Origin of the sequence: Anabaena sp. FACHB-83, from assembly GCF_014697485.1 — a bacterium.
Lineage (GTDB): Bacteria > Cyanobacteriota > Cyanobacteriia > Cyanobacteriales > Nostocaceae > Nostoc_B.
In genome coordinates, this window is sequence record NZ_JACJRY010000016.1 from 1 (window position 1) to 169060 (window position 169060).

131 protein-coding genes, 1 other RNA gene and 1 pseudogene are annotated in these 169060 nt (G+C 41.2%); 77 read left to right on the top strand and 56 right to left on the bottom strand.

The window, feature by feature from the left end:
* Positions 1–143 precede the first annotated feature (143 nt).
* Together H6G79_RS19110 and glyA are read right to left on the bottom strand one after the other, a co-directional pair.
* Complete coding sequence (locus H6G79_RS19110) at positions 144–1190, bottom strand: glycosyltransferase family 4 protein (protein ID WP_190591463.1); 1047 nt, start codon at positions 1188–1190, stop codon at positions 144–146.
* A 169-nt stretch (positions 1191–1359) separates the two neighbouring features.
* Positions 1360–2643 carry a serine hydroxymethyltransferase gene (gene glyA, locus H6G79_RS19115; RefSeq protein ID WP_190591464.1) on the bottom strand — a complete coding sequence of 428 codons (1284 nt, stop codon included), beginning with the start codon at positions 2641–2643 and terminating at the stop codon, positions 1360–1362.
* A 665-nt stretch (positions 2644–3308) separates the two neighbouring features.
* Here glyA and H6G79_RS19120 point away from each other — a divergent pair.
* Both H6G79_RS19120 and H6G79_RS19125 read left to right on the top strand, forming a co-directional pair.
* Complete coding sequence (locus H6G79_RS19120) at positions 3309–3506, top strand: hypothetical protein (RefSeq protein WP_190591465.1); 198 nt, start codon at positions 3309–3311, stop codon at positions 3504–3506.
* 80 nt (positions 3507–3586) lie between these two features.
* Positions 3587–4063: a Tic20 family protein gene (locus H6G79_RS19125; RefSeq protein ID WP_190591466.1), complete on the top strand. Its 477-nt coding sequence runs from the start codon at positions 3587–3589 to the stop codon at positions 4061–4063.
* A 57-nt stretch (positions 4064–4120) separates the two neighbouring features.
* Here the strand turns inward: H6G79_RS19125 and H6G79_RS19130 are convergent, their stop codons facing one another.
* A complete protein-coding gene (locus H6G79_RS19130) occupies positions 4121–4894 on the bottom strand; it encodes a fumarylacetoacetate hydrolase family protein (RefSeq protein WP_190591467.1) in 774 nt (257 codons plus the stop codon).
* A 75-nt stretch (positions 4895–4969) separates the two neighbouring features.
* A complete protein-coding gene (locus H6G79_RS19135; RefSeq protein ID WP_190591468.1) occupies positions 4970–5377 on the bottom strand; it encodes a hypothetical protein in 408 nt (135 codons plus the stop codon).
* Between the two features lie 3 nt (positions 5378–5380).
* Here H6G79_RS19135 and rpsF point away from each other — a divergent pair, with 3 nt between their 5' ends.
* Positions 5381–5707 (top strand): 30S ribosomal protein S6, encoded by a 327-nt coding sequence (gene rpsF / locus H6G79_RS19140; protein ID WP_190591469.1) that lies wholly within the window; start codon positions 5381–5383, stop codon positions 5705–5707.
* A 365-nt stretch (positions 5708–6072) separates the two neighbouring features.
* Positions 6073–6633, top strand: coding sequence for an Npun_F5560 family protein (locus tag H6G79_RS19145; RefSeq protein ID WP_190591470.1), 561 nt, complete (start codon positions 6073–6075; stop codon positions 6631–6633).
* Positions 6634–6899: 266 nt separating this feature from the next.
* On the opposite strand, the gene H6G79_RS19150 is transcribed toward H6G79_RS19145, so the two are convergent.
* Entirely contained in the window at positions 6900–7253 is a 354-nt protein-coding gene (locus tag H6G79_RS19150; RefSeq protein ID WP_190591471.1) for an STAS domain-containing protein, read from the bottom strand.
* Positions 7254–7792: 539 nt separating this feature from the next.
* On the opposite strand from H6G79_RS19150, the gene H6G79_RS19155 reads away from it, so the two are divergent.
* The gene (locus tag H6G79_RS19155; RefSeq protein WP_190591472.1) at positions 7793–8422 is read left to right on the top strand and encodes a DedA family protein; all 630 of its coding nucleotides are present in this window, start codon (positions 7793–7795) and stop codon (positions 8420–8422) included.
* Between the two features lie 191 nt (positions 8423–8613).
* Complete coding sequence (locus tag H6G79_RS19160; RefSeq protein ID WP_190591473.1) at positions 8614–10467, top strand: aspartate kinase; 1854 nt, start codon at positions 8614–8616, stop codon at positions 10465–10467.
* Positions 10468–10512: 45 nt separating this feature from the next.
* On the opposite strand, the gene H6G79_RS19165 is transcribed toward H6G79_RS19160, so the two are convergent.
* On the bottom strand, positions 10513–11373 hold the full coding sequence (locus tag H6G79_RS19165) for a hypothetical protein (protein WP_190591474.1): 861 nt from the start codon (positions 11371–11373) through the stop codon (positions 10513–10515).
* Positions 11374–11698: 325 nt separating this feature from the next.
* On the opposite strand from H6G79_RS19165, the gene H6G79_RS19170 reads away from it, so the two are divergent.
* From H6G79_RS19170 to H6G79_RS19190, 5 genes are all read left to right on the top strand, one after another.
* Entirely contained in the window at positions 11699–13192 is a 1494-nt protein-coding gene (locus tag H6G79_RS19170) for a tetratricopeptide repeat protein (RefSeq protein WP_190591475.1), read from the top strand.
* 33 nt (positions 13193–13225) lie between these two features.
* The gene (locus H6G79_RS19175; RefSeq protein ID WP_190591476.1) at positions 13226–14053 is read left to right on the top strand and encodes a HEAT repeat domain-containing protein; all 828 of its coding nucleotides are present in this window, start codon (positions 13226–13228) and stop codon (positions 14051–14053) included.
* Positions 14054–14646: 593 nt separating this feature from the next.
* Entirely contained in the window at positions 14647–15657 is a 1011-nt protein-coding gene (locus H6G79_RS19180) for a saccharopine dehydrogenase-like oxidoreductase (RefSeq protein WP_190591477.1), read from the top strand.
* A 249-nt stretch (positions 15658–15906) separates the two neighbouring features.
* The gene (locus H6G79_RS19185; RefSeq protein ID WP_199334003.1) at positions 15907–16515 is read left to right on the top strand and encodes a CHAT domain-containing protein; all 609 of its coding nucleotides are present in this window, start codon (positions 15907–15909) and stop codon (positions 16513–16515) included.
* A 35-nt stretch (positions 16516–16550) separates the two neighbouring features.
* Positions 16551–18830 carry an NACHT domain-containing NTPase gene (locus H6G79_RS19190; RefSeq protein ID WP_190591478.1) on the top strand — a complete coding sequence of 760 codons (2280 nt, stop codon included), beginning with the start codon at positions 16551–16553 and terminating at the stop codon, positions 18828–18830.
* Between the two features lie 251 nt (positions 18831–19081).
* On the opposite strand, the gene H6G79_RS19195 is transcribed toward H6G79_RS19190, so the two are convergent.
* From H6G79_RS19195 to H6G79_RS19210, 4 genes are all read right to left on the bottom strand, one after another.
* Positions 19082–19639 (bottom strand): hypothetical protein, encoded by a 558-nt coding sequence (locus tag H6G79_RS19195; protein WP_190591479.1) that lies wholly within the window; start codon positions 19637–19639, stop codon positions 19082–19084.
* Between the two features lie 64 nt (positions 19640–19703).
* A complete protein-coding gene (locus H6G79_RS19200) occupies positions 19704–20927 on the bottom strand; it encodes a type II secretion system F family protein (protein WP_190591480.1) in 1224 nt (407 codons plus the stop codon).
* 109 nt (positions 20928–21036) lie between these two features.
* Positions 21037–22155 carry a type IV pilus twitching motility protein PilT gene (locus H6G79_RS19205; protein WP_190591481.1) on the bottom strand — a complete coding sequence of 373 codons (1119 nt, stop codon included), beginning with the start codon at positions 22153–22155 and terminating at the stop codon, positions 21037–21039.
* Between the two features lie 94 nt (positions 22156–22249).
* Positions 22250–24262, bottom strand: coding sequence for a GspE/PulE family protein (locus H6G79_RS19210; RefSeq protein ID WP_190591482.1), 2013 nt, complete (start codon positions 24260–24262; stop codon positions 22250–22252).
* A gap of 275 nt (positions 24263–24537) precedes the next feature.
* On the opposite strand from H6G79_RS19210, the gene grpE reads away from it, so the two are divergent.
* From grpE to rsgA, 5 genes are all read left to right on the top strand, one after another.
* Positions 24538–25287, top strand: coding sequence for a nucleotide exchange factor GrpE (gene grpE, locus H6G79_RS19215; RefSeq protein ID WP_190591483.1), 750 nt, complete (start codon positions 24538–24540; stop codon positions 25285–25287).
* 177 nt (positions 25288–25464) lie between these two features.
* Entirely contained in the window at positions 25465–27426 is a 1962-nt protein-coding gene (dnaK, locus tag H6G79_RS19220) for a molecular chaperone DnaK (RefSeq protein ID WP_190591484.1), read from the top strand.
* Positions 27427–27904: 478 nt separating this feature from the next.
* Positions 27905–29035, top strand: a complete 1131-nt coding sequence (gene dnaJ / locus H6G79_RS19225; protein WP_190591485.1) for a molecular chaperone DnaJ — start codon at positions 27905–27907, stop codon at positions 29033–29035.
* Positions 29035–29292 (top strand): sulfurtransferase TusA family protein, encoded by a 258-nt coding sequence (locus H6G79_RS19230; protein ID WP_190591486.1) that lies wholly within the window; start codon positions 29035–29037, stop codon positions 29290–29292. The genes dnaJ and H6G79_RS19230 overlap by 1 nt, the downstream gene beginning before the upstream one ends.
* Positions 29292–30362, top strand: coding sequence for a small ribosomal subunit biogenesis GTPase RsgA (rsgA, locus tag H6G79_RS19235; RefSeq protein ID WP_190591559.1), 1071 nt, complete (start codon positions 29292–29294; stop codon positions 30360–30362). The genes H6G79_RS19230 and rsgA overlap by 1 nt, the downstream gene beginning before the upstream one ends.
* A 17-nt stretch (positions 30363–30379) precedes the next feature.
* Here rsgA and H6G79_RS19240 read toward each other — a convergent pair whose 3' ends face one another.
* The 3 genes from H6G79_RS19240 to H6G79_RS19250 form a co-directional block, all read right to left on the bottom strand.
* Positions 30380–31168: an ABC-2 family transporter protein gene (locus H6G79_RS19240; RefSeq protein ID WP_190591487.1), complete on the bottom strand. Its 789-nt coding sequence runs from the start codon at positions 31166–31168 to the stop codon at positions 30380–30382.
* Positions 31169–31379: 211 nt separating this feature from the next.
* The gene (locus tag H6G79_RS19245; RefSeq protein ID WP_190591488.1) at positions 31380–32174 is read right to left on the bottom strand and encodes a Uma2 family endonuclease; all 795 of its coding nucleotides are present in this window, start codon (positions 32172–32174) and stop codon (positions 31380–31382) included.
* Between the two features lie 39 nt (positions 32175–32213).
* On the bottom strand, positions 32214–32627 hold the full coding sequence (locus H6G79_RS19250; RefSeq protein WP_190591489.1) for a thiol-disulfide oxidoreductase DCC family protein: 414 nt from the start codon (positions 32625–32627) through the stop codon (positions 32214–32216).
* A 74-nt stretch (positions 32628–32701) separates the two neighbouring features.
* Between H6G79_RS19250 and H6G79_RS19255 the strand changes: the two genes are divergently transcribed.
* A complete protein-coding gene (locus tag H6G79_RS19255) occupies positions 32702–33616 on the top strand; it encodes a helix-turn-helix domain-containing protein (RefSeq protein ID WP_396019810.1) in 915 nt (304 codons plus the stop codon).
* A gap of 178 nt (positions 33617–33794) precedes the next feature.
* Here the strand turns inward: H6G79_RS19255 and pgeF are convergent, their stop codons facing one another.
* Positions 33795–34586, bottom strand: coding sequence for a peptidoglycan editing factor PgeF (pgeF, locus tag H6G79_RS19260; RefSeq protein WP_190591490.1), 792 nt, complete (start codon positions 34584–34586; stop codon positions 33795–33797).
* 286 nt (positions 34587–34872) lie between these two features.
* Between pgeF and H6G79_RS19265 the strand changes: the two genes are divergently transcribed.
* Entirely contained in the window at positions 34873–35697 is an 825-nt protein-coding gene (locus tag H6G79_RS19265; protein WP_190591491.1) for a biotin--[acetyl-CoA-carboxylase] ligase, read from the top strand.
* Between the two features lie 83 nt (positions 35698–35780).
* Positions 35781–37388 carry a M23 family metallopeptidase gene (locus H6G79_RS19270; RefSeq protein WP_190591492.1) on the top strand — a complete coding sequence of 536 codons (1608 nt, stop codon included), beginning with the start codon at positions 35781–35783 and terminating at the stop codon, positions 37386–37388.
* 69 nt (positions 37389–37457) lie between these two features.
* Here H6G79_RS19270 and H6G79_RS19275 read toward each other — a convergent pair whose 3' ends face one another.
* Positions 37458–38138 (bottom strand): riboflavin synthase, encoded by a 681-nt coding sequence (locus H6G79_RS19275; RefSeq protein WP_190591493.1) that lies wholly within the window; start codon positions 38136–38138, stop codon positions 37458–37460.
* 337 nt (positions 38139–38475) lie between these two features.
* Here H6G79_RS19275 and H6G79_RS19280 point away from each other — a divergent pair, with 337 nt between their 5' ends.
* From H6G79_RS19280 to H6G79_RS19320, 10 genes are all read left to right on the top strand, one after another.
* Complete coding sequence (locus tag H6G79_RS19280) at positions 38476–38973, top strand: bifunctional nuclease family protein (RefSeq protein ID WP_062294732.1); 498 nt, start codon at positions 38476–38478, stop codon at positions 38971–38973.
* A gap of 202 nt (positions 38974–39175) precedes the next feature.
* On the top strand, positions 39176–40306 hold the full coding sequence (locus H6G79_RS19285; protein WP_190591494.1) for an aldo/keto reductase: 1131 nt from the start codon (positions 39176–39178) through the stop codon (positions 40304–40306).
* Between the two features lie 134 nt (positions 40307–40440).
* Positions 40441–40828: a transfer-messenger RNA gene (ssrA, locus tag H6G79_RS19290) on the top strand.
* Positions 40829–41303: 475 nt separating this feature from the next.
* Positions 41304–42341 (top strand): low specificity L-threonine aldolase, encoded by a 1038-nt coding sequence (locus H6G79_RS19295; protein ID WP_190591495.1) that lies wholly within the window; start codon positions 41304–41306, stop codon positions 42339–42341.
* A gap of 54 nt (positions 42342–42395) precedes the next feature.
* A complete protein-coding gene (locus H6G79_RS37380; RefSeq protein WP_277877277.1) occupies positions 42396–42518 on the top strand; it encodes a hypothetical protein in 123 nt (40 codons plus the stop codon).
* 3 nt (positions 42519–42521) lie between these two features.
* Positions 42522–43115, top strand: coding sequence for a DUF2996 domain-containing protein (locus H6G79_RS19300; protein WP_190591496.1), 594 nt, complete (start codon positions 42522–42524; stop codon positions 43113–43115).
* Positions 43116–43510: 395 nt separating this feature from the next.
* The gene (locus tag H6G79_RS19305) at positions 43511–43996 is read left to right on the top strand and encodes a hypothetical protein (protein ID WP_190591497.1); all 486 of its coding nucleotides are present in this window, start codon (positions 43511–43513) and stop codon (positions 43994–43996) included.
* A gap of 558 nt (positions 43997–44554) precedes the next feature.
* Positions 44555–47419, top strand: a complete 2865-nt coding sequence (locus tag H6G79_RS19310; RefSeq protein WP_190591498.1) for a filamentous hemagglutinin N-terminal domain-containing protein — start codon at positions 44555–44557, stop codon at positions 47417–47419.
* 81 nt (positions 47420–47500) lie between these two features.
* On the top strand, positions 47501–48796 hold the full coding sequence (purB, locus tag H6G79_RS19315) for an adenylosuccinate lyase (RefSeq protein WP_190591499.1): 1296 nt from the start codon (positions 47501–47503) through the stop codon (positions 48794–48796).
* A 327-nt stretch (positions 48797–49123) separates the two neighbouring features.
* Entirely contained in the window at positions 49124–49672 is a 549-nt protein-coding gene (locus H6G79_RS19320) for a DUF4126 domain-containing protein (protein ID WP_190591500.1), read from the top strand.
* 176 nt (positions 49673–49848) lie between these two features.
* Here H6G79_RS19320 and H6G79_RS19325 read toward each other — a convergent pair whose 3' ends face one another.
* On the bottom strand, positions 49849–50526 hold the full coding sequence (locus tag H6G79_RS19325) for a M23 family metallopeptidase (protein ID WP_190591501.1): 678 nt from the start codon (positions 50524–50526) through the stop codon (positions 49849–49851).
* A gap of 572 nt (positions 50527–51098) precedes the next feature.
* Here H6G79_RS19325 and H6G79_RS19330 point away from each other — a divergent pair.
* Both H6G79_RS19330 and H6G79_RS19335 read left to right on the top strand, forming a co-directional pair.
* Complete coding sequence (locus tag H6G79_RS19330) at positions 51099–51482, top strand: hypothetical protein (protein WP_190591502.1); 384 nt, start codon at positions 51099–51101, stop codon at positions 51480–51482.
* Between the two features lie 262 nt (positions 51483–51744).
* On the top strand, positions 51745–52707 hold the full coding sequence (locus H6G79_RS19335; protein ID WP_190591503.1) for a class I SAM-dependent methyltransferase: 963 nt from the start codon (positions 51745–51747) through the stop codon (positions 52705–52707).
* 165 nt (positions 52708–52872) lie between these two features.
* Here H6G79_RS19335 and H6G79_RS19340 read toward each other — a convergent pair whose 3' ends face one another.
* From H6G79_RS19340 to H6G79_RS19355, 4 genes are all read right to left on the bottom strand, one after another.
* Positions 52873–54135 carry a lipid-A-disaccharide synthase gene (locus H6G79_RS19340; protein WP_190591504.1) on the bottom strand — a complete coding sequence of 421 codons (1263 nt, stop codon included), beginning with the start codon at positions 54133–54135 and terminating at the stop codon, positions 52873–52875.
* A gap of 73 nt (positions 54136–54208) precedes the next feature.
* A complete protein-coding gene (gene gntT / locus H6G79_RS19345) occupies positions 54209–55567 on the bottom strand; it encodes a guanitoxin biosynthesis MATE family efflux transporter GntT (RefSeq protein WP_190591505.1) in 1359 nt (452 codons plus the stop codon).
* 513 nt (positions 55568–56080) lie between these two features.
* Complete coding sequence (locus tag H6G79_RS19350; RefSeq protein WP_190591506.1) at positions 56081–58999, bottom strand: zinc-dependent metalloprotease; 2919 nt, start codon at positions 58997–58999, stop codon at positions 56081–56083.
* A 647-nt stretch (positions 59000–59646) separates the two neighbouring features.
* Complete coding sequence (locus H6G79_RS19355; RefSeq protein WP_242048454.1) at positions 59647–61548, bottom strand: cytochrome-c peroxidase; 1902 nt, start codon at positions 61546–61548, stop codon at positions 59647–59649.
* Between the two features lie 370 nt (positions 61549–61918).
* On the opposite strand from H6G79_RS19355, the gene H6G79_RS19360 reads away from it, so the two are divergent.
* Positions 61919–62845 (top strand): DMT family transporter, encoded by a 927-nt coding sequence (locus H6G79_RS19360; RefSeq protein WP_190591508.1) that lies wholly within the window; start codon positions 61919–61921, stop codon positions 62843–62845.
* A 125-nt stretch (positions 62846–62970) separates the two neighbouring features.
* On the opposite strand, the gene H6G79_RS19365 is transcribed toward H6G79_RS19360, so the two are convergent.
* Entirely contained in the window at positions 62971–63333 is a 363-nt protein-coding gene (locus tag H6G79_RS19365; protein ID WP_190591509.1) for a VOC family protein, read from the bottom strand.
* 481 nt (positions 63334–63814) lie between these two features.
* Here H6G79_RS19365 and H6G79_RS19370 point away from each other — a divergent pair, with 481 nt between their 5' ends.
* The 3 genes from H6G79_RS19370 (at position 63815) to H6G79_RS19380 (ending at position 67578) form a co-directional block, all read left to right on the top strand.
* The gene (locus H6G79_RS19370) at positions 63815–64561 is read left to right on the top strand and encodes an FkbM family methyltransferase (protein WP_190591510.1); all 747 of its coding nucleotides are present in this window, start codon (positions 63815–63817) and stop codon (positions 64559–64561) included.
* A 168-nt stretch (positions 64562–64729) separates the two neighbouring features.
* Positions 64730–66250, top strand: coding sequence for a bifunctional phosphoribosylaminoimidazolecarboxamide formyltransferase/IMP cyclohydrolase (purH, locus tag H6G79_RS19375; RefSeq protein ID WP_190591511.1), 1521 nt, complete (start codon positions 64730–64732; stop codon positions 66248–66250).
* Positions 66251–66582: 332 nt separating this feature from the next.
* Complete coding sequence (locus tag H6G79_RS19380) at positions 66583–67578, top strand: DUF3445 domain-containing protein (RefSeq protein WP_190591512.1); 996 nt, start codon at positions 66583–66585, stop codon at positions 67576–67578.
* A 497-nt stretch (positions 67579–68075) separates the two neighbouring features.
* Here H6G79_RS19380 and H6G79_RS19385 read toward each other — a convergent pair whose 3' ends face one another.
* Positions 68076–69338 (bottom strand): hypothetical protein, encoded by a 1263-nt coding sequence (locus H6G79_RS19385; RefSeq protein WP_190592202.1) that lies wholly within the window; start codon positions 69336–69338, stop codon positions 68076–68078.
* A gap of 377 nt (positions 69339–69715) precedes the next feature.
* On the opposite strand from H6G79_RS19385, the gene H6G79_RS19390 reads away from it, so the two are divergent.
* Together H6G79_RS19390 and H6G79_RS19395 are read left to right on the top strand one after the other, a co-directional pair.
* Positions 69716–71023, top strand: coding sequence for an acetyl ornithine aminotransferase family protein (locus tag H6G79_RS19390; RefSeq protein WP_190592203.1), 1308 nt, complete (start codon positions 69716–69718; stop codon positions 71021–71023).
* Positions 71024–71165: 142 nt separating this feature from the next.
* Positions 71166–72068 carry a DUF1338 domain-containing protein gene (locus H6G79_RS19395; protein ID WP_190592204.1) on the top strand — a complete coding sequence of 301 codons (903 nt, stop codon included), beginning with the start codon at positions 71166–71168 and terminating at the stop codon, positions 72066–72068.
* 41 nt (positions 72069–72109) lie between these two features.
* On the opposite strand, the gene cobT is transcribed toward H6G79_RS19395, so the two are convergent.
* From cobT to H6G79_RS19410, 3 genes are all read right to left on the bottom strand, one after another.
* Positions 72110–73216 carry a nicotinate mononucleotide-dependent phosphoribosyltransferase CobT gene (gene cobT / locus H6G79_RS19400; protein ID WP_190592205.1) on the bottom strand — a complete coding sequence of 369 codons (1107 nt, stop codon included), beginning with the start codon at positions 73214–73216 and terminating at the stop codon, positions 72110–72112.
* A gap of 253 nt (positions 73217–73469) precedes the next feature.
* On the bottom strand, positions 73470–74210 hold the full coding sequence (locus H6G79_RS19405; RefSeq protein WP_190592206.1) for a DUF2232 domain-containing protein: 741 nt from the start codon (positions 74208–74210) through the stop codon (positions 73470–73472).
* Between the two features lie 12 nt (positions 74211–74222).
* Entirely contained in the window at positions 74223–74924 is a 702-nt protein-coding gene (locus H6G79_RS19410; protein WP_190592207.1) for a Crp/Fnr family transcriptional regulator, read from the bottom strand.
* Between the two features lie 975 nt (positions 74925–75899).
* On the opposite strand from H6G79_RS19410, the gene H6G79_RS19415 reads away from it, so the two are divergent.
* Positions 75900–80033: a hypothetical protein gene (locus H6G79_RS19415; RefSeq protein ID WP_190592208.1), complete on the top strand. Its 4134-nt coding sequence runs from the start codon at positions 75900–75902 to the stop codon at positions 80031–80033.
* A gap of 89 nt (positions 80034–80122) precedes the next feature.
* Here the strand turns inward: H6G79_RS19415 and H6G79_RS19420 are convergent, their stop codons facing one another.
* Positions 80123–82780 carry an MASE1 domain-containing protein gene (locus H6G79_RS19420; protein WP_242048456.1) on the bottom strand — a complete coding sequence of 886 codons (2658 nt, stop codon included), beginning with the start codon at positions 82778–82780 and terminating at the stop codon, positions 80123–80125.
* A gap of 332 nt (positions 82781–83112) precedes the next feature.
* On the opposite strand from H6G79_RS19420, the gene H6G79_RS19430 reads away from it, so the two are divergent.
* A complete protein-coding gene (locus H6G79_RS19430) occupies positions 83113–83262 on the top strand; it encodes a hypothetical protein (RefSeq protein ID WP_190592209.1) in 150 nt (49 codons plus the stop codon).
* Positions 83263–83459: 197 nt separating this feature from the next.
* Here the strand turns inward: H6G79_RS19430 and H6G79_RS19435 are convergent, their stop codons facing one another.
* Both H6G79_RS19435 and H6G79_RS19440 read right to left on the bottom strand, forming a co-directional pair.
* On the bottom strand, positions 83460–84956 hold the full coding sequence (locus tag H6G79_RS19435) for an alkaline phosphatase PhoX (RefSeq protein ID WP_190592210.1): 1497 nt from the start codon (positions 84954–84956) through the stop codon (positions 83460–83462).
* Positions 84957–85108: 152 nt separating this feature from the next.
* Entirely contained in the window at positions 85109–86170 is a 1062-nt protein-coding gene (locus H6G79_RS19440; protein ID WP_190592211.1) for a YheT family hydrolase, read from the bottom strand.
* Between the two features lie 154 nt (positions 86171–86324).
* On the opposite strand from H6G79_RS19440, the gene H6G79_RS19445 reads away from it, so the two are divergent.
* Positions 86325–87056, top strand: coding sequence for a response regulator transcription factor (locus H6G79_RS19445; protein ID WP_190592212.1), 732 nt, complete (start codon positions 86325–86327; stop codon positions 87054–87056).
* Positions 87057–87739: 683 nt separating this feature from the next.
* Here H6G79_RS19445 and chlP read toward each other — a convergent pair.
* On the bottom strand, positions 87740–88960 hold the full coding sequence (gene chlP / locus H6G79_RS19450) for a geranylgeranyl reductase (protein WP_396019811.1): 1221 nt from the start codon (positions 88958–88960) through the stop codon (positions 87740–87742).
* Positions 88961–89301: 341 nt separating this feature from the next.
* Here chlP and yidD point away from each other — a divergent pair, with 341 nt between their 5' ends.
* Positions 89302–89808, top strand: a complete 507-nt coding sequence (yidD, locus tag H6G79_RS19455) for a membrane protein insertion efficiency factor YidD (protein WP_190592214.1) — start codon at positions 89302–89304, stop codon at positions 89806–89808.
* A 36-nt stretch (positions 89809–89844) separates the two neighbouring features.
* On the opposite strand, the gene H6G79_RS19460 is transcribed toward yidD, so the two are convergent.
* Positions 89845–90111, bottom strand: coding sequence for a type I-MYXAN CRISPR-associated protein Cas6/Cmx6 (locus H6G79_RS19460; RefSeq protein ID WP_242048458.1), 267 nt, complete (start codon positions 90109–90111; stop codon positions 89845–89847).
* Positions 90112–90391: 280 nt separating this feature from the next.
* Between H6G79_RS19460 and mutS the strand changes: the two genes are divergently transcribed.
* The gene (gene mutS, locus H6G79_RS19465) at positions 90392–93001 is read left to right on the top strand and encodes a DNA mismatch repair protein MutS (RefSeq protein ID WP_190592215.1); all 2610 of its coding nucleotides are present in this window, start codon (positions 90392–90394) and stop codon (positions 92999–93001) included.
* Between the two features lie 345 nt (positions 93002–93346).
* Here the strand turns inward: mutS and H6G79_RS19470 are convergent, their stop codons facing one another.
* Positions 93347–95272 carry an ATP-binding protein gene (locus tag H6G79_RS19470; protein WP_190592216.1) on the bottom strand — a complete coding sequence of 642 codons (1926 nt, stop codon included), beginning with the start codon at positions 95270–95272 and terminating at the stop codon, positions 93347–93349.
* 88 nt (positions 95273–95360) lie between these two features.
* Positions 95361–97136 carry an SWIM zinc finger domain-containing protein gene (locus tag H6G79_RS19475; RefSeq protein WP_190592217.1) on the bottom strand — a complete coding sequence of 592 codons (1776 nt, stop codon included), beginning with the start codon at positions 97134–97136 and terminating at the stop codon, positions 95361–95363.
* 509 nt (positions 97137–97645) lie between these two features.
* On the opposite strand from H6G79_RS19475, the gene lpdA reads away from it, so the two are divergent.
* From lpdA to nifV, 5 genes are all read left to right on the top strand, one after another.
* Entirely contained in the window at positions 97646–99073 is a 1428-nt protein-coding gene (gene lpdA / locus H6G79_RS19480) for a dihydrolipoyl dehydrogenase (protein WP_190592218.1), read from the top strand.
* Between the two features lie 160 nt (positions 99074–99233).
* Positions 99234–100121 carry an indole-3-glycerol phosphate synthase TrpC gene (gene trpC / locus H6G79_RS19485; RefSeq protein WP_190592219.1) on the top strand — a complete coding sequence of 296 codons (888 nt, stop codon included), beginning with the start codon at positions 99234–99236 and terminating at the stop codon, positions 100119–100121.
* Between the two features lie 213 nt (positions 100122–100334).
* Positions 100335–100586, top strand: coding sequence for a DUF5340 domain-containing protein (locus H6G79_RS19490; protein WP_190592220.1), 252 nt, complete (start codon positions 100335–100337; stop codon positions 100584–100586).
* Between the two features lie 437 nt (positions 100587–101023).
* The gene (locus H6G79_RS19495) at positions 101024–101530 is read left to right on the top strand and encodes a phosphate-starvation-inducible PsiE family protein (RefSeq protein WP_190592221.1); all 507 of its coding nucleotides are present in this window, start codon (positions 101024–101026) and stop codon (positions 101528–101530) included.
* 489 nt (positions 101531–102019) lie between these two features.
* Complete coding sequence (gene nifV, locus H6G79_RS19500) at positions 102020–103135, top strand: homocitrate synthase (protein WP_190592222.1); 1116 nt, start codon at positions 102020–102022, stop codon at positions 103133–103135.
* Positions 103136–103183: 48 nt separating this feature from the next.
* On the opposite strand, the gene H6G79_RS19505 is transcribed toward nifV, so the two are convergent.
* The 3 genes from H6G79_RS19505 to H6G79_RS19515 form a co-directional block, all read right to left on the bottom strand.
* Positions 103184–103360 (bottom strand): hypothetical protein, encoded by a 177-nt coding sequence (locus H6G79_RS19505; RefSeq protein ID WP_190592223.1) that lies wholly within the window; start codon positions 103358–103360, stop codon positions 103184–103186.
* A 522-nt stretch (positions 103361–103882) separates the two neighbouring features.
* Positions 103883–104422 carry a hypothetical protein gene (locus tag H6G79_RS19510; RefSeq protein ID WP_190592224.1) on the bottom strand — a complete coding sequence of 180 codons (540 nt, stop codon included), beginning with the start codon at positions 104420–104422 and terminating at the stop codon, positions 103883–103885.
* A gap of 221 nt (positions 104423–104643) precedes the next feature.
* Positions 104644–105999, bottom strand: a complete 1356-nt coding sequence (locus H6G79_RS19515; RefSeq protein ID WP_190592225.1) for an OB-fold nucleic acid binding domain-containing protein — start codon at positions 105997–105999, stop codon at positions 104644–104646.
* A 269-nt stretch (positions 106000–106268) separates the two neighbouring features.
* Between H6G79_RS19515 and gatA the strand changes: the two genes are divergently transcribed.
* Positions 106269–107726: an Asp-tRNA(Asn)/Glu-tRNA(Gln) amidotransferase subunit GatA gene (gene gatA, locus H6G79_RS19520; RefSeq protein ID WP_190592226.1), complete on the top strand. Its 1458-nt coding sequence runs from the start codon at positions 106269–106271 to the stop codon at positions 107724–107726.
* Positions 107727–108036: 310 nt separating this feature from the next.
* Here gatA and H6G79_RS19525 read toward each other — a convergent pair whose 3' ends face one another.
* Positions 108037–108885 carry a helix-turn-helix domain-containing protein gene (locus tag H6G79_RS19525; protein WP_190592227.1) on the bottom strand — a complete coding sequence of 283 codons (849 nt, stop codon included), beginning with the start codon at positions 108883–108885 and terminating at the stop codon, positions 108037–108039.
* A gap of 181 nt (positions 108886–109066) precedes the next feature.
* Here H6G79_RS19525 and H6G79_RS19530 point away from each other — a divergent pair, with 181 nt between their 5' ends.
* The 4 genes from H6G79_RS19530 (at position 109067) to H6G79_RS19545 (ending at position 118489) form a co-directional block, all read left to right on the top strand.
* On the top strand, positions 109067–109951 hold the full coding sequence (locus H6G79_RS19530; protein WP_190592228.1) for an alpha/beta hydrolase: 885 nt from the start codon (positions 109067–109069) through the stop codon (positions 109949–109951).
* Positions 109952–110251: 300 nt separating this feature from the next.
* A complete protein-coding gene (locus H6G79_RS19535) occupies positions 110252–111307 on the top strand; it encodes a RodZ family helix-turn-helix domain-containing protein (RefSeq protein ID WP_190592229.1) in 1056 nt (351 codons plus the stop codon).
* A gap of 385 nt (positions 111308–111692) precedes the next feature.
* The gene (gene bioF, locus H6G79_RS19540; RefSeq protein ID WP_190592230.1) at positions 111693–112865 is read left to right on the top strand and encodes an 8-amino-7-oxononanoate synthase; all 1173 of its coding nucleotides are present in this window, start codon (positions 111693–111695) and stop codon (positions 112863–112865) included.
* A gap of 578 nt (positions 112866–113443) precedes the next feature.
* Complete coding sequence (locus tag H6G79_RS19545) at positions 113444–118489, top strand: PAS domain S-box protein (protein WP_190592231.1); 5046 nt, start codon at positions 113444–113446, stop codon at positions 118487–118489.
* 237 nt (positions 118490–118726) lie between these two features.
* Here the strand turns inward: H6G79_RS19545 and H6G79_RS19550 are convergent, their stop codons facing one another.
* From H6G79_RS19550 to H6G79_RS19560, 3 genes are all read right to left on the bottom strand, one after another.
* Positions 118727–119944, bottom strand: a complete 1218-nt coding sequence (locus tag H6G79_RS19550; protein ID WP_190592232.1) for an ABC transporter permease — start codon at positions 119942–119944, stop codon at positions 118727–118729.
* 141 nt (positions 119945–120085) lie between these two features.
* On the bottom strand, positions 120086–121552 hold the full coding sequence (locus tag H6G79_RS19555) for an efflux RND transporter periplasmic adaptor subunit (RefSeq protein WP_190592233.1): 1467 nt from the start codon (positions 121550–121552) through the stop codon (positions 120086–120088).
* 288 nt (positions 121553–121840) lie between these two features.
* The gene (locus H6G79_RS19560; protein WP_190592234.1) at positions 121841–122470 is read right to left on the bottom strand and encodes a PEP-CTERM sorting domain-containing protein; all 630 of its coding nucleotides are present in this window, start codon (positions 122468–122470) and stop codon (positions 121841–121843) included.
* 680 nt (positions 122471–123150) lie between these two features.
* Here H6G79_RS19560 and H6G79_RS19565 point away from each other — a divergent pair.
* The 3 genes from H6G79_RS19565 (at position 123151) to bioB (ending at position 126188) form a co-directional block, all read left to right on the top strand.
* The gene (locus H6G79_RS19565; protein WP_190592235.1) at positions 123151–123894 is read left to right on the top strand and encodes a tetratricopeptide repeat protein; all 744 of its coding nucleotides are present in this window, start codon (positions 123151–123153) and stop codon (positions 123892–123894) included.
* A gap of 123 nt (positions 123895–124017) precedes the next feature.
* Positions 124018–124902: an NAD(P)-dependent oxidoreductase gene (locus H6G79_RS19570; protein WP_190592236.1), complete on the top strand. Its 885-nt coding sequence runs from the start codon at positions 124018–124020 to the stop codon at positions 124900–124902.
* Between the two features lie 290 nt (positions 124903–125192).
* Positions 125193–126188 carry a biotin synthase BioB gene (gene bioB / locus H6G79_RS19575; protein WP_190592237.1) on the top strand — a complete coding sequence of 332 codons (996 nt, stop codon included), beginning with the start codon at positions 125193–125195 and terminating at the stop codon, positions 126186–126188.
* Positions 126189–126289: 101 nt separating this feature from the next.
* Here bioB and petL read toward each other — a convergent pair whose 3' ends face one another.
* Positions 126290–126385: a cytochrome b6-f complex subunit PetL gene (petL, locus tag H6G79_RS19580; protein ID WP_190592238.1), complete on the bottom strand. Its 96-nt coding sequence runs from the start codon at positions 126383–126385 to the stop codon at positions 126290–126292.
* A gap of 169 nt (positions 126386–126554) precedes the next feature.
* Here petL and aroB point away from each other — a divergent pair, with 169 nt between their 5' ends.
* The gene (aroB, locus tag H6G79_RS19585; protein ID WP_190592239.1) at positions 126555–127649 is read left to right on the top strand and encodes a 3-dehydroquinate synthase; all 1095 of its coding nucleotides are present in this window, start codon (positions 126555–126557) and stop codon (positions 127647–127649) included.
* Between the two features lie 447 nt (positions 127650–128096).
* Here aroB and H6G79_RS19590 read toward each other — a convergent pair whose 3' ends face one another.
* The gene (locus H6G79_RS19590) at positions 128097–128504 is read right to left on the bottom strand and encodes a HetP family heterocyst commitment protein (RefSeq protein ID WP_190592240.1); all 408 of its coding nucleotides are present in this window, start codon (positions 128502–128504) and stop codon (positions 128097–128099) included.
* Between the two features lie 503 nt (positions 128505–129007).
* Here H6G79_RS19590 and H6G79_RS19595 point away from each other — a divergent pair.
* From H6G79_RS19595 to H6G79_RS19605, 3 genes are all read left to right on the top strand, one after another.
* Positions 129008–131425: a sucrose synthase gene (locus tag H6G79_RS19595; protein ID WP_190592241.1), complete on the top strand. Its 2418-nt coding sequence runs from the start codon at positions 129008–129010 to the stop codon at positions 131423–131425.
* 92 nt (positions 131426–131517) lie between these two features.
* Positions 131518–134388, top strand: coding sequence for a beta-phosphoglucomutase (gene pgmB, locus H6G79_RS19600; RefSeq protein ID WP_190592242.1), 2871 nt, complete (start codon positions 131518–131520; stop codon positions 134386–134388).
* 687 nt (positions 134389–135075) lie between these two features.
* Positions 135076–135339, top strand: a complete 264-nt coding sequence (locus H6G79_RS19605) for a DUF3146 family protein (RefSeq protein ID WP_190592243.1) — start codon at positions 135076–135078, stop codon at positions 135337–135339.
* A gap of 27 nt (positions 135340–135366) precedes the next feature.
* On the opposite strand, the gene H6G79_RS19610 is transcribed toward H6G79_RS19605, so the two are convergent.
* From H6G79_RS19610 to gloB, 3 genes are all read right to left on the bottom strand, one after another.
* The gene (locus H6G79_RS19610; RefSeq protein WP_190592244.1) at positions 135367–135819 is read right to left on the bottom strand and encodes a pre-16S rRNA-processing nuclease YqgF; all 453 of its coding nucleotides are present in this window, start codon (positions 135817–135819) and stop codon (positions 135367–135369) included.
* A gap of 261 nt (positions 135820–136080) precedes the next feature.
* Positions 136081–137178: a DUF2817 domain-containing protein gene (locus H6G79_RS19615; protein WP_190592245.1), complete on the bottom strand. Its 1098-nt coding sequence runs from the start codon at positions 137176–137178 to the stop codon at positions 136081–136083.
* A 199-nt stretch (positions 137179–137377) separates the two neighbouring features.
* Positions 137378–138151, bottom strand: coding sequence for a hydroxyacylglutathione hydrolase (gene gloB / locus H6G79_RS19620; protein ID WP_190592246.1), 774 nt, complete (start codon positions 138149–138151; stop codon positions 137378–137380).
* A 368-nt stretch (positions 138152–138519) separates the two neighbouring features.
* Here gloB and H6G79_RS19625 point away from each other — a divergent pair, with 368 nt between their 5' ends.
* From H6G79_RS19625 to rplI, 10 genes are all read left to right on the top strand, one after another.
* Positions 138520–138747: a hypothetical protein gene (locus tag H6G79_RS19625; RefSeq protein ID WP_190592247.1), complete on the top strand. Its 228-nt coding sequence runs from the start codon at positions 138520–138522 to the stop codon at positions 138745–138747.
* 66 nt (positions 138748–138813) lie between these two features.
* A complete protein-coding gene (locus H6G79_RS19630) occupies positions 138814–140019 on the top strand; it encodes a glycosyltransferase family 4 protein (protein ID WP_190592248.1) in 1206 nt (401 codons plus the stop codon).
* Between the two features lie 61 nt (positions 140020–140080).
* The gene (locus H6G79_RS19635) at positions 140081–142300 is read left to right on the top strand and encodes an ABC transporter ATP-binding protein/permease (RefSeq protein WP_190592249.1); all 2220 of its coding nucleotides are present in this window, start codon (positions 140081–140083) and stop codon (positions 142298–142300) included.
* 74 nt (positions 142301–142374) lie between these two features.
* On the top strand, positions 142375–143508 hold the full coding sequence (locus tag H6G79_RS19640) for a glycosyltransferase (protein ID WP_190592250.1): 1134 nt from the start codon (positions 142375–142377) through the stop codon (positions 143506–143508).
* Between the two features lie 32 nt (positions 143509–143540).
* Positions 143541–143912, top strand: a complete 372-nt coding sequence (locus H6G79_RS19645; RefSeq protein ID WP_190592251.1) for a hypothetical protein — start codon at positions 143541–143543, stop codon at positions 143910–143912.
* 155 nt (positions 143913–144067) lie between these two features.
* Positions 144068–145276: a glycosyltransferase family 4 protein gene (locus H6G79_RS19650; protein WP_190592252.1), complete on the top strand. Its 1209-nt coding sequence runs from the start codon at positions 144068–144070 to the stop codon at positions 145274–145276.
* A 36-nt stretch (positions 145277–145312) separates the two neighbouring features.
* Positions 145313–146317 carry an Npun_R2821/Npun_R2822 family protein gene (locus tag H6G79_RS19655; RefSeq protein WP_190592253.1) on the top strand — a complete coding sequence of 335 codons (1005 nt, stop codon included), beginning with the start codon at positions 145313–145315 and terminating at the stop codon, positions 146315–146317.
* A 4-nt stretch (positions 146318–146321) separates the two neighbouring features.
* On the top strand, positions 146322–147281 hold the full coding sequence (locus H6G79_RS19660) for a glycosyltransferase family 10 domain-containing protein (RefSeq protein WP_190592254.1): 960 nt from the start codon (positions 146322–146324) through the stop codon (positions 147279–147281).
* A 14-nt stretch (positions 147282–147295) separates the two neighbouring features.
* A complete protein-coding gene (locus H6G79_RS19665) occupies positions 147296–148222 on the top strand; it encodes an Npun_R2821/Npun_R2822 family protein (RefSeq protein WP_190592255.1) in 927 nt (308 codons plus the stop codon).
* A 187-nt stretch (positions 148223–148409) separates the two neighbouring features.
* The gene (gene rplI, locus H6G79_RS19670) at positions 148410–148868 is read left to right on the top strand and encodes a 50S ribosomal protein L9 (protein WP_190592256.1); all 459 of its coding nucleotides are present in this window, start codon (positions 148410–148412) and stop codon (positions 148866–148868) included.
* 228 nt (positions 148869–149096) lie between these two features.
* Here the strand turns inward: rplI and H6G79_RS19675 are convergent, their stop codons facing one another.
* Positions 149097–150401: a dicarboxylate/amino acid:cation symporter gene (locus H6G79_RS19675; RefSeq protein ID WP_190592257.1), complete on the bottom strand. Its 1305-nt coding sequence runs from the start codon at positions 150399–150401 to the stop codon at positions 149097–149099.
* Positions 150402–150599: 198 nt separating this feature from the next.
* Between H6G79_RS19675 and H6G79_RS19680 the strand changes: the two genes are divergently transcribed.
* A complete protein-coding gene (locus H6G79_RS19680; RefSeq protein WP_190592258.1) occupies positions 150600–153230 on the top strand; it encodes a DNA polymerase III subunit alpha in 2631 nt (876 codons plus the stop codon).
* A gap of 97 nt (positions 153231–153327) precedes the next feature.
* On the opposite strand, the gene rpsU (H6G79_RS19685) is transcribed toward H6G79_RS19680, so the two are convergent.
* From rpsU (H6G79_RS19685) to H6G79_RS19700, 4 genes are all read right to left on the bottom strand, one after another.
* Positions 153328–153525, bottom strand: a complete 198-nt coding sequence (rpsU, locus tag H6G79_RS19685) for a 30S ribosomal protein S21 (RefSeq protein WP_062292816.1) — start codon at positions 153523–153525, stop codon at positions 153328–153330.
* A 122-nt stretch (positions 153526–153647) separates the two neighbouring features.
* Complete coding sequence (locus H6G79_RS19690) at positions 153648–153980, bottom strand: RNA-binding protein (RefSeq protein ID WP_190592259.1); 333 nt, start codon at positions 153978–153980, stop codon at positions 153648–153650.
* Between the two features lie 311 nt (positions 153981–154291).
* A complete protein-coding gene (locus H6G79_RS19695) occupies positions 154292–155155 on the bottom strand; it encodes a 3'(2'),5'-bisphosphate nucleotidase CysQ (protein ID WP_190592260.1) in 864 nt (287 codons plus the stop codon).
* Positions 155152–156051 (bottom strand): sugar kinase, encoded by a 900-nt coding sequence (locus H6G79_RS19700; protein ID WP_190592261.1) that lies wholly within the window; start codon positions 156049–156051, stop codon positions 155152–155154. Before H6G79_RS19700 ends, H6G79_RS19695 begins: the two co-directional genes overlap by 4 nt.
* Positions 156052–156199: 148 nt before the next feature.
* Between H6G79_RS19700 and rsmI the strand changes: the two genes are divergently transcribed.
* From rsmI to rpsU (H6G79_RS19715), 3 genes are all read left to right on the top strand, one after another.
* A complete protein-coding gene (gene rsmI / locus H6G79_RS19705; protein WP_190592262.1) occupies positions 156200–157060 on the top strand; it encodes a 16S rRNA (cytidine(1402)-2'-O)-methyltransferase in 861 nt (286 codons plus the stop codon).
* 256 nt (positions 157061–157316) lie between these two features.
* The gene (locus H6G79_RS19710) at positions 157317–157661 is read left to right on the top strand and encodes a hypothetical protein (RefSeq protein WP_190592263.1); all 345 of its coding nucleotides are present in this window, start codon (positions 157317–157319) and stop codon (positions 157659–157661) included.
* A 228-nt stretch (positions 157662–157889) separates the two neighbouring features.
* Positions 157890–158069 (top strand): 30S ribosomal protein S21, encoded by a 180-nt coding sequence (gene rpsU, locus H6G79_RS19715; RefSeq protein ID WP_008226419.1) that lies wholly within the window; start codon positions 157890–157892, stop codon positions 158067–158069.
* Between the two features lie 214 nt (positions 158070–158283).
* Here rpsU (H6G79_RS19715) and pth read toward each other — a convergent pair whose 3' ends face one another.
* The 3 genes from pth to psbH form a co-directional block, all read right to left on the bottom strand.
* Entirely contained in the window at positions 158284–158922 is a 639-nt protein-coding gene (gene pth / locus H6G79_RS19720) for an aminoacyl-tRNA hydrolase (protein ID WP_190592264.1), read from the bottom strand.
* Between the two features lie 187 nt (positions 158923–159109).
* On the bottom strand, positions 159110–159367 hold the full coding sequence (locus H6G79_RS19725; protein WP_190592265.1) for a TatA/E family twin arginine-targeting protein translocase: 258 nt from the start codon (positions 159365–159367) through the stop codon (positions 159110–159112).
* A 190-nt stretch (positions 159368–159557) separates the two neighbouring features.
* Complete coding sequence (psbH, locus tag H6G79_RS19730; RefSeq protein ID WP_190592266.1) at positions 159558–159761, bottom strand: photosystem II reaction center phosphoprotein PsbH; 204 nt, start codon at positions 159759–159761, stop codon at positions 159558–159560.
* Between the two features lie 85 nt (positions 159762–159846).
* On the opposite strand from psbH, the gene psbN reads away from it, so the two are divergent.
* A complete protein-coding gene (psbN, locus tag H6G79_RS19735) occupies positions 159847–159978 on the top strand; it encodes a photosystem II reaction center protein PsbN (protein ID WP_083468730.1) in 132 nt (43 codons plus the stop codon).
* Positions 159979–160091: 113 nt separating this feature from the next.
* Here psbN and H6G79_RS19740 read toward each other — a convergent pair whose 3' ends face one another.
* The gene (locus H6G79_RS19740; protein ID WP_190592267.1) at positions 160092–163355 is read right to left on the bottom strand and encodes an alpha-mannosidase; all 3264 of its coding nucleotides are present in this window, start codon (positions 163353–163355) and stop codon (positions 160092–160094) included.
* A 106-nt stretch (positions 163356–163461) separates the two neighbouring features.
* On the opposite strand from H6G79_RS19740, the gene H6G79_RS19745 reads away from it, so the two are divergent.
* A complete protein-coding gene (locus tag H6G79_RS19745) occupies positions 163462–164964 on the top strand; it encodes a hypothetical protein (protein ID WP_190592268.1) in 1503 nt (500 codons plus the stop codon).
* Between the two features lie 46 nt (positions 164965–165010).
* Positions 165011–165307: a hypothetical protein gene (locus tag H6G79_RS19750; RefSeq protein ID WP_190592269.1), complete on the top strand. Its 297-nt coding sequence runs from the start codon at positions 165011–165013 to the stop codon at positions 165305–165307.
* Between the two features lie 289 nt (positions 165308–165596).
* Here the strand turns inward: H6G79_RS19750 and H6G79_RS19755 are convergent, their stop codons facing one another.
* The 3 genes from H6G79_RS19755 to H6G79_RS19765 all read right to left on the bottom strand — a co-directional run bounded on the left by H6G79_RS19755 (position 165597) and on the right by H6G79_RS19765 (position 168143).
* The gene (locus tag H6G79_RS19755) at positions 165597–166532 is read right to left on the bottom strand and encodes a 1-acyl-sn-glycerol-3-phosphate acyltransferase (RefSeq protein WP_190592270.1); all 936 of its coding nucleotides are present in this window, start codon (positions 166530–166532) and stop codon (positions 165597–165599) included.
* Positions 166533–166671: 139 nt separating this feature from the next.
* Entirely contained in the window at positions 166672–167229 is a 558-nt protein-coding gene (locus H6G79_RS19760) for a hypothetical protein (RefSeq protein ID WP_190592271.1), read from the bottom strand.
* A gap of 275 nt (positions 167230–167504) precedes the next feature.
* Positions 167505–168143: a Uma2 family endonuclease gene (locus H6G79_RS19765; RefSeq protein ID WP_190592272.1), complete on the bottom strand. Its 639-nt coding sequence runs from the start codon at positions 168141–168143 to the stop codon at positions 167505–167507.
* Positions 168144–168533: 390 nt separating this feature from the next.
* Between H6G79_RS19765 and H6G79_RS19770 the strand changes: the two are divergent.
* Positions 168534–169060 (top strand): annotated as a pseudogene (locus H6G79_RS19770) (photosystem II q(b) protein); the annotation flags it as partial.

Below are 169060 nucleotides of genomic sequence, written 5' to 3' on the forward strand. Positions count from 1 at the left end.
AAGACTGCGGGAAGCATGAAGAACCTGGGTCAAATGAAGCGTCAAAAATCTCAGGCTACGCTAGGGGATGTAGAAACCCCTGGCTCAAACGAAGTTAGCCAGGGGTAGTTCATAATACTGTATTTCTTTTACCTTGCTAGTTTTTACTTTTGCTGAGAGCGTTTCCAAACTCGCCAACTTGTGTAAGTTAGCAATGAAGTAGCACCAAAAGCATAAGCAATACCACTAGGGATACCAGCTACGGCTAAGGCTAAACTGCCAACCCAGAGCGTGAGTGTATAAATAAATAACACAGTCCAGCGATGAGATAAACCAGCTTGTAGTAATCGGTGGTGTAAGTGACATCTATCTGCTACCCAAGGCAATTGACCACGGCGAAGGCGTGTCAAAATCACTGCTGACATATCTAAAATTGGTACTGCCAAAATTAAATAAGGCAAAATTACGGCGGTAAAAGCTGGAACTTTCACCAAACCAATTACGCCTACAGCCGCTAAGGTGAATCCCATAAAATAAGACCCGCCATCTCCCATAAAGATTTGGGCCGGGTTGAAATTATAGCGAAGAAAACCTAATGCTGCGCCAGCTAAAGCAGCTGCAATTAAGGCTGCGGCTGGTTGGTGCATAAATAAAGACACCAAAAGCATAACTATGGCTGCAATTCCCGACACACCAGCCGCTAAACCATCTAAACCGTCAATCCAGTTGATAGCGTTCACCATCCCCACCAGCCAAATTACAGTGATTGGTAAACTTAGCCAGTTTAGGTCAACTATGCCGATAGTGGGGACTGTGATAAAGTCTATACTTACACCTGCTTTCCACGCGCCAGCAGCAACGATTACTTGTAAAATCAATCTTCCCAAGGGAGATAGATTGAGTAAATCGTCTGCTAAACCAATGAGAAAAAAGCCCAAACCCCCCAAGGTAACACCCCAAATTTGCCATTCTTTGTCAGGCGGTAAATTGGCAAATCCACCTAGCCACCAAACAATGAGTAGAGAAATGAGAGTACCTGCGAAGATAGAAACTCCACCCAGACGTACCATCGGGCGTTCATGAACTTTTCGACCACCGGGTTTATCTACAGTTCCACTTTTTATACCAATGTTTTTTATATCAGGCGTAGTCCAGAGAACGACTACGGCTGCGACCAGGAAGGCAATCAGATGATAAATCTGAGCAGGCATCTGTATTTTAAATTAAGTAGTGGTTAAGACAAAACTCTACCGAGGGAGGGTTCTACTTAATATCTACTACATTTTCGGTTTTTATCAGCAGAAGATTTTTTAGTCAAAAGCTAAAAGGCAAAAGGAAAAACCAATGATTCTTTTGCCTTTTGACTTTTGACTTTTGACTTTATGCTAGTGCGGGTACGGGAATTTGCAGGTGGGGATATAGGGGGAAGCGATCGCACAATGCCCCTACTCGACGTTTACAATCAGCTGCGACTGCTTCTGATTCGGGGTTGAGCAGGCGATCGGCAATAATATCACCAATTTCGGTAAACTCTGCTACACCCAATCCTCTGGTAGTCATGGCGGGAGAACCTAGTCTCAAACCACTGGTAACAAATGGTGATTGGGGATCAAAGGGTACGGTATTTTTATTTGCAGTAATATTTACACCGCTTACCAGTTGATCGGCTTGTTTACCTGTCAAACCAATGGAGCGTAAATCTACAAGCATCAAATGGTTATCTGTACCATCAGATACCAACTTTAAACCACGGTTTTGCAGTTGTGTGGCTAAAGCTCGTGCATTTTCAATTACCTGTGCAGAATAGGTTTTAAACTCTGGCTTTAAAACTTCACCAAAAGCCACTGCTTTACCTGCAATGACGTGTTCTAAAGGCCCGCCTTGGGTTCCAGGAAAAACTGATTTATCCAGCTTTTTACCCAATTCGGCATCTTTAGTTAAGATTAATCCGCCTCTGGGGCCGCGCAAGGTTTTGTGAGTAGTCGTTGTGACCACATCACAGTAAGGAATGGGATCGGGATGTAAGCCAGAAGCCACTAAACCAGCGATGTGAGCAATATCAGCTAGTAGATAAGCACCAACTTCATCAGCAATACTACGGAATTTTTCAAAGTCAATAATCCGAGGATAAGCCGAATAACCACAAATCAACAGCTTTGGACGCTCCCTTAACGCCAGCTCTCGAATTTGGTCGTAGTCGAGTTGTTCTGTTTCTTTACTAACACCGTAGTGACTGACTTGGAACCACTTACCCGAAACGTTAACAGGCGAACCGTGAGTCAGGTGTCCACCATGAGACAAATCCATCCCCATGATTTTGTCGCCTGGTTCGAGTAAAGTCAGGAAAACTGCAAAGTTGGCTTGTGCGCCGGAATGGGGTTGGACGTTAGCATGAGCCGCACCAAACATTTGTTTAGCTCGGTCAATGGCAATTTGTTCGACTTTATCAACAAATTCACAGCCGCCATAATAACGTTTACCGGGCAGTCCTTCAGCATATTTATTAGTTAAGACTGAACCTTGAGCCGCCAGTACAGCCGCAGAGGTGAAGTTTTCACTCGCAATCAACTCTAAGTGGTCGCGTTGACGCTGGAGTTCTTCATTGATTAATCCGGCGATCGCGGGGTCAGAAGATGCAAGAAAATCTGAATTAGTCCTAGTCACTTTAACTATCCTTAGTGGAAATTTGGACAATGGTATTTTTTGGAACTGAGTTTCAAAGTAATAACTCGCAGTCAAAGGTTTACATTGCCAGATTTATTGACTGCCGACTATTCACTATTGGTAGTAACTAAAATTGATTACTTAGCTCCCAGCCCGATTAAGTCCCATTGATGTGTTAATTATTATAAAGCTCTTTCTGGAACATGAACTTAACAGTTATCTAGAGAATACAACAAACATTACTTAACATTGGGTTGAAAATTTATGTATTGAGTTATGACTTCATAACTCAATCTCCGAAAAACTCAACATAAAATAAAGTTAAGGTTCACTGAGGAATCTTTGGCGATTAACCTCATTTTTCTCAAAAACAACTTTAGAGGAGCAGCACAGCCCAACTAAGCAGCTAAACCAAAGCGTCAGAATTCAGGAGCTATAAGGGTTAAAGAATCAGGAACAATATTTGATAAATTTATTTCCTGACTTACTACTGGACTTTATTATTCTGACTTCTGACTCCTGAGTGCTGAATTTTTACACCAAAGCAATTTGGCTTTGATGTAGAACTTGGGTAAATTCTGTCACCAGCAGTTTTTGAGCTACCAACAAAAATTTTTTTAGCTGAACCAAGATCAATAATTTGGAAATTTACAGGAGGTTGTTGGATGTTAGTCATTTTAATGGATGATCAAATCCTTGCTCCTGAGCAGGTGTGTCAGTCTTGTGTACTGGCGAATAGGAGTGGTCAACCCCGGTGGAATGGTGGACAACTGCATTGTGGTCAAGCTATTCGCAAACTCACCGAACAACAACCAGAGCAGTATGAGTGTATCATGGGCTTTCGGATTGCCGAGATTCGCTGATTCTCGCTTCTGGGAGACTAGACAACTGCGTTATCCTAGGCTCAAGTAACTCTGAAAATTCTGCCACAGGAGAACGCAAAATGGCCTGGCGTGGTTCGACAAACGTTTCTGATCGCATTTTTGCTTGTTTACCTTATTTGCTACCTCTAGTTGAGGTTTTTGTATTTAGTAGTGTCTTATTAACACAGTTTCCTATTTTAGGACTGGTATTCCTACCATTGATGCCGTTAATAAGTCTTTATTACAGCGTTAGTTTTGCCGGAATCATAATTTTCTTTGCTTTATGGTTGTTAGTCGTGAGAAACGAAAATATTTCTCATTTCATTCGCTTCAACACCATGCAAGCGATTCTTCTAGACATTATTATCTTTTTGTGTCGGATTCTGACTAACATTGTGGCGCAGATTCCTGGTAGTGGCTTTGCCATTCAAACGTTATATAGCACTATTTTCTTAGGCATCGTAGCAGCAGTAGGATATTCAGTCATCCAGTCGCTTTTGGGACGTTACGCAGAAATTCCCGCAATTTCCGATGCTGTTTATATGCAGGTACGGTAACTGGATGTATGAATTAGAGGCTAGAGGCTAGGGGCTAGTTTTGTGACTCAGCACTGCTTAACGGGCTACGATGGTGTTTTCTAGACGACCAATGCCTTCGATTTCTACTCGGATGCGATCGCCTATGTGCAAAGGGCCAATACCCAATGGTGTACCCGTTAGTACCACATCCCCTGGTATCAGGGTCATCACTTTACTGATGTAAGATACCAAAACATCAGGAGGAAAAACCATCTGATCAATCCCCGCAGATTGTACGGGATTTGGTTCATCGTTGATGAAAGTCTGCAATCTTGCACCTGGATTTAATTCTCGGACAATCCAAGGGCCTAGGGGACAAAAGGTATCAAACCCCTTGGCTCTCGTCCATTGACCATCTTTTTGTTGTAAATCTCGCGCTGTCACATCATTAGCGATTGTATAACCCCAAATTTTGGTTTGAGCTTCTTCTGGGGTGCAGTCACAAGCGCGATCGCCAATTATCAAGGCTAATTCACCTTCATAATCAACTCTGTGAGACTGAAGGGGATATTTGATATTGGCTTCAGTCGCAATAATCGATGTTGGCGGTTTGAGAAAAATCAATGGCTCACTCGGTACAGATGTTCCCATCTCTGCTGCGTGGTCTGCATAATTTTTACCAACCGCTATAATTTTTGAGGGAGCGCAAGGAGACAGAATTTGGTAACTATCGGGTGCTAACACTAAATCTGTTGGTTGTCCCTGTAACCAAGGCGGCGCATCCAACACCTGTACATTCAGAGATAGTTGGAGCAAACCATAGTAAATTTTGCCTTCTGGATTTTGAACTCGCACATAACGCTGTGCCATAACCTTGATAATATCCTTATTGTCTGCAATTAAGAGTTTTAAGCACAAAGAATCTTCAGCAATGAAAGTCAGGAGTTAATAGCCCCCTTTGGGAAGCATACCTGTTGGTTCAGCCAATAGATCAATTAATTTGCGGTTGTTTACCGGAAGAGGCGGGGCAAAAAGAGCCGGGAGCAGGGGGGAGCAAGATTCGGTGATGGGGAGCAGAAGAGAGAATTTTACCCAGTTCCCCTGCGTAGAGCAGGCAAATAGGCACAACATCCCGTCCCCCTCTACCCCCTTTCTTCTCATTGACTCCTTCTCATCCATAAAATAACTTTTGGCTAAAGTACGAATTTCGGCAGATTTTGCTGATGATTCATATAAAAAACTGGTAAAATTATAGTTCCTTGTTGCTTCAGATGTTGAAGTGTACGAATATTCTCTAGGAATATTTGTATCATTTAACGCAAGCAGCCAACTTGTCCAAAAGGGGATTTTCAACTCATGTCCACAGTTTACGAAACAATGTATATCCTGCGTCCTGATCTCAATGACGAACAGGTAGATCAAGCGATCGCTAAATACCAAACCTTGATTCAAGAGCAAGGTGCCGAAAATATTGAAATTCAAAATCGGGGTAAGCGTCGTCTGGCTTACGAAATCAAAAAGCAACGGGATGGAATCTACATCCAACTAAACTACACCGGGCCAGGAACCATTGTTGCTCCTTTAGAACGTGCTATGCGTTTGAGTGAAGAAGTAATTCGCTACTTGACCATTAAGCAAGAAGTTGCAGCACCAGCAGCAGAAAAAGTTGCCGTAACTGCATAGTACAAAATAGTACAAAAAGGCAAACGTAAAAAGCGCAAAGTAGGCGGTGTCGGTTTCCGTCCCGCCTAACTTTGTAAGAAGGCAAACGTAAAAAGAAAGAGTGTTTTTCTTCTCAGTTTTGCACTTGTTTCAATTGCTTGCTTGATTTACGCCATACTGTACTAAGGACATAATTAAGTACCCAGTACTGAGTTTTTATACTACAAAACTCAGTACTGGATACAGTAAAACAAAAATTTTTTTTACCTTTGACTTTTTTGTGCTTCGGTTGGGAATGCTAAATTAACAAGTACTTGCCAAAGGCAGTACGATCGCCGTTATACCTAAGATGATCCAAGATTCGTCAACGGGAGCTGTAAGCCACTGTGAGCCAAACTGACATACCCAACATCCAAGCTCTCTCTCAAGAAGTCTCGCAATTGCGCCAAGAGCTGCAACTGCGAGACCAATTAGTGCAGCAGTTATCTCAAGAACTCTTTCGGCTGGTGAAGGGCAATGCTAATTTCATGCCCCAACGTTCTGAATCAGAGCGCGATTTAAGTCAGTTGCAAGCGTTACGAGAACAATTACAAGCTGTTGAGCAGCAGGTAACTTTTTATCAAGAGCAAATCGCCACTCGTGATGGCGAAATTTATCAACTGCGCCAGTCTGTCCAAGAGTTAACAGACCGCAGCCGGATGTTGGAGCAGGTAGTACAAGAATTACCTCAAATTTATCGTCGGAAGTTTGAGGAACGAATGACTCCCATCAGAGAAAAAGTTGCCGTTCTGCAAAGAGAAAACCGCAAGCTGCAAGCAGAACTGCAAAGTGTCAGCTATCGTTTGGCGCTAAAAACTCGTAACTCCAGCCACAGTGGTATTGACTTACCGAACTTTCCTCGCCCTGCTACAGGACAAGGAAATGTTTCGGCGGTACAAAATGCTTAAAAAAATAAAGCCTGCAATCACAGGCTCTCAAAGTCTTCACTGTTCGTAAGTTGAGACTTTTATTTTATTGACTTTGTGCGGGTGCAAAATTTTAGCCCTACAGCAATCTAGCGATCGCTATCAACATTACAGCATTTTTCATTCCAATGAGGTACGTCAATCCAGCCTCTAGCCTCTATCCCCGATCAACTTGTACTGCACTCAATCGAAAAACGCTGTAATTGTTCTTGTTAGACACTAAGCATTTTTATTGCTAAAATAATAAGTTAACTTGCTAGTGGCAAAGTCTGTTGATTAATCACATTGGTGATGTCTTCGTAAGTGTTAAAAATTTCAAAAACCGAATCCAACTGGGTCAGTTCTAAAATTAACCTTACAGGCGCTTTGGCATTACAAATCACTAATCGACAACCGCATTGTCGGGCTGTTGTCAGTGCTTTAACTAACGGCACTAAACCAGAACTATCCATGAAATCTACTTCTGCGAGGTCAATGACCCAAAGTTGATCAGGCTGGGGTATTACTTCTGCCATACTTTGGCTAAGAGCCATACCACCCTGCAAGTCTATGCTCCCTTGGGGTTTAAATAAAACCACTTGCAATTCTTGTGCGATAGTCATGTATTTATCTGGGTAGTTGAACTACTGGACAAAATGAAAATTGACATCAATACTGCACGGTTCCAAGAATGAAAAACTGCTAACTCGCAAGTGCTGTGAACTTGATTGAATTAGCTTACGTATTCATGCCGTAATAATTTGTACTAACTCTTCTAAATATAGGCACAAACGCCTAGTAAATTCAGTATCAATAATAGCTTTTACAAAATTTTCATAATTTAGCGAGATTTTTGTAAATTTTTCATAAAAAATTTATTGATTTGTTAGAGATACTATGCAACTGTGCTAGTAACGCTTAAAAGCATAATAGTCAATACCAAATAAGTTATAATTATCATCAAGCCTAAGCTATCAGTAAGGCAATATACTGCGGTTTCTATGCCAGTGAAGTAAATTTATCTAACCTCTAACCTCCAGCCTCTAACCTCTGCTCCCTTAAAACTAATAAGAGTTGTTAAAACAGTACGTTGATTGACACTCCAGCCACAAACACGCCAAGATAGAGTAAAGGTAAAAAATTGTAAAGGCGGCGGTGCGGGATGTCTCTTGAATTTATTTCACTAGAAAACATCCAGGAATTTGCTCACCAGTATGGTTACTGGGCAATTTTTTTGGGAATTTTACTAGAAAACTTGGGCATTCCTCTTCCTGGTGAAACCGTCACCCTTGTCGGTGGGTTTCTAGCTGGTAGTGATGAACTAAGTTACTGGTTAGTTGTGGGTGATGCTGTTGCAGGTGCTATGATTGGCGGTGCTTGCGGCTATTGGATTGGTAGACTGGGAGGCTGGCCTTTCCTGTTGCAAATCGGGAAAATATTTAGAATTTCTGAAGAAAAATTACTCAATATTAAAGAGCAATTTAGTCAAAATGCTATTAAAGCTGTATTTTTTGGTAGGTTTTTCGCTTTGTTGCGAATTTTTGCGGCTCCTTTAGCTGGAATTGCAGAAATACCGTTCCCAAAATTCTTCTTATATAACCTAGCAGGCGCAACCACTTGGGCGGCTGTGATGGTGACATTAGCTTTTTTTGCAGGCAGAGTAATTTCTTTAGAACAATTAGTTGCTTGGGTAAGCCAATTTGCGATCGCAGCCTTACTGATTTTAGTTGCTGTGATTGTCATTCCCTTGTGGTTGGAATCCCGACAAGTTAAGCGTGCAGCAGGCGAATAAATATAAGTAAACAGTAAAAAGGCAAAAGTCAAAAGAAAATTTCTTTGGCTTTTGCCTTTTTTTATTTTTATGAAAATTTCAAACTACCCAATATTTTCTGTAAACTAAATAACTACTGCTAATGCCTTCAAAGCTTCCTAACCCGGTAGGAGCCTTGATGAAAGTAGGCAAACTTCATTTAAGACAAAGATATGGCGCTTATAGTTCAGAAATTCGGTGGTACATCTGTCGGTTCAGTCGAACGCATCCAAGCTGTTGCACAGCGTGTCTCTAAAACAGTTAAAGCCGGAAACTCTTTGGTTGTCGTAGTTTCCGCAATGGGGAAAACTACAGATGGACTTGTCAAACTAGCCAACGAAATTTCTCAAAATCCTAATCGCCGGGAAATGGATATGTTGCTATCTACTGGGGAACAGGTGACGATTGCTTTACTCAGTATGGCATTGCAAGAAATTGGACAACCAGCAATTTCCATGACTGGCGCACAAGTAGGAATTGTAACAGAAGCTGAACACACCCGCGCCCGAATTTTACGCATCGAAACAGACCGCCTGTTGCGGCATATTAGAGAAGGTAAAGTAGTTGTGGTAGCTGGCTTTCAAGGCATATCCAGCACTGGAGAGTTAGAAATTACTACCTTGGGACGTGGTGGTTCGGATACTTCAGCCGTGGCATTAGCAGCAGCAATCCAAGCAGATTTTTGTGAAATTTATACAGACGTACCAGGGATTTTAACTACAGACCCCCGCTTAGTTCCCGAAGCCCAGTTGATGGATGCGATTACCTGTAATGAAATGCTCGAACTGGCAAGCTTGGGGGCAAAAGTCTTACATCCGCGCTCAGTGGAAATTGCCAGGAACTATGGTGTACCTTTGGTAGTGCGGTCTAGTTGGACAGATGACCCCGGTACTTGGGTAACATCTTCCAAACCCCAAGAGCGATCGCTAATCAATCTGGAAATTGCCCGTCCTGTGGATGCGGTAGAATTTGATACCAATCAAGCCAGGGTGGCTTTGTTACGAGTCCCCGATAAGCCAGGGGTAGCAGCCAAGTTATTTGGAGAAATTGCTCGGCAAAACGTCGATGTAGACTTAATTATTCAATCAATCCATGAAGGTAATAGTAACGATATTGCCTTTACAGTCACTACACCAATATTAAAACGGGCAGAAGCAGTAGCAGCAGCGATCGCACCCGCCCTGAGAAATCCATCCAACCCCAAATCAGACGAAGCGGAAGTGATGGTAGAACAAGACATTGCTAAAGTCAGTATTGCAGGTGCAGGGATGATTGGCCGTCCTGGGGTGGCGGCGAAAATGTTCGCTACCCTTGCTGAAGCCGGGGTGAACATTCAAATGATTTCTACCAGTGAAGTCAAAGTTAGCTGTGTAGTTGATGCCGTAGACTGCGATCGCGCCGTGGCTGCACTCAGTAACGCCTTTGAAATTGTAGCTAAGGGAGAGACAGAGGAAACAACAATTAGGGAACAAGAAGTATTTCCTTGCCCTCCACTCCCTGCGCCCTGCCCCGTTTCTTCTTCCCCTGTGCGCGGTGTTGCCTTAGACTTGAACCAAGCACGTCTGGCGATTCGCCAAGTTCCTGATAAAGCAGGAATGGCAGCGAAATTGTTTGGCATATTGGCACAGCACAATATCAGCGTGGATATGATTATTCAATCGCAACGCTGTCGCATCATTGATGGTGTTCCCAAACGGGATATTGCTTTTACAGTTCCACGGATGGACGGGGAAACTGCCCAAAAACTGCTAACTCAAGTTGCAGCAGAATTAGGTTGGGGTGAAGTTGTATTAGATAGTGCGATCGCTAAAGTTAGCATTGTCGGCGCAGGGATGGTAGCACAGCCAGGTGTAGCAGCCAAAATGTTTGAAGCGTTGGCGCAACACCAAATCAATATTCAAATGATTGCTACCTCAGAAATTAAAATTAGTTGTGTTGTCGCCCAAGAACAAGGCGTGAAAGCTTTACAAGCGATTCATGCAGCCTTTGGGCTTGCTGGTAGCGAGAAATTCGTAGTGCCAGTATAAACTCAGCCAAACTCAAGGTTTGACGTAATTTTATCTGGGGATTTATTATTCCCTAGATAACTCTTCCAAGCTGGCGACGATTTCGGCAAGGCGATATTCACCACACCAAACTCTATCGAGTTTTTTGAGTTGTTCTAAGCTATTAACGTTTTCGGTTTCGCTGGTTTCCGGTTCTGTCATTGCGGCTAATAAATCTTGGAAGATAATTACTTCATCAAACTGTGGATCGGTTTCGGGATCGTTTAATATAGCTGTGGCTCGCTGCTGTGGTAAGCTTTGCAGAGTATTCAAAATAAACTTTGTGGGAAAGTCAACATCTTGCAGGGCTGGATGGCGCTTGACTAAACCAGCCAGTAAGACCCCTAAATAAGCAGCAGCTTGCTTGTTATTTAGTTGCTTGACTTTATCCGCCGCAATTTTAGTTAAATTTTGATAAAAAGGACAGCCCAATTGCTTTTCAATTGCCACAATCGGATCTGCCACTGCCGAGACTTGCAATTGTGCCGCAAACAGTTTTCGCTGTTCGTGCGGGAGGTGATCGAGTAAGATTTGCTTGGCGCGATCGCTCACAATCATCTCACCATCTAACCCAAAACTAAAGTCCTTTCCCGGTTCTAAACCTGCGGTAACAAGTATATGAAAGACATTATTTTGAGCAGCTTGCTGCATCTGTTGATATCTAAATTGCCCTAGAAAATTAGTAAAAAACCAACTATGGCTGTCAGCATCACACTCACGCAATACTTCATCGACGATCTGGGTTAATTTTTCTTCGCCGATTATATTTTGCGATCGCATTGTTAAGCCTTGGATAGCCGCAGGATCACGCCGACGTAGCGCCTTCAGAAACTGACGCTTGGTCGCAGTTACTTGATTTTGGTTACGTTTGAATAAGTTGATGTTCAAGCTATTTGGCGTTTATAGCAATTCGATTACAACTCTTTTACCGTACTGAGCAATAGCCTGTCATGAGTGATCCCACGGCAATCTTCACATTTTGGAATTATTGAGTAGTTACTCAGTAATCCTCAGATTGACAATTAAAGCTATTGAGAATGGTGGAATATCAAAGTTTTAGCTATACTGCTTTATGCCAGTTCTGAAAATTAATGAGATGAATTAAGAGTATTCTGCATCTTTGTAGATTTTTTGTAACTATTTGATCCCCATAAAAATTATACTGGTAATAATATCAGTATATAATTACTTAAATTCGTATAAAAGCTTATATATGGATGAGCAAATTCTGGGTACACGTTACCGTATCCTGCAATTATTGTACATAGAGGAGTCGGTAAATATCTATCTAGTTGAAGATATTCAAATTCCTAATCAGTTATTTATTCTTCAGCAACTACGCCCAGAAACTCATCATCTGCAAAATTTAGCTTGGTTGCGAAAGTCTTTTTTCCAGGAAGCTAAGATATTAAAACAACTAGCCCAGGAAAATGACAGAATCCAGAAAATCATTGATTATTTTGAATCCAATGAAGAATTTTATCTAGTTCAAGAATTAATTGATGGACATCAATTAGCTGAAGAAATCTTAGTAGGGTTTCCTCTGAGAGAAGACCAAGTTATTAACTTGTTATTAGAAATATTAGACATTTTACTGTTTATACATCGTCATAGTATCATTCACCAAGATATTCAGCCAGAAAATATTATTCGCCGACACTCAGATAATAAATTAGTTTTAGTTGATTTTGGCTCTCTCAAGGAAATGGTGACGACTACAGTTAGTAATTTAGAATATATACCTTTAGAGCAGTTACAAGGACAACCACACTATAACAGTGATATTTACGCTTTGGGCATGATTGCGATCGCAGCAATTATGGGCTTATCTTACGAAGAAGTATCAAGATTACAAAGTCAAAAAAACTTACTAACAGGTGAAATTATCTGGCGTGATCGAACAATAAAAGTTAGCCGAGAATTTACACGCATTATTAATCAAATGGTCAGGTTTGACTACCAGAAACGTTACCAGTCTGTAACCGATGTGATCAATGACCTACAAGAATTAAAAAATCAACAATATCAACCACAAACATTACAGATTCAAAAGTTTAAATTTGTTATTTTCGGAATTGCTAGTTTGTTGGCTGCTATGTTTATCGGCTGGTTTAGCCACTGGTTAACACCAGTTAATAGTGAACAGTTGCTTTATCAAGAAGGTGTCAGTGAATATGAGCAAGGGAACTATCAAGAGTCTGTAGATAATTTAACTCAAACCCTGGAAATCAATCCCCAGAATTCTTTGGCTTATAACCATCGGGGTGATGCGTTTTCTCGCTTAGGAGATTATGAAAAAGCCCAAGCAGATTCGAGTCAAGCAATCGCCCTGAATCCTCAAGATGCTAATGCTTATTATGACCGAGGATTTGCTTTATTCGGGTTGGGTAAATATAAAGACGCGATCGCAGACTACACAAAAGCGATTAAACTTAACTCTCAAAACTCCTACGCTTACTATGGACGGGGTTTAGCGCGGGTGAAAGTGAAAGAATATCAAAGCGCAATACTGGATTTTAATAGAGCGATCGCACTTAATTCTAACGATGGTTTAGCCTATTATCATCGGGGTTTAATCAACGTCCAATTAGGTAAGAAAAAAGCAGCACTGAGAGATTTTGAAAAAGCTGAAAAATTATTTCAAGAACAAGGCGACCAATCAGGTTATAACAGGATAGTCCAAGAAATCAAAGCATTGCAGAAGTAGTTATTTTTGCTTGACAGAATATTTTCATTAAAAATGCTAGAGACTAAAATTATTAACTATCTCTCCCATTTAGGAGACTCAGACTATATGGCTGAGGTTGCGACATCTCCTGATGCAATTGAGACTTTAATTAAAATGCTGCAAAATCATGACCCAGATGTTGTTGGTTATGCTGGGCTATTTATTACAGATTTTGTCTTGAGTTGTTCTCGTAATGAGACTTGCAAAATATCTTGGGAAACACAATTAGAACCTGTAATTATTCCTGAGTTAGAACGTCTTGTATTTGTAGAAAATCACTTTATTCGTAGACAAGTAATTTATACCCTAGGAAAGATATGTAGTTATGAGAGTGTCCCTGTTTTACTGCAAGCATTTTATGAATATAGGGAAAGTGATCCGATTTTATTACCACGACTCCTAGGTGAATTATTCTGGCTTGGTGTAGAAAATCGTTCGGATATACTTGCAAGTATGGTGAACAGCCAATATTACACAACACGCTGGGCTGTTATAAATTTACTAGGAGAATTTATGTACAATTCAGCAAGTGAACAGGATGCAACTTTTTCTATGAAATACAATTTTTCTGATAAATTGCGGAATGACTCACATCCACTTGTACAAGCAGAGGCTGAATATGAATATCAATTATTAGTATTACAAAATCGGAAAATGCAAGAAAATATGTCTAAATCAGATTATAAAAAACAGAGAAAAGATTTGAAAAAGTTAGAACCATATTTTTGCTTTTCTGATGTTGTTAATTTATTCTCTTATTATATGTCTACTAACAATCTTTTCACGTATACTATGCAAGAGTTAGAAACATTTATCGATAACAAAATTCAACAATTATAACTTAGACAATAATACTATTTTCCCTAAAGTTCGTTAAAATTACCTTAAATCGTCTAGAACATTAAGTAGGTGGACACAATTATTTAGAAGACGCATTTCGACTTCTCCCCAAGGGAGACGCTACGCGAACGCTCAATGCTCGATCCTTGAGAAGACGAGGGTTGAGCGCAGTCGAAACCCGGCAACTTCAAGTTAGGTTTAATTTAGTCCTTCTACTTATCCAGAAAATGTATATTTAAAGAAAAATAGTCAATATCTTCACATTGAAGATGATGATTCAGTTTATAAAAATTTCACGGTCGATGGGTTGTGTTTGCTCTGAAATTGCGATCGCAGCATCAATATTTTCCCTGAATATCCTCTACCTATTCAGCTTTAACACGATCATCCTCTTTCTCTCGCTTTTTCAGGTGATCTGCGTGAAAATTTGCCCAAACCCAAATTACCAAGCAAGAATTTCTGGTAAAAAAACTGATCTGGTTGGGGAAGAAACCAGGATAATAAAGCATAATTAACCTTTATAGCTGAGAGCAACCACCATCAGCCAAGATGGTTCAGACTCCAAGCTTTTGATTCAACTTCAGAAATTCACTATGAGTACAGAAAATCTCAATCTTGCGCCAGCGTTACGTGTGGGAGTACTGGGTTTTGGTGGACTCGGACAAGCAGCCGCCAAAGTACTTGCTGGTAAACGAGAAATGACTTTAGTAGCAGTGGCAGATCAAAAAGGCTATGCTTACGCTGCGGAAGGGTTAAATTTTAAAGATTGCATTGCCATTTATCAATCTCAAGGTTCTGTAGGTTATTTAGAACCAGTCGGGACATTAACAAACAACAGTATTCAAGATTTAATTGATACAAATCAACCTGTAGATGGGTACTTTTTGGCATTACCCAACCTACCCAATGATTTTATTCCTTCCGTAGCGCGGCAGTTTATTCAATCTGGTTGGCGCGGTGTGTTAGTGGATGCAATTAAGCGTACCAGTGCGGTAGAACAGCTAATTGCGATGAAAGACGAACTACAAGCCGCAGGTATTACCTACATGACAGGATGTGGTGCAACACCAGGACTGTTAACTGCTGCTGCTGCTTTAGCCGCCCAAAGCTACGCCGAAATTCACAAAGTCGAGATTACCTTTGGTGTCGGTATTGCTAACTGGGAAGCTTACCGCGCCACCGTGCGAGAAGATATCGGTCATATACCCGGTTATACCGTAGAAACTGCACGGGCAATGACTGACGCAGAGGTAGAAGCATTACTGGATAAAACCAATGGCGTGTTGACCTTAGAAAACATGGAACACGCCGATGATGTGATGTTAGAGTTAGCTGGAATAGTATCACGCGATCGCGTTACTGTTGGCGGTGTAGTGGATACCCGCAATCCCAAAAAGCCCCTCAGCACCAATGTTAAAGTTACAGGGCGCACCTTTGAAGGAAAGATTTCTACTCATACCTTTACATTAGGTGATGAAACCAGTATGGCAGCAAACGTCTGCGGCCCAGCTTTCGGTTATCTCAAAGCGGGAATGCAACTACATCAACGCGGTATTTACGGCATATTCACCGCAGCTGAAATCATGCCTCAGTTTGTGAAATAAGCTGCTGGAGGTATTCCTGTCAAGGTACATAAAAATTCTCGAAAACTTTACTTATCGTCTCTTTCCTTTGTGTCTTTCTTGGTTAAACAAATAGCTGATAGAGAAACAATAAATTTTTCGAGCTACCTTGACAGGGCTAATACTAAGGACTTGATGCAGAAGCAATTTGGCAAGTTGCTCGTGTTATAATCCGAATCTATAACGCCGCAGATATCTGGTAAGTTGTGCGCCGCAAAGGAGATTCATAACTTGGCTCAACTAGAAGAAAATCCTCAAAGTAGTTCACACAAAACCATTTTAGTGTTAGCATCCAGCCCAACAAATGGAGCTAGATTACGCCTAGATCAAGAAGTCCGGGAAATTGACGAGGGTTTGCGAAGATCGCAGCACAGAGACAAGTTTAATTTGCAGGCAAAATGGGCTGTTACTCCTGATTCTTTGCGTCGTGCTTTGTTGGAATTTAATCCAGAGATTGTTCACTTTTGCGGACATGGTTCGGGTGAAGATGGACTAGTTTTGGAAGACGATACAGGTAAAGGTCAACTTGTCCCCATCCCAGCTTTAGCAAACTTATTTAAACGATTTGCTCCACGAGGGTTAGAGTGTGTTGTTCTCAACGCTTGTTATTCTGAGATTCAAGCAGATGCGATCGCTGAATACATTGATTATGTGATCGGGATGAATGACAAAATTGGAGACAAGGCAGCAATTAAGTTTGCAGTTGGTTTTTATGATGAGTTAGGTGCTGGTTGGTCGTATGAAGATGCTTATTATGGTGGTTGTGATGCGATCTCATTGCAAGGAATCCCGGAGGAACATACCCCAGTCTTCAAAAATGTAAAAAAAAATCCCAATTAAAGGCACAAAATCCGATTGATGACTTAGTACAACAAGTGCGTCATCGTCTCCACGATGATATTCAAAGTTCGCATGGTGTAATGCCTTTATGGGGAATAGACCGTTTGGTTTCTTTGGGCGATTTATTTGTAGATGTAAATATCCTGGAGTCACTCAGCAGCAACCACAGGTCGGAACTAGATGATTTATGGCAGGATTTTACAAAGGGTAATTTTAGCGATCGCAGTTTAGAACGAATTGGTTTAGGTAGACAACAGCAACGCATATCAGGGTTAGCTGCGCTGGAACGGAATACAAATTTGATGGTAGTGGGTAAACCTGGTTCGGGGAAAACGACGTATTTGCAAAGAATCGTCACCGAATGTAATGATGGCAAATTAAAAACACAGCGAATTCCCGTATTGATTAAACTGCGGTATTTTGTGGAGGATGGAAGTCAGTATGGATATAACTTAGAGCCGTTTTTAGCGCACCTTTGGCGATTGAGTCATGTAGACGTTGAATTAATCCTCAGTCAAGGACGAGCCTTGGTATTGCTGGATGGCTTGGATGAAGTGACAGGGGAAGCAGCAAAGCAAATCGCCAAAGAAATTAAGCGTTTCGCCCGTGTTTATCCGCAAGTACAGGTAGTGGTGACTTGTCGGACGCAAACTCTACCAGACTTATTGGATTGGAAATCACAACACTTCACCTGTGTAGAAGTAGCTGATTTTAATGAGGAGCAGGTGAGAGCATTTGCAGCGCATTGGTTTAGTACGGTGTATGCAGATGCGGAAGAGGGTAATAAACAAGCGCGAGAATTTTTAGAACAGTTGTTTCTAGAGGAAAATAAGACAATTCGAGAACTTGCGATTACGCCAATTTTGCTAAGTTTGACTTGTGCAGTCTTCCAGCAAACAAGGAAATTTTACTCCAAGCGTTCCAAGTTATATGAAGAAGGATTGGAATTACTCTTGGAAAAGTGGGATCAATCGCGCTCAATTGAGAGGGATGAGATTTATCGAGATTTATCTGTGGAACGTAAGTTGGAGCTTTTAAGCTTTTTAGCAGTGAAGAAGTTTGTGCAGCAACAGTATGTACTGTTTGAGCAGGAGGAGTTAGAAGGGTATATCGGAGAGTTTTTGGGAATTGAACAAAGGGAAAGTCGAGGGGTTTTAAAAGCAATTGAGTCTCAGCATGGCTTGTTGATTGAACGAGCGCAGAAGGTGTGGTCGTTTTCACATTTGACTTTTCAAGAATATCTTGTTTCAGAAGTGTTGACTCGGAACTATGAACCTGTCAATTTAACTACTCAAAAAACATCAGCTAACATCTCACAGTATATAACTGAAAAGCATTGGAGAGAAGTTTGCTTGATGACAGCAGAGAAGTTAGAAGATCCATTCAACTTTCTCATAGATATACAAAGCAAGACAAATGAATTTATTAAATCAGATGAAGATATACAAAGTTATATGCAATGGGTTTATGACAAATCTAATTCTATCGGAATGCCTGATATATTGGTAGCTTTAAGGGCATTTTATTTTGCCTTTTCAAAAACATATCGCTGTCCTTTTATAAGAGATTATGATGATGATTATGAAATAATTTATGACGGATTACCCCACCACCAATTTTATCACCCGAAGGCTTCAAAATCTAAATCTTTTCCTATGGAATCGTCTATCTCTTTTGGGCTTTCACTATATCTTGGTTTGAATCTGGGTGTTGGGGGTGGTGGTGCTTATAAATCTTCAATAGGTACAATATCATATTTAATAAAATACGAAAACAAAAATGATTTACCAAAAAAATTTAAGATTGATTTTTGTGTGAAAGTTGTTATGGATATAGTTGAATATTTATCTCAAGGCGTTTATGTTAGCGAATCTGACACAAAACAGGAACTAGATGTTTGTCATTCTGAAGTAAAGTCTATAATTCAAAATATATGTGAGCTTGATTTTGCTTCACAAACAGCCGAATTGATAAAAATTAATGAGCAAATTCCAGAAAAAATATCATATAGTGTGTGGTGCAAAACAGAAAAAAAAGAAAAACTAGAATTATTAAGAAAATTTTGGCTAGAAAATGGCAAGAGTGTGCTTAAAAATCTAAGAGAAATATTTATTAATAGTCATCAAATTAGACATGATTGGCAATTTAGTGATATGCAAAAAGAAAAACTTGAACAATACTATTCCTTAAATAAACTTCTTTTAGATTGCTTGAGTCAAAGCGATATTGACTTAGATCAGAAAAAGACAATTGAGGCAGGGCTTTTACTCCCAAACACTGAAATTGAAAAACGCAAACGTGAAACAGCCGAGTAAAACATTTTATGGCAATCGACTCAAGCTGACTGATGCTCCTCTAAAGAGGCTTCATAAGCAGCGATTTCTGCATCTAATTCCTGTCGATATGAAGCCATATTTTCGACAAAATCATCAAAAAGCGGATCATCTTGGAAAACACCTGCAAACTTTACTAAGTCTAATATCTCCTAGAAGAAACAACTTCACAGCAATACTATAATTTTAATTGATTATCAGCCTCGGCTGTCATACCTTGTACTGTTAAAACTCTATTCCCTAGCCTCTAGCCCCTCTTCCTCTCTTCGTTCTTCTTCCAATAGCAAATATGATGTTTGCATCACAAATGGCAACTCTGCACCGATAAGACCTCGTTGAATGCGTTCTGATGTTTCACTAAACACTACAAACAACGGATATATAGTATTTGCTCCTTCACTTAATATGTGACTATGGCGAGGTGGCATTAACCATTCATAGTCTTGATCTAAGAAAATTTGGGTTTGTCGCCAACGTCCCAACAAATCAGAAAAGTCTTCATGGGGGCGGTGAATAAAGATTAAGATTTCGGCTCCTGTTTTAATTTTCCATTCTGGATCGCACATTAAAATTGCCACATCACAGGGTAGACAAATTGCCTGGGGAACCTCGGAAACAGTTTTACGCAGACGAACAATAGGTAAAGGAATAGTAATTAAGCTTTCATCTGGGCGACGCAAACTAGGAATCATTTCTAGGTATGGTCGATGTTGTTTGAGGAGAGCGATCGCCGCTTGATGATTGCTATACTCTGCCAAGCTGGCTTCATAGTGAGATTTCTGTACAGGCATAATTTTATAAAGTATGAAGTATAAAGTGTGAAGGATGAAGTATGAAACTTCATCCTTTCGCTTTTTATCCCAGCTTTTCAAACACCTTGAATAACGGCAAATACATCGACATCAAAATAGTACCAACCATACTTCCCAAAACCAAAATCATGATTGGTTCAAGAACACTAGTGAGAGCTTTTACCGCTTGCTCAACTTCATCTTCATAGAAGTCAGCAACTTTCATTAACATCCCATCTAATTCTCCCGTTTCTTCCCCAATACTAATCATTTGGATTGCCATTGCCGGAAAGACATTTGCCTTTTGGAGAGCAAGACTAATCATCCCGCCTTGTTGAACTTCTAAACGAGCGCCATCTATCGCATTCGCAATAACTTGATTTCCTGATGTATCTCGGACAATTTCTAGGGAAGTCAAAATCGGCACGCCTGAACGAGTCAAAGAACCAAAAGTCCGGCTAAATCTAGCTACGGAAGATTTTTGAATCAAATCACCAAATAAAGGCATTTTTAGAGATAAACGATCAATAGTTTCTCTGCCAACACGAGTTTTATAGTACTGACGATAGGCAAATTTTGCTCCAACAAAAGCACCAATAATAATGAAAACTCTCCAACTTCTTAAAATTTCACTACATGTCATCAAAAATTGTGTTAAAGGAGGTAATTCTGTACCTATTTCCGTGAATATTTTTGCAAAAATAGGTAAGAGAAAAACTGTCATCCCAACAAAGATACTAACAGCAATAAAACCTACCACCGTTGGATAAGCTAGTGCGGATTTAATCTGGTTTTGTAGTCTCGCTACATCTTCTAGTAACTTCGCTAAACGATTGAGTACTTCATCTAAAACACCCCCAACTTCGCCAGCTTGAATCATACTGACATACAAACCATCAAAACAGTCAGGATGCTTCCGCATAGAATCGGAAAGATTGACACCACTCTGCACATCATTACTAATATCAATGAGTGCTTGTTTCATCTTTGGATTGGTACACTGCTCTGCCAGTACCCCCAAACCTCTCACAATGGCAACACCCGCATTGACTAAGGTCGCAAGTTGTCGAGAAAAAACCGCTTTTTCTTTAATTGGAACCTTAACAAATGAATTCTTAATTTTTTGGAAATCAAAACTGAGTGGCAAGCCTTGAGATTGTTTGAGTTCTTGAACTAAAAAACCTTTATCTCTAAGATTAGTCCGGGCTTCGGCTAGAGATTCAGCAACGATTTTTTCAGTTCGAGATTTTCCTTGAGGATCTCGAATTTTGGCGATGAAGGTTGGCATAGATAGATGAATTCAAAATTCAAAATTTTAAATTTGGTCAATCAGCAATAATTAATAGCCAACTAATAATTGACTATTAATTATTACTTGTCTGATTCAACATGAAATTTTAGTGAGCTTTAGCAGCACCAGGTTTTGCTCCGGCTGGGGGTGTTGATGCCCCAATCAAACGTTGAATTTCATCGGGCTTGGAAGTCTTAGACATTGCTGCTTCAAAAGAAATTGTTCCGGCTTTGTAGTAATCAGCTAAAACTTTCTCCAGAGTTTGCATTCCTAACTTACCGCCTGTCTGAATTGCTGAGTAAATCTGTGAAGTTTTACCTTCTCGAATCAAGTTAGAAATAGCTGGAGTCACAATCAAAATTTCTTGAGCCATGACTCGACCGTACTCCCCTGGTTTGGGGTTTTTCTTCGGTACTAAAGTTTGGCTAAATACGGCGACGAGGGAGTTAGATAACTGTACCCGTACTTGGGTTTGTCTTTCATGAGGGAAAACGTCGATAATCCGGTCAACTGTTTGGGCGGCGGAACTAGTGTGTAGTGTGCCGAATACCAAGTGACCTGTTTCTGCGGCGGAGATTGCCAAAGAAATTGTTTCTAAATCCCGCATTTCCCCCACCAGCATAATGTCTGGATCTTCCCGGAGGGCAGCTTTTAAGGCGTTAGCAAAGCTCTTTGTATCTTCGCCCAACTGCCGTTGGTGAACTAAGCTTTTAATTGGTTCGTAGACAAATTCAATTGGGTCTTCTACCGTCAAAATATGTTCGGCTTTAGTACGATTAATCAAGTCAATGATGGCGGCGAGAGTTGTTGTTTTGCCAGAACCTGTAGGGCCTGTCACCAAAATTAAGCCTCTGGGCTTATCTGCCATTTCTCGGACAACATCTGGTAAACCTAGTTTTTCAAAGTTAGGAATTTTGGAACTTAAGGCTCGTAAACAAGCTGCATAAGAGCCTCGTTCTTTGTAAACATTCACCCGAAAACGTGCCAAACCCTTTACGCCATAAGAACAATCTAATTCCCAGGTTTGTTCTAGAGTTTTACGCTGGGTATTATTGAGCATACTAAAGATTAATCTTTGGCATTGATCATTAGTCAAGACTTGATCGCCAATGGGTGTGAGTTTACCACTAATGCGGAAGTAGGGAGGCAAGCCAGCAGATAAGTGCATATCCGAACCACCCATTTCAATCATTTGTTCCATCAAGTCTTCAATCATCATTTCCATAGTTCTGCTTCCTTTGTGTTAGTTGTCCTTCGTCAGTTGTCAGTTGTCATTTGTCATTGGTGTTTACTAATGACTATTGGCAATTGACCAATCATTAATCTTGAAATCTGGGTGTCATACAGTAGGGACAATCCAGCCATTCGGGTTTGAGTTCAGCACTACAAGTTCGACAGGTCAGGCCTGTCTTACGTTTGGCTTTGAGTTCTGCTTCTAAGCCTGTATCGGTAAACGTCACCCGATCAACTTCTTCTAAGGTGGTGGCTCCTTGACGTACTAAATCTAAGCTGTAGGCCAATAGGGTTTTCATTCCTTCTTCTACAGCCACTTCTTTGATGCGTTCTGTAGGTGCTTCTTGGTTAATCAAGGTTTGGAGGTTTTCTGAGACACGCATCACTTCATACACACCACAGCGTCCTTTGTAACCAACACCATTACAGCTTGGACAAACATGATTTGTGGCTTTGGCATCGGCTAAGGCTTCTGCTGTCAAAGTATTCGCTTTATAGAAAGTAAGTTCCACATCTTGGGAAGCAGATAGACCATAGCGAGCTAGTTCTTCTGTTGTGGGAGTGTAGGGAATGCGACAGTCAGAACAGACTCGCCGCACCAAGCGTTGTGCTAACACACCAATTAAGGAACTAGAAACCATGAATGGTTCAATGCCCATTTCACCTAAACGAGCGATCGCACCTGGAGCATCGTTAGTGTGTAGAGTAGTTAATACTAAGTGACCTGTTAACGCCGCCTCAATCGCTGTTTTGGCAGTTTCTTTATCCCGCGTTTCCCCCACCAGCAACACATCCGGGTCTTGGCGCAAAAAAGCCCGCAGTGCTGTGGCAAAATCCAATCCTTTTTCTCGAATTACCTGTACTTGAGTAATCCCTGGCAAACTATACTCAATCGGGTCTTCAACTGTACTGATATTAATTCCCGGTGAGTTCTTTTCTGCCAATGCTGAGTACAAGGAAGTTGTTTTCCCAGAACCCGTTGGCCCAGTTACCAAAATCAGACCAAAGGGACGACTCACCATTTCCTGAACAATACTCAAGGTTTCAGGATCAGTAATTAACTTATTCAATCCCAATTGAGTAGAAGAGTTATCCAAAATCCGCAGTACAACCTTTTCCCCATAGCGACTGGGCAAGGTATTCACCCGGAAGTCTACCTTTCTCCCTTCAAACATCCGCCGGATGCGTCCGTCTTGAGGGACACGTCGTTCAGCAATGTCTAAGCTGGCAATGATTTTAAATCTGGCTGTGACTGCTGGAATAATTTTTTTCGGCAAGGGATCGAAGGCTTCACGCAATACACCATCTTTGCGAAACCGAACCCGGAGGTTTTCTTCTTGCGGCTCGACGTGAATATCCGAAACCTTCTCGTGCAGTGCTTTAGCTAGAATCCGGTTCACCAAGTTGATGACAGGAGCATCTTCCGCACCCTTCATTGCTGATCCCAAATCAGCTTCCATCTCGTCGGGAGCGTCATCTAAGCCTAAATTGCCGAGATTTTCTAAATCTTGATTGATATCTGTAAACTTTTCTTGTTCCAGATGTTTTTGCTTCACCGCTAAATCATCCAAATATTGGTTGATTAGCTGCTGATAATCTTCTTGAGTAATCACCATGCGCTGCAATGCCAAACCTTGGGGGCGCAAAATGCGATTCAGATCATCGGAAGCTTCTAAGTTATCTGGATCGACCATTGCCACTAAAACGCTTGGTGGGTTTTGGTCTTCGTTTTTTGATAGGGGTACTAAACGATGGCGACGGCAAACATCCACTGGGATCAGAGTTTCAATCAAGCTCCCGACATTGGTATTGCCAATTGTATTGATTTCCGGATCAAGGGAATCAACGCCGTATAGTATTTTAAGTTCAAATAGCTGTTGTTTTTTATACTGTCTAAGAAATTCCGGCGATAGTTGTCGCCCAGTGATCGACTCCAGCACTTCCGTCAGGGGTCTGCCAGATTTGCGGCTTTCAATCAGTGCCTGTCTCATCTGTTCGCTATTAACATAGCCAGATTGCACTAGCTTACTGCCGAATGGCGAAAACTCTGTTCGGGTCGTGAGAGCGGTACTGCGCCGTTGTGGTGACGATTGAGTCATAGGTGAGCAATTAGTAGGGGAAAACCTCTGCTTAGAGTATTCCCAAGCTACGGCTCAGAATTTTCATTTAAACTTAATAAAATTTCTAGGAAGTCTAAAATTTATACTTCATACTTTATCCTTGGTCGTTCGGCTTCCCGTCCTGAGAGAGTATGCGCTAATATATTCACCATTTGTCACAATAGGATGACGGTGATATCACTTCCAGAACTATGTTGACAATCAAATCTCCTTCCACAGTGATTTATTGTCCACAAGAGGATCTGGAATAGACCATGATGGACGAAAATAAACAGGTAAACAATACAAGCCAGCAATTGGGTGAACCAACAGAGGTAAAGCAAGACATGATGAGCGACTCCCCAGCCCAAATCAACTCCAACGAATCTGGCAGCGAAGTTACTGAGCAAGTGGCAGCCACAAGCAATGTATCAGGAGATACGGCTGCGCTCAATCAAGAAGATGGCTTCGCTGCTACTGAGAAAACACCAGCAGACACGGCAGCTTTGACAGAATTGACTCAACAAATAGAGTCTCTCAAGGCGCAGGTAGAAGAACGTAGTGGTCAGTACATGAGGATTGCGGCAGATTTTGAAAATTACCGCAAACGTACTAGCAAAGAAAAAGAAGACCTAGACGTACAAGCGAAGCGGAATACAATTTTAGAATTACTGCCAGTGGTCGATAATTTTGAACGGGCGCGAGCGCACCTCAAGCCACAAACTGACGGTGAGATGACAATTCACAAAAGTTATCAAGGAGTTTATAAACAATTAGTGGATTGTCTGAAACGGTTGGGAGTATCACCGATGCGTCCAGAAGGTGAACAGTTTGATCCTAACCTCCATGAAGCAGTAATGCGCGAACCTACGGATGAACATCCAGATGGAACAGTGTTAGAAGAGTTAGTACGCGGATATTATATAGGCGATCGCGTGCTACGTCATGCAATGGTCAAGGTGGCTGCTCCGAAGGAGGATACACCATCTGCACCAGAGGATCAGTCGAGTCCAGCCAACAGTTAAAATTAAAAGTTAAAAGTTAAAAGTCAAAACAAATCATACTATTAACTTTTGATTTTAATTTTCTAGAAGGAAGGATGTAAGGGTGTCCAAGTTTTCACCTACACCCTTACGCTTGATTTCTTGCCCGTAGATATCCCGTACACCACGGCAAAAGCATTCAGTACAAATACTGTAAGTATGGGAAAAGTTATAGGGATCGACTTAGGCACGACTAACAGTTGCGTCGCAGTTTTAGAAGGTGGTCAGCCGATTGTAATTGCCAATTCGGAAGGCGGACGAACTACTCCTAGTATTGTGGGATTTGGCAAGGGTGGCGATCGCTTGGTCGGTCAGCTGGCAAAACGCCAAGCCGTAACTAATGCCGAAAATACAGTCTACAGTATCAAACGATTCATCGGTCGTCGTTGGGAAGATACGGAACATGAACGCGATCGCGTTCCTTACAATTGTGTTAAAGGCCGAGATGAAACTGTTGATGTTCAAATTCGTGGCAAAAATTACACCCCTCAAGAAATTTCCGCGATGATTCTGCAAAAATTGAAGCAGGACGCGGAAAATTTTTTAGGAGAATCTGTCACCCAAGCCGTAATTACCGTACCAGCATATTTTACCGATGCCCAAAGACAAGCAACTAAAGATGCTGGGACAATCGCTGGTTTAGAAGTATTACGCATTATCAATGAACCAACGGCGGCGGCTTTAGCTTTTGGCTTGGATAAGCAAGACCAAGAGCAACTAATTCTCGTGTTTGACTTGGGCGGTGGTACGTTCGACGTATCGATTTTGCAACTGGGAGATGGAGTTTTTGAAGTTAAAGCCACTAGCGGTAATAATCAACTAGGTGGTGATGACTTCGATAACTGTATTGTGCGCTGGATGATTGAACGCTTCCAGGAACAAGAAAAAATCAACCTAGCCCAAGACAAAATGGCTTTGCAGCGTCTACGGGAAGCCGCAGAAAAAGCCAAAATTGAACTCTCTAGTATGGGTAATACTTCGATTAACTTGCCATTTATTACCGCCGACGCATCTGGGCCAAAGCATCTAGAGACGGAACTCAGCCGTTCTAAATTTGAAGAACTCGCAGCGCATTTGATTGAGGCGACGATTGAACCCATGATTCAATCCCTCAAAGATGCTGACCTCAAACCCCAAGACATCGACAAAATTATTTTAGTTGGTGGTTCAACTAGGATTCCGGCTGTTCAAAATGCTTTAATTAAATTTTTTAACGGCAAAACGCCCGATCGCTCGATTAACCCAGATGAAGCTGTCGCATTGGGAGCCGCCATTCAAGCGGGTGTTCTCGGTGGTGAAGTTGATAATCTTTTATTATTGGATGTCACTCCCCTGTCTTTGGGGATTGAAACCCTGGGCGAAGTCTTCACCAAAATTATCGAACGTAACACCACAATTCCCACCAGCAAATCTCAAGTTTTTTCCACAGCAATTGATGGTCAAACTTCCGTAGAAATTCACGTTCTCCAAGGGGAACGGGCAATGGCACGGGATAATAAAAGTTTAGGTAAGTTTTTGTTGGCGGGGATTCCTCCGGCTCCCCGTGGTGTCCCGCAAATTGAAGTATCTTTTGAAATTGATGTTAATGGTATCCTAAAAGTTGCGGCTCAAGATAAAGGAACCGGTCGAGAGCAAAGTATTCGGATTACTAACACTGGTGGTTTGAGTGCTAACGAAGTCGAACGGATGCGCCAAGAAGCAGAAGTATTTGCTGAGGAAGACAAAAAACGCAAGGAATTTGTCGAACTGAAAAACCAAGCGGACAATTTGTTAATCAGTTACGAATCTACCTTGAAGGATAATGGCAACTTGATTGGCGAGCAGATGAAAACTTTAGCCCATGAAAAGTTTGTCCAACTGCAAGCTGTGATGAGTAATCCCAGTATTTCTGTGCAAGAATTTCAAAATTGTTTAGATGACTTCCAGCAAACTCTATTTGCGATCGGTGCTGATGTTTATAACCGCGCGAACAATCCCAATACAGAAGAAGGTGAAGCAGGTTCCGAGCCATTATTAGCATCTGGACTAGAAAATTCTGCCAGTGGAACTGTCATCCCTCAATTTAATTTCGATTTTGATGAGGAAATGACTGCACAAGCTGATTATGAGGCGATAGACTAAAGGATAAAGTTTAAAGTATGAAGTATGAAGTTTAAACCTTACATACTTTGTTCTTTAATCTGGAAATTCTGTCTTACTACAGATGCAATGTACTACAAATGGGGGGTTTTCCACACCTAATGGTGCGGTTAGCCCCTCTAGTTCATCAGCAGGGTTTTTTCCTGTCACGTAGCACAATTGTAAAAGAGACAGCCAAAGCTTCTAGCATCTGCTAACTTTGCTGTTAACTTTCGTTAGTCCTTGTCGTCTCCCACGTAACAGTAAATTTGACTCAACATTTGCTGGTGATTTTTATAAAAGGTAAAAGGTACAATCAATTATTAATAAAAGTTAATCTATGCCTTCTGCCTTACAAAAGTGCTGAGTATTGAGTGCTGAGTAAAAAAGTCTAGTCCCTAGCCTCTAATCCCTAGCCTCTAGCCTCTAGCCCCTAATCCCTAGCCTCTAGTCCCTACCTTCTATCTTTTACCTTTGCTATATGTCCCGCGACTATTACGAAATTCTGGGTGTCTCTCGTGACGCCGACAAAGAAGAAATCAAACAAGCTTACCGCCGTTTAGCCCGTAAGTATCACCCAGATGTGAACAAAGAACCGGGCGCAGAGGATCGGTTTAAAGAAATCAACCGCGCTTATGAGGTACTCTCAGAACCAGAAACCAGGGCGCGTTATGATCGCTTTGGCCCAGAAGGTGTTTCCGGTGCTGGTGTGGGCTTTCAAGACATGGGTGATATGGGTGGTTTTGCCGATATCTTTGAAAGCATTTTCAGTGGCTTTGCTGGCGGCGGTATGGGTGGACAGACAGCGCAAAGACGGCGCAGTGGCCCAGTACGGGGTGATGATTTACGACTAGACCTCAAGTTGGATTTCCGCGAAGCAGTATTTGGTGGCGAAAAGGAAATTCGCATTTCTCACCTCGAAACTTGTGAAGCTTGTAATGGTTCAGGCGCAAAACCAGGAACCCGCCCCCGTACTTGTTCCACTTGTAGCGGTTCTGGTCAAGTACGCCGTGTTACTAGAACTCCTTTTGGTAGTTTCACACAAGTTTCCACTTGTCCGACTTGTAATGGTACTGGTTCGGTAATTGAAGATAAGTGTGATGCTTGTGACGGTCGAGGTACAAATCAAGTTACCAAAAAACTCAAAATTACAATTCCGGCTGGGGTAGATAACGGTACACGTTTACGCATAGGACAAGAAGGTGATGCAGGTCAACGTGGTGGCCCTCCCGGAGATTTATACGTTTACCTGTTTGTTAACGAAGATGAAGAATTTCAACGCGATGGCATTAATGTGCTTTCGGAAATTAAGGTGAGCTATTTACAAGCCATTTTAGGCTGTCGTTTGGAAGTGAATACAGTTGACGGGCCAGTGGAATTAATCATTCCCCCAGGAACGCAGCCAAATACAGTGATGAAGCTGGAAAATCGTGGCGTACCTCGTTTGGGTAATCCGGTGAGTCGGGGCGATCATCTCCTAACAGTGTTAATTGATATCCCCACCAAAATCATCCCAGAGGAGAGAGAATTGCTAGAAAAGCTGGCTAAAATTAAAGGCGATCGCACTGGTAAAGGTGGTTTAGAAGGATTCTTGGGGAATTTGTTTAAATAATGAGTCTATCTTCTGTGTCTACTCCCGATGCTCAACTGGATTTGCGCGGTACTCCTTGTCCGATTAATTTTGTGCGGACAAAACTCCGCCTGGAAAAAATGTCGCCAGGAGATTTGCTAGAAGTATGGCTCGACCCCGGAGAACCAATCGAGCAAGTTCCTGATAGCTTAACAATGGCTGGCTATGAGGTAGAGCAAATTACAAACTGTAGCGAGTATTTTTCTTTGTTAGTCCGTCGTCCGGCCGCTAATCAATGATGGCTGTTGCTACTGATGGACAGTTAATCGGTACAGTTTTGGCTGTACAAGCCAATTTTTACAAGGTACAGCTAGATCAAGACGATAGGGAGATAGATCCTGGACATCTCCCTATACTTTTGTGTACCCGTAGAACTAGGTTAAAAAAAATTGGACAGCAGGTGATGGTAGGCGATCGCGTGGTGGTGGAAGAACCAGATTGGGCTGGTGAACGTGGTGCGATCGCAGAAGTTTTACCCCGCACTGGACAATTAGACCGACCTGCGATCGCCAATGTCAACCAAATTATGTTGGTCTTTGCTGTTGCTGATCCGCCTTTAGAAGCTTATCAATTAAGTCGATTTTTAGTCAAAGCTGAGTTCACTGGTTGGGATGTGGTTTTGTGTTTGAATAAAAGCGATTTAATCTCAGCCCAGGAACAGCAAGAAATTAGCGATCGCCTTTTGGCTTGGGGTTATCAACCATTATTTATCAGTGTGCAGAAGAGTATCAATATTGACCAAATATTAACTTATCTTAGTCATAAAACTACTGTAATTGCTGGCCCTTCTGGTGTGGGGAAATCCAGCTTAATTAATGCCTTAATTCCTGATATTAACCTGCGAGTCGGGGAAGTTTCTGGTAAACTTGCCCGTGGTCGCCATACAACGCGCCATGTAGAATTATTTGAATTACCTGATGGTGGTTTGTTAGCTGATACTCCTGGCTTTAATCAACCAGATTTAGATGCTCAACCAGAAGAATTAGTTTACTATTTTCCCGAAGTCAGAAAGCTATTAGAAGCGAATCACTGTCGATTTGGAGATTGTTTGCATCGAGACGAACCTGATTGCGCCGTGCGGGGAAATTGGGAACGCTATGAACATTATCTAGAGTTTTTAGAGGAAGCGATCGCCAGACAAACTCAATTAAACCAACAAGCCGATCCTGAATCTACCTTGAAGTTAAAAACCAAAGGTAAAGGACAGAGTAAATACGAACCCAAACTAGAAAGTAAGAAATATCGTCGAGTTTCCCGCAAAACTCAACTGCAAGCATTACAAGACTTATATCAAGATAGCGAAGAGTGAAATAAACATATATTAGCTCACGCACCCATACCTGAATATCGTTTCAAGCCCGCCCGCCACAACAAACGGTTTGCGCCCAAAAATATCATTGTCCAACCAATCATACATAAAAAACCCCGCCCTATATCTACAGGTAATCCCACCAAAATACTTGCAGGGAAATCAATTAAATAGGGAAAAGGTGTAAATAACACAATATTCCGCACAAATTCAGGAAACACATTTAAAGGTGCAACCATCCCCGATAAAAATAAAAAAAATAAGAACCAGAAATTTTCTAAAGCACTAGCACGTTCTGTCCAAAAAGCTAACACAGCAAAGGTGTACTGAATAACAAACCGCAAGATAAATGCTAACACCACTGCTAACGTAAATAGAAACACTTGCCCAAAACTGGGCAACCAAAAGGACTGGGGATACAGTGCAAAAAATAAAATTATTAGCACTATGGTAAATGGTATCCGCGTTACTCTTTCAGCCAGATGGGAGGCGACATGATGCCATACTGGATCTAGTGGTTGTAATAATCTAGGTGAAAGTTTACCTTCTACCACTTCCTTTTCAAATTCCCAAATTACCCAAGCAACGGTAATTTGTCTAACTACAAAAACTGTGAGAAAATAACGAGAAAAATCTATAGAAGACAGACCAAATTTGCCTCCTTGTGCTGCTTGCATCCAAACACCCATCAGGATTATAGGTAAAGACCCAGACAACACCCATAAAATTAGTTCTGCACGAAACTCCAACATGTAGGTGTTGTATACAGCTAAAAAAGTTAAAGCTTTTCTAATAAATTTTCTCATTTGTTATTTGTTATACAAATTTGAAAGAAGAATGCGACAGATAGAAATCAGGAAAGTTTTATTGGAGCTAGATTTCTTAATTGTGAATTGGTTAGGACTTACGCAAAAAAACTCTCAAACTCTCATTTCTCTGTGACATCTGTGCCTCTGCGGTTCGATTTTCAGTGTCTAGTGCTTAAGTCCTATTAGTAAACTATTAACCCGCAGATCCTTAAGCATCAGGGTCTTCGCCCAATTCTCGTAAACGGGCGGCTAAACGTTCAGCGCGGGCTTGAGCGGCTTGGGCTTGAGCCTGTGCCGTTTCGGCTTGAGCCTGTGCAGCCTCAGCTTGAGCTTGGGCGGCTTCTTCTGGTAAAGGGACAAGATTACCATCAGTATCATAAAACCGCAGCCAAATAGCTGTTTCTCTGTCTACTGTGCCTTCCCATGTTCCCAGCCATAAGCCTAAACGCTGACACCATAGCCAGCCGCCTTCATTTGCTGTTAGGGGCTGATAATTTTGGTTGCCATCTAAATGCCAGCCTTGTAAAGAATTTGGGTCAAAGGGGTCATAGACAAAGTAATCTGGGGTGCGGAAGGTTTGTTGATAAATTTCTTTTTTGGTCACTTTATCAACCCGCGCCGTAGATGGTGACATTAATTCAACAATGACATCTGGGTAACGGCCGTTTTCTTCCCAAACGACCCAACCTTGTCTGGGGATAGTACCATCAACATTGAGGACAGCAAAAAAATCTGGGCCGCGAAAATCATTGTTACGTGCTTGGGTACTGCTGTAGTAGATGAACATATTACCACCTGTGTAAAAGTCGTTTCGGTCAGCCCAAGCTTGCTGTAATGACCGAATTAAGACATTCATGGCAATACGGTGACGATTTGACTCCAAAGGTTCTCCATCATCAAATATTAAATCTGTGGGTGGCATGGGGGGTTGCCAGTCCGCAATATCATCTACGATATCAGTCGTTTGGGATGTGATTTCTAAATCTGGCTTACTTATTGTCATACCAACCCCTAAAGTAGACTGTCAAAACTTGTGCATACACTAATCATTACCAATTTTGCAGCCACCATCCACACAGTATGTTGACTGATAGGTAGTATCACGTTTGCCAAACAGAGTATAACGATTGTCACGGATTTGTTCGTAAAAGCGATTGCCTGCCCATTTCATCCCCGGTATAGTGCGGTAAGCATCCACAAACAAACTGCCCAGTGGTAATAACTTGCCAATTTCTTCGGCTGCATCACTACCTTGCCAACGTCGTTCAGGGGCATTAGCATCAATTAATATCATTCCTTGTTGACAATCTTGGGATGTAATGCCCCATTGTGTAAGTGTTTGTTCGTCTTGCATCGCAGCATAAAGAAACAGTTTACCTTGGTCTAAAGTTTCTAAAAATTGGACTAAGGTAACGCAGAGATTGCAATTTCCGTCATATATTACGTAATAATTCATTTAAATAGCATTTTTATTTCGGATTACGGTTTAAGTATAGCGTTACACATATATTTATTATCTCTGCGGTGAGGATGATGCTGGAAGAGACAATCCTAAAAGTTGATTTTACTCAAGAAGATGCTTGTGCAGAAGTTCTGCCGCGATCGCATATAAGTTCTAGTTACAATGCCAAATGGGATGGTATTCGTCTAGATATTCATCACCAGCCTGCCCATGAAACCCCCGAACATTCAACCCAACAACATATCATCTCGATCAACTTAGACTATCATCTTCTCCAAGCAGAAAGAGTTTTAGACGGACGCTTTCAGCAAGAACATATTCTTAATGGTGATGTCGCCATTATTCCCGCCAATACCCCTCACGTCTGTCGTTGGACATCGGAAACTGATTTTCTACTCCTGAGTTTAGACCCTACTTTTTTCAATCAAATTATCTTAGAGTCGGTTGATTTACAAGGTGTGGAGTTAACACCCTACTTTGCTGCACCGGAACCGTTAATTCAGCAAATAGCTTTAGCCCTGAAGTCAGAATTAGAATCAGGTGGTGTCGGTAGCCAACTGTATATTGAGTCTCTCAAAACTACACTCTGTGTTCACCTGCTAAAACACCACTCAGTCACCAGTAATAAAGTTTCGCAGTTGTTGAATCATAAAGGTCTTTCGCCAAGAAAGTTACGTCAAGCTGTTTCATACATCCATGACAACCTCGAACGAGATTTGACATTAACAGAAATTGCGGCAGTTGTGGGAATGAGTATGTATCATTTTTCTCGCTTATTTAAACAATCTACAGGTCTGGCACCGCATCAGTATGTGATTAATTGCCGAATTGCTAAAGCAAAAAAACTTTTAACTGGAACTGAAAAAACAATCGAACAAATATCAGAACAAGTTGGTTTTCAAAGTCAAAGTCATTTTACCAATGTCTTTCGCAAGCTCATGGGGATAACACCAAAAGCATACAGAGAGCATGTAAAAATTTGATTATTTAATCAACAGAATACGGAAGTGCTGAGTTATGAGTTATGAGTAAAAAGTAAAATGAATTGCACGTCAGCTCATAGAGTCTAAAGTTAACCCAGGGTGCTTCGAGCCGGGAACCATACGCTAGTCATGGGGGTTCACTCAGCACTCAGCACTTTCAACTCAGCACTCCTAAAAGTTATGTTTTCCCGCTCACAATTCCTGACCACTGGACTTTTTTCTGTTGTTCACGACGGTAGGAAAAGAAATGTTCAGGAGTTTGGTATGTACAATAAGGGGCGATCGCAATTTGTTCGGCACTAATGCCCAAATTTTCTAACTGCAAAGTATTTACCCGTCGTACATCAACTCTCACTTTTCCTGGTTCTGGATCAGCTAATAAGGGAGGATTGGGTAATTCATGTAACGCCTGAACAATTTTTTGGGTGTCATTATGTGATATAATACTGGCTCCAATTTCCGCAGCTACCTCAACTGAGACTTGATAAACTTCCCCAGCGATCGCCGGGCCGAGAGCAACTCTTAAGTCCTGTACTTGACTTCCTTGGGCTTGTAATCGCGCGATCGCCTGGGGGACAATCTTCGCCGCCGTCCCTCGCCAACCAGCGTGTAATGCAGCTACCTGTCCAGTTCGCACATCCCCAATTAATACAGGTGTACAGTCTGCACTGGCTACCCAAACTGCTTGTAAAGGTTGTTCGGTAATTAAACCATCCGCCAAGGCAAAAGCAGATTCCTCATCGCCTGTAATTTCCTTAACTTGGGAATCAACTTCTTGGGGCGTGAGAACAGTATTGCCATGTACCTGTTTTAAGCGATACGCCGATGCTTCTGGGTGCAGAACGGGAGTTAAATCTTGGGGCGATCGCGGCCAGAACTGGTGAGTAAAAAAGCCGTGTTGCCAGTTTGCTAAAAGACTACAGGTAAGGTACGGCAGTCCTTCCCAATTGCGCCAGTGCCAAGTGTGCATCTTGAACCTAACCAAAAATAGAGGGTATTGAATATGAGGTTTTGGTATGCAGGATGAAAAATTACAGGATTTACACAGTGAGACGAAAAATCAATGGTTTGGTAAGGGTGAAAGGGTATAGGGATGTATGTATTCAAAACCCTTACACTCCTACCCTTTCACCCCTTCACCCAATCTCCACAGATAAACTGCGTGCGTAAGTCCTGATGTTTTCCTTCCTACTCCCTATTCCCTTTTATCAAAATCAGCCAATTAATGTTAACTTGAACAACGGTATTTGCGGTTCATGTCTGTGGAATTTGATCGACAAAAGTTAGAATTAGCATTGCAATCAGGAAGAAACGGGGAAAATTCATTATTTTCGCTACATATTTTTGATCATCTTGCTTCCACTAATCAAACATTGTGGAATTTATTAGCCCAGGGTGCAGAATCTTGGTCTGTGGTGATTGCCCAACAACAAACTGCGGGTAGAGGACAATGGGGAAGACAATGGATTTCTCACCCTGGTGGGCTATACCTTTCTGTTGCGATCGCCCCTAAACTAGAAGCTAGTGCCAGTTATCAACTAACTTTAGCTAGTGCTTGGGGTATAGCTAACCAACTGCGCTGTTATGGCGTGGATGTGGGAATTAAATGGCCTAATGATCTAGTTTTAAATGGTCGTAAATTAGGTGGCATTTTAACAGAAACCAAAATCAATCATGGCTATATTCATCAAGCAGTAATTGGAGTTGGGATTAACTGGACAAACCCAGTACCCGAAACGGGAATTAACCTCGAAATGTGGCAAGCCTGCTACGCTACCAAACCGATTTCTTGTCTGGAAACTCTCACTTCCGTCGTTTTACGGGGAATAGAGTCCGGTATGGAATGCCTTGTTAAAGAAGGAATAAATATACTCTTGTCTCGCTATTTGGAATTACTCACCAATGTGGGTGACAAAGTGTACATTCATGATTTGGCAGGCACTGTAGTCGGCGTTACTTCTCAGGGTGAATTACGTGTTTCTGTGGAAACGTATGATACAACAGACATAAAAACAACAGAACTTTATATTGAACCCGGTACAATTACGCTAGGGTACCGTAAATCTTCTGTACCATTGTAGGTTTGTTATAAATTTAGCTCTTTGGGCAAGACAAACCACTGGCATCATCTCTTGAGGCAAATTTAAAATAACTGAGAGAACTAATGACGCAGCGCAATACATCTGCCCATAATCACTCCCAAGGCTCGAACCAGCAAGGTATGACCAAAAAACGTTTTGTATCTACCCTGCCAGCCCAGAGTCTCTGTTTACTAAGTAGCTTTAGCCTGCTTAGTGGTGGCTTCGTTTTTGCCCAAACAGAAACATCCATCGATAACATTGTTCCTGTAGAAAATTCCCAACCAACAGCTAAAACAAATTTCATCAAAAAAGATATTGTTATCCCAGCAGCCCCCAAGGCGCAGGCGGAATTTTCTCAAAGACGAGCTAACCTCAACCAAAGACTCCGCAAACCAGAGGTTGCACAATCCAAAGAGCCTGTTAGACAGTCGAAACCGCAAGCTGAAGCAGCCGTTGAGCCAGTTTTTACAACTCGGCAGGAACGCACCCCAACACCAACTGCACAGCCGAAACCATCCAGCGTCCGCACCGCTAAACCCAAGCTGGAAGTCACTCAACCAAGTGCCAGTGCTAGAGAAGAGGTAGTTAAACCAGTAGCGCCGCGCACCATACCAGAAACACTTCCAAAAGTCGCTCAACCGGTGAATAACTCTAACAGCACAGTTGAAGCCACGACTGGAAAAGTTAAAGATTCTAACAACGCCTACATTGACTCCAACAATTACGGCACTGAGGCGACAAATACTTATCAAGCCCCCAATTCTGTAATCATCACAGAACGTTCTAGTGGTTGTCGCACAATTTTGCCATCAGGACAAGCTATATCCCTCGGTTTTTGTAACCAAGCTCAACCTGCTGGTAATCAGCGTGTCGCTTCTGAGAGTAAACCCGCCCCCAATTGGCTGAAAAAAAGCCAAAATGCTCAGTTAGCTACTGCGCCCTTAGCGCGGCCTATCAATAGTACGGGTAACACCCCTACAACCCGTGTTGCTTATGGTGGGGAAGTTAAGACAGCCTTTAGTCCTAATCGGTTTATTCCTAATCCCAACGATTTTGGTGCAACCAAAGTCAGCGCCACACCCGTTGCACCCAGCGCCGGTGCTTTAGCCCCACCAACAATTGAAGGGAACTTAGCACCCCGTGTTAGTACTGTGGCTTACGATATTCCTTTAGCCTCAGTTCTGCCCCAAATTCCCTTTACAAATACCATTGCCTATCGTGGTGGTACAGGTATTAGCTATCCCCTGTCTATTCCAGCCACAATTACATCGTTGTTTGGCTGGCGAATTCACCCCATTACGGGCAATCGCCGTTTCCATGCGGGTACAGATTTAGGTGCACCGATGGGTACACCAATTCTCGCCGCCGCTAAAGGTCAGGTAGAGACAGCTGGTTGGGTTGGTGGTTATGGCTTGACAGTGATTTTGAATCATAATTCCGCCCAGCAAACCCTTTACGGTCACATGTCCGAAATCTTTGTCCAACCTGGACAAGTTGTGGAATCAGGAATGGTAATTGGCAGAGTTGGTAGTACAGGCAACTCTACAGGGCCACACCTACACTTTGAAGCGCGTCAATTGACCCAGGATGGATGGGTGGCTGTTGATCCCAATGGACAATTACAAGCAGGTCTGAGTCAGTTGTTAAACTCCATTCGCACAGCCCAAGTAGGTGGCGATTCAGGAAGTTAATAAGTATGAAGGCTGAAGTATGAAGTCTGAAAAATCAATTTCATACTTCACACTTCATACTTCAGACTTTTACAAATATCCGTGTTCTGCTAAGAATGTTGGGGTAATTTCATTAAATCCAGTCTCATCGGATGATGTTGACTGTTTTTTGCCAGGGTAAAGAAATTTTTCCACGTACTTGCCGAGAATATCTCCTTCTAAATTTACCCAACTGCCAGAGACAAGATAGCGGAGATTGGTGTCAGCGTAGGTGAGGGGAATAACAGCTACAGTAAATTGCGACAGTTCTGGTTCGTAGGCAGCTACTGTGAGACTGATGCCATTGACCGCAATGCTACCTTTAGGGACAATATACCGCGCGATCGCTTCAGGTGCAGTAAATGTCATTTCCCAAGAAGTCACCGTCTGTTGGGCTGTAAGTAATCGACCTACACCGTCTACATGACCCATGACAAAATGACCGCCGACTTTACTACCCACCCGCAGCGAAGCTTCTAAATTCACATAACTCTGTTTTGTTTCTTCTAGACCTAGTGTAGTGCGACGCAGCGTTTCTGGAGAAGCTGTGGCTATAAACCCATCTTTTAAAATTTCTTCAACAGTTAAGCAAACCCCATCTACAGCCACGCTGTCACCGTAAGCTAAATCCTGCATAATTACATTAGATGACTGACTCACACAAGTAATTTGCCAAGAATCGCCCCCTAGGGGTTTGATTGTTCCTAAACTTTGGACTAATCCTGTAAACACGGCTGTTCTGTGAAACTAACTCTATTTATTGCCTAATTTTGCCGAAAATCAACTGGTATTTCTTACAAGAATGCAAGACATTTTAAGTATAATTTCTGACTGTTTTTATTATAAGGTTGATAACACATTCACCTCTTTCTCAAGGCATACTTGGTTAAGAAGGTGATTGTCTAGGTAGACTCCTTTAACTTACTCTGGTGTTCACACCAAGTTAGGAGTTTAATAGAAGCAATTATAGAAAACCTGCCTATGTTTATTTCTTCTCTTTACACACCCAGAAAAGGTATAAAATGTTACCAATATTTCAAGCTCTCCCAGAATTGTAGAGGCTTCGCCAATGATTGAAATGAAAGTCGCTGGCATAGCATTAGATGCCATAACTCGTAGCCCGATTGTACTGTTAAAAGATGCGTCAGATCGGCGTGCTTTACCAATTTATATTGGTCAAGAACAGGCTAGGGCAATTATGGGGGCGCTGGAGAATCAAAAGCCGCCCAGACCGTTAACTCATGACTTAATGGTAAATATTCTAGAGACGTGGAATATGACTCTAGAAAAGGTGATTATTCATTCCTTGCAGAAGGACACATTTTATGCAGCTTTGATTGTGCAGCAAGGCGAAGTCAAAAAAGAAATTGATGCACGTCCCAGTGATGCGATCGCCATAGCCCTCCGTACAAATACGCCAATTTGGGTTATGGAAGAAGTAGTTGCTGATGCCTCAATTCCCGTAGATCGTGATGCTGATGAAGCAGAGCAAGAAGCGTTTCGTGAATTTATCTCCAATCTCCGTCCTGAAGATTTGATTAAGCGTTTCGGTAATGGCGATAGCTAAAGAAAGTGCTAATTAATGAGTGCGGAGTGCTGGAAAAGAAAGAGTTCCAGAATTAAAGAAGAATCCAGAAAGTTTGATTCTGACTCCTGAATTTTATTCTGATAATTTTCCTGCTTTCTTTTTCACACTTCATTCTCAGTGTAACTGCTCTTAATTGTATTTATACTCAGAATTTAGCACTCAAATTTGGTTACTGGAACTCATGCAATACCGACGCTTTGGCAAAACAAATCTCTACCTCTCGGTTTTTTCTTTAGGGACAATGCGCTATTTGGCTGATGCTGAAAATGCTCAGAAAACCATCGCTCAAGCCTTAGCTCTAGGAATTAATCATATAGAAACAGCCAGAGGTTATGGCAAAAGTGAGGAGTATCTTGGCCAAGCGATTCAAAATGGGTTGTCTTTACCGCGTTCCCAACTGTACATCACCACAAAAATTCCCCCAACAGCCGACGCTGATAGTATGCGGCGGTACATTGATGAATCTTTAGCGCGATTACATCTAGATTATGTAGATTGTTTAGGAATCCACGGTTTAAATACTTGGGAGCATTTACAGTGGGTGCAAGCCAAAAGTGGTTGTATGCAAGCTGTCCAAGAAGCAATTGCAGATGGTCGAGTGCGACACGTTGGCTTTTCCACCCACGCAGCTTTAGAGCTAATTCAAGCAGCAATAAGTACAGATTTATTTGAATTTGTCAACCTGCATTATTACTATTTTTTTCAACGTCACGCCCCAGCAATTGAGTTAGCTGTCAAAAAAGATATGGGCGTATTTATTATTTCCCCGGCTGACAAAGGCGGAAAACTCTACACGCCACCCCAAACCCTCAAAGATTTATGTCAGCCCTATTCGCCCTTAGAATTAAATTATCGATTTTTGCTGAGTGATAGCCGGATTACAACTTTGAGTGTCGGCGCAGCCAAGCCAGAAGAATTAATCGCACCTTTACAAGTTGCTGATAGAAATAATGAATTAACATCAGCAGAAACTTCTATTTTTCAACGCTTAGAAAATCATCAAAATAATATTTTAGGGACTGATAAATGTAGTCAATGCTATGCTTGTTTACCTTGTCCAGAAAATATCAATATTCCAGAAGTATTGCGGTTACGTAATTTAGCCGTGGCATACAATATGACAGATTATGGGCAGTATCGTTACGGAATGTTTGAAAATGCAGGTCATTGGTTCCCCGGTATAAAAGCTAATCGGTGTACAGAATGTGGTGATTGTTTACCGAGATGTCCTGAAAACTTAGATATTCCAGCTTTATTAAATGATGCTCATGAAAAATTACAAGGTAAAACAGGTAGAAGATTATGGGGATGAACAAGAATTCAGAAGTCAGAATTATGTAGTCTGGCTCATGACAGTTAAAGATACAGAATGAGAGTTTAATATTTCTTTGTCATCTTGTAACACATTTTCCCCACCGCGAATTATAATAAGGATATAAAGCAGATGGGTCCGTAACGGTTTCGACAGGTTGGCGAACGCTACTCTGTGACTCAGGTCGAGAGTGAGTCTTCTCTCGCAAATATCAGGCTCAAAAAAAAGTAAATGCGAATAACATCGTAAAATTTGCTCGTAAGGATGCTCTAGTAGCTGCCTAATAGCCTCTTATAGGTTCGAGCGTCTTTAGTCCGACTCCGTTAAGGGCTAGAGACCAACCCCAACGGATGCTCCAGCAGGTGTTCTCTGGTTGGCTTGCTGGCTAAGACTTAATCAGAGCATCCTACGTTCGGGATAATGAACGATTCCCGCCTTGAGGGTCAGAAAGGCTAAACCTGTGAATGAGCGGGGGGTCAATACCCAATTTGGACAGCAGTTCGACTCTGCTCGGATCCACTTAAAGTAACCAACAAATCCACCAAACAATTGTTTAGGTGGATTTTGTTTTGCGACTATGGAATATGACTAGGAGTTATAGCGTTTCTGATTCTAGTGAAGTACAAGCAAGAATAATTAACCGCAGATGGACACAGATGGACGCTGATAAATTTGTACCTCAGTAGACTAAGAAAGGCTATATACCAATTCGCAATTCGCAATTAAGAAATCTAGCTCCAGTAAGACTTTCCTGATTTCTATCTGTCGCATTCTTTTCTTAAATTGGTATTACGTACAAAGATTGGGTGTCAGGGTATGAGGGTGTGAGGGTGTAAGATTGCTATAGTTAAAGCTAAAAATTACAGCAAATTTCAAGTGAGTGAAGTACACAATTGAGTTTTCAAAACTAGTTAGAGAGCCTATTCTCATTTTGAATTCTTACTTCTGACTCCTGAATTCTGCTGTAGATATTGAAGTAATTTTTTATTGAAAAAATATGAGTAATAACGCCGAACAGTTTGCTAGTGATAATTACTCTGGTATTTGTCCAGAAGCACTAGAGTATATGCTTCAAGCTAATATTGGTAGTGCGCCTGCTTATGGGAACGATGAATGGACTCAAAAAGCGGCTGACTATTTTCGGGAATTATTTGAAATTGATTGTGAGATATTTTTTACCTTTAATGGCACATCTGCAAATTCTTTATCTTTAGCCGCATTATGTCAGTCATATCATAGTGTGATTTGTCATGAAACAGCCCATATAGAAACAGATGAATGTGGTGCGCCGGAATTTGCTTCTAACGGTTCTAAACTGCTTCTAGCTCCAGGGGAAAATGGTAAATTAACCGCACAAAGTATCGAAGCGATTGTCACCAAGCGTACAGATATTCATTTCCCTAAACCCAAAGTCATTAGTATTACACAATCAACAGAATTAGGCACAGTTTATACTATTGATGAACTTTGGCAAATTAAAGAAGTTGCTCAGAAATATCAATTAAAAGTTCACATGGATGGCGCTCGCTTTGCCAATGCTGTTGCGGCGATGAATAAAAGCCCCGCAGAAATGACTTGGAAAAGTGGTGTAGATGTGTTATGTTTTTGCGGGACAAAAAATGGTATGGCTTTGGGCGAAGCAATTATTTTCTTTAATCGAGCCTTAGCAGAAGATTTTGATTATCGTTGTAAACAAGCAGGACAATTAGCTTCTAAAATGCGGTTTATTTCTGCGCCGTGGTTGGGCTTACTCGAAACAGGTGCGTGGCTCAAAAATGCACGACACGCCAACCAATGTGCAGAATATTTAGAAAATCAACTATTACAAATAGAGGGTGTGGAAATTATGTTACCGAGGGAAGCTAATGCTGTATTTGTCAAATTACCACAGCCAGTTATTCAAAAGTTAAAAGAGAGAAATTGGCAATTTTATACATTTATTGGTGTAGGTGGCGTGCGTTTGATGTGTTCTTGGAATACAACTCAAACCAGAATGGATGAATTGATCAGGGATATTCGGGAAGCGATCGCCTAAACTACTAAAAGCACACTTGCTCCCTAGAAATATAGAAAGTTTAACTAGCATCCATTGACTTTTGACTATGGACTATTAACTCTTGATTATCAACTAGCTCTGATATGTCAAAATCAAGATAAATTAGTACACAAAGGTGAGCGATCGCTTTCAAAGCTAGATAAAGGATTGACCTGAGCAATGGCAGACGAAACCAATCACAATCAAGCGGGAGAGGTAGCTCCCAGCACTGTTGACAAACAAGTACCCAGCATCAGTGAACCAGTAGCCACAAATATACCTACTGCCAACGCACCAGACCCCAAAGCAGCTAACCCAAAAGTTAACCCTAATGCTGCTCAAGCCGCCGATGGTGCAGAAAAACCAGCCGCCGCTAAAGCCGCCAAAAAAGAGAAAGCCCCAGCCGTTGAAGATAAGCCGTTTGCAGAGTTTATCCAGCAAGAATACATACCAGCTTTGCAAAAGGCGATCGCGGATGAAGGCGTACAAGATTTACAATTAGCTTTTGCTAAACAAAAACTCCCCATCGCTGGCTTACCTTCCGATGAAGAATACTGGCAAGTTATCGGCAGTTGGCAAAATGGTCAACGTCAATTTAACGTGTATTTTCCCGACGAAGATATTCAAGGGAAAAAAGGTTTTTCCTGCAACGAAGGCAAAAAGACCAGTACCCTTGAATCATTCTTAATTGACGAACGCAAAACTACACTTGATTTGTTGGTATTTGGTTTAGTGCGGCGTTTGAACAGTCAAAAATGGCTCGGCAGAAACTAGATATTGTACAAATATCCACTAAGTAAACTATTGTTAAGAACCAATACTTTGCTTTGATAAAAGAATAATAGCTCAGGCAGTAAGAGGAATAGATTGTGTTTAGCTTTCCTTCTACTTCCTGAGCTTTTTTAATTAATTTTATGCCATCGAAAATTTACTATAGTTCATTTGTTTTAAATTATTTTTATGTAGATAAAATACAAAATTTAACCAGCAAATATCCTGTTTTGGCCGTAGGATAAATTCCAGCCTCAGTTCTATATAAAACCAGTTATACAGAATAACGTGAAATAAGCTAAATATCGTGGATAGTATAGCTGTCAAAATATAGAAGAATTAAATTATTTCGTAACTGATAGGCAAAATTCATTGCGGTTACTCAGGAGTTAGTTGATATGTTGCAAGTTTGGTTAAATCGGCTATGGAAATTATTTTTCATCGTCATTCTATCTATAACCATACTAGTTCCCGGAAATTCTGCATTAGCAGCTAATTTGAACGAAGTGATTCTAGGAAAAATGGTAATTGGAAATAGCATTAGTATGCCGACCCCCATTATCATGGTAGTAGGTACTCTAAGTCAAATACGAGTAACATCCATAAAAAATACAAGTAATCAGCCAGGTGAAGTAACTATTATAGTCCAAGGTGCTAGTGTCCAACAATCCAAGGTTATGTCAATGAAGCCAGGAGATGTGTTACCTCTTAATCTTGATACCTGTTTCGGCAGTACAACAACCGTAAAATTTGATGACGCAGTTACAGATACTCAAACTCAAAAAACACTTTTCTCTGCGAGTTTTGCAAAGCTCACTTCACAGTCAATGAATCTTAGAGGTTACACTATTGATTACCAAATTTCACCCCAAACTTGCCCATAAATTAGACTTTTAAACAAATTCTAATTTATTACTTGGTTTGCCAATGAAAGTCGCAACTACACAAGTAAAATCCAACTGTATGGGTTGAAAGATTTTGATTTTTATTAGTCAGCGTAGGCGGTGAGACAATTGTTGCGTGAGAGATGACCTTCGCAGAGAAATTGTGCTAGAGACTTTGTTTATATAGTGGCAACTTATAGGAGTCATATTTTGATTTAAAAAAATCAGTATACCTACTAACTATATTTTTGCCGTTTTCTGTTACGAGTTCCCTATTCTCTGCTTACACAACTTAAGCTCAGTAATCACATCAGGCTCATAATACTTGCAAAATATTTTTCAGAGCTGATTCGTAAAGAAAATATTAAGGAGACTCAAATCATTACTAGGTCTAAGTTTCAGCGAATAAGTGCTGTATTAACTCAAATTCCTAAAACCCTTACAAGGTAAGTATTTTACTTTAGTTTACAAATTAGCTCTCAAACATCCTCTGAAATACATTAATAATTATCTCAGGCACACAGAAATATGAAAGGCTTCAGATTAAAATCTTGTTTTGTGAGTGGAATAATCTGGTGTTGTCTGACTCCAATAAATGTTACGCAGGCTCAAATTGTTCCTGATACGACACTACCTAAAAATTCTGTTGTTACACCCAATAATATGATATGGGAAATTACGGCAGGTACTGTAGCAGGTAATAACCTTTTTCATAGTTTTAAGCAATTTAATATTCCTGAAATGCACACGGCAGATTTTATAAATCCTAGTGCAAATATTCAGAATATTTTAGTACGGGTAACAGGTGGAAGTCGTTCTGATATTTTCGGAAAAATCAAAACTTCTGTAGTTGGTAGTCCAAACTTATTTTTGCTGAATCCTCATGGAATCTTATTTGGCCCTAATGCTAGTTTAGATGTTGGTGGTTCATTTGTTGCTACTACAGCAAATGCGATCGCATTTGGTAATCAAGGTTTATTCAGTGCTTCTGTCCCCAATAATCCAGCATTACTCACAGTCAATCCTTCAGCTTTTCTATTTAATCAAATTTATAATTCTTCTATTACTAACCAACATACAAATCTATCAGTTAATCCTGGTCAAAGCTTATTATTATTAGGTGGTAATGTCTCTATAGATGGCGGAAATTTGTCTGCTCCAGGTGGGCGAATTGAGTTAGGAGCGGTAGCGGGAGAAGGAACTATAGAATTGAATACTAATAATCAAAATCTATATTTAAGTTATGCTGATAATTTAATAAGAGGCGATATTTCGATTCTTAATGGATCTGCAAATGTGAGGTCTAATGGCAACGGTAATTTGAGCATAAATGCCCATGACTTAAGCATTGTTAAAAGTCAACTAACAGGTGGTCTGATCGGAAATTTCAATCAGGCTGGAGATATTATTATTCAAGCAACAGGAAAAATAAATATTACACAGAGTACGATCACAAATAATCTTGGCACCAGGCGTGATTCCGCAACAGGCAATACTGGCCGTATTTATATTCAAGCTGGATCAGTGTTCTTGAATGATAGTTTCATTAGAAGTGATGTGGGCAGTTTTTCCTCTTCAGCTACAGGCAATACCGAGGGTATTTATATCAAAGCTGGGTCAGCATTCTTAGATAATACCGCATTGAGTGCTAGTAACTTTGGTAGAGGAAGTACTGGTGGAATATTTATAGAGGCAAAAGAATCTGTTTCTATCAGTAATAATAGTTTTATCAATAGTGATATTAATAGTGGTGGTTTTGGCAACACAAGGGGTATTAAGATAATATCTGGTTCTGTTTTCTTAAATGACACTACATTGAATGCCATTAATTCAGGAGAAGGTAATACAAATGGAGTGTCTATAACAGCTAATAATTCTGTTTTGTTAACCAACACTGCCATAAGTACTATTGCTACTCAGGAGAGTATTGGCAATGCTAGTAACCTGAATATCCAAGCTAGAGACATTTTTTCAGATTTCTCCTCTTTAGACTCATCTGCATTCAATGCTGGAGTTTCTGGCAACATAATAATTAATGCTCAAAATATATTCTTGAATAACAGGAGTTTTATTGGAACTCCTGTAGATAGTATGGCTAGTCCTGGACTAATTGATATTAATACTAGAAACCTAACTTTAACGAATGGTGCCGCAATTTCATCTATAACCACCGGCTCACGCAATGGCGGAAACATTCAAATTAATGCAACAGAATCAGTTAAGCTAATCGCATTTTCTCCAGACCCAGACTTCAGATTTTTCTCTTCAGGATTATTTACTGACACGGTAGGTAATGCAATTGGGAAAGCAGGGAATATTGATATTAAAACTCGTAGTTTACAGATAACAGATGGAGCATTAGTAAGTGCTAGTAGTTCTAGCGGGGGTAGGGGGGGTAACATTAATATTATTGCCGATACCGTTGATTTAGTTAGTGGTGGTCAAATTTTAACCAGTGCATCCAATATTGGGAATGCAGGGAACATTACTCTAGAAGCCAAAAATAGGGTGAGTATTAGTGGTAGTGACCCGACTTTTGCAGCACGCGTAGCAGAACTTGGTACTGGCTCAATTGGTAATGACGGTGCTAACAGTGGTTTGTTTGCGCGTGTGCGCGGGACAGAACGCGCCAATGCTGGCGACATCACAGTTAATACTCGTTTTTTAAGGTTAAATAATCGAGGAACAATTACAACGGGGACAAATGCTGGTGAAGGGGGAAATATTAATCTCAATGTGAGAGATGTTGTATTGCTGCGAAATAATAGTAGTATTTCTGCCAATGCTGGTGTTGCGAATGCAGGGGGTAATGGTGGAAACATCAATATCAACACCCAATTTTTAATTGCTATTCCTGGTGAAAATAGCGATATTAGCGCCAATGCTTTTAATGGTAGGGGCGGGAGAGTAGATATTACCGCACAAAGCATTTTCGGGATTACGTCACGCTTCCGAGATACGCAATTTAGCGATATTACTGCTAGTTCTCAACTGGGGATTAATGGAGATGTGACTATTAATACAGTACAAGTTGATCCGATTCAGGGGTTAAGTGAATTATCTACTAGTGTTGTTGATAGTTCAACGTTACTCGCTGCTGATTGTTCACAAGAAAACGAAAATAACAATAGTCAATTTGTGGTAACGGGACGTGGTGGTTTACCTGCTAACCCCTATGAACTTTTGGGTGGTGATGTTTTGTGGTCAGATACTCGGACACGAGAAATGACAGCTAGGCGAAATTTACCCATAAATATTAAATCACCTGCTATGGAAAAAACCGTGGCGATCGCACCTGCTAATGGTTGGCGTTTCAATGGCGCGGGTGAAGTCACCCTGATTTCTCAAGTATCTGGGGCTGAGGAAAATCTTTTAAAGTCCAATCCTTATGCTTGTCCGAAACCAACAACAATGAAGAATTGAGTCGTGTCACCTATCATCTTCTGATTATCTATCGATGCTGATTAGCATGTAGAATATGACAGTTGTATTCTGCCGCGAACGTTGATTGAGCGTTATACCTTGCCCGAAATGGGCAACCTGTGGACTGAATTTTATAAGTTCAAAACCTGGCTTCAGGTAGAGATTGCAGCTTGCGAAGCCCAAGCTGAATTAGGTTATATTCCCTCTGGTGCAGTTGAGGAAATCAAAGCCAAGGCTAATTTTGAGCCGAAACGGATTCTAGAAATTGAAGCAGAAGTCCGTCATGATGTCATCGCTTTCTTGACGAATGTCAACGAATATGTAGGTGAGGCTGGACGTTATATTCACTTAGGTCTAACTAGTTCTGATGTACTAGATACGGCTTTAGCATTGCAACTAGTCGCCAGCTTGGATGTGATATCCCAAAGACTGGCAGATTTGATTGAGGTAATTCGCCAAAAGGCGCGGGAACACAAAAATACCGTGATGATTGGCCGATCGCATGGTATCCACGCCGAACCGATTACCTTTGGTTTTAAGTTAGCTGGCTGGTTAGCAGAAGTATTGCGCCATCAAGAACGTCTCAAAATTCTGCGGGAAACTATTGCAGTGGGTAAGATTTCCGGTGCGGTGGGAACTTACGCCAACATTGAACCCCGTGTAGAAGCGATCGCCTGTGAAAAACTGGGACTCAAACCAGACACAGCTTCCACCCAAGTAATTTCCCGCGATCGCCACGCCGACTATGTACAGCAATTGGCATTACTCGCCGCATCCATTGAACGTTTTGCCGTCGAAATTCGCAACCTGCAAAAAACAGATGTTCTGGAAGTCGAAGAATTTTTCGCCAAAGGGCAGAAAGGTTCCAGTGCGATGCCCCACAAACGCAATCCTATCCGTTCCGAACGATTAACCGGGATGGCGCGTTTAGTCAGAAGTCATGCGGGTGCAACTTTAGAAAACGTCGCTTTGTGGCATGAACGGGATATTTCCCACAGTTCTGTAGAACGGGTAGTGTTACCAGATGCGTGTATTTTAACGCACTTCATGTTGATAGAAATCACTGACTTAGTAAAAAATCTGCTGGTGTATCCAGAGAACATGGCGCGAAATCTTAACTGTTATGGCGGTGTAGTCTTCAGTCAAAGAGTACTACTCACCTTAGTAGACAAAGGTTTAAACCGCGAAGAAGCTTATGCGATCGTGCAGCAAAGCGCCCATACTGCTTGGAATAAGCCAGACGGTAATTTTCACGATTTGATTAGCCAAGATCCACGAGTCACAGCAAAACTCTCCCCCGCAGAAATTGAAAAGTGTTTTGATCCTCAACACCATCTCCAACATTTAGAAGAAATTTACCAGCGTTTGGATATTTAGTTTCTGGCAACAAATACAGGGATTTAGGGTTGTGAATTGGTGTTAGTCCGCCCAGGCGGACTTTGTTTTTATCATTCTCAGTACTGAGTGCTGAGTAAGAAGAAAGAGGAAGGAAGTACTTCTGCACTATAGTAAAAGCCCCGCCCCTTGCGATGCACTGAGCTTGTCGAAGTGTGGGCAGTCTTTTAACTCAGCACTCAGCACTTTTAACTCAGCACTCTTCATTTTTGCCTTGTTTTACTAGTACTAAATTATTTCTCTATGTGCTGTAATTTTGATCAACACTGGGTAGTATAAATAACAAATACTTATTTAGCAATTGCCCTCATGGTTGAAATACTTGCCATGCTTTCTGCTTCTGCGGCAGCAGGATTAAGAATAGGCATACCTCTATTAATTATCGGACTGTTGCAGGGCAGCAACTTGTGGTCGCAGACACCGATTTTATCTCACATTTCCCCCAAGATTTTGTTGTGCTTAATTACCAGTTGGTCATTACTGGAATTTTTTGGCAGCAAAAAATTGCTGGGACAAAGAGTAATACAGGTAGTTGAACTATTGTTATCTCCAATAGTGGGGGCAATTATGGGTTTAGCCGTTGCTTCGGCTACAGATACACCCGACTGGTTGATTGCTTTAACGGGTGGATTATTAGCTTTAGTATTACAACTGGTGCAGATTGGTTGGTTTTATCGCCTACGTGGCTTACCTTTGTGGGCGGCTTTTCTGCAAGATACTCTCTGCATTGCCTTAGTTTTGTTTGCCTTTGATGCACCGTGGCAAGGGGGAATAATTGCTTTAGTACTGTTGTGGTTTGCGGTGCGTAGTGCTAAACAATGGTACGACTGGCGTTATCAAAAGAACGATATTTATTAATGACGTAGACTTTCAATGTCATAATCCCCAATAATATGAGTGCTATACCAAACTTCAGATACCCGACATCTTTTAAGATGTCGCTTTGATTTTTCCACTCTTCAGATGTACGGAGCCACTTTTTACCTTACACTGATACAGCCAGAGCGATCGCATCACCAATTCTCAAAAGTCTTTTAATAACCAGAGTCGCGCTGATTTTTGGACTCTTGAATGACAATTCTTGATTCTCTGCTGGCAATTTGTTGCTGAGTAAACATTTCTCTTAGCACCAATGCAGGGTCTACATAGTTATTGGCATATTTCAAGCCCCAGTGGAGGTGCGGCCCCGTAGTGCGTCCTGTCATCCCTACACGACCAATTCTGACTCCGGTGGGAATGACTTGACCTTCCCAAATTAAAATTCCGCCAGCCCTATCTATTAAATAGCGACGACCATCAGCAGTTTCGACATGGCCTTCTAGATGACAGTAGGTATGTTCCCACTCACCAGATTTTATAACGATGTGAGTCCCACAAGCGGTGCGATCGCCTACTTTAACTACTTTACCTACCCACCAATTCCGAATATAACTACCCTGTGGCGCGGCTATATCTAAGCCTCCGTGAAATTCCCAATTCGCCCCACCAGTCGCAGAACGGCGATAACCAAAGGGTGATGTGTATGCTTGAAAGTTTTCTACAGGGAAAGAAGCAGCTAACCAACCATTGTTTCTGGCGGCTGTTCTTGGTTGCACTTCTCTGGCTGTAACTGTTTCGACATTTGAGCCTAAAGTGCTAACACCAACAACGCTCAAACCCAATACTAATAATGTTGCTCCAGAAAGCAATAATTGATTTGGTCTTTGACCCATTATTTGATTCCTTATTATCACAGTATTATCTATATTTTTTTGAAAGTTTAGCTATTTCCAGCCTTTAGTTATTACAAGGAAATTCAATTTTTAAATTGGATTTTTTTATACTATCTATTCATGCGATAACATAATTTTGTATAATTATTTTTCTAACATTGCTGGGATATTCAAGATGTTAGCTCTTGAATTGCACTGTTTATGTTATCAGAGTTTGCGATTAAAAAAATAGTTGGAATTTATCATTTTGCAGATTTTTTAATTGATAAATATAATTTTTACAATATGCGCTTAGTTGCAGTATCATCAAAAATGGCAGTTTAGATTTATGGCAAATCTAGCCATACTTATGTATATACTTAAGTAATGCCCAAGAATCAGGAATTTTAGAGAGACACGGGAGACACGGGAGACAAGGTAGATAGAGGCTGAGTGTTTCCCCTGTGTTGTGAACGGGGACTTTCTGCCCTAGATAGTTGAAATAGTGCAAGCATTTATGCTTAAAATTGCTGAATAGGTCGATGGAGCTTGAAAAAAGGCCAAGATGACCATTCGCAGGACGCACCCAAGCCATGTTGACTGATATATTGCCTTTCTCGTTTGAAATTGATACCGTTGCGATCGCTGGCGCTAGTCTGTGGTCTTTAGCATTGTACTTAGGTTTTTTCCCCTGTAGTGAATGGGTAATTGAGCAGTTGAACCGTTGGTTTAATTTTGCCGAGCGATCGCTATACACTAGCCAGACAGAATTTGAAAAGACTCGTAAAGCCAGAGAATCCCAAAACGCTTTTTACGCCTCATTATTTAGCATTGTGCCGTTTTTGGGGATAGGTGCTTTATTTAACTGGGGTGTAGAACTCAGCTTAGGTCGCAGTTGGGCAATTAGTATGGGGATACTGGCTTGTATTGGTTCTGGGATTTATGAACTAGGGCGACGGGATGGCCAGTCAGATTAATTTTTAGCTCATTTCTTTAGTCAAGCTTAAAAATCGAACCGTTAATTTGGGAAATTTGGTATTTTCAATTGGTGCTTGAGAATTCTGACTTTGATGGGAATCTCAGGAAGTTTATCTATGTCACTTATCCGGCTTGAAGACAGAATTGGCAATTGTGCGATCGCAGCCTAATTTTGTCTCTTAACTATGCTTGTTGAGAAAATTATTCTCGACTAAAAGCAGTAAAAGCTGGATAAATTCAAATATGAGATGAGAATACTAAATGAACAAAATAACGGTCAACGATATGAAATCTATTTCATTTCCCCAGGGAGATTATGTATCACCAGGGCTGGAGACTGTTCAGCCAGATTTATGTTTCCCTAACATGGTTTTAGGAAATAAATATGATTCTTCCTGGCTATATTTACGACGAGATATTCCTCATAACTGGTATGTTGATCAGCGTCGGTCTGATGTGGGATTTGTCAGCCGCGATGAAGCGCATATTCTCTACAACACCGCTTTAAAATTTCAAGGTAAAAAGGCTTTAGAAATAGGCTGTTGGATGGGTTGGTCAGCTTGTCATTTAGCTTTAGGTGGAGTAGAACTAGATGTCATTGATCCGATGTTATCTGAACAATTATTTTATGAAAGTGTGACAGATTCACTCAAGCAAGCAGGTGTGAAAGAATCTGTGAATCTCATCCCCGGATATAGCCCGCAAACAGTAGCAGAAACAGCTAATAAATTACAACGAAAATGGTCATTAATATTTATTGATGGTCATCACGAAGCGCCAGCACCACTTGATGATGCAATCATTTGTGAACAATTTGCTGAAGCAGATGCTCTCATTTTATTTCATGATTTGACTGCTCCTGATGTCGGCAAAGGATTAGACTATTTAAAAGCTAAAGGTTGGCAGACAATGGTTTATCAAACTATGCAAATTATGGGAGTTGCATGGCGGGGAAATGTTGAGCCTGTAATGCACCAGCCAGATAATACAATTAATTGGCGCTTACCACCACATTTGCAATCTTATAATGTTAGTGGTGTAGCTCAAACTAAAACAACAGATAAATTTTCAATTTTGTTACAAATAATTCAACCATATACTTTATTGAGTGAAACAAAATTATTTTCTTTGTACAGTCAAGCTCAACAAATATATGATTATCTTTTCTGGCTACCAAAAATATTGAAACAAACACTTTCTCGAAGAAAAATTTTTCCTAGTTAAATCATAAGAGTGCATCTAATTTCAGCACATAGCCCTCAGACTGAATTCTGGGGCTATACAAACTCAACCCGCACTTCGACAAGCTCAGTGACCTCCTGCGCGGGTTCTAATAACATCTCTAAAATCCAAAATTGTGTGACTCCTGAATTCTGGCTTTTGAATTCTTCATTCAATTTCCTCACAGACAATTTGAGCGATTTTTTCGGCTGCGCCACTTTCGCCGCGAACTTGTCTTAGTTTGTTACGCATCTCCTGTAACTTGTCGGGATGAGTTAACAATTCTAAGACCATTTCGCCAACTTCTTGTGCTTGGAGTTTCCCTACTAATTCTGGAACTATTTCTGACTGCGCCCAGATATTTGGCCAGGCTAATAAACCCTTGCGTCTTAAAAATAGCCAGTTAATTAATTTGGCAAATGTTGTCCCTACTCCTGGCAAATTTGCTAATAAACCTGGTAAACCATCCCAAGAACGCATAGCATCAAGCTGTTGAGTCGGCAATAAAACAATCATTGGTACACCTAAAGAACCAAGTTCGGCTGTGTTTGCGCCGACTGTAGTTAAGCAGATACTACATTGGGACAAGATGCTGTATGCGGGATTTTCTTGGTGTAATTCAACGTTTAATCCTTGGTTGGTTTTTAGTAGTGGATACTCATAATTTTGTTCTGGAATTATTAAAGAACCGCCAGAAAATTTAAAAGTTTCCACAAAAGAATTTTTTTGAGGATCGGCAAAGCTGGCTAAGGTTTGTAAATCTAAAGTTGGTGCAACCGGAAGAATAAACTTGGTCTGGGGCTGTTTGGTGTGGATGTATTCAGCAATAGCTAACATCAAGGGGACTCCTTGGGTGAGTTTTGCAGCTTTTGAACCGGGGAGAATACCGATAATGAGGGAGTGGGGAGTGGAGAGTGGAGAGTGGGGAGTGGGAATTAGGGAGTTTTGGGCTTCTAGCATTAAGTCGCCGACGACTGTGAATTTATGGGCGTATTTGGGGGAGACTTTTTGGGCGACTTGTGATTTCATTACACCGAAGCGGTCGATTAAATTATGCCAACGGGCTTCCCATTCGGCGTAGACTACGGTGCGATATTTGAGTTTTTTGCCAATGATTACCGGGAAAATTTGATCCCCACCGAGGAAAACGACAACGCCGCGAGTTCTCCATTCCCAATTGTCAGAGGTTTTTCCCCAGAGTAAAAATTGCCAAAAATGTTCTACTCCCTGAACTCGATCAACTTCTGGGTAGGATAGTGCGATCGCTGCTTCTTTACCACTAGCATTAGGACAAGGTGATAAGACTACAGAAATTCTGACTAAAGAACGGTCATCTCCTAGTTGTTGGCGTAATGCTTTGACAACTGGACGCACCCAGGTTGTGACTTCTCCAGGGCCATTAGAAAGAATGAGAATATCTACTGGAGTCATGATTTATGGCAAAAGTCCAAAGGCAAAAGGAAAAAATATTAGTGGTATGTGTGAGTGCAATTCTCTACTTCAACTAACTAGATGGTAGGGGTTGTTGATTTTCGAGTGTTGGGCTACCAAGTGTCCGGGGTATTTGGACTGCTAAGACTGTGAGATTAATTGCCATATAAGCTACCAGCGACATCCACAGTAAGGAGTTATTGTGAATATACCAAGCTGCGATCGCTACAGGCACAAAGCCACAGCTAAAAGCAATTAAAACTGCATTACGTAAGGTTGCACCTTCTTTTAAACCAATGAAATAACCTTCTAACATAAAGGCAATGGCGGTCAATCCCAACAATGGCAGTAACCAAATTGTATAAGTACTGATATGTTTGTTGACTTCGGCGTGATTAGTTAATAGCCCAAATACTGTATCGGGAAACAGCACTGAAACAACAGCAAAACCCAAAGCAATCACTAAACTGGTCAATACAGAAACAGTCAGTAATGCTGTCATTTGTTCTTTGGCACCTTTGCTATAAAAGTTACCAGTCAGGGTTTGAGTTGTCATTCCCACACCTTGGACTGTGAACTGACTTAATAAAGCAATTTGTAATAGCAAACCGTTCTCGGCTAAGATTTCCGTTCCCATTGCTGCACTCAAGTTGGTGAAGATGGCATAAGTGGAAATCAGCACGACAAAGCGGATGAGAATATTACTTTTCAGCGCCACCGTATCTTTGAGAGCCACCCAATCAAATACTTCTTGGAAAGCGGCGGGTAATGTTTGCCAGGGAATAGTAAAGCAGGCATAGATAATGCCAGTTAATAATGCTAGATATTGACTAATGGCTGTGGCTAGTCCAGCCCCCATACTTTCCCAACCCCAAAGCGAAATCATCAAATAGTCCAACACCACATTCGAGCCATTACCAATTATCGACATGGCGAGGACAACGCTGTTCTTTTCTTGTCCCATAAACCAGCCAATAAAGACAAAATTCAGCAAGACGGCTGGCGCTCCCCAAATTCTGGCTTGGAAATAATCAGCCCCAGCAATTTCAATTTCTGGGGAACCGCTCAGAATCGTAAAGCCAATTTTTTGTAAGGGGTATTGTAACAACAGAATTAATAAGCCAATTCCCAAGGCTATCAAGCCACTGCGTATCCCTGCCAAGAGTACGGCTTTGTGGTCATCGAGTCCAACAGCTTGTGCAGTCAGCGCATTGACACTAGAACGTAGAAATTTCAACACCCGGTAAAGGTAGTCAAAAATAATTGTGGCTAAAATAACTCCCGCCAAGTGACGGATATCTGCCAAGTGTCCCAAAAAGGCAATATCCACCAAACCAGCTAAGGGAACCATCATGTTAGATAGCATACTAATGCTGGCCAGTTTGTAAAAGCGAGGCAGGAAGTTGTACTTAGTTGAGACCGCAATTGTCATAGATTGTTGTCTGTACTGGAATTTATCTTCCAGTCTGTACTATTTCATGGAGAAATGACATATCATATCGTTTCTGGTGAAAAAATGAGCATTTATAAAGGGTGCAAGGGTATGGGGGTGTAAGGGTTTTGCTTACTTACCTGGATTTCTCACAAGAGAGAAATCCAGGGGTGTGGGAGGTGTGGGAGGTGTGGGAGGATGGTGAAGAATCTTTCCCCCCACACTTCCCTCTCCCCCCTCTCTCCCCACACTCCCCACACCCCCTACCCATACGTGAGAAATTCGGGACTTACACCCTACACCCTTATCCTCACAAGTGTAGGTTTTTAACAGAGTGATGAGTAGCGACTCTAAAAATCACGATTTAATCAGAGTTCCACCCCCCTCACACCCTTACACCCCTACACCCTAAATCAAGGTTTTTGGGGCATAACGTAAAAAACCTACACCTGTCAGACACCCTTATCCCCTTACACCCATCTGAACAACTAACCTTTTTACACAAGCCTTTGTTTAATTTCCTTGCAGTGGTGCATTCAAGGCTTTGGTAATGCGATCGCGTGTTTCAAGAATATGAGCTTTGCTATATTCATCTTGGGAACTTACTTGAGCGAGTTTTTCATCTAATTGCTTGAGTTTGTACCAAGCTAAAGTCCGCGCATCTTCGGGGACATTATCTTTCCGCAACACCATACTAATTAAAATATCCAAGTATTCTCTCTGCAAACCTCGTCGCATACTGGAGATTTGCAAAGCTGGTTTTTTCGGTGTGATGACTTCTGTCCAAATTCCTGACTGGAGTGTGTCAAATAACTCAGGCAATGTCAGTGCTTGCCCTGATTGGGCTTTGAGTTCCAAATCCTTGAGACGGTAGAGGCGATCGCTTGAAAGTAAATCGCGCAAAACTGCACTCTGCAAGAATAAAACCAACTCATGAATTGGATAATCTAACCGTCCGATGCGGGGATAACTGCCCCAGTGCCGCCACCGAGAAGGTGCTAATTTATTCAATAAATCTGGGGAAAATTTTAAGGCATCTTCGGCAAACACATACTTTTGCAGTGTTTTTAAAGCTTGCCGTTGTTCTTCTACGGGGACTGGTTGAAATGGTAAACGATTTTGTCCACTCAGTTTACTAGAGTCTACATCAGCACCTTTGATGCGGTAAAAAGATTGTCCGCCAATATATTTACTCACATAATAAATTTGTTGAAAATAATTGCCCAACACTGTACTAAAGCGTTCGCTGACATCGCTGTAGCTTTCCCCAGCCGTCGGATAACCCCGGTTGAGACGTTCCCACATCACCCGCGAATTGTCTAACTGCCATTGGGCATAAACCATCACATTGTTACTATTGTCCCAAGCATCGGCTGTGGGGTCGAGGTCATAAACATCTTCGTCTGTGGAATAACTCAACTCTGGTTGAGAGGATTGGTTGGCAATTTCCTGCAACAATGGTTTTTCGGCAATGGGATTACTCGCCCTAGTGGAGATATAACCATATTTAATTGCCCATTCATCATAAACCCCCACCGCACTGGGAAAATAATCGCCCTGCTTTGTGCCTTGGGGTGCAATATTCGGGGGAATGTAATCCATTACCGAAGATGTTAAACCTTTACGGTGGGTGACATCTTTATTGTTCATCTCCTGGGGTGGTAGCAGGGTACTACCGCGAAAGTTATGGCGCAAACCCAGTGTATGACCAACTTCGTGGGCAATAATTAACCGTAAATATTGATTGATATATTCTTTTTGTTGCTCTTGGCTGGGTGTACCATCTTTTAACAGTGTCATTGCCAAAGAACCAAAGGCAAATTGATTCGCAGCTTCCATGCCATAACACAAATCATATTCCCCAGCGAGTTTTGATAAATTGCGAAGTAAGCCATTTCCTGTGGGCTGGGAATTGTCGCCACCGCAAAGAAAGCGATTTTGCATCCAAGCTGATAAAGATGTGCGATTTTGATTTTGGTTCGGTTGGACAATTTTGCGATATTCACTTTTTAATGCCCGCACAAAACTCGCATCAACTAAAATATCTGCATCTAAAATTTCTCCGGTGAGGGGGTTAACGCGGGATGGCCCCATTGCAAAATAACCATCGACGGTGTTTATCCAGCGAATAGTGTTGTAGCGAATATCTGCCGGGTCCCAATTGGCGTTATCTGGCATTTGTTTGGCTTCAATGGCATCTTTAAATCCGGCTTTGAGGAAGGCTTTATTCCACATTAAGATGCCTTCTTTAATGGCCTCACGGTATTCTAAAGGAACTGCATTATCAATCCAGAAAACAATCGGTTTTTTGGGACGGGAAATCGCGGCTGTGGGGTCGGCTTTTTCTAAATTCCAGCGATTAATATAACGTACAAAGGGATCGCCACTATCTTTAGTTAAATCTTGGTAAGCGGTGATGAAATAACCAACTCGTTCATCTGCTAAACGGGGGCGGTAATTATTATTAGGTAATTGTGAGAGGCTGTAGTGGACACGCAAGGTAAAGCCACGGTCATCAGCCAGGGAAGCGAAATTCAGCTTTTGATTATCTCGACTGCTAGTCGCACCACTAGAAAAATTTAATACCGACTCAATTTCGATGTTGCTGGGAAAGGCTTTGGCATTACCGAAGTAAGATTGGTCTGTGGTGACGGTTATACCCAAACTGGCAGATAATCCCGCTAAGTCGGAAAGTAGCAAATCACTGAGGTCAACAAGGATAGTTTTGCGTTGGGGATGAATGCTTTTGATGGGTAGCATGTAAAGAGTCGAATCGCTAAACGAACGGGCAAGCGATCGCGCTTGGGGATCTCCTTCCCGCGTGCGAAAATTAACATTACGCACCACAAAGTGTAATTTTTCATCCACCCTCTGCCAATAAAACAAAAAATCTTGCAAAGGTATACCACTGTAAATACCACGTTCCCCAATTCCCGACTCAAGTGTGGCTGTGGCTAAGAAATTATTATTTAACTGTTCTGGTTTAATTTCCAGATAAATTTTATTCTTTTTGGCACTGCGATAGATGGTGAAAAGTCCCTCTTTTTTTTCTGCATCTTTAACTACTTCGTCAAAGGCTTCTAAATCATCCTTTGTTGCTGGTTTTGCTGGAGAAGTCGGCTTTTTTTCTGGCTGAATGCTGGGTTTCCCAACTTCTAAAAATGGCTGTTTGTCTGCTTGTTTAAGATTGTTAACTACCCAAGTAAATGGCTGACTTTCGACTTTTTTATCTTGATTAATCACCCAAACTTGTGGTGACGGTAGTTTTTTCCAGGTAGGATTTGTACTATTTTTGGTAGGCGTAACTTCTGCAATCTGGTTAACAGGTACGGCTTTTGTGTCTTTGTGACTACGGGTCGATTCGGCATTAGCAGTTGCTATCCCGAACAAGAATCCGTGCAGCAAAATTACATAAAAAGTTACTTTATTCATTTAGCTCCGCCCTGATAAGATTTACGAGTTAATTTTTAATTTTTACAAATGAAATTTTTGGCTGCCATCAGTAAAAGCAACCTAAAAAGACATACAGTTGTCTGAAATTTACAAACAGACTTTTGGCTTCAGTTTTTTTGGGATTATTATCTAGTTGTAGAGTATTGTTCCTAACAATTCCTTAGCAAATCGATAGTAAGTATGATTGTGTCATCAGCAAATTCAAGATACTGGTAGAAATTACACAATTTTGGCGAATAATTTTCAAAAATATAATTTTCCTGATAAATAATAATTTTTAAACCTAAAAATAAATTCTTACTGCCTGAAATTTAGCTTTAACTCAGTACTTTCGTCAATAAGCTATACATACTACTTTATACTTCTATCTTGGGACTCTGGAAATTAAACTCAATAATCAAAAATTAATCAATTTTTAAGATGTAGGTTGGTAAATATAGCAGGGGACAGGTGATGGGTGACAGGTGACAGGGTTAAAGGCTTTAGTTTGATTATTTATCCATGTCCTAACCAACTTGGCTACTGCTATATTAAAAACGAATGAAAATTGTTGTGCTTTATCAAAAAAACCCCTGTAAAAAAACAGGGGTAACAGAAAGATAAACTGTTAACGTTACTTAGCTAATCTACTGATTTGCTAAGAAGTTAGGTGTACCATTGCCACCAAATTTACCAACAGCCGGAATTTCTAGGAAGCTATCTGTAGCTTTACCTGTACCATCGTTGGTGACAGCGATTGAATCACCCGGATGACCATTGGGAACGAACAATTGTGGGTGGTCGAAGGGAGCTTGATCATAGCGAACTCGCTCATCAGTCAGGGCTTGGAGAAATGCCACTAAATCGGCTTTTTCTGCTTCTGTGAGATTTAACTGAGCGAGGGCGCTTTGCCGACGAAAGTCTCCGCCACGATTGTAAAATTCCACAAGTTGTTGCAGAGTCAAGTAACCACCATTGTGGAAGTAAGGCGCGGTAAGTTCAATGTTGCGGAGTCCTGGTGTCTTGAAACTACCATCTGCAAGTATTAAGTCACTGCTAGTCACAGTAATATTCGCTTCCGAACCCAACAATTGTGTAAAAGTCCCTAACAAAGATAATCGTGATTCTGACAGTGGATTACCAAAGGGATCTTTACTACCAACACCAACATCTTCGAGTGTTGGTCTTACACCAATGTTGAAGAAACCATTGTCAAAGATAATTCGGGGAAAGTTGGGGATGGTCAGTATCCCAATACGTTGTTGCTCTACAGCACTAACGGAAGCCCTGGTAAGTTCTGCCCCATTATGACAAATAGTGCATTGAGCTTTACCTTCAAACAGGAGTTTTCCGCTTTGCTGCTGGGCGCTTAACGCACTGGTATTTCCTTCTAAAAAGCGGTCAAGTGGTGTATCGTCAGCAATGAGTGTAGATTCGTACAGTTGGATCGCCAGTCCAAAAAACAATGGGAAGTTGTACTCCATGAGTGTGTACTCATTGGTTTGTAAGGAACGGTCTGGCTTATTGACAAAAGTTCGGCTACCGTCAGAATTGACTTGGATCATCCGATTAGATGCCCACCATTCAGGTTTAAATGCTTGAGCAATTAGTTGTTGATAGCTAAAAGCTTGCAGTCCAGTTCGGGGTGAGCGACTATCTTGACCTAAGACACTATCTTGGGGATGGACTATCTGTTTACCTAACGGTCTTAAGGGAAGCAACTTTTTCCCTAATTTTCTGGGTAGTTTCTTACCTCTACGAAAACGGTGAGTTTTTTGATTAACTGACCCAAACTTATCACCAATTTCTTCAAAGGTGCGGCCATTAGCTGACATTTCAAAAGAACTGATTGGTGGGCCGACGGCTTGGGAAGCTAAAGAGGCATGGTTAAGGCTAACTTTCACAAATTCTAGATGACTGGGAGTAGTGGCTTTCACTACATAAGCGTTGGGGTCTCTCAAGCCAAATTGGTTAACTCCGTTGAAAATTTCCTGCGCTCTACCGTCCCAGAAGTTGCGGAAGTTAAATACGGAATCAATTACAGTGGGTGTGTTACGCGGTTCAACGCGGCGCACATTTGTACCTCCGACGTTAAATATGGGATCTGGTACGAGGTTTACTTGATCTTGGGCATTACCAGGTATCACATCAACAAACTCGCTATTGAAGACACCTTGAGAAGAAACGATATCATTCGTCTGGAACGGAAAATCTTCTGGCTGGAGTTGATAGTTGGGTGCGCCACCAACATCAAATACTGGATCTGGATTTTCTGTTTGATCGGTGTTAAGTCGTAATAGTCCAGGCGCAATCTGATTTTTGGATCTATTGTCAGCACCTGCATGGAAGTGACAACTTGCACATGCAGTCACGCCATCACTACCTACTTGCATATCCCAAAACAGTGCTTTACCTAACTTGATGGCGGCGACTTTATTTTTCACAAAGTCTGTGAGGTTGTCAGGTTCTGGAACTTGGACTGTTTTGAGGGAAGCTAGGGGTCGTGCAACTTGTGCTGAGACGGTGTTTCCGGCGATAATGGCGAACATAGCGATCACCGCAATGATCATCCCTTTATAAAACCTCGATCTCACTCGTGGAGATGGCAAAAGTTCAATTTTCTTTTTATTTTGCCATCTACTCTGAGAAGTAAGTAAGAAGTACAGAATTAAGCTGGTAATGAATATTACCGAAATGAGCAAAGGAATAATTTCCATGTTTTTTGTTGCTACAAAACATCCATATTTTCCACAAAAGCTACTAGCTTGATTTTAAATGTATAGGATTTTACTAACTTTTCCAAGCTAAAAATATTACAGAAAATTAATAGGATTTACTGCACTGATGTATAAAAATACTTCTGCTGGTATGTCACCACTTAATCTGCATGAACAGGTGAAGATTTGATACCATAACTGCATGTCATTACATCAAAACTCTGGTCGCTGGCGTTTAGGGCTGGCATTATCTCTACTTACTGTTTTTCTCTGGGGAATTTTACCAATTGCCCTGGCGGTGACACTGCAAGCACTGGATGTCTATACGGTGATTTGGTTCCGGTTTTTAGTGTCGTTTATACTACTCAGTGCATATTTGGGAATGCGTGGCGAGTTACCAAAATTACGTCAATGGCGTTCTCAGACTTGGAAGTTATTAGCGATCGCTACAATTATGTTAGGGGCTAATTACTTCTTTTTTATGCAGGGTTTGGCACTGACATCCCCAGCCAACGCCGAAGTATTAATTCAATTAGCGACTTTGTTATTAGGCTTTGGTGGGTTAGTGATTTTTCACGAACGTTATACACTCAGCCAATGGCTTGGAGTTGGGGTATTAATTTGTGGTTATCTAATATTTTTCCGCGACCAAATCACGAATTTAATTACTGCACACAGTACATATATTTTTGGTAGTGGTTTGGTAATTGTAGGTGCAGCAGTTTGGGCTATTTATGCCTTAGCACAAAAGCAGTTATTACAATCATTATCTTCACCCAATATCATGATGATGATTTATGGCGGTGCGGCTTTATTATTTACACCTTTGGCAAAACAAGAAACTATTTTAAAATTAAATAATTTACAGTTGGGAATGTTAATTTTTTGTGCTTTAAATACTTTAATTGCTTATGGTGCCTTTGCCGAATCATTAGAACATTGGGAAGCATCCCGCGTTAGTGCTGTCTTGACTTTAGCGCCAATAGTGACTTTAATTGCTGTTGAGTTAGTAGTAATATTCACACCTGGTTTAATTCCCGCAGAAAATATCACCATGACAGGTATGATTGGTGCAGTGTTGGTAGTCGCTGGTTCAATGGCGATCGCTTTAGGGAAAAAAGCTCAGTAGGTCATACAAATTCTATAAAAATCTGCATATAAACCCCTCAGCTTTCCAGTCTATAACTATAAAAATAAAGCCTGCTTGTGCAGGCTAAATATATGCTTCTTTATTAATTTTTCCTCCTGTTTTTTTCAATCACGAGTCAATAGTTCTAGGTTATGTCCATTTGGGTCGTAGAAATAAAAACCGCGTCCACCTTGGCGATGATTAATTTCGCCTTTGTGTTGGTGCATAGGGTCACTACTATACTCCAAATTAGCTTGTTTGACTCTAGCAAAGATAGTGTCAAATTCCTCATCACTAACGTGAAAAGCATAATGATGAGATTCAAAAGAGTTTCTGTCATCAAAATCGAGTGTTAGTGTGTCATTAACTCGCACCGCCGCAAAATGACCAGTAGGTTCAACTTTTAAACCAAAAATATCAGCAAAGAACTGGGCAGATGCTTGTTTATCATGAGCAGGAACTATAGTGTGATTCAAAGAGATAGTCATAATCTTTTACCTCTGGTGTTGTTTCTAGGTTTATTTCTAGAATGACTGATGAAACTTGATTCTGACTACCTTCTTTCGGTAGTATTTATGTAGTTTAATGACTGTCCAAGAAACACAGGGATGCCAGGGTTTTGATCCATATCAACTTAACCCATAACTCAAGTTTCTTGCTCATAGCAATCTGAGGATGACTAAATATACCCAAAGTGTTTAAGTTCACTTGAGTTAATCAGTTGTAGTAAGTACTGTGGTTAAAACGTATTTTTACATTTTTCTATAATTATAGATATCTGTTATGTGGTATAAAGTGTAACAGCATTATAATTAATCAGACGATAATGAACCAAAAAAGCTTTGTTAAGAAGGATAAATTAAAGATTTCCGCACTTACGCAAAATCATGAAAAACGAACCGCAAAGTTAAGAGGATTAGAGAGGGTTCTTGCGTAAGTCCTATATTTACTAAATAGTTTCCAGAAATTATGCAGAAATTAAATTTACCAAATAATTTAGAAATTTACTATCTTGGTAAGGAAGAAACAGAATATATATATCAAGAAATATTTATTCAACAGCAATATTTACAGCATGGAATTACTATTAATGATGGTGACTGCATTTTTGATATTGGTGCCAATATAGGATTATTTTCTATATTTTTGAGCAAATTGTATAAATCATTAAAGATATTAGCCTTTGAACCTATTCACCCAATATTTGAAGTCTTACAGGCAAATATAAATTTGCACTCTCTGGAAAATATATCTCTACAAAATTATGGATTGGGTTCAGAAAATATTTCAGAAACAGCTTTTACTTTCTATCCCAATATGTCTAGTAATTCGACAACTAGACCTTGGGAAAAATTAGAGCAAAGAGAATTCATGAATCTGGCTTTGAATCAAGATATAGTAGAATATCTTTTTACAAGCCAAGAAGTTACAGGTGAGATCAAAACATTATCTTCTGTAATCAATTCATTAGCCATTGAATCTATAGATTTATTAAAAATTGATGTGGAAGGTGACGAATATGAGGTTTTGCAAGGCATCAATCAAGATGATTGGACTAAAATTAAACAAATAGTGCTGGAGGTTCATGACGTAGAAGACAGAATATCTCAAATTAAAACTCTTCTAGAAAGTCAAAATTTTCAGATTATTGTTGAACATAATAATTTAATTCCGTCTACACTCAAGATATTTAATTTATATGCTTTCAAAAAATAAGTTAGAGCATTTCTTACTCTAGTGAGTACCATAAAGCAGGGAATCTCCGCAACGTACTGCTTTCCTTACTCCCTCAACGTTGATTTTTCGGATCACTGCGCCAGTACTATTGAAGTGAACCAAGGGTTATGCAAAAATTGGGGTCTTTCGCATCTGAGGAATTGAGACATGGCGCGTCTAGCACTGCTGAGTGTATCTAACAAAACTGGTTTGATTGACCTAGCCCGTAGTTTGGTAGAAGAATTTGCATTTGATATTATCAGCAGTGGGGGAACAGCTAAAGCCCTCAAGGATGCGGGAATACCAGTAACTAAGGTTTCTGATTACACTGGTTCGCCGGAAATTTTGGGTGGACGGGTAAAGACGTTACATCCGCGCATTCATGGCGGAATTTTGGCAAGGCGGGATGAACCCCAAGATATTACAGATTTAGAAAATAACCAAATTCGCCCAATTGATTTGGTGGTGGTAAATCTTTATCCCTTTGAGGAGACTATTGCTAAACCAGGGGTGACATTAGCGGAAGCTGTGGAACAAATTGATATTGGTGGCCCGGCGATGTTGCGGGCTTCATCTAAGAATTTTGCTCATTTGACGGTATTATGTGATCCGGCGCAGTATGATGAATATCTGCAAGAGTTACGGCAAAATAACGGGGAAGCTTCCTTAGAATTTCGCCAAAAAGCAGCCTTAAAAGGATTTTTACATACAGCGAGTTATGATCAGGCGATCGCATCTTATCTTGCAGGTACACCACAGCACACCCTCAGTGGTACAGAATTACAATCTCTGCGTTACGGCGAGAACCCCCATCAAAGTGCGGCTTGGTATCAAACTGGAACTACACCCACAGGATGGGCAGCAGCCAAGAAACTCCAAGGCAAGGAACTCAGTTACAATAACTTAGTTGATTTAGAAGCAGCGCGGCGAATTATTGCCGAGTTTAGCGACACACCAGCTGCAACCATTATTAAACATACCAATCCTTGCGGTACGGCTTTGGGCGATACTATTGTTGAAGCTTATCAAAAAGCTTTTAATGCTGATTCGACTTCCGCCTTTGGGGGAATTGTGGCTTTAAACCGTCCCATTGATGCAGCAACAGCCAGCGAATTAACTAAAACATTTTTAGAATGTGTGGTTGCGCCTGACTGTGACGCAGAAGCACAAAAAATTCTCTCCAAAAAAACCAATGTGCGGGTTTTGACATTAGCAGATTTGAGTAGTGGCCCGAAAACTTTAGTTAAACAAATTGCTGGCGGTTTCTTAGTACAAGCAGCCGATGATATTGTGGCTGACACAAGTAAATGGCAAGTGGTGACGGAACTGCAACCCACCCCTGACCAGTTAGGCGAATTGCTGTTTGCATGGAAAGTCTGCAAGCATGTTAAATCTAATGCCATTGTACTCACAAGCGATCGCACTACTCTTGGTGTTGGTGCAGGGCAAATGAACCGCGTTGGTTCTGCTAAAATCGCCCTTGAACAAGCCGGTGATAAAGCTAAAGGCGCAATTCTCGCCAGTGACGGATTTTTCCCCTTTGATGATACTATCAGAGCCGCCGCCGCAGCAGGCATTACTGCCATTGTTCAACCAGGAGGTAGTCTGCGCGACCAAGATTCCATCAAAGCCGCTAATGAACTGGGTTTAGTAATGGTTTTGACAGGAGTACGGCACTTTTTACATTAATTGGGACTTACGCAAAAAAACAAAAAATCAAGGGTTGGGGAGAAGGTGAAGGGGTGTATGTATCTAAAACCCTTACACCCCCACACCCAAACACAACTAAAAATCTTGGGTGCTAACTCAATCCAGATAGTGCAGTTATAAAAGTGTCACTCATAACACTTGCCCTTATTTAACGGTAGTGTTATTCTCTAGTTGTGTGAGGAGCAAGTTGAAATTAAAGAGCGTCTGGGGTGGAAACACGGCAACACTCCCGGACGCTTTTTAGTATTTACCCTGATTTTATGTAACCATCAAAAATAAATAGCACTTTTTGAAATAAGTGGCTTGTGGAAATGCAGAAAGTCGTAGCTGTAAATAGTCCGGCTTGCTACTTCCCCCTAATGAATGGACGCTATGAAGTCAAGCCAGGAATGATGTTGCTTGGTTCCTGTTTTGGTAATGGTCAAGCTGATAAGCAAGTATTTCAAATTGATAATAATTTTACTGATTACCGCCAGGCTAAACTGTTAGCCCGTGGAGAACGGTTGAGTAAATATTACCAGACTCATAATTATTCTAAGGCTGTGGCAGGTGCGATCGCTCGTTTAATCATTGACCGCCTCACCCAAGAACATCCCCAATACTTTAGCTACGAACAATTAACCGCCAATACCTGGAGATTTTATAGCCAACTCACCCAAGAAATACTTTATTTAGATGCAGACTGGCAGTTACAAAAAGTTGAAGGTAGTTCACAGGTTCCAGCTTACGCTTCTAGCCTGGATGCTTTAGCCGCCCAAGTACAAGAAGATTTTACAGTTATTTGCTGTGGTCATGATGGTGGTAATTGGCTGAGTGCAGTTCACTTGTGTTACCCCAACCATTGGTCAGCAGAAGAAAAAATTGGTCAAGATTTTGCCACCATACATATACCTGTGGCGGGGATGGAAAAAATTAATCGCCGTGCGGATGCGATCGTGCATACTATGATTAACCGTCCACCAATGGTGCGCTTTGCTTGGGGTTTGAGTACCGATATGCGCCTAAATCATCATCCTGAACCACCAGTTGGTGTATTAGTTAACCAGTGGCAAGGTAGAAGCTTTGATTCTCAGCATCCCCAGCTGTATTTGCGAATTGAACGACAAGTTATTTGGGGACTACCACAGTATCAAACAGCATTATTTACTATTCGTACTTATTTTAGAGATTGCACTGTGCTGAAACAAGATTTGCCGTTACGGGGTAAGTTATGTGCTGCAATTGAATCTATGTCATCAGACTCACTTGTTTACAAAGATTTAGTAGATAGTAAGGCTAGTATTTTACGTTGGCTCAATCAAGATTGAATCAAGTAGTGATATCAATTAGAACTCGTGCATAAATATTTTTTGATAGAATACAGGGTTGTATATTTCTCTCCCAGAGTAAAAACAATTGAGATAGTTAATTGATTCAGCAATTAGGTGTAGGTTGGGTGGAGGAACAGAACCCAACATTCACGCATACTTTGTTGGGTGACGCTATCGCTACACCCAACCTACTATAGGACTCATATTTGATTTATGAAAAAAATCAGTACACCCAGGTCAGGCTTTTTTCCTACTCCCTACTCCCCATTCCCTACTCCCTGCCTATCGCGCTTGCGCTGCGCTTCTCTGCGAGACGCTTTGCGAACGCGCACCACACAACTAGATTCAGAAATCAAATCGGATTCCTATATTCTCTTAACTAGGCAGAATTAATTACACAGTGTCGTTTTTCTGTTCCCTGTTACCTATCTCCACCGTTGAATTTAATTTTGTCCAACTATTTACAACGTCTCGAAAACAACCGATTAATTGCATCATTTTTTAACTAAAAAATAGGCTGTAACATACTCAGGTAATTGGCGGATATACTGGTTAAATTCTTGGCGATTTTGAAAAATTCCTGCTAAAAAATCGAGTTGGTAAAGATTAGGTAAAAAGGCTCCACCTGTATCAGCAATTACTCCCATTCTCAGATTTTTACGCCCACCTTGGTTATGTTCTATGACTACTATTTTACCTAAGCCGACATTGAGGACATCACCAGCAAAAGTCACTCCTGGTTTAATTGAAATTTTGGCATCTATTTTGTGACCATAACCTTTAATGGCATCGACTTTTTTAAAATACCAATAACGCTTTTGGGCTGTTCCTTTTAAACCCCGGACGTAAGACATCCCATTATTTCTATCGACATTAAAAAATGCTTGGGAACCATCGGTGAATTTAATCAAGATAGTACCTTGCAACAAAGCTTCTTCTAAGCCGTCACGGGTGAGATAAGCTAATGGTTGAACTTTGCCAAATTCTTTACCACCAGGTTCATAAATGCCGGATAAAACATCTTGTTTGGTGTAGCGTGTATAGAATTTATCTGTAATTGCGTTATCTTTTAAACTATAAATTGCTGTATTATATTTAGCTGTTTTCGTCCGCGAACCTGTATGGGTAAATACTGCATATTTAGTGATGCGTAGCTGTTTTTGACGAGTATTTTGCTTGTTATAAGCATTCCACCTAATCACCCGAAAATTTTGATTGATAAAATTCGGGTCTTGGAGACGTGTCGGGCGATTATTAGCAATGTCTTCTTTTAAGACAATAATCATGAAATCTAATGTTTTGAGAACATCTTCGACACTGACTCCTTGAGTTCCTAATACACCCTTACGTTGAATATCTGGGTCATCTTTGGCGTGGTCTTTGAAATATTGTCTGGTATTAACCAGGGTACTTAATAAATCTGTTTGGTTAAAATTAACTTTGCTGGTTGGTAATTTAGTTGTCGATAAAATTTGATTACCATTAATACTAAATTTATAATTCTTCCACTCGTCAATTACAGGATAGCCTATAGATACACCAGCCGCATATTTATCAGGTGTATTCAGACTCAGTGTTTGCATTGCAGCCAAGGAAATTTGCGGTTGAGATGAGTCAGAATTATCTTGACTGTTTTCTGATGATGGGAGTTGTAGGTTTTTTAACTGAGCAGGAAAATAGCTATGAGCAAAAGTAGCAGTTAATAATGATGCAATACCCAAAGATAGGCTGATTGTGTGATGCAAAAAGTTACTCATAGGCTCGAAAAAATTGCTATTAATCAATAATAATTACACTTGCTTAATATCTGGGCGATATTAATTTGACAATCCAGTAACCGTGATTACAATAGTGGCATTATAACTAAGTTCATCTTGCTAGAATCAAGCTCATAAAATTCAGTACTTCCCATCATCAGCTAATAATAGATACTCAGTAAGAGAAGAGCCATGAAACTCTGGCGCTAAATTGTGCGGAGGATTCATGAAAAATTTACGTTATTTATCCAAAAGAAAATAACTCATATTACCGTTTCTCTGTCAATACGTAACATTTGTACAAATAGCAGCAAATGATACTGTCAAAAATCTTACATGACAGTTTAATCATCAATAATCTAAAAAAAATCTAAAAAATGTTAAGTATCTCTATTAATCAACCTTTACCCACTGTGCCGCGTTTGGTGACAGCTTTACCAGGAACTCGTGCTAAAGCAATTGTAGAACGCGATCGCGCCGTAACTTCCCCATCTTATACCCGCGACTATCCCTTAGTGGTGGCTCGCGGTCAAGGCTGTATGGTAGAAGACGTGGACGGCAATGTATTTTTAGATATGACGGCTGGTATTGCTGTTACTGCTACCGGACACGCCCACCCAGAAGTTGTGCAAGCCATTCAAGAACAGTCGGCTTGTTTGCTGCACATGTCAGGGACGGATTTTTATTATGAACCAATGGTGGAATTGGCGGAAAAATTAGCTTTTCGCGCCCCCTTCCCAGAAGGTGCAAAGGTATTTTTTACCAATTCTGGGGCGGAGTCAAATGAAGGCGCAATTAAACTAACTCGATATTACACCAAGCGATCGCTCATCGTTGCCTTTTTGGGTGCATTTCATGGACGTACCTACGGCGCAATGTCTTTGACTGGTTCTAAAACAGTGCAACGGGCTAACTTTGGGGCGTTAGTTCCGGGAGTCACTCACATTCCTTACGGCACACACGCCAGTTTAGATTATTTAGAAACCCAGTTATTTAATACCATGTTGCCGCCCCAGGAAGTTGCAGCGATTTTTGTTGAGCCAATTCAAGGCGAAGGCGGTTATATTGTCCCTGAAGATGGATTTTTGCAAAGAATCCGAGATATCTGCGATCGCTACGGCATATTAATGGTAGTAGATGAAGTGCAATCAGGGATGGGGCGTACAGGCCGCTTGTTTGCTATTGAACATTGGGGTGTAATGCCCGATATTATCACCACCGCTAAAGGTCTTGCCAGTGGTTTACCCCTCGGCGCAATTCTCGCCCGCCCAGAATTAATGACATGGCCGCCCGGTTCCCACGCTACCACATTCGGCGGCAACCCTGTAGCTTGTGCGGCGGCTTTAGCAACATTGAGACTGTTGGAAAGTGGCTTAATCAGCAACGCTACCCAAATGGGAGAACTATTACAAGCTGGCTTAACCCAGTTACATCAAAGATTTTCCAAAATGTCCTTACCCAGAGGCAAAGGTTTGATGGTAGCAGTGGATTTAGTCGATGCAGCTGGTAACTATGATAGTAAACTACGCGATCGCATCATCCAAGAAGCCTTTTTACGCGGTTTATTATTACTTGGTTGTGGTAAAGCCGCCATTCGTTTTTGTCCACCCTTAATTATTGACAGCCACCAAATCCAAACCGCTCTCGATATTCTCTCAGATATTCTCCAAAGTGCTGAGTGCTGAGTGCTGAGTGCTGAGTAGACAAGGTAGAGGGGGTAGACAAGGTAGAAAGATCGCTCCCGTGTCCCCCGTGTCCCCTGTGTCTCCCTTGTCTCCCGTGTCCCCCGTGTCCCCCGTGTCTCCCTACCCCTCTGCGTGAAAAATTATGAACCCCGAACTCGCATCTTATCTCTGGGAAGCACTTTGGCAAGAATACAAAGCCAGAGTCAATTATGCCCAAATCTACCAAAATATGATTACAAACGCGGGGGGAACCGTCGCTAACGACCATATTGCTTTTCGGTCTTTGCGGTTGCTAGTCGATACTCCCCAAGGAAAGATTAACTTAGGTATCAACCACTTAGGACAAATAGCCACAGCATTGGGTTACGAAGTTGCAGGTGAATATACATTTACCGCCACCCATCTTTATGCGCGTCACTATCAGCATCCCCAAGCAGCAGAATTTGACTTACCCAAACTTTTTATTAGTGAATTAATTGTTGATGAATTACCAGAAAATATTGCCCAACTGATTTATCAAACAGTCTCAAAAATTCCTCATCCAACACTTTCTTCCTTGACACCAAGTTTCTCAGATGAAAAACAATTAAAACAAATCTTTTCTCGTCCTTGGCAAATTCCCCGACGTTCTGTTGTGGAGGAAGTGAATAAAATCACTCAATATGGCGCTTGGGTATTGTTGCATGGTTACGCCGTTAACCACTTTACAGGATATATTAACCGCCAAAATACCCCTGCATATCCTGATATAGATACTACTGCTGACGCTTTGGTGAAATTAGGTGTCCCGATGAAAGCCGAAATTGAAGGTGATGTAACTTGTGGTTTGCGCCAAACTGCAACTCACGCCGTCTCAGAAATGGTGACAGTCTTAGATGACAACAGTCAAGCAGAAATCCAAATACCTTGGACTTACGCTTATTATGAACTTGCCCAGCGTTACATAGTAGAGTCAGAACCGGGAAAGCCAAAACTGTTTCAGGCTTTTTTAGGCAAAAACGCTCAACATTTGTTTGAAATGACTAGTACAACAAGGCAAAAGTAAGCTGAATTGTGGGTGGTCTTTTAACTCAGCACTCAGCACTTTTAATTCAGTCGTTGGAGTTGGTCTTCTATAGCTGCTAAAAGTTGAGATTGTTGCCAATTTTGGTAGAGATAAGCTGCTATGCAGGCGGCTCCAGCGCCTACGCCTTCTTTCACAAAACCTTGCTCATAAGCTTGGAGTTGTGGATAACGAGACTTGGCAAAACTTAGCTGTGTTGATAGTAGTGGCGGGATTATACCAGGATGTTTGCGGCTTTTATCCAAACTGAGGGCTAAATCCACAGTTCCCCCGGTGGGGTCTTCGGCTACCCAGCGAGTTGTACCGACAATTACTTCAGTCGGTTGCCAAAATAAGTTATGTGCTTGGGAAATTGCTGTAGTTAAAGCGTAAACTGCCAACATTTGTGTCCCGCCTGCTAGGATAACTCCACAACGACGACTAGCTGCGATCGCCATTCCTGCCAACACCACTTGCATTGGATCACCCACGGCTGCGACAATTTGTAGCGGATTAGCATCATCAGGAATGTGTTGTAAGCCAGATTGAACAACTTGCCATTTTTGTTGATGGTTACAAATGGGGTGACTACTGTTAACTTTACCCGTTGCATCTATACCTAAAGCCGTGAGTACAGCTAAAGCAGTTGTCGTTCCGCCAACCACACATTCACTCAAAATGACGTAACTTTGCGGAGCTTCAGCCGCCAAGCGATCGCCCCAAATCAGCCCTTGTTCTAGCAAGTGTTTGACTGTGGCTAATTCCATCGCCTTACCTGTACTTAAACACCTCGCAGGCGCACCACCCAAATCAATTGCTGGTACAGCCGGAAACAAAGGTAATCCCGCATTAAATAAACGCACAGGTATTTTGAGTCCTTCCACCACAGCACGCGAAATTAACACAGGCGATGCGCCCGCCGTCAGTGGTGGTAAAGGATACTGCGGTTGATATTCAGCACCATAATATAAAAATTCTGCATCTGCACAAGCCGTATACTTGCGGTCTGCTGGTGTGCGTCCAGCCGCCGAAATTCCCGGAATTAAAGCAGTTTCTGTAAAACCTAAAACACAGGCAAACACAGGTAAACAACCACCATATTTAGCAATCCAGGCTTTACCTTGTTCTATTTGAGTATAAATACGAATCATAAATAGGACTTACGCACAAAGATTGTCTGTGGAAACTGGGTGAAAGGGTGAAAGGGTGTGGGGTGTAAGGGTTTTGGATACATACACACCTATATCCCTATACCACTTCACCCTTCCCAAACCCTTGATTTTTTGTCTCATTGCGTAATTCCTAATCAATTGAAGAGTCAAGTGTCAAAAGTCAAGAGTTAATAGTGAAAAAACTCCTGCCTCCTGCCTCCGGTTGGTGAGCGAAGCCGAACCACTGCCTTCTCTACCCTTCATAATCCATCATGACTTGTACCCAGCGTGGCGGACGGGGAATAGGATTACCTAAACGATCTAGTAGTAGCCATGCTGCTAGATGTACAACAAATAAATAAATAAAGTTATTAATAACCACCAAAGCCAAAGCCCCGACTTGAATCAAAAATACGCTGGGAGTGTTTAACAATCCGAGTTTGAGAAATATCCACTCAGAGATTTCTGTAACTTGATTAATTAAATAAATCCATAAATCTTCCCCGGACAAGATAGACAGCAACCACATCCGAAAAAAGAAGCCCAAAGTACCTAATAACGTAGCTAAAGTAATCGACACAATCCAAGGAACTCGACGATGCCAAGTTGCGCCTAAGAGTACACCCATAAGAGCAAAAGGCATCACAAATAATAGACTACGAACAGGCCCCATCAGTACCGATAACAACAAGCCAGAGGTAACAGCAGCCATCCATGCTGCTCTGTGTCCCCAACGTAGGTAAACTAGAGCGATCGGCACAGGAAAGAAAATCCGTAATACTGGCCCCAAAGGAAAATAAAAATTAATAAACCAAATTAAACTGGCAGTACTGGCTAAAAATGCCGTTTCTACCATCCGTAAAGGTGCTGCGGCTTTGAGTTGGGGAGGTTGTAACTGACTTTGGTTTTGGGGTAACTCCTCTTGAGTAGGTGGTAAAGACGCAGAAGATAGGCTTTCCTCTGGCTCATCGGGCAGAGAATCTACAATACTCATTTTGAAATTTTTTTATACAATCAATCTTTCCAGGGCTGACACATCAGGAATACAAATAGTTTCTTGATCCCGTTGAATTAGCCCTTTCTTTTCTAACCTAGTTAAGACTCTTGTCACTGTTTCTCTTGCCAACCCACTTAAACTACTTAATTCTCGATGAGGCAGATTTGGAATTTCTGTTCCTGTTTGCGCTCGTTTTCCCTGACCTTCAGCTAAGAATAACAAAGTATCAGCCACCCGCGATTGACTGTCAGATTCTCTCAGCCGCAAACGACGGTTGACTTGGCGTAAACGCCTAGCCATCAACTTGGATAATCTTACACCTGCCAAGGGTTCAATTTGGAGTAACTTGACAAAATCTTGAGCAGGCAAACTACCAATGACTGTGGCGGTGAGGGTAATGACATCGGTCGAGCGAGGTACTTCATCTAAAGCCGCCATTTCACCAAATAATTCGCCCTTACCTAAAATATTGAGGGTTACTTCTTTACCTTCCAAATTATAGGTACGAATTTTTACCCAACCTTCAAAGATAAAATATACAGAACCACCCCAGTCATTTTCCAACAAAATCACTTGATTTGCTGGGTGTGTCCGCGTCACAAGATGGATAAGGGCTGGTTCGACAACAGATTCGGGCAACCCTTGAAAAAAGGGAGCCGTTCTGATCCACGGGTGAAAAGGTTCTTCTTGCAAGCTATATCTGTCTCCCATTACGGCATCTTCATTAAAAGGTGTTACACACAAAAAGAAAAAAAAGTTAATTGCAGCCTAAGCTATAAATGCCAATACTTTTTAAAATACAGAGTTCAGCTAGGTAAACAAAATCACAATAAAAGCATTTTCAGAACAGTCTTACTGACGCAGTTTAAATAAAGCAAAACTTTTGCAAGTAATGTCTAAGTGCCTCTGGGACAATTTTGAAAACTCTAGCTGCATTGCAAAAATATTTACTTAAAAATATAGGCAAACCACATTCATGATACTCAAACTAGTTAATTTTTGCTAACGCCAAATTTGCGGATAAGGGTTTAAGGGTTTAAGGGTTTGAGGGTTTAAGGGTGTACTTCGACAGGCTCAGGGCGGAGCTGCGCTCAGTAACCAGGGTTTAAAGACTTCACCGTGAGCGTCAGCTGAACGGTGTATTATCCAAAACCCTAACACCCTCATCCCCTTTCACCCCTACACCCAGTTTTCACAGACTCTCTTGGGGAATAAGTTTATTTGTGTTCTAGTTAACTTGCCATTCCTAGACTCCTTAGCTAGATTAATGGCGCGTGTGGATGTAAAGTGGAGGCAATTTGCTAATTGGGTTCGGACTTCTGGCTGATTTGTTGCATTTTTTTATGTTTTTAATTGTGAAGTCCCAGAGGCTGTAACATCGCCTGTATGGTAAAAGGTCAAACAAAGTACTTAATCAACTTATTTGGCTGACAATTGGTAAATATTTTTGTATCCTGGTACTTCAATTAGCATTCCAGCTAATTACCGTGATGCCTGATGAAAATGAGGCTAGGGTTAGGGGCTAGAGGCTAGGGGCTAGAAATGCTTTTTGGATGAGTAAAAATTACTCAGCACTCAGCACTCAGTACTCAGCACTCTCAAAGCAGTTGCTACCGTTATTAACTTTGATAAGCGTCAATTTCTCACCCAAGTTAAAAATCCAGTTCTAGCTAAGGTAATTCTAAAGTGACTTCCCGCGCTGATGAAATTCAAAAACTGATCGCAGATATTGATAACTTACTCACTAACAATGGTAAGCGACTGCCGAAGTTGCTGTCTGGTCAAGCGCCAGAAGCCAGAGAGGTTTTAGAGAGGGTTCGTAATTTTCTGGTGAATTTGCCAGCAACGGAGGCTTTGTATGGTAATATACCTCAGCCTACGGGACAGCTACAACAGTCACCTTTGTTGACGAGATTTGCTGAACAAGTTAATTACCAGTCATCTGGAGAGTTATATCCATCTGAGTCAGCAGAAAATAGTGGACTGAGTAGCCAGCTAAAAAGTGACTTGGCGACATTAATTCAACCACTACAAGCAGAATTAACGGCGCTGTTGCAAGAACGCTCGACTTTGATGCAGGAAATTCGGCAATTAGAGCAGAAACGACTGCAAAATTATTCTTTAAGTCAGCAGTTAGCCAATCAAGAGCAAATTATTGGGGAATTTTTACAGGTGTTGATGAGTCGCCTTGTCCCCACGATCGCACCACATATTAACTCAACACCAGCCCATGATTTTCGTGCTGCTAGTCATAGTCAGTACAACAGTATAGAACTAACCCCGGCTGCAAGTACGCCTACATTAGATTCATCGGCGCAGTTAGAACAGTTAAATCAGTTTGCCACGAAATTAGACCAACGTTTATTGTCGCTGGATGGTACGGTAAATGTCGTATTTGATGCACTCCAGCGCAATATTACTACTTACCAAGAGTCTTTATCGCAAGCACTGGCGAGAATGCACAGTACAGGCTTGCAAAGTGAACAATTGCTAGTGAGTTTCCTGAATAATTGGACTCAGCAATTGCAGCAACAGATTAATAATCTACCAGCAACGACAGTAGTTAAAGAAACACCAGCAGCAGCGCGATCGCCATTTCCCACTGCCATAGAAACTGCTAGTGTAGAAAATGCTCAATCAGTGGTAATTACTAATACAGAAGCATCTAGTCCATCACTCGAATTACCCCAGCCAGAAGTAGAGTTTACAGACGATGTGGCGGCTAATGATTTGGATGCAATGCTACTGGAATTGACTGGTAGTATTCCACCAGCGACTGATGCGGCTATTCCCCTAGAACTGGAGGGGTTGGAAGATTTAGAAACATTGGCGGATGATTCCCCACCACCACTAACTGCGCCGACACTTTTGCCCACACCAGAAGCCTCAACACCACCGCCAGAAATCTCTGGAATGTTTAGTGATTTATCGCCACCAACTTTAGAGTTGAATGATGAGGTAGATCAACTTTACGCCAGTTTATTTCACGTCAGTCAATCACCAGAAAATTCCACAACCCAATATGAAATAGCGACTGAAACCTCCACTCAGCAATTTCAACCCAGTTCTGTCACTTTACCGACTTCTACAGAACCAACACCAGATACTTCTGCCAAAATTCCTCCCGCAGAACCAGAAACATCGTTTACGACTGTCACAGAAGATGCTGTTAACTCAACAACCGCACCGTTATTTGAGGAAAATGTCGCCTTACCAGAGTCGATATTCACTCAGTCAGATGCAGGCTTGTTAGAAGCAAATCATTTACCACCGCAAAACACAGCCACTAATTCGCCGCCATTTATTGATTTATCTTCAGATTTTCAACAAAAGTTATTTTTTGAAGAACCTGAATTTTCCCATACAACACTCAGCTATTCGCCGGCGATGCGGGAAAATATTCCTGTGCAGCCAGAACATACTGATACAATTACTTCTCTAACTGAACTGTTTGCCGATGCTAGTAGTGCGGAGAATTTATGGCCGGGTTTGTCGCCTGCGGAAATTGCATCAACTTTAGATGAACCTGAACCTACTCCTGATGTGGGAGTGACATCTGAGGCGGAAGTGCTGGAGAATACTTCCGATAGATATATTGCGGCTTCTCCCCAAGAGAATTTGCTTGCGCCAGAGGTGATGCAGTCAGGAAGCATACCGGATATTTCTTTAAATGAAGAACAGTTACGGCAATTAAATCAAGATTTAGCCAATTTTGACGAGATACTCAACTATCAGTTAACAGATGTCTACACTTTGGCAGATATAGAAGAACCGCCAAATGTCGCCTTACCCAATGCACAAACCCTAGACCATACGCCAAATGTGGCTTTTTCTCGTCCGGCTGTAGCGCCAGTTGCACCCATATCGTCGCCACAAACCGAAGTTGATTTAAACTTCTCTCCCGCCAACGAAAAAAAAAAGCAAGAGAAATCGGGTTCCGGTTCCCCAACTCAGGTAGAAATTCCGGTCGATGTGCATAATTCGGTTTGGTATTTAGGTATTGATTTAGGCACAACTGGGATTTCGGCGGCGTTGTTAAATCGCACTCAGTCGGTGGTATACCCAATATATTGGTCAGCAGAGAATATTCCTGGTGCGACGGCTTTTCAACATTCGTTTCGTTTACCTGCGGAAGTTTATCTGCCGAATGCTTCCGTGGCGCAAGGTGACAGTAATGTTAAGAGTAGCCAATGTTCTGCACAGTTAAAGCCTTATTTACAAATAGCTGTACCTTACAAAAGTGAACAGCAAAAATGGGAACCTGTACTGCAATTCAATGAATTTTCCGCAGGGCCGTTGATTTGGGTGGTACGATCGCTTTCTAAATTACTATTAACCCTCAAATCTGATCGCCAGAGTACCACACAAGGTCTAATTGCTATGGCGGTGGGAATTAATCAGCCGACTTTCCACACCATTATGAGTAAAATCGCTGGGGTGATTTGTACTTGTCCCGCGAGTTGGTCAGAACAATATAGATTTAATGTGCGGGAAGCTTTATTAACTAGCAAAATTATCCAACATCCCCAGCAAGTCTTTTTTGTGGAAGAAGCGATCGCTAGTTTAATTAGTGTATTTGATAAAAGTGACAACCAACTCATTCAAGTGAGCGATCGCACTGGTTTACGTCCCGTCGAAACCACAGAACCGTTAATCGGCAATACTTTGGTAATTAATATTGGCGCAACCGCCAGCGAAATGGCTTTGGTTGATATCCCCGGAAATCTGCTGCAACTAGCGCACACAGATTTTATGCTGCATAGTTTTCCCTACGCCAGCAAGGGGATAGAACAAGATATTATTTGTCAGCTACTCATCCCACCAAAATACCGAGAACCACGGAAGAATAACCAAAACAATGGTCAAAAGAATACTAGTAGTTCTGGGTATTGGCAACCAGCCTTTGCCAATGTTGACAGAATGCAGTGGCAAAGTTTGGGGTTAGATAAATTTGATTTACCAAGGGCTGGAGAACCTGATATTGGTGTGCGGATTCGCTTACAGCAACGGTTGGAAAGTTCAGTTTTAGGACAAGCTGCCCTCGAAGCTGCCTTGGCTTTGAAGTTAATTTTGCAACATCAAGAAAACTTCATCCTAGAATTGGCAGATCAACAGTGGACATTGCAACGGCGAGACTTAGAAAGTCAAGTGTTTGTCCCCTTTGTCCGCCGCCTGAACCGGGAATTGAATAAATTACTTGTAGCGCGGGGTATTCCCACAGAAGACATTAATCAAGCCGTGTTGACTGGTGGAGTCGCATCTTTAGGAGTTGTTTATCATTGGCTACGGCAAAAACTCCCCAACGCCAAAATTATTCAGGACTCATATTTAGGGGAGAATGGCGCACCAAATTGCAGCCGAGTTGCATTAGGTTTGGCAATGTTACCCTTGCATTCCCAGATTTTAGAAGAACCAAGACAACAATACACCGACTATTTTCTGTTTACCGAATTGCTACGCCTACTACCAGAGCGGAGTTTATCATTTAACGAAGTGCTTCAGTTGTTTGAGGGTAGAGGAATTAACACGAGTATTTGTCAGCAGAGATTATTGGCATTTTTAGAAGGAGAATTACCAGCCGGGTTGATTCCTACACCACCGGAGTCAGCATGGCTAACCCAGCATTCATCTCAGAATTTAGATTATCAGGCGATCGCAACTGCACCTTTATTTGAAAAGCAAGGTAATCTCAGCTATCGTCCCAACTCCCAGCAATTGTCCGCCTTGCGTCGCTATTTAGCCGCCGTCAAAGCCAGTACCCAGCAATCTTTAGAGGAACCATACACGGTTAACTTTGTTCAGGGAGTGGTGAGTAGATGACAGGTGTAGGTTTCAAAAACATTGATTTAGGGTATAGGAGTGTAAGGGGGATGGAACTCTGATTAAATCGTCAGTAAGGAGTTTTTTTGCTATAAATTAACCAAAACTTGCCCGATCGCACCTATTAATTGTTTTTGTTCGACAGGTTTAACTAAATGGATGTGAAAACCTGCGGCTAGTGCTTGTTTTTGGTTGATTTCTCCAGCATAAGCTGTCAGAGCGATCGCCGGTATTTTCCCGCCTTGTTCTGGTGGTAAGGCGCGAATCAAACGGATGAGGGTATAACCGTCAATTCCCGGCATTCCGATATCACTTAACAGTAAGTCTGCCGTGTTATTGGCTAAAAATTCTAAGGCTTGGCTACCAGATGCGATCGCTGTGACTTTAGCACCAAATTGTTCTAATATCACAGTCAAAAACTTGCCTGTATCTAAATCATCGTCGACTACCAAAATATGTAAACCGGCTAAATTTACTGCCTCATCTATTGTTGAAACAGGTTTATTTTTTGGCATAAAATCCAGCATTAATGGCAATCTCACCGTGAATGTTGCCCCCATTCCTTCCCCTGGACTTTCTACTTTTACCGTACCCCCATGCAGTTCTGTGAGATGGCGCACAATTGCCAATCCTAATCCTAAGCCACCAAATTGACGAGTAATTGTGCCATCAGCTTGCCGAAAATAATCAAATACGAATGGCAGAAACTCTGGACTAATACCTTTACCATTATCTTGAATTTGAATTTGGGCAAAGGTATCAACTCTTTCTAAAATAATTTCCACTTTAGCCCCAGTCATGGGAGTAAATTTAATCGCATTGGAAAGCAAATTACAAACTATTTGTTGCAGGCGTTCAGCATCTCCTTTTACCCATGCTGTATCCACACAAATCATTTTCTGAATTTGCATCCCTTTAGCTTCCACTGCTAGATATACAGTATCGAGAGAGGCGTGCAGAATATCAATTAAATTGATAGGTTGAAGATTTAAAATTATTTTTCTCTGTTGAATCCGTGAAACATCTAATAAATCTTCAATGAGTTGGATTTGCAATTTAGCATTTCGCTCAATGGTTTCTAAGCCATGTGTGAGTTTCTCATCATCATATTTGCGTCTTCTGAGTAGTGTTACCCAACCCAAAATCGGATTCAAAGGAGTTCTTAATTCATGGGAAAGTACAGCAATAAACTCATCCTTAATTTTATTCGCCTTTTCCGCTTCACTCCGCGCCGATTGTTCACTATATAAGAGATTTTCTCGCTCAACTTCTGCCTGTTTCCGCGCAGTAATATCCCGAAAAAATATCCCTAAGCCGTCTTCAAAAGGATAAGCATGAATTTCTAGCCACATATTTTGCGGCGGATATAATGCTTCAAAATGTACAGGAATTAATTGTGCGATCGCCCGCAAATATTTTTGCTCAAATTCTGTACCTTGCATTCCTGGCCATTGCTGCCAATAATTTTGTGCCAGCATGGTTTCTGGGGTTGTACCTTTGATTTTAGCTGCTTGTTGGTTAGCATAAGTTATTTGCCAATCTTGATTAACGGCAATAAAAGCATCTGTCATGCTTTCTAAAATATTACTCAAGCGATTTCGCAAATCTTTTTCGGCTTTTAACAATTTATCTTTCTCTCGGTTTGAATCTTCTAAACAAATATTTGTTTCTCTTAATGAATCATTTAATTTAATTAATTTATCCGACAGTTCAGCCCGTTCTTGATATTCGCCAATTCTAAATTTTTCAATAGCTAGTTCTACTTGTATTTTAGCTCTTTCGGTAATTGCCACCCCAACCAATAAAGTCACAATTGACTGCACTAATAAACTTAATTTATGCACATGCAAAACTTCTGGCTGTACAGGAAAACTCGGCAATAAAATAGCGTTAGGATAGATTACCAAATAAGAGAAAAGTGTGATTAAAATAGAAAATGTTGAAACCAGCATCCCTGTAGAAACTCCGAAGCGTGTAGCCGCCCACATTACAGGAATAAAGCTCAAAAAAGATAACTGTTGAAATCTAAACTCGGTGTTAGTATTTGTAGAAACTTCTGATACAGTTACCGAAGCAATACTAATACACAAAAATAAAATAGTAGTAACTTCTAATAATAAAGGGCGACAAGTTCGCATTCTAAAAGTTGGGCAGAGAAAATTTGCTGTCGGATCATGAGATAACCAACCCTTAGATTGCAGATAAGGCGTTAATACTAACAAGATTGTAGGGGTAAAACACATAATACCGATCGCATTGCCTAACCACCAGTGAGTAATACTGTTAGTGAGTTGAGCAGCCGACATTTTGCCTATAGCCACCCAACCTAAACTACCAAACACAGCTAAACTACTGCTGGCAAACAAAGGTACAGTTAAGGTAAAAATAGCAGCATCTTTGAGGTTATGAAACGTCAGAGAACCATGCCAAAAACGACGGTAGAGTAACCAAGCAACCAGGGGTTCGACAATATCGATAACGCCAATAAATCGCTCCCAACCATGCAATCCCCAAACAGGAGCCATGAGAAAAGATGCAATACCTGTGAGGATAATACCATCAAGGCCAAACCAAAAACTTAGTGCGATCGCTACCCCAGATGGCGGAAACCACAAAGAAACCCCTGGCTGAATACGGTAAATCTGCGCCATTCCATGAGCCGCAACCAAAGCTAATAATCCCAGTGATAAAATCAAAAGCCGTCGATGTTTGGCACTCACCCTAACAAATTGCGACAAACGCTGCATAATTGCCCAGAGAAATTTAGATTGTCCGCCTACCTATATTAGTGCCAATTAACAGTCATAGCACCAGACGCTACTTTTTGCGGCGATGATTGCAAAGGTAAATATTTCTGGTGTATCAAAATATTGTTTGAATAATGTGATACCAATTCTCTGTAAGCTTGCACGAAATAATTATTTTTGTCTTCCTTGGCGCTCTTGGCGTTCTTGGCGGTTCGTAAAAAAATTAACTGCATCTTCATAGAGAATTGGTATGAGTTGAAGAGCAGTTCATCAAGGTCGGTTAATAACTATATCTCAGCGTGATACCATTTCACTTTAAAAATGATACGGATATGCAAGTAGCGCCTCGACTTCTCCTGACGGAGACGCTGCGCGAACGCTCGGCGACCAGAAGCAGAGTTGCAGAGGAAGCGATTTCTATCAGTAATTTCGTGAAATGGTATGAGTTAGATGAAGCGATCGCTGGTTGTAAATATAAATAAATTTAACTTAATGTTTTGTGAATTAAGCAAAAGAATCATATCATTTACGACAACAAAAAATAGAGCCTGCCAAAACAGACTCTACCAATTAATTAGAAAAACTAGTTTTTCTATAGCAATCCTATCTGAGGGGTTTTATATGCTCTCTTCCTTATCTCCCCTATCTCCCTTGTCTATTTGATATAGAGATCCTATTACTACCGTCCACTACCAAAGCGACGAGTCCAATCACCCCAAATTGCAAATGTCAAACCAGGAGTTTGAATATTTACAAACAAAGTTCTTCCCGCAGGATCAAAGCAAGCACCAGCAAATTCATTGTCGGCGAAGCGATCTCTAATTGCAGAATCAGGGTTATTGGCAAACAGAATATTTTTCGCAAATTGATACAGTTCACCTTTTTGGCTCACACCGACAACATATTGTTCTCCGCCACCATCTTCGCAAAGGAAGAGGTCTCCAAAAGGCGCAACAGTAATGTTATCTGGCTCATCAAGAAGTTCACCAGTAGGAGCTGCTTCAACTAAGAGAGTGATTTCTTGTCGAGCAATGTCATATACCCAAACTTGACCATTACCTCTGGTGGAGTCAAAAGCGGGAGGGCCGCCTTGAGTAGCAGTAAAGTAAATTAATCCCTTAGCATACCAAGCACCTTCACCCCGGAAGAAAATAGCTGCTCCCTTGTCTTGTGCTTGAAAGCGGACTCCACGACGATTACTTTCTGAACTGGGGTTAGGATTATCCACCTTCACCCATTCCACTGGAAAGGCTTGACCAACGGGAATGCGACCTATTTGACCACCCAAATTCGGATTATTGCTGGTATTCACCGCAAAGTTATTCACACCTGGTTGGTTTTTGATTTTCAAAGCGTAAAGAGTACCACCTTTAGCTAAGTCACCAGGTCTTCTGGGTCTGACATTCGGTACAAACCGATAAAAGCAGCTATCACCTTGGTCTTCTGTTTCGTAAACATCACCAGTTCTGGGGTCTACAGCTATAGCTTCATGGCTAAAGCGTCCCATTTCGATTAAGGGAACAGGATTGACCAAACCGCTATTTTCGTCAGCTACAACTTCAAAGTTGTAACCGTGGTTTCTGACTTCTACCGCACCGGAACTGGTGATGTTAGTACTGGTAGAGAAGGTTTCTTCACAACTAATCCAACTACGCCAAGGTGTGGGGCCACCAGCACAGTTACGAATAGTTCCAGCCAGAGAAGCAAAATCTTTGATCAGTTCACGGTTAGGGCCAACTATTAATGTAGTGGTTCCACCTTGTGCGCCTGTGGAATATCTGGTTCCACCAACAACCGGATTTGGGGAAGAAGTACCTAATTCATGATTCCGCACCAGAATTGTGGTGTTGCGAGGCCCAGGAAATGCAGCCATACCATCATGACCAGCAGGTACTATGGAGCGATCGCTCATTGTCTGACCAGTAACTGAAAGAACACGATAGTTGAATCCTGGGGGAAGTGCAAGGATCGTCTCTCCTCTTAAATCACCCGCGACTGTATTGGCCAAATCTGATGAGTTCAGGGGTAATCTCGGTTCTAACGGGCCATAGCCGATTCCCCTGACCATTTGCCCCATAGCAGCCTTAGCATAAAACGCTTCTAAAGGAGAAAGCACGGTAGCACCTGCGGCGCTTGCACCAGCTAAAGTTAAAAACTTACGTCTTGAAAATGCCATTATATTTAATTTCTTTTTCCTGATAGCAGAGTAATCAGGAGAAAAGTTATTTGGCTGAGATTAAGACGAGATGATGAAGAGTTTAACTATTACTTAGTTAAATTTTCGTTATCTGTTTTGGAAATCATGAATGAGGAGTCAGCAACCACAATTTAGGATGACCGTTGATTTTCCAGCCATTGCAAAATTCGATTCCAAGCCCACCAAGGATCAGGGTCTTGCGCTTGGAACTGACACTCTTTGCTACTTAAATAGCCAACATGACCCCCATAACGGGTGAGTAGCAAATCTAGGGCGGAATTTTGGCCACAGGCGGCTGCTAATTCAGGGACGATATCTGGATGAAATAAAGGATCATCCGCAGCGTAGATGATTAAAGTTGGTTTCTGGAGTTCTGGTAACAATTGGAGGGCGCTGCTGGCTTTGTAGTATGCCTCTACACTGGGAAAGCCCAGCCTTTCAATTACTAGTTCGTGGTCAAAATCCCAAATGGTGTTTGTTCTTTCTATGGCTTGAGGGTCAATAGTTCCAGGATGAGCATCATGAATTCGCCAAGCGAGTTTTTTTAATTCACGCACAATACTAGCTTCTATGAGTCTACCAAAGCGGTCTTTGGTGAGGTAGGTGAGCGATCGCAACGAATCCAAACTCGGACAAATTACTGCGCCACCACCAATATCGCTATATTCGATACCCAAATTTTCATTACCCTGGGTTAATTCCCCAGCTGCTTTAATTCCCCACAGGGCTAATTGTCCCCCCAAAGAAAACCCCATAAACCAAAATTTGCTGGGACATCCCATCGCCGCCGCCGCCGCCGCCAAGCGCACAAAATCTTCACCCTCATACAATCCGTCAGATGTTAAAGTCGGTGACAAATCTGCCGTTCTACCGTGCGCTCGCCAATCAAATAACACCACAGCATAGCCTTGAGAGTATGCTTTGCGTCCTAACAACCGCAAAGACCATTCTTGGTCTAACTCGCCCGTGATTCCATAGGTGGCAATGATTGTACTGTGGGCATTGTCGGGAATAGCTACCCAAGTAAAAATCGGCACACCTTGTCCACCCATCAATATTGTTTTATGATAGGGCGGCTCTGGTTGAGCAACTGTACTTTCCCAGTAACGTTTTCCCCAAAAAGCGGTGTAAACAGTCATTGCTAGACCATTTTGTAAAAATTTAACTGGATTGTAGGGCGGGTAACACATCATTTTGCAAATTTCGTGTATCTTAAGTTTTGTTTTTCATGAATTAGTTTTAATATTTATGTTAGATTTAAAATCTTTTTTATAATCAAGACAGAAATCTTTGTATTCACCAAAGATTCTTATTTTTCCTTAAAAAGTAGCAATAATTTTTTTAATAATGCCGAGGATTCTAGTCATAGACGATGACCCAGCAATTTCCGAGCTTGTTGCCGTCAATTTAGAAATGGCTGGCTATGATGTCAGTCAAGCTGAAGACGGTATCAAAGGTCAAGCTTTAGCTCTCCAGCTACAACCAGACTTGATTATGCTCGATCTCATGCTGCCCAGAGTAGATGGATTTACAGTTTGTCAACGCCTCCGTCGAGATGAACGGACTGCGGAAATTCCCGTGTTGATGCTGACCGCCTTAAGTCAGACTCAAGACAAAGTAGAAGGCTTCAACGCCGGCGCAGACGACTATCTCACCAAACCATTTGAAGTTGAAGAAATGCTGGCGCGGGTAAGAGCTTTATTGCGACGTACTGACCGCATTCCCCAAGCCGCCAAGCACAGCGAAATTCTCAACTACGGCCCCTTAACCTTGGTTCCTGAAAGGTTTGAGGCGATATGGTTCACTGAGACAGTGAAACTGACCCATTTGGAATTTGAGTTACTCCACTGTTTACTGCAACGCCACGGACAAACAGTTTCTCCTAGCGAAATTCTGCGCGAAGTTTGGGGTTACGATCCTGATGATGACATTGAGACGATTCGAGTTCATATTCGTCATTTAAGAACTAAACTCGAACCCGATCCCCGCCATCCTCGCTACATCAAAACCGTATATGGTGCAGGATATTGTCTAGAATTGCCCAGTCTGCCTGCATCAGCTGAAGGCGCTTCTGCATAAGTGGTTGACTAACGCAATCTATTCCTTGACCTCAGCCCTAAATTTGCCGAATTCATCATGTTGTGTGTCATGCTGTGGGGAATGAGGTTTAGTGGTTTTACCAAGGAAAACTCTAATTTCGCCTGCTTGACTCTACAGAAAGCTACCTTCCAATAGACATCCTTTTGTGGGGGTTGGTGCTTAGTAGGCGAATGCTACTCTATTAGTACTACAGTGCTAATTAATCGCCACGAGTCCAATAGCACTGCAATCAGTCAAAAATTGGCATTCTCTTGAAACAATTTTGAGGGAATGCCAATCAATTTAATGTAGCAAAATATATGCTTCACGCCGTGTGCAACTTTCCCTCAAACCTAACCCCCAACCCCTTCCCTTTTAGGGAAGGGGAGCAAGATTCAAAGCCTCTACGCCACTTGCTTCAAGTCGGGAAACCCGCCCAACGCAGTGGCTCCTCCTTTCAGGGGAGAGGTTTGGAGAGGGGTTTCAAAAATAAGTTGCATATCGCGTTACGTCACTATTCACAATTCACATTGACTTCTGACTTCTGACTTCTAGCTTCTGCGTTTTTAATAACCAAAAATTACAGAGGAGCCGAGGTACAAATTAATTCACAATGGACTAACTGCCATTGGAATTATCTGCACTTCTTCTCCTCTGCTGTGTTTACTACCCTATTGCTGCTTTTAGGGAGCAAGGGCGTTACCGCGAATTAAGCTACCAAGGGTTTTGGCAGTAATTTTTAGTTGGGTAATGGGGTTAGCGGGGACAACTGTTTTGTATAGATAGCTGTCGAAGGTGAGGCGCTGTACATCCATGTCAGCACACATTTCGACGAATGCTTCACGGGTTGCATCAGAACGATAGAACACGCTCTGCAATATGTCTAACACTTTGTAGGTGAGTCCGTATTTCTTATCCCAACGCTTGATATAGATTTTGAGGTCGTTTTCTGTGGGGATGCGGCTACCGTTGTTGGAAGTTTCCACAATGGTTTCAGCACACATTCTTCCAGATTTAGCGGCAAAGTAAATTCCTTCCCCAGAAGACTTAGTAACGTAGCCAGCAGCATCTCCAACTAAGGCGATGCGACCAACGACGCGACGAGGACGGGGATGTTCAGGAATGGGATGCGCTTCGACTTTGATGATTTTACCGCCTTCGAGTTTTTTGGCAGCACGAGCGCGGATACCTGCTTGCAATTGTTTAATACTGGCTTTATTGACGTGCATTGTGCCAGTACCAACAGCTACGTGATCATATTTGGGGAATACCCAAGCGTAGAAGTCGGTGGAAACGTCATCGCCGACATACATTTCGGCTAAGTCGTTGTAGTACACCATTTTGTCTTGGGGTAAGCGAATTCGCTCTTGGAAGGCGATCGCATAATTATAATCCCCAGCATCCATTTCTTTGGCAATGCGGGAATTTGCCCCATCCGCCCCAATGATTAAATCTACTTTCAGGGTTTTTGTAATACCCTGCACGCCGCCTTCAGTATGGTCAACGTAATGAATTGTATAGGGGTCGGTATTATTTGTGGGTATATCGACTTTATGAACAGTGGCGTTAATTAAAGTTGCACCTAATTTTGCCGCGCGATTCCGCAAAAAGCCATCGAGGACTTCGCGGCGACACATTCCTATATATTCTTCTTGATTTACCAGGTTAATATCAACCTCACGATTGGAAGGCGAAATCATTTTCATCTTCCGCACCCGGCGATCGATAATCTCTGGTGGTAGGTCAAATTCACCCACCATACAAAGGGGAATAGCGCCCCCGCAGGGCTTGGCATTGTCCAGCTTGCGCTCAAACAGGTAGGTTTCAATCCCAGCTTTTGCCAATGTTTCGGCGGCAGATGAACCAGCAGGGCCTGACCCCACAACAGCAACCCGTAGTGTCAAAGGTCTTCTCCCAATCTTGACATTTACCGAAAGCATCCTACCACGGTCTTTTGGCTGATTTGGCGCTCACCCTCTCAGTTTTGACAGAAATGCAATATTCCTTAATGTTTCGATACAAAACTAGGGAGTAGGGAGTGGTGAGTGGTGAGTAGGAAGTCTATGGTAACGATTGTATGGAATTTAGGAATAGTGATTCACTGTGAAGAATTGGGAATACTCTTTTTTACTCCCTATTCCCTACTCCCTATTCTCTACTCCCTATTCCCTACTCCCTATTCCCTACTCCCTACTCCCTATTCCCTACTCCCTACTCCCTACTCCCTACTCCCTACTCCCTACCTGTGCAGATTTCTTTACTAGACTCTTTCACCCGCCGAGTTAGCGTTAGTGTGATTACTGGATACCAAAAGCATATTTCTCCCCACAAAGGCTTTGCTTGCGCCCATAGGATTTTATATGGGGGCGAATCTTGTTCCCAGTACATCAAGCGCGTAATTGCCCAAGACGGTTTGAGGGTGGCGTTAATCAAGTCCCGCACCAGATTTCAAGCTTGCAAACAAGCTAATTTAATTTTGCGTTCCCAACTGGATGATTCTGAAGATGCAAAATCAGAAGATGAAGCAAATACACAGCCAGCAAAAAAAGACAATGGCAGTAATAATTCTCAATCTTCCAATACAAGCTGTAGCAGTAATGATAGTGCTTACTGTGTAGATTGTGCTGATTTAAGTTGCAATTGTGCTGATATGGCTAATATCTTGGGTGATTGTGATTTTTTTCATTGTCACGCTGTAGATTGTAGTGGCGCTGATTGTGGCTTTCTTGATTGTGGTAGTTGTGGTAATTAAATAATCTTCAGAATTCAGAAGCCAGAATTCACAATACTATGAGACACTTTCTGAAGAAATTAATGGTTTGTAGCCGGGAATATCTAGTTGATAAGAATTTTGACATATATGGAAAGCTTGACCTGCTAAATAAGGATAAATTAAAGGAATCTGTTGATGATGAATCCGAATTTTTAGGCGAGATTGAGCAGTGAGTTCAAGCAAATTGTTCCTGTCCGAAATTCCTGCGCTCGGATGAATCCCAATATTGTCTAGTTCGTGAAGGATAGGACAAATCCTGGACAATGCGCTATATCCTTCCATTTTGGACTAGCGGCAAAGTTATGGTTCCAGGCTGTCAATTTCATCCAGTATTAGCTGACGCAGGAATGAGGTTTATAGTGTTGTTGACGGCAAAGTTATGCTTCCAGTTGCGGCAAAGTTATGGGTAAAGTCACACTTCACTCTTCACCAAACCTTTGATTTTTCGTCTTATTGCATAAGTCCTAAAATAAAAAAAATCTTGAGCGATCGCAAATCAACACCACATCACGGTATCATGGAGTATTGTGGCTTTTGCGTGTGTGAATCCTGGCATCTATCTATGACCGCTTCTGACTCTGATAACCAGTCAAAGGAATCTCTTCAACCCCCTGCGCCTCACGCGGACACGCGACTGGTAGACCGCAGTAAGCTGAGTAAAATGTATCAGCATTATGTGGAAATCAAAGATAAACATCCCCACGCGTTGTTGTTATATCGGGTAGGCGATTTCTTTGAAACTTTTTTCCAAGATGCTGTTACTGTGTCGCGGGAACTGGAATTAGTTCTCACCAGCAAGCATGGCGGCGAAGTAGGACGGGTGGCGATGACTGGTGTACCGCACCACGCTTGGGAACGCTACAGCACCCAATTGGTCGAAAAAGGCTATGCAGTGGTGATTTGTGACCAAGTAGAAGATGCTTCCGAAGCCGTGGGTTTGGTAAGGAGGGAAGTTACGCGCATCCTCACCCCTGGCACTTTGTTAGAAGAGGGAATGTTAAAATCTAGCCGCAATAATTATTTAGCTGCGGTGGTAATTGCGGGGAATCATTGGGGTTTAGCTTACGCAGATATCTCCACGGGGGAATTTCTCACAACCCAAGGTAGCGATTTAGAACACTTGACGCAAGAATTAATGCGCTTGCAACCTTCCGAGGTGTTAGTTCCCACCAATGCACCTGATTTGGGTGTGTTGCTGCGTCCGGGGGAAACCTCGCCCCATCTTCCCCAATGTTTACCGCCATCATTTTGTTATAGTTTGCGATCGCAAGTACCCTTTTCTCAAGGGGAAGCCAGAAGTAAATTATTGCAGAAATTTAAGGTGCGATCGCTCGAAGGTTTAGGTTGTGATCATCTTCCCCTGGCTGTGCGGGCGGCGGGCGGTCTTTTAGAATATGTGGAAGATACCCAAAAAGAAAATAGAATTTCCCTGCAAAGACTCCGCACCTATACACTCACAGACTACTTAATTATTGACCATCAAACCCGCCGGAATTTAGAAATTACCCAAACCGTTCGGGATGGTACTTTTCACGGTTCCCTACTGTGGGCGTTAGATAGAACTAGCACCGCAATGGGAAGTCGGGCTTTACGACGTTGGTTATTACAACCCCTACTGGATATTAAAGGTATTTGGGCGCGGCAAGAAACAATTCAAGAATTAAAAGAAAATACACCACTGCGTCAAGATTTGCGCTATTTATTACGGCAAATCTACGATTTAGAACGGCTTACAGGTAGGGCGAGTTCGGGAACTGCGAATGCGCGAGATTTAATCGCTTTAGCGGATTCTCTCTCACGTTTGCCAGAATTAGCCCGTGTAGTCGCTGATGCTAGTTCTCCCTTCTTGAAAGCTTTGCAAAAAGTCCCGCCAGTCTTGGAAGAATTAGCCCGAAAAATTCAAGCCCACCTCGTCGAAGCACCGCCCATTCATTTAAAAGAAGGGGGATTAATTCGTCCTGGTATCAATGTATTATTAGATGAAAGAAAGGCGACTGTCGAAGCAGACCATCAATGGATTGCCAATTTAGAAGTTGATGAAAGGTCAAGAACAGGTATTCCGACGCTGAAAGTGGGATTTAACGAAACCTTTGGTTACTACATTAGTATTTCTCGCACCAAAGCCGACCAAGTACCCGCCAACTATATTCGCAAGCAAACCCTGAAGAACGAAGAACGCTACATCACCCCAGAACTCAAAGAAAGGGAAGCGCGGATTCTCAGTGCGCGGGATGATTTATATAAGTTGGAATATGAAATTTTTGTGGCGTTGCGGGAAGAAGTCGGCGAACAAGCCGAGGCTATTCGTCAACTGTCTCGCGCAGTGGCGGCGGCGGATGTATTATGTGGTTTAGCCGAGTTAGCTGTACAGCAAGGTTACTGTCGTCCCGAAATGATATCAGGGCGAGGACTAGAAATTGTAGATGGTCGTCACCCAGTGGTAGAACAGTCCTTACCTGCGGGTTTCTTCGTCCCTAATTCCACATATTTAGGGAGTGGGGAGTCGGGAATTGGGAGTAGTGAAAAAGCCCCACTCCCGACTCCCCACTCCCCACTTCCTGACTTAATTATTCTGACTGGGCCGAATGCTAGTGGTAAAAGTTGTTACTTGCGTCAGGTAGGGTTAATTCAATTGATGGCGCAAATTGGGAGTTTCGTCCCGGCTAAATCTGCCAAACTGGGAGTATGCGATCGCATTTTTACCCGTGTTGGTGCTGTAGATGATTTGGCAACTGGTCAATCTACCTTTATGGTGGAAATGAATGAAACCGCCAATATTCTCAATCATGCCACATCGAAATCTTTAGTATTATTAGATGAAATTGGACGCGGAACAGCCACCTTTGATGGTCTTTCCATTGCTTGGGCGGTTGCTGAATATATCGCTACCGATATTCGTTCCCGGACAATTTTTGCTACTCACTATCATGAATTAAATGAACTGGCGGGGATGTTACCTAATGTGGCTAACTATCAAGTCACCGTCAAAGAATTACCAGACCAAATTATCTTTTTACATCAAGTCCAACCAGGTGGGGCTGATAAATCTTACGGTATCGAAGCGGGAAGGTTAGCTGGTTTGCCTGCGGTGGTAATACAAAGAGCAAAACAAGTTATGGGCGAAATTGAGAAACACAGTAAGATTGCGATCGGGCTGAAAAATTTAACTTGAGTGTGGCGAGTAATGAGTAAGAGGAACGGAACCCAACATTCATGCATACTTTGTTGGGTTACGCTATCGCTCCACCCAACCTTGTATATTGAGGGAAGTAGTAGACCGTCCCAACCTTTGTCACAATAGACCGCTATGTAGCACGGGTCACTACAAAAATCTAAGTTGTTGCCTTAACTGAACTGTATTGACCTATAGGACTCATATTTGATTTATGAAAAAAATCAGTACACCCAGATCAGCCGTCTTTCCTACTCCCTATTCCCTACTCCCCATTCCCTATTCTCTGCTTACACAACTAGATTCAGGAATCAAACCGTATTCCTATATAACCCATAACCTATTTCAAGCCGCCAGCAATCTTTCCTGACTAATTGGAAGTATAATTACAAATTCTGTACCTTTACCGACAGTAGAATGACATTCCAATTTCCCCTGATGTTTTTCAGTCACAATCTGATAACTAATAGATAAAGCCAAACCTGTACCTTTGCCAACAGGTTTAGTAGTAAAAAATGGATTAAATAGTTGCTTTTGTGAACTTTCAGAAATCCCAATTCCATTATCAATAATGCGAATAATGACTTGTTGATTAGCAGTAAGTTCAGTTTTAATGTGAATTTTGCCTGTGCGTCTGTCTTGAGTTGGCGACAAATTAACAAAAGACTCTTGTATAGCATCAATCGCATTTGTCAGCAAACTAATAAATACCTGATTTAGTTCTCCTGCATAGCATTCTACCAGTGGCAAATCAGTATATTCCTTGATAACTACAATTTCTGGATGGTTTGGTGTCGCTTTGAGTTGGCTTTGTAAAAACATGAGTGTACTATCAATACCTTCATGGATATTAACCAACTTCATTTCCGCCTCATCTAAGCGAGAAAAATTCCGTAGAGACAGCACAATTTGTTTAATTCTTTCAGCCCCAACTTTCATCGAATTGAGTAAATTTGGCAAGTCTTCTTTCAAGAAATCCAATTCAATGGTTTCTGCTTCATCTTGAATTTCTGCTACTGGTTCGGGATAGTGATGTTGATAAAGTTCTAAAAATCTGAGTAAGTCTGCAATATATTCTTGGGCGGGTTCAATATTACTATAAATAAAACTGATTGGGTTGTTAATTTCGTGGGCTACTCCGGCAACTAATTGACTTAAACTAGACATTTTTTCAGCTTGAATCAACTGAGCTTGAGTTTGTTTTAATTCTTGTAAGGCTTGCTCTAAATCTTGTGCTTGTTGTTGTAATGTTTTTTGTTGTTGACTGAGCATCACAACTTGAATTTTCGCTTTTTGAGATAGTTGTATTTGTCGCCAAGCGATAATTGTTCCTATCGCCAGCAGTCCACCTAATATTGAAGTTAGTAAATTTAGTGCTTGGAGTTGAGATTCGATATTTTCTCGCGGGATAACTAAAGCAATTGACCAATTGGCTTGTTTGAGATGAACATAAGCAACATATTGGTAAGTCCCGTCAATAGACATCAATTCAATTCTTTCCTCTTTGTTTACCATCCGCCGAGCTAGTTCCGCCAAGCTAGAGTCGGTTGATTTGAGAAAACTGGGAGCAGGTTTTTCTTTGGTTGACATCACTTGCGGATGAATAATTGGTTCTCCCTGAGAGTTAAGTGCAAAGGCATAACTCAAATTACCGTAACGCAGTTTGTTGACTACTTGAGTAATTCTGTGTACTTTTAAGCTACCGTTAATCACGGCAATGGGAGGACTTTTAAAATCGTAACTTTGACGGATAGGCGCAGCAATTGCAACAGAAGGAATACCTGTAGTCCTACTGACAAAGGGATCTGATATATTTGTTTCTCCTGCTAATGCTTTTTGAATAAAATCGCGATCGCTATTTGTGGTGTTGCTTTTACCTACCTCAGTGTTGTAATAATAACCGTCAGGTAGTGAGAGTGAAATTTTAAAGAAATCATCAGTGCGCTTCACTTCTGACTCTAACAATGGTTCAATCAATTTCCAATTTAAGGAACGGGCGGCATCTGTATTCGCAATAGTTTGAATTGTGGTAGAGCAAATCGCTAACCACTGATCAATCTCATCTGTTCCTTGGCGGACTTGTAATAGGGCTTTTTCTTGAAGTTGTTGAATAATTAACTTTCTAACTACCAAGTAGCTAGTCCAACCAACAATACCTATTGCTAATGTACAAGCAATCAAAATTAGTGGGGTTCTAATATTAGGTAGTTGTGTGCTGGGAGTGGGTTTGGATTGGCTAATTTTGAGGGCTTTGGGAAATAAAGAGGACATATAGGTATGACTGTAAAGCTTTAGTTAGACTCATTACCTATAGTTCCCAGAGCATTCAGCTGATAAACATCAATTGATGAATTCAGAATTATTCCATATCTCGTCCTTGCAACATTCCCATCAGTTTGCGCTTGCGTCCGTGGATTTCCATTAACTTGGCGCGATAATTTGACCAGTCGGTTTGTTTGTTTGACGCAATGTAAGCAGCACGAGCTTTTTTGAGCCATTCAACTGCGGCATCATAATATTCAGCTTTCCCGGCATTCATAATTGCTTCCGCAAGGCGACAAGCATGAGTAATTACCCATTCAGGACGATGGGGAATGGCAGCATCCATCACCCGATGAATAATGTCAGCATAATAGACATTGAGATCATTAGCGATCGCGATCGCATCATCAATCAGTCCTTCATGTAAGAAAATATCGACTTTGATGGGGGCAGTTTCCCACCCACTATAAAGCCGGAGAATTTTCAACAAATCAGGTTTAACTCTCAGCCATTCTTCTCCAGCCAAATCTTGAATATCTTGGTATTCTTCTAAAGAAGGATGTGCCTGAAAAGCTAGTTTTTTGGCTTGCAAAGCTGTGGTTTGATCACCTAACTTTTGAGCTAAATCACTTGTCCATAAACCCAAGTCATATTGGCAATTTCCCTTTAATTGCAAGCCAATTTGAGCAATATGCAAAGCTTGTTGTAATGCCCCTTGTTCTTGCAGAGTTTTACCCAAAGCAAAGGCTTCTTCCATTGAATTCATCTCTGTTTGGGCAACTTCTAAAGCTTCTTCTACCCTGCCAAGTCTCCCCAGCATGGTTAAATATTGCCGTGTTTGTCCTTCTGCTTCCGCTAAATATAAATATTCTTGATAACGTTCTTGGCGTTCCAGGATTTTCAACCGAATTAAAGCCAAATCATCGGCATAATCAGGAATTGTTGTTTCCCAAACTCCCCGTTCACTAATTTTGCCTTGCAGAACTTCTGTGAGTTGTGGGTAATCCCAACCTTGGCGCAAAGCTTCTAAACTTAAGCCAAAATCCACATCCCATTCATCTTGCCAAACTTCCAAATTGACTTGGATATCTACTTTTTCTTCGGGAGTCAAGTCAGCAGTCAGAATAGCTTCACACCAAGCATTATTTAATTCCCAGGCGATTTCATCATAGTCTGCACCATACTCGGCGACTTCATACCAATTTTCGATACAGGTAGAAGTAATCGCCTCTAAAATTGCGATCGCTTTATTTCCTTCTCCCCGTTCAATCAAGTCTACCGCCGACTGTACTAAACCCAGCAATTCCTCGGCGATGGGATCTTCTTCACAGCCATCCTCCAGATAGCGCACACCATCGTGAATAATCTGCCGTACTTGTCGCCGAAAAGCACTGGTGTCAATCGCATTTTGCCGCAAAGCTTTGAGCTTTTTTGTCTGGGGTAATGGATTTGTCATCCAGGTAACATGACGATCAATCGTCTCGATCAATTGGGGATGTTCGGCGACTAATTCTTGCACTAGTCTTTGCGTCTGCACATGATCCAATCGATCAAGCAATTGCTCTAAGGTCGGACGATGTTCAATAATCTCAGGTTGGCGCACACAGACAAGCAACGTTGCCACAATGTGTTTACACCATCCGTCAAAATTGTAGGCACAAGTGCAATTAGCTGAGGTTAAACTATGGCCATCAAAATTGAGGCTGACACGATAAGGTCTAGCTTCACTGCCATCAACTTCTGCGTGTAATAGATTACCACGGCGAGTGATGGTATCTACAGCACCAGATTCAAAATAAGCCTCACCCCGTTGGTAAGACTTGGCGTTGGCATAACGACGGATGGTAAATTCACTGATTTTGGGAATAGACATCGGGCAGACGAAGTGCGAAAATCCTATGGGTAAATGAATTTTAGATCCAGGTTGGCTTTTCGGCTCATACTGATTTTGAATTTCCAGCCATAACCATTAGGCTCTTACTGAAATTTCAAACATTACGATACTAGTACAATAAAGCTGCTGATAAAATCTTTACCTCAAAAGTAGTTTATTTACACAATTGAGTACTAGTATTTTCTAATACTTATTATCTAAGTTTAATTGTCCAAGTTATTGCTAAATCAAAGCACAAGCAGCTTACTAAGGTAAAAATAATCAGTTTTGATCAACCTGAATCGGCTATTATAGCTTTCCAAAAAAATTAGCCATATCAGTATAAAATTCAATAAGTGAATAATGTTTACTAAAATTGTCAATAAAGTTATCTCTTCGCTTGCTAGGGTGAACGATAATAGTTGATTTAGCCATTCCCAACTCTTTGGGGTTGTCAGAATAGCTAGTCGAATTGAGAATAAATAGGCGAAGCACACGGGGAAACTAACGTGAGTCAAGGATTTGATTACGATTTAGTAATTATTGGCGCTGGTGTAGGCGGACATGGCGCAGCCCTACACGCGGTAAGCTGCGGTCTGAAAACAGCAATTATTGAAGCAGCTGACATGGGCGGAACCTGTGTTAACAGGGGCTGTATTCCCTCGAAAGCATTGCTGGCAGCAGCAGGACGTGTGCGGGAGTTACGTAATGCCCACCACCTCAAGTCACTGGGCATTCAAATTGGTCATGTAGAGTTCGATCGCCAAGCGATCGCGGATCATGCAGGCAATTTAGTCTCGAAAATTCAAGGCGATTTAACCAACAGCCTCAAGCGTCTAGGCGTAGATATCATCCGGGGTTGGGGAAAAATCGCGGGTACTCAAAAAATCACTGTCAGTGGCGATGGCAGTGAAAAAACAATCACCGCTAAAGATATTATTCTTTCTCCTGGTTCAGTTCCTTTTGTTCCCCCAGGCATTGAAGTTGACGGCAAAACTGTATTTACCAGCGACCAAGGCGTAAAATTAGAATCTCTCCCGCCTTGGGTAGCAATTATTGGTAGTGGTTACATCGGTTTGGAATTTTCTGATGTCTACTCGGCTTTGGGCAGTGAAATCACTATGATTGAAGCCCTAGATCAGTTAATGCCAGGATTTGACCGCGATATTGCCAAACTCGCAGAACGGGTATTAATTACGCCGCGTGATATTGAAACCAAAGTCGGTATCTACGCCAAAAGAGTCATCCCTGGTTCGCCAGTGGTAATTGAGTTAGCTGATTTTAAAACCAAAGAAGATTTAGAGGTGATTGAGGTTGATGCTTGTCTAGTGGCGACAGGACGCATCCCCGCTACCCAAAACCTTGGTTTAGAATCTGTGGGTGTGGAATTAGACAGACGGAATTTTATCCCCGTCGACGATCGCATGGCAGTATTGAGTGCAGGGGAAGTTGTACCCCATCTGTGGGCAATTGGTGATGCCAATGGCAAAATGATGCTGGCTCACGCTGCCTCGGCTCAAGGTATTGTAGCGGTAGAAAATATCGTCGGGCGATCGCGCACTGTAGACTATCGCAGCATCCCCGCCGCCGCCTTCACTCACCCAGAAGTTAGCTATGTCGGTTTAACCGAAACTGCTGCTAAGGAATTAGGACAAGCAGAAGGTTTTGAAGTCGGCACAAGTAAGAGTTACTTTAAAGGCAACTCCAAAGCTTTGGCAGAAAACGAAGCCGATGGTATCGCTAAGGTAATTTATCGCAAAGACACAGGCGAAGTTTTAGGTGTTCACATCTTTGGAATGCACGCCTCCGACTTAATTCACGAAGCCTCAGCCGCCGTGGCGAAGCGTGAATCTGTCCACACCCTCGCCCATCTAGTCCACGCCCACCCCACCCTCTCGGAAGTTCTAGATGAAGCCTATAAACGGGCTGTAGCTTAAACAAGGCAAAAGTAAAAAGTGAGCCAGCGAGGTCTTGGGGGTTTCCCCCATGAGCGACTGGCGAACTCCGAAGGAGGCAAAAGGTAAAAAGTAACAATCTTTACTTTTTTACTTTTTACTTTTTACTTACTACTCAGCACTCAGCACTCAGCACTCAAATATGCAAATCCGTCGTCGTCAACCAAGTCCAGCTATTGATGTATCTATATTGCGCTATCAAGTCGCTTTACCAGATGCCAAACCTAACAACATTTTGGAAGAAATTGTCTGGCAAAAAGAAACTGAAGTTGACCAACTGCGGGAAAAAAAGCCTTTAATAGAACTGCAAAAGCAAGCACTTTCCGCACCGCCAACTCTGGATTTTGTCGCCGCCCTCAAACAAGGTAAGACAAAACCAGCGTTGATTGCAGAAGTGAAAAAGGCTTCACCGAGTAAAGGTGTATTACGCGAAGATTTCGACCCGGTGGCGATCGCTTTATCCTACCAACAAGGTGGCGCTAGTTGTATTTCTGTGTTGACAGATGTGAAATTTTTTCAAGGCAGTTTTGACAACTTAGCGAAAGTCCGAGCCGCAGTTGATTTACCATTATTGTGTAAGGATTTTATTATCTATCCTTACCAGATGTACTTAGCTCGTCTCCAGGGTGCCGATGCCGTTTTATTAATTGCGGCAATTTTAACTGACCAAGATTTACAGTACTTTATCAAAATTGCCAAAGCCTTAAACATGGCAGCATTGATTGAAGTCCACAGTCTAGAAGAACTCGACCGGGTATTAGCTTTAGATGGTGTCTCTTTAGTGGGCATTAACAATCGCAATCTGGAAGATTTCACCGTAGATTTACAGACAACTTGTCAACTTTTACAAGCTAGGGTTGAACAATTACGCGATCGCAATATCGTGGTTGTCAGTGAATCTGGTTTACACACACCTGATGATTTGACTGTAGTTGAACAAGCAGGTGCAACGGCTGTGTTAATTGGCGAATCTCTAGTCAAACAACCAGACCCAGAATTAGCGATCGCGCAAATTCTACCCAATCATTAATCTAGGTGAAGCTATCTTGCTCTATTGAAACAGAGCAACGATAGCATGTTATATAAACAACATACTATTTACCGTACTTTCCCCAGGGTTTGCAAAAAATTTATCGTTAAAAACACCCATACCTTAACCAAAGGTTCATTTTTTATGTAACAATTCATGGCAAGAGACAAACTCTAACTAACACAAATTATACATTTATAATATTAAAACCACATGGAGCAAATTCCTCTACCGTCACCCATCCACTACGAATTAATACTCCAACTTTTAGAAAGACAAACCTTGTTAGCCGTTAATCAAAATCCCGATTTGCGACATCAGGTAAATCAACTCATCATCACCCTTCGCAAAGCAGCAGTCCAGCAAAAACGGCTAGAAGAAATTTGTGAGGTGACATCTGTACCTGTTGATCACCGTTGGTCACTCAACCATCATATTGCGGAGAAAGTGGTTGTACCTGACTGACGCGGATTTTCAGCGATTATTATTTGATTCATAAAATATGAGGTTCATATCCCCGACTTCTTGCAGCAGTCGGGGATATTGTTTTTAAATTGAAAAACTAGATTTTATCCAATACGGTTCGGTTAAGATCCCCCCGCCTACGGCGACCCCCTTAAAAAGGGGGTAAAAGATAATTTTCAGCCCCCCTTTTTAATGGGGGTTGGGGGGATCTCAAAATACTAAAACGTTAACCGAACCGTATTGAGATTTTATCAATAAAAAATATAGTTTTTGTCAATAAAAATACAGTTTAAAAAATCATTTTTTTGCTGTAGATAATATAACAAAATAGCCCAAAATTAGGTTAACAAATTCCCGGAAATAGTCAAATATTATTAATTTTTTTATTCTTAAATTGCCTATCATGGAGATCAGTAAATCAGGCTGTGGAAGAAATTATGCCAAAGCGTGTAATTAAAGAAGTGAATAGCTGGTTTGAGCGAGAGCGAATTGTCAGTAACCTAGAAAGATTTCAAGACTTTATTATTGTTTCACTCTGCCTTGGCTTGTTCTGCGTGATGCTGATCCGGCTAGGAGATATGTTCTTTTCCTTTTTACACCCCTTAGATTTACGAGAAATCACATCTGATATTCTGTTTATTTTGATTCTGGTTGAGTTATTTCGTCTACTGATTGATTACTTACAAAATCAACAAATATCAGTAGGTGCAGCCGTTGAAATTACCATAGTTTCGGCATTACGAGAAGTAATTTTACGTGGAGTATTAGAAATACCACAGAATCAGCTTTTTGGTATTTCGACATTTTTATTAGTTTTAGCTGTAATTTTCATTACCATACCTTTAATTTCTCGCTTGTTTGGCCATGTTACCAACCACAACCATGAAACCTTATCAGATACAGAAATAGTTGCAAATAGAACTGTAGCTGCTGATGAAATATGATGAGCATTGCAGTCTATAAATACCCCTTACCCGGATTTATCACTACACCTTTCAAAGCCTGTGCAGGGGAGCAGGGGAGCAGGGGAGCAGGGGAGAATGAAGGTACTCTCTCCCCTGCCCCTCCGCACCTCTGCCCCTCTGCCCCATCAAACGCCTGAAGCTTGTGAGAAATGCGGGCTTAGTCAGTAGGAATTAGAGGATATCTGCTGTTATTTCAGCAAAATAAGTATTTAATTTATACTTATTTTGCAGTTATTTTTATCGAATTTTGATTATATTTAGGACTTACGCACCAAGATTGTCTGTGGAGGTGGGGTTTAGGGGTGAAAGGGTATGGGGTGTAAGGGTTTGGAATACTTACACCCTTAAACCCTCATACCCCTGCACCCTGTTCTAAAACCTTAATTTTTCGTTTTTTTGCGTAAGCCCTAATATTGACTCAGACTGGGGCTAAAAAGATAAATCTCTTTTTTTGGAGAAATTTCACAAATGAATCAGGTTGTCATCAATGACACAACATTACGTGATGGCGAACAAGCAGCAGGTGTCGCTTTTAACTTAGAAGAAAAAATTGCGATCGCCAAATTTCTCGATGCAATTGGTGTACCAGAAATTGAAATTGGGATTGCGGCGATGGGTGAAGCCGAACAACAAGCGATCGCCACAATTGTTGATTTAAATTTACAAGCTCATCTGTTAGGCTGGAACCGCGCCGTGATTTCTGATATACAAGCTTCCATCGCTTGTGGTTTAAAGCGTGTACATATATCTATTCCCGTCTCTGCAATTCAAATTGGTGCAAAATTTCAGGGAAACTGGCAATTAGTCTTACAAAAACTCCAAGATAGTCTGAAATTTGCTTTAGACCAAGGACTGTTTGTTTCCGTAGGTGGAGAAGATTCCTCCAGAGCCGATGAGCAATTTTTGTTAGATACAGTACTTGCAGCGCAAGAATGGGGTGCATCACGGTTTCGCTTTTGTGACACCGTAGGTATTCTCGACCCATTCACCACTTATGACAAGGTAAAAAAATTAGTCACATCCTTGTCTATACCCGTGGAAATGCACACTCACAATGATTTTGGGTTAGCTACAGCCAACGCCTTAGCTGGTATCAAAGCTGGTGCATTATCTATCAATACTACAGTTAATGGTTTAGGAGAAAGAGCCGGAAACGCAGCTTTAGAAGAAGTTGTTATGGCGCTCAAACATCTATCTAAGATTGATTTAGGCATAGACACCCGACGTTTATTAGAAATATCGCAACTAGTAGCTACAGCCTCCGGTTATGGTTTACCCCCGTGGAAAGCAATAGTCGGCGAAAACACCTTTGCTCATGAGTCAGGTATTCATGCTCATGGAGTCATACAAAATCCCCATACCTACGAGCCATTCGCACCCGAAGAAATTGGACAAGAACGGCGTTTAGTTGTAGGTAAGCATTCTGGCCGCCATTTATTATCAAATGTGCTGCAACAACATGGGATTATTCTCAATAGTGAAGAAACACAATCTGTTTTAAATGCAGTGCGACAAGAATCAACCCAGAAAAAGCGCAGTCTGACAACACAAGAGTTGTTATCTTTAGTCGGAGTGAAACAGTAATCAGCTTGTGTTGGGTTTCGCTATTGCTCCACCCAACTTACTATTGTCTTATCCAAAATATCTTGGGTTAGTGTTAACTATCGCTATAGGTGTTGAGTCAATTTGACCAACAGGCGCAGGCTTCATGTCTCGATAATCAAGAAATTGCACAAGAATTAGATAAGCAATAGCCAGCAATACAGAAATTGCACCTGTAATAATGGCAACTATTTTAGAACGATTCATCAGTAATCCTATGATGTAGACTTTTTGCTGTTCTCAATATCCACATTGCCACAAGATACGCAAATATTGGTACAAGTTGATAGGGGCTAGAGGCTAGAGGTTAGTACAAAAAGGCAAAAGTAAAAAGGCAAAAGTAAAAAGTAAGAATATTCATAACACAAGCTTTTTAGCAATCTCTTATGGTCTGTTTATCTACGCCAACCTGTACTAGATAAATGTAACTTATTGGGATGAAAAACGCTGTAGGTGTAATTTAACCCTTCTATTTATATGCAAATACGGTTCAGATAAGAAAACGAAATTACAACAAAACCAGCCAACGATAACTCAACAAAAAACGACAAAATGATTGTGGAGGGGGTTTGGGGGACGCAACCGTCCCCCAATCGGGGGCTTGGGGGAGAATCCCCCAAATCTTGCTCATTGTCTCATAAAACATTAGAGACGCGGAAGTTCGCGTCTCTAAGAATGTAGTATTAACATAGGATATAAATTAAATAAGTAAAATAACTAAAAGAAAAGTTAAATGGTGCGTTTGTAACTTCTCCGCCACTTTTCTAGCTGATCAATTGCAATAGCCTTAGTAACTACATTCATCCCGTTGCCGCGCCATTCTACTTCGGAATCTGTTGTAAAAACACCACATTCTAACTGATTCAGTTGAATATCCCAATATTCACTAAATCTATTTTTTAAAGTAATGACTTGTTCAAATACTTTGTTTCTGTGTTTGTTGCGTCTTTTTCTTTCAGTTGCGCCTGTTGCTTCTGTATCAATAAATTTCGTTTCGATGAGAAAGAGATTACCTTGTAACGTCAGATAAACAAAATCACATTTTCCTAAATCAGTGTAATCTGCTATTGGTGATTTTTCAAATAACAACAATTCACAGCATTCAGGAAACAAATTTTTGATATTTAAAAATAAATAAGCTTGCAAAAGTAGTTCCTTATCATAAGGAAAAACGATTACCCCTTCAAAAAACTGTTTGATATCTTCTTGGGTTTGTGGTTGAATTTTTTTACAATAAGAAACAAATCGATGTAAATCATTGGCAATCATCAAGCTCTAACTCCTTCACTTAGCAAATCTCCAACTCTCCCTAGCATCAAAAAATACCACTACAACCAAGAAATCATCATCCGCGTAAGTCACTAAAAAAACTAACTTATTACAGTATTACTACGGTGTTTTACTGTTGACGAAGGCATATTTAACATATCAAGTAGTTTCAGTTTTAAAAAACAAGTAATTTTTCTTACCCAAGTTTCATATATTTCTGATCAACTACTAGTTAATTGTTTTACATGAGCGAGAAATCTGGCATTTTGTAGTGCGAGAACAGTCGAGCGAGAATCTTGCACCCAAAATTGTCTGCCAAACCGGACAAGTTGCCGAGAACTACCAGCTTGTACAATGCCAATGACAGGGACTTTGGCTTTTTCTCTGTCACCTGATATTTCTTTTAAAATTGTACGTAGGCGATCGCGTTCTTCAATTGTGATCGCTTGTTGGGGAGTAAGTTCTACCATCACCAGTTGGACTGTTTCTACTGGTTCGACATCTTCCACGATTAATTGTACTTGTTCATCGCGTCTATCGACTTTACCCCAAATAATTAATCGGGCATCAACTTCTAGGGCAAGGCTCACCCGTTCATAAGTTTTAGGAAAGACAACAGCTTCTAATTGTGCAGTTAAATCTTCAATCTGCAAAATCGCCATCGGGTCGCCTTTTTTGGTCATGACTTTTTTGACATTATTTAACATCACCACTGCACAAAGTAATGTGTCTTCTTTCTGCTCACCGAGTTGTGATAAATTAATTGGCGCTAAAATCGATGATGAATGTTTAATTGATTTGAGTGGATGGTCTGAGACATAAAATCCCAACAATTCTTTTTCCATCTGCAACTTTTTCTGCGGCGGAAAATCTGGGACAGGTTGGGCTTTGGGTACAGAATCAAAGACATTATTGGTAGTTTTGGTAGTAGATGCAGAAGCAAATCCACCGCCTAATAAGTCAAATAAGTTACCTTGACCAGTTGCTCTATCTTTAGCGCGAGATTGCGCCCAATCATAAACAAGTTCGAGGTCTTTGATTAATTGGTGGCGATTTGGTTCAATTTTGTCAAAAGCACCGCAATAAATCAGTGATTCTAAAGTACGGCGGTTAACTGCACGCAAGTCAACGCGATCGCAAAAGTCAGATAATGATTTAAACGCCCCTTGGTCTTCCCTCGCTTCTAAAATACAAGCGATCGCATTCTGCCCCACATTACGGACGGCAGAAAAACCAAATAAAATCTTGTCGCCCACTGGTGTAAAATCTACACCAGAACGGTTAATATCCGGCGGTTCGATTTGAATATTCATACTCAAACAAGTCGAAATATATTTCTGTACCTTGTCTGTGTCACCACTGTTAGCCGTTAACAGTGCTGCCATATATTCTAATGGATAATTCGCTTTTAAATATGCTGTTTGATAAGTGACATATCCATAAGCAGTAGAGTGGGATTTATTAAAGCAATTAGAAGCGATGAAATTATTTTTAATGACAAAATTATGGTCTTGTTCTACCCCAATGTCATAGACATTTGACAGACCAACCGATTTACGAGTAATTATTTTAACCATCTTTCTTTTCCCCGCCGCCAACTTAATAAAAGCGAATATTATTACTTTAATGAGTCATCAACAACCAGACTTAAAAGTTTACTTCCCTAACTGCTACTCATCTCCTCTTACACGACAATAACTGAAATTTATAGCTAAGTTAATAGTCTAAGTTTTATAATTTGCAAACATCCAGTTATCAAGTATATAGTTGCTGTTTTGGGGAAGGATGACATACTTACCCGCAATATGTACTAAAATCAATGATTTGAGTTACCAAGAGAGCAGTCATGGCATCCATACGCGAGTTGCACGAACAGCTAGTTAAAAAAGAACGTTCCGCCGTTGAAATTACCCAAGAAGCTTTGGACAAAATTCAAGCTTTAGAGCCGAAATTACACAGTTTCTTGCATGTAACAGCACAACAGGCGTTGGAGCAAGCTCGTGCTGTAGATGCCAAAATCGCTGCGGGTGAAGAAATTGGCTTGTTAGCAGGGATTCCCATTGGCATTAAAGATAATATGTGTACCAAAGGAATCCCCACTACCTGCGGTTCCCGGATATTGGAAAATTTTGTGCCACCTTATGAGTCTACAGTGACACAAAAATTGCTAGATGCTGGGGCTGTCACGGTGGGCAAAACCAATTTAGATGAATTTGCAATGGGTAGTTCGACAGAAAATTCTGCCTACCAAGTTACAGCTAACCCGTGGGATGTAACGCGGGTTCCTGGTGGTTCATCTGGGGGTTCAGCCGCCGCCGTTGCTGGGGATGAATGTGTGGTTTCCCTTGGTTCTGATACTGGTGGTTCAATTCGCCAACCAGCTTCTTTTTGTGGTGTCGTCGGCTTGAAACCAACCTACGGACTTGTTTCACGCTACGGTTTGGTGGCTTACGCTTCATCTTTAGATCAAATTGGCCCTTTTGGACGCTCTGTAGAAGATACCGCAATTTTGCTGCGAGCGATCGCAGGCTACGACCCCAAAGATTCCACCAGCCTGAAAGTAGACATTCCCGACTACGCGGCTTCCCTCAAACCAGACCTCAGAGCTAGAAAAAAGCTGCGAATTGGGATAATTACAGAAACCTTTGGTGAAGGCTTAGACTCGGTGGTGGAGACGGCTGTTACCAAAGCCATCGACCAATTACAAATGTTAGGCGCTGAAATTCATACAATTTCTTGTCCTCGTTTCCGCTACGGTTTACCGAGTTATTACATCATCGCCCCATCGGAAGCATCAGCCAACCTCGCCCGTTACGACGGCGTGAAATACGGCTTACGCACACCCGATGCAGATAATTTACTGTCAATGTACAAGAGTACCCGTGCTAGTGGCTTTGGCACCGAAGTTAAGCGCCGAATTATGATTGGCACTTACGCCCTATCTGCTGGGTATTATGATGCTTACTATCTCAAAGCCCAAAAAGTCCGCACCCTGATTAAACAAGACTTTGAAAACGCCTTTAAGCAAGTTGATGTGTTAGTTACTCCCACTGCTCCCACCACAGCATTTAAAGCCGGCGAAAAAACCACAGATCCTTTGAGTATGTACTTAAATGACCTGATGACCATTCCCGTCAATCTCGCTGGCTTACCAGGGATTAGCGTACCTTGTGGTTTTGATGACCAAGGTTTACCAATCGGCTTGCAAATCATTGGCAATGTCTTAAGAGAAGACCAAATTCTGCAAATAGCTTACGCTTATGAGCAAGCAACTAATTGGCATCTACGCAAGCCAGTATTGTAGTGCTAACTAAGGCTGTATGTGAAGAATGGGTGTAAGGGTTTGAGGGCTGGAGGGTGTGAGGGTTTTGAACACCTAAAACTCTAGGGGAAATTCAAAAGTCATAGGACTTACGCAGTAAGACGAAATGTCAAGGGTGTATGGGTATAGGGGTGTATGTATCTAAAACTCTTACACCCCATACCCTTTCACCCCTAAACCCAACCTCCACAGACAATCTTGGTGCGTAAGTCCTGAGTAAAATAATTTTTGACTTTTAACTTTTGACTTTTGACTTAATTTTGCCCTTACACCCTCTCCCAAACCCTTAAAACTATTGAGCGTTGACTTTGGGCTGTTGACTGTTGACTTGGGGAGTGAATGTGACTTCCTTGATTTTCCCGGAAGTTCCCAAGGGTTTTGCTGGTTGATTGTTGACAGAAACCAAGACAACACCTGCATTTCCAGAACGTACAGTCAACTGTTTTTTAGCTGTCCAGGTTTTGCGTTGTCCTTTGTTTAAGTTACCGACAAATTCAGTTTTACCGTCTACGTTCACTTGTAACCAAGATTTACCTTGAAGTTCTAAGGTAACGGCGACAGCCTGACTCAAATTATCTTTGGAGGGTGCAATCACCGCTAGGGGAGTTGGGGGATTTTCGGCTGGTGCTTGATTAGCTGACGGTACAGATTCTGTTTTAGGTAAGGGTGCAGGTTGAGATAAGGCTGCTGTTGTTTTTTTAGATGTTCCTAAGTTAAGTTTTTTAACGAGAGATTCGGCAGAAAATTGGGGATTAAGTACATACATAAGCCCACCAGCCGCCACTAATAATAAAACGGTGTAAGGAATGAATAGTGGTAAAGAAAATTTACGTTTCGAGGCTGCTTTGTGACCAGAGTTTTTCTCAACTACGGAAGGATGAACTTCAGTGGAAAAAGTTTTAGCTAAGGAAGCACCATCTAAGCCGATCACATCTGCATAACGACGGATAAAGCCTTGAATATATACAGGTTCAGGTAGTTCCTCAAATTTGCCTGTATCTAAAGCCTTTAAGCAAGCAAGGCGAATATTGGTTTTAATTGCTACCTGCTCTAGTTGAATAGATTTTTCTTGTCTGACTTGTTTTAAAGTTTTACTTATTTCTTGCAACTGTTCTTTTTGAACGTCTTCTAAGAGGCTCACGACCTTCTCCTAAAATTAACTTATGTTTACTATTTAACGGAAGAATTACTAAATTTCCGGCTCCTGAATTCTGACTGCTGAATTCTTCTTCAAGAATCCCAAATTGTTTTTGACTCTATACTCTATACGAAAACAACGAAAACTGCTATACAAGTAATTTTTAAAGCATAAAATTACCCGTATGAAAATACGCAAGCAGCAATTGTTATTTTTATTTAAGTTTAAGTCGTTACTTGCTTTTGGAATCGTGACTGCGATCGCCTACTGTAGCATCAGTCTATTTCTGTTTTTCCAGCAACCCAGGTTCATCTTTTTTCCCTCCACTGTGATTGAAAAGACACCAGACTTGTTCAATTTGCCTTATCAAGAAGTCTGGATACCTGTAAAAACTAGCTTGGGAAAGGTCGAAAAAATCCATGCTTGGTGGATTCCAGCCAAGCAGCCCAATGCCAAGGTGTTGTTATATCTGCACGGGAATGGCCTGAATATTGGCGCAAATATAGCGCATAGCCAGCGATTTCATCAACTGGGATTTTCCGTGTTGCTGATTGATTATCGGGGATATGGTCGCAGTCAAGGCGAGTTTCCCAATGAAATGAGAGTCTATCAAGATGCTGCTACCGCGTGGCAATATCTGACGCAGCAACAGCAAATTCCCCCCCAGCAAATTTTTATTTATGGTCATTCTTTGGGTGGTGCGATCGCTATTGATTTGGCTGTAAAACACCCCGAAGCGGCTGGATTAATTGTAGAAAGCTCTTTTTCATCCATGCGCGAAATCATCTCTACTCGGAAATGGTTTTCCGTCTTTCCCATCGATTTAATTTTGACACAGCGTTTTGACTCAATCAAAAAAGTGCCACAGTTGCAAATGCCAGTTTTATTTATTCACGGCACTGCTGATTCCACTGTACCTGCTTACATGAGCCAAAAACTTTATGATGCTGCCCCTGAACCCAAACAGCTAATTTTGGTTCCCAATGCTGACCATAACAATACAGCTGTAGTTTCTGGTAGTAAATATCTGCAATGGGTAGAGTCATTTGTTCAAAAGGTGCGGAATTAGTCAAGACTTACGTACAAAGATTGTCTGTGGAGATTGGGTGTATGGGTGAAAGGGTTTTGAGTACTTACACCCTAATCTAAAACCTTAATTTTTCGTTTTTTACGTAATTTCTATTGACTTGATAAATATCTCTCACCGTAATATTACTTAGTTTTTAATCTTGCCTTTAGCCCCTTTGCTTAACACACCTAAAATAACCAAAAATATACGGTTTTATAGATAAATATCCTGATGTCATATTTAAACCGCCGGAGAATTTATACAAATAGACTTCTTGCGGTATGGGGAGTAATTTGTATTATGACTATGGCACCTGCATATTTATTTAAAATTCTGGGAAATCCTACCATTGAGATTTCGCAAGCAGAACTGCGATCGCTACTAGGTGAAATTGAGACTCAACTTCATCGCAGTCAAGTTTATCGTCAAGCCTTGGCTAAACTACAAACATTACTTGGTTCTTCCGAAGAAGCCAAAAATTTATTTAAAGCTATCGGTAGGGAAGCCATCGGTTTGGCATTCCAGAACTTTGCCCATCACGCAAAAGTCGCAGATAGCAATCAACAAACAAACACAGAACCAGAAAAATCTAGTAATGTTGCTAATAGTATTCCTAGCAATCATCTAAATCAGCAACCAACAAATACAGATGTATTATCAACATCTTTGGTAACAGAAGATACCAGTAAAGCCGTTACCCAAAATCCTGAAAATTCAGCTAAAAAACATCCCATACCAAAACTCATGAACTGGCTGCAACCGAATCAAAAAAAAGCAAATGTTGAACTAGCCCAGCAACAATTAGCCGCCCAACGTTTAGCAATCATGAGTCAAATTGGTCAACAATTACGCCAAGCCCGTGAAGCTAGAGGTTTTTGTTTGAGAGATTTGAGTATCTTCACTCACTTACCAACTCATCAAATGGAAGCAGTCGAAAACGGCGACTTAGAATCATTACCAGAGGATATTTTAGTTAGAGGATTTATCCGGGTGATGGGTAATGCTTTGGGACTCAACGGTACAAGTTTGGCTAACTCTTTACCAATGGTTAATACTGTTCCATCCGTTCTACCTTCTTGGTCTCAGTCTAAACATAATTCCCCTAGTATGGGGTTAGAACTAAGACCGATACATTTATATTTAGGCTATACAGCCCTGGTAGCTGGGACAGTGGGAGGTTTATCTGTTATGTCTCAACCGGGAAAAATTGACACCACTGTTAATCCTGATGCTAGTTCGTCTTCGCCTGTTTCTCAGACAAATAAAAATCCTGAAACCAATGCGAAACCTGGTATTAAGTCAAGTGCTGCGGGAATTAGTGTCGGTTCAGATATTGCCCCACCGGAAGCACTGTAATCAAGAGTGCTGAGTGCTGAGTGTTGAGTGCTGAGAGGGGGGAGACAAGGGAGAGGGGGTAGACAAGGGAGCTTTCAAGGGCAGGCTTTTTTTATTAGACAAATTTTTGGGCTTTTAAAACCAAAATTATTGTCTGAACAGTTAAAACTACGTTTCATAATTGAGAATATTCTCAACTATTTATCGAAGGTTTAAAAACCTGCCCTTGAAAGAGACAAGGGAGAGGGGGTAGACAAGGTAGAGGGGGTAGACAAGGTAGAAAGATTGCTTCCTTGTCTCCCGTGTCCCCCGTGTCTCCCTTGTCTCCCGTGTCCCCCATGTCTCCCTTATCCCCTCGCCCCCCACCTACACAGTGATAATATATCTTTGTAATTAAAATTCCCTTATGACACCAGACCCTTATGCTTGGATAGAAGAATCGTTAGCAACAATCCATCGGGCGGACTGGTATCGTGCAGTACAAGCTTTAAGCGATCGCCCTGGTGCAACGGTGGTGTTGGCGGGGCGAGAGGTGATTAATTTTGCCAGTAATGATTATTTGGGTTTGGCTGGGGATGAAAGGTTAATTGCTGCTGCTACAGCCGCCACTAGAGAATTTGGGACTGGTAGTACAGGTTCTCGATTACTCAGTGGGCATCGGCAATTACACAGAGATTTAGAAAAAGCGATCGCATCTCTCAAACAAACTGAAGATGCAATTGTCTTTAGTTCAGGATATCTGGCAAACTTGGGAGCGATCGCAGCTGTTGTTGGGAAACGTGATTTAATTCTTTCTGACCAGTACAATCATTCCAGCCTGAAAAATGGTGCCATTCTCAGTGGGGCAACCATCACAGAATATCCCCATTGTGATGTTGTGGCTTTAAAAACTCAACTCAGCCAACAACGGCAAAACTACCGTCGTTGTTTAATTATTACCGATAGCGTCTTTAGTATGGATGGGGATTTATGTCCCTTGCCAACATTGTTAGCGATCGCGGAAGAATTTAACTGTATGCTGCTAGTTGATGAAGCCCACGCGACTGGTGTAATGGGTCAAACTGGCGCTGGGTGTGTGGAATTTTTTGGCTGTACTGGTAAGCAGTTAATTCAAATTGGCACTTTAAGCAAAGCTTTAGGTAGTTTAGGTGGTTATGTTGCTGGCAATGCTCACTTAATTGATTTTTTACGCAATCGCGCCCCGACTTGGATTTACACCACCGGACTTTCCCCCGCCGATACCGCCGCCGCCTTAGCCGCAATTCATATTATCCAACAAGAACCCCAACGGCGAATGCAATTGTGGCGTAATGTCGATTACCTCAAAAATCTGATGCAGCAGCAATTACCCCAACTGAAGTTATTACCAACAGAATCACCCATACTTTGTTTTCAATTACCTAGTCCAACTGACGCACTCCGCGTTGGTCAGCACCTCAAAGATGCAGGTATTTTTGCCCCCGCAATTCGTCCACCCACAGTCCCAACCAGTCGCATCAGAATTTCTGTTATGGCTACCCATCAAACACAGCATATAGAAGCATTAGTCGCAGGCTTGAAAAATAGGGATTTGGTTTGATGTTTGAATGGGTGCATCCCAGTTTTTATTTAGCAACTAAAGAATAAAAGTCATTGCGAGGAGGGACGACGAAGCAATCGCATGGTTTTGTTCTTAGTGCGAGACTTTGCGATTGCTTCACTTCACTTCGTTACGTTCGCAATGACATACAAAAAAGTGGGATGCTCCCTGTTTAAATTTAGTCATCAGCAATGGGAACAAATATCTCACAATAGGAATCATCTGGAATTAGCTAATCCAAAATTAGCGAAAACTTCATTTTTGCTCAAGCAAGATTTTGCATTTTATAGCAAGCCAACTGTTTGTAAATTATTGAGGATTTCTATACTTGAAGATAAATGTAGAATAATGATTTTATTTAAATTTACCGAATTAATCTAAATAAGGCATTATAATATTAAATTCTTATTTATTCTATTTAAAAATACATACAATATTTTGGGAAAATTGACTACTATCGAAAGACATTTTTTTGCTAAAAAAATGATCTATCTCCCGATAAATGTCGAAAAATTGCAAACTAGCTTAGGGTATGTATAGCCCCCCGCCACAAGTTTTGGTTGTTTGCAATTGTTTTCATGCCCTACATTCATTATTCGCATTTACTACGTTATGGCTTTGTGGTGGTAGTTGTCGCCACAGCCCTAGTAATTATGCTCTTGCTTGACCCCATATTAGACATGAAGGGAACACCATTCCTACTATTTTTTAGTGCTGTAATGGTGAGTGCTTGGTATGGTGGTTTGAAATCAGGACTGTTAGCAACCTTCTTGTCAGCAATATTAAGCGATTACTTTTTTCTTTCCCAACATTACACAGTCGGGTTAAGTTTACCTAATGGTGTAAAAATACTGTTATTTGCGTTACAAGGATTACTATTTAGTTTTCTGTCTGAAGAATTAAGGCACGCGAAACGTAAAGCAGAAATTAATCTCCAGAAACTAAAAATTAGTGAAGAACGATTTCGCGTCGCCCTGAGTAATTCAGATATTGTGGTGTTTCAGCAAGACCGCGATTTTCGTTATCAATGGGTTCATAATCTACAGGGTATAGATACAGTTGCAGCCGTGTTAGGCAGAACTGATTATGAACTTTTCCCCACGGCAATAGCACAACAATTGATCAAAATTAAACGTCAGGCGGTAGAACAAGGTATTTCCACCCGTGAGGAAGTTTGTCTGAGTCTTGGGGAAGAAGTGATTTATTATGACTTGCTAGTGGAACCCCTCATCGGTGGCGAAGGTGGTGTGACTTGTGTGGGCGTGAATATTACAGAACGCAAGCAAACAGAACTAGAAAAAGCCAAGTTACAAAGCACACTCCAGCAAGCCCTCCAACAAAAAGAAGAATCTTTAGCTTTACTGAATACTTGGTTAACTAGTTCCCCCGTAGCATTGGCATTTCTTGATACTGAATTACGCTATGTGTATGCTAATGAAGCTTTAGCATCTATCAACGGTATACCTCTAAGTCAACATATTGGTCGTACTCTACAAGAAATCTTACCGGAATGGGCGGGGCGATTAGAGCCTGTGTTTCAGCAAGTAATTCAAACGCGCCAACCATTACTGAACCAAGAAGTTAGCGGCGAAACTCATCCGCCTGGGGTATATCGCCAAAGTTTAGTTAGCTACTATCCTGTTAGCTTACCCGATGGAAAGTTGCTGGGCGTGGGAGTGACTGGTGTTGAAATTACACCAATCAAACAAGCTGAACAAGCATTGCGAGACAGCGAAGCTAAGTTTCGCAGTGTGGTTGAGTCCAATATGATTGGAATTGGCTTTTGGGAACAAGATGGCAAAATTACAGATGCTAATGATGCCTTGCTGAAGATGTTGGGTTACAGCCGCGAAGATTTAGTTAGTGGAGAATTGGACTGGCGAAATTTGACACCTGCTGAGTATCTTTATCTTGATGAACAAGCACTCATACAACTTCAACACGGTTCCTTTTCCACTCCTTATGAAAAAGAATATATCCGCAAAGATGGGACTCGCTTACCAGTGTTAATTGGTAGCAGTCATTTTGAGGGAACTTCAGACAGAGGCGCTTTTTTTGTTATTGATATTACAGAACGTAAGCAGGCGGAAGAGCAACTACGCTACATTGCGGAAATCAGTAGTTTACTGTCTACTTCTTTAGATTATGAGGAAACTTTACAGCAAATTGCCAAAATCTCTGTGCCACAATTAGCTGACTGGTGTAGTGTAGAGATTTTGACTGATGATGGTTCACTGCGGCGTTTACCTGTGGCTTATGCCGATCCTGCTCAGGCGGAGTTAGCGCAACAACTCCAAGAATATGTGCCGAATTTGTCAGGTATACATCCGATCGCTAGAGTACTGCAAACAGGCAAACCAGAATTAATCGCTCAAGTCACTGATGCAATGTTAGTTGCCTCAACGCAAAACGCCGAACATTTAGAAATTATCCGTCAGCTAGGGGCGAAGTCGGCAATGGTGGTGCCATTAATCGCCCACAAGCGAGTTTTGGGTTGTATTACCTTTGCGATCGCGCAATCAAATCGTTGTTACGATGAAACTGATTTAAATTTAGCCACAGACGTAGCTTATCGCGCTGCCTTAGCAGTGGAAAATGCCCAACTTTATCGAGATAATCATCAAGCGTTAATTAATTATGCCGAATCTCTAGCACTGTTAGATGCACTGTTAGCAGGCGCACCTGTGGCAGTTTGCTTTTTAGACCAAGAATTACGCTATATCAGAATTAATCAAGTTTTAGCTGACATTAACGGTTTCCCTGTAGAAGCCCATCTGGGGCGGAAATTTAGCGAGATGTTCCCCAGGATGGCAACGCAATTTAAAGCGCAATTACAACAGGTGTTAGAAACTGGCGAACCCCTGCTGAATGTGGAAATTAGCGGGGAAGTACCAGGAAAACCAGGAATATACAGCTATTGGCTGGGTAATTATTATCCAGTCCGCAATGCTTTAAATGAAACTGTGGGGATTGGAATTATTTTCTCAGATGTCACAGCCACCAAAGTTGCGGAAATTGCTTTGCGTGAAAGTGAATCGAGATTCCGCGCTATGTTCAACCAAGCCGCAGTCGGTATTGCTTTGGTAGGGTTGAATGGTCAATTTTTGCAAGTAAATCCGGCATTGTGTGAGATTACAGGTTACAGCCAAGCCGAATTAATGCAGATGAACTTTCAAAATATCACCCACCCTGACGACTTAACCGATGATTTAGCCCAGGCTGGGAGAGTTTTAGCAAAGGAAATTAACGGTTACTCTTTAGAAAAACGCTACATTCGCAAAGATGGTTCCCCGGTTTGGGTAAATCTGACTTCTTCGGCTGTTTGGGATATTCATGGACAAGCCAAGTATGCAGTCGGCATTATCGAAGATATCAGCGAACGCAAACAAGCCGAACTCGCGCAAAACTTTTTAGTCGAAGCCAGTAGCTTACTAGCCGCCTCCCTAGATTATCAAGTCACTCTCCATAATGTGGCTAATTTGGTAGTGCCTACCTTAGCTGATTGGTGTGTTGTTCATGTGCTGGGGGAAGATTATACGATTCAACAAATCGCAATGGTGGCGACGCTTCCGGCTAAACAAGAAATCCTCTCAGAACTGCGCCGACGTTATCCCCCCAAATACGAAGACAACAGTCCGTTTCGAGAAACCTTATTACGTGGCGCATCAGTCTTTTATCCCGAATTTCCATCCCAAATTCTTCCCCAACTTGCTGAAGACGCAGAACATCTACAGTTACTCCAAAGCCTGGGTACAAGTTCTTTAATCATTATTCCCCTACATTTGCGCGGGGAAATATTGGGCATAATTTCTTTAGCAAGAGGTAAATCTAGTTGTGCTTATAATGCCGCAGATTTGGTATTAGCAGAAGATTTAGCCCATCGTGCGGCGACGGCGATTGATAACGCCAGACTTTACCAAAAAACCCAGCAGGCAAAACAAGCCGCCGAATTAGCAGTTAGTCGCACTGTGCGTTTACAACGAATTACCGCCGCCCTTTCCGAAGCTATCACCCCGCAACAAGTGGCTGATGTACTGGTGAATCAGGGAATTGCGGCGTTAGGTGCGAGTGCCGGTTCTGTGAGTTTGTTAGTAGAACATGGCAGTTATTTGAAAGTTGTGCAAGCCACTGGCTATCCAGAATCTGTGCTGGATGGGTGGAAAACTTTTCCGGTGACGGCAGCTGTCCCTTTAGCGGAAACCGTGCGAACAGGCAAAGCAATTTTTCTCGAAAGTCCAGCCGTCTTAGCTGCTAATTATCCCCACTTAGCCGATTTACCATCGGTGACAGGAAATTCTGCCTTTGCTTGTGTTCCCTTGATTGTAGAAAAACAAGTAATTGGGGCATTAGGATGGAGTTTTGCCACTACCCAAATTTTTTCCGAAGCTGATCAAGGATTTATGTTGACATTGGGGCAGCAATGTGGTCAAGCGATCGCCCGCGCCCAACTCTACGAAGCCGAACGCCTTGCCCGTTCCGAAGCCGAAACCGCCAACCGCATCAAAGATGAATTTCTGGCGGTGCTTTCCCATGAACTGCGAACTCCCCTCAACCCGATTTTAGGCTGGGCAAAATTACTCCGCACCCGCAAAAACGACGAAACCACAATATTGAGGGCTTTGGAAACCATTGAACGCAACGCCAAGTTACAAGCCCAACTGATTGAAGATTTATTAGATGTGTCGCGGATTTTGCGCGGTAAGTTAAGTCTGCATATCCGCACTGTAGATTTAAACAGCACCATTACCGCCGCCCTAGAAACAGTGCGTTTAGCTGCCGAAGCCAAATCAATTCAACTGCAAACCTCTCTGCCCCAGCAGAACGTTGAAGTGATGGGTGATGGCGATCGCTTGCAACAAATTGTCTGGAATTTGGTATCCAATGCCGTAAAATTCACACCATCAGCCGGACAGGTAGAAGTGCGCTTAGAACAAGTCGGGATGGAGGCGCAAATTCAAGTCATTGATAACGGTAAGGGCATCACCCCAGAATTTTTACCCTACGTCTTTGAATACTTCCGCCAAGCCGATGGCAAAACCACCAGAGTCTTTGGTGGATTGGGATTAGGACTGGCAATTGTCCGCCATTTAGTAGAACTCCACGGTGGTATAGTCTGGGCAGAAAGTCCCGGTGAAGGACAAGGGGCAACTTTTACCGTGCGACTACCTCTGCATAAAAGTGCTGATGCCACCGAATTGAATCCTGAAACTGCACAGATGGACTTGGCAACCCAAGATTCATTATTGGCGGGAGTGCGAATTTTGTTTGTTGATGATCAATCTGATGTCTTGGAGTTTTTCAGCTTTGCCTTAGAACAGTATGGGGCAGAAGTGACAGCCGTTGCATCCGCCGCCGCCGCATTAGAAGCCCTAGTGCAGTTAGAGCCAGATATTTTACTCAGCGATATTGGAATGCCGATTATGGACGGGTATATGTTGCTACGGCAAGTTAGGCAATTACCCCAAGATAAATGCGGGCAAATTCCCGCGATCGCCCTCACAGCCTATGCTGGTGAAATCGACTACAAACAAGCAATAGCCGCAGGTTTTCAACGACATATCCCCAAACCCGTTGATCCCCTTGACTTAGCAATTGCGATCGCTAAACTGATTCGGCGGAAGTAAGGAGGGTAGTGGTTCGACTTCGCTCACCAACCGGGGCAGGGGGACAAGGGGGACAAGGGTGACAAGGGTGACAAGGGGGACAAGGAAGCAATATTTCTACCCCCTCTCCCTTGTCTACCCCCTCTCTCTTGTCTACTCCCTCACCCTTGTCTCCCCCCTCTCCCCTGTCTCCCCCCTCTCCCTTGTCTACTCCCTCTCAGCACGGGCTGAACGCCCCGCTACCGCTAACAGCACTTCCTAAGCACTCCGCAATGCCACAATCGGGTCGAGTTTAGCTGCACGACGGGCGGGAACGACACCAAAGAATAAACCGATCGCACCAGAAACTCCGACGGCGGTAGCAATAGCTACAGGAGAAATACCCGCTTCTAGGGGTGTCAGGCTGGCAACAATCATAATTCCACTGACACCAACGCCAGTTCCCAATAAACCACCAATTGCTGACACAATCACAGCTTCAATCATGAACTGGAGTAATATATCTTGTTCGGTTGCGCCAATGGCTTTTCTGAGTCCGATTTCTTGGGTGCGTTCGGTGACGGAAACCAGCATGATATTCATGATACCGATACCGCCGACGAATAGGGAGATACCCGCGATCGCCGCCAGCATAATTGTTAATGCACCTGTGATTTGTCCGACAGTTTGCAAAGCATCTTTTTGGGTACGGATAGTAAAGTCATCTTCACCGATGATTTTGTGGCGTTGGCGCAGCAAGTTGGTAATTTGAAAAACGGCTGCATCTACACTATCGGCATTCTTAGCTGAAGCGACAATGTAACTTAACTCTAATCCATAGGGAGAAGTACGCCCGACAATGCGGTTTGCCATTGTAATTACCGGGATTAACGCCGCATCATCATAATCCACACCCAAATTTGAACCTTTGGCAACTAATACCCCAATCACCCGAAAACTCGTATTGTTGATGCGTAACTGCTGTCCCACAGGATTACTAGTGGCGAAAAGTCTTTGGGCTAATTTTGCCCCCAGCACCGCCACTTGGTTACTGCGTTTCATATCCACTTCTGAAAAGAACCGCCCTTTGTCGGTGGTAAAGTCGCGCACCGTCAAAAAGCTGGGAGTTGTACCAATAATATTGACATCGGTGTTTTTATTCCCTACCGTCACCACCTGCCGACTATTTAACTCCGCCGTCACATCTGCTATGGTTGGCACTTGAGTAGCGATCGCTCTGGCATCTTCTAAAACTAAGGTTTTTGGGGTATCACGGGAAATCCGCTCGGTTTCTTGATTACCAGGAATGACAAATAACACATTCGGCCCCAAAGATTCTAATTGTTTGGCAATGTATCTCTGTCCGCCTTCCCCAATACCAATCATGGCAATTACCGAAGCGTTACCAATCACTATCCCCAACATGGTGAGGGCGCTACGCAACTTATTCGACAGCAGAGTTTTACCTGCCATTTGTACGCTTTCTAAGAAGTTCATAAGTAAGTAGAAAGTGCTTAGTTATATTAAAGTGCTGAGTGCTGAGAGGGGGTAGACAAGGTAGAAAGATTGCTTCCGTGTCTCCGTGTCTCCCTGTCTCCCTTGTCTCCCTGCCCCCTGCTCCCCTGCTCCCCTGCCATCTCAATTCTGCTGCTCTTGCGCCTTCTTGATTTTATAGTCCTGGGGTAAGTCCACAAACACGCGATCGCCTGCTTCTACTCCTGATAAAACTTGAGTTTGGTCTTGAATTTGCGCTCCTGTTGTTACTTCCCGAAACTGGGGTTGATTTTTGGCATCGGGAATCAAGACACCAGTTTTACCTTTTTCGGTGACAATGGCTACTGTGGGTAATACTAAGGTGTTGCTGACGCGATCGCCCAAAAAAGTCAAATCGACATTTAACCCAGAACGCAGTTTATCTATGCCTGTATCTAAAGCTACGCGCACCTGAAAGGATGTTACACCTTGTTCTACAACTGCTTCTGGTGCAATCAAGCGTACATTACCTTTAAATACTTGATCTGGATAAGCATCAGCCACAATTTCGACTTCCTGTCCTACTTTCACTCGTCCAATATCAGCTTCGGGGATTTGTGCTAGTACTTCCAAGCCTTTAGCAACCGCCACAATCGAACTAGAAGTTGCTGATGCACTGCTAGAAGCAGAGGTAGTTGGTGTCACAAATGCACCGATATTCGCATACTTTTGCGTCACAATCCCTGCAAACGGGGCGCGAATCACAGTTTCTTCAATTTTGACATTAGCTGCTGCTAACTGTGCTTGAGCAGCTTTAACGGCGGCTTGGCGTTGGGCAATTTCTTCTTTACGTGTGCCATTTTCTAATAAAACTAAAGCGGCTCTGGCTTCGGTGACGGCAGCTTCTTTCATGTCAATTTCTTCACTGCGAGAACCACTTTCCATCAGTGATAACCGCCGACGTGCTTCTTCTAAATTAGCTTTAGCCGATTTATCATCACTCACTGCTTGGTCTAATAATTGCTTTTTTTCTGCGCCTTGTTGGTAAAGATATTGGTAACGTTTAACTTGTTCAGTGGTGTAATTTACCCTGGCTTGGGCTGCATCTACTTGGGCTTGCACTTGAGAAATTTCTTGGGGACGATTCCCGGCACGCGCTTGGGCTAATTGGGCTTCGACTTGTCGCAAACGCGCCCTGGCTTGAGTGATTTCTTGGGGACGGTTCCCAGCTAAAGCTTCATCTAACTGCGCTTGGGACTGGGCTAAGTTGGCGCGATATTGCAGAATTTGGGCTTGCAAATCACCGACATCCATCCGGGCGATCACTTGATTTTGCTGTACGCGATCGCCTTGTTCCACATATAGTTCTGCCAGCACCCCAGGATTTTTCGGACTAATATTTACACTCTGCACAGGTACAACCTTACCACTGGCAGTAATTTTTAAAGTTACATTTTTTGCTTCTACAGGTACAGTTAGTTGTGTAATATCTTGCTCACTTGTTCCACGATTCACCACATTGACTGTACTCGTAACACCCGCCACAACAGCACCCGTGGCTATCAACCCAATTAGCCAGCGATATGGGTGATAAACTTTGCCAATCACGGGAACTTCTATGTAAGTGTTCATAATTACGGTCTAATCTATACTTTGAGGCTAGGGAATCGCTATTGAGAACGTTGTCAGATATTAATTAACGTTCCTTAATACTAGTCTCTAGTAATTTTAACCGCCTTCACCTAAATGGGTGAAAAGGGAGGCTGTTAAGCATTTAGTTTACCTCACTGGAATGAGAACCCGCTATATTCACAAAAAAAGCCGCTTTTAATGCGGCTAAATGACCAAAAATATTATTATATAGATGATTCCTCTACTAAAAGATAGAAATGGTTTTTCAATCTTTTAGTAGTGGAAAAACTATACTTTTACCAAAGCTTTTTGTTTACGCTTCATCCACAATCCGAAACCAGAACCAATAACCACACCACCAAGGGTCAACGGTTCAGGTACAGGTGTAGCGTTGTTAGCCTGTAGACTGGTAGCTGTAATACCAGCAAAGGACGGGGCACGGCTACGACTATACTGTATGAAATTTGTGCTACCTATTCCAGTAAATCCACGCCCAAATCCTAACACCAACTGGCTAACGGTGGTAGAACTCTGTACAAACGCTAATGCCTCTGCAATTTGAGGCTGCACGCCAACCTGGAATTCTATAATCCCAGCTATGTTTGTGCTGTTGTTCAGTGGGCTAGAAGGATTGCCCAAGTTATTGAACAATCTGTCAATAACTGTTCCTGAAGTGTTTGTGAGCGTTATATCCCATTCAGATAAAATAACTTGACGTACGGATGAGTTTAATGGTAATTGATTCTGATCTACTATGTAGTAACCACTAGCACTACCGTTACTACCAAAATCTACGCTAAGTTCATATCTTTGCAAATTTATCGCACTAGCAGGAGAAATCCCCACAGTTGCCAGTATACCAACACCAATCGATGCTATCGCTGCCGATTGGAATATATTCTTGAGAGATTTGATCATCGTTATTCAATCCTGAAAACAAGATTTCAAGTAATGAGAATAAAATGTAAAAATGGCGTTTTTACCTGCATAAATTCCTAATTAGACAATTAACATAAAATCGCATTCATAATTTTTGTTTACGATAATTTGTTTATTGTTATTTTAATTATTTATGACAAGATAAATAATAGATAATGCCTTTTTTACATCTAAGAGGAATGGTGTCATTTCAGCCGATAAAAAGCAATAGGAAAAGTATATCTTTAATTAAAAATTAAAAATCCATAACAAGGTGATATGTGTGAAATTACTTTGTACAAGAGTATTGCAGTATTTTGAGTAATTATACTAGTAGTATTTTCTTCCAGGTTTTACTGCGATTACTTTATAAAAACTTTACATTTTTACTAAATGTAACCTCGATATATAAAAATTTGTGAAAAAATATAGGATTTACGCATAAAAACGAAAAATCAAGGGTTTGGGTAAGGGTGTAGGGGTACAGGGGAGGTGTATGTATCTAAAACCCTTATGCCACTACAGATAATTTCAAAAATCAAACCCGATGCCTGTAGTGAATGGCAAAATTGAGTAATTGCCCAGATAAGCAAATTAATAAAAAAACAACAGTCTTTTATGATACTATTAAGAATTATCAAAATGATTTAAGATCAAATCTAGAGTTCTGTAGGTACAGCATGGTCTTTTGGCGCTGCATAGCTGCCTCTGGCTTAATTGTTTGCTTGATATCTGGTTGCAATAGCAAAGCCCAGTCATCAATCAAAAATACTCAGCAAGTGGTACAAGAAATTAATGTTTCCCAGTTGCTGACAGAAGCAAAGGCAAGTCAAAAAGCAGAAGATTTATTTCATCAGGGCAATAAATTATTAGATGCACAAAAATACCAAGATGCCATAGCGGTTTATGATAAAGCGATCGCCCTCAATCCAGAAAGTGCAGATGCTTGGATTAACAGAGGTATAGCTTTAACAAAGTTGCAAAAACATACAGACGCACTAGCATCTTACGATCAGGCGATCGCCATCAAGTCTGATAAAGATGAAGCTTGGTACAATCGAGGCAATGCTTTAGCATCCTTGCAAAGTTACACAGCCGCAGTTGCAGCTTATGATCAAGCGATCGCCATTAAACCAGATAAACAAGAAGCTTGGATTAACCGAGGCATAGCCTTGACAAAATTACAACGTTATCCAGAAGCACTAGCATCTTATGACAAGGCGATCGCCATTAACCCAAACAAGCCAGAAGCTTATTACAATCGAGCTTGTACTTATGCCTTACAAAACAAAGTAGACTTAGCCGTTGAAAACTTAAAAGTCGCCACTCGCCTCGTTCCAGAAAAATACCAACAATTAGCGAAAACCGACCCAGATTTTAAGAAAGTACGTAATGATCAAAGATTTCAAAAGTTAATTCAATAGCAGATTTTGTTAACCATTTTGTATAAGTTTTTATCTGTTTGCTGTTGCAAGTTACAGGGTATGATTTGGATTAACTAAATCTAATCTCTGCGTTGCTTTGCTGCTTGCAATCAAAAATCATATATGAAAAAACTATTGATTACCGGAGCCAGTGGCTTTTTAGGATGGCATCTTTGCCAACTAGCAAAACCAGAATGGGAAGTTTATGGTACTTATAACTCTCATTTGCTAGAGATTCCGGGAATCAAAATGGTGAAAGTTGATTTAACAGACTTTGAAGAATTAAAACAACTATTTATCACAATTCATCCAGACGCAGTTATTCACACAGCAGCCCACTCACAACCCAATTTTTGCCAAATTTATCCGCAAGAATCACACCTCATCAATGTCACCGCATCTTGTAACATTGCTGGACTTTGTGCAGATGACTCCATTCCTTGTGCATTTACATCTACAGATCAAGTCTTTAACGGCTTAAATGCTCCTTATCATGAAGCTTCACCCGTATGCCCCATCAATATTTATGGTGAGCAGAAAGTCATGGCTGAAATGGGTATGTTAGAGCGATATCCTATAACTGCAATTTGCCGAATGCCTTTACTGTTTGGCGGTGCGACACCCACAGCCCAGAGTTTTATTCAACCATTTATTAAAACTTTAAAGGAAGAAAAAGAATTAAATTTATTTATTGATGAATATCGTACACCAGCCAGTGCTACCACCGCAGCTAAAGGACTATTGTTAGCTTTACAAAAAGTTAATGGCATCATTCATTTAGGAGGGAAAGAGCGAATTTCACGTTATGACTTTGGACAGTTATTAGTAGAAGTCTTTCAACTACCATCTACAAGTATAAAAGGCTGCCGACAACAAGATGTCAAAATGTCCGCACCCAGGCCAGCCGATGTTTCTTTAGATAGTTCTCAAGCCTTCAGTTTAGGATATCAACCTTTATCTATCAAAGAAGAATTACAGAACATTGCTCAGTATCAGAATTATCTTTGATATCTGATAAGTTGTTACAACTCCCTACTTCCAGGGTGAACAAATATAGCAGTCTTATTTGAGATATAAACCGACAAGGAGGACAAGGCAGACAAGGGAGACAGATGTTTATAAATCATTGAGAATTGCTATGTTTGTGAGTTTATGTTGATTTATTAATCTGCCATCCCAGCAAAATCTTGATAAGCTGATGTCTAATGTCTACAACTCTAGGATTAAAAGCAGTACTTCAACAGATCCAGCAACGAGACAGATATTAATCAATCCAGTCAACAAGAAGGATTTATTGAATGTCGGTGGGAATACGCTACGATTGGCAGGAAGCAGAAATTCAGCAGATTTATGATATGCCATTGCTAGAGCTTGTTTATCAAGCTGCTAGTGTACATCGTCAATATCATGACCCGAAAAAAATACAGGTCTGTAAACTGATCTCCATTAAAACAGGAGGTTGCCCTGAAGATTGTGGCTACTGCGCTCAATCTTCTCGTTATCAAACAGAAGTAAAACCACAAGCACTTCTGGATAAAGATACTGTAGTCAATATAGCCCAAACAGCCAAGCAAAAAGGTGTCAGTCGTGTTTGTATGGGTGCGGCTTGGCGAGAAGTGCGGGATAATTCTCAGTTTGAAAAAGTGCTGGAAATGGTCAAAGAAGTGACCGATATGGGCTTAGAAGTATGCTGCACCCTGGGAATGTTAACAGCAGACCAAGCCAAGCGATTAGAAACAGCCGGGTTGTATGCTTATAACCATAATTTAGATACTTCTGAGGACTATTACAGCACAATTATTACCACAAGGACTTATAGCGATCGCCTGAACACTATTGAGAATGTCCGGCAAACTAATGTCACTGTCTGCTCTGGTGGGATTTTGGGCTTGGGTGAAACTGCTAAAGACCGTGTATCAATGTTGCATACTCTGGCAAATCTCAACCCACATCCAGAGTCAGTCCCAATTAACATTCTTTCCCAAGTTGAAGGTACACCCTTAGAAAATCAACCAGATGTCCCGATTTGGGATGTAGTGCGGATGATTGCGACAGCACGTATTGTTATGCCAACTTCCGATGTGCGTTTGAGTGCAGGCCGCGCCCGACTTTCCCAAGTTGAGCAAGCTTTCTGTTTCATGGCTGGAGCTAATTCTATCTTTTCCAGCGACGATAACAAAATGCTAACTGTCACCACACCTTGTCCAGATTATGATGCTGACCAAGAAATGTTGAACTTGCTGGGCTTAGAAATGCGTCCACCTGTCCAAAGACCAGCACTAACTTTGGCTTAGGGGCTAGGGGCTAGGGAAGAGAGTTTTACTTGTTTGGTTGTTATGGCCAAATCCTTAGTCGAAAATACTAACCTCTAGCCTCTAACCTCTAACCTCTGAAATTAGAGGATTTTAGCAGCACGTAGACCGAACAACAAACCTGCTGCGATCGCAGTAAATAAACCTAAAAAACCGATGTAAGCAACTACGGCAAACATTTTGATGCTTCTCCACAATACTTTACTAAATCTATTGAACCATTAGTCAAGGGTCAATGGTCAAGGGTCATTTGTTCTTGGTTCACATCCCTACACCCTGCCCTCTTACCTCCTTTTGTCCCCAGATTGCGCTAAAATACAAGCCCACGGCGCTTTTTAGGGTTGGGCAATGACTTCTACCATTAACGTTAATTTACCGCAGCAGTCTTATGAAATTGCGATCGCACCTGCAAGTTTAGATCAAATTGGTCAAAGTCTGGCTAATCTCAAGTTAGGGCAGAAAGTACTTCTAGTATCTAATCCCACTATTTTTAAACATTATGGCGAAAGAGCGATCGCATCACTCAAGTCCGCAGGATTTAACGTAGCGAGTTATTGTTTACCCGCCGGTGAACGCTACAAAACCCTCAATTCTATTCAAAAACTCTACGATGTCGCCTTAGAAAATCGCCTGGAACGTTCCTCGACAATGGTAGCCTTGGGGGGAGGCGTAATCGGTGACATGACTGGTTTTGCGGCTGCAACTTGGCTGCGGGGAATTAACGTTGTCCAAGTTCCTACCACTTTGTTAGCAATGGTAGATTCTGCTATCGGTGGCAAAACAGGCGTAAATCATCCCAATGGCAAAAACTTAATTGGCGCATTTCATCAGCCGCGTTTAGTTTTAATTGACCCAGAAGTGTTAAAAACTTTACCTGTGCGTGAGTTTCGTGCAGGGATGGCAGAAGTGATTAAGTATGGTGTGATTTGGGATGGGGAATTGTTTACCCAAATGGAAGCCAGCAAACATCTCAACCAACTCCGCTACATGAAGCCGGAATTGTTGAGTGAAATATTAACTCGTTCTTGCCAAGCCAAAGCCGATGTTGTCGGCAAAGATGAGAAAGAAGGCGGACTCAGGGCAATTCTCAATTATGGACACACCATTGGTCATGCTATTGAAAGCTTGACTGGTTATCGATTAGTTAATCATGGCGAAGCAGTTGCGATCGGTATGGTAGCGGCTGGACAAATTGCTGTCAATTTGGGTATGTGGCAACAAGCCGAAACTGACCGACAAAACGCCATCATTCAAAAAGCAGGTTTACCCACAAAATTACCTGCGGGTGTAGATATTGCCGCAATTATCGACGCACTGCAACTAGATAAAAAAGTCAAAGCAGGTAAAGTGCGGTTTGTGTTACCAACCCAAATTGGTGTAGTCACAGTTACTGACCAAGTACCAGCAGATGTCATCCAGCAGGTACTACAAGGAATGCAATAGATTAGCTAATTAACCCATACAAGATTTAGGTGCTTTACGCTATAGCAATAGTGAGGAACAACAAAAAGCTTACCCCGATCGCATACCACAGATACCCTTTGACTACCCTCCTCACCAATGACAACCCCACAAGTTTTTTAAGATACCCGACTTCTCAAAGAAGTCGGGTATCTAATCATCTCGATTTTCACCAATCAAATACGATTGCTATAGGAATCATATTTGATTTCTGAAAAAAATCAGTACACCCAGATCAGGCTTCTTTCCTACTCCCTACTCCCCATTCCCTACTCCCTGCCTATCGCGCTTGCGCTGCGCTTCTCTGCGAGACGCTTTGCGAACGCGCACCACACAACTAGATTCAGGAATCAAACCGTATTCCTATATAGCTGTAATTTAACAAGTTAATTATTTAGCATAATCTTGCTTAAATGCTATTTTTAGACGTTAATTTTGTATATCTTCATCCTTTGATGAATAAAGGTTAGAGATATTTGATTTTAAATATAGTACATTCATCCCTTGGATATTTCCTGGTTTGTTTTCAGATTTATCCAGAGGATTTGATTGATTTAAATTATGCGTTTTTCTTGGGATGTCAGTATTGTTACTTGAAGCACTAACATGATTCTCTGAATTTAATTTTGCCGCCATATATTGATTCTGTTCTTTTATCAGACGGCTGTAAGTTCTTTGAGGCATAAAATGGAGTGGATTATAGCCGATAAAACGCAAAATCAATACACAACCCCAGGAATATCTACCATCACTAATAGCTTCAATTACTTGCTCTAACTGTTCAGGAGTAATCAAACTATGACAGTTGTTTTGAGAAGAAGGTACTTGGTAGTTCATGGCTAACTCTGTAGTGGTAATTAACGTATTAAAAATCTAGATTCAATATCAGATTTTTGCCTAATGAATAGTTACCTGCTACACAGAATACTATTTAAGTAATTGTAAATTTAGCCAAATTGGCACTTTTTTAGTGACGGCCCTCAATATTTAGGGTAACAGTACAGAGACTATTAGCTATAGCAGTCCTATTTGATATTTCAACAATAGAGACAAGGAAGTACTGATTTGAGAAACTTGCTTAATTAATTTCTCAATTGATTACATATATCTTTTGGATGAATTTTTGGAGATGTTAGGAGCGATCGCCAGCTTTTCTCCTAAGTTAATGGCTTAGAATTTTGGTTTGTATAATTCATACCAGGGCTAGAAGGCAGAAGTAAAGTGCTGATTTAGCATAAAAGAGAAAGAACGGTAATGTACCTCTAACGGCCTACGGAGAAAATTACTATTGTTGAGGAGAAAAAATGAGGTTGTGACCTATTAAAGTGGCGGAATTAGTTATGAATGAACTGCTACAAGCTGTGCTGAACAGCGATGAAAAATCTGTCTTACAAGAATTGATATTTTCATTAACTGCTTCAGGTAAACAATACTTCCTAAGAAATGAAATTCTGCAAGTATTTGCAGATTATTGCCATAACTCCCAAAAGCCTGCTTATTTTTACTACTCTTCTTCGATTGGGAAACTGATTCACTATACCCATGAAATAATTTTGTCAGAGGAAAATACTTGGGTTGTGATTCGTCCCAAAATTGCTAGTCAAGAAGTTTGGCGGTTGAATGCTGACTTGAGTGAGTGTGAATTGATGTCACCGCAGGCTTATTTAGATGTGTGCGATCGCTTAGTTAATCACTACCAACCCCATATCCTGGAAATCGACCTCGGCCCCTTTTACGAAGATTCTCCCTCCGTTGATGATCCCAGAAATATTGGTCAAGGTCTAGCCTTTCTCAACCATTACCTGTGCGATCAATTGGTAAATGATCCGCAACATTGGTTAGAGGTATTGTTTCAAGCATTGCGGCGAGTGCAATATGATGGGAGACGCTTGTTAATTGGCGATCGCATTTCTTCAGGTGTGCAATTCGCGCAACAAATCAAGGAAGCGATCAAGTTTCTCAGCGAAAGACCAGCTGATGAACCCTACGAAAAATTTCATTTTCACCTGCAAAACCTGGGTTTCGCACCTGGATGGGGAAATACAGCAGCGCGAATTAGTGAAACGTTATCATTACTTGATCGGCTAATTGATACCCCCCAACCTGCCATTTTAGAAGCATTTGTAGCGCGTGTTCCTGTGGTTTTTCGCGTCGTCTTGATTTCTATTCATGGTTGGGTAGGACAACAAGATGTCATGGGACGCGATGAAACATTAGGTCAAGTTGTCTATGTGCTGGAACAAGCACGCAGCTTAGAAAACAAACTCCGCCAAGAAATCACCCTTGCGGGACTTGATGTATTTGGTATTCAACCTCATGTGATCATTCTGACTCGACTGATTCCCAACTGTGAAGGTACATCCTGCGGACTCAGGCTAGAAAAAGTCGAAGATACAGAAAATGCGTGGATTCTACGGGTTCCTTTTGAGGAATTTAATCCAGAGATTACGAACAATTGGATTTCTAAATTTGAGATTTGGCCTTATTTAGAAAGTTTTACCAATGATGTAGAAAAAGAACTCTTCGCTGTATTTAAAGGTCGTCCCAATTTAATAATTGGCAATTATAGTGATGGGAATTTAGTCGCCTCACTTTTATCTCACCGTCTCAAAGTTACTCAATGTAATATTGCTCATTCCTTAGAAAAGCCTAAATATCTCTTTAGTAACTTATATTGGCACAACCTAGAAGACCAATATCATTTTTCCGCACAATTCACGGCTGATTTAATTAGTATGAATGCTGCCGATTTTATTATTACTTCTTCTTATCAAGAAATTGTCGGTACACCCGACGGTATGGGGCAGTATGAATCTTATAAATGTTTTACGATGCCTGAGCTATATCATGTAGTCAATGGCATTGATTTATTCAGCCCTAAATTTAACTTAGTACCGCCTGGTGTCAATCAAAAAATCTTCTTTCCCTATACCCAAAAAGAAGATAGGGATTTTAATCAAAGCCAACAAATTGAAGACTTAATATTTAACCGCCAAGACCCGCAAATTTTCGGTAATTTGGCAGAACCCAACAAGCGGCCTATCTTTGCTGTCGCCACCCTATCATCGATTAAAAATCTGACTGGATTAGTTGACTGTTTCGCTCAAAGTGAAGAGTTACAAAAGCGATGTAATTTAATTATCTTAACCAGTAAACTGCATCCAGCAGAAGCAGCTAATCCAGAAGAAGCGGCAGAAATTCAACGGCTGCATGACATTATTAATCAGCATCATCTCCACAATCATCTTCGCTGGTTGGGAATGCGTCTGACTGGTGGGAATATTGGCGAAGCCTATCGGATAATAGCCGATCGCCAAGGAATTTATGTGCATTTTGCGCGGTTTGAGTCTTTTGGTAGAAGCATTTTAGAAGCGATGATTTCTGGTTTACCAACTTTTGCGACTCAGTTTGGTGGTGCGTTAGAAATTATTGAAAATCGAGAAGATGGATTTATTATTAACCCTACCGACTTAGAAGGAGCAGCCCAGAAAATTATCGCGTTCCTGGATGAATGTGAACATCATCCGCAACATTGGCAGGAAGTATCTGAGTGGATGATCCAGCGAATTACTAATAAATATAATTGGTCATCACACACCAGTCAATTATTATTACTGGCGAAAATGTTTAGCTTTTGGAACTTTGTCGCTCCTGAAAACAATGAAGCACGCGATCGCTACATGGAAAGCTTATTTCATCTCATCTTTAAACCGAGAGCCGAAAAAATATTAGAACAACATAGACACAAGCAAAAATAATAGTAATTCCCAATCACACGAGGTATACACTTCCTAGCCTCTAGTGTCTAGCTTCTAGCCTCTAACCTCGCATTTGGAATTGAATCTAAACAATGGATACCAAAACTATTACTGATAATTTTATCTATACAGACTGGACGTTAACTGAAACCCAGTTTGACCCCGAACAAATACATTCTAGAGAAACTATTTTTACCATTGGCAACGGCTATTTAGGCACACGCGGCAGTTTTGAAAGAGACTATCCGCGTGAATTGCCGGCTACTTTTATCCACGGTGTCTATGATGATGTCCCTGTAGTATATACAGAACTTGCCAACTGTCCTGATTGGCTACCAATGGTAGTAATTATTGATGGTAATCGCTTCCGCCTCAACGAAGGAGAAATTACTCATTACGAGCGAGTGCTGGATGTGCGTCACGGACTCCTCAGCCGTTCTTTACGTTGGCGCACTCCCACCGGCAAAACTATAAATATGGACTTTCAACGTTTCGCTAGTTTTGCAGATCAGCATATTTTGTGTCAACGCTGTCAGTTAACGCCGTTAGATTTTGACGGATTGATTGAAGTGCAAGGTAGCATCAATGGTTATCCTGAAAATCAAGGATTCAATCATTGGGTAGATTTAGACCAAGGTAAAACGGAACATGGTATTTGGTTGCATAGCCGGACTCGTGGCTCACGAATTACGATTGGTATGGCAGCCAAGATGACCGTATCAGGAACGGAAGCATCTATCCAAGTTAATACTGCGCCTGGTTATCCTTCCTTAAATGCGACCTTTCTCACCAAATCACAGCAAACTGTGACAGTGGAAAAAATCGTCACAGTCTTTACCTCACGGGAAATTGAGACACCAGTCAAAGCAGCGCAAGAAAAACTAGCTCAAATTTCCAACTACGAAACCCTCCGCAATGCACATACTCAAGCCTGGGATGCAGTTTGGCAGCAGAGTGATATTTTGCTAGAAGGTGATAATACTGCGGCTTTTGCAATTCGTTACAATATTTTTCAACTGTTAATTGCTGCGCCTCGCCATGACGATAAAGTGAGTATTCCCGCCAAAACTCTTTCTGGGTTTGGCTATCGGGGTCATGTTTTTTGGGATACAGAAATTTTTATCCTGCCATTTTTTACATTTACCCAGCCTGCGATCGCACGTAACTTACTAACTTACCGCTACCACACTTTAGCAGGTGCTAGACGTAAAGCCTTGCATTCTGGCTACAAAGGCGCGATGTACGCTTGGGAAAGTGCCGACACTGGCGATGAAGTTACACCTAGATGGTCACTTCCCAACGATTTTTATGGTGAGGATATCAGAATTTGGTGCCGCGATCGCGAAATTCATATTAGTGCAGATATTACCTACGCTGTTTGGTATTATTGGTTAGCCACGGGTGATGATGAGTGGCTGCGTGATTGCGGTGCAGAAATTGTTTTAGATACAGCTATCTTCTGGGCGAGTCGAGTTGAGTATAATTCAGAACAAGATTATTACGAAATTCGCGCAGTCATTGGAGCCGATGAGTATCACGAATTGGTTCACAACAACACCTTTACTAACCGGATGGTGCAATGGCATTTAGAAAAAGCAATATTTATTGATGATTGGCTACGGCACAACTTCCCCGAACGAGCGACGGAATTAGCAGAGAAATTGCAAATTACATCCGAAGTGCGATCGCATTGGCAAGATATCATAGATAAAATCTGGATTCCCTACGACCCAGAAACGGGACTCATTGAGCAGTTTGAGGGATTTTTCCAACTCCAAGATATTAACTTAGACGAATACGAACCCCGTCAGCGTTCCATCCAAGCTATTTTAGGCATTGAAGAAGGCAACAAGCGACAAGTCCTGAAACAGCCAGACGTGTTGATGCTGCTGTATTTAATGCGGGAATCAGCAGATTTTCCCTACAACCCCCAATCCTTACAAGCAAATTGGGACTACTACGCACCCCGCACAGATATTACCTACGGTTCATCCCTCGGCCCGGCAATTCACGCCATCATCGCCTCTGATGTCGGTGAATCGACAACAGCTTACAAACAATTTATGCAAGCCGCAATGGTGGATTTAGAAGACAGTCGCGGGAACACCAACGATGGTATTCACGGTGCAAGTGCTGGCGGTGTATGGCAAGCTGTAGTTTTTGGCTTTGGTGGCATTCAGTTAACAGAAAATAGCCCCGTAGCCAACCCCCATTTACCTTCTCACTGGACGCGACTGAAATTTAAACTTCATTGGCGTGGGGAGTGGCATGAGTTTGATTTGCATCAGGGAGAAGGGGAACAAGGAAGAATGGTGGATATTCGGGGTGTAATTTTTGATTTGGATGGTGTGTTAACTGATACGGCGGAGTATCACTATCAAGCTTGGCAAATGTTAGCTGATGAAGAGGGTATTCCCTTTAATCGCCAAGCAAATGAAGCTTTGCGGGGTGTGTCACGGCGTGAATCTTTGATGTTGATTATTGGCGATCGCAAGTATTCCGAAGCACAAATTCAAGAAATGATGGAGCGTAAAAATAACTACTATGTAGAATTAATTCACCATGTCACATCTAAAGATTTATTGCCAGGTGCGATCGCACTTTTGGACGAGTTACGGCAAGCTGGAATTAAGACTGCTATCGGTTCAGCCAGTAAAAATGCCCGTACTGTAGTTGAGTTATTGGGCATTGCTGATAAAGTAGATGCGATCGCAGATGGTTATAGTGTGCAGAAACCCAAACCCGCACCGGATTTATTTCTATACGCCGCCAAAGAACTCGGACTACAACCACAACAATGTGTAGTCGTCGAAGATGCTGCCGCCGGCATAGAAGCCGCCTTAGCCGGGGGTATGTGGACAGTAGGACTAGGCCCTGTTGAACGTGTCGGTGCAGCCCATCTAGTATTACCAAGCCTCGCAGGTGTGAAGTGGGCAGATATTCAAATGAGTAGTGAGTTGTGAGTATTTACTGGTACTTATGCAAGAACTCTCTCAAACTCTTATATAGGAATCCGGTTTGATTTCTGAATTTATTTGTGTAGGTAGGGAATAGGGAATGGGGAGTTGGGAGTAGGAAAGAAGCCTGATCTGAGTTTACTGATTTTTTCCCAAATCAAATATGATACCAAATTAAAAAATGATTGCGACAGATGGATGACTCAAAAGCTTACCAATCAACCCTTACCCAATCCAAAATCTGTCTTGAAAAGTTTGCTCAAGTCGGGGAACCCGCCCACGCAACTTTTCACAAAATCTAAAATCCAAAATGGTATGAGTTTTATAGCAATCCTAAATGATATATCGCTCTTTAAGCACTCTAAGCAGAGGAAAATAAGAAATCCTCAGAAATGGATGTGTATGGAATAGCACGCATTCAATTCATCAATGCAACTAAGGAGAGAAATCCAATAGATAAATGTAACATTTGCCATAACTATACTTTTGGATGAGTCAAGTCATCATAATGTGATGACTTTTTTGATTTTTTGAGACCCTTACTCCCCAGTGTTGGCAAGGTTTATTTATAATGTCAGACGTTTGGCTATTCAAAAAACTGTTAAAGCTATCTTTTGTTAGTTTGTCGATCGCGGCGAAGTTTGGTAAATAAAAGAAATAGACTGCGTTGTTTGCTATTTTATCTAAAGCATTGTGAGTGCAAAACGTTTGCCAGAAACTACTGCCCATGTTAAAATAACACGCCAATCCTGGCAACATGGGTTTCTTGAGGGCGAAGTCAGCGCCGGAGATTTTGAATGGCATTTCCAATGGCATTTCCGCCGTGGAGAACTGTCGGTGAAACCCTCCCAAGGTCGCGCTTTAATTAAAGAACCTCTTGGTCGCTTTTTAGAAAAACAAGATTATCAGCTAGAACCAGGAGGAGATTATGCTTTTACTATCCGAGCAGAACTGTAAAGAAATCAGGGATAAGGGAGAGATTCACTATTGCCTATTAACAGTTGATTCTGTCAGACGATTTAAATATCTTTCAATTAATAAGATAGCCACAATGTCATCTATCGGTCTTGGTGGTTGGCGCATTCCTTTTGGCAATAGTTTTGTTAGTCCTTGGGGTGGATACATCTGCCAATAGCGATCGCGTGCTTCTAAAGTAGAATATCGCTCATCTACTAACATGATATTTAATGTTTGTAATAATTCTTGTTGTAATTTTTGTTTCCACTGCTTGGCTGTGGTTTGATTACCCATGACAAGTAAAGAAACAGGGTATTGTTGTCTGAGTGTTTCTATACTAGCGATCGCTGCTGATGCAGGTACAACTTGATGATAATGTAGCTGTCTGTCTAATCCCATCACAGCTAAACCACACTTATCTTTACCAGGGTCGAAGCCAAGAATTACTGGTTGATTGGGTGAGAATTCATTTAAATCCATAAGTAGTTGCACAAAATTAAATTCATTCGTGGAGGTAGGGAACAGGGAACAGGAAAATATGGAAATATACGTCTTATAGCGTTTCTTGGTTGAGTACAGTACAAGTAGATAAAGAAAAGAGACTAGAGGCTAGAGACTAGGAAAATGTACCTCACTGGAATGAGAACCGCTATAATAAAAAACCAAAGTCATGAGGAATGGAAAGTCAAAAATCAAGCTGAAGTTGGGAAAAACCTCCTGCCTTATGCCTTCTGCTATAAATTAAATTACTTCAGTAGGAAAGCAAACCTCAATTGCTTTTTCGATTAAATCAATACCTCTGCAAACTACAGTATTCCGCCAATTTATATCTGCGGGTGCAAACATTTCTTCTAGTCGTTGGCGTGTCCATATTCTGGATGAGTGTTCTGGCGGCGAATAAAAATAAGCCCGATTTTCTGCCCGTAATGCTTCAACAACTTGGATAACTGGGTAAGTGCCGAATTCCGCCGTGAGAAACTTGTAATTACACTGAGGAAACATCGCCTGACACCAAGTTCCTAAACCCCCACGAATTTTATAAATCTTCCCGTCTGGTTGATAGGGTTCAACGACATCAGCACCAAACTTTTCAATTAACCACTCGGCTGATGTGGAATTAGGAGGGTCATCAATAAACAGTTTATAAGTCCCTTTTTTCCCAAAACCAGTGTGTAAATCAATATGCAGAACATTTTTTGCATCACCAATCCATCGGGGAAGATTGTCCGCTAAGATTTGATATGTTTTAGCTGGCCTTTGTCCACCAAAAAATAGCCCTTGGGGAAAATCGTATTGTCCTACAGGTAAGGTATTGATTAAAGAATTAATACCGTGATGGAAAATAGTAGCGATCGCTTTGATCAAAAACGGTTCAAAGGGCGATGGTGGTGAAGTTGGGTTAAAGAAGCTATTCAATTCCCCGTACTTTTCTGGACTACCTGTATATTCCTCATTTGGTAGCAGGAAATTACGGTTAAGGTCGATATTTTCCTCATTCCCACGCCTTCCCCAAGCAAAACCATAGGGATTTAAAGCATGTAACAGCACCAAAGCAGTTTTTGGACTGGGACACCAACCAATCAGACGTTCTTCTAACAAAGCACATTGAACAGCCGAACCAAAAAAACCCTCAACCCCATGCAAGCCACTAGAAACAACCAAAATTTGCTCAGGTTGAACGTCTCCTAAGATTGCCACATCAATAGTTAAGTCCTCCTCATCCGGGCCTGTTTGGTCAATGGAATATGTTTCTAATTGACAACCCAAAGCCTGCGCCGCCGCACAAAATCGATATCGTGCAGCAGCGTAGTTGGGACTAAAGGCGGAAGCGTAGGACATGGGAAGTGGGGAAGGGGGACAAGGGAGACAAGGGAGACAAGGGAGATAAACAAATGACTACTAGTACAGGTCGGCGTACGTAAATAAACAGACTACACTTCGACTAGGCTCAGTGACCATAAGAAATTGCTAAAAGGCTTGTGGTATCACTTTTCTTTCTTTTTCCTTTTGACTTTTTACTTTTGCCTTGTTGTACTAGTTAAAACTGATCTTTCATTCCGCGAATACGGGCGAATGTTTGCACTGCATCGTTACTTTTGGCGGCTGTTTGTAGGGATGGTTGTTCCCAACGCAAAAAAGGATTGGTACGCTTTTCTACTCCCAGCAGGGAGGGGACGGTGGCTTTACCTTGATTGCGAAAGGTTTTAACTTCTGCGTAGCGTTGTTGTAAGTCAGTGTTATCACTATCTACAGTCAGGGCAAATTGTAAATTTTTTAAGGTATACTCATGGGCGCACCAAACATGGGTATTATCTGGGAGGGAACGGAGTTTTTCTAAGGATGCGACCATTTGTGTGGGTGTGCCTTCAAATAAGCGACCACAACCACCAGCAAATAAAGTATCCCCACAAAATAATTCTCCCGGTTCGTCTGCTGTTTGGGGTGGAAAATAATAGGCAATATGGGCGCGGGTGTGTCCGGGAACAAAGATGACTTCTGCGGTGCGATCGCCAAACAAAACGCGATCGCCTTGTTGGAGAAATATCTGCTGTCCGGGAATCCTGCCTTTATCCTCAGCCCCACCATACACGGTGAGTTTCGGGAAGCGTTGCATTAACTGTTGATTGCCACCAACATGATCATGATGATGGTGAGTATTAAAAATAGCAACTAACTCAGCATTCAGTTCTGCCAGTTTGTGCAGCACTGGTTCAGCCTCGGCTGGATCAACAACTGCGGCAATATTTTCTTGACTATTGTGCAGTAAGAATATGTAGTTATCTGAGAGTGCCTCCAGACGGAATACCCGCATTTCCTCTTAACTCCCTGAAATAATTAATTCCTAGTACTTTTTGAGATACTGTAAACTTTTGGTTTTATTTATTCTAGCGGGTAAACTGCACGAGCTATATTCAGCTACAACCGTGTTTATACTGATAACATCGTAAAAACTCCTAAAAAACTGTGATTTTTATCAGTAAAAATCCTCTGGGAGTATCAGTAAGTCCGAAGTTAGATTGATTGTATTCTTTTTAGTTCTAGAAATCGCTAAAAAGACTGTTATCAACGGGTGTACATATTTGCTATTGACTACCGAAATTAATCTTGAGCTGGGGTGCATTTACCTATACTTCAGTGAACAAAGATACCCGTGATTTTTTGGATTTTTGAGGAGAAATAATGAGCGATCGCCCGTCTATCTACATTAGTGTTGATAGTCAATCAGAAATTGCTATTAAAAAAATCGTAGATAAAATCATTTCATCCGGAAAGCTGAGTCGTCAAGACCATACCTTGCTGCTTTCTCAAGTATTTGCTAATGGTCAAATTAACGATAGAGTCCGCCGCCAGATTAACCGCATCTTAGATCAGATTCAAACAGGACAGTTAAAACTGATCGATTGGTAGCCTATAATTTTAGTAGTAAATTTATCATTAAATAATTTTTTGCCAAGATTATAAATATAAAATATTGTGCATCAAAAACAAAGCAAACATCAATTAAAAGTCTCAATTCTGGTTAGCGACCTCTCAAGTGCTGGAGCAGGAAGATGGGGAGGCGGAGGTGTTCGCTCTTTTTTAATAGCGCAAGCCCTCCAAAAACTTGATTATCAAGTAGAAATCCTTGGCTTTAATTTTGGTGATGAGCCAGCAGTAATCCCTCAATCTGAAGTTTTAGTTAGCCATATTACAGGCTATAACTATCCCCAATTTCTTCAATCAGCATCTCAACTTCTGAAAAAGTTAGATGGTGATATCATTTATGCTATGCGACCGAAGCCCACCACTTTCGGTTTAGCTTTGCTGCAAAAATTAAAAACTCATCGACCAGTAATTTTAGATATAGATGATTGGGAATTAAGTTGGTATGGCGGTGAAAAATGGCAATATCGCCCTTCAGCCAAGCAATTTTTGCGAGACATTTTCAAAAAAGATGGAGCTTTAAGATATCCAGATCATCCACTCTATTTAAAAACAGTGGAAGGTATGGCAAATAAAGCTAATGTGATTACAGTTCACACTCAATTTTTAAAAGAGCGGTTTGGTGGGGTTTACTTGCCCAATGGAAAAGATACCAATCTGTTTAATCCCAGTCTTTATAATCCTGAAGAAAGTAGGGCGCGTTATGGACTCTCTGAGTATCGAGTGTTAATGTTTCCTGGTGCGCCAAGACCATACAAAGGTGTGGAAGATGTATTGATAGCATTAGACAAACTTAATGAGCCGGATTTAAAGCTAGTAATTGTGGGTGGCAGTCCCTATGACGATTATGATGCCCAACTTATGGAAAAATGGGGACGTTGGATTATTAAGTTACCAAAGTATCCCTCCCAAGAAATGCCCCAAATTGTCGCCGCAGCCCACGTCATTGTCGTCCCGCAGAGAAATACACCAGCTGCTTTAGCTCAATTCCCTCTGAAACTCACAGATGGAATGGCAATGGCAAAACCTATATTGGCTACTAAAGTCGGAGATATTCCTGAAATTTTAGGAGGAAATGGTTATTTAGTTGAATCTAGTTGTCCTGAACAAATAGCTGAAAAAATTCAAGAAATATTTCAGAATTTGGATAATGCTTATGAAAAAGGAAAAATGGCTAGAGAAAGATGTATTGAGTACTATAGCATTGATACTATGAAATCAATTTTATCGCAACTTTTTTCTAGTTTACAGGCATAGGTTTTCACATGAAAATTCATGTATATATATTAATAAAAAGCTTGTCAAAAATAAATAATTTATGTCTACTATCAAACAATTAATAAAATTTATTAAGCCTTACCCCTACAGAATTATTATTACAGTAATTTTGGGATTTTCAGGAGCATTATTTAATGGGATTGGCACAGCCATGATCGTACCTATAGTTCTAAGAATTGTAGGTCAAGAGATAGATTTAACTAATGCGCCGCCTATTATTAAAAGTATAATGTTGCCTTTTAGTAATGTCCCAGCTAATTATCGTACTTTCGTAATGGCAGGAGCAATTATATTTACAATTTTTTTAAAAAATGCGGCCGTATATGCTAGTAGTTTATCTTCTAGTTCTGTAGCTCGCACATTGACATCAGATATGCGAAAAGCAGCAATAAAAATATTATTGGATGTTGATATTAATTATTATGCCAAGACAAAAATTGGCGATTTAATGAATAGTATTAATGCTGAAATTCCTCGTGCGGCTGCCTCTATTAATAATTTGATTAAATTATTAATTTTGGCAATAACAATTTTAGTATTTATATTTTTCCTGTTATCTATTTCTTGGCAACTAACTATTTGTACAACAATTCTACTATCTTTTATTACTTTATTAAATCAATATGCTGTTTCGAGATCAAAACATTTTGGTGAAGTGCTTTCTAATATGTCTAAAAAGCTGACGAATACCTTAATAGAAACCTTAAGTGGTATTCGTTTAGTCAAGACAAAAGCTAATGAAGAAAGCACATATAAAAACATCACTGATCTAATTCATAATCGTGAAATAGCAGAATTTAAGTCTCAGGCTAATTCTGAAATTATTGCCCCAACAAGTGAAGTTTCTGGAGTCATATCTTTAATCATCATTATCCTACTAGGAAGAATATTATTTGCAGATCAAATTGCTTCATTATCAGCAGTTTTGCTGACATATCTATTAATACTGCTGAGACTACTGCCAATTGTGTCACAATTAAATACTCTGCGTAGTAGTTTTGCCAATAATTCTGCCAGTGTGGATATTGCTGCTGATTTTTTACGCCGTGATAATAAGCCTTTCATGGTCAATGGTCAAAAGATATACACAAAGCTAGAGAAAGGCATCCATTTTAATCAGATATCTTTTGCCTATCCTAATCATGAAAAGTTGGTATTAAAAGATGTAGATGTATATTTACCAAGAGGTACTACTTTAGCTTTAGTAGGTACTTCTGGTGCTGGTAAATCAACTTTAGCTGATTTATTACCCAGATTTTATGACCCCATATCTGGTTGTATTACCATCGATGGGGTTGATTTACGTCAATTTGACATCACATCTATACGAAAAGCAATGGGTATTGTCAGTCAAGATACCTTTCTTTTTAATAACTCGATAAAAAATAATATTGCCTACGGACAACCAGATGCTAGTGATGAAGACATTGTGATAGCCAGTAAACGTGCCAACGCCTATGAATTTATTTGTAAACTGCCCCAAGAATTTGACACTATGGTAGGCGATCGCGGCGTAATGTTATCTGGTGGACAGCGCCAACGCTTGGCTATAGCCCGTGCTTTGCTGCAAAATCCCGAAATTTTGATTTTAGATGAAGCTACTTCTGCATTAGACACTGTTTCTGAACGTTTGGTACAAGCAGCAATAGATGAACTCAGCCGCGATCGTACAACCTTAGTCATTGCACACCGTCTTTCTACGGTACAAAAAGCAGATCAAATTGCCGTATTTGATCAAGGGCGTGTAGTTGAATTAGGAACCCATGAAGAGCTTTTACAGAAGAATGGGTACTATTCACGTCTTTATTCAATGCAATTTGGGGAACAAGAAGAAAAATCGACAAAATCTCATCCAACCTTTACTCGTGTATCTTACGAAATTCGGACGCGGCTAAATTCAATGATTGGTTGTCTGGGATTGCTAATGGACGGACTAATAGATAATTCTAAAGAACGTCAAGAACTCTTAAATGAAGCTTATAAATCTGCATTAAAAATTATTACATACATTGAAATTTTTGAAGAAACTATCAGACTCCAAATCAATTTACAATCATCATCATTAGCAGAGCCAAAAGACGAGCAAATCTTAGATGAATTCCCAAGACCAATCAATAATATATTGAGTGATTTAGGTTCACTTGCAGATGGGTTGGTAGATAATATTCAAGAACAAAATAAATTAATTACTGATGCTTATCACCTAGCTATTTGTTTATTAGATAAGGTAGAGCGAATGGAAAAATATAATTTAAAATAATAAGTATTCACCACATTGACGATATTTTTTATACCAGATAATATTAGTTATCGTATATTTCAGAGTATTAATTTATGAAAAAAATAGCTATATACTACCCATATTTTATGGGTGGTGGTGCTGAAGCAGTAGGACTATGGATTATCCAAGCATTAAAAGATAAATATGATTTAACCTTATTTACACTTGGAAAGGTTGAAATTGAAAGATTAAATTTGATGTATGGAACTAGTATCTTAAATGAAGATATTAAAATTAAATATCTTCTGCCTGATCTGATCACCAATTTTTGCTACTTCATGATGGCTAACAGCAAAAATATCAGAATGGCATTTTTCCATCTTTTAATTCGATTTTTTAAACAGCATAGTCAAGAATATGACCTAGTATTATCGGGATATAATGCAGTAGATATGGGTCAAGTCGGCATCCAGTATATCCACTGGGTTAAAGTTCTAGAAGGAACACATTTTCATCGAAAAATATCCAATTTTTCAGAAGCACAAATTTCTCAAAATCTTTCTATAGCTAATTCTTATTGTGTGGCAGATGTCGTGAAAAAAACTTACGGCATTGATGCTAAGGTAGTTTACCCTCCTGTGGTAATTGATGTGCCTAATCTACCTTGGCATGAAAAAGAAGACGCATTTATTTGTAGCGGTAGAATTGTGAAAGCAAAAGAACCGCACAGAGTTATTAAAATCCTCAAATTAGTTCGTGAACAAGGCTTTGATATCAAACTTCACATCACGGGTGGAGGTGGCGGTATCTATGAATGGCAATACACTAATTTAATTAAAAATTTAGTATCGGAAAACTCTTCCTGGATAACAGTACACGAAAACTTACCATATAAAGAATATATTCAAGTTCTCGCCAGATGTAAATATGGAATTCACTTCAAGAAAGAACCGTTTGGGATATCTATTGCAGAAATGGTGAAAGCTGGTGCAATTCCTTTTGTGAGAGGTGATGGTGGACAAGTTGAAATTGTGGGACAGCACAATCAAGAGTTATTTTTCAATACAGAAGCAGAAGCTGTAGAAAAAATTATTGATGTTTTAAAAATTTCTGAGCAGCAAAATAAGCTCATTCAATCTTTAACTAACCAGAAAAACTTATTTTCCACCCATAGATTTATGTCAGAAATTAATGAAACCGTGACTGAGTATTTAGATCAAAAAATTGAGTTACCAATAATGATATGATGAGTATTTACATCTGTTAAATACCGAATTTCATGAAATCAATTATTAATTACCATGTCATTGATTCAACAAATATCGGAGACTTATCCTCGGCTCCTACTAAATATTTTGATTTTCCTGGATACACTGTTAAGCAAGCTGATATCAGAGAAATCGATCTCAATAAGGTAAGGGATAAATATATTATTGTCGGCGGAGGTAGACTTTTATTTTCTCCATTTTTAAAGTCATTTTCAAAGCTGATTAAAGCTAAAACTGCTATAAAATTAATCGCCTGGGGCATTGGTCAGCAAATTTACGGTCATTCTTTTTCGCATCAAGAATTACGAGATTTTAACTATTCTCAATATCTGGAATTTCCTACTCCCCACTCCCCACTCCCTATTCCCTGTCTACACAACTAGATTCAGAAATCAAACCGGATTCCTATAGCTTAGTATTTTTCAATTCAATCAATAGAAATAAATTGCTTACCGATAACTTTTCATTCAAATACTTACAATTACACGATTGATATCATCGCTCAACTAGAAAAACTTGAATACAAAATCTAACTGTTATGAAAAAGCATAATTTGCAAAAAAAATATAACTTCTTTTTTCTCGAAAAATTGCCTGAACCCACAGCTTCTAGTGTGCAGGCTGCTAACGCCGCCAATGGAGCAGCTAACTTGGGTTATCCGACAATTTTGATTTATCCTCAGCAAGGATGGCAAGCAATTAATCCGGTTAATTTGTTGCATCCTTTCCGACCACAAAAACCCCCAGAAAATCTTATTAGATATTACAATTTCCAAGATAAATTACAAGTAGCAAGGCTACCAATGCCTTGGCCTATTGATTACTTTAAAAGTAAATTCACTAACTCTAATACCATCGCCACCAAGTATTATTTTCCTTTTTATATCCGGGCAACTACAAAAATTGTCCATGCTTGGAATTGGAATTTTATCAAAGCTGCAATTAAACATAGGATTCCGGCAATTTATGAGCATCACCACCATGAAGATAAGCAATTTGAACCAGAAATAGTAAATCATCCTTTGTTTCAAGTTGCTGTGACAGTTGCAGATACAGTCCGCCAAAGCATGATTCAACATGGTATGCCACCGGAAAAATTGATTAAAATCCATAATGGATTTAATCGTTTATTTATGCAAAGACAGCCAGAAAAAGCGGCAGAATGGCGGCAAAAGCTGTTACAAAATCAGCGATCGCAATTAGTAGTTTATGCTGGAGCATTAAAGAAATTTAAAGGTGTTGATATCTTAATTGATGCTGCTCAACAAATGCCTAATGTTCAGTTTGTCTGTGCGGGTGGTGAACCAAAAGAAGTTGAGTATTATCGAAAATTAGCCCAATCTCAACAGGTAGATAATATCACTTTCTTAGGTTATGTTCTCCACCATGAACTAGCTTCTTTATTGCAAGCTGCTGATGTTTTAGCTCATCCCCACTGCTCTGGGACAGCATCTACTTTTACTTCTCCCTTAAAACTATTTGATTATTTAGCTTCAGGAAATCCTATTGTTGCGACAGAAATTATTTCATTAGAAGAGTTTAAGAATACGCCAGCGATCGCAGCTTGGTGTGAGCCAGATAATCCACATCAATTTGCCGCCGCCCTACAAAAAGTTTTAGAAACTTATCCCAAAAAAATCGAAGGATATCTACAAACTATCGAATTTGTCCAACAATTTTCTTGGGAAAATCGCGCTGCTAAAATTCTCAGTTATGTTGATGAACCTTTTCGTCAACAACTTAATTAATTCTCATAAATCCTAAGAGCTTTGGTGATATTTGATATGGATGGAATTTGTACTCTTGCTAATGATAAAGTTTATGACCAACTAGTTGCTTTAATCAATAGCATAGAAGCAATTTATGGGAAAGAAATGCCCGTTTGCGTATATCCTTATGATGACAATATAGAGCAAATTACTCAAGAAATTGCTTGTCGTCCTCATGTGCAGATTTACGACAATCAGGAATCTATTCATTGCTGGGATGAATTTGTGCGTAATGTATGGGATGCTCATCCTACTGCTCAACAAGAATGGCGAAAAGTTAGCCAAGAAAAATATCATCGATTTGGAACTCATCGACGTTACGGTGCTTTTGATGGGCCTTTTGACCGCTTCGTTTATATGGATGCTGATACCTTATTGATGAGTCCCCTGGATAAGATTTTTAATCAGCTAAATTACCATGATTGGGTAGTATATGATTTTCAATATACAGATTTATCTCATGTATATCAAGAAAAATCACCAAAACTAACAGAAGTATTTTCGGTTGAAAGACTCAAAAAAGAAATATTTTGTTCTGGATTTTACGCTTCTAGAAAGAACATATTTCCTTTAGAACTTCGAGATTCACTGCTAGAAAGTCTTCGTCAAAGAGAAGCAGAAATTCTTTATCCTTTTGCTCCTGACCAAACTATTGTCAATTATATGGTTATGCGCTCAGGAATTTCTAGCTGTAACTTAGCCTTGCATCTACCTGCTGATGAAAAAACAGGATGTTGTGTCACTTCCAATCATTTTTTAGGAGAAGATAACATCCTTTATGATAAAGGCAATCGATTGACGTATATTCACTATATTGGCTTATCTTCTAAGTTATTTCATCAGGTTTGTAAAGGAGAAAATATTGATTTTCCTTATAGAGATATTTTCTTACACTATCGCTATTTACACGAACCAGAAAAGCGGCCAAAATTTACCACTAAACCGAAAGCTTACAATGCGTCTCCGAGTTTAGGTACAAGAATTCTGAAAAAATTAGGATTAGCAGTGGGACATAAATAATCAGATGGAAATAAAAACTGTTGGGATGATTAGCAGCTATGGCGCTTTAAAAACTAGAGGCGATTGGCTGTGGCAACAAACACCTCATGCTTTCGGTGTTTGGCAAAATATTCAAATGCAGGCTTTAGCTAGTAAGCCTGATTTTTTATTAATGTATCAGTTTGATTTTCCTGAACCAACTAAACCGCCATCTTTGTTAGATCAACTGCGAAGGAAACCACAAAAAAAACAGGTAGATGTTTCTTCTTTGTTACGTGGAGTTAGTAAAGAAAGCATAATTTATCTCATGCGAGAACCGCCTTTAGATGAGGTAGTCGGAAAAAATATCAATAATTATAAAGTCGCACAACAATACTGCGGTTATGTTTCTGGCCCTGATGATTTTGCACCAATTCCTGAATATATGCCAGCGATTTGGTATCACAATAATTCATTTCGGGATTTAAATGAAATGCCACCACCAGCTAAAGTTAAACCTTGTAGTTGGATTACTTCGGGAATTAATCGTACAGCCAATCATCGCCAGCGTTTAGATTTTTTACAATCTTTGCAGTCTAGTCAAATCAAATTTGATTTATATGGACGTGATTTACCTGCCTGGTCAAATTCTCTAGGAGAATTGAGTAATAAATGGTATGGTATGTCTCCGTATTATTACAATTTAGCAATTGAAAACTATGCAGATAATGATTGGTATGTGAGTGAAAAACTTTGGGATGCTTTATTAGCATGGTGTTTGCCAATTTATTATGGTGGCTCTGCGGCGGATAAATTATTACCGCCTGGTAGTTTTTTAAGATTACCTAGCTTGGATGAAAAAGGCATTGCTTACATTCAAGAAGTCACTGCTACGCCTGATGCTTGGTATGCGGCTAAAGATGCGATCGCCGAAGCTAGGCAAATCATTTTACACCAATTAAACTTGATGAATTGGTTAGCAAATTTTGTGAAAAATCACAGATAAAAAAGGTAGATAAGATGAGTCGCGGAATTTATATTATTGCTAATGATAAGGTGACAGATCATGCGATCGCACTCCTCAACAGTATCCGTGCTTATGATGCGGATACACCAATCGTCATGATTCCTTATGATGATCACTATCACAACATAGCCGCCACGCTAAATCAATATTATGGTGTACAGCTATACGAAGATTTAGAATTTATCGACCGTCTTTCTAAAAGATTACACGAAACTTTCGGTGGTCAATTTTTCGCCCGTCCTAATCAATTTCGGAAACAAGCTTGTTGGTTTGGCCAGTTCGATGAATTTTTGTACATTGACACAGATATTGTGGTCTTTGAAAAGATTGTTGATAATCTCAATTACTTGGCAAATACAGACTTTATTTGTTGTGATTATCAACATTCAGGCGGGATTAAAAACGTCTTCAGCGAGAAAGTGTTAACAGATAAAGTATTTACTGAGGCTGAAGTCAAAGATATTTTCAATGGTGGTTTTTGGGCTTCCAAGAAACACCTCATTTCTGAACAAGATTTGTACGAAATCTTTACTGAATGTGCCGCCCATCCAGATTATTTCGATTTTTCTGAAAAGACTTCTGACCAACCAATTATCAACTATATGTTGCTCAAACGGATTCCGCGCCGTTTTAATGTGGTGCGTCGCCCAGGAAAAGCACCAGGAAATTGGGCAGGTAGTCCACAATTTCAACGGCAGGGTAACATTTTGATTGATCCGGCTGTTAATCAACCCCTGCAATATCTCCACTGGGCGGGGATTCGCATTCAACCAGGTTGTCCTTATTGGGATATTTGGGCATATTATCGCAATTTAAATCCCGCCATACCACCTGCGGCAATTCCCGCCCCAGCCAAACCAAGCCAGTGGGAAACAACATTACGGACGATTAAAAAGCAAGTTCACAAAATCTTTAAGTAAGATTTAACATTGCTGTTGATGATTTTTGACTTTTGATCGGCGAAACAGTTGCGATCGCCCCCCGCCTTTCGCTAGGATCTGTAAGCTTTAGGGTATAGACAAAGCCCCTTGGGATACAGCTACACTCATGTAGGTTATCCGGCTGCAACCCAAGTTATTGAGATTTTACAGGAAAAACAACAAAACAATGGCGAAACGTGTCCAGTTAGTTTTAACTCAAGATGTCAGCAAGTTAGGCAAATTAGGTGACTTAGTAGAAGTTGCTCCTGGCTATGCTAGAAATTACCTTATTCCCAAGAGTTTGGCAACCCGCGCTACTCCTGGTATTCTCAAGCAAGTAGAACGCCGTCGTGAACAAGAACGTCAACGGCAATTGGAACTCAAACAACAAGCCTTAGAACAAAAAGCAGCTTTAGAAAAAGTTGGCAGTTTGAAAATTGCCAAGCAAGTTGGTGAAAACGAAGCCATCTTCGGTACTGTCACCACTCAAGATGTTACAGATGCAATTCAAGCAGCTGCTAACCTAGAAGTTGACCGTCGTGGTATTACCATCCCCGACATTGGCAAGTTGGGTACATACAAGGCTGAAATCAAGTTGCACTCAGAAGTAACAGCGCAAATCGATGTTGAAGTTGTTGCTAGTTAGTGTGTTTTGAGATTTTGACCTGAGTTATTGTAGGTTGGGTGCAGGCGCACAAGGGTATTTGTAGAGACACACTAAATCTATGTTGCGCCGTAACCCAACATCCTCAAGACTTTGTTGAGTTACGCTATCGCTCCACCCAACCTACTTTTTTGCTTAACTGAACCGCATCAAAATCTCTTTTATTCCTCTCTTTGCGTACTTTGCGGTTAGTTTCTTATTAAGCATTCATCAAACTTCCTCAGAAAGATTCTCCTCCTCATGACGCGGCTTTTTCCCATCCAGTACCGCACTCACCGTCATATCTCCCATAACATTAATCGCTGTGCGACAACGGTCTAAAAACCAATCAACTGTCACCAACAACGCGATATACTCTGTCGGCAAGCGCACGGAAGTAAACACCAAAGTCATCGTTACTAACCCCGCATTGGGAATACCAGCCGCCCCCACCGATGCAAAAATCGATGTCAGCACTACAATTAACTGCTGTCCCAAATTTAAATGCTGTCCAATCACTTGGGAAATATATAATGCAGACATCGCTTCATAAAGGGCAGTCCCATCATTATTAAAGTTTGCCCCGACTAGCGCCCCCAAAGATGCAGAAGATTCTCTTAAACCAACTTTGGTTTGCAAAACTTCCCAAGTAATAGGCATTGTCACCGTAGAAGAAGAAGTCGAGAACGCCGTGATAAAAGCATCCGAACCACCAACCAAAAATCGCCACGGGTTTACCCAAGAACCGAACTTGACTCTAGTGAGATAGTAACAAGCTTGCAACACCAAGGCGACCAACACCGCCACAATAAAAGCCGCTAAAGAAACAAATGGGGCAAAACCTTTTTCTGCCACAGTTTTAGCCACAATACCAAACACCGCAAAGGGAACTAAGGCAATTACCCAATTAAGGATGCGAATTACCGCCTCAAACAAAATTCCAATCACATCTTCAATGGGTTGAAATCCGGTTTTGTTTTGGGCGATTTGTTCTGATTTTAAACCCCGCAGCACAATTCCAAAGCACAGGGCAACCACAATTAACTGAATCACATTATTACTTACCAACGGCGCAAGAATGGCTTCTGGTACAGCGTCTTTGATTAACCCCCAAGGATCAAGGTTGGCGCTATTTATTGCTGTTTGTGGTTTGGGTAAACTTCCCCAAGTTCCTGGACGCAAGACATTAGCCACAAACAACCCAACCAAAATCGCTACAGTGGTATTAGTAAAAAGTAATAACGCTAACCGTCGTCCGGCGGTACCGGGGATAGTCGCCGTCATAAAAGTATGCAGCACTGCTACCAAAATCAGTGGCGTAGCTAAAGCGCGGAGTGCCTTGAGTACCAGTTCTGCCGGAATTGCCAAATTAGTGATTAAAGCCGCATTGCTGGGGCTAGGGTTCCCCGCACCCAAAGCAATTCCCACAATCACAGCCAGCACTAAGGCTATTACAATTTGTAACGTCAGAGGAATACGCCGCCACCAAGGACGGGAAGCATTATCGGGCGGATGTTGACTCTCTGTTTGACTCATTGGTACAGCTAAATAACGGAACAAAGGTAACTATTACAACAACAACTGCGGAAGTGGAATTTACTTAAACAGGATAATCTAATCAATCTAGGGAGTAGAGAGTGGGGGACAAGGGAGACAAGGGAGACAAGGAGGTAGGGGAAATAGAATCTTTAACTCAGCACTCAGCACTTTTAATAATTGACTATTAAATAAATTATGTCTTTCGTACCTTTACATATTCATAGTGACTATAGTTTGCTGGATGGGGCGAGTCAGTTACCTGATTTGATTGACCGTGCCATAGAATTGGGGATAAAGGCGATCGCAGTTACAGATCATGGTGTGATGTATGGTGCTGTAGAATTGCTAAAAATTTGCCGTAGTAAAAATGTTAAGCCAATTATTGGCAACGAAATGTATATCATTAACGGCGATATTGAAAAACAAGAACGTCGTCCCAAATATCATCAAGTTGTTTTAGCCAAAAATAATCAAGGATATAAACATTTAGTTAAATTAACTACAATTTCTCACCTCAAAGGTGTACAAGGTAAAGGTATTTTTTCTCGCCCCTGTATTAATAAAGATTTACTCAAACAATATCACGAAGGCTTGATTGTCACTAGTGCATGTTTAGGTGGCGAAATTCCCCAAGCAATTCTCAGTAATAGACCAGATGCAGCCCGCAAAGTTGCTCAATGGTATAAAGATGTATTTGGTGATGATTTTTATTTAGAAATTCAAGACCACGGCTCCCAAGAAGACCGCATTGTTAACGTCGAAATTATCAAAATTGCGCGGGAATTAAATATTAAATTTGTCGCTACGAACGACTCCCATTTTATTTCCTGTTTTGATGTCGAAGCCCACGATGCTTTACTTTGCATTCAAACCGGCAAACTAATTATTGAAGATAACCGGATGCGCTATAGCGGTACAGAATATCTCAAATCTGCTGATGAAATGAGAATGCTATTCCGCGACCATTTACCCGATGATGTAATTGAGGAAGCGATCGCAACCACCGAAGAAGTTGCCGAGAAAGTCGAGCCTTACAATATTATGGGTGAGCCTCGCATCCCTAACTATCCCATTCCTTCTGGTCACACTGCTGATACTTATGTTGAAGAAGTTGCATGGAACGGACTTTTAGAGAAATTAAACAGAAAATCTCGCACTGAAGTCGAGCCAGTCTATAAAGAAAGATTGGAATATGAACTCAAAATGCTCCAGCAAATGGGTTTTTCTACATACTTTTTAGTTGTGTGGGATTACATCAAATTCGCCAGAGATAATAATATTCCCGTTGGCCCAGGCCGCGGTTCGGCCGCAGGGTCTTTAGTAGCCTACACAATGGGAATTACTAACATTGACCCCGTACATCATGGCTTATTATTTGAGCGTTTCTTGAACCCAGAACGGAAATCAATGCCTGATATTGATACCGATTTTTGTATTGAAAAACGGGATCAGGTAATTAATTATGTCACAGAAAAATATGGTACAGATAGAGTCGCTCAAATTATTACCTTTAACCGCTTAACTTCTAAAGCTGTATTAAAAGATGTCGCCAGGGTGTTGAATATTCCCTATGGGGACGCTGACAAAATGGCGAAGTTAATTCCTGTGGTGCGGGGGAAACCAACTAAACTCAAGGTGATGATTTCTGATGACACTCCCGAACCAGAGTTTAAGGAAAAATATGATAATGACCCGACAGTCCGCCGTTGGATTGATATGGCGATGCGAATTGAAGGAACTAACAAAACCTTCGGTGTTCACGCGGCTGGGGTGGTAATTTCTGCTGACCCCCTTGATGAAATTGTGCCTTTACAAAAAAATAATGATGGGTCAGTAATTACCCAATATTTCATGGAAGATTTGGAATCAATGGGTCTATTAAAAATGGACTTTTTAGGTTTAAGAAACCTGACAATGATTCAAAAAACCATTGATTTAATTGAGCATAATAAAGGTTATAGAGTTGACCCTTATGAAATCACTAATCAAGAAAGAAAAGCCCAAAAGATTTTAGCTAAGGGTGAACATAAAACCCTACCTAAAGATGTCCAGAAAACTTATGAATTGCTAGAATCTGGAGAGTTAGAGGGGATATTCCAATTAGAATCATCAGGGATGAAACAAATTGTCCGTGATTTGAAGCCTTCTAATATTGAAGATATTTCTTCTATCTTGGCATTATACAGACCAGGCCCTTTAGATGCAGGGTTAATTCCTAAGTTTATTAACCGCAAACATGGACGCGAAAATATTGACTATGAAAGTCAGATTTTAGAACCAATTTTAAATGAAACCTACGGCATTATGGTTTATCAAGAGCAAATCATGAAAATTGCTCAAGATATGGCTGGATATTCTTTAGGACAAGCTGACTTGCTGCGTCGCGCAATGGGTAAGAAGAAAGTTTCCGAAATGCAGAAGCAGCAGGAAAAATTTATTGATGGTTCGACAAAAAATGGTGTGAAAAAGCAAGTAGCCGAAAAGCTATTTGATGATATGTTGAAGTTCGCTGAATATTGCCTCAGCTATGATACAGAAGTATTAACAGTAGAATATGGCTTTGTCCCTATCGGCGAAATTGTGGAAAAACAATTGGAATGTAGCGTGTTTAGCGTTGACAGTCATGGTCATGTCTATACGCAAGCGATCGCCCAATGGCATAATCGAGGACAACAAGAATTATTCGAGTATTGTTTAGAAGACGGTTCCGTAATTCGCGCCACCAAAGACCATAAATTTATGACTACCGATGGTCAGATGTTACCTATTGATGAAATTTTTGAGCGCGAGCTAGATTTACTACAAGTTAAAGCTTTACCAATTTGACATGCTCCCCACCCTTTAAGGGTGGGGATTTTAGGTTTAAATAGTAATAGCAAACCTAATGGCTGATGCCCCAACCATACTAATATTTTTAGCTATGTTACTTGAAGCGCCGTGCGCCGTTGCTACGATTTTGTTTGTGTCTTGCAACTGCTTTCCGCTTTTGTTTTTCTAGCGGTGTCTCAAAGTGACGCTTCTTTCTCATGTCTTGGAAAATTCCAGCTTTAGAAACTTCCCGTTTAAATCTTCGCAAAGCTGAATCAATACCCTCATTCTCCCCCAAGACTACTTGCGTCATTCTCAATCCTCCTTATTTGGATGAATAGCAAAATCTAGAGAAAAAATAAAATACCCCAGCAGAATTGAGCCTTTGGCTTTATCTGCTGGAGACTCTAGATGCTAAATTTTTATTTCAAAAGTTTAGTAGCGACCACCACGGCCGCCGCCACCGCCGCCGCCACGGTTGTTACCCCAGCCACCACCGCCACCACCACGGGAAGTACTTCTTTCTTCACGAGGTTTAGCTTTGTTAACTCTCAGGTCACGACCCATCCATTCAGCACCATCTAGTGCTTCAATGGCTGCGGTTTCTTGTGATTCATTTTCCATTTCCACAAAGGCAAAACCGCGAGGACGGCCAGTTTCGCGGTCAGTTGGTAACTGAACGCGACTTACTTTTCCGTATTCGCTAAATGCTAATCTCAAGTCTTCCTCAGTGACTTGATAGGAAAGGTTTCCGATGTAAATTGACATATAATGTCTCCGAATTCAGGGAGTGTAGAGAGTTAAATTCGGAGAGACGCTTTTTAAAAATCAAAACGAGTTACTCAACCGAAAATAATCCTTATATGCCAAAGTATAGCACAAGCTCCCAACAATCAAAGTTATCAACTATTCAAAAAACTTTGTATTCTGTAACTATTACAGAATAATTTTTGGGTATTTGTACCTAAAAAATGTCTGAAAATATGTTCATAGACATTAATTAGATTAACTATTAAATATAATTATAAATTATACTGTAAAGTTGGACAAACTAACTTTAGCTATATACATATATAGTTCTACACTTTCTTAATACCGTCGAACTCAGATAATATCCTTTGCGCTTCCTGACATAAAAGTTGATGAGAGTTACTATTACTGGCAAGTAAGCCTCCCCATTGATTAATATCGCCAGTGTGATACTGTAAAGGACTGCCATCAAAGCGAGTAAAGTTACCGCCTGCTTCGGTTAAAATTAGCTCTGGTGCGGCAATATCCCAATCTTTAGGCGCAGATTTACCAGAAAGAGAAATATAGATGTCTGCATTTTGCTCTAGAATGGTAGCAATTTTACAACCTACACTGCCGACAGCTTTTTGATTTTGACAAGGCAAATTTTGTAATAAATACTCTAGTCTTTCATTGCGATGAGAACGACTAACAACTAAGGTTAAATCTTCCACGAGTTTTGTTGGTGAAAGTTTTATAGAGACAGTGGCGCTTGGAGTTTCTTTGAAGGTTCCACCTTCTTTAATAGCGTAGTAGATAGTTTCGGCTTCTGGTACAGCGACCACAGATAAAATCGGACGATGCTCTTGAATTAACGCAATATGAATGGCATAATCTCCAGTCTTATCAATAAAATCTCTTGTACCATCTAAAGGGTCAATTAGCCATACTAACTGAGAGTTTTCTAGCTGGAGTTGTGATTTATAGGTTTCTTCGCTAATGTAAGCAAAATCTTCATCACCAAAAGCAGCTTGTAGTCTCTGCACAATATATTGACTAACGGTAACATCTGCAATTGTTACAGGTTCGCTTTGTTTATACTGCACCTGTAAATCAGGGTCTTTAACTTTGCCGTGATAATAAGAGTGGAGAATATCTGCCGCTTTCCAGCCTACATCACGAGCGATCGCTAATATATCTTCTAAATCTTTCATTGTTTTACTTCCATCCAGCGACGTGTGCCAAAAAATTTACAGGAATTAGCGGCGATAGATGCGGCTTGTACTAAAGCATCGGGGAAATTTTCACTTAATATATAGTGGCAGAAAGCGCCGTGAAAAATATCACCAGCCCCCAGGGTGTCAACTGCGGTAATTCGCGGTACGGTTATAGTAGCACTTTGATTCTGACTTAGATATGTAATTGGTTGATCACCGTGGGTAATGGCAATGTGGGGAATGTTAAAACTGCTGAGATAATCAAAAACCTGTTGTTCTGTCTCACAGCCAGGAGGATAGAAATTTGCCGAACAAACGGCATAATCGACAAAGGGTAAGATTTCCTCAAAGCCGTGTTTCCAGCTACCACCATCAATGACTACTGGGATATGATGAGCTTTTGCAGTTTGCGCGATCGCTTTCCCTACTTCTATTTGGTGTCCATCAATCAATACAATATTAATATCTGACAAAATATTATCTGGGACAGATGCTTTGTTGGCTTGAGTCTTCACAGCGTTAATCGAAATAATCGCTCGTTCGCCGGTGGCTTGGGTAACAATAATTGAAGAGACAGGTGGTGGTGTGGGTTTGTTGGGGTCGAGGTCGGCGATCGCTACTCTATAATTTTCTAAGTCACTATAAATAAGTTGCGTCATGGGGTGAGAACCAACCACACCCAAGATATTTGCATAATTTCCTAAATGGGCAAAAGTTACCGCCGCATTTGTAGCCGGGCCGCCTGCTGCTACAGTATAGTCATTAGCCACCAACTTTTGATTATTTTGCGGAGCAGCATCAGCCAGATAAATCAAATCTAAGGTGACTAACCCGACAAATAATCCGCGATGTGATTTTAAATTTTGGATTTTGGATTTTAGATTAGTCACCATATTTGTTTAATAAAAATGACAAATAACAAATTACGACAGGACTTACGCAAAATCATGAAAAAACGAACCGCAAAGGGCGCAAAGGACACGAAGTTAAGAGGATTTGAGAGGGTTTTTGCGTAAGTCCTATACGAATAACGAATAACAAATGACAAATGACAAACCCCAACCAGGAACACTTTACGTTGTTGGCACACCCATTGGCAACTTAGAAGATATTACCTTTCGGGCGGTGCGAATTTTGCAAACAGTAGATTTAATTGCTGCGGAAGACACGCGCCACACAGGGAAATTACTCCAACATTTTCAAGTTAAAACACCCCAAATCAGTTATCACGAACATAATCGCAATAGTCGCATTCCAGAAATTTTAGAGCATTTAAATCATGGTAAAGCGATCGCGTTGGTTAGTGATGCAGGTATGCCAGGAATTTCTGATCCTGGCTATGAACTAATTAAAGCTTGTATTGACGCAGGGATCAAAGTAGTACCAATTCCTGGTGCGAGTGCAGCTATTACCGCTTTGAGTGCTGCGGGTTTACCGACAGATAAATTTGCGTTTGAAGGTTTTTTACCACCAAAAGCACAACAACGACGGGAATATTTAGAAACCTTGCAGACAGAATCTCGCACCTTAATTTTCTACGAATCACCCCATCGTTTAACAGATACTTTGCAAGATTTAGCAGCAGCTTTTGGGGACGAACGCCAAATTGTGCTGGCGCGGGAACTAACCAAATTGTACGAAGAATTTTGGCGCGGTACAATTGCCGATGCGATCGCTCATTACCAACAACGAGAACCCCAAGGTGAATACACTTTACTTGTTGCAGGAACACCAGCCACCCAGCCTTTATTAACCGAAACACAACTCAAAGCAGAATTACAACAGTTAATTAGGCAAGGAATATCCCGTTCTCAAGCCAGCCGTCAACTAGCCAAATTTACCTCACTTTCCCGGCGCGAAGTTTATCAATTGGCTTTGTCTATTGAAGAAAGTAATAAGTAATAAGTAATAAGTAAATTTCTTACTCATTATTCATTACTCATTACTCATTACTCATTATTCACGCTATGCCTCACTTACTTCAAAAGTTCTGTATGAGGGGTTTATGATCAAATCCCAGATGATATTCTACGTATATTTGCTGGATTGTACATGAATTTTAGATAATTTTTTACATAAATCTATAGTTTTTTATTAATAGTTCAAATATAATAAACCCAAACTAACTTTAGATTTAGCTAAGGTACATCTAATAATTATGGGTAGGCTTTTCATCAAACTAATAGGCTTGATTTTATTATTTGTAGGGTTATATTTTTTCGGTCAAAACATCATATTTGTTAGCGGATACTATTCATTTTTCTATCGAAGTGCGCCTGCTACTGGTTCAGTTCTAGCAATTATGGCTGGCATATTTTCGCTAGTTTTCTTTCCTAGACAAACTGGTAATTTTGGTTGGATATTACTGGGGCTGGGAATCGTGCTAGTGTTTTTAAGTGGTGGAGTTATTTTAAGACCGACTAGTTTATGGAGTTTTTGTGTGGCGTTTACGGCATTAGCCACCGGATATAAATTATTAAATCAGGGCAGAATTAACTTTTAAGCAGTATTAATAATGACATTTGCGCTACAAAACCTCTATTTGGACTATACATCAATCACTAACTTTTGTTACTAAGTCATATAATACTAATTTGTGATTATAAATAGTATGTCTCCTACTGCACGCAGTACGCTTGCCAAAACTAGTATGTTTGAACGCAAGTTGGCGGTGTTTGGCTAAGTCGGAGGCTACTATTACAATGGGAATTATCCATAACGAGGAAACAGAATGACCCAAGTGGTTCTAGGCGAAAACGAAGGAATAGATTCAGCATTACGTCGATTTAAGCGTCAAGTATCCAAGGCTGGTATACTTGCCGACGTAAAATATCATCGGCACTTTGAAACACCATTAGAAAAGCGCAAACGTAAAGCTGTAGCAGCAAGACGCAAGCGCCGTTTTAAATAAATATGGATGGTTTGGTACTGGCTTTGCTTCAAGAAATCAATCTCAGTTAGCAACAGCACTTTGCCAGAGTACTCAGATGAGATTTAGCAAGATTTACCCATGCCTGACTAGGGCTTGGGTATATTGCTTTGTATGAGGGTGTGAGGGGACAAGGGAGACAAGGGGGACAAGGAAGGGAACGAATGACAAATGACAAATGACAAATGACCAATGACTATTCATTATTAGCCACGTTATAACTGTTACAACGATTCATGGCTTTTTCGACCCCTTGTTTTAGGCTCATTTCTACGCACTCGACGACAAATTGAAGTACAGCAGACATCAATTTAGTTTCGGTAGCAGAAAATTTTCCGAGTACGTGAGAGACTGTTTCAGAGTTATCGCTATTATCTGCATCTTTTGGTTTGCCGATACCAATACGTAAACGTGGAAAGTTTTGGGTGCTAAGATGAGCGATCGCACTCTTCATTCCATTATGCCCACCCGCAGAACCAGAAAGACGCAAGCGGGTTTTTCCGAGGGGTAAATCCATATCATCATAAATGATTAATACAGACTCTGCTGGTAATTTATACCAACTTGTAACAGCTTGGATTGATTGTCCTGAGCGATTCATGTAAGTTAATGGCTTCAGCAAGCGGATTTTACTTCCAGCAAATGCTATACCTTCGCCATACTCCCCTTGAAACTTGCGATTTTCCGCCAAGGAAATTTGCCAAGCACGAGCAAGCGCATCAACAGCAGCAAAGCCAATATTATGGCGTGTTTGTTCATATTTAGGCTCTGGATTCCCCAACCCCACAATTAGTTGGGGAATTACCAAAGCTGGTGGTGTTACAGCTTCTGTCATTTCACTTACAATCAATCGATTCGCAGAACTATGTTAAGGGATTAGGGATTAGTACAAAAAAGCTGAAGTCTGAAGTCTGAAGTCTGAAATGAAAAACCCTTATAGTCAGATTTTCAGCAATTTATCATGCGTGTTTTATTTCCGCAGACTGTACTAGTTTTTTACTCAGCACTCAGCACTCAGCACTCTAATTAGCAGTATCATGCTGTGGTTGAGAGGGTTCTATTTGCTTGGGTTCGATTTCAGCAGTGGTTTTCACAGCTTGTTCGATTTGTTCGGCTTCGCGTTTAAATTCGTTTTGAAATTCATTAGAAGCATCTTGGAAACCGCGAATTGCTTTCCCGACACTGCGGCCGATTTCTGGGAGTTTTTTGGGGCCAAAGATTAACAGTGCCACTATCATAATTAAAGCCATTTCTGGCAGACCGATACCAAATATATTCACGCGATCGCTCCTACCTATAAGTATACAGACACACAAAATTAGGAGAGTGGGAAGTTAAAATCAAAACTTTCCCCATCAATTACTATGGTGACTTGTTTTAGACTCACCTTTCAAGTCTATAACTTACAAAAAAACCCGGACGAGCCGGGTGTAAGTTCGTTGAATACGCAAGCTTGATTGCGCTGTTAAACTAGCCGCCTAAGCTGCGCCAATCAACTAACACATCCTGAATTGCGATGGATCTATTGTAAAGTTGCAGAATTATCAGCAAAAACACGAAAAACAGCCCCATAAATATAGCCATTACGGGGGTAGTTCCCCAGCCGGGAGCCACTTTACCATACTCAGAATTTAAAGGTCTCAGGATATCTCCCAACCTAGTCCGTTGTGCCATAGTTCACCTAAGATTAGTTGCCAAAGCTTTTTTTAATCTTCTGTAATATTCTATAAGAATAGCACTCATAATCAATCTATATTTTATGGAACCCGCAATAGTTCTTAGCATTTCTGTAGGCGCGATACTTGTAGCCGTTACTGCGTATGGAATTTATACCTCGTTTGGCCCTCCAAGCAAGGAGTTAGCAGATCCCTTTGATGATCACGAAGATTAGAAGGCGGTGGTTCGGCTACGCTCACCAACCAGAGGCAGAAGGCAGTGGTTCGGCTACGCTCACCAACCGGGGGCAGAAGGCTGTCTAGCTACCTGCTTCTGCCATCTAAAAAGTTACTCTGGCTGTTGTATCAGTTTGACAGTGGTAATTTTCCAAGGCTGTATTATAAAGAACTGCTGATTGCCATAAAATTCAGTGATATCTTGGGAGCGTTCTAATAAATCCACTGTCTCTCCCAAACTTAGCCCTAAATCACTCTGTAAATACAACTCAGCTATTTCTCCTTGGGATTCGTAACATCGCAAAATCAACTCCTGGGGATTGTCTTCTGTTGGTTTTAAGGCCATTAAGATTAAATTTTGAGAAGTTAGATTTAAGAAACTGATTCGGTCGGGAGTGGGGAGTTGGGAGTTGGGAGTTGGGAGTGGGTTAAGTATTACTTGTAAGGGAATGTTGAGTTCGTAGCCGCGTTGTACTGTCTGGGCTGATTCCCAAGTACCTGCGTGGGGATACAAGGCGTAGGTGAATTGGTGAAAGCCTCTATCGGCTTCTGGGTCTGGCCAGTTGGGGCTGCGTAATAATGATATGCGTATTTGATTTGCTTGGGCATCGTAGCCATATTTACAATCATTGAGCAAACTAACACCGTAAATACCGAGTTCTGATTCTCCGGTTAAATCAGCCCAACGCAAGGCGGGGACTTCCCATTTGGCTTTTTCTGCGGGGGTTTGGGGTTTAGTGGGGCGACGAATCACACCACAAGGTATTTCATAGGTGGCGAAGTCTGCTTCGACATTTAAGGGAAATGCAGCTTTAACGAAGACTTGATTTTCATGCCAATTAACTGTAGTGGCAATTTTTAAGATGGGTGAACCTGCTTGTAAAATGTAATCTTGACAAAATTCTGATTCGCCTAATTGACGCACTACGCGCAAGCGGTGTTGTATTGGCCCTTGTTCTAATATTTGAATCGATTTGAGACTGGTGGCTGGTAAGGGATGTTCTGCATAATTGGGGTCGATATTCCAAGCATCCCAATATTGACCGCTATCTTTAAAGGCTTGTAATTGATTTCCTGCACCGCTTAAGACTTCGCGTTGATGAATTTTATCAAAAACACTGGATAAATCACCTGTGTCTGGGTCAATAAATACCCGCAAAAATTGATTTTCGAGGACAAACTCAGGGATAAGAGATGCTGAGTTGCTAGGAATTTGGGATGTGGGAACTAGCCAAAATAGACGATAACCGACGGGTGGGATATCAGCTGCTAAAAATAATAATGTTGATGGTGGGGTAAATTGCGAGATCAGTTGATTTCCAGCGACATCATATATTTGCCATTCTGGGTGAGTTGGGGGTAAATTGACAGCAACCACTTCAGAACGTTGCCAGTTGAGGGAATTAAATACAAATATTGGTAGACTATTTGGTTCTGGTGGTTCTGGTAGGGTAAAGTGAGATGCGATCGCCTGCATCGACTCTGCTAATATTCTTGTCCCGACTTGTTCAACTTGCTGCCACTCTGGCAAAGCATCTGTATAAACTTGGGTAATGGAAGAACCAGGTAAAATATCGTGAAACTGGTTAAATAAAACTTGCTTCCAAGCGGTTTCTATCTCTGCTTTGGGATATGTCGCGCCACAGGTAATAGTTGCTAAAGTCGCAAACAGTTCAGCTTGATAAAGTAAATTTTCACTTTGACGATTCCACCGCTTTTGATCAGCGTGAGTAGTATAACAGCCGCGATGAAATTCTAGATAAAGTTCGTCATCCCAGGTGGGGAAGTCTGCTTGGCTAATTTCTTGTAAATACTTTTCGGCGGTTGTAAATTCTAATTCTGGAAATACAGGCGAATGTTGCCAACGTCGGGCAATTTCCAACATATCACGGGTAGGGCCGCCGCCGTGGTCGCCCACACCAGGAAGCCAAAGTGATTCTGTCAAATTGGTTTGGTCTTGCCATTCCAAGGTATAGGCTGCCATTTTAACCGGGTCAATACCTTCGCCGATAGGTGCAGACATCAAACTAAATACTTGACTACCGTCAGGCGATCGCCACCAAAAAGCGCCATAATCAAATTTAGTAGTATCATTCCACCGCAATTTTTGGGTGACAAAATATTCCACACCTGCATTAGCAAAAAACTGCGGTAAAGTTGCACAAAAACCAAAGCTATCAGGAACCCAAACTATCGGCGAAATCTTTCCAAATTTCTCTTGAAAATATCGCTGACCATACAATAACTGACGGACTATCGATTCACCACTAATCAAATTTAATTCGGGTTCCACCCAAGTCGCGCCAATAATTTCCCACTTCCCCGCCGCCACAGCTTCTTGAATAGCTATAAATAAATCTGGTCGATGTTCTTCCACCCAAGCATAAAGGGCGGGTGTGGAATGACAGAAGATTAATTCAGGAAAATCTTTTTGTAATTTCAGAACCGACTCAAAAGTATTTTGGGTAGCGTTCCAAGTTTCACTTACAGGCCATAGCCATGCTAAATCTAAATGAGCGTGACCGAGTAAGAAAATTTTAGATTTTAGATTTTGCGAAAAGTTGAGCCAGTGCGTTGGACGGGTTTCCCGGCTTGAAGCAACTGGCGTGGCGGTGTCGGTTTCCGTCCCGCCTAACTTTTCAAGACGGATTTTAGATTGAAATAACTTTTGGCGTAAAGATAAAAGATACTTGTCCCACTCTTCCCTCTCTCTCTCCGCGTCCTCTGCGCCTACCCTTCGGGAAGCCGCTTCGCGTCTAATGCGGTTCGTTTTTTCTATCTCCGCCGCCAACCTATCCAACTTTTCCGGCGCAAATTTTTCCAAATACAACTGCGTCACCGCCAACTCATCAGCGACAAAACCGGGGTCAGGATCATGATAATCTGTAGACTCGTAGATTAGGTGCGATCGCATCAAAGCCCCTTGATCATGTCCCGGACTGACCAAGCGCAAAGCTACAATAAACTCATCCCCAGCAGACACACTTTGACTCAGCAAGACTCTGGGGTAAAAATCAAACAAATCTCCAGATTGGACTAATTCTCCATTAACATAAACTTCCGCCGCATCAGCCCACCATACCAAAGCCAAGCGCAAAGATAACCCCGCTAAAGGATAACCCTGTAAATCTTGGGGAACCACGAGTTTCTGCACCAGCCATAAAACTTGTTTCCCGCCTTTCCAAGCAATATGTCCTTTAGCATTTAACTCTACAGGTTGCCAATCAGACAAATTAGATGTAACAACATCCGTAATACTCCAGTCACATTCTTGGTATCGCCAAGTAGACTGAAGATTAACTTGACAAAAAGAGCGTAATTGCTCAATAGTCTTTGAGATTAAATTTGTCTGTGATTGAGATACAGGAGGGGTCATATTTTCGCTAAGATGATGGCACTTACAACGATTTACTGTTGGTCGTTATCTATTTTTGCGTGGGAGTCTCACAACTAAACAAAACTTGAACTCATAAATTATTACCATGTCATCTGGTTCTTCTGGGCGTTATCAAAGCAGACTCTTTAACTTTGTCCACCAGCAATCTCGGCGGTTGACACAACGATGGGAACAAACCTTTCGACAAGTGCAAGTAGCAACTAAGTGGGGTGTAGAAGCATTACTTTACCCGTTGTATCTAGTGTTACAGTCAGCCGAGTCAAAGGTGAAAACGCTGCATAGCAGAGAACCACAATCTAGGCTCAAGTTAGCACCAAATGATCGCGATCGCCACGAAACTCCCCCAACTGCGGATACGCCTATTCAGGTTGTCTTAGAAGCAGTCCAAAAGCTTCCATCTGAGGAAACATCTGTCAAAACATCACCAAGTTTTCACATCATAGGCGCTTGGTGGCGAAAACTGTTTTCACATAGTAAAACAAATAACCTTGCGCTGACCCAATCCTTAACGATTTCAGACAATTCCTCTAGCCATCTCACCCCATCTCAACAAAAAGATGTGCTTCAGCGTTATTTACCCAAAGTCCAAGGAATTGCCACAACACTAGAACAGCGTAAATTAGTGTTAGTGACCACAAATAATGAAATTCTCGATATTTTAACACCGCAACAACAAACAAAAATCTTAGACAAAATTATTAGTGAAGTTGCGCGTTACTGGCATAATCAACAATTAGCATTGCCTGAACAACAGACAGAGTTATTACCAGAAATTCATCGGATTTTAGCCAAGCTCACTGGCGAAACTCCCAGTAAAATTCCTGCATTGACAGCAGGCATATCGCCTGAACTAATAAATACTGGCAGAATCATCGATGTTCTGGATCAAGTCATAGCTAAGTTAGAAAAAAATACTGTATTACCAGTGCAGCAAAATAGCCAAGAAATTATCCAAGTTACTCGGCAAAAATTCCATATATTTCTTTATGGTCAAGATGAGTTTGCTGCACCAGGAAATGTTACCGTCTCATCTGATAGCTTGGAAACACAAACACTGAATTTTCAAGCTTTAATTGAAGCTGCAATCAATTATTTTTTTGGTGTTGGTAAAGAGAAAAAACTGAATTCTGCTAAATCCAATAGACAATCCTTACCTGGAAAAAAATATCAAATTCGGTCTAGAAAACGTAAGTTAACCAATCAAAACACAGCCGCAGAACCTTGGCTAAAGTGGGGCGATTTATTTGGTAATTCAGAATTAGTGCATGATAAAAGCAACACGCCGCCCCTGAATTCTAGCTTGTCAATTACAAAAACAAAACTTGACCACACTAATAAAAAAGTATCAGAAAAACTGGCTAATATCCCCACAAATGAAAGTGATGCAGGAGAAATAATCCCCAATCAAAACCACAATCATCAAGTCGAAATTCAGCCAGACTGGATAGAAGTTAAAGCTAATTCCATAGAGTATGAGCAGCACTTACTAGAGAAAATTTTAAAATGGCTCGATCGCACTATGCTGTGGTTAGAAGAAATATTAGTAAAAGGTGTTAATTTATTACAAAGCATCTGGCGAGGTAAATAACCAATCAGCAAGCAGGATAAAACGTCACCAATAACCCTTAACTATCGTGAAAGTTCTTGTTTACTGTAAATACTTTAATTTCAAAAATCCCCTAGAAAAACCAAAAATTGAAACCTTTGTCGTGAATTTGCCGCAAATTCCCAAAGTGGGCGAAACTATTGTGGTTGAGAGAATTTCAACGCAAAAACAATTTGTAATTATTTTTGAGTATATTGTGACAGCCGTGCAGTTAAATGCTTCTCAAGAATCTACTGATACAGCAGATGCCCAGGTAAATGCTTGTTTAAATCATTGCTGGGAAGGAACATCAAATTTTAAAATCACCAACTTTTTAGAAAAATAAGTAGTTAAACATAATTAATTACACAAAGTCATTGCGAATGGAGCGAAGCGAAATGAAGCAATCGCAAGGGCTGGGATTGCTTCGCTTCGCTCGCAATGACTGTAATTAATTTTGCGTGTTTACTTAGCTAGGACTTACGCAGTGAGACGAAAAACCAAGGGTTTTGGGAAGGGTGTAAGGGTTTATGTGTATAGGGGTGTATGTGTCCAAAACTCTTACACCCCACACCCTTTAACCCTTACACCCAGTCTCCGCAGAAAATTTTTGTGCGTAAGTCCTGAATAGCTATTTACCACAAAATATGGTTAAGCAAGTAACGTAAAAGTTTGATTCCTGCTGGTTCTTGATAGTTAGTTAGTAACAAAGCTGTCATAGCTTTTTCCAAAGCTGCTAAAGCTGTTTCGACTTCCTGGCGAGTGGCTTTCGTATGGGGAGAAAAATGTAACGGTTCACCAAAGCGAATAGTTAACTGTTTGCGAAGATATAAGTCATTAGTACCAATTAATGCCACGGGAACTATTGGTACACCAGCACGTAAAGCATATATCACCGTTCCTCGCTTCAAAGGATGATGTAATTTACCCTCAGTGCTTCCCAGTCGTCCTTCAGGAAACAAAATCATTCCGTCCCCGTGGGCTAAAATTCCCAGTACAATGCGGTCTATTTGGCGTAAAGTCTGTATATCGCTGCCAGTAGGCACATTTTGGGCAATGGCGGCGGCGAGTTCGGCTAAATCTTGTCTTCCTGCTTTGGCTGCTTCTATGACAGCCACTTCTTCTTTCCACAACCGCGCCAAAGGAATGACACCGCCAGCAAAATTCAAAATGAAGCGTTTCCAACACTTGTTATACAGAGTGCGAGCATCACCCAAAATATAGTAATAAGGTTGACTGGGGAGTTCTGCCAATAATAACAAGGGATCGATGTGATGGAGATGGTTAGCTGCAAGAATGGCTGGTGTCTGGGGTAAGTTTTCGAGATTTTCTACCCGGACGCGGAATAAAGTATGAATGAGCGATCGCAAAACAAACCTGCGTACACTACCATTAATTTGATGTTCTGTCTGTCCTTGGTTAATGGCTTCTAGGCGATTTAGTGCTTGTTCGATTGTATAACGCACCGCGCGATCGCTTGCTGCTGTCACTCCTTCGTTTACTCGCTTAATACTAGCAGCATCTAAAGATGGCAAACTATCTTGTTGATGGTTGGCGGAATTATTAATCACACCCTCGCTGAGTTCATGTACTCATCATATACATACATTATTTTAGGACTTACGCAAGAACCCTCTCAAACTCTTATAACTTTGTGTCCTTTGTGTCCTTTGCGGTTCATTTTTGCATAATTTTGCGTAAATCCTACATTTATGGAATAACAATTAATTTGGCTTTGAACAGTTCCATTGCGATTTTAACTTCTCCTTGGTCTTTCGTGGCTGTTTTATCTCTGGCTGTTCTATCTCTATCCTTCGTCAAATAATATTGTAAATAGCGTTTTTTAACCTCCTCCCATAAATTTTTATCAATCAATAACTGGGTATAATTTATGTTTTGTTGGTACTCATTTAGAATCTTCAAAGCTAACACTGCGTAAACAGCATTTTTTCCTAACACTTTTTTTCTTCCTAATTTCTTATTATTCCTAATATCCTTGCATAGGATATCTTCGATTGACCAGTTTTGAAAATTCCGGCTACTATCAACAATATACCCTAAGTACCATAAGCCGTATGTACCGTAGCTTGGACAAGGTTTTATACCCGAAGTAGTAATTCTAGCGTTAATTTCATGTGCTAATTCTTTATAGCTTTCATACCAATAATCCTTCCATTTATCACGGGATTCTTCTTGATTTTCATTCATCTTATTCATAGTTCTTTGTACCCAAGGTACAATAGGAATGTTGGATAAAATACCAGACATAATCTCTCCTTCGATAGTAATTATATTATTCCCTTCAATTGGGTAAAAATTTATATCATTAAGCTAAATTTAGGATATATAAGGTAAGAGTGGATGTAATATTAAGTGATATATGAGAAAGTCATACTTGCATAGTATTTTGTCTAATATATGCCCACTTCTGCTGTGCCAGTTGCGTAAGTCCTGATTAGGAAAGGCTATAATATTTTGCCTAGAGCGATCGCCTTTCCCAACCAATCCTAAAGTTGTTATTACATTTGCCCAAATTATCTATCTTACAAATTATCTTCAATCCACTTCCTAAAATTACGCATAGCTTGACTTCTGCCACTCGTCAAACACTGCTGAACATACTCATTAACTAATTCAATAATCGGTATATTAGGAAAGTTAGGACTAGATTGAGATTGAATATATTTACCATCTTGGAGGACAAAAATTTCTAACCCTTGTTTTGTATATCGCCAAAGTTCAGGAACTCCTAGAATTTCATAGTTATTAAATCTAGTCCGAGATGTGATATCAACTTCAATTGCTAAATCTGGTGGTGGGTCTATATTTAAGTCAATCCTATTTTTACCAATCACAGCAGCATGATTTTGAATGTAAAAAGAGGTATCTGGTTCTACTGCTTGCCGCATTCGCTCATTTTTAAGTGTTGTAGAACCAAATGGTTCAAAATCAACCTGGAGCTTGTCTAGTAAATTTCTGACTAACTCTCCAAAAATTTCTTTATCTTTTTCATGCTCAGGTAGAGGAACCATAATTTCTAACCAACCATTACTATAAGAGATACGTGCGGCACGTTTATCTCCCATTTCTTCTAAAATATTTTCTAATTGCTGCCAACTAATATCTTTCAGTAACATTTGGTGTCCCGGTTTGACGATAATCTGTTGCAGTTTTAAAAGCATATCGCCTCTGACTTGGGTTTAGTTTTTATTATAAGGAATGAGAGTGCGATCGCACTTCAACCACATCATAATCAGGACTTACGCACAAAGATTATCTGTGGAGATTGGGTGTAAGGGTGAAAGGGTTTGGGGCTTCGCCGTGAGCGTCAACCGAACGGTGTAAGGATTTTGAATCAGTACACCCCTATAAGAATTTCTTGTCATCAATACTGAATAGGGATGGAATCAAGCCTTACCCCTGTACTCCTCATCATATATAAGCTGCACTTATAGAAGTGTTAAGTAAGCTTTTTGTTATACACCTTTACAAACCTTTACAAAGTCTCTAAGATAAAAACCATCACAGGTAAAAACACCTGAAACATACATAAAAAAAGCAATCATAAAGACATGACAGCAACCTTACAACAGCGCAAAAGCGCCAACGTATGGGAGCAGTTCTGCAACTGGATCACCAGCACCAACAACCGCCTATATGTAGGCTGGTTCGGCGTACTAATGATCCCAACCTTGCTGGCTGCAACCACCTGCTTCGTAATCGCCTTCATCGCAGCACCCCCCGTAGACATCGACGGTATTCGTGAGCCTGTTGCAGGTTCCTTACTGTACGGAAACAACATCATCTCCGGCGCAGTAGTACCTTCCTCCAACGCAATTGGTCTACACTTCTACCCAATTTGGGAAGCAGCATCCTTAGACGAATGGCTGTACAACGGTGGCCCTTACCAATTGGTAATATTCCACTTCCTGATCGGCGTATTCTGCTACCTCGGTCGTGAGTGGGAACTATCCTACCGCTTGGGTATGCGTCCTTGGATCTGCCTAGCATTCTCAGCGCCAGTAGCAGCAGCAACCGCAGTATTCTTGGTATACCCAATCGGACAAGGTTCCTTCTCAGACGGTATGCCCTTGGGTAT

Excerpts from the sequence above, each read along its gene's own strand:
- H6G79_RS19110 (WP_190591463.1), bottom strand. The coding sequence starts at position 1,190 with ATGCCTGCTCAGATTTATCATCTGATTGCCTTCCTGGTCGCAGCCGTA.
- H6G79_RS19120 (WP_190591465.1), top strand. The coding sequence starts at position 3,309 with ATGTTAGTCATTTTAATGGATGATCAAATCCTTGCTCCTGAGCAGGTG.
- H6G79_RS19125 (WP_190591466.1), top strand. The coding sequence starts at position 3,587 with ATGGCCTGGCGTGGTTCGACAAACGTTTCTGATCGCATTTTTGCTTGT.
- H6G79_RS19130 (WP_190591467.1), bottom strand. The coding sequence starts at position 4,894 with ATGGCACAGCGTTATGTGCGAGTTCAAAATCCAGAAGGCAAAATTTAC.
- rpsF (WP_190591469.1), top strand. The coding sequence starts at position 5,381 with ATGTCCACAGTTTACGAAACAATGTATATCCTGCGTCCTGATCTCAAT.
- H6G79_RS19150 (WP_190591471.1), bottom strand. The coding sequence starts at position 7,253 with ATGACTATCGCACAAGAATTGCAAGTGGTTTTATTTAAACCCCAAGGG.
- H6G79_RS19155 (WP_190591472.1), top strand. The coding sequence starts at position 7,793 with ATGTCTCTTGAATTTATTTCACTAGAAAACATCCAGGAATTTGCTCAC.
- H6G79_RS19160 (WP_190591473.1), top strand. The coding sequence starts at position 8,614 with ATGGCGCTTATAGTTCAGAAATTCGGTGGTACATCTGTCGGTTCAGTC.
- H6G79_RS19170 (WP_190591475.1), top strand. The coding sequence starts at position 11,699 with ATGGATGAGCAAATTCTGGGTACACGTTACCGTATCCTGCAATTATTG.
- H6G79_RS19175 (WP_190591476.1), top strand. The coding sequence starts at position 13,226 with ATGCTAGAGACTAAAATTATTAACTATCTCTCCCATTTAGGAGACTCA.
- H6G79_RS19180 (WP_190591477.1), top strand. The coding sequence starts at position 14,647 with ATGAGTACAGAAAATCTCAATCTTGCGCCAGCGTTACGTGTGGGAGTA.
- H6G79_RS19195 (WP_190591479.1), bottom strand. The coding sequence starts at position 19,639 with ATGCCTGTACAGAAATCTCACTATGAAGCCAGCTTGGCAGAGTATAGC.
- H6G79_RS19200 (WP_190591480.1), bottom strand. The coding sequence starts at position 20,927 with ATGCCAACCTTCATCGCCAAAATTCGAGATCCTCAAGGAAAATCTCGA.
- H6G79_RS19205 (WP_190591481.1), bottom strand. The coding sequence starts at position 22,155 with ATGGAAATGATGATTGAAGACTTGATGGAACAAATGATTGAAATGGGT.
- H6G79_RS19210 (WP_190591482.1), bottom strand. The coding sequence starts at position 24,262 with ATGACTCAATCGTCACCACAACGGCGCAGTACCGCTCTCACGACCCGA.
- grpE (WP_190591483.1), top strand. The coding sequence starts at position 24,538 with ATGATGGACGAAAATAAACAGGTAAACAATACAAGCCAGCAATTGGGT.
- dnaK (WP_190591484.1), top strand. The coding sequence starts at position 25,465 with ATGGGAAAAGTTATAGGGATCGACTTAGGCACGACTAACAGTTGCGTC.
- dnaJ (WP_190591485.1), top strand. The coding sequence starts at position 27,905 with ATGTCCCGCGACTATTACGAAATTCTGGGTGTCTCTCGTGACGCCGAC.
- H6G79_RS19230 (WP_190591486.1), top strand. The coding sequence starts at position 29,035 with ATGAGTCTATCTTCTGTGTCTACTCCCGATGCTCAACTGGATTTGCGC.
- rsgA (WP_190591559.1), top strand. The coding sequence starts at position 29,292 with ATGGCTGTTGCTACTGATGGACAGTTAATCGGTACAGTTTTGGCTGTA.
- H6G79_RS19240 (WP_190591487.1), bottom strand. The coding sequence starts at position 31,168 with ATGAGAAAATTTATTAGAAAAGCTTTAACTTTTTTAGCTGTATACAAC.
- H6G79_RS19245 (WP_190591488.1), bottom strand. The coding sequence starts at position 32,174 with ATGACAATAAGTAAGCCAGATTTAGAAATCACATCCCAAACGACTGAT.
- H6G79_RS19250 (WP_190591489.1), bottom strand. The coding sequence starts at position 32,627 with ATGAATTATTACGTAATATATGACGGAAATTGCAATCTCTGCGTTACC.
- H6G79_RS19255 (WP_396019810.1), top strand. The coding sequence starts at position 32,702 with ATGATGCTGGAAGAGACAATCCTAAAAGTTGATTTTACTCAAGAAGAT.
- pgeF (WP_190591490.1), bottom strand. The coding sequence starts at position 34,586 with ATGCACACTTGGCACTGGCGCAATTGGGAAGGACTGCCGTACCTTACC.
- H6G79_RS19265 (WP_190591491.1), top strand. The coding sequence starts at position 34,873 with ATGTCTGTGGAATTTGATCGACAAAAGTTAGAATTAGCATTGCAATCA.
- H6G79_RS19270 (WP_190591492.1), top strand. The coding sequence starts at position 35,781 with ATGACGCAGCGCAATACATCTGCCCATAATCACTCCCAAGGCTCGAAC.
- H6G79_RS19280 (WP_062294732.1), top strand. The coding sequence starts at position 38,476 with ATGATTGAAATGAAAGTCGCTGGCATAGCATTAGATGCCATAACTCGT.
- H6G79_RS19285 (WP_190591494.1), top strand. The coding sequence starts at position 39,176 with ATGCAATACCGACGCTTTGGCAAAACAAATCTCTACCTCTCGGTTTTT.
- H6G79_RS19295 (WP_190591495.1), top strand. The coding sequence starts at position 41,304 with ATGAGTAATAACGCCGAACAGTTTGCTAGTGATAATTACTCTGGTATT.
- H6G79_RS19300 (WP_190591496.1), top strand. The coding sequence starts at position 42,522 with ATGGCAGACGAAACCAATCACAATCAAGCGGGAGAGGTAGCTCCCAGC.
- H6G79_RS19305 (WP_190591497.1), top strand. The coding sequence starts at position 43,511 with ATGTTGCAAGTTTGGTTAAATCGGCTATGGAAATTATTTTTCATCGTC.
- H6G79_RS19320 (WP_190591500.1), top strand. The coding sequence starts at position 49,124 with ATGGTTGAAATACTTGCCATGCTTTCTGCTTCTGCGGCAGCAGGATTA.
- H6G79_RS19325 (WP_190591501.1), bottom strand. The coding sequence starts at position 50,526 with ATGGGTCAAAGACCAAATCAATTATTGCTTTCTGGAGCAACATTATTA.
- H6G79_RS19330 (WP_190591502.1), top strand. The coding sequence starts at position 51,099 with ATGTTGACTGATATATTGCCTTTCTCGTTTGAAATTGATACCGTTGCG.
- H6G79_RS19335 (WP_190591503.1), top strand. The coding sequence starts at position 51,745 with ATGAACAAAATAACGGTCAACGATATGAAATCTATTTCATTTCCCCAG.
- H6G79_RS19340 (WP_190591504.1), bottom strand. The coding sequence starts at position 54,135 with ATGACTCCAGTAGATATTCTCATTCTTTCTAATGGCCCTGGAGAAGTC.
- gntT (WP_190591505.1), bottom strand. The coding sequence starts at position 55,567 with ATGACAATTGCGGTCTCAACTAAGTACAACTTCCTGCCTCGCTTTTAC.
- H6G79_RS19350 (WP_190591506.1), bottom strand. The coding sequence starts at position 58,999 with ATGAATAAAGTAACTTTTTATGTAATTTTGCTGCACGGATTCTTGTTC.
- H6G79_RS19355 (WP_242048454.1), bottom strand. The coding sequence starts at position 61,548 with ATGTTCGCCATTATCGCCGGAAACACCGTCTCAGCACAAGTTGCACGA.
- H6G79_RS19360 (WP_190591508.1), top strand. The coding sequence starts at position 61,919 with ATGTCATTACATCAAAACTCTGGTCGCTGGCGTTTAGGGCTGGCATTA.
- H6G79_RS19365 (WP_190591509.1), bottom strand. The coding sequence starts at position 63,333 with ATGACTATCTCTTTGAATCACACTATAGTTCCTGCTCATGATAAACAA.
- H6G79_RS19370 (WP_190591510.1), top strand. The coding sequence starts at position 63,815 with ATGCAGAAATTAAATTTACCAAATAATTTAGAAATTTACTATCTTGGT.
- purH (WP_190591511.1), top strand. The coding sequence starts at position 64,730 with ATGGCGCGTCTAGCACTGCTGAGTGTATCTAACAAAACTGGTTTGATT.
- H6G79_RS19380 (WP_190591512.1), top strand. The coding sequence starts at position 66,583 with ATGCAGAAAGTCGTAGCTGTAAATAGTCCGGCTTGCTACTTCCCCCTA.
- H6G79_RS19385 (WP_190592202.1), bottom strand. The coding sequence starts at position 69,338 with ATGAGTAACTTTTTGCATCACACAATCAGCCTATCTTTGGGTATTGCA.
- H6G79_RS19390 (WP_190592203.1), top strand. The coding sequence starts at position 69,716 with ATGTTAAGTATCTCTATTAATCAACCTTTACCCACTGTGCCGCGTTTG.
- H6G79_RS19395 (WP_190592204.1), top strand. The coding sequence starts at position 71,166 with ATGAACCCCGAACTCGCATCTTATCTCTGGGAAGCACTTTGGCAAGAA.
- cobT (WP_190592205.1), bottom strand. The coding sequence starts at position 73,216 with ATGATTCGTATTTATACTCAAATAGAACAAGGTAAAGCCTGGATTGCT.
- H6G79_RS19405 (WP_190592206.1), bottom strand. The coding sequence starts at position 74,210 with ATGAGTATTGTAGATTCTCTGCCCGATGAGCCAGAGGAAAGCCTATCT.
- H6G79_RS19410 (WP_190592207.1), bottom strand. The coding sequence starts at position 74,924 with ATGGGAGACAGATATAGCTTGCAAGAAGAACCTTTTCACCCGTGGATC.
- H6G79_RS19420 (WP_242048456.1), bottom strand. The coding sequence starts at position 82,780 with ATGCAGCGTTTGTCGCAATTTGTTAGGGTGAGTGCCAAACATCGACGG.
- H6G79_RS19430 (WP_190592209.1), top strand. The coding sequence starts at position 83,113 with ATGCAAGTAGCGCCTCGACTTCTCCTGACGGAGACGCTGCGCGAACGC.
- H6G79_RS19435 (WP_190592210.1), bottom strand. The coding sequence starts at position 84,956 with ATGGCATTTTCAAGACGTAAGTTTTTAACTTTAGCTGGTGCAAGCGCC.
- H6G79_RS19440 (WP_190592211.1), bottom strand. The coding sequence starts at position 86,170 with ATGATGTGTTACCCGCCCTACAATCCAGTTAAATTTTTACAAAATGGT.
- H6G79_RS19445 (WP_190592212.1), top strand. The coding sequence starts at position 86,325 with ATGCCGAGGATTCTAGTCATAGACGATGACCCAGCAATTTCCGAGCTT.
- H6G79_RS19460 (WP_242048458.1), bottom strand. The coding sequence starts at position 90,111 with ATGGAAGGATATAGCGCATTGTCCAGGATTTGTCCTATCCTTCACGAA.
- mutS (WP_190592215.1), top strand. The coding sequence starts at position 90,392 with ATGACCGCTTCTGACTCTGATAACCAGTCAAAGGAATCTCTTCAACCC.
- H6G79_RS19470 (WP_190592216.1), bottom strand. The coding sequence starts at position 95,272 with ATGTCCTCTTTATTTCCCAAAGCCCTCAAAATTAGCCAATCCAAACCC.
- H6G79_RS19475 (WP_190592217.1), bottom strand. The coding sequence starts at position 97,136 with ATGTCTATTCCCAAAATCAGTGAATTTACCATCCGTCGTTATGCCAAC.
- trpC (WP_190592219.1), top strand. The coding sequence starts at position 99,234 with ATGCAAATCCGTCGTCGTCAACCAAGTCCAGCTATTGATGTATCTATA.
- H6G79_RS19490 (WP_190592220.1), top strand. The coding sequence starts at position 100,335 with ATGGAGCAAATTCCTCTACCGTCACCCATCCACTACGAATTAATACTC.
- H6G79_RS19495 (WP_190592221.1), top strand. The coding sequence starts at position 101,024 with ATGCCAAAGCGTGTAATTAAAGAAGTGAATAGCTGGTTTGAGCGAGAG.
- nifV (WP_190592222.1), top strand. The coding sequence starts at position 102,020 with ATGAATCAGGTTGTCATCAATGACACAACATTACGTGATGGCGAACAA.
- H6G79_RS19505 (WP_190592223.1), bottom strand. The coding sequence starts at position 103,360 with ATGAATCGTTCTAAAATAGTTGCCATTATTACAGGTGCAATTTCTGTA.
- H6G79_RS19510 (WP_190592224.1), bottom strand. The coding sequence starts at position 104,422 with ATGATTGCCAATGATTTACATCGATTTGTTTCTTATTGTAAAAAAATT.
- H6G79_RS19515 (WP_190592225.1), bottom strand. The coding sequence starts at position 105,999 with ATGGTTAAAATAATTACTCGTAAATCGGTTGGTCTGTCAAATGTCTAT.
- gatA (WP_190592226.1), top strand. The coding sequence starts at position 106,269 with ATGGCATCCATACGCGAGTTGCACGAACAGCTAGTTAAAAAAGAACGT.
- H6G79_RS19530 (WP_190592228.1), top strand. The coding sequence starts at position 109,067 with ATGAAAATACGCAAGCAGCAATTGTTATTTTTATTTAAGTTTAAGTCG.
- H6G79_RS19535 (WP_190592229.1), top strand. The coding sequence starts at position 110,252 with ATGACTATGGCACCTGCATATTTATTTAAAATTCTGGGAAATCCTACC.
- bioF (WP_190592230.1), top strand. The coding sequence starts at position 111,693 with ATGACACCAGACCCTTATGCTTGGATAGAAGAATCGTTAGCAACAATC.
- H6G79_RS19545 (WP_190592231.1), top strand. The coding sequence starts at position 113,444 with ATGCCCTACATTCATTATTCGCATTTACTACGTTATGGCTTTGTGGTG.
- H6G79_RS19550 (WP_190592232.1), bottom strand. The coding sequence starts at position 119,944 with ATGAACTTCTTAGAAAGCGTACAAATGGCAGGTAAAACTCTGCTGTCG.
- H6G79_RS19555 (WP_190592233.1), bottom strand. The coding sequence starts at position 121,552 with ATGAACACTTACATAGAAGTTCCCGTGATTGGCAAAGTTTATCACCCA.
- H6G79_RS19560 (WP_190592234.1), bottom strand. The coding sequence starts at position 122,470 with ATGATCAAATCTCTCAAGAATATATTCCAATCGGCAGCGATAGCATCG.
- H6G79_RS19565 (WP_190592235.1), top strand. The coding sequence starts at position 123,151 with ATGGTCTTTTGGCGCTGCATAGCTGCCTCTGGCTTAATTGTTTGCTTG.
- H6G79_RS19570 (WP_190592236.1), top strand. The coding sequence starts at position 124,018 with ATGAAAAAACTATTGATTACCGGAGCCAGTGGCTTTTTAGGATGGCAT.
- bioB (WP_190592237.1), top strand. The coding sequence starts at position 125,193 with ATGTCGGTGGGAATACGCTACGATTGGCAGGAAGCAGAAATTCAGCAG.
- petL (WP_190592238.1), bottom strand. The coding sequence starts at position 126,385 with ATGTTTGCCGTAGTTGCTTACATCGGTTTTTTAGGTTTATTTACTGCG.
- aroB (WP_190592239.1), top strand. The coding sequence starts at position 126,555 with ATGACTTCTACCATTAACGTTAATTTACCGCAGCAGTCTTATGAAATT.
- H6G79_RS19590 (WP_190592240.1), bottom strand. The coding sequence starts at position 128,504 with ATGAACTACCAAGTACCTTCTTCTCAAAACAACTGTCATAGTTTGATT.
- H6G79_RS19595 (WP_190592241.1), top strand. The coding sequence starts at position 129,008 with ATGAATGAACTGCTACAAGCTGTGCTGAACAGCGATGAAAAATCTGTC.
- pgmB (WP_190592242.1), top strand. The coding sequence starts at position 131,518 with ATGGATACCAAAACTATTACTGATAATTTTATCTATACAGACTGGACG.
- H6G79_RS19610 (WP_190592244.1), bottom strand. The coding sequence starts at position 135,819 with ATGGATTTAAATGAATTCTCACCCAATCAACCAGTAATTCTTGGCTTC.
- H6G79_RS19615 (WP_190592245.1), bottom strand. The coding sequence starts at position 137,178 with ATGTCCTACGCTTCCGCCTTTAGTCCCAACTACGCTGCTGCACGATAT.
- gloB (WP_190592246.1), bottom strand. The coding sequence starts at position 138,151 with ATGCGGGTATTCCGTCTGGAGGCACTCTCAGATAACTACATATTCTTA.
- H6G79_RS19625 (WP_190592247.1), top strand. The coding sequence starts at position 138,520 with ATGAGCGATCGCCCGTCTATCTACATTAGTGTTGATAGTCAATCAGAA.
- H6G79_RS19635 (WP_190592249.1), top strand. The coding sequence starts at position 140,081 with ATGTCTACTATCAAACAATTAATAAAATTTATTAAGCCTTACCCCTAC.
- H6G79_RS19640 (WP_190592250.1), top strand. The coding sequence starts at position 142,375 with ATGAAAAAAATAGCTATATACTACCCATATTTTATGGGTGGTGGTGCT.
- H6G79_RS19645 (WP_190592251.1), top strand. The coding sequence starts at position 143,541 with ATGAAATCAATTATTAATTACCATGTCATTGATTCAACAAATATCGGA.
- H6G79_RS19650 (WP_190592252.1), top strand. The coding sequence starts at position 144,068 with ATGAAAAAGCATAATTTGCAAAAAAAATATAACTTCTTTTTTCTCGAA.
- H6G79_RS19655 (WP_190592253.1), top strand. The coding sequence starts at position 145,313 with ATGGATGGAATTTGTACTCTTGCTAATGATAAAGTTTATGACCAACTA.
- H6G79_RS19660 (WP_190592254.1), top strand. The coding sequence starts at position 146,322 with ATGGAAATAAAAACTGTTGGGATGATTAGCAGCTATGGCGCTTTAAAA.
- H6G79_RS19665 (WP_190592255.1), top strand. The coding sequence starts at position 147,296 with ATGAGTCGCGGAATTTATATTATTGCTAATGATAAGGTGACAGATCAT.
- rplI (WP_190592256.1), top strand. The coding sequence starts at position 148,410 with ATGGCGAAACGTGTCCAGTTAGTTTTAACTCAAGATGTCAGCAAGTTA.
- H6G79_RS19675 (WP_190592257.1), bottom strand. The coding sequence starts at position 150,401 with ATGAGTCAAACAGAGAGTCAACATCCGCCCGATAATGCTTCCCGTCCT.
- H6G79_RS19680 (WP_190592258.1), top strand. The coding sequence starts at position 150,600 with ATGTCTTTCGTACCTTTACATATTCATAGTGACTATAGTTTGCTGGAT.
- rpsU (WP_062292816.1), bottom strand. The coding sequence starts at position 153,525 with ATGACGCAAGTAGTCTTGGGGGAGAATGAGGGTATTGATTCAGCTTTG.
- H6G79_RS19690 (WP_190592259.1), bottom strand. The coding sequence starts at position 153,980 with ATGTCAATTTACATCGGAAACCTTTCCTATCAAGTCACTGAGGAAGAC.
- H6G79_RS19695 (WP_190592260.1), bottom strand. The coding sequence starts at position 155,155 with ATGAAAGATTTAGAAGATATATTAGCGATCGCTCGTGATGTAGGCTGG.
- H6G79_RS19700 (WP_190592261.1), bottom strand. The coding sequence starts at position 156,051 with ATGGTGACTAATCTAAAATCCAAAATCCAAAATTTAAAATCACATCGC.
- rsmI (WP_190592262.1), top strand. The coding sequence starts at position 156,200 with ATGACAAATGACAAACCCCAACCAGGAACACTTTACGTTGTTGGCACA.
- H6G79_RS19710 (WP_190592263.1), top strand. The coding sequence starts at position 157,317 with ATGGGTAGGCTTTTCATCAAACTAATAGGCTTGATTTTATTATTTGTA.
- rpsU (WP_008226419.1), top strand. The coding sequence starts at position 157,890 with ATGACCCAAGTGGTTCTAGGCGAAAACGAAGGAATAGATTCAGCATTA.
- pth (WP_190592264.1), bottom strand. The coding sequence starts at position 158,922 with ATGACAGAAGCTGTAACACCACCAGCTTTGGTAATTCCCCAACTAATT.
- psbH (WP_190592266.1), bottom strand. The coding sequence starts at position 159,761 with ATGGCACAACGGACTAGGTTGGGAGATATCCTGAGACCTTTAAATTCT.
- psbN (WP_083468730.1), top strand. The coding sequence starts at position 159,847 with ATGGAACCCGCAATAGTTCTTAGCATTTCTGTAGGCGCGATACTTGTA.
- H6G79_RS19740 (WP_190592267.1), bottom strand. The coding sequence starts at position 163,355 with ATGACCCCTCCTGTATCTCAATCACAGACAAATTTAATCTCAAAGACT.
- H6G79_RS19745 (WP_190592268.1), top strand. The coding sequence starts at position 163,462 with ATGTCATCTGGTTCTTCTGGGCGTTATCAAAGCAGACTCTTTAACTTT.
- H6G79_RS19760 (WP_190592271.1), bottom strand. The coding sequence starts at position 167,229 with ATGTCTGGTATTTTATCCAACATTCCTATTGTACCTTGGGTACAAAGA.
- H6G79_RS19765 (WP_190592272.1), bottom strand. The coding sequence starts at position 168,143 with ATGCTTTTAAAACTGCAACAGATTATCGTCAAACCGGGACACCAAATG.